The sequence below is a fragment of the Streptomyces sp. NPDC054794 genome (assembly GCF_053611585.1).
Genome location: NZ_JBSHAQ010000008.1, coordinates 1 through 226,210 on the forward strand (window position 1 = coordinate 1; position 226,210 = coordinate 226,210).

199 protein-coding genes, 2 tRNA genes, 1 other RNA gene and 11 pseudogenes (1 of these 213 cut by a window edge) are annotated in these 226,210 nt (G+C 71.7%); 114 read left to right on the forward strand and 99 right to left on the reverse strand.

The genetic code is table 11. The annotated features are described in order from the left end of the window. Positions 1-47: 47 nt before the first annotated feature. Together ACWGKT_RS10275 and ACWGKT_RS10280 are read right to left on the reverse strand one after the other, a co-directional pair. Positions 48-3,476, reverse strand: a complete 3,429-nt coding sequence (locus ACWGKT_RS10275) for an AfsR/SARP family transcriptional regulator (RefSeq protein ID WP_453273230.1) — start codon at positions 3,474-3,476, stop codon at positions 48-50. Between the two features lie 14 nt (positions 3,477-3,490). Continuing rightward, complete coding sequence (locus ACWGKT_RS10280) at positions 3,491-4,045, reverse strand: DUF6578 domain-containing protein (RefSeq protein ID WP_453273231.1); 555 nt, start codon at positions 4,043-4,045, stop codon at positions 3,491-3,493. On the opposite strand from ACWGKT_RS10280, the gene ACWGKT_RS10285 reads away from it, so the two are divergent. Further along, positions 4,044-4,844: a site-2 protease family protein gene (locus ACWGKT_RS10285; protein ID WP_453273232.1), complete on the forward strand. Its 801-nt coding sequence runs from the start codon at positions 4,044-4,046 to the stop codon at positions 4,842-4,844. The genes ACWGKT_RS10280 and ACWGKT_RS10285 overlap by 2 nt on opposite strands. On the opposite strand, the gene ACWGKT_RS10290 is transcribed toward ACWGKT_RS10285, so the two are convergent. From ACWGKT_RS10290 to ACWGKT_RS10300, 3 genes are all read right to left on the reverse strand, one after another. Further along, entirely contained in the window at positions 4,834-5,046 is a 213-nt protein-coding gene (locus ACWGKT_RS10290; RefSeq protein ID WP_356141705.1) for a hypothetical protein, read from the reverse strand. The two genes, ACWGKT_RS10285 and ACWGKT_RS10290, sit on opposite strands and share 11 nt — an antisense overlap. Before the next feature lie 65 nt (positions 5,047-5,111). Then, positions 5,112-5,825, reverse strand: coding sequence for an NADPH-dependent F420 reductase (gene npdG / locus ACWGKT_RS10295; RefSeq protein WP_453273233.1), 714 nt, complete (start codon positions 5,823-5,825; stop codon positions 5,112-5,114). Between the two features lie 38 nt (positions 5,826-5,863). Beyond that, positions 5,864-6,937, reverse strand: a complete 1,074-nt coding sequence (locus ACWGKT_RS10300) for a sialidase family protein (protein WP_356141701.1) — start codon at positions 6,935-6,937, stop codon at positions 5,864-5,866. A gap of 80 nt (positions 6,938-7,017) precedes the next feature. Between ACWGKT_RS10300 and ACWGKT_RS10305 the strand changes: the two genes are divergently transcribed. Continuing rightward, positions 7,018-7,614, forward strand: a complete 597-nt coding sequence (locus ACWGKT_RS10305; protein WP_453273234.1) for a hypothetical protein — start codon at positions 7,018-7,020, stop codon at positions 7,612-7,614. Positions 7,615-7,750: 136 nt separating this feature from the next. After that, positions 7,751-9,085 carry an MFS transporter gene (locus tag ACWGKT_RS10310; RefSeq protein ID WP_453273235.1) on the forward strand — a complete coding sequence of 445 codons (1,335 nt, stop codon included), beginning with the start codon at positions 7,751-7,753 and terminating at the stop codon, positions 9,083-9,085. 1 nt (position 9,086) lies between these two features. Here the strand turns inward: ACWGKT_RS10310 and ACWGKT_RS10315 are convergent, their stop codons facing one another. Beyond that, on the reverse strand, positions 9,087-9,317 hold the full coding sequence (locus tag ACWGKT_RS10315; RefSeq protein ID WP_235457525.1) for a hypothetical protein: 231 nt from the start codon (positions 9,315-9,317) through the stop codon (positions 9,087-9,089). A gap of 58 nt (positions 9,318-9,375) precedes the next feature. Here ACWGKT_RS10315 and map point away from each other — a divergent pair, with 58 nt between their 5' ends. Continuing rightward, positions 9,376-10,233 (forward strand): type I methionyl aminopeptidase, encoded by an 858-nt coding sequence (gene map / locus ACWGKT_RS10320; RefSeq protein ID WP_356141694.1) that lies wholly within the window; start codon positions 9,376-9,378, stop codon positions 10,231-10,233. A 159-nt stretch (positions 10,234-10,392) separates the two neighbouring features. Next, positions 10,393-11,040 carry a biliverdin-producing heme oxygenase gene (locus tag ACWGKT_RS10325; RefSeq protein ID WP_453273236.1) on the forward strand — a complete coding sequence of 216 codons (648 nt, stop codon included), beginning with the start codon at positions 10,393-10,395 and terminating at the stop codon, positions 11,038-11,040. 15 nt (positions 11,041-11,055) lie between these two features. Here the strand turns inward: ACWGKT_RS10325 and ACWGKT_RS10330 are convergent, their stop codons facing one another. From ACWGKT_RS10330 to ACWGKT_RS10340, 3 genes are all read right to left on the reverse strand, one after another. Then, the gene (locus ACWGKT_RS10330; RefSeq protein ID WP_453273237.1) at positions 11,056-11,700 is read right to left on the reverse strand and encodes a PhzF family phenazine biosynthesis protein; all 645 of its coding nucleotides are present in this window, start codon (positions 11,698-11,700) and stop codon (positions 11,056-11,058) included. Beyond that, the gene (locus ACWGKT_RS10335; RefSeq protein ID WP_453273238.1) at positions 11,693-12,205 is read right to left on the reverse strand and encodes a hypothetical protein; all 513 of its coding nucleotides are present in this window, start codon (positions 12,203-12,205) and stop codon (positions 11,693-11,695) included. Before ACWGKT_RS10335 ends, ACWGKT_RS10330 begins: the two co-directional genes overlap by 8 nt. Positions 12,206-12,298: 93 nt before the next feature. Beyond that, positions 12,299-12,580: a hypothetical protein gene (locus ACWGKT_RS10340; RefSeq protein ID WP_453273239.1), complete on the reverse strand. Its 282-nt coding sequence runs from the start codon at positions 12,578-12,580 to the stop codon at positions 12,299-12,301. Positions 12,581-12,929: 349 nt separating this feature from the next. Between ACWGKT_RS10340 and efeO the strand changes: the two genes are divergently transcribed. Genes efeO through ACWGKT_RS10360 form a run of 4 tightly spaced genes read left to right on the forward strand, consistent with a single transcriptional unit; the run spans position 12,930 to position 17,182 of the window. Further along, positions 12,930-14,066 carry an iron uptake system protein EfeO gene (efeO, locus tag ACWGKT_RS10345; protein ID WP_453273240.1) on the forward strand — a complete coding sequence of 379 codons (1,137 nt, stop codon included), beginning with the start codon at positions 12,930-12,932 and terminating at the stop codon, positions 14,064-14,066. Positions 14,067-14,079: 13 nt separating this feature from the next. After that, the gene (efeB, locus tag ACWGKT_RS10350; protein WP_453273241.1) at positions 14,080-15,345 is read left to right on the forward strand and encodes an iron uptake transporter deferrochelatase/peroxidase subunit; all 1,266 of its coding nucleotides are present in this window, start codon (positions 14,080-14,082) and stop codon (positions 15,343-15,345) included. A 3-nt stretch (positions 15,346-15,348) separates the two neighbouring features. Next, positions 15,349-16,221, forward strand: a complete 873-nt coding sequence (gene efeU / locus ACWGKT_RS10355) for an iron uptake transporter permease EfeU (protein ID WP_453273242.1) — start codon at positions 15,349-15,351, stop codon at positions 16,219-16,221. Beyond that, positions 16,181-17,182 carry a hypothetical protein gene (locus ACWGKT_RS10360; protein ID WP_453273243.1) on the forward strand — a complete coding sequence of 334 codons (1,002 nt, stop codon included), beginning with the start codon at positions 16,181-16,183 and terminating at the stop codon, positions 17,180-17,182. The genes efeU and ACWGKT_RS10360 overlap by 41 nt, the downstream gene beginning before the upstream one ends. 63 nt (positions 17,183-17,245) lie before the next feature. Here the strand turns inward: ACWGKT_RS10360 and ACWGKT_RS10365 are convergent, their stop codons facing one another. From ACWGKT_RS10365 to ACWGKT_RS10385, 5 genes are all read right to left on the reverse strand, one after another. After that, positions 17,246-17,980, reverse strand: a complete 735-nt coding sequence (locus ACWGKT_RS10365) for a bifunctional DNA primase/polymerase (RefSeq protein WP_356141679.1) — start codon at positions 17,978-17,980, stop codon at positions 17,246-17,248. 120 nt (positions 17,981-18,100) lie between these two features. After that, on the reverse strand, positions 18,101-18,715 hold the full coding sequence (locus ACWGKT_RS10370) for a TetR/AcrR family transcriptional regulator (protein ID WP_356141677.1): 615 nt from the start codon (positions 18,713-18,715) through the stop codon (positions 18,101-18,103). Between the two features lie 79 nt (positions 18,716-18,794). Beyond that, positions 18,795-19,790 (reverse strand): small ribosomal subunit Rsm22 family protein, encoded by a 996-nt coding sequence (locus ACWGKT_RS10375; protein WP_453273244.1) that lies wholly within the window; start codon positions 19,788-19,790, stop codon positions 18,795-18,797. Positions 19,791-19,802: 12 nt separating this feature from the next. Continuing rightward, a complete protein-coding gene (locus ACWGKT_RS10380) occupies positions 19,803-20,978 on the reverse strand; it encodes a serine hydrolase domain-containing protein (RefSeq protein WP_356141674.1) in 1,176 nt (391 codons plus the stop codon). Next, complete coding sequence (locus ACWGKT_RS10385) at positions 20,930-22,225, reverse strand: multidrug effflux MFS transporter (protein ID WP_453273245.1); 1,296 nt, start codon at positions 22,223-22,225, stop codon at positions 20,930-20,932. The genes ACWGKT_RS10380 and ACWGKT_RS10385 overlap by 49 nt, the downstream gene beginning before the upstream one ends. Before the next feature lie 87 nt (positions 22,226-22,312). On the opposite strand from ACWGKT_RS10385, the gene ACWGKT_RS10390 reads away from it, so the two are divergent. Both ACWGKT_RS10390 and ACWGKT_RS10395 read left to right on the forward strand, forming a co-directional pair. Then, positions 22,313-23,320 carry a Gfo/Idh/MocA family protein gene (locus ACWGKT_RS10390; protein ID WP_453273394.1) on the forward strand — a complete coding sequence of 336 codons (1,008 nt, stop codon included), beginning with the start codon at positions 22,313-22,315 and terminating at the stop codon, positions 23,318-23,320. A 100-nt stretch (positions 23,321-23,420) separates the two neighbouring features. Beyond that, a complete protein-coding gene (locus ACWGKT_RS10395; protein WP_453273246.1) occupies positions 23,421-24,179 on the forward strand; it encodes an SDR family oxidoreductase in 759 nt (252 codons plus the stop codon). A gap of 715 nt (positions 24,180-24,894) precedes the next feature. Here ACWGKT_RS10395 and ACWGKT_RS10400 read toward each other — a convergent pair. Beyond that, positions 24,895-26,055 (reverse strand): annotated as a pseudogene (locus ACWGKT_RS10400) (D-alanyl-D-alanine carboxypeptidase family protein); the annotation flags it as partial. Between the two features lie 333 nt (positions 26,056-26,388). Continuing rightward, positions 26,389-26,715 (reverse strand): nuclear transport factor 2 family protein, encoded by a 327-nt coding sequence (locus tag ACWGKT_RS10405; RefSeq protein ID WP_235457503.1) that lies wholly within the window; start codon positions 26,713-26,715, stop codon positions 26,389-26,391. Between the two features lie 141 nt (positions 26,716-26,856). On the opposite strand from ACWGKT_RS10405, the gene ACWGKT_RS10410 reads away from it, so the two are divergent. From ACWGKT_RS10410 to ACWGKT_RS10425, 4 genes are all read left to right on the forward strand, one after another. Continuing rightward, a complete protein-coding gene (locus ACWGKT_RS10410) occupies positions 26,857-27,408 on the forward strand; it encodes a DoxX family membrane protein (RefSeq protein WP_453273247.1) in 552 nt (183 codons plus the stop codon). A gap of 93 nt (positions 27,409-27,501) precedes the next feature. Continuing rightward, complete coding sequence (locus ACWGKT_RS10415; protein WP_453273248.1) at positions 27,502-27,900, forward strand: MazG-like family protein; 399 nt, start codon at positions 27,502-27,504, stop codon at positions 27,898-27,900. A 109-nt stretch (positions 27,901-28,009) separates the two neighbouring features. Beyond that, on the forward strand, positions 28,010-29,332 hold the full coding sequence (locus tag ACWGKT_RS10420) for a hypothetical protein (protein ID WP_453273395.1): 1,323 nt from the start codon (positions 28,010-28,012) through the stop codon (positions 29,330-29,332). Positions 29,333-29,881: 549 nt separating this feature from the next. After that, entirely contained in the window at positions 29,882-30,538 is a 657-nt protein-coding gene (locus tag ACWGKT_RS10425; protein ID WP_453273249.1) for a contact-dependent growth inhibition system immunity protein, read from the forward strand. 89 nt (positions 30,539-30,627) lie between these two features. Here the strand turns inward: ACWGKT_RS10425 and rnpB are convergent. The 4 genes and pseudogenes from rnpB to ACWGKT_RS10445 form a co-directional block, all read right to left on the reverse strand. Then, an RNA gene (gene rnpB, locus ACWGKT_RS10430) (RNase P RNA component class A) lies at positions 30,628-31,029 on the reverse strand. A gap of 115 nt (positions 31,030-31,144) precedes the next feature. After that, positions 31,145-31,924, reverse strand: a pseudogene (locus ACWGKT_RS10435) (DMT family transporter); the annotation flags it as partial. A 19-nt stretch (positions 31,925-31,943) separates the two neighbouring features. Continuing rightward, the gene (locus ACWGKT_RS10440) at positions 31,944-32,768 is read right to left on the reverse strand and encodes an AraC family transcriptional regulator (protein ID WP_356141651.1); all 825 of its coding nucleotides are present in this window, start codon (positions 32,766-32,768) and stop codon (positions 31,944-31,946) included. A gap of 94 nt (positions 32,769-32,862) precedes the next feature. Continuing rightward, positions 32,863-34,332, reverse strand: coding sequence for an RNB domain-containing ribonuclease (locus ACWGKT_RS10445; protein ID WP_453273250.1), 1,470 nt, complete (start codon positions 34,330-34,332; stop codon positions 32,863-32,865). A 90-nt stretch (positions 34,333-34,422) separates the two neighbouring features. On the opposite strand from ACWGKT_RS10445, the gene yaaA reads away from it, so the two are divergent. Beyond that, positions 34,423-35,214, forward strand: coding sequence for a peroxide stress protein YaaA (yaaA, locus tag ACWGKT_RS10450; protein WP_356141643.1), 792 nt, complete (start codon positions 34,423-34,425; stop codon positions 35,212-35,214). A 97-nt stretch (positions 35,215-35,311) separates the two neighbouring features. Further along, positions 35,312-35,947, forward strand: coding sequence for a bifunctional 4-hydroxy-2-oxoglutarate aldolase/2-dehydro-3-deoxy-phosphogluconate aldolase (gene eda / locus ACWGKT_RS10455; RefSeq protein ID WP_453273251.1), 636 nt, complete (start codon positions 35,312-35,314; stop codon positions 35,945-35,947). On the opposite strand, the gene ACWGKT_RS10460 is transcribed toward eda, so the two are convergent. Continuing rightward, positions 35,931-36,950, reverse strand: a complete 1,020-nt coding sequence (locus ACWGKT_RS10460) for a zinc-dependent alcohol dehydrogenase family protein (protein ID WP_453273252.1) — start codon at positions 36,948-36,950, stop codon at positions 35,931-35,933. The genes eda and ACWGKT_RS10460 overlap by 17 nt on opposite strands. A 122-nt stretch (positions 36,951-37,072) precedes the next feature. Here ACWGKT_RS10460 and ACWGKT_RS10465 point away from each other — a divergent pair, with 122 nt between their 5' ends. Beyond that, on the forward strand, positions 37,073-37,903 hold the full coding sequence (locus tag ACWGKT_RS10465) for a helix-turn-helix domain-containing protein (protein ID WP_453273253.1): 831 nt from the start codon (positions 37,073-37,075) through the stop codon (positions 37,901-37,903). A gap of 20 nt (positions 37,904-37,923) precedes the next feature. Here ACWGKT_RS10465 and ACWGKT_RS10470 read toward each other — a convergent pair whose 3' ends face one another. From ACWGKT_RS10470 to ACWGKT_RS10480, 3 genes are read right to left on the reverse strand one after another with little or no spacing between them, the layout of a single operon-like run. Further along, positions 37,924-39,261 carry a bifunctional RNase H/acid phosphatase gene (locus tag ACWGKT_RS10470; RefSeq protein WP_453273254.1) on the reverse strand — a complete coding sequence of 446 codons (1,338 nt, stop codon included), beginning with the start codon at positions 39,259-39,261 and terminating at the stop codon, positions 37,924-37,926. 11 nt (positions 39,262-39,272) lie between these two features. Next, entirely contained in the window at positions 39,273-40,016 is a 744-nt protein-coding gene (locus ACWGKT_RS10475) for a zinc ribbon domain-containing protein (protein ID WP_453273396.1), read from the reverse strand. Next, positions 40,013-40,918, reverse strand: a complete 906-nt coding sequence (locus tag ACWGKT_RS10480; RefSeq protein ID WP_453273255.1) for a Nif3-like dinuclear metal center hexameric protein — start codon at positions 40,916-40,918, stop codon at positions 40,013-40,015. The genes ACWGKT_RS10475 and ACWGKT_RS10480 overlap by 4 nt, the downstream gene beginning before the upstream one ends. A gap of 189 nt (positions 40,919-41,107) precedes the next feature. On the opposite strand from ACWGKT_RS10480, the gene ACWGKT_RS10485 reads away from it, so the two are divergent. Both ACWGKT_RS10485 and ACWGKT_RS10490 read left to right on the forward strand, forming a co-directional pair. Then, on the forward strand, positions 41,108-42,358 hold the full coding sequence (locus ACWGKT_RS10485; RefSeq protein WP_453273256.1) for a hypothetical protein: 1,251 nt from the start codon (positions 41,108-41,110) through the stop codon (positions 42,356-42,358). Positions 42,359-42,454: 96 nt separating this feature from the next. After that, entirely contained in the window at positions 42,455-42,607 is a 153-nt protein-coding gene (locus ACWGKT_RS10490) for a hypothetical protein (RefSeq protein WP_453273257.1), read from the forward strand. 118 nt (positions 42,608-42,725) lie between these two features. On the opposite strand, the gene ACWGKT_RS10495 is transcribed toward ACWGKT_RS10490, so the two are convergent. The 3 genes from ACWGKT_RS10495 to ACWGKT_RS10505 are packed head-to-tail and all read right to left on the reverse strand — an operon-like array spanning position 42,726 to position 45,666. Next, the gene (locus tag ACWGKT_RS10495; protein WP_453273397.1) at positions 42,726-43,676 is read right to left on the reverse strand and encodes a 3-oxoacyl-ACP reductase; all 951 of its coding nucleotides are present in this window, start codon (positions 43,674-43,676) and stop codon (positions 42,726-42,728) included. Between the two features lie 23 nt (positions 43,677-43,699). After that, positions 43,700-44,776 carry a Zn-dependent alcohol dehydrogenase gene (locus tag ACWGKT_RS10500; RefSeq protein WP_453273258.1) on the reverse strand — a complete coding sequence of 359 codons (1,077 nt, stop codon included), beginning with the start codon at positions 44,774-44,776 and terminating at the stop codon, positions 43,700-43,702. A gap of 32 nt (positions 44,777-44,808) precedes the next feature. Then, positions 44,809-45,666, reverse strand: a complete 858-nt coding sequence (locus ACWGKT_RS10505; RefSeq protein WP_453273259.1) for a MaoC/PaaZ C-terminal domain-containing protein — start codon at positions 45,664-45,666, stop codon at positions 44,809-44,811. Between the two features lie 286 nt (positions 45,667-45,952). On the opposite strand from ACWGKT_RS10505, the pseudogene ACWGKT_RS10510 reads away from it, so the two are divergent. The 3 genes and pseudogenes from ACWGKT_RS10510 to ACWGKT_RS10520 all read left to right on the forward strand — a co-directional run. Beyond that, positions 45,953-46,517 (forward strand): annotated as a pseudogene (locus tag ACWGKT_RS10510) (ATP-binding cassette domain-containing protein); the annotation flags it as partial. Positions 46,518-46,635: 118 nt separating this feature from the next. Next, the gene (locus tag ACWGKT_RS10515; RefSeq protein WP_453273398.1) at positions 46,636-47,904 is read left to right on the forward strand and encodes a sensor histidine kinase; all 1,269 of its coding nucleotides are present in this window, start codon (positions 46,636-46,638) and stop codon (positions 47,902-47,904) included. Between the two features lie 263 nt (positions 47,905-48,167). Then, entirely contained in the window at positions 48,168-48,800 is a 633-nt protein-coding gene (locus ACWGKT_RS10520) for a response regulator (RefSeq protein WP_453273399.1), read from the forward strand. 28 nt (positions 48,801-48,828) lie between these two features. Here ACWGKT_RS10520 and ACWGKT_RS10525 read toward each other — a convergent pair whose 3' ends face one another. The 4 genes from ACWGKT_RS10525 to ACWGKT_RS10540 all read right to left on the reverse strand — a co-directional run bounded on the left by ACWGKT_RS10525 (position 48,829) and on the right by ACWGKT_RS10540 (position 52,913). Then, on the reverse strand, positions 48,829-49,626 hold the full coding sequence (locus tag ACWGKT_RS10525; RefSeq protein ID WP_453273260.1) for a hypothetical protein: 798 nt from the start codon (positions 49,624-49,626) through the stop codon (positions 48,829-48,831). Between the two features lie 29 nt (positions 49,627-49,655). Next, positions 49,656-50,195 (reverse strand): SigE family RNA polymerase sigma factor, encoded by a 540-nt coding sequence (locus ACWGKT_RS10530; protein ID WP_453273261.1) that lies wholly within the window; start codon positions 50,193-50,195, stop codon positions 49,656-49,658. A gap of 131 nt (positions 50,196-50,326) precedes the next feature. Next, positions 50,327-50,977, reverse strand: coding sequence for a class I SAM-dependent methyltransferase (locus ACWGKT_RS10535; protein ID WP_356141618.1), 651 nt, complete (start codon positions 50,975-50,977; stop codon positions 50,327-50,329). 193 nt (positions 50,978-51,170) lie between these two features. Further along, positions 51,171-52,913 (reverse strand): MFS transporter, encoded by a 1,743-nt coding sequence (locus tag ACWGKT_RS10540; protein WP_453273262.1) that lies wholly within the window; start codon positions 52,911-52,913, stop codon positions 51,171-51,173. A 191-nt stretch (positions 52,914-53,104) separates the two neighbouring features. On the opposite strand from ACWGKT_RS10540, the gene ACWGKT_RS10545 reads away from it, so the two are divergent. The 4 genes from ACWGKT_RS10545 (at position 53,105) to ACWGKT_RS10560 (ending at position 57,524) form a co-directional block, all read left to right on the forward strand. Continuing rightward, entirely contained in the window at positions 53,105-54,292 is a 1,188-nt protein-coding gene (locus ACWGKT_RS10545) for a lipid-transfer protein (RefSeq protein WP_453273263.1), read from the forward strand. Between the two features lie 187 nt (positions 54,293-54,479). Next, the gene (locus tag ACWGKT_RS10550; protein WP_453273264.1) at positions 54,480-55,448 is read left to right on the forward strand and encodes an N-acetylmuramoyl-L-alanine amidase; all 969 of its coding nucleotides are present in this window, start codon (positions 54,480-54,482) and stop codon (positions 55,446-55,448) included. Positions 55,449-55,639: 191 nt separating this feature from the next. After that, positions 55,640-56,401 carry a hypothetical protein gene (locus ACWGKT_RS10555; protein ID WP_453273265.1) on the forward strand — a complete coding sequence of 254 codons (762 nt, stop codon included), beginning with the start codon at positions 55,640-55,642 and terminating at the stop codon, positions 56,399-56,401. Positions 56,402-56,513: 112 nt separating this feature from the next. Continuing rightward, positions 56,514-57,524, forward strand: coding sequence for an LLM class F420-dependent oxidoreductase (locus ACWGKT_RS10560; protein ID WP_453273266.1), 1,011 nt, complete (start codon positions 56,514-56,516; stop codon positions 57,522-57,524). Positions 57,525-57,646: 122 nt separating this feature from the next. Here the strand turns inward: ACWGKT_RS10560 and ACWGKT_RS10565 are convergent. After that, positions 57,647-58,018: pseudogene (locus tag ACWGKT_RS10565) on the reverse strand (transposase); the annotation flags it as partial. Positions 58,019-58,023: 5 nt separating this feature from the next. Next, entirely contained in the window at positions 58,024-58,587 is a 564-nt protein-coding gene (locus ACWGKT_RS10570; RefSeq protein WP_453273267.1) for a hypothetical protein, read from the reverse strand. A gap of 140 nt (positions 58,588-58,727) precedes the next feature. Here ACWGKT_RS10570 and ACWGKT_RS10575 point away from each other — a divergent pair, with 140 nt between their 5' ends. Next, positions 58,728-59,021, forward strand: a complete 294-nt coding sequence (locus ACWGKT_RS10575) for a hypothetical protein (protein WP_235458519.1) — start codon at positions 58,728-58,730, stop codon at positions 59,019-59,021. A gap of 328 nt (positions 59,022-59,349) precedes the next feature. Here ACWGKT_RS10575 and ACWGKT_RS10580 read toward each other — a convergent pair whose 3' ends face one another. Genes ACWGKT_RS10580 through ACWGKT_RS10590 form a run of 3 tightly spaced genes read right to left on the reverse strand, consistent with a single transcriptional unit; the run spans position 59,350 to position 62,554 of the window. Then, positions 59,350-60,432 (reverse strand): prenyltransferase/squalene oxidase repeat-containing protein, encoded by a 1,083-nt coding sequence (locus ACWGKT_RS10580; RefSeq protein WP_453273268.1) that lies wholly within the window; start codon positions 60,430-60,432, stop codon positions 59,350-59,352. Then, positions 60,429-61,181 (reverse strand): class I SAM-dependent methyltransferase, encoded by a 753-nt coding sequence (locus ACWGKT_RS10585; RefSeq protein WP_356141601.1) that lies wholly within the window; start codon positions 61,179-61,181, stop codon positions 60,429-60,431. Before ACWGKT_RS10585 ends, ACWGKT_RS10580 begins: the two co-directional genes overlap by 4 nt. Further along, positions 61,175-62,554, reverse strand: coding sequence for a glycosyltransferase family 4 protein (locus ACWGKT_RS10590; RefSeq protein ID WP_453273269.1), 1,380 nt, complete (start codon positions 62,552-62,554; stop codon positions 61,175-61,177). Before ACWGKT_RS10590 ends, ACWGKT_RS10585 begins: the two co-directional genes overlap by 7 nt. Positions 62,555-62,763: 209 nt before the next feature. Between ACWGKT_RS10590 and ACWGKT_RS10595 the strand changes: the two genes are divergently transcribed. Further along, positions 62,764-63,405, forward strand: a complete 642-nt coding sequence (locus ACWGKT_RS10595) for a TetR family transcriptional regulator (RefSeq protein WP_453273270.1) — start codon at positions 62,764-62,766, stop codon at positions 63,403-63,405. A 388-nt stretch (positions 63,406-63,793) separates the two neighbouring features. Here the strand turns inward: ACWGKT_RS10595 and ACWGKT_RS10600 are convergent, their stop codons facing one another. Together ACWGKT_RS10600 and ACWGKT_RS10605 are read right to left on the reverse strand one after the other, a co-directional pair. Next, positions 63,794-64,027, reverse strand: a complete 234-nt coding sequence (locus ACWGKT_RS10600) for a ferredoxin (protein WP_235458514.1) — start codon at positions 64,025-64,027, stop codon at positions 63,794-63,796. 4 nt (positions 64,028-64,031) lie between these two features. After that, positions 64,032-65,489, reverse strand: a complete 1,458-nt coding sequence (locus tag ACWGKT_RS10605) for an aldehyde dehydrogenase (protein ID WP_453273271.1) — start codon at positions 65,487-65,489, stop codon at positions 64,032-64,034. 170 nt (positions 65,490-65,659) lie between these two features. Between ACWGKT_RS10605 and ACWGKT_RS10610 the strand changes: the two genes are divergently transcribed. The 8 genes from ACWGKT_RS10610 to ACWGKT_RS10645 all read left to right on the forward strand — a co-directional run bounded on the left by ACWGKT_RS10610 (position 65,660) and on the right by ACWGKT_RS10645 (position 73,594). Next, entirely contained in the window at positions 65,660-66,688 is a 1,029-nt protein-coding gene (locus tag ACWGKT_RS10610) for an MBL fold metallo-hydrolase (protein WP_453273272.1), read from the forward strand. 62 nt (positions 66,689-66,750) lie between these two features. Beyond that, positions 66,751-66,906 (forward strand): hypothetical protein, encoded by a 156-nt coding sequence (locus tag ACWGKT_RS10615; protein ID WP_453273273.1) that lies wholly within the window; start codon positions 66,751-66,753, stop codon positions 66,904-66,906. A gap of 318 nt (positions 66,907-67,224) precedes the next feature. After that, a complete protein-coding gene (locus tag ACWGKT_RS10620; RefSeq protein WP_453273274.1) occupies positions 67,225-68,442 on the forward strand; it encodes a prenyltransferase/squalene oxidase repeat-containing protein in 1,218 nt (405 codons plus the stop codon). Then, positions 68,439-69,086: an SCO2322 family protein gene (locus tag ACWGKT_RS10625; RefSeq protein ID WP_453273275.1), complete on the forward strand. Its 648-nt coding sequence runs from the start codon at positions 68,439-68,441 to the stop codon at positions 69,084-69,086. The genes ACWGKT_RS10620 and ACWGKT_RS10625 overlap by 4 nt, the downstream gene beginning before the upstream one ends. Then, positions 69,079-70,245, forward strand: coding sequence for an energy-coupling factor transporter transmembrane component T (locus ACWGKT_RS10630; protein ID WP_356141587.1), 1,167 nt, complete (start codon positions 69,079-69,081; stop codon positions 70,243-70,245). The genes ACWGKT_RS10625 and ACWGKT_RS10630 overlap by 8 nt, the downstream gene beginning before the upstream one ends. Then, positions 70,242-71,957 (forward strand): ABC transporter ATP-binding protein, encoded by a 1,716-nt coding sequence (locus ACWGKT_RS10635; RefSeq protein WP_453273276.1) that lies wholly within the window; start codon positions 70,242-70,244, stop codon positions 71,955-71,957. The genes ACWGKT_RS10630 and ACWGKT_RS10635 overlap by 4 nt, the downstream gene beginning before the upstream one ends. Before the next feature lie 77 nt (positions 71,958-72,034). Further along, the gene (locus ACWGKT_RS10640; protein WP_453273400.1) at positions 72,035-72,832 is read left to right on the forward strand and encodes an ECF transporter S component; all 798 of its coding nucleotides are present in this window, start codon (positions 72,035-72,037) and stop codon (positions 72,830-72,832) included. Positions 72,833-73,180: 348 nt separating this feature from the next. Continuing rightward, complete coding sequence (locus ACWGKT_RS10645; RefSeq protein WP_453273277.1) at positions 73,181-73,594, forward strand: aggregation-promoting factor C-terminal-like domain-containing protein; 414 nt, start codon at positions 73,181-73,183, stop codon at positions 73,592-73,594. On the opposite strand, the gene ACWGKT_RS10650 is transcribed toward ACWGKT_RS10645, so the two are convergent. Beyond that, entirely contained in the window at positions 73,591-73,878 is a 288-nt protein-coding gene (locus ACWGKT_RS10650; RefSeq protein WP_453273278.1) for a hypothetical protein, read from the reverse strand. The genes ACWGKT_RS10645 and ACWGKT_RS10650 overlap by 4 nt on opposite strands. Positions 73,879-74,063: 185 nt before the next feature. Here ACWGKT_RS10650 and ACWGKT_RS10655 point away from each other — a divergent pair, with 185 nt between their 5' ends. Next, on the forward strand, positions 74,064-74,783 hold the full coding sequence (locus tag ACWGKT_RS10655) for a YoaK family protein (RefSeq protein WP_453273279.1): 720 nt from the start codon (positions 74,064-74,066) through the stop codon (positions 74,781-74,783). Positions 74,784-74,941: 158 nt separating this feature from the next. Here ACWGKT_RS10655 and ACWGKT_RS10660 read toward each other — a convergent pair whose 3' ends face one another. Both ACWGKT_RS10660 and ACWGKT_RS10665 read right to left on the reverse strand, forming a co-directional pair. Further along, positions 74,942-75,262 (reverse strand): hypothetical protein, encoded by a 321-nt coding sequence (locus ACWGKT_RS10660; protein ID WP_453273280.1) that lies wholly within the window; start codon positions 75,260-75,262, stop codon positions 74,942-74,944. Positions 75,263-75,446: 184 nt separating this feature from the next. Next, on the reverse strand, positions 75,447-75,830 hold the full coding sequence (locus ACWGKT_RS10665; protein WP_453273401.1) for a CPCC family cysteine-rich protein: 384 nt from the start codon (positions 75,828-75,830) through the stop codon (positions 75,447-75,449). A gap of 3 nt (positions 75,831-75,833) precedes the next feature. Here ACWGKT_RS10665 and ACWGKT_RS10670 point away from each other — a divergent pair, with 3 nt between their 5' ends. After that, complete coding sequence (locus ACWGKT_RS10670; protein ID WP_453273410.1) at positions 75,834-76,007, forward strand: hypothetical protein; 174 nt, start codon at positions 75,834-75,836, stop codon at positions 76,005-76,007. Positions 76,008-76,322: 315 nt separating this feature from the next. On the opposite strand, the pseudogene ACWGKT_RS10675 reads toward ACWGKT_RS10670, so the two are convergent. The 5 genes and pseudogenes from ACWGKT_RS10675 to ACWGKT_RS10695 form a co-directional block, all read right to left on the reverse strand. Beyond that, positions 76,323-76,490, reverse strand: a pseudogene (locus ACWGKT_RS10675) (DNA mismatch repair protein MutT); the annotation flags it as partial. 286 nt (positions 76,491-76,776) lie between these two features. After that, complete coding sequence (locus ACWGKT_RS10680) at positions 76,777-77,337, reverse strand: hypothetical protein (RefSeq protein ID WP_453273281.1); 561 nt, start codon at positions 77,335-77,337, stop codon at positions 76,777-76,779. A gap of 19 nt (positions 77,338-77,356) precedes the next feature. Then, positions 77,357-84,334, reverse strand: a complete 6,978-nt coding sequence (locus ACWGKT_RS10685) for a polymorphic toxin-type HINT domain-containing protein (RefSeq protein WP_453273282.1) — start codon at positions 84,332-84,334, stop codon at positions 77,357-77,359. 111 nt (positions 84,335-84,445) lie between these two features. Then, positions 84,446-88,762 (reverse strand): LamG-like jellyroll fold domain-containing protein, encoded by a 4,317-nt coding sequence (locus ACWGKT_RS10690; protein ID WP_453273283.1) that lies wholly within the window; start codon positions 88,760-88,762, stop codon positions 84,446-84,448. Between the two features lie 468 nt (positions 88,763-89,230). Further along, on the reverse strand, positions 89,231-90,472 hold the full coding sequence (locus ACWGKT_RS10695; RefSeq protein WP_453273284.1) for a cytochrome P450: 1,242 nt from the start codon (positions 90,470-90,472) through the stop codon (positions 89,231-89,233). A 264-nt stretch (positions 90,473-90,736) separates the two neighbouring features. Between ACWGKT_RS10695 and ACWGKT_RS10700 the strand changes: the two genes are divergently transcribed. Beyond that, positions 90,737-91,906 (forward strand): steroid 3-ketoacyl-CoA thiolase, encoded by a 1,170-nt coding sequence (locus tag ACWGKT_RS10700; RefSeq protein WP_453273285.1) that lies wholly within the window; start codon positions 90,737-90,739, stop codon positions 91,904-91,906. Here ACWGKT_RS10700 and ACWGKT_RS10705 read toward each other — a convergent pair. Together ACWGKT_RS10705 and ACWGKT_RS10710 are read right to left on the reverse strand one after the other, a co-directional pair. Beyond that, entirely contained in the window at positions 91,890-92,075 is a 186-nt protein-coding gene (locus ACWGKT_RS10705; protein ID WP_453273286.1) for a DUF397 domain-containing protein, read from the reverse strand. The genes ACWGKT_RS10700 and ACWGKT_RS10705 overlap by 17 nt on opposite strands. Beyond that, entirely contained in the window at positions 92,056-92,883 is an 828-nt protein-coding gene (locus ACWGKT_RS10710) for a helix-turn-helix domain-containing protein (protein WP_453273287.1), read from the reverse strand. The genes ACWGKT_RS10705 and ACWGKT_RS10710 overlap by 20 nt, the downstream gene beginning before the upstream one ends. Before the next feature lie 119 nt (positions 92,884-93,002). Here ACWGKT_RS10710 and ACWGKT_RS10715 point away from each other — a divergent pair, with 119 nt between their 5' ends. Next, positions 93,003-93,359, forward strand: coding sequence for an ATP-binding protein (locus ACWGKT_RS10715; RefSeq protein ID WP_453273402.1), 357 nt, complete (start codon positions 93,003-93,005; stop codon positions 93,357-93,359). Positions 93,360-93,365: 6 nt separating this feature from the next. On the opposite strand, the gene ACWGKT_RS10720 is transcribed toward ACWGKT_RS10715, so the two are convergent. The 3 genes from ACWGKT_RS10720 to ACWGKT_RS10730 form a co-directional block, all read right to left on the reverse strand. Next, positions 93,366-94,196 carry a hypothetical protein gene (locus ACWGKT_RS10720; RefSeq protein WP_453273288.1) on the reverse strand — a complete coding sequence of 277 codons (831 nt, stop codon included), beginning with the start codon at positions 94,194-94,196 and terminating at the stop codon, positions 93,366-93,368. After that, positions 94,193-94,513, reverse strand: coding sequence for a PadR family transcriptional regulator (locus tag ACWGKT_RS10725; protein ID WP_356141569.1), 321 nt, complete (start codon positions 94,511-94,513; stop codon positions 94,193-94,195). Before ACWGKT_RS10725 ends, ACWGKT_RS10720 begins: the two co-directional genes overlap by 4 nt. Before the next feature lie 227 nt (positions 94,514-94,740). Further along, a complete protein-coding gene (locus ACWGKT_RS10730) occupies positions 94,741-96,795 on the reverse strand; it encodes a bifunctional glycosyltransferase 87/phosphatase PAP2 family protein (RefSeq protein ID WP_453273289.1) in 2,055 nt (684 codons plus the stop codon). Positions 96,796-97,119: 324 nt separating this feature from the next. Between ACWGKT_RS10730 and ACWGKT_RS10735 the strand changes: the two genes are divergently transcribed. Next, entirely contained in the window at positions 97,120-98,277 is a 1,158-nt protein-coding gene (locus ACWGKT_RS10735) for a DUF2330 domain-containing protein (protein ID WP_453273290.1), read from the forward strand. A 67-nt stretch (positions 98,278-98,344) separates the two neighbouring features. Next, a complete protein-coding gene (locus ACWGKT_RS10740) occupies positions 98,345-99,016 on the forward strand; it encodes an O-methyltransferase (protein ID WP_453273291.1) in 672 nt (223 codons plus the stop codon). 42 nt (positions 99,017-99,058) lie between these two features. Here the strand turns inward: ACWGKT_RS10740 and ACWGKT_RS10745 are convergent, their stop codons facing one another. After that, entirely contained in the window at positions 99,059-99,451 is a 393-nt protein-coding gene (locus ACWGKT_RS10745; protein WP_453273292.1) for a hypothetical protein, read from the reverse strand. A 99-nt stretch (positions 99,452-99,550) separates the two neighbouring features. Between ACWGKT_RS10745 and ACWGKT_RS10750 the strand changes: the two genes are divergently transcribed. Genes ACWGKT_RS10750 through ACWGKT_RS10760 form a run of 3 tightly spaced genes read left to right on the forward strand, consistent with a single transcriptional unit; the run spans position 99,551 to position 100,662 of the window. Next, positions 99,551-99,955, forward strand: a complete 405-nt coding sequence (locus ACWGKT_RS10750; protein ID WP_356141560.1) for a DnaJ family domain-containing protein — start codon at positions 99,551-99,553, stop codon at positions 99,953-99,955. 30 nt (positions 99,956-99,985) lie between these two features. Beyond that, entirely contained in the window at positions 99,986-100,138 is a 153-nt protein-coding gene (locus ACWGKT_RS10755; RefSeq protein WP_453273293.1) for a hypothetical protein, read from the forward strand. A gap of 11 nt (positions 100,139-100,149) precedes the next feature. After that, positions 100,150-100,662 (forward strand): GNAT family N-acetyltransferase, encoded by a 513-nt coding sequence (locus ACWGKT_RS10760; protein ID WP_453273294.1) that lies wholly within the window; start codon positions 100,150-100,152, stop codon positions 100,660-100,662. Here the strand turns inward: ACWGKT_RS10760 and ACWGKT_RS10765 are convergent. After that, on the reverse strand, positions 100,655-102,703 hold the full coding sequence (locus tag ACWGKT_RS10765; RefSeq protein ID WP_453273295.1) for an MDR family MFS transporter: 2,049 nt from the start codon (positions 102,701-102,703) through the stop codon (positions 100,655-100,657). The genes ACWGKT_RS10760 and ACWGKT_RS10765 overlap by 8 nt on opposite strands. Positions 102,704-102,884: 181 nt before the next feature. Here ACWGKT_RS10765 and ACWGKT_RS10770 point away from each other — a divergent pair, with 181 nt between their 5' ends. Further along, positions 102,885-104,045, forward strand: a complete 1,161-nt coding sequence (locus tag ACWGKT_RS10770) for a peptidoglycan-binding domain-containing protein (protein ID WP_453273296.1) — start codon at positions 102,885-102,887, stop codon at positions 104,043-104,045. Between the two features lie 10 nt (positions 104,046-104,055). On the opposite strand, the gene ACWGKT_RS10775 is transcribed toward ACWGKT_RS10770, so the two are convergent. Together ACWGKT_RS10775 and ACWGKT_RS10780 are read right to left on the reverse strand one after the other, a co-directional pair. Continuing rightward, positions 104,056-104,724, reverse strand: coding sequence for an HAD family hydrolase (locus ACWGKT_RS10775; RefSeq protein WP_453273297.1), 669 nt, complete (start codon positions 104,722-104,724; stop codon positions 104,056-104,058). Between the two features lie 365 nt (positions 104,725-105,089). After that, a complete protein-coding gene (locus ACWGKT_RS10780) occupies positions 105,090-105,671 on the reverse strand; it encodes a TMEM165/GDT1 family protein (RefSeq protein WP_453273298.1) in 582 nt (193 codons plus the stop codon). A gap of 377 nt (positions 105,672-106,048) precedes the next feature. Between ACWGKT_RS10780 and ACWGKT_RS10785 the strand changes: the two genes are divergently transcribed. The 5 genes and pseudogenes from ACWGKT_RS10785 to ACWGKT_RS10805 all read left to right on the forward strand — a co-directional run bounded on the left by ACWGKT_RS10785 (position 106,049) and on the right by ACWGKT_RS10805 (position 111,557). After that, positions 106,049-106,693 carry an HNH endonuclease family protein gene (locus ACWGKT_RS10785; protein WP_453273299.1) on the forward strand — a complete coding sequence of 215 codons (645 nt, stop codon included), beginning with the start codon at positions 106,049-106,051 and terminating at the stop codon, positions 106,691-106,693. 148 nt (positions 106,694-106,841) lie between these two features. Then, a complete protein-coding gene (locus tag ACWGKT_RS10790) occupies positions 106,842-108,470 on the forward strand; it encodes an alkaline phosphatase D family protein (RefSeq protein WP_453273300.1) in 1,629 nt (542 codons plus the stop codon). A gap of 119 nt (positions 108,471-108,589) precedes the next feature. Further along, positions 108,590-110,548: an FAD/NAD(P)-binding protein gene (locus ACWGKT_RS10795; protein ID WP_453273301.1), complete on the forward strand. Its 1,959-nt coding sequence runs from the start codon at positions 108,590-108,592 to the stop codon at positions 110,546-110,548. A gap of 33 nt (positions 110,549-110,581) precedes the next feature. Beyond that, a pseudogene (locus ACWGKT_RS10800) lies at positions 110,582-110,812 on the forward strand (DoxX family protein); the annotation flags it as partial. 142 nt (positions 110,813-110,954) lie between these two features. Next, positions 110,955-111,557, forward strand: a complete 603-nt coding sequence (locus ACWGKT_RS10805) for a DedA family protein (protein WP_453273302.1) — start codon at positions 110,955-110,957, stop codon at positions 111,555-111,557. A 57-nt stretch (positions 111,558-111,614) separates the two neighbouring features. Here the strand turns inward: ACWGKT_RS10805 and ACWGKT_RS10810 are convergent, their stop codons facing one another. Further along, the gene (locus tag ACWGKT_RS10810) at positions 111,615-111,845 is read right to left on the reverse strand and encodes a DUF2277 domain-containing protein (RefSeq protein ID WP_356141540.1); all 231 of its coding nucleotides are present in this window, start codon (positions 111,843-111,845) and stop codon (positions 111,615-111,617) included. 96 nt (positions 111,846-111,941) lie between these two features. Between ACWGKT_RS10810 and ACWGKT_RS10815 the strand changes: the two genes are divergently transcribed. Both ACWGKT_RS10815 and ACWGKT_RS10820 read left to right on the forward strand, forming a co-directional pair. Continuing rightward, a complete protein-coding gene (locus ACWGKT_RS10815; protein ID WP_453273303.1) occupies positions 111,942-112,913 on the forward strand; it encodes a ketopantoate reductase family protein in 972 nt (323 codons plus the stop codon). A 377-nt stretch (positions 112,914-113,290) separates the two neighbouring features. Then, on the forward strand, positions 113,291-113,638 hold the full coding sequence (locus ACWGKT_RS10820; RefSeq protein ID WP_356141534.1) for a hypothetical protein: 348 nt from the start codon (positions 113,291-113,293) through the stop codon (positions 113,636-113,638). A 58-nt stretch (positions 113,639-113,696) separates the two neighbouring features. On the opposite strand, the gene ACWGKT_RS10825 is transcribed toward ACWGKT_RS10820, so the two are convergent. Next, positions 113,697-113,768 (reverse strand) — tRNA-Val (locus tag ACWGKT_RS10825). 143 nt (positions 113,769-113,911) lie between these two features. On the opposite strand from ACWGKT_RS10825, the gene ACWGKT_RS10830 reads away from it, so the two are divergent. Then, positions 113,912-115,180, forward strand: coding sequence for a coiled-coil domain-containing protein (locus ACWGKT_RS10830; RefSeq protein WP_356141532.1), 1,269 nt, complete (start codon positions 113,912-113,914; stop codon positions 115,178-115,180). 78 nt (positions 115,181-115,258) lie between these two features. Further along, the gene (locus ACWGKT_RS10835; protein ID WP_453273304.1) at positions 115,259-115,765 is read left to right on the forward strand and encodes a DUF4383 domain-containing protein; all 507 of its coding nucleotides are present in this window, start codon (positions 115,259-115,261) and stop codon (positions 115,763-115,765) included. A gap of 30 nt (positions 115,766-115,795) precedes the next feature. Here the strand turns inward: ACWGKT_RS10835 and ACWGKT_RS10840 are convergent, their stop codons facing one another. The 3 genes from ACWGKT_RS10840 to ACWGKT_RS10850 all read right to left on the reverse strand — a co-directional run bounded on the left by ACWGKT_RS10840 (position 115,796) and on the right by ACWGKT_RS10850 (position 120,682). Then, positions 115,796-116,905 (reverse strand): amidase domain-containing protein, encoded by a 1,110-nt coding sequence (locus ACWGKT_RS10840; protein WP_453273403.1) that lies wholly within the window; start codon positions 116,903-116,905, stop codon positions 115,796-115,798. A 174-nt stretch (positions 116,906-117,079) separates the two neighbouring features. After that, on the reverse strand, positions 117,080-118,378 hold the full coding sequence (locus tag ACWGKT_RS10845; RefSeq protein ID WP_453273305.1) for a hypothetical protein: 1,299 nt from the start codon (positions 118,376-118,378) through the stop codon (positions 117,080-117,082). Positions 118,379-118,426: 48 nt separating this feature from the next. Then, entirely contained in the window at positions 118,427-120,682 is a 2,256-nt protein-coding gene (locus tag ACWGKT_RS10850) for a transglycosylase domain-containing protein (protein ID WP_453273306.1), read from the reverse strand. Positions 120,683-120,920: 238 nt separating this feature from the next. On the opposite strand from ACWGKT_RS10850, the gene ACWGKT_RS10855 reads away from it, so the two are divergent. Continuing rightward, a complete protein-coding gene (locus ACWGKT_RS10855) occupies positions 120,921-121,145 on the forward strand; it encodes an FmdB family zinc ribbon protein (protein WP_356141526.1) in 225 nt (74 codons plus the stop codon). A gap of 530 nt (positions 121,146-121,675) precedes the next feature. On the opposite strand, the gene ACWGKT_RS10860 is transcribed toward ACWGKT_RS10855, so the two are convergent. From ACWGKT_RS10860 to ACWGKT_RS10870, 3 genes are read right to left on the reverse strand one after another with little or no spacing between them, the layout of a single operon-like run. Further along, on the reverse strand, positions 121,676-122,506 hold the full coding sequence (locus ACWGKT_RS10860; protein WP_356141524.1) for an HAD family hydrolase: 831 nt from the start codon (positions 122,504-122,506) through the stop codon (positions 121,676-121,678). Continuing rightward, positions 122,506-125,172, reverse strand: a complete 2,667-nt coding sequence (locus ACWGKT_RS10865) for a phosphoribosyltransferase (RefSeq protein ID WP_453273307.1) — start codon at positions 125,170-125,172, stop codon at positions 122,506-122,508. The genes ACWGKT_RS10860 and ACWGKT_RS10865 overlap by 1 nt, the downstream gene beginning before the upstream one ends. Positions 125,173-125,195: 23 nt before the next feature. Beyond that, positions 125,196-126,362, reverse strand: a complete 1,167-nt coding sequence (locus ACWGKT_RS10870) for an HpcH/HpaI aldolase/citrate lyase family protein (RefSeq protein WP_356141520.1) — start codon at positions 126,360-126,362, stop codon at positions 125,196-125,198. Positions 126,363-126,549: 187 nt separating this feature from the next. Here ACWGKT_RS10870 and ACWGKT_RS10875 point away from each other — a divergent pair, with 187 nt between their 5' ends. Further along, on the forward strand, positions 126,550-127,398 hold the full coding sequence (locus ACWGKT_RS10875) for a TerD family protein (protein ID WP_453273308.1): 849 nt from the start codon (positions 126,550-126,552) through the stop codon (positions 127,396-127,398). Positions 127,399-127,444: 46 nt separating this feature from the next. On the opposite strand, the gene ACWGKT_RS10880 is transcribed toward ACWGKT_RS10875, so the two are convergent. From ACWGKT_RS10880 to ACWGKT_RS10905, 6 genes are all read right to left on the reverse strand, one after another. Continuing rightward, positions 127,445-128,182: a TerD family protein gene (locus ACWGKT_RS10880; RefSeq protein ID WP_235454338.1), complete on the reverse strand. Its 738-nt coding sequence runs from the start codon at positions 128,180-128,182 to the stop codon at positions 127,445-127,447. Between the two features lie 118 nt (positions 128,183-128,300). Beyond that, positions 128,301-129,446 carry a DUF475 domain-containing protein gene (locus ACWGKT_RS10885; protein WP_235454337.1) on the reverse strand — a complete coding sequence of 382 codons (1,146 nt, stop codon included), beginning with the start codon at positions 129,444-129,446 and terminating at the stop codon, positions 128,301-128,303. 177 nt (positions 129,447-129,623) lie between these two features. Then, the gene (locus tag ACWGKT_RS10890) at positions 129,624-130,199 is read right to left on the reverse strand and encodes a TerD family protein (RefSeq protein WP_453273309.1); all 576 of its coding nucleotides are present in this window, start codon (positions 130,197-130,199) and stop codon (positions 129,624-129,626) included. Positions 130,200-130,297: 98 nt separating this feature from the next. Continuing rightward, positions 130,298-130,873 (reverse strand): TerD family protein, encoded by a 576-nt coding sequence (locus ACWGKT_RS10895; protein WP_356141513.1) that lies wholly within the window; start codon positions 130,871-130,873, stop codon positions 130,298-130,300. Between the two features lie 137 nt (positions 130,874-131,010). Then, positions 131,011-131,469 (reverse strand): peroxiredoxin, encoded by a 459-nt coding sequence (locus ACWGKT_RS10900; protein WP_356141511.1) that lies wholly within the window; start codon positions 131,467-131,469, stop codon positions 131,011-131,013. A 116-nt stretch (positions 131,470-131,585) separates the two neighbouring features. Next, positions 131,586-132,023 carry a DUF3052 domain-containing protein gene (locus tag ACWGKT_RS10905; RefSeq protein WP_356141509.1) on the reverse strand — a complete coding sequence of 146 codons (438 nt, stop codon included), beginning with the start codon at positions 132,021-132,023 and terminating at the stop codon, positions 131,586-131,588. Positions 132,024-132,484: 461 nt separating this feature from the next. Here ACWGKT_RS10905 and aceE point away from each other — a divergent pair, with 461 nt between their 5' ends. Beyond that, the gene (aceE, locus tag ACWGKT_RS10910; protein WP_453273310.1) at positions 132,485-135,232 is read left to right on the forward strand and encodes a pyruvate dehydrogenase (acetyl-transferring), homodimeric type; all 2,748 of its coding nucleotides are present in this window, start codon (positions 132,485-132,487) and stop codon (positions 135,230-135,232) included. Positions 135,233-135,337: 105 nt separating this feature from the next. Then, positions 135,338-136,258: a potassium channel family protein gene (locus ACWGKT_RS10915; protein ID WP_356141505.1), complete on the forward strand. Its 921-nt coding sequence runs from the start codon at positions 135,338-135,340 to the stop codon at positions 136,256-136,258. Positions 136,259-136,336: 78 nt separating this feature from the next. Here the strand turns inward: ACWGKT_RS10915 and ACWGKT_RS10920 are convergent. Continuing rightward, positions 136,337-137,070, reverse strand: a pseudogene (locus ACWGKT_RS10920) (MFS transporter); the annotation flags it as partial. On the opposite strand from ACWGKT_RS10920, the pseudogene ACWGKT_RS10925 reads away from it, so the two are divergent. The 3 genes and pseudogenes from ACWGKT_RS10925 to ACWGKT_RS10935 all read left to right on the forward strand — a co-directional run. Further along, positions 137,065-137,364: pseudogene (locus ACWGKT_RS10925) on the forward strand (acyl-CoA-like ligand-binding transcription factor); the annotation flags it as partial. The pseudogenes ACWGKT_RS10920 and ACWGKT_RS10925 sit on opposite strands and share 6 nt — an antisense overlap. Positions 137,365-137,446: 82 nt before the next feature. Then, positions 137,447-138,655, forward strand: a complete 1,209-nt coding sequence (locus ACWGKT_RS10930) for an alpha/beta hydrolase (RefSeq protein WP_453273311.1) — start codon at positions 137,447-137,449, stop codon at positions 138,653-138,655. A gap of 75 nt (positions 138,656-138,730) precedes the next feature. Continuing rightward, positions 138,731-139,585 carry a DUF4429 domain-containing protein gene (locus ACWGKT_RS10935; protein WP_453273312.1) on the forward strand — a complete coding sequence of 285 codons (855 nt, stop codon included), beginning with the start codon at positions 138,731-138,733 and terminating at the stop codon, positions 139,583-139,585. Positions 139,586-139,608: 23 nt separating this feature from the next. Here ACWGKT_RS10935 and ACWGKT_RS10940 read toward each other — a convergent pair whose 3' ends face one another. Then, positions 139,609-140,091, reverse strand: coding sequence for a MerR family transcriptional regulator (locus ACWGKT_RS10940; protein ID WP_453273313.1), 483 nt, complete (start codon positions 140,089-140,091; stop codon positions 139,609-139,611). A 112-nt stretch (positions 140,092-140,203) separates the two neighbouring features. Between ACWGKT_RS10940 and ACWGKT_RS10945 the strand changes: the two genes are divergently transcribed. Further along, the gene (locus tag ACWGKT_RS10945; protein WP_453273314.1) at positions 140,204-140,671 is read left to right on the forward strand and encodes a GNAT family N-acetyltransferase; all 468 of its coding nucleotides are present in this window, start codon (positions 140,204-140,206) and stop codon (positions 140,669-140,671) included. A gap of 19 nt (positions 140,672-140,690) precedes the next feature. Then, positions 140,691-141,509, forward strand: coding sequence for a serine hydrolase domain-containing protein (locus tag ACWGKT_RS10950; protein ID WP_453273315.1), 819 nt, complete (start codon positions 140,691-140,693; stop codon positions 141,507-141,509). Here ACWGKT_RS10950 and ACWGKT_RS10955 read toward each other — a convergent pair. Further along, entirely contained in the window at positions 141,506-142,165 is a 660-nt protein-coding gene (locus ACWGKT_RS10955) for a pirin family protein (protein WP_453273404.1), read from the reverse strand. The two genes, ACWGKT_RS10950 and ACWGKT_RS10955, sit on opposite strands and share 4 nt — an antisense overlap. Positions 142,166-142,260: 95 nt before the next feature. On the opposite strand from ACWGKT_RS10955, the gene ACWGKT_RS10960 reads away from it, so the two are divergent. From ACWGKT_RS10960 to fabF, 5 genes are all read left to right on the forward strand, one after another. After that, positions 142,261-143,466, forward strand: a complete 1,206-nt coding sequence (locus ACWGKT_RS10960; RefSeq protein WP_356141498.1) for a PucR family transcriptional regulator — start codon at positions 142,261-142,263, stop codon at positions 143,464-143,466. A gap of 89 nt (positions 143,467-143,555) precedes the next feature. Then, a complete protein-coding gene (locus ACWGKT_RS10965; protein WP_453273316.1) occupies positions 143,556-144,473 on the forward strand; it encodes an ACP S-malonyltransferase in 918 nt (305 codons plus the stop codon). Between the two features lie 21 nt (positions 144,474-144,494). Further along, positions 144,495-145,526 carry a beta-ketoacyl-ACP synthase 3 gene (locus ACWGKT_RS10970; RefSeq protein WP_453273317.1) on the forward strand — a complete coding sequence of 344 codons (1,032 nt, stop codon included), beginning with the start codon at positions 144,495-144,497 and terminating at the stop codon, positions 145,524-145,526. Positions 145,527-145,630: 104 nt separating this feature from the next. Next, complete coding sequence (locus ACWGKT_RS10975; protein WP_015660680.1) at positions 145,631-145,879, forward strand: acyl carrier protein; 249 nt, start codon at positions 145,631-145,633, stop codon at positions 145,877-145,879. Positions 145,880-145,984: 105 nt separating this feature from the next. Further along, positions 145,985-147,247 (forward strand): beta-ketoacyl-ACP synthase II, encoded by a 1,263-nt coding sequence (fabF, locus tag ACWGKT_RS10980; protein WP_453273318.1) that lies wholly within the window; start codon positions 145,985-145,987, stop codon positions 147,245-147,247. An 88-nt stretch (positions 147,248-147,335) separates the two neighbouring features. Here fabF and ACWGKT_RS10985 read toward each other — a convergent pair whose 3' ends face one another. Then, entirely contained in the window at positions 147,336-147,830 is a 495-nt protein-coding gene (locus ACWGKT_RS10985) for a DUF3145 domain-containing protein (protein WP_453273319.1), read from the reverse strand. A gap of 259 nt (positions 147,831-148,089) precedes the next feature. On the opposite strand from ACWGKT_RS10985, the gene ACWGKT_RS10990 reads away from it, so the two are divergent. Further along, complete coding sequence (locus ACWGKT_RS10990) at positions 148,090-148,983, forward strand: SGNH/GDSL hydrolase family protein (protein ID WP_356141492.1); 894 nt, start codon at positions 148,090-148,092, stop codon at positions 148,981-148,983. Between the two features lie 23 nt (positions 148,984-149,006). Beyond that, positions 149,007-149,108, forward strand: a pseudogene (locus tag ACWGKT_RS10995) (galactose-1-epimerase); the annotation flags it as partial. Positions 149,109-149,239: 131 nt separating this feature from the next. Here the strand turns inward: ACWGKT_RS10995 and ACWGKT_RS11000 are convergent. Together ACWGKT_RS11000 and ACWGKT_RS11005 are read right to left on the reverse strand one after the other, a co-directional pair. After that, positions 149,240-151,681: a beta-glucosidase gene (locus tag ACWGKT_RS11000; protein WP_453273320.1), complete on the reverse strand. Its 2,442-nt coding sequence runs from the start codon at positions 151,679-151,681 to the stop codon at positions 149,240-149,242. A gap of 56 nt (positions 151,682-151,737) precedes the next feature. Then, positions 151,738-151,962: a YrdB family protein gene (locus tag ACWGKT_RS11005; protein ID WP_453273405.1), complete on the reverse strand. Its 225-nt coding sequence runs from the start codon at positions 151,960-151,962 to the stop codon at positions 151,738-151,740. A gap of 110 nt (positions 151,963-152,072) precedes the next feature. On the opposite strand from ACWGKT_RS11005, the gene ACWGKT_RS11010 reads away from it, so the two are divergent. Both ACWGKT_RS11010 and ACWGKT_RS11015 read left to right on the forward strand, forming a co-directional pair. After that, a complete protein-coding gene (locus ACWGKT_RS11010) occupies positions 152,073-152,582 on the forward strand; it encodes a LysR substrate-binding domain-containing protein (RefSeq protein WP_453273406.1) in 510 nt (169 codons plus the stop codon). Positions 152,583-152,654: 72 nt separating this feature from the next. Beyond that, positions 152,655-153,923, forward strand: a complete 1,269-nt coding sequence (locus ACWGKT_RS11015) for a pyroglutamyl peptidase (RefSeq protein WP_453273321.1) — start codon at positions 152,655-152,657, stop codon at positions 153,921-153,923. Here ACWGKT_RS11015 and ACWGKT_RS11020 read toward each other — a convergent pair. Next, a complete protein-coding gene (locus ACWGKT_RS11020) occupies positions 153,913-154,722 on the reverse strand; it encodes an EI24 domain-containing protein (protein WP_453273322.1) in 810 nt (269 codons plus the stop codon). The two genes, ACWGKT_RS11015 and ACWGKT_RS11020, sit on opposite strands and share 11 nt — an antisense overlap. 69 nt (positions 154,723-154,791) lie before the next feature. Next, positions 154,792-155,247, reverse strand: a complete 456-nt coding sequence (locus tag ACWGKT_RS11025; RefSeq protein ID WP_453273323.1) for a MarR family winged helix-turn-helix transcriptional regulator — start codon at positions 155,245-155,247, stop codon at positions 154,792-154,794. A gap of 91 nt (positions 155,248-155,338) precedes the next feature. Between ACWGKT_RS11025 and ACWGKT_RS11030 the strand changes: the two genes are divergently transcribed. Further along, entirely contained in the window at positions 155,339-156,337 is a 999-nt protein-coding gene (locus ACWGKT_RS11030; protein ID WP_453273324.1) for an NADP-dependent oxidoreductase, read from the forward strand. A 114-nt stretch (positions 156,338-156,451) separates the two neighbouring features. Next, positions 156,452-156,889 (forward strand): organic hydroperoxide resistance protein, encoded by a 438-nt coding sequence (locus ACWGKT_RS11035; protein WP_453273407.1) that lies wholly within the window; start codon positions 156,452-156,454, stop codon positions 156,887-156,889. Positions 156,890-156,932: 43 nt separating this feature from the next. On the opposite strand, the gene ACWGKT_RS11040 is transcribed toward ACWGKT_RS11035, so the two are convergent. Continuing rightward, on the reverse strand, positions 156,933-158,090 hold the full coding sequence (locus ACWGKT_RS11040; RefSeq protein WP_453273325.1) for a serine hydrolase domain-containing protein: 1,158 nt from the start codon (positions 158,088-158,090) through the stop codon (positions 156,933-156,935). Next, positions 158,087-160,696 (reverse strand): M14 family zinc carboxypeptidase, encoded by a 2,610-nt coding sequence (locus tag ACWGKT_RS11045; RefSeq protein ID WP_453273326.1) that lies wholly within the window; start codon positions 160,694-160,696, stop codon positions 158,087-158,089. The genes ACWGKT_RS11040 and ACWGKT_RS11045 overlap by 4 nt, the downstream gene beginning before the upstream one ends. A 201-nt stretch (positions 160,697-160,897) precedes the next feature. On the opposite strand from ACWGKT_RS11045, the gene ACWGKT_RS11050 reads away from it, so the two are divergent. Then, entirely contained in the window at positions 160,898-161,761 is an 864-nt protein-coding gene (locus ACWGKT_RS11050) for a hypothetical protein (RefSeq protein WP_453273327.1), read from the forward strand. Between the two features lie 82 nt (positions 161,762-161,843). On the opposite strand, the gene ACWGKT_RS11055 is transcribed toward ACWGKT_RS11050, so the two are convergent. After that, entirely contained in the window at positions 161,844-162,731 is an 888-nt protein-coding gene (locus ACWGKT_RS11055) for an SCO2400 family protein (protein WP_453273328.1), read from the reverse strand. Between the two features lie 201 nt (positions 162,732-162,932). On the opposite strand from ACWGKT_RS11055, the gene ACWGKT_RS11060 reads away from it, so the two are divergent. The 8 genes from ACWGKT_RS11060 (at position 162,933) to ACWGKT_RS11095 (ending at position 173,440) form a co-directional block, all read left to right on the forward strand. Continuing rightward, on the forward strand, positions 162,933-164,090 hold the full coding sequence (locus ACWGKT_RS11060; RefSeq protein WP_356150005.1) for a mandelate racemase/muconate lactonizing enzyme family protein: 1,158 nt from the start codon (positions 162,933-162,935) through the stop codon (positions 164,088-164,090). Continuing rightward, positions 164,087-165,091 (forward strand): zinc-dependent alcohol dehydrogenase, encoded by a 1,005-nt coding sequence (locus tag ACWGKT_RS11065; protein WP_453273329.1) that lies wholly within the window; start codon positions 164,087-164,089, stop codon positions 165,089-165,091. The genes ACWGKT_RS11060 and ACWGKT_RS11065 overlap by 4 nt, the downstream gene beginning before the upstream one ends. Before the next feature lie 113 nt (positions 165,092-165,204). Further along, positions 165,205-166,173, forward strand: coding sequence for a hypothetical protein (locus ACWGKT_RS11070; protein ID WP_453273330.1), 969 nt, complete (start codon positions 165,205-165,207; stop codon positions 166,171-166,173). A gap of 92 nt (positions 166,174-166,265) precedes the next feature. Beyond that, a complete protein-coding gene (gene chvE / locus ACWGKT_RS11075; RefSeq protein ID WP_453273331.1) occupies positions 166,266-167,372 on the forward strand; it encodes a multiple monosaccharide ABC transporter substrate-binding protein in 1,107 nt (368 codons plus the stop codon). A gap of 32 nt (positions 167,373-167,404) precedes the next feature. Further along, positions 167,405-168,955 (forward strand): multiple monosaccharide ABC transporter ATP-binding protein, encoded by a 1,551-nt coding sequence (mmsA, locus tag ACWGKT_RS11080; protein ID WP_453273332.1) that lies wholly within the window; start codon positions 167,405-167,407, stop codon positions 168,953-168,955. Beyond that, positions 168,952-170,196 (forward strand): multiple monosaccharide ABC transporter permease, encoded by a 1,245-nt coding sequence (mmsB, locus tag ACWGKT_RS11085; protein ID WP_453273333.1) that lies wholly within the window; start codon positions 168,952-168,954, stop codon positions 170,194-170,196. Before mmsA ends, mmsB begins: the two co-directional genes overlap by 4 nt. A gap of 115 nt (positions 170,197-170,311) precedes the next feature. After that, complete coding sequence (locus ACWGKT_RS11090; RefSeq protein ID WP_453273334.1) at positions 170,312-171,463, forward strand: aldose epimerase family protein; 1,152 nt, start codon at positions 170,312-170,314, stop codon at positions 171,461-171,463. Positions 171,464-171,625: 162 nt separating this feature from the next. Then, positions 171,626-173,440, forward strand: a complete 1,815-nt coding sequence (locus ACWGKT_RS11095; RefSeq protein WP_453273335.1) for a pyridoxal phosphate-dependent aminotransferase — start codon at positions 171,626-171,628, stop codon at positions 173,438-173,440. Between the two features lie 92 nt (positions 173,441-173,532). Here ACWGKT_RS11095 and ACWGKT_RS11100 read toward each other — a convergent pair whose 3' ends face one another. Continuing rightward, on the reverse strand, positions 173,533-174,183 hold the full coding sequence (locus ACWGKT_RS11100; RefSeq protein WP_356150019.1) for a DUF4360 domain-containing protein: 651 nt from the start codon (positions 174,181-174,183) through the stop codon (positions 173,533-173,535). 228 nt (positions 174,184-174,411) lie between these two features. Beyond that, positions 174,412-174,876: an RrF2 family transcriptional regulator gene (locus ACWGKT_RS11105; RefSeq protein ID WP_453273336.1), complete on the reverse strand. Its 465-nt coding sequence runs from the start codon at positions 174,874-174,876 to the stop codon at positions 174,412-174,414. Positions 174,877-174,949: 73 nt separating this feature from the next. Between ACWGKT_RS11105 and ACWGKT_RS11110 the strand changes: the two genes are divergently transcribed. The 4 genes from ACWGKT_RS11110 (at position 174,950) to ACWGKT_RS11125 (ending at position 181,244) form a co-directional block, all read left to right on the forward strand. After that, positions 174,950-177,916 carry a beta-galactosidase gene (locus ACWGKT_RS11110; protein WP_453273337.1) on the forward strand — a complete coding sequence of 989 codons (2,967 nt, stop codon included), beginning with the start codon at positions 174,950-174,952 and terminating at the stop codon, positions 177,914-177,916. A 108-nt stretch (positions 177,917-178,024) separates the two neighbouring features. Continuing rightward, positions 178,025-178,615, forward strand: a complete 591-nt coding sequence (locus ACWGKT_RS11115) for a toxin-antitoxin system, toxin component family protein (protein WP_453273338.1) — start codon at positions 178,025-178,027, stop codon at positions 178,613-178,615. Continuing rightward, positions 178,612-179,844: an MAB_1171c family putative transporter gene (locus tag ACWGKT_RS11120; RefSeq protein WP_453273339.1), complete on the forward strand. Its 1,233-nt coding sequence runs from the start codon at positions 178,612-178,614 to the stop codon at positions 179,842-179,844. The genes ACWGKT_RS11115 and ACWGKT_RS11120 overlap by 4 nt, the downstream gene beginning before the upstream one ends. Then, positions 179,841-181,244, forward strand: a complete 1,404-nt coding sequence (locus ACWGKT_RS11125) for an NAD(P)/FAD-dependent oxidoreductase (RefSeq protein WP_356150029.1) — start codon at positions 179,841-179,843, stop codon at positions 181,242-181,244. Before ACWGKT_RS11120 ends, ACWGKT_RS11125 begins: the two co-directional genes overlap by 4 nt. Before the next feature lie 32 nt (positions 181,245-181,276). Here the strand turns inward: ACWGKT_RS11125 and ACWGKT_RS11130 are convergent, their stop codons facing one another. The 4 genes from ACWGKT_RS11130 to ACWGKT_RS11145 form a co-directional block, all read right to left on the reverse strand. Beyond that, the gene (locus ACWGKT_RS11130) at positions 181,277-182,122 is read right to left on the reverse strand and encodes an SMP-30/gluconolactonase/LRE family protein (RefSeq protein WP_453273340.1); all 846 of its coding nucleotides are present in this window, start codon (positions 182,120-182,122) and stop codon (positions 181,277-181,279) included. Next, positions 182,119-182,892 carry an IclR family transcriptional regulator gene (locus ACWGKT_RS11135; RefSeq protein WP_356150033.1) on the reverse strand — a complete coding sequence of 258 codons (774 nt, stop codon included), beginning with the start codon at positions 182,890-182,892 and terminating at the stop codon, positions 182,119-182,121. Before ACWGKT_RS11135 ends, ACWGKT_RS11130 begins: the two co-directional genes overlap by 4 nt. A gap of 101 nt (positions 182,893-182,993) precedes the next feature. Then, a complete protein-coding gene (locus ACWGKT_RS11140; RefSeq protein ID WP_356150035.1) occupies positions 182,994-184,235 on the reverse strand; it encodes a helix-turn-helix domain-containing protein in 1,242 nt (413 codons plus the stop codon). 60 nt (positions 184,236-184,295) lie between these two features. Beyond that, a complete protein-coding gene (locus tag ACWGKT_RS11145; protein WP_235454289.1) occupies positions 184,296-184,448 on the reverse strand; it encodes a hypothetical protein in 153 nt (50 codons plus the stop codon). A 177-nt stretch (positions 184,449-184,625) separates the two neighbouring features. On the opposite strand from ACWGKT_RS11145, the gene ACWGKT_RS11150 reads away from it, so the two are divergent. The 10 genes from ACWGKT_RS11150 (at position 184,626) to ACWGKT_RS11195 (ending at position 196,655) form a co-directional block, all read left to right on the forward strand. Then, a complete protein-coding gene (locus tag ACWGKT_RS11150) occupies positions 184,626-185,603 on the forward strand; it encodes a DUF3068 domain-containing protein (RefSeq protein WP_453273341.1) in 978 nt (325 codons plus the stop codon). A 192-nt stretch (positions 185,604-185,795) separates the two neighbouring features. Continuing rightward, positions 185,796-186,968, forward strand: a complete 1,173-nt coding sequence (locus ACWGKT_RS11155; protein WP_453273342.1) for a glycosyltransferase family 4 protein — start codon at positions 185,796-185,798, stop codon at positions 186,966-186,968. Positions 186,969-187,074: 106 nt separating this feature from the next. Continuing rightward, on the forward strand, positions 187,075-187,800 hold the full coding sequence (locus ACWGKT_RS11160; protein WP_453273343.1) for a class I SAM-dependent methyltransferase: 726 nt from the start codon (positions 187,075-187,077) through the stop codon (positions 187,798-187,800). Beyond that, entirely contained in the window at positions 187,797-192,110 is a 4,314-nt protein-coding gene (locus ACWGKT_RS11165; RefSeq protein WP_453273344.1) for an alpha-(1->3)-arabinofuranosyltransferase domain-containing protein, read from the forward strand. Before ACWGKT_RS11160 ends, ACWGKT_RS11165 begins: the two co-directional genes overlap by 4 nt. Then, a complete protein-coding gene (locus ACWGKT_RS11170) occupies positions 192,107-193,402 on the forward strand; it encodes a condensation protein (RefSeq protein ID WP_453273345.1) in 1,296 nt (431 codons plus the stop codon). Before ACWGKT_RS11165 ends, ACWGKT_RS11170 begins: the two co-directional genes overlap by 4 nt. Further along, the gene (locus tag ACWGKT_RS11175; protein ID WP_453273346.1) at positions 193,399-194,133 is read left to right on the forward strand and encodes a methyltransferase domain-containing protein; all 735 of its coding nucleotides are present in this window, start codon (positions 193,399-193,401) and stop codon (positions 194,131-194,133) included. The genes ACWGKT_RS11170 and ACWGKT_RS11175 overlap by 4 nt, the downstream gene beginning before the upstream one ends. Positions 194,134-194,154: 21 nt before the next feature. Next, a complete protein-coding gene (locus tag ACWGKT_RS11180) occupies positions 194,155-195,045 on the forward strand; it encodes a DMT family transporter (RefSeq protein ID WP_453273408.1) in 891 nt (296 codons plus the stop codon). Further along, positions 195,042-195,248, forward strand: coding sequence for a Trm112 family protein (locus tag ACWGKT_RS11185; RefSeq protein ID WP_453273347.1), 207 nt, complete (start codon positions 195,042-195,044; stop codon positions 195,246-195,248). Before ACWGKT_RS11180 ends, ACWGKT_RS11185 begins: the two co-directional genes overlap by 4 nt. Then, positions 195,245-196,081 (forward strand): FkbM family methyltransferase, encoded by an 837-nt coding sequence (locus tag ACWGKT_RS11190; RefSeq protein ID WP_356150047.1) that lies wholly within the window; start codon positions 195,245-195,247, stop codon positions 196,079-196,081. Before ACWGKT_RS11185 ends, ACWGKT_RS11190 begins: the two co-directional genes overlap by 4 nt. Beyond that, positions 196,044-196,655, forward strand: coding sequence for a hypothetical protein (locus ACWGKT_RS11195; RefSeq protein WP_453273348.1), 612 nt, complete (start codon positions 196,044-196,046; stop codon positions 196,653-196,655). Before ACWGKT_RS11190 ends, ACWGKT_RS11195 begins: the two co-directional genes overlap by 38 nt. On the opposite strand, the gene ACWGKT_RS11200 is transcribed toward ACWGKT_RS11195, so the two are convergent. Then, entirely contained in the window at positions 196,645-197,526 is an 882-nt protein-coding gene (locus ACWGKT_RS11200) for an ATP-grasp domain-containing protein (RefSeq protein ID WP_453273349.1), read from the reverse strand. The genes ACWGKT_RS11195 and ACWGKT_RS11200 overlap by 11 nt on opposite strands. A 115-nt stretch (positions 197,527-197,641) precedes the next feature. Between ACWGKT_RS11200 and ACWGKT_RS11205 the strand changes: the two genes are divergently transcribed. The 3 genes from ACWGKT_RS11205 to ACWGKT_RS11215 all read left to right on the forward strand — a co-directional run bounded on the left by ACWGKT_RS11205 (position 197,642) and on the right by ACWGKT_RS11215 (position 201,622). Beyond that, the gene (locus ACWGKT_RS11205) at positions 197,642-198,700 is read left to right on the forward strand and encodes a MerR family transcriptional regulator (protein WP_453273350.1); all 1,059 of its coding nucleotides are present in this window, start codon (positions 197,642-197,644) and stop codon (positions 198,698-198,700) included. A 125-nt stretch (positions 198,701-198,825) separates the two neighbouring features. Next, a complete protein-coding gene (locus ACWGKT_RS11210) occupies positions 198,826-200,283 on the forward strand; it encodes an acyl-CoA synthetase (protein WP_453273351.1) in 1,458 nt (485 codons plus the stop codon). After that, entirely contained in the window at positions 200,276-201,622 is a 1,347-nt protein-coding gene (locus ACWGKT_RS11215; RefSeq protein ID WP_453273352.1) for a carboxyl transferase domain-containing protein, read from the forward strand. The genes ACWGKT_RS11210 and ACWGKT_RS11215 overlap by 8 nt, the downstream gene beginning before the upstream one ends. A 21-nt stretch (positions 201,623-201,643) precedes the next feature. Here ACWGKT_RS11215 and ACWGKT_RS11220 read toward each other — a convergent pair whose 3' ends face one another. Then, positions 201,644-205,276, reverse strand: a complete 3,633-nt coding sequence (locus ACWGKT_RS11220) for a S8 family serine peptidase (RefSeq protein WP_453273353.1) — start codon at positions 205,274-205,276, stop codon at positions 201,644-201,646. 214 nt (positions 205,277-205,490) lie between these two features. Here ACWGKT_RS11220 and ACWGKT_RS11225 point away from each other — a divergent pair, with 214 nt between their 5' ends. The 5 genes from ACWGKT_RS11225 to ACWGKT_RS11245 all read left to right on the forward strand — a co-directional run bounded on the left by ACWGKT_RS11225 (position 205,491) and on the right by ACWGKT_RS11245 (position 213,675). After that, complete coding sequence (locus ACWGKT_RS11225; protein ID WP_453273354.1) at positions 205,491-205,889, forward strand: CU044_2847 family protein; 399 nt, start codon at positions 205,491-205,493, stop codon at positions 205,887-205,889. Further along, on the forward strand, positions 205,886-207,547 hold the full coding sequence (locus tag ACWGKT_RS11230) for a VMAP-C domain-containing protein (RefSeq protein ID WP_453273355.1): 1,662 nt from the start codon (positions 205,886-205,888) through the stop codon (positions 207,545-207,547). Before ACWGKT_RS11225 ends, ACWGKT_RS11230 begins: the two co-directional genes overlap by 4 nt. A 25-nt stretch (positions 207,548-207,572) precedes the next feature. Further along, positions 207,573-208,610, forward strand: a complete 1,038-nt coding sequence (locus tag ACWGKT_RS11235) for an AAA family ATPase (RefSeq protein WP_453273356.1) — start codon at positions 207,573-207,575, stop codon at positions 208,608-208,610. Next, positions 208,600-212,427 (forward strand): SAV_2336 N-terminal domain-related protein, encoded by a 3,828-nt coding sequence (locus ACWGKT_RS11240; protein ID WP_453273357.1) that lies wholly within the window; start codon positions 208,600-208,602, stop codon positions 212,425-212,427. The genes ACWGKT_RS11235 and ACWGKT_RS11240 overlap by 11 nt, the downstream gene beginning before the upstream one ends. Positions 212,428-212,637: 210 nt before the next feature. Next, a complete protein-coding gene (locus ACWGKT_RS11245) occupies positions 212,638-213,675 on the forward strand; it encodes a rod shape-determining protein (protein WP_453273358.1) in 1,038 nt (345 codons plus the stop codon). Between the two features lie 25 nt (positions 213,676-213,700). On the opposite strand, the gene ACWGKT_RS11250 is transcribed toward ACWGKT_RS11245, so the two are convergent. From ACWGKT_RS11250 to ACWGKT_RS11270, 5 genes and pseudogenes are all read right to left on the reverse strand, one after another. Then, positions 213,701-214,636 carry an anti-sigma factor RsbA family regulatory protein gene (locus ACWGKT_RS11250; RefSeq protein ID WP_453273359.1) on the reverse strand — a complete coding sequence of 312 codons (936 nt, stop codon included), beginning with the start codon at positions 214,634-214,636 and terminating at the stop codon, positions 213,701-213,703. Positions 214,637-215,151: 515 nt separating this feature from the next. Beyond that, positions 215,152-216,225: a hypothetical protein gene (locus tag ACWGKT_RS11255; RefSeq protein ID WP_453273360.1), complete on the reverse strand. Its 1,074-nt coding sequence runs from the start codon at positions 216,223-216,225 to the stop codon at positions 215,152-215,154. Continuing rightward, positions 216,225-216,854, reverse strand: a complete 630-nt coding sequence (locus ACWGKT_RS11260; RefSeq protein ID WP_453273361.1) for a hypothetical protein — start codon at positions 216,852-216,854, stop codon at positions 216,225-216,227. The genes ACWGKT_RS11255 and ACWGKT_RS11260 overlap by 1 nt, the downstream gene beginning before the upstream one ends. Positions 216,855-217,081: 227 nt before the next feature. Beyond that, positions 217,082-217,507, reverse strand: a complete 426-nt coding sequence (locus ACWGKT_RS11265; RefSeq protein WP_453273411.1) for a hypothetical protein — start codon at positions 217,505-217,507, stop codon at positions 217,082-217,084. A gap of 7 nt (positions 217,508-217,514) precedes the next feature. After that, positions 217,515-217,685: pseudogene (locus tag ACWGKT_RS11270) on the reverse strand (helix-turn-helix domain-containing protein); the annotation flags it as partial. A gap of 490 nt (positions 217,686-218,175) precedes the next feature. Between ACWGKT_RS11270 and ACWGKT_RS11275 the strand changes: the two are divergent. Beyond that, positions 218,176-218,430, forward strand: coding sequence for a hypothetical protein (locus ACWGKT_RS11275; RefSeq protein ID WP_453273362.1), 255 nt, complete (start codon positions 218,176-218,178; stop codon positions 218,428-218,430). Positions 218,431-218,445: 15 nt separating this feature from the next. Then, positions 218,446-218,571 carry a hypothetical protein gene (locus tag ACWGKT_RS11280; protein ID WP_453273363.1) on the forward strand — a complete coding sequence of 42 codons (126 nt, stop codon included), beginning with the start codon at positions 218,446-218,448 and terminating at the stop codon, positions 218,569-218,571. Positions 218,572-218,751: 180 nt separating this feature from the next. Here the strand turns inward: ACWGKT_RS11280 and ACWGKT_RS11285 are convergent. Beyond that, a tRNA-OTHER gene (locus ACWGKT_RS11285) sits at positions 218,752-218,823 on the reverse strand. Positions 218,824-219,212: 389 nt separating this feature from the next. Here ACWGKT_RS11285 and ACWGKT_RS11290 point away from each other — a divergent pair. Then, entirely contained in the window at positions 219,213-221,630 is a 2,418-nt protein-coding gene (locus tag ACWGKT_RS11290; RefSeq protein ID WP_453273364.1) for a helicase C-terminal domain-containing protein, read from the forward strand. A gap of 186 nt (positions 221,631-221,816) precedes the next feature. Here ACWGKT_RS11290 and ACWGKT_RS11295 read toward each other — a convergent pair. The 4 genes and pseudogenes from ACWGKT_RS11295 to ACWGKT_RS11310 all read right to left on the reverse strand — a co-directional run bounded on the left by ACWGKT_RS11295 (position 221,817) and on the right by ACWGKT_RS11310 (position 222,985). Further along, a pseudogene (locus ACWGKT_RS11295) lies at positions 221,817-222,213 on the reverse strand (PIN domain-containing protein). Between the two features lie 11 nt (positions 222,214-222,224). Next, a complete protein-coding gene (locus ACWGKT_RS11300; protein ID WP_453273365.1) occupies positions 222,225-222,398 on the reverse strand; it encodes a CsbD family protein in 174 nt (57 codons plus the stop codon). Positions 222,399-222,488: 90 nt separating this feature from the next. After that, the gene (locus ACWGKT_RS11305; RefSeq protein ID WP_453273366.1) at positions 222,489-222,656 is read right to left on the reverse strand and encodes a hydrophobic protein; all 168 of its coding nucleotides are present in this window, start codon (positions 222,654-222,656) and stop codon (positions 222,489-222,491) included. A 116-nt stretch (positions 222,657-222,772) separates the two neighbouring features. Continuing rightward, positions 222,773-222,985, reverse strand: coding sequence for a hypothetical protein (locus ACWGKT_RS11310; RefSeq protein ID WP_100824856.1), 213 nt, complete (start codon positions 222,983-222,985; stop codon positions 222,773-222,775). 374 nt (positions 222,986-223,359) lie between these two features. Between ACWGKT_RS11310 and ACWGKT_RS11315 the strand changes: the two genes are divergently transcribed. From ACWGKT_RS11315 to ACWGKT_RS11330, 4 genes are all read left to right on the forward strand, one after another. Next, positions 223,360-223,644 carry a hypothetical protein gene (locus tag ACWGKT_RS11315; RefSeq protein ID WP_453273367.1) on the forward strand — a complete coding sequence of 95 codons (285 nt, stop codon included), beginning with the start codon at positions 223,360-223,362 and terminating at the stop codon, positions 223,642-223,644. Between the two features lie 154 nt (positions 223,645-223,798). Further along, positions 223,799-224,047: an ANTAR domain-containing protein gene (locus ACWGKT_RS11320; RefSeq protein ID WP_453273368.1), complete on the forward strand. Its 249-nt coding sequence runs from the start codon at positions 223,799-223,801 to the stop codon at positions 224,045-224,047. A 79-nt stretch (positions 224,048-224,126) separates the two neighbouring features. Beyond that, a complete protein-coding gene (locus tag ACWGKT_RS11325) occupies positions 224,127-224,483 on the forward strand; it encodes a PRC-barrel domain-containing protein (RefSeq protein WP_453273369.1) in 357 nt (118 codons plus the stop codon). 112 nt (positions 224,484-224,595) lie between these two features. Beyond that, entirely contained in the window at positions 224,596-224,883 is a 288-nt protein-coding gene (locus tag ACWGKT_RS11330) for an ANTAR domain-containing protein (RefSeq protein ID WP_453273370.1), read from the forward strand. Between the two features lie 626 nt (positions 224,884-225,509). Here ACWGKT_RS11330 and ACWGKT_RS11335 read toward each other — a convergent pair. Then, positions 225,510-226,210, reverse strand: the 3' portion of a protein-coding gene (locus ACWGKT_RS11335; RefSeq protein WP_453273371.1) for an SPFH domain-containing protein. Its footprint extends 280 nt past the window's final position; the window shows 701 of its 981 coding nt (coding positions 281-981); its start codon lies beyond the right edge, outside the window — the gene reads right to left on this strand; it ends in the stop codon at positions 225,510-225,512.

Genomic DNA, 226,210 nt, shown 5'->3' on the forward strand with positions numbered 1-226,210 from the left:
TGTCCCGCACCAAGCGCTGACGCCGGCCCCCGGATCGTCGGTCCGCGTCAGACCTGGGCGGCGGCCACCTCGTTGGGGAGGCCGCCGCCCTCGGCGTACTCGGCCTCGAACGCGGCCTCGCCGAGCACGGCCCGCGCCCGGGTCTCGGACCGCTCGCGCACCTCGCGCTCCAGCCGGATCGGTACGTGGCCGGGCGGCAGGAGCGCGTCGGCGGCCCCGAGACAGCGCGCGGCGTCGGCGGCGCGGGCACCGTCGTCGCCGCCGGTGAGACCCACGGCGGCGATCGTCAGGTAGAAGGAGCGCATGTGGGGCGCGATGTTGCGGGACAGCGGCTCGTCGGCGCGCCGCAGCGCCTGCCGGGACCGGTCCAGGCAGTCCTCGTAGCGGCCTTCCGCCGCGTCCAGCCAGGCCTCCGCGCCGAGGATGAAGGCGTCGAAGATGACCCAGTGGGCGATCCGGAACTCCTCGCGCAGCAGGCGCAATTGCTCGCGCCCCTCGGACACCCGGCCGGTGAGCCCGAGCCAGCCGGCCAGGAAGAGCCGGGCGGCCGGCATCGCCTCGTTGGACGTGCCCTCCTTCTCGGCGACCACCTCCCACAGCAGGCGCTCGCCCCGCTCGGTCTCACCGCCCTCCAGCAGCGCGCTGCCGAGGCGGGCGCCGAGGACGGTCCGCTGGGCGCGGGCGCCGAGCCGTTCGGCGCATTCCATGGCCGCCTCGTAGTCGGCGGCGGCGAGCAGGTAGGCGCCGCGCCGCTCGCGGGCCTCGCCGCGCGCGGACAGGGCCTCGGCGGTGCCCCAGGCGTCACCGAGGCGCTGGTAGATCTCCAGCGCCTCGTCGGCGTCACGGGTCGCGTCGCCGGCCCAGTCGGCGCGGTTGGCCAGGATGTTGGCGCGCATCTGCAGACCGCCGGCCAGTTCCCACTCGAATCCCGGGGTGGCCCGGGAGGTGTCGACGGCGGCGCTGATGATGGTGCGGAGCCGGTCCATGTCGCCGATCAGCATCACGGCGAAGAACCAGAGCATTCCGGGGGCACGGCAGGTCTGCGGCATCCCGGGCTCGTAGACCTCGCTGATCGTCCGCAGCTTGGCCTGCGCCTCGGGGGTCTGCCAGGCGTCCAGCTCCGTGTCCATGCAGGCCATGTGGGCCAGGTGGAGGCCGCGCCGGGCCTCGGCGAGGAGCTCGCCGGTCAGCGGGGGCGGGACGTCGGTGCAGCGCTGCCAGAGCGGGGCGGCGCGGCGGGCGGGCTCGGTGAAGGGGTCGGGGCCAAGGTTCATGACCTCGCTGCACCAGGTGCGGCATTCGATGCGCAGGTCGCGCATCTGCCAGTACCAGACCAGGGAGAGCACCAGGCAGAGCGCCTCCTGCTCGTCGCGCTCGGTGACGGCGTGGCGCAGGGCGGTGCGCACGTTCTCGTACTCCAGCTGGAGCCGGGCGATGGCGGTGCGCTGTTCGGGGCCGCGCAGCAACGGGTCGGTGGTGCGGGCGAGTTCGCGGTAGTACGTCAGGTGCGCGCGCTCGGCCTCCGCGCGCCGGCCGGCCTCGTCGAGCCGCTCGCCCGCGTACTCGCCGACGGTCTCCAGGAGGCGGTAGCGCATGCCGCCCTCGGGGGACGGGGCGGCCACCACGAGGGACTTGTCGACCAGGGAGCCGAGCGCGTCGAGGGCGACCGGTCCACACACGGCCTCGGCGGCGGCCAGGTCGCAGCCGCCGGCGAACACCGACAGGCGGCGCAGGACGTCCCGTTCATCCTCGTCGAGCAGGTCCCAGGACCAGTCGACGACGGCTCTGAGGGTCTGCTGGCGGGGCAGCACGGTGCGGCTGCCGGAGGTCAGCAGCCGGAAGCGGTCGTCGAGCCGGTCGGCGATCTGGCGCGGGGTGAGCATGCGCAGGCGGGCGGCGGCGAGTTCGATGGCGAGCGGCAGGCCGTCCAGGCGGCGGCAGATCTCGGCGCAGGCCGCCGGGTCCTCGCCGGGGTCGAAGCCGAGGCGGGCGGCGGCGCCCCGGTCGGCGAGCAGCCGCAGCGCGACGGGCTCCGGCAGCGGTTCCACCGGGCGCAGCAACTCCCCCGGAACGCCGAGGGGTTCACGGCTGGTGGCCAGCACGGTGAGCTCGGGGCAGCTCGCCAGCAGCCGCTCCACCAGGCGGGCGGTCGCGTCCACCACGTGTTCGCAGTTGTCGAGGACGATGAGCATGCGGCGTCTGCCGCAGTGCTCCACGAGCCGCTCGACGGGGTCGTCGTAGCGGTCGTTGACGGCGCGCATGCTCTCGGCACCGGCGCCGTGCAGCACGGTCTCGCGGGCGCCGATCGCGGTGAGTACGGCCTCCGGTACGGCGGCCGGGTCGTCGACCGGCGCGAGTTCGGCGAGCCACACCCCGTCCCGGGCGGCGTACCGCACCGCTTCGGCGGCCTCCAGCGACAGCCGCGTCTTGCCGGCCCCACCGGGCCCGAGCAGGGTCACCAGCCGCGCGGCCGCGAGGTCTCCCCGAATGGCATCGATGTCCGCCTCCCGCCCGACGAAGGAGGTGAGGCGGGCGGGGAGGTTGCTGAGGGAGGCGGCGGAGCCGTCGGCCGGCTCGACGCCGCGCAGGTCGTCGGGGGCCGCGCCGGCGGGAGCGTGGGAGTGGTCGGGGCCCGGCGCACGAACACGGGACGACAGGCCGACGCCGGCACGATCCGAGGCACCGGCACCGTCGTCCATGTGCGGCTCCGGTGGCGTCCCGTTGAGTGTCGGACGGGGCCGTGGGGCAGGCGGGTCGAGGAGTTCCGTGTGCAGGGCCCGTAGCTCCGGCCCGGGGTCGGAGCCGAGGCGGTCGGCGAGGAGGCGGCGTACGTCCTCGTAGGCGGCCAGGGCCTGGGCCGTGCGGCCGGCGTCGCGCAGCGCGCGCAGGCGGACGACCTGGAGGGACTCGTCCAGTGGATGGCTGTCGCACAGGGCGGTGAGTTCGGGCAGCGCCTCTTCGGCCCGGCCGAGGGCCAGCGCGGCGGTGTGCCGGGCGCGCAGGGCGTCGAGGCGGCGGGTCTCCCAGCGGGCCGCCTCGGCGGTGCGGTCGGGCAGGTCGGCGAGGGCGGGCCCGCGCCACAGGGCGAGCGCGTCGTCGAGCACGTCGGCCGCCTTCGCCGGGTCGTCGTCGGCGAGGGCGCGCAGCCCGTCGCCGGTCAGCCGCTCGAAGCGGTGCAGGTCGACGTCGTCGGGCACGGCGGCGAGCCGGTAGCCGCCCTCCGTCGAGGCGACGGCGTCCGCGCCGAGCGCCCGGCGCAGCCGTCCGACCAGGGCCTGCAGCGCGCCGGTCGCGTCGGCGGGCGGGTTCCCGTCCCACACCTCGTCGACCAGCACGCTCACCGGCACGCCGCGGCCGGGCCGCAGGGCCAGCACGGTCAGCAGGGCACGCAGTCGCGCTCCGCCCACGGGAACGGCCGTGCCGTCGGGGCGGAGCGCCTGGGTGGTACCGAGGATGCGATAGCGCACGGGGTCCATTGTCTCCGGTGTTTTCAGGGCCGGTCACGGGGTTCCGGCGGTGCGGCGCCCGCAACGTCCAGGGTGACGAGGACACCGGTCGTACGCCGGGCGCGGCGCAGCCCCGCCTCCGTGCGGGGCTCCTCCTGCCGGAACCACTTCGGGCATGCGTCGACGGGTGTGAGCGCTCGCGTCCCGGGCACGGGTTCCAGGGTGTGCGCGCCCGGGGCGCGCTCCGCGTGGTCCTGGTGGACGAGGTCGATGGAGCGGACGCGGCCGACGGTCTCGTGCGCCGGGCCGCCGTGCTTCTCCACCCGGGACAGCGCGCCGTGCGTCCGCAGCTCCTCCGCCCAGTCCCCCGAGTCGATGTCGTCCCGGCCGACGATCACCAGCGGCCAGCCGACCCGGTCCCCCACCGCGAACGGGGTCCCGCAGCATTCCATCTGCCAGAACTCGTAGAACACCCGCATCAGCGCCATGGCCCCACCCTTCAGGAACCGGCGGCCGACCGCGAGACGTTTTCCCTCCGTGCCCGGTACGGTCGGGCTCGCCACCGCATGGCCCGTCCGCCCCGACAGGAGCGCATCCATGACCAGCGTCACCACCCGCCACAGCGACCGGCGGGTCAGTCCCGTCTTCCTCGGGATCGCGGCCGTCACCGCCGTCACGGGCTGGGCCTCCTGGACGGGGTTCGCACAGCAGCCCGGTCTCGCCGTGTTCCTGTTCGTGACGGCGGCCTGGGTGGTGTCGCTGTGCCTGCACGAGTACGCGCACGCGCGCACCGCGCTGCACAGCGGGGACATCTCGGTCGGCGCGAAGGGCTATCTCACCCTCAACCCGCTGAAGTACACGCACGCCCTGCTGAGCATCGTGCTGCCCGTGCTGTTCGTGATCATGGGCGGCATCGGTCTGCCCGGCGGCGCGGTGTACATCGAGCGCAACCGCATCCGGGGCCGCTGGCGGCACAGCCTGATCTCGGCGGCGGGTCCGCTGACGAACATCCTGTTCGCGGCGGTGTGCACGGCCCCGTTCTGGCTCGGCGCGCTGGACGGCGTGCCCCTGGAGTTCCGGTTCGCGCTGGCCTTCCTGGCGCTGCTCCAGGTCACGGCGGCGATCCTGAACTTCCTGCCGGTGCCCGGCCTGGACGGCTACGGCGTGATCGAGCCCTGGCTGTCGTACAACGTCAAGCGCCAGGTGGAGCCGTTCGCGCCGTTCGGCCTGCTGTTCGTGATCGCGCTGCTGTGGGTGCCGTCGATCAACGGCGCGTTCTTCGACGTGATCGACGCGATCCTGCGCCACCTGGGGATCACGGACGTCGACAAGTACTGCGGCCAGGAGCTCTACCGGTTCTGGCAGGGCACGGACGAGTACTGCGGGGTCAGCCGGTGACGGACCGGTCCCGGTCGGCCCTGCCGCGCTTGAGGTAGTACCAGGTCATGTTGGACGACAGGCCCGCGAGCAGCACCCAGACGATCCCGAGCCAGCTGCCCTGGGCGAAGGAGACGACCGCCGCGGCGACGGCCAGTAGGCAGACGACCAGGGTGTAGAGAGCGAGCCGCCGGGTTGGGCTGGGTGGGGGCAAAGGGGGCATGGCGGGGGCTCCTGTCGGGGGACACTGCGTGACGGCGTCCAGTGTCCCCCATCCGCTGTCCCGGCTCACACGTCGGTGACGCGAAGCCCCGCGTGGGCCTTGTACCGGCGGTTGACGGAGATCAGGTTCGCGACCAGCGACTCCACCTGGTGGGCGTTGCGCAGGCGGCCGGAGAAGATGCCGCGCATGCCGGGGATGCGTCCGGCCAGCGCCTGGACGATCTCCACGTCGGCCCGCTCCTCGCCGAGGACCATGACGTCGGTGTCGATCTCCTCGATCTCCGGGTCCTGGAGCAGTACGGCGGACAGGTGGTGGAAGGCGGCGGCCACCCGCGAGCCGGGCAGCAGGGCGGCGGCCTGCTCGGCGGCGCTGCCCTCCTCCGGCTTCAGCGCGTAGGCGCCCTGCTTGTCGAAGCCGAGCGGGTTGACGCAGTCCACGACGAGCTTGCCGGCCAGCTCCTCGCGCAGGGACTCCAGCGTCTTGCCGTGGCCCTCCCAGGGCACGGCGACGATCACGACGTCGCTGCGCCGCGCGGTCTCGGCGTTGTCGAAGCCCTCGATGCCGTGGCCGAGCTCGTCGGCGGCGGCCTGGGCGCGTTCGGCGGCGCGGGAGCCGATGATCACCTTCTGGCCGGCGCGGGCGAGGCGGTAGGCGAGGCCCTTGCCCTGCGGTCCGGTGCCGCCGAGCACGCCGACGACGAGCCCGGAGACGTCGGGCAGGTCCCAGGGGTCCTTGGCGGGTGTCGCGGCGGGCGTCTGTGCACTGTCGTGAGAGGTCATGCGGCCGACTCTACGTCCGCCGCCGCTCCCCGACCCGGTCAGAGCAGTCGCGAGATCGGCACCCGGCGGAAGGTGACCGTCTCGTAGGGGCCGAAGTCGCCGGTCTCGTAGAGGAGTCCGACGGTCTCCTCGTCGATCCGGACCAGGTCGGAGTACGCGGCGGGCAGGCCGTCGACGGTGAACACCGGGCGCCAGGTGGTGCCGCCGTCGGCGGAGGCGCGGATGGTCATCAGGGCGCGGGCGGCGGGGTCTGCGGGGCCGGAGTAGAGGAGCACGTCGGGGTCGCGCAGCTGCAGCACGCTGGCCTGGCAGACCGGCGCGGGCAGGCCCGCCTGCGGCCGGAAGGGTCTGGCCAGGGTCTTCCCGCCGTCCTTCGAGTGGGCGTCGGCGCGGTTGCCGGGCGACGGGGAGTCGTTGCGGGCGTTGAAGTAGACGCGGCCGTCGGGGAGTTCGGCGGCGGTGGTCTCGTTGACGTTGATGTATCCGTCGGTGTTCTCGTCGACGTAGCCGAGGAACCAGTTCTGGCCGCGGTCGTCGCTGAGCAGGCAGTGGCCGCTGTTGTACCGGGGCTCGTTGCCGACGTCGGTGCCGGTGGGCGGCACGGTGTGGTTGCCGGGGACCAGGACCCGGCCGCCGCGCAGTTGGAGGGCGTGGCCGGGGGTGGTGGCGTACCAGCGCCAGCCCGTCCGCTTGACCTGCGAGGTGATCTCCTTCGGCGCGGACCAGGTCGCGCCGTCGTCGTCGCTGTGCTGCACCCACACGCGGCGCCCCTGGCCCGTCTTGACCTTGCCGCGCAGGATGGCGTCCTCGCTGGCGAGGGCACTGGCGCGGACGTGCACGAGCAGGACGCGGCCGGTGTCGAGGACGACGGGGGCCGGGTTGCCGGCGAGGTTCCTGTCGTTGCTCGCGGCGACCTGGAGCGGGCCCCAGGTGCGGCCGCCGTCCGTGGAACGCTTGAGCACGATGTCGATCTCGCCGTGGTCCTTGGCGGAGCCGACCCGGCCCTCGCAGAAGGCCAGCAGGGTGCCGGAGTGGGTGGCGACGACCGCCGGGATCCGGTAGCTCGCGTAGCCCTCGCGACCCGCTCTGAAGGGGACGGTGACGTCGGTCATGGGCGGGAACTTCCCCTCGTTGGGCGAATTCGGGGTGAACTCCGCGTCACGAGTGACCGATTGCGGCAGGATGCGGACGTATGGACGCCGTACGGGTCGCGCTGTTGCGCGAAGTACTCGCCGGGACCGAGTGGTTGGAGGCCACGCGGCGGTTCGCCGGGGTGCTGCGCGGGTCCGTGGTGGCCCACGGGGGCGGGCTGTTGCTGGTGGGCACGCCGGAGTACGAGCCGTGGCACCTGGCGGCGCACCTGGTGGACGAGGCCGCGTGGTCGGGGACGCCGGAGCTCAACCCGACGCTCGTACGGCACGACGCGCGCCCCGGCGACCCGGCGCATCTGGCCGTCGGGCCGGGCCGGATCGCGGCGGCGCGACGGGGCGAGACACTGCTCGTCGTGGCGCCCGAGGAGCCCGCGCCGCTGCTGGAGCGGGTGCACGACGCGCGGCGGGCCGGGGTGACCGTGCTGGCGCTGGGCTGCGGCGGGGGCGAGCTGGAGGCGATGGCGCACGAGACGCTGGCCGTGCCGGAGGGGGCGGCGCTGGACCTGGACAGCGTGCAGCACCTGGTGACCGCGGCGGCCGCTGAGAACGGGAACTCGCCGCGGGTCCGGCGGGGTTTCCGGGACCGTCTGTCGAGGCTGGCGGAGACCCTCACGGCACCGCCTGCCGCCCCCTGGTGACCCGGCCACCCGCCCGAGGCGCACCGTTTCCGTGCCGTCGGCGACGCGGCGGCATTCCGGCGGCGACGCGGCGGCATTCCGGCGGCGGTAAAAAGCGGTTGCCCGCCTCCCCCGCTCCGGCCGACCATGCCCCCTCGTGACCGACTCCCCCGAAACAGCCCCCACCGGCCTGCGTGCCGTACTCCCCGATCTCTCCCCCTGGCGGGCCTCCGCCGACTTCCGCAGGCTCTGGGTGTCGGGGCTGATCACCAACTTCGGCAGCTTCCTCACCTTCGTCGCGCTGCCGGTGCAGCTGAAGGACCTCACCGGGAGCGCGGCGGCGGTGGGCGCGATCGGGGCCGTGGAGCTGGTGCCGCTGCTGGTGTTCGGGCTGTACGGCGGCGCGCTCGCCGACGCGCTCGACAAGCGGCGGCTGATCGTGTGGACGGAGGCCGGGCAGGGCCTGCTGAGCGCGCTGCTGCTGGGCAACGCGCTGCTTCCGCACCCGGCGGTCTGGCCGCTGTACGTGGTCGCCGCGCTGTCCGCCTCCCTGGACTCCGTGCAGCGGCCCGCGCTCGACTCGCTGTGGCCCCGGATCGTCGCCCACGACCACCTTCCGGCCGCGGCCTCGCTCAACTCCCTGCGCTGGACGGTGGGCGGGGTCGCGGGCCCGGCCGTGGCGGGCGTGGTGGTGGCGTACGCGGGGCCCTCGTCGGCGTACGCGGCGGATCTGGCCACCTTCGTCGTCTCCGTGGCCCTGGTGGTGCGCATCGCGTCCTGCCCTGCCGCGCACGAGGCCGCGAAGCCGTCGCTGCGGTCGATCGCGGAGGGCGCCCGGTACGCCTGGAGCCGCAAGGACCTGCTCGGCACGTACGCCGTCGACCTCGCCGCGATGTTCCTCGCGATGCCGCTCGCCGTCCTGCCGTTCCTCGCGGACGAGCTGGACGCCGCGTGGTCGCTGGGTCTGATGTACGCGGCGGTGCCGTTCGGTTCGCTGCTGGTGAGCCTGACCAGCGGCTGGACCGGGCGGATCCACCGGCACGGGCGGATGGTGGTGCTGTCCGCCGCGCTGTGGGGGCTTGCCGTCGCGGCCGCCGGTGCCGTGGGCAGCGTATGGCTGGTTCTGCTGTGTCTCACGGTCGCCGGCGGCTGCGACATGGTGAGCGGGATCTTCCGCGGCGCCATGTGGAGCCAGACGATCCCCGACGAGCTGCGCGGGCGGCTCGCGGGGATCGAGCTGTTGTCCTACTCCGTCGGGCCGACGGTCGGCCAGGTCCGCGCGGGCGGGGCGGCCGCGTGGCTGGGGGTGCGGGCGTCGGTGTGGTCCGGCGGGCTGCTGTGCGCGGGCGCGGTGGGGCTGCTCGCGCTCGGCCTGCCGCAGCTGATGGCGTACGACGTGCGGACCGACGAGCACGCGGTGCGGCTGCGCGAGCGGCGCGCGGCCGCGACGACCTCGCGGACGGCACAGGCGGCCAAGGCCGCGGAGGCCTGAATCAGTCGTCGTCCGCGCTCGGGGCCGGCGCGTCGTGCCAGCGCGGGTCGTTCTCCCACTGGAGGTTGCGTTCGCGGGCGGACTCCATCGCGTGTTCGGCCTCCGCCCGGGTGGCGTACGGTCCGAAACGGTCCTTGCCGGGGCAGTCGGGACCCTCCTCGACCTTCTTGTGCTCCAGGCAGTAGTACCACTCGCCGGGCTTTCCGACCGTCCGCTTTTTGAACAGGGCCATGACCGGCTCCTTTCGCCTTGGACATGGTCCCCCATGCCCGCTGGTTAGACTCGCTGACATGTCTGGCCAGTCGCTGCTCGTACCAGGGGAGCTCTCTCCCACTCGTTCGGTACCCGGAAACATCCGCCGCCCCGAGTACGTCGGCAAGCCCGCGCCGACGCCGTACACCGGACCGGAGGTGCAGACCCCCGAGACCGTCGAGGCGATGCGCGTCGCCGGGCGTATCGCCGCGCAGGCGATGGCGGAGGCCGCGAAGCTCATCGCGCCGGGTGTGACCACGGACGAGCTGGACAAGGTCGCCCACGCCTATATGTGCGATCACGGCGCCTACCCGTCCACGCTCGGCTACCGCGGCTTTCCCAAGTCCCTGTGCACCAGCGTCAACGAGGTCATCTGCCACGGCATTCCGGACTCGACGGTGCTGCGGGACGGCGACATCGTCAACCTGGACGTGACGGCGTACATCGGCGGGGTGCACGGCGACAACAACGCGACCTACCTCGTGGGTGACGTGGACGAGGAGTCGCGGCTGCTGGTGGAGCGGACCCGGGAGTCGCTCGACCGGGCGATCAAGGCGGTCAAGCCGGGCCGGCAGATCAACATCATCGGCCGGGTCATCGAGTCGTACGCCAAGCGCTTCGGGTACGGCGTCGTCCGGGACTTCACCGGTCACGGCATCAACTCGTCCTTCCACTCCGGGCTGATCATCCCGCACTACGACAGCCCGCACGCGACGACGGTCATGCAGCCCGGGATGACGTTCACGATCGAGCCGATGCTGACGCTCGGGACGCACGAGTACGACATGTGGGACGACGGGTGGACCGTCGTGACCAAGGACCGCAGGCGGACGGCGCAGTTCGAGCACACGCTGGTGGTGACGGACACGGGGGCGGAGATCCTGACCCTGCCCTGACTCTCCCCCGATCCTCGCCCGCCCTTTCTTCGACCGTCGGTCGCCGAGCCCGCCTCGTCCGGATCATCCGGAGGGCGGGTTCTTTCTTGTAGACTTTTACCGACAGGGTGTCGGTAAATCCACTGACTTAGGTAAGCCTTACCTTAGAGGATGTGCCCCGTGGACTCCTTCTCGACACTGATCCGTACGGCGTCCCATGAACAGCACGTGGCCGCCGAGGCCTCGACGTTCATGAGCGACCTGCTCGGCGGCAGGCTCGGCGTGGAGGCGTACGCGCGCTACACCGAGCAGCTGTGGTTCGTGTACGAGGCGTTGGAGGCCGGGGCCGGGCGGCTGGCGTCGGATCCGGTGGCGGGGCCCTTCATCCGGCCGGAGCTGTTCCGGCTGGCCGCGCTGGAGCGGGACCTGGCGCATCTGCGGGGACCGGACTGGCGGTCGACCCTCGGCGCGCTGCCGGCCACCCGGGCGTACGCGGAGCGGGCGCGGGAGTGCGCCGAGCGGTGGCCGGCCGGGTACGTCGCCCATCACTACACGCGCTATCTGGGCGACCTGTCCGGCGGCCAGATCATCCGCGACCGGGCGGAGCGGACCTGGGGCTTCGCGAAGAAGGGCGACGGGGTCCGGTTCTATGTGTTCGAGGAGATCCCCAACCCGGCCGCGTTCAAGCGCGGTTACCGCGCACTGCTGGACGCGGTCGGCGCCGACGACCTGGACAAGCAGCGGATGGTGGCCGAGTGCAAGCGGGCCTTCGCGCTGAACACCGAGGTGTTCCGGGCACTGGGCGAGGAGTTCCCTCTCTCGGCGTGAGAACCGCCGGCCGCGTCAGCGTTCCAGGTAGACCCGTCCCCCGATCTCGACCCAGCCGTGCGGCTGCGGCGCCGTGAGGAGCTGGGAACCGGCGCCCTGCGTGATGTTGAGCGCGCGGCCCAGCCGCGCGGTGAGCAGCAGCGCCGCCGCGCCCGTCGCCTCGTCCTCCTCGATGCCGTCACCGCGGCCGGGGAAGGCCCGGGCCCGGACGCGGCCCCCGGCCTCGTCCTCCCATGCCCAGGCGTAGATCCACTCGCCGGGCGGCGGGACGGGCAGGGCGTCGACCTCGGCGGCGCTCGGGTACTGGCGCAGGGTGCGCGGCGGGACCCACTCCGGGAGCGCCTCGATCCAGCTGAACTCGCCGTCCAGCCGGGCGCCGACGACTCCCGCGGGGGTGACCAGCTCGGGCACGTCCAGCAGCCAGGCCGTGCCCACGCAGGGGTGCCCGGCGAAGGGCAGGCGCAGGGTGGGGGTGTAGATGTCGACGACCCCGCGCTCGGGGTCGTCGACGAACACGGTCTCGCTGAAGCCGAGCTTGGCCGCGAACGCCTGCCGGTCGTCGCGTTCGGGCAGCACGGAGCCGTCGCGGACGACGCCGAGTTCGTTGCCGTAGCCGCCATTGGCCGCACAGAAGACGCGCAGCACGTCGTAGTCAGTCACTTGGGAATTGAAACACCGCGGCGGCGGCGAGGTCGTCCCAGTGCGCACGGCCGCCGGGCAGCGGCCAGGAAGGGGTCGAGCTCGCCTCGTACGGGAGTTCGGCGAGGGTGTGGGCGAAGCCCTCGTCCATCAGGGCACGGTGGCGTGCGGCGCCGGGGTGGGGGCGGGCGTCCAGTCGGGCCGTGCGGCACTCGCGCTCCTCGGTCAGCTCCGCGGCCTGCCGGCGCCAGGTGTCCTCCTCGGCCACCCGGGTCAGCACCACGCACTCGGGGGTGCGGCCCTCCGTGAGCGCGGCCACCGCCCGGTCGTGCCCGTCGAGGATCGCCCAGCCGTCCAGGAAGGACACCCACCACAGGAGCACGGGCGCGAGCGTGCCCTCGCGGGCGTGCTTGCGGTAGGCCTTCACGCGGGGGGCGTCGGGCGGCGAGAGCTCCCGCAGCGGCAGGATGCCGTGCCAGCCGCCTCCGCACCACAGCTCAAGGCATCCGCCGGGCCAGGCGCGCACGAGGTCGACGTCCCAGATGCCCGGTGCGAAGACGGTGCGTCGGGACAGCTCCCAGCGTCCGTCGCACAGCGGGCCCTCCGGGGCGTCCTCCAGTCAACGCGCGTACTGGTGGACCTGGTTGACGCCCGACCGCATCGCCGCGGACCGCAGGGGCGGCAGCGGTGACCGGTAGGCGGCCAGGCGGTGCAGATGGAGGTCCCGGCAGCAGCCGTCGCCGGTCGCCGCGCCCAGCAGCAGGGGGCGCTCCCCCTGACGCAGCAGCCGGCGCCGCGCGTCGTCCGTGGCCTCGAACCGCAGCGGGGGCGGGCCGGGACGGTCGCGGACGTCGAGAACCAGTCGATCCCGGCCGAGCAACTCCCGGCGTCCCCTGTCCATGCGGGCCATTCTCGGGGGCGCACGCCCCGGGCGGGCAAACGGATTTCGTCCCGGCGAACGCGTTTCGTCCGGACCAACGCGCTTTGTCCGGGAGCCCGTTCGTGCGCCGGGTAACGATTCGGTGCGCCGGTCGTGCCGCGAGCGCCGCGCGAGGGGGGCTCCGGTGGCCCCGTGCGGCACCACTTGACCTTTCCTTTACCATTACTTGGGGTCGATTTTGAGCCGTCGAGATCAAGCCGTGTCTGTGATCTTTCCGTCCGCACTGAATCGCGGATGCGGTGGGTATTGGTGAGGTTAGCCTCAGGTAAGTTAGGCCAGCCTCACCACACCGTCCCCGCTTGGAGCCCGCATGCGAGCCGCCCGACTCACCGTCACCGCCGCCGTCGCCACGGCGGCCTTGACCGCCCTCACGGCCTGCACGGCGAAGAGCGACGCCAAGGGGGGCGACCGCGCGATCGACGTGACCGCCACCGACAGCAAGTGCGAGATCTCCAAGAAGGAGATCTCCGCCGGGCACGTCGAGCTCGCCATCGAGAACAAGGGCTCCAAGGTCACCGAGGTCTACCTCCTCTTCCCGGACGACCGGATCGTCAGCGAGCGCGAGAACATCGGCCCCGGCACCAAGCAGCGACTCACCGCCGAGGTGAAGGCGGGCTCGTACCGGATCGCCTGCAAGCCCGGCATGAAGGGCACCGGCATCCGCCAGGACCTCAAGGTCACCGGCGGCTCGGCCGCCCAGCGGGACCCGCGGCTCGACCAGGCGGTCGCCGACTACCGCGCGTACGCGCAGCAGCAGTCCGACGCCACGCTGCCCCTCGTCGAGACCTTCGTGAAGGCCGTCAAGGCCGGCGACCTGGAGGCCGCCAAGAAGGCGTACGCGCCCTCGCGCCTCGGCTGGGAGCGCACCGAGCCGGTCGCCGAGTCCTTCGGTGACATCGACCCCAAGGTCGACGTCCGCGAGGACGGCCTGGAGGACGGCCAGAAGTGGACCGGCTGGCACCGTCTGGAGAAGGCCCTGTGGGCGGACAAGAAGATCGGTGACGAGGAGAAGACCCTCGCCGACCAGCTGGTGGCCGACCTGAAGGACTGGCAGGAGCGGGTCGGCAAGGCCGAGATCACCCCGACCTCCATGGCCAACGGCGCCAAGGAGCTGCTCGACGAGGTCGCCACCGGCAAGGTCACCGGCGAGGAGGACCGCTACGCGCACACCGACCTGGTCGACTTCAAGGGCAACGTCGAGGGCGCCCAGAAGGCGTACGAGCTGCTCAAGCCGGTCGCGTCGAAGAACGACCCGGCGCTGACCAAGGAGCTCGACAAGCAGTTCGGCGCGCTGGACACGCTGCTCGACAAGTACCGCTCGGACAAGAACTCGTACGACTTCGTCTCGTACGACAAGGTCACCAAGGACCAGCGCAAGGAGCTGTCGGACGCGGTGAACGCCCTCGCCGAGCCGCTGTCCAAGCTCGCCGCGAGCGTTGTGAAGTAGGGAGGCGACGATCATGAGCGAAACCCAGGGCAACAGCACCTCTCCCACCCGCCGCTCGCTGATCGGCTGGGGCGGTGCCGGGCTCGCGCTCGGTGCCGCCACGGCCGGCGGTGCCGTGGCCATGGCGAAGACCGGCAACGACGTCGCCCCCGCGGCTGCCGAGGCGGGCGCCGCGGTGGACTTCCACGGCGCGCACCAGGCGGGCATCGCCACGCCGGTGCAGGACCGGCTGCACTTCGCCGCGTTCGACGTGGAGACGGAAGACCGCGCCGAGTTCGTGCGGATGCTGAAGGACTGGACGGCGGCCGCGCGCCGGATGACCGCCGGGCAGGCGGTCGGCGAGGGCGCGTACGGCGGTCTCGCCGAGGCTCCGCCGGACGACACCGGTGAGGCGCTGGGCCTCAAGCCCTCGCGGCTGACGCTCACGATCGGCTTCGGTCCGTCGCTGTTCGAGAAGTTCGACCTGGCCGACCGGCGGCCCGCGGCGCTGGTGGACCTGCCCAAGTTCCCCGGCGACAACCTCGACCGCGTCCGCACCGGCGGCGACCTGTGCATCCAGGCCTGCGCCGACGACCCGCAGGTCGCCGTGCACGCGATCCGCAACCTGGCCCGCATCGGCTTCGGCAAGGTCGTCATCCGTTGGTCGCAGCTCGGCTTCGGCAAGACCTCCTCGACCACCCCGGACGCGCAGACCCCGCGCAACCTGATGGGCTTCAAGGACGGCACCCGCAACATCGCGGGCACCGAGACCGACCGGCTCAAGAACTTCGTGTGGGTCGGCGAGGGTGACGTCGACAAGAACTCGGCCTGGATGACCGGCGGTTCGTATCTGGTCGCCCGGCGTATCCGGATGCACATCGAGACCTGGGACCGCACCTCCCTGCAGGAGCAGGAGGACATCTTCGGCCGGGACAAGGGCGAGGGCGCGCCGGTCGGCAAGGCCAAGGAGCACGACAAGCCGTTCCTGAAGGCGATGAAGCCGGACGCGCACGTGCGGCTCGCGCACCCCGACTCCAACAATGGGATCACGATCCTGCGCCGGGGCTACTCCTTCACCGACGGCACGGACGGCCTCGGCCGCCTCGACGCGGGCCTGTTCTTCCTGGCCTACCAGCGCGACGTACGCAAGGGGTTCATCCCGCTGCAGCGGCAGCTGTCGGCGAAGGACGCGCTCAACGAGTACATCCAGCATGTGGGTTCGGCGGTCTTCGCGGTTCCGCCCGGCGTCCGGGACAAGGGCGACTGGTGGGGCCGGACGCTGTTCTCCGAGGAGGCGTAGCCCGTGTTCTCCAACTATCTGATCGGCCTGCGCGAGGGCCTGGAAGCCAGCCTCGTCGTCTGCATCCTGATCGCCTACCTGGTCAAGACGGGCCGCAAGGACGCCCTGAAGCCCATCTGGGCCGGTATCGGGGTCGCGGTCGCCATCGCCATGGGCTTCGGCTGCGCGCTCGAATTCGGCTCCCAGGAGCTGACGTTCGAGGCGCAGGAGGCCCTCGGCGGATCGCTGTCCATCGTCGCCGTGGGCCTGGTGACGTGGATGGTGTTCTGGATGCGGCGCACCGCCCGGCACCTGAAGTCGGAGCTGCACGGAAAGCTGGACGCGGCCCTGGCGATGGGCACCGGCGCGCTGGTCGCCACCGCCTTCCTGGCGGTCGGCCGGGAGGGCCTGGAGACGGCCCTGTTCGTGTGGGCCTCGGTCCACGCGGCCAGCGACGGCACCCCGCGCCCGCTGATCGGCGTGGCCCTCGGCCTGGCCACGGCCGTGTTCCTCGGCTGGCTGTTCTACCGGGGCGCCCTGCGGATCAACCTCGCCAAGTTCTTCACCTGGACCGGCGGCATGCTGGTCGTCGTGGCGGCGGGCGTGCTGGCGTACGGCGTCCACGACCTGCAGGAGGCCGACTGGATCCCGGGTCTGCGCGACCTGGCCTTCGACATCAGCGACACGATTCCGCCGGACAGTTGGTACGGGACGCTGCTGAAGGGCGTGTTCAACTTCCAGCCCGACCCGACCGTCCTGCAGATCACGGTGTGGCTGCTGTACCTGATCCCGACGCTCGCGCTGTTCCTCGCCCCGGTAGGGTTCGCCTCCGGGAAGGGGAAGGTGAAGGCACGTGATGACCAGGGATCGCAGCCCTCGAAGGCATCGCAGGCGTGACCGGAACGCACTGATAGCGGCCTCGCTGACCGCTCTGTCGCTGACGGCGAGCGGTTGCGTGGTGGTGCACGGGGAGCGCGCGGTGCTCCCCGCCTCCACCCGCGCCGAGGCCGCGAAGGCGCTGGAACGGTTCACGGACGCCTACAACAAGGCGGACCAGGCGTTCGACAGTTCCCTGGACGCGGACTACGTCACCGGTGCCCTCGGCGACATCGACCGTGCCCGGCTGCGCGCCGGGCACGCGAACAACCCCGGCGGCAACAGCGGGTACGTGCCGCTGAAGCTGTCGGACACGAAGTTCACGATCCCCAAGAAGGCCGGCTGGCCGCGCTGGTTCCTCGCCGACACGGCCGCCAACAAGGGCGGCAGCGCGCGCTGGCTGTTCGTCTTCACCCGCGGCAGCCTGTCCGAGCCGTTCCAGGTGGCGTATCTGACGCTCGTACGGCCGGACAGCGTGCCGGAGTTCAAGAAGGACAAGGACGGCTGGGCCGAGGCCGTTCCCGCCACCACGGCGGAACTCGCCGTGCCCCCGCAGGACTTGAGCCGGTCGTACGCGACGTACCTGAAGAGCGGCGGGAGCGGCTTCGCGGACGGCGAGCACACCAGCGGCTGGCGCCGAACGCGCGCGAAGGAGGCCCGCAAGCCGGGTCTGGTCACGCAGTACATCGACGAGGCGCGCACGGACGGCGACTACGCGCCGCTGGCGCTGCGCACGGCGGACGGCGGGGCGCTGGTGTTCTTCACCACGCACCACTTCGAGAAGGAGACCGCCTACGCCGGCACCGACGTCCCCGCCCCGAACGACGATGTGCGGGCTCTGACGAAGGGCGAGGTCAAGCAGTCGCTGACGCTGGAGTTCGTGTCCAACGAGGTCGCTCTCGACCCGCGGAAGGGCGCGGCCGGCGACAAGGTGTCGATGCTGGGCCGCATCCAGGGGCTGACGGCGGCGCAGGGCGAGTAGCCGGGACCGCCCCGGTCGCGCGGGCCGGGCAGGCCGGGTGGGCCGGGTGGTCGGCAGACGCTCTCAGTGGCGCGGCGGCCAGGCCGAGTCGGCGTGGTCCCCTCGCTCGCCCGCGTGCCGGGCGCAGGCGTCCGTGAGGACCTCCAGCAGGCTCAGCGGATCGGGCAGCTGGTGCTCCGGGCCGCGCACCCAGCGCACCCGCTGGTCGTCGCCGGGCAGCCGGGCCGGCGGTACGAGGACGTAGGAGCCGCGGCAGTGCCAGCGCAGGCCGGGGTGTTCGTCCATGGTCTCGGGGCGGCAGTCCAGCTCGCAGGGCCACCACTCGTCCTCGTCCTCGGGCGTGCCGCGGGTGAGGGTGAAGAACAGCATGCGGCCGTCGTCGCTCTCGGCGACCGGTCCGACCTCGACGCCGGAGCCGAGCAGCCGGTCCAGCGCCTGTCGGCCGGCCTCCAGGGGCACGTCGAGGACGTCGTGCAGCATGCCGGTCGCGGTGATGAAGTTGGCCTGCGGCTGGTGCCGGGCCCAGCGCTCGATCTGACCGCGGTCGGTGGTGGACTGCGTCTGCCAGGCGAAGGACACCGGGTGCCGGGCGGGGGTGGGGCAGCCGACGCGGTCGCAGGAGCAGCGGTAGCCGGGGGCCGGGTGCGCGGCGGGCGCGAGGGGCAGTCCCGCTCCGGCGGCGGCGAGCAGCAGGGCCTCACGGCCGCCGTCGTCACCGGCTTCCGGCCGGCGGCGTCCGCGCAGCCACTGGGAGAGTTTGCCCTGCCGGCCGGTCCGGCCACCGAACGTCGCGCTCATCTCACCCCTGGTTTTGGTGGTCACCTCGCTGTTGTGCGGACAGCATGCCTCATGGTCCCACCTTCGAGTACTCCGGGGGCCTTGTCGGGACATGCCGGGCTTCCGGCCCGCCTCGGGAGGTCAGCGCGGGGCCAGACCGCCCAGCGCGTAGTCGACGAGGGTGTCCGTGTACGCGTACGAGATCGGGCCGGTGCGCTGCAGCCAGCGCTGGGCCAGGGGCGAGACGAACAGTTCCAGGGCGATGCGCGGGTCGATGTCGGGCCGTACGTGACCCTTGTCCTGGGCGGAGCGCAGCCGGTCGACGTACAGCTGGAGCTGGGGTTCGAGGAGCTTGCCGACGAACTCGCGGCCGAGCTGCTCGTTGACCACGCCCTCGGCGGCCAGGGCGCGGGAGGGTGCCTCGAAGCGGGGGTCGAGCAGCTCGTCGACGGTGGCCCGCAGGACCGCCTTGAGGTCGGCGGCGAGGTCACCGGTGTCCGGGAACTCGTACGGCTCCTGCCCGGCGGCCCGCGCCGCCTGCTCGCCCAGGTCGAGGAAGGCCTCCAGCAGGACGTCCGCCTTGGCCGACCACCAGCGGTAGATGGTCTGCTTGCCGACGCCGGCCCGGGCGGCGATCCCCTCGACGGTGGTCTTCGGGTACCCGACCTCCGCGACCAGGGCGAGAGCGGCGTCGTAGATGGCGCGGCGGGACTTCTCGCTGCGGCGGGTGGCGTCCGGGGCGGGCTTCTTGACCATGGGGCGAAGCTACCAGGGGGGTGAGACGGCGCGTCTCGTGAGCGCGTCGGGGCCGGCGTCCCCGGCCTGCGCGTCGGGCCTATTCGTCCTCGGCGGGCGGCGGCCAGGGGTCGCCCCAGTCCGCGGCTCGGGCCGCCTTGTACAGGTCGCCGTGGCGTTTGGTGACCGTCGTGCGGCGGATCCGCTCCTCGGCCTCGCACAGGTCGAGGAGCACCTGGCCCTTGCGGATCTGCGGGCGCCGGACCACGCGGGCGGCGGCGGGCTCGGCGGGGAAGCGGACGGCGGCGACGTAGCTGAACTTCTCGTCCTCGTAGGGCAGCGAGCCGCCCTTGACCTGCCGGTGCAGGGAGGAGCGGCTGACCCGGGCCGAGAAGTGGCACCAGTCCTCGCCGGGGACGATGGGGCAGGCGGCGCTGTGCGGGCAGGGGGCGGCGACCTGGAATCCGGCGGCGATCAGCCGGTCGCGGGCCTCGATGACGCGGGCGTAGCCGGCGGGTGTGCCGGCCTCGACGATCACGACGGCCCGCGCGGCGCCGGCGGCGGCGTCGACGAGGGCGGCGCGGTCGGCCTCGGAGAGTTCGTTGAGGACGTAGGAGACGGTGACGAGATCGGTGCTCTCGATGGTGAGCGCCGCTCCGATCCGAGAGCGCTGCCAGGTGGCGTCCCGCAGCGCCGGGTTGGCGGCGGCGAGCTCCCGGCCGAGGGCCAGCGCGGGCTCGGCCCAGTCCAGCACGGTCACCGGCCGGACCCCGTCCCAGGTCGCGCTGACGGCCCAGGTCGCCGCGCCGGTCCCGCCCCCGACGTCCACATGGCTGCCGGGCGCCCAGCCGGGCACGGCATCCGCGAACGCCTCCAGCGCCGCCCGCACCGCCTCGAAGGTCGCGGGCATCCGGTACGCGGCGTACGCGGCGACGTCGGCGCGGTCCCGCAGGATCGGCGCGTCGGTCGGGGTGTCCCCGCGGTAATTGGCGATCAGCCGCTCCACGGCCGAGGCGGCCTGCTTGGGCGGCAGTCCGTCAAGCAGTCCGGCGAGTGAGCTGCGGAGCGTGTCGGCTGGGGAGACGGGGACGGTCACCCGCCGATTCTCTCAGGTCCCCCGCACCGCCCGGACCAGCCGTGTGGCCGCGGCCGCCCGGGGCCGGCTGTCCGGCGGCCGCCGGCACGGATGCACCCGGTTGGCCAGTAGCACCAGGAACGTGTCCGTCGCCGGGTCCAGGACCAGGGAGGTGCCCGTGAAGCCCGTGTGGCCCGCCGCTCCCTTGCCCGACAGCTCCCCCATGAACCACGGCCGGTCGACCGCGAACCCGAGGCCGGGCGGGGCCAGCAGCAGGTCGACGAAGTCGGGGCCGAGGATGCGGGCCGGGCCGTACGCGCCGCCCGACAGCAGCGCCCGGCACAGCACGGCGAGGTCGCGCCCCGTCGAGAAGAGGCCGGCGTGGCCGGCGACGCCGCCCAGCGCCCACGCGTTCTCGTCGTGGACGACGCCCCGCAGCATGCCCCGGTCGGCCTTGGCCCACGGCCGCCGCTGGTCCTCCGTGGCGGCGGCCCCGGGGCACGGCCCGAAGTCGGTCGCCGTCATGCCGAGCGGCCGGGTGATCCCCTCGTGCACGAGGACGTCGAGGGTGCGGCCGGTGACGCGTTCCAGGACGTACTGGAGCAGGAGCATGTTCAGGTCGGAGTAGAGGTACGTCCCGGGTGTGCTCGACGGGGCCTCCGCCCGCAGCAGCTCCAGCCGTTCCGCGTCGGTCGCGCAGTCGTACAGCGGGAGTTCGGGACGCAGCCCGGTGGTGTGGGTGAGCAGCTGCCGCACGGTGATGCCGTGCCGGGCGGCCGCGTGGAACTCCGGCAGGTAGGCGCCGACCCGCGCGTCTATGCCGAGGGTGCCCCGCTCGATCTGCTGCACGGCGGCGACGGCGGTGCACAGCTTGGTGAGGGAGGCGACGTCGAAGGGGGTGCCGACGGTCATCGGGACCCGGGACCGGCGCGGCAGCTCGACGCCGCGGTCGGTCTCGGGGTCGTACGCGGCGTACCGGACCGCCCAGCCGGCCGCCTCCTGCACGGCGATCACCGGGCCGCGCCCGGCGACCACGACCACGCCCGCCGCCCAGGGGTCCTCCCCGGTGGTGAGGTCGTGGACCTCGCGGACGAGGTGGCCCAGTTCTGCGGGGTCGAGTCCGGCCCGTTCCGGCGTGTCGACGCGCAGTCTCGGTGCGCTCAGCTCCCCGCTCCTTCCGCCCCCGCGTGTGTGGTCCAGGGACGGCACATTCCCACGAAGCAGGCCAGCGCCACCAGTGCCGCGGCCAGCTGGACGACCGCCATGGGCACGGCGGTGTGCTCCCCGGCGACGCCGACGAGGGGGGAGGCGACCGCGCCGACGAGGAAGGTGGAGGTGCCGAGGAGCGCGGAGGCGGAGCCGGCCGCGTGCCGGGTGCGCATCAGGGCGAGGGACGTGGTGTTGGGGAGCGTGAAGCCCATCGCGGACATCAGCACGAACAGCGCGGCGGCGACCGGGGCCAGGCCCACGTGCCCGAGGACGCCGGTGGACATCAGCAGCAGGGCGGTGGCGGCCAGGACGATCACCGACAGGCCGGTGGCGAGCACCTTTTCCAGGCGCACCCGGCCGACCAGCACCTTGCCGTTGATCTGCCCCGCGATGACCAGACCGACCGAGTTGAGGCCGAAGAGCAGGCTGAAGGTCTGCGGGGAGGCGCCGTAGATCTCCTGGATCACGAACGGGGACGCCGAGATGTAGGCGAACAGCGCGGCGCTGGAGAAGCCGCCCGCGAGCATGCAGCCGGTGAAGGGCAGGTCGGCGAGCAGACCGCGCATCGCGCGCAGCGCCTCGGCGACGCCGCCCTTGTGGCGTTCCGCGGGCGGGAGGGTCTCGGGGAGCCGGAGCCAGACGAGCGCCGCCAGTGCGGCCCCGATCAGCGTCAGGACGACGAAGACGCCTCGCCAGTCCGTCACCCGCAGGATCTGCCCGCCGATCAGCGGGGCCACGATCGGGGCGGCGCCGGATATCAGCATCAGGGTGGAGAAGAAGCGGGCCATGGCCACGCCGTCGTAGAGGTCGCGGACGACGGCGCGGGCGATGACGATCCCGGCCGCGCCGGACAGACCCTGCGCCAGCCGGAGGGCGATCAGGGTCTCGACGGTGGGCGCGAGCGCGCACAGGGCGGTGGCGACGAGGTAGACGGCGAGGCCGGCCAGCAGCGGGCGGCGGCGGCCCCAGCGGTCGCTCATCGGGCCGACGACCAGTTGCCCGAGCGCCATTCCGGCCAGGCAGGCGGTGAGGCTGAGCTGGACGGTCGCGGCGGGCGCGTGCAGGGAGCGGGTGACCTCCGGCAGGGAGGGGAGGTACATGTCCATCGCCAGCGGGGGCGTGGCGGTGAGGCCGCCGAGGACGAGGGTGACGAGGAGGCCGGTGCGGCGGTCGGCGCGGGTGCCGGGCGGCCGGGGTGCCGGCCGGCGCCGGGTCCGCGGTGTCGGCGCCGCCGCGTGCTCGGCCATGTGCCCCTCCCTCTGCCGGTGAACCGCCACCTATGCTCTCAGCTCGTACACAGTGCCGAGGTTCACTTGAGCGAGGGCGGGGCCGGGATGGCGGAGCAGGGCGTGCGGTGGGGGATCCTGGCGACGGGCGGGATCGCGGCCGCGTTCACGGCGGACCTGGTGGATCTGCCGGACGCTGAGCTCGTGGCGGTGGCCTCGCGCAGCCAGGAATCCGCGGAGGCCTTCGCGGAGCGGTTCGGGATCCCGCGGGCGTACGGCGACTGGGACTCGCTCGCCCGGGACGAGGACATCGATGTCGTGTACGTCGCCACCCCGCACGCGGCCCACCGGGTGGCGGCCGGACTGTGCCTGGAGGCCGGGCGGAACGTGCTGTGCGAGAAGGCGTTCACGCTCAACGCGCGCGAGGCCGAGGAACTGGTCGCGCTGGCGCGGGAGCGCGGCAGCTTCCTGATGGAAGCGATGTGGATGTACTGCAACCCGCTGGTACGGCGACTGAAGGCACTGGTCGACGACGGGGCGATCGGCGAGGTGCGCACCGTGCAGGCGGACTTCGGGCTGGCCGGGCCGTTCCCGCCGGCGCACCGGCTGCGGGACCCGGCGCTGGGCGGCGGGGCGCTGCTGGATCTCGGCGTGTACCCCGTGTCGTTCGCGCAGCTGCTGCTGGGTGAGCCGGCGGAGGTGATGGCGAGAGCGGTGCTCTCCGACGAGGGCGTCGATCTCCAGACGGGTGCACTGCTCTCCTGGGAGAGCGGCGCTCTCGCATCGGTGCACTGCTCCATCGTCGGCGGTACGGCGACCACCGCCTCGGTCACCGGATCGCGCGGCCGCATCGACATCCCGAACGGCTTCTTCCACCCCGACCGCTTCGTCCTGCACCGCGACGGCCGCGACCCGGAGGAGTTCGCCCTCGACCCGGCGGACGGGCCGCGCCACAGCCTGAGGCACGAGGCGAAGGAGGTCATGCGCGCACTGCGGGCGGGCGAGACCGAGTCCCCGCTGGTGCCGCTGGAGGGCACCCTCGCGGTGATGCGGACGCTGGACGCGATACGGGAGCGGACCGGGGTGCGGTACCCGGGCGAGTTGGTGCCTGTCTGAGGCGACCGGGTTCCGGGGCGGCCGGATCCGGGGCGATCGGGCAACCGTATGGCGGACAGTGGATTCCGCATGGCGGACTCGGGGCCTACGCTGCGGAGGCATGACTGACAGGGAATCGAAGATCGCGGTGGTGACCGGCGCCGGCTCCGGGATCGGGCGCGCGGTCGCCGTGGAACTGCTGCGGGCGGGCTGGTCGGTGACGTTGACCGGACGGCGCGCCCAGCGGCTGGAGGACACGGCTGCGCTGGCGCCCGAGGGGGACTTCCTCGCCGTGCGCACCGACGTGGCCCAGCCGGAGCAGGTGGCCGCGCTGTTCGCGGCGACCGTGGACCGCTTCGGGCGGGTCGACCTGCTCTTCAACAACGCAGGGACGTTCGGGCCCGGCGGGGTGGCGGTGGAGGACCTGCCCTACGAGGCGTGGCGGCACGTGGTGGACACCAACCTCAACGGGGCGTTCCTGTGCGCGCAGGCGGCGTACCGGCAGATGAAGGAGCAGGACCCGCAGGGCGGCCGGATCATCAACAACGGCTCCATCGCGGCGCACACGCCCCGACCGCACTCGGCCCCCTACACCGCCACCAAGCACGCGCTGACCGGCCTCACCAAGTCGCTGTCTCTGGACGGGCGGCCGTACAACATCGCGGTCGGGCAGATCGACATCGGCAACGCGGCCACCGACATGACCGCCCGGATGCAGGCCGGAGCGCTGCAGGCCAACGGGGAGGTCGCCCCCGAGCCCGTGATGGACGTGGCCGACGTGGCGCGCACCGTGCGGCACATGGCGGAGCTGCCGCTGGAGGCGAACGTGCAGTTCGCGACGGTGCTGGCGACGGCGATGCCGTACGTCGGGCGGGGCTGAGCGAGCCCACACGTCGTCAACTCCTCAACCTGCACAAGCGGAATTTGAACATCCGCGGTATTGCGGCCGGTCGCGAGCTTATGCTCAACTTCCTCCACAAGAACTTCACACTTGGAGCACTCAGGTTCCGCCGACCACACCGAGGGGGGAGGCGGCAGCCGTTCCATCACACCGGGTTGGGGTGGGACCTCGCGTGGGACCGCGGGGTACGCACCGGTGGGTGGAACGGCTGCCGCGCAGATCGACGGCTCGGCAGCCCGGCCGGCCGCGCGGCGCATTCACCGGCCGCTCGTCGCCTTCGCCGGCCGCTCGGCAGCCGTCAGCGGCGGCTCAGGATCCTTCGTGGGCGGGCTCGGTGCCGCTCGTGGGCGGCCCAGCACCGCTCGTCGCCGACTCAACGCCCTTCGCCAGCCCCTCAGCGGGCCCCGCCGGCCCTCCGGCGCCCCTTGCCTCCCGCTCGACGCCTTCTGCCGCCGGTCCGTCGGCCTTCGTCGGCCGCTTGCCGGCTCTCGTCGGCCGCCCGCTGACCTTCGTCGGACCCCGCCCAGCCCTCGTCGGACGCTCGCCAGCCCTCGTCAGCCGCTCGCTGACCGTCTTCGCCCGCCAGCCAGCCCTCGTCGCCCGCCCGCTGACCGTCGTCGCCCGCCCGCCGGTCTTCATCGGCCGCGCGGCGACCGTCGACGCCTGTGCTGCGAGCGTCGACGCCCGTGGTCGTGGCGGCTTTCCAGCGGCGTCGTAGCGTCCATGCCCCGGCTCCGAGCAGTGCGACCGTGCCCGCCGCCCCTTCCAGCAGGCGCCAGGTCGAGGGGGCGGCCGGCGAACCGGGGGCGCCGGCGGCGGCGCGGACCGGCTTTCCGGCCGCCGTCGGGTTCGCGCCCGCGCCCGCCTGCGCACCGCCCTCGCTGAGCGGATCGACGAGCAGACCCACCGCCTGTGCCGAACTCCCCTCGCCGAAGCCCCAGTCGAGCAACGCGGCGGTCTCCTCGTAGACGGCGTTGCTGCCGGTGGAGGGGTGCATCACGGTGACGAGCAGGGTGCGGCCGCCGCGGGTGGCGGCCCCGGTGAAGGTGTTGCCGGCGTGGCTGGTGTAGCCGTTCTTCACGCCGATCAGGCCCTGGTACGTGCCGAGTCCCCACGCCCCGGTCAGCAGGCGGTCGGTGTTCTGGATCTGGAAGGTCTTCTTGCCGCCCGCCGGGAAGTCGGCGGTCCGGGTGCCGCAGTAGCCGCGGAAGTCGTCGTCCTTGAGCCCGTGCCGGGCGAAGAGGGTCAGGTCGTACGCGGAGGACAGCTGCCCCTCGTGGTCGAAGCCGTCGGGGCTGACCACGCGCGTGTCCAGGGCCTGGAGGTCCGCCGCCTTGGCCCGCATCTCGGCGACCGTCCTCGGGACGCCGCCGTTCATGTGCGCGAGGACGTGCACGGCGTCGTTGCCGGAGCGCAGGAACACGCCCTGCCAGAGCTGCTCGACGGTGTAGGTGATGCCGGGCCTGATGCCGACCAGGCTGGAGCCGGCCGGGATGTCCGCCAGGTCGGCGGCGGTGACCTTGTGCCGCGCGGCCCGCTCGAACTTCCCCAGCACCGTGTCCGCGAACAGCATCTTCAGCGTGGACGCGGGCGGCAGCCGCCGGTGCGCGTCGTACGCGGCGAGCACCTCCCCGCTCTCGCCGTCGGCGAGGACCCAGGCGCGGGCGGTGAGCTTCTTGGGCAGTCCGGAGGCGCCCTTCACCTGGATCCCGCGGCGGGTGAGCCGCTCGCCGCCGATGGCGGCCGCGGCCGAGGCCGGGGCGGCGGTGGACAGCGAAGCCGCGGCGGACAGGGGAAGGGCGGCGGCCGTGAGACCGAGAGCGGCACGCCGGGTGAGCCGAGAGGAGTCGCGCATTCCGGGACCGTACACCGCACCCAACAGGGGTTTCCTAAGAGCAGACCCTCTCCGGGCTAGGAATTTGCTGTCTTATGAAAATCTTTCTTCTTACCCCGTTTTCTCAGCTCTGACACACGTTTTCCTCAGTGCGCCACAAAGGTTCCTCCCTGGCTTGTGGCCGCGCCCACAGCGGGCGCCAAGAGCCTCCGAGGAACGGGATGTTTGGCATCTGTCTCAAGCGCGAGCTGGGCCGCCGCAAGAAGGCGGCCCTGGTCGTCGCACTTCCATGGCCCGGGACGGTAGGAGTTGAAGTGCACGCGAGGGCAAGGCCCTTTCGCGCGCGGGTGTCGTTCAGGCCTGCCCGGTCTCGAAGCGGGAGATCCGGCCGTCGTCCTCGATGGTGAAGTCCCACTTGGTGCGCATCTCGCCCCAGGTGTCGTTGCGGTAGCGGGCGACGAGGGAGCGGCCGTCGCGGGCCTCGCGGTCGACCTCCATGTGGCCGTGGGAGGTGAAGATCTCCCGGTCGATCCAGTCGGCGAGGTCGCGGTCGGAGCCGTCGTCCGCCATGGTCGCGCCCGGGGCGAGGAGCTGCATGAAGGCCTCGCGGTCATGGGCGTTGACGGCGGTGACGAAGGCCCGGACGGCCGGATCGCTGAGCTTGGCAGTCTGAATCGTCATGTCAGTCAGATTCACATCGCTCCCCCGGCCCCGCCACCCGAACGGCGCCCCGGGCGGGCCGGTCGGGTGTGTCCGATGCGACGGTGGATACGCGGAGGGGGACTTGTTCCTGCTGTCTGCCTGTCCTGATGGGGAGTCACCGTGACCTGTTACGACCGACGTGATCTGGGCCTGCTCCTGCTCCGACTGGGTATCGGCGGCGTGCTCGCCGCGCACGGTTCGCAGAAGCTGTTCGGCTGGTTCGGCGGGGGTGGTGTCGAGGGGACCGGCCAGTTCATGGAGTCCGTCGGCTACACACCCGGCAAGGCGTGCGCGATGGCTTCGGGGCTCGCGGAGGCGGGCGGCGGGACGCTGCTGGCGCTGGGGCTCGCCACGCCCGCCGCCGGCGCCGCGGCGGCCGGCGGGATGGCGGGCGCGTCGGCCGTCCACGCCCCCAACGGCTTCTTCGCCCAGGAGGGTGGCTTCGAGTATCCGGCGACCCTCGGCCTGGCCGCCGCCGGCCTCGCCGTCGCGGGCCCCGGCCGCCTCTCCCTCGACCACGCCCTCGGCCACGTCTTCGACCGCGGCTGGATGGTCCCGGCGGCCCTCGGGGTGACGGCGGCGGTCACGGCGGTGGTGGTGGGCGCGCGCAACCAGCGGGTGCGCAGGCAGGCGGAGGGCGAGGGGGAGCAGGAGGCGTTGTTCGAGGAGTAGGGGGCGCGCTCCCGGGCGGCGCGTGGGTGTGTGTGCCGGGGCTGGTCCGTGCGCGCCAGGGGGCCGCTCCGTATCCGTGTCAAGCTGCTCCGTATGACTGAGCAGGACGCCCCCGCCCCCGCCCAGGACCTCTGGTCCGCCATCGACGCCCTGTGGGCCTGGCTGGACGCCGATCAGCCGATCGGCGGCGCGGAGGGGATGCTGCTGCGGATGCTGAAGCTGTCGGAGGAGGTCGGCGAGGTCGCCGAGGCGGTGATCGGGGCGACGGGCCAGAACCCGCGCAAGGGCATCACCCACACCTGGGACGACGTCCAGGCCGAACTCTGCGACGTCGTCATCACGGCTCTTGTGGCGCTGCGCACCCTGACCCCGGACACGCGGGAGGTGTTCGCGCGGCATCTGGCCCGGGTGACGGGCCGTTCACTGGGTCCGTCCGGGGCTGTTCATCCCGTGGACGGGCCCGCGCCGGGCGCAGTTGGTGGGGCGCACTGACCCTTCTCGTCGACATCGACGCGAAGAAGGGGTCCCAGTGCAGGACTACGTTTTCCCCCGTGGCCGTAGGACAGTTGCCGTGGCGGGCGGGCTGCTGACGCTCGCGGCCATGGGCATGGGAAGCCAGGCGCACGCGGTGAGCTACGGCACGCCGACCATCTCCCTGTCCACGGCCTACCTGTCCGGCGCGGTCGGTGCCGTCGGTGACCCGACGGTCCAGGTGACGGTCGCTCAGAGCGGCGCGGACGCGGGCGCGTTGACGGTCTCGGCGTCCCTGAGCAGCCGGACCACCGTGGCCCGGACGACGGACGTCACGGTCACCGGCACCGGCGGCACCCGGCAGGTCGCGGTCAACGCCCGCGCGCAGGGCTACACCGACCTGACGCTGAAGGTGACCGGCGTGGACGGGCGGACCGCGACGAAGACGCTGCACTACGCGGCCTCCGCAGCCGTGCAACAGCCCGCGGACACGCGGTACTTCAGCGGTTCCAGCGACGCGTCGGCGGCGGTCGACGTCGGCGGCGGCTATGTCGTCGTGGCGGACGACGAGTCCAACGCCCTGCGGCTGTACGACCGCAACGCCTCCGGAGCGCCCCTGAAGTCCTGGGACTTCAGCTCGCGGCTGGGTGTCACCAAGGAGGTCGACATCGAGGGCGCGGCTCGCGTCGGCGACACGATCTACTGGACCGGTTCGCTGGGCAACAACAAGGACGGCGAGTACAAGTCGGCCCGGAACACGGTCTTCACCACGAAGGTGACGGGCAGCGGCAGCGGCACGACGCTGACCTACGGCAGCTCGTACAAGAAGCTCCGCGACGACCTGGTGGCCTGGGACGAGGCGCACGGCGACCGGTACGGCTTCGCGGCCGGCACGGCGACCGGCCAGGTGCCGAAGCAGATCGACGGCTTCAACGTGGAGGGCCTGGAGTTCGCCCCCGGCTCGACGACCACCGCCTACGTCGGCTTCCGCGCCCCGCTCGCGCCGGCCGTGCCCGGCGGCAAGGCCCTGCTCGTGCCGGTCACCAACATCGACCAGGTGGTGGCGGGCAGGGCGTCGGCCGCCTTCGGCACCCCGATCGAGCTCGACCTCGGCGGTCTGTCGGTCCGTGACATCCGCAAGAACGACGCGAACCAGTACCTGATCGTGGCCGGTTCCTGGGCGGCCGACGACAACTCCGACCCGTACGCCCTCTACTCCTGGACCGGCAACGCGGCCGACCGTCCGGTCAAGCTCCGCGACCTGCCGACCACCGACCCCGGCGGCTGGGAGGCCGTGGTCGACGTCCCCGACCTCACCTCCCCGACGGCCCGCGCCGAGCTCCTGACCGACAACGGCTCCGCCGACCTCTACGGCGACGGCACGGAGGCGAAGGACCTCACGCACCCGGAGTGGAAGAAGTCCCGGGGGGTGTGGTTCACGGTGACCGGCTGACACCGGCCGCCACCGGCGGTGCGAGCGGTCCTTCGGGGCCGCTCGCATCGCACGCGCCCTTTCCGCGGACCGGGTGGTCGCCTCGCGTCCGGGCGAAAGAAGCGCGCGTCGGCGCGAAAGACGGCCCCGCCCGCGCGCCGGAAAAGTCGGCTTTCCCACGCCCTGTGCAGGAAGGCGACGACCCATGACCCCGAACCCGCAGGTCCAGACCGTCCGCGGACCCGTGGCGGCGAGCGACCTCGGCACCGTATGGATGCATGAGCACGCTCGTTCTCAGCGAGGAGCTCCGGCGGAGCCTCCCGGAGAGCTGATCGGATGCGGCGCCGGTTCGAGGAGGCCCTGAAGGCACTCGCCGGAGAACGGCCGCTCTATCTTCGGGACGGCGCAGCCATCATGTGACCGGCACACAACAGGCGTTATTCACACCCTGTGTCGACGCGGCCCAACGCTTCACCGACGCGAGGTTCGAAAAAACACAGGGCTCCACCTCACCCGTTACGACTCCTCACCTCGTTCCCCCAGCCCTGATACGCGCGCTTGGAGCAACCCATGAGTCAGGCACTTCCGCCGGGCCGGCGATTCCATGAACTCAGCAACCTGCTGGAGGCCTATGCGTACACCGGCTTCACGTTCTCCGACACACCAGAGACCCCGGGCCCTGGCCTGGACTCTTATCTCAGGATCACCGCCCGGGATCCCGCACGCGCCGCAACGGCGGTTCAGCAGATCGACGACCTGCTCTCGGTCGGGCTCTTCTCCGAGGAGATCGCCGGCGACGTGGAGAACCTGCCGCACATCCGCCCACCGATGGGGGCAAGCGTGGAGGACTGCTTGCGCATCGCCAGGGACCATCTCCACCGGCTCTTGCAGGACCCGTCACGCGTTCCCGGGGAGAACCCGCAGAACGCCTGGGAATGGAACGAGCGGTTCCCCGAGGTGAGCCAGTTGCTCGGGGCCTACTTCCACCGGGATTTCTCCTACCTCTACGAGTCTCGCGATGAGGCTCTCGATGAGTACGTCAGCCAATCCGAACGGGAGGATCGTGCACGGGCAGCGCGAGAGCTCGGTGAACTCCTGGCCACGGTCTCCTCGGACCAGGAACTCGGCGATGCGGCGACAGCTCTGGGGCTCGACCTGATGCCCCCGCAGGGGATGTCACTTCGGCAGTGGCTCGAGTCGGTCCGCCGGCGGATCGCCGCGGCTTAGCGGATTCGGACCTCGACATGTACGAGAGCGCGCCGAAGGACTTCGCCGACGCCGGAGCGGCCTTGACTCCCAGGTCAAGGCCATAAGGGCAGACGAGCCGAGCTGTACGCCGGGTTCTGTTCCCCGGTTCCTCGCGGAGTCCGGGGTGACGGCCATCCATCTAGGGCCGGCGTTGCCGTCGGCCTCGTGCGGTCTACCCGCGGACTCGGGCGGGCAGCCCTCGAACGTCCGCGCAGAAACACCGGGGTGTTTCCTTTTGACCTTGCTCCAGGTGGGGTTTACCTAGCTGCCCAGGTCACCCTGGGCACTGGTGGTCTCTTACACCACCGTTTCACCCTTACCGAGGACCGAGATCCCCGGCGGTCTGTTTTCTGTGGCACTGTCCCGCGGGTCACCCCGGGTGGCCGTTAGCCACCACCCTGCCCTGTGGAGCCCGGACGTTCCTCGGGAAGCCCCCTAGGGGGACTCCACGCGGCCGTCCGCCCGGCTCGTCTGCCGTGTCGACCATGTTACCGGTCGTGCGGGACCGCTCGGGCCGGCGGCCGTCGCCAGTACCGAGCCCGCCAGGATCAGGGTGAAGGCGGCGGCGACGGTGGCGGTGAGCGGCTCGTCCAGGAACAGTGCCCCGGCCGCCACCGCGACCGCCGGATTGACGTACGTGAACACCGTGGCCCGGGTCGGCCCCGCCTCCTTGATCAGCTCCAGGAAGGCGATGAAGGCGAGCGCCGTGCACAGGACGCCCAGGCCGGCGAGGGCGGTCAGGGTCTGCGCGGACGGGACGGTGGACGGCCAGGTGACCGCGGCCGCGGGGGCGTAGACCAGGGCGGCCAGGGCCAGGCAGGGCGCCGTGAGCTGGAGCGTGGAGACGTTCTTGAGGCGGCGGGCGGCTATCAGGGGCGCGGTCGCGTAGCCCAGCACCGTCAGCAGGACCTCGACCAGGGAGCGCGCGTCGCCGCCGGTCAGGTGGGGGACGGTGAGGACCGCGACGCCGGCCAGGCCCAGGGCCAGCCCGGACGCCCGTCGCACGCCGAGCCGTTCGGTGTCGCCCAGGCAGCGGGCCAGGACCACGCCGACGATCGGCACGCCCGCGATCAGCAGGCCCGCGGTGGAGCTGGACAGGTGCCGTTCGGCGTCGGTGAGGGTGAACCAGGGGACCATGATCTCGATGCACGCGAAGGCCAGCATGGGACGCCAGTGGGTCCGTACGGTCCTGGTCAGGCCGCCCTGGCCGAGGGCGAACGGGAGCAGGAGGGCCGCGCCGAGTGCGCAGCGCGTGAAGACCACCATCGACGGGGACACCTCGTCCACCGCCACCTTGATCATCAGATAGGGGATGCCCCAGACCACTCCCATCAGGGAGAACAGGAACCAGCCGCGTGCAGTCATACGGCGAGTTTCGGCCGGGTCAGCGCCAGGTGTCTTGAACGCTGTTGCGGTACGCCGCCGGGGTGACCCCCAGCACCCGGCGGAACCAGCGGGTGAGGTGCGCCTGGTCGGCGAAGCCCACCAGTGGTGCGACCTCGGCGGGGCGCAGTCCCGCCTCCAGCAGCGCGCGGGCCCGGGTCACCCGGTACTGGGCGAGCCAGGCATAGGGCGGGAGCCCCATTGTCGTACGGAAGGCGCGCAGGAGCTGGTAGCGGGACAGGCCCAGGTCGGCGGCGAGCGCGGCGAGGGAGGGCGGGGTGGTGAGGTCGTCGGCGAGGCGGTCGCGGACGCTCAGCGCTATCCCGTGCGCGCCGGCGATCCGGTCCGGGGCGATGGTCGCCGTGGAGTGGCGGCTGACCAGGGCGGCGAGCAGCCAGGGCAGTCGGGACTCGGCCTCCAGGGGGTCGGGGTGGCGGGCCAGGTCGGTGTGGGCCGACCGGAAGGCCGCGGCCAGCTCGGGGTCGTCGATGAGCGGTTCGCGAAAGTGCGGCTGTCCGCCGCGGACGCCGTCGCCGAGCAGCGCGGGGTCGGCGTACAGGGCACGGTAGGCGTAGCCGTCGGTGGCGGTGGCGGGTCCGCCGGTGTGCACCTCGCCGGGGGCCAGCACGACGAGGGAGGCCGGGCCGGTGCGGATGCGGCCGCCGCGGTAGTCGATGACCTCGGAGCCGCCGACGCAGACGCCGACGGTGAACTCCTCGTGGGCGTGCGGGGCGTAGACGTGCTTGTCGAAGCGGGCCGTCAACAGGTCGAGGGGTGGGCCGCACGGGCCCAGCCTGGCCCGGGTCCAGCGTGCCTGTTCCGCCATCTCGTACCCCCTCGAACCCCCGCGTGCGCTCCGCAGAGGTACAACGCCTTCGGGGCCGGCTTCCATGCCGCGGTGGGCGCGCTCGAAGGCGCGCTCACGCGGGCACGAACAGCACCTGTGCCGCTCCCGGATCCGCCCGGGTGAGCCGGACCGGCAGCCGCTCCCCCAGGGGGAGGCGGTCGCCCTCGATCCGGCCGGTCACGGCGGGCGAGCGAAGCTGTACGGTCCCGGCGGCGGGCCGGTGCTCGTCCAGGTCCACCACACAGCCGTCGAAGACCTCGCCCACCCGGTCCCGCAACAGCGCGGCCTCGACGAGGCCGACGACCTCCCGTTCGACGGTCCCCGCGCGCCGCGAGCCCTCGGCCATCCGCCCGGGCAGCGCGTCGAGCGCGTCGAGCACCCGGTCGGGCGGGGCCTGTCCGGCGGCGGCCGCGAGGCAGAGCTCGGCGGCGTAGCGGTCGGCGAGGCGGTGCAGCGGGGCCGTGCAGGGGGCGTAGGGGGCGGCGACGGCGGCGTGTGTGGTGATCGCGGGCAGGGCGCCGTCCCGGAAGACGGTGCAGCCCGCGCCGCGCAGCAGGGTCGTGCACTCCTGGAGGAAGGCCGCGTGGTCGGGGCGGTGCGGGTCCAGGGAGCGGACCAGCGCCGCGTACGACACGTGGTGCGGCCAGTCGATGTCCAGGGCGTGCGCGGTACGGCGCAGCCGGGCGACGTCCCCCACTCTCGACTTCGCTCGACCGGGGGGACCCCCATCGTCCGGGGCGGCGGGGAGGATGCGCAGGACGCCGGTGCCGTGGGCGAGCATCAGGTCGGCCGCCGCCATGCCGGTGAGCAGGGAGAGCTGGGCGGCCCAGCCCTCGGCGGGCGGCGGGGCGTGGTAGGTCGGGTCGTAGCCGTCGCCCCGCTCGGTGATCTCCTGCTCGGGCACGCACAGCGAGATGCCGCCGCGCTCGACCTCCAGTCGCTCGCGGGCCTCGCCGATCTCCTTGAGCAGCGCGACCGGTTCCTCGGCGGTGCCGCCGTCGAGCTGCCGCCGCACGTCCGCGTGGTCGAGCCGGGCGCGGCTGCGGACGAGGGCCCGGCGGACGTCGACAGCCCGGGTACGCGCCTCGGCGTCCAGGTCGATCGTCCACAGGACCGCCGGACGGTCCTGGTCCGGCAGCAGGCTCGCGGCGCCCTCGCCGAGGACGGCGGGGTGCAGCGGGACCTCGCCGTCCGGGAAGTGGAGGGTGATGGCCCGCCGGTGGGTCTCCGCGTCCAGGGCTCCGCCGGGTACGACGAAGGCGGCGACGTCGGCGACGGCGTACCGCACGCGGTAGCCACCACCGTGCCGGGACAGGTGCGTCGCCCCGTCCAGGCCGCCGACGTCGGGCCGGCCGACCGTGAAGAAGGGGATGTCGGTGGCCTCGTACGAGGGAAGGACGGGGGCCTTCGCGGCCCGCTCGGCCTCGGCGAGCACCTCGGCCGGAAAGCCCTCGGGCACACCGAGGCGACTGCGCAACGCGCTGAGGGCGGCCCGGAGAGGGGCATCGGGGGCGCCGGTCACGCGGATGTGGCGGCGGGGCATGTGTCGAGAGTAGGGCGGGGGTCGCGGGGTGGCACGCCGTACGCTGTGGCGAGTTCTGGAAGAGCGAGTTCTGGAAGAGAAGGAGAACCCGTGCTCGTCCTGCTGCCTCCCTCCGAAGGAAAGGCATCCTCCGGCCGTGGCGCCCCGCTGAAGCCGGAGTCGCTGTCCCTGCCGGGGCTCGGTGCCGCCCGCGAGGCCGTGCTCGACGAGCTGGTGGAGCTGTGCGCCGGGGCCGCCGGGGACGACGAGAAGGCCCGTGAGGTGCTCGGCCTGAGCGAGGGGCTGCGGGGCGAGGTCGCGAAGAACGCGGAGCTGCGCACGGCCGGGGCGCGCCCCGCCGGGGAGATCTACACCGGTGTTCTGTACGACGCCCTCGGACTGGCCTCCCTCGACACCGCCGCCAAGCGGCGCGCCGCGCGCTCGTTGCTGGTCTTCTCCGGGCTGTGGGGCGCCGTCCGGGTGACCGACCGCATCCCTTCCTACCGCTGCTCGATGGGCGTGAAGCTGCCCGGACTCGGCGCGCTGGGCGCGCACTGGCGGGCCCCGATGGCCACGGTCCTGCCCGAGGCCGCGGGCGCCGGGCTCGTCCTCGACCTGCGCTCCTCCGCCTACGCGGCCGCCTGGAAGCCGAAGGGCGAGGTGGCCGGGCGGACCGCGAGCGTACGGGTGCTGCACGCGCCGACCCGGAAGGTCGTCAGCCACTTCAACAAGGCGACGAAGGGCCGGATCGTCCGGAGCCTGCTGGCGTCGGGCACGGCACCCGAGAACCCGGCCCGGCTGGTCGAGGCCTTGCGCGATCTCGGGTACGTCGTGGAGGCGGAGGCGCCCGCGAAGGCCGGTCAGGCCTGGTCGCTGGACGTGCTGGTGACGGAGGTTCACTGACCCCTTCGCCCCGATCCACGCCTTCGCTCCGCCCCGCCCCTCGAGGTCATTGCAGCATGTGCAATGACCTTTGCGCACACTGCATCCCAAGGGCAGGATGAGCGGCATGCCCTCGTCACTGCTGGACCTCGCGCCCGTCGTCCCGGTCGTCGTGGTAGAGGACGCCGCCCACGCCGTACCGCTCGCGCGGGCGCTGGTCGCGGGCGGGCTGCCCGCGGTCGAGGTGACGCTGCGGACGTCGGCCGCGCTCGACGCGATCCGGGCGATCGCAGCCGAGGTCCCGGCCGCGATGGTCGGTGCGGGCACGGTCATCACACCGGCCCAGGTGACGGCGTGTGTGGCGGCGGGGGCGCGCTTCCTGGTCAGCCCCGGCTGGACGGACGGACTGCTGAATGCCATGCGGGCCTCCGGGGTGCCGTTCCTGCCGGGGGTGTCGACCACGACGGAGGTGGTGGCGCTCCTGGAGCGCGGGGTGCGGGAGATGAAGTTCTTCCCGGCGCAGGCGGCCGGCGGTACGGCCTATCTGCGGTCGCTGGCCGGTCCGTTGCCGCAGGCCCGCTTCTGCCCCACCGGGGGCATCGGCCCCGGGACCGCCCCGGAGTACCTGTCTCTCCCCAACGTCGGCTGTGTGGGCGGGAGTTGGATGGTCCCGGCGGACGCCGTCGCCGCCCGGGACTGGGCGCGGGTCGAGACGCTGGCCCGGGAGGCGGCCGGGCTCAGGCCACGCGGATGACGACCTTGCCGAAGGGCGCGCCGGCCGCGTAGTGGCGGTAGGCCTCATGGACCTCGTCGAAGGCGAAGACGCGGTCGACGACCGGGCGCAGGCCGTTCCGGATGATCGCGCGATTCATCCCCTCGAACTGCGTGCGGCTGCCGACGAAGATCCGCCGCATGCTCACCAGGCTCGACGCCAGCGCGTCCGTACTGATCTCCAGGGACGGGCGGCGCGGGCCGCCGGCGGCGACCAGGACGAGACGGCCGTAGAGGCCGGTCGCACGCACCGACTGCTCGATGGTGTCCGGTCCGCCGGTCTCGACGACGAGATCGGCCCCGCGCCCGCCGGTCAGCTCCCGGACGGCCCGGCCCCATGCCGGGTTCCGCGCGTGGTCGACGACGTGGTCGGCGCCGAGGGCCTTGAGGCGGTCGGCCATCGCCGGCCGGGAGGTCGTGGCGACGACCTCGGCGCCGAGGATCTTCGCGAACCGCACGGCGAACAGGGACAGCGCGCCCGTGCCGAGGGTCAGGACCGTTTCGCCGGGGAGGACCGGGTCCGCGCCCGTGAGGGCGTTCCAGGCGGTGACGCCCGCGCAGGGCAGACAGGCGGCCTCCTCCCAGCTCAGGTGGGCGGGGACGGCGACGGCCGCCTCCTGGTCGAGGCGGACGTACTCGGCGAGCATGCCGGGCAGGGTGGCGCCGGGCTGGTCGATCAGGGCGGGGGTGATCCGGCCGTCGATCCAGCGGGGGAAGTAGGTGCTGGTGACGCGGTCGCCGACGGTGAAGCGGGTGACCTCCTCGCCCACCGCGACCACCTCCCCGGCGCCGTCGCTCACCGGGATCACGCCGGGGGCGGCCTTCAGCGGGTAACTCCCGTCCAGGACCATCAGGTCGCGCCGGTTGAGGGACACCGCGTGCACACGGACGACGATGTCGGTGGGGCCGGGTTCCGGGCGGGCGGCCGTGTCGCGCGCGACGATGCCGTCGACGGTGCCGGGCGTCTCGATGTGGTAGCTGCGCATGCCGCCATGCTGGGCGGACGGGGGCGGGGCCTCAATTCCCTGCCGGGTATGGGCAGTCGGTGCCGGTGCGGTGGCGACGCCCCGTCGTACCCATGTCGTACCCGTGTCGTACAACTGGGCGTATGACCACCGTCGAACCACCGGCCTTCGCCCGGGAGCTGCTGCGCTGGCGCACCGCCCGTCGGGTCAGTCAGCTCGAACTCGCCTCGCGGGCCGGGACGACACAGAGGTACGTCAGTTTCATCGAGCGGGGGCGTTCGGTGCCGGGGCGCGCGGTCGTGCTGCGGCTGGCCGAGTCGCTGGAGCTCACGCTGCGGGAGCGCAACGCGCTGCTGCTGGCGGCGGGTTACGCGCCCGCGTACCCCGAGTCACCGCTGGAGGCGAGCCGACTGGGTGCCGTGCGCGAGGCGTTGGGCGGGATCCTGGAGGGGCATCTGCCGTATCCGGCGGTCGTGGCCGGTCCCCGGGGTGACCTGGTCGCGGCCAACGCGGCGTTCGAGGTGCTCACGGAGGGGGCCGACCCCGCGCTGCTGGAGCCGCCCGTCAACCTGCTGCGGCTGGCGCTGCATCCACGCGGGACGGCGCCGCGGGTGCTGAACCTGGGGGCGTGGGGTCGGCACATCGTGGAGAACGTCCGGGCGCGTGCCGCCCGCAGCCCCGATCCCGGGCTCGACGCGCTGGCGGACGAACTCGCCGGGTACGTACCGCCGTACGCACCGGACGACGACTACCTCGGCTTCGCCGTCCCGCTCCGACTGCGCTGCGCGGAGGGCGAGTTGCGGCTGCTGACCACGCTGACGTCCTTCGCCACCGCCGTCGACGTCACTCCCCCAAGCTCTCAACTTCGTTCGAGCAGGGGGGACCCCCATGCCGAGCTGCAACTGGAGGCGTTCCTGCCGGCGGACGGACCGACGGCGGAGCTGCTGCGGGAGCGGGCGGCCCGGCGCGGGTGAGCGCCTGCGCAGGTCGGCGATCAGCGCAGGTGAGACGTGTCGTTCAGCAGCCGTACGCTCGCGTTGCCGTCCGCGTAGTAGGCCACCGCCGACAGGGAGGCCGCCGACAGCTCCATGCGGAACAGGGACTCGGGCGGGGCGCCCAGGGCGAGCCGGACGAGGGTCTTGATCGGGGTCACGTGCGTCACGAGCAGAACCGTGCGGCCCTGGTGCGCGGCGATCAGCTTGTCGCGCGTGGCCGCGATCCGGGTGGCGGTCGCCGCGAAGCTCTCACCGTCGCCGGTGGGGCGGGCCTCCGGGTCGGCCAGCCAGGCGTTCAGATCGCCCGGGTAACGCTCGCGCACCTCGCCGAACGTGAGCCCCTCCCAGGCGCCGAAGTCCGTCTCGCGCAGCCCCTCGTCGACCGTCACGTCGAGCCCGAGCCGGGCGGCGACGATCCCGGCGGTCTCCCGGGTACGGGCGAGCGGGGACGCCACGACCGCCTGGATCGTGCCCCGTCGGGCGAGCGCCGCGGCCACCCGCTCGGCCTGCTCCCGGCCCGCGTCGGACAGGGACGGATCGGTTCCGCCGCTGCCCGAGAACCGCTTCTGCGGCGTCAGCGGGGTCTCGCCGTGCCGCAGCAGCACGAAGGTGGCGGGAGCACCGAGGTCGGGCGCGGACCAGCCGGGGGCCGGCGCCTCCTTCGGCGCAGCCATCGGTGCGGCTTGCGGCGTCTCTTCCGGCGCCTCTGCCGACGGCACCGGCTTCGCCGTCTCTTCCCCCGTACCCTTCGGCCCGTCCGCGGCGACGGTCCGGGCCGCCCGTACGTCCGCCAGCGCCGCCCGCGCGCGTGCCGCGCCCGCCGTGGCGTCCCCGGGCGGGCCGGACGGCTCGGGAACCGCGGCCCGTGCGCGCTGCGCCGCCGACGCGTCCAGCTCGGCCGTGGACGTCGGCGGCGACCACTGCTCGCCCCGGCCGCCCGCGTCCATCGCCTCGTTGGCCAGCCGGTCCGCGTGTTTGTTCCGCTCGCGCGGGATCCACTCGTACGTCACCCGCTCGGGCGGGAAGACGCGGTTCGCCTCCGCCGCGAGGGGCTTCAGGTCGGGGTGCTTGATCTTCCAGCGGCCCGACATCTGCTCGACGGCGAGCTTGGAGTCCATGCGCACGTGCACCGCGGCGGACGGGTCGAGGGCGTGCGCGGCGCGCAGGCCGGCGATCAGACCCCGGTACTCGGCCACGTTGTTGGTGGCGATCCCGATGTACTCCGCCGCCTCGGCGAGGGTCTCGCCCGACGCCGCCTCGATCACCACGGCCCCGTAGCCCGCGGGCCCCGGGTTGCCCCGCGACCCGCCGTCGGCCTCGACGATGAACTCCCGCACGGCTTCGGTCCCTACAGGCCGGACTCGGCCGTGCGCACCAGGATGCGGCGGCAGTTCTCGCAGCGCACGACCGTGTCGGGCGCGGCCTTGCGGATCTCGGCCAGCTCGGTGATGGCCAGCTCCTGGCGGCAGCCCTGGCAGGTGCGCTGGTACAGCTTGGCCGCGCCGATGCCGCCCTGCTGCTCGCGCAGCTTGTCGTAGAGCTTGAGCAGGTCCGCCGGGACCGAGCCCGCGATGACCTCGCGCTCCTTGGTCACCGAGGCAGCCTCGCCGTCGATCTCCTCGAAAGCGGCCGCCCGGCGAGCGGTCGCGTCGTCGATCTTCGCCTGGACGGAGGCCACCCGCCCGGTCAGCTCGCCCACCCGCTCCTGCGCGGCCTCACGGCGCTCCATGACCTCCAGGACGACGTCCTCCAGGTCGCCCTGGCGCTTGGCGAGGGAGGCGATCTCGTGCTGGAGGTTCGACAGGTCCTTGGGGGAGGTGACCGCGCCGGAGTCCAGGCGCTGCTGGTCGCGGGCGGCACGCTGGCGCACCTGGTCCACGTCCTGCTCGGCCTTGGTCTGCTCGCGGGCGCAGTCGCTCTCCTCCGTCTGCGCGGCCACGAGCAGGTCGCGCAGCTGCGTGAGGTCCTTCGTCAGCGACTCGATCTCGGCGTGCTCGGGCAGCGACTTCCGCTTGTGCGCCAGCTGCTGCAGGCGGACGTCGAGGGCCTGGACGTCGAGGAGTCGGATCTGGTCGGCGGGCGCGGCGTTCAGTTGGGGGCTCCCGTTGAGCTAGAAGAGGAAGGGGCGCGCGAAGCGCTCGCTGGAGGGGTGGTGGTGGGCGACGGATGGGCGGACGCCGCGTGGGCGGTCCAGGGGTCGGTGACCGTCTTGGAGACGTGGACGCGCAGGTCCCAGCCGTGGCGGTCGGAGATCTCGTCGAGCTGGGCTGCGGCCAGCTCGCACCAGGGCCACTCGGTGGCCCAGTGCGCCGCGTCGAGCAAAACGAGGGGACCTTGGGCCACCGCCTCGGAGACGGGGTGGTGGCGCAGGTCCGCGGTGAGGAAGGCGTCGACGCCGGCCGCCCGGACCTGGTCAAAGAGGCTGTCGCCGGAGCCGCCGCTGACGGCGACGGTGTGCACGACGGCCTCGGGGTCGCCGGCCACCCGGATGCCCTGCGCGGTGGCGGGCAGTCGCTCGGCGGCGCGGGCGGCCAGCTCACGGACGGTCAGCGGGTGGTCGAGTTCGCAGACGCGGCCCAGGCCCCGGCGGCCCTCGGGGTCGGTCGGGTCCGGCACGAGCGGACGGACGACCCGCAGGTCCAGCGCCCCGGCCAGCGCGTCGCTGACGCCCGGGTCGGCCGTGTCGGCGTTGGTGTGGGCGACGTGCAGCGCGATGTCGTTCTTGATCAGCGTGTGCACCACCCGGCCCTTGAAGGTGGAGGCCGCGACCGTGGTCGTCCCGCGCAGATAGAGCGGGTGGTGGGTGACCAGCAGGTCGGCATCCAGCTTCACCGCCTCGTCGACGATCTCCTGGACGGGGTCGACGGCGAAGAGGACCCGGGCGACCTCCTGGTCGGGGTCGCCCACGACCGTGCCGACCGCGTCCCAGGACTCGGCCCGCTCGGCGGGCCACAGGTTGTCCAGCGCGGCGATGACTTCAGACAGACGGGGCACGGGGAAAAGGCTACCTGGCTGTTCTGGGGGGATGTACCGGCTGCGTCCCCAAAGAGCCCCGGGCAGCACATCCGCCCCCGTTTCCTCAGGCGAACCGCTGCCCGGCCATCCTTATGTGTGAAGCGGCAGCTAGCCGGTCCCACGTCTGTGCGTGCGAAAACTAGCTTCGTCGCCGGAGGTGACCGAACCATGACGGCCTGTGCGTCCCCCAAGCTCTCGACTTCGCTCGAACAGGGGGTACCCCCATTCCCCTCGGCTGCCGAGAGGAACGACGAGCCGCCGGCGGCGGGCTGCGCCATCACCGCGGACGGCGCCTACGCCGCCCGCCTCGCGGTGGACGGCGGCTCCTGGTTCCCGGAGCGCTGGACACTGGACGGCCCCGAGCCGTACGCCGTGCCGCTGCCCGGCCACCAGCCGGAGGAGCCCGGCACCGAGGTGCAGCCCATGCGTGACGGGCGGGTCCTGATCCATCGGCTGGTGGCGCGGCGGCACGTGTTCTCGCTGCTCTACCCGACCGGCCCCGGCACCGGCGAGCTGCCGCTGGGCGCGGTGGAGTGCCCCGACGCCGGCACCCGGCTCGGGCTGCTCCCGCCGGCGCCGGGCGGCATGCGGGCGTACGCCCTCGCGGCCGGGCCCCGCTCGACGACGGTGTGGCTGGTGGCGGGCGGCGCGTTCGGGCCGGAGCGGCTGGCCGAGATCCCGGGGCGCTGCTCGGGCGGGGTCTGGCTGGACCGGGCGGGGCGGATGCTCGCCGTGGACCGGGAGATCGGCGGGCGCACCAAGGCGGTCGTGCTGGACCTGGAGCGGGGCGGGGAGGTGTCCCCTCTGCTGGAGATCGCGCCCGGCAGCGACGACCGGCTGCTGCTCGCCGACCCGGACAGCGGGCTGATCCTCATCGGGTCGGACGCGGCCTCCCCCGGGCAGGAACGATTGGGCTGGGGCGTTCTGGGCAGCACGCTGCCGGTGCGCTTCCCGGAGTGCCTGCGGATGGCGGAGTGCACGGTGGCCCCGTTCGCGATCCAGCCGGGGCAGGTGCTGACGCCGGAGAACTGCGCGGTGGCGCTGCGCGTCGACGGGCCGCTGGGCCACTGGGTCGCGGTGTGGCGGCCTGCCGAGCGGCGGGTGCACCACTACCCGGCGCCGCGGGGATGGCTGGCCGGGGCGGGGCTGTGGACCGCGGACGGGGTGCTGCGGCTGCCGTACGCCACCGAGGACGTCCCCTGCGGCGTGCTGGAGTTGGCGGCGCCCGCGAGGACCGGGGGATCGGGGGAGACGGGGGGCCAGGGGGACTCGGGCCCGGAGGATCCGGTCCGGAACGGCCCGGCTGTCATGGAGCGGGACACGCCCGGACAGCCGGCGGAACCGGATCCTCCGGAACCGGTCGTGGCGCGTCCGGTACCTCTGCAACAGGCCCCGCTCGGACGTCTTGTAACGAACTAGTGGCGGTTGGCGTGCCTGCCTGGATTCGGCCCGTGGTGTGCCGGTTACACTCGCCCGGCTGTACGAAAGATGATGTTGACGGGGTGAATTCTTCCGATGAACGACGCGAGTACGTCCGAGCAGCTGTCCGCCGACCTTCAGGAGACCGCCGGCCACGGTAAGCACCGCGGCCCGGTGTCCGGTCAGGACAGCGAAACGGTCCCGCACGGCCGGCACCGCAAGGCGGAGCCGGCCGAGTCGGCGGCCTGAGGATACGCAGTGTGGGGGCCCATCGACCGATGGGCCCCCTTCGTATGTCGCCCGCGAATCAGCGGCGTTCGTCGCGCATCAGCGGCGTTCGTCGCCCATCACTGGCGCTCCTCGCACGTCAGCGGTGTTCGTCCCCGCGCTTGAGCCCGAGCACCTCCGCCGCCGCGAAGGTCTCCCCCGGCGGCCGGTCCGCGTAGTGCGGGGTGAGCAGCGCGTCCAGTTCGTCGTACGTAAATGTGTCCTGCTTGCTGTCGAACTTCGCCTGGACGCGCGGTCGTTCGACGATCGCGACCATGCCGCCGTGCACGACGAGCAGCTGACCGTTGAGCTGTGCGGCGGCGGGTGAGGCCAGGTAGCCGACGAGCGGGGCGACGTGCTCGGGGGCGAGCGGGTCGAGGCCCTCGGCGGGTTTGTGCAGCCCGGCGAAGACGTCCTCGGTCATCCGGGTCCGGGCGCGCGGGCAGATGGCGTTGGCCGTCACGCCGTACCGGCCGAGCGCGAGGGCCGTGGAGGTGGTCAGGCCGACGATTCCGCCCTTGGCGGCCGCGTAGTTGGGCTGGCCCGCCGAACCGGCCAGGAACGCCTCCGAGGAGGTGTTCACGATCCGCCCGTAGACCGGTCCCCCGGCCGCCTTGGACCGCTCGCGCCAGTACGCGGCCGCGAAGTGGGTGGTGTTGAAGTGGCCCTTGAGATGGACCCGGATCACCGAGTCCCACTCGTCCTCGGTCATCGAGAAGACCATGCGGTCGCGCAGGATGCCCGCGTTGTTGACCAGGACGTCCAGCTTCCCGAACTCACCGATCGCCAGCTGGACCAGTTCCCTGGCCCGCTCGAAGTCGGCGACGTCGCCGGTGTGGGCGAGCGCCCGGCCGCCCGCGGCGCGGATCTCGGCGGCGACCTCCTCGGCGGGGCCGGCGGAGGCCTCGCCCGAGCCGTCCCGGCCGGGCTGCCCGTAGTCGTTGACGACGACGGCCGCGCCGAGCCGGGCGAGCTCCAGCGCCTCGGCCCGGCCCAGCCCGCGGCCCGCGCCCGTGACGATCGCGGTGAGGCCTTCGAGTGGCAGTGACATACCGGTCGACATGCGACTCCCCGTCAGATCTCTATGCACGTACGCAGGGCCGTCCCGGTACGCATCTGGTCCAGCGCCTCGTTGATCTCGGCGAGCGGCACCCGGTGCGTGATCAGGCCCTCCAGGTCGACGCGGCCCGCCCGCCACAGGGCGATGGTCCGCTCGTAGGAGCGCAGGACGTCGCCGCCGCCGTACATCGAGGGCAGGATCCGCTTCTCGTCGAAGAACAGCTCGAACATGTTGAGCTGGAGGTAGTCGTCCATGGCGCCCGCGCCGACCACGACGAGGGTGCCGCCGCGCCGGGTGTTCTCGTACGCCGTGCGGGCGGTGGCGGAGCGGCCGACGACCTCGAAGACGTAGTCGAAGCCCTCGCCGGCGGTGACCTGCTGCTTGGCGTCGGCCAGTTCCTCCGGCGAGACGGCCTTCGTGGCACCGAACCGCAGCGCCGACTCGCGCCGGGAGGCGACGGGGTCGACGGCGACGATCTCGGCGGCGCCCTTCAGCCGCGCTCCCTGGATCGCGGAGATGCCGACGCCCCCGCAGCCGATGACGGCGACCGACGAACCGGCCTCCACGTCCGCGGTGTTGAGGGCGGCGCCGAGTCCGGTCGTCACCCCGCAGCCGATGAGCGCGGCGATGTCGAAGGGCACGTCGTCGGGGATCAGCACGGCGCAGCCCGCGTCGACGACGACCTCCTCGGCGAAGGTGCCGGTGCCCGCGAAGCCGAACATGTCGCCGCCCGCGCGCTTGAAGTTGGGCACGCCCGCGTTCATGAACCCGACCAGGCACAGTTCGGTCTGGCCGCGCTTGCAGGCGGGACAGGCGCCGCAGGCCGGCAGCCAGCACACCACGACCCGGTCGCCGGGCTTGAGGTGGGTGACGTTCTCGCCGACTTCGAGGATCTCGCCCGCGCCCTCGTGCCCAGGCACGAACGGCGCCGGCTGCGGCAGCACCCCGCTCATCGCCGACAGGTCCGAGTGACAGAGCCCGGTGGCCCGCACCCGGACCCGCACCTTGCCGGGGCCGAAGCCCACCGCCTCGACGTCGTCGAGGACCTCCAGCTTGTCCTGGCCGATCTCGTGCAGTACGGCTGCGCGCATGGTGCGGCTCCCCTCGGAGTGCTTGCGTGGGCTCAGGAGTGTTCGACGACGGTGTCGGCGAGGACGGGCGCGTCGTCCCGCTCGGCCGCGCTCACGGCGACCCGTACCGCATCCGCCCCGCGCCACATGCGGATGCGCAGGGTCTCGCCCGGGTACACCACTCCGGCGAAGCGCGTGGCGTAGGAGCGGACCCGGGTCACATCGCCGTCGAGCAGCGTGTCGACGACCGCCTTGAGCGTCATGCCGTAGGTGCACAGCCCGTGCAGGATGGGCCGGTCGAACCCGGCGAGCTTGGCGAACTCGGGGTCGGCGTGCAGCGGGTTGTAGTCGCCGGAGAGGCGGTAGAGCAGGGCCTGGTCCTCGCGGATCGGCCGCTCGACGATCCGGTCGGGCTCGCCGGCCGGGGGTTCCAGCCGGGTGGCGGGGCCGCGATCGCCGCCCCAGCCCCCTTCCCCTCGTACGAAGATCTGGGCGTCGTTGGTCCACAACGGGCCGTCGGCGTCCGCGACTTCGGTGCGCATGACGAGCACGGCGGCCTTGCCCTTGTCGTGGACGGCGGCGATCCGGCCGGTGGCGGTCGCGGTGCCCTCGACAGGGATGGGCCGGTGCAGGGTCAGCGCCTGGCCGCCGTGCAGCACACGGGCGAGGTCGACGTCGACGCCGGGCATGGACAGGCCGCTGATCACGCCGGGCGATCCGGAGCCGGCGACGGTGGCGAAGCTCGGCAGGACGTGCAGCCGGGACTCCAGGGTGTAGCGGAGCTCGTCGGGGTCGGTGGCGGGGCGGCCGGCGCCGATGCCGAGGTGGTAGAGCTGGACGTCCTTGCGGTCCCAGGTGATCTCGCCGGAACGGGGTTCGGCGGCGAGGGCCTTGGCTGCGTCGATGGGCATACGGCTCCTGACACTGGCGGCTGACACGAACTGCTGACGCGGGCGGCTTACGGCGACGGGGGCTTCAAGACCCCGGCACGGCCGTCCGCACCGTCGGCCGCACCGAGGTCGTCGCGGGCCGACCTAGAACGCGTTCCAGTCCGGCGCCCCTTTGTATAGCCCAGCGCCCTTCAGTTGTGAAGCCTCCTGACGAGGTGTCAGCTCGGTGTGCCGTGACATTTGTCCTGCCCGAGTCCGTACATGCGCCTCTGCCGTGCGGGGGGTGCGGATTCCTAGCGTCGTAGGCATGACATCGACATCCCCCGCCGTGTCCTTCACGGCAGCGGCCAAGGCGCACGGCTCCGTGCGCGCCGTCGACGGCGACGACCTGCGGATCGCGCGCGGCGAGACGGTCGCCCTGCTCGGCCTCCCCCAAGCTCTCGGCTTCGCTCGAGCAGGGAGGTGCCCCCATCGGCGCCGGCAAGTCCACCGCGATCGCGCTGCTGCTCGGCCTGCACCGGCCCGACGCCGGCACGGTCGAGCTCTTCGGCGCCGTCCCGGAGCGGTCCGTGCGCGCGGGCCGGGTGGGCGCCATGCTCCAGGAGGCACGCGCGGTGCCCCGGGTCACGGTCGGGGAGCTGCTCACCTTCGTCGCCTCCCGCTACCCGGCCCCGATGCCCGTGCCCCGGGCGCTGGAACTGGCCGGGATCGCGGAGCTGGCGGGTCGACGGGTGGATCGGCTGTCGGGCGGGCAGGTCCAGCGGGTGCGGTTCGCGGTGGCGCTGGCCGGGGACCCCTCCCTCCTCATGCTGGACGAGCCGACCGCCGCCCTGGACGTCGAGGCCCGGCACGCCTTCTGGGACACGCCCCGGCACCCGGCGCCGTCCTCGTCCTGACGTCCTGGGTGCTGGTGTTCTGTTCGTACGCTGTGCTGTCGTACCGCCGTAGGGCGGGGAACAGCTGATCGGGGGATCTCGGGTGAACAACGACATGTCGTGGTGGCGGGGGATACGGTGCCAGGTGGCCGCCTGGCAGGCCGCGCGGGCGGACTGGAAGGCGGACATGGAACGCTTCCGGGCCGCGCAGAAGGCCGCCCGGAAGGACGGGCGGACGCATGAGCACCCGGGCCCGCCGCCCACCGGTTTCGCCCTGCTGCCGTGGCTCCTCATGGGACTGGGCTCCTTCTCCAATCTCTTCCAGGGCAAGACCCCCAACCCGTGGATCGGCGGCCTGGGCCTGCTCGCCTTCAACTCGCTGTACATCTATGTGACGTTCCGCGCCTTCGACCGGGAGAAGCGCGAGGCGACGTCCACCCGGGTGGCACTGCTGCTGATGGGCCTGCTGACCACGGGCCTGGCCCTCGGGTACGGCGGCAGCTGGCTGCTGTTCTTCCCCCTGCTGGGCCTCGCGGCGGGCGCCACCCTGCGCGGGCCGTGGCTGGGCCGGACGGGCATCCTGCTGGCCGCGTTCGCCGGCACCGTCTCCGGCTTCCGCGACGGGTGGGACGCGGTGAACATCGCCTACGGAACCTTCCTGTCGAGCATGGTGACCGCCGCGATCCTGGGGCTCAGCGAAGCCGTACGGGAACTGCGCGCCGCCCGTGAGGAACTGGCCCGGCGCGCGGTGGAGAAGGAGCGTCTGCGCTTCTCCCGCGATCTGCACGACCTGCTCGGCCACACCCTGTCGGTGATCGTGGTGAAGTCGGAGGCGGCCCGGCGTCTCGCCGCGCGCGACATGGACGCGGCGCTGTCGCAGATCAGCGACATCGAGTCGGTCGGCAGACAGGCACTGACCGAGATCCGCGAGGCGGTGACCGGCTACCGGGAGGGCAGCCTGGCCACCGAGCTGACCCGGGCCCGCTCGGCCCTGTCCGCGGCGAGCGTGGAGCCGGTGGTCAGGCAGTCCGGTACCCCGCTCACCCCGCAGACGGAGGCCCTGCTGGGCTGGGTGGTGCGCGAGGCGGTCACCAACGTCGTCCGGCACAGCGACGCCGGCCGCTGCGAGATCACCGTCGAGAGCAGCCCGGAGCGGGCCCGGCTGACGGTCACGGACGACGGCACCGGCGCGGCGGCCGCCGAACCCCGGGAGGGCATCGGCGGCACCGGCCTCAAGGGCCTGACCGAGCGCCTCGCGGCGGCGGGCGGCTCCCTGCGGGCCGGCCCGTCATCGCGCGGCGGCTTCACGGTGACCGCCGAACTCCCCACGGAACCGGCGGAGCTGTCGGCGGTCGGGGCGGCTATGGCACCCAGAGCGAGCTGACGGCCCGGCTGACGTCGTCGCTCCACGATGCACACGAACGGTGCGGTGGGCACCGGTTGAGCCGGTCGGCTGGGGCCGGCGGACGGAATCCGGTGTGACGGCCCCTTCTTCGGATGACGTGCGGTTCGGGCTCACCATGGGAGGCGGCGGCGAACGGGTGTGGCTCGGCCGACAACCTCGTGCCGATCCGCGGACCCTGTGGCGGAGCCTGCCGCCGCTCCGAGTCGGCCGGCCGGCCGTAGCCTGTGTCAATGGCTGACGAGATGCCCGCGGACCACCGACCAGTAGCCTCTGTCAGAGTTCTCCTCGCCGAGGACCAGGGCATGATGCGCGGCGCCCTGGCCCTGTTGCTCGGCTTGGAGGACGACATCGAGGTGGTCGCCCAGGTCGCCACCGGCGACGCGATCGTCGACGCCACGCTCCTGCACCGGCCCGACGTGGCCCTGCTGGACATCGAACTGCCGGGCATGAGCGGCCTGGACGCGGCGGCCGCGTTGCGCGAACAGGCGCCCGACTGCCGGGTGCTGATCCTGACCACCTTCGGCCGGCCCGGCTATCTGCGCCGGGCCATGGAGGCCGGGGCCACCGGATTCCTGGTCAAGGACGGGCCGGTGGAGGAACTGGCCGAGGCGATCCGGCGCGTGCTCACCGGGGAGACGGTGGTCGACCCGGCGCTGGCCGCCGCCGCGCTGAGTGCCGGGCCCAGTCCGCTCACCGCCCGCGAGTGCGACGTGCTGAAGGCGTCGGTGGACGGCGCGACCGTCGCCGACATCGCCGGCAGGCTGCATCTGTCCGAGTCGACGGTCCGCAACTACCTGTCCTCCGCGATCGGCAAGACGGGCACCCGCAACCGGGCGGAGGCGGTACGGGAGGCCCGGCAGCAGGGGTGGCTGTGAGCGGCGCCTCCCGCTGCGGGCGCTCGCGCTACTTTGTCACCTCCGCCGTCTGGTAGGTCGTGCCCTCCGGTGCCTCGCACACGAACCAGTTCGCCGCCGGGTACCCCTCGGCCGGCACGATCGCGGGGGCCGGAATGTTGTGGGTGTACGTCACCGGGCCCGTCCTGGCGACGGACGTCGTGCCGTTCTTCCAGTAGCAGGTGACCTCCCGCGCCGTCTTGGCGACCGCTCCGACCACCAGCCGGTCCCCGGCGGGACCGTCGCCGGCCTTGTCCAGAGGGAGGGACCCGGACTCCAGATCCGTGCCCGACATTCGGTCCAGCTTCTCCACCGAGTCGAACAGGATCTGCTGAGGGCGGTCGGAGTCGTACTTCATGGTCACGAAGTACGAGATCTTGCCGACCACTTCGGCGGGCTTGTCGACCGCCGGGTGCAACCCCCACTCGTTCATCATGGAAAGCTGCTGATTCGCCTCCCCCACGTCCCGCGGCGCGCCCCACACCTGGATGTTGACGTACCAGGGCTTGCCCTTGTGCGTGCCCCGCGACAGCTCGGTCATCTGCGGTTCGTACACGTGCCGCGCCTCCGGGGAGGACGGCGGGTTCGCCACGTTCGTCCGCCGGTCCCCGTGTCCGTCGCCGGGCAGGCCCGTCACCGCCAGGGCGCCCGTCGACCCGGCCAGCACCAGCGTCGTGGCCGCCGCCACCGCCCAGCGCCGCGCCCTGCGGCGCCGTCCGCCGCGCATGACCGCCTGCACCGGGGCTATTCCGATCTCGACCTCGTCCGCGGCGTCCGCGAGGAGGAAGGCGATGTCCGTCCGTGTCATGTCGTGGTTCCTCTCCCGGTCCGCGCTCATCACTTCCGCCCTCCCTGCGTCACCGTCTCGGCCAGTCCCGGTATGGCGCGGAGTTTCGCGATCCCCTTGGCCGCGTTGCTCTTGACCGTGCCCACCGAACAGCCCATCGCCTCGGCCGCCTGAGTCTCCGTCAGGTCCTCCCAGTACCGCAGGACCACCGCCTCCCGCTGCCGCGCGGGCAGTTGGGCGAGGGCCTTCAGCAGGGCGCTGCGGTCGTCGACCTGGGACATGCGGTCGCCCGTGTCCGCGACCTCGCGCACCAGGCCGGAGTCGTCCTTGGGCGCCAGGAACTCCTTGAGCCTGCGGCGGTGTTTGCGTGCGTGCGCGTTGATCATCACGCGCCGTACGTAGGCCTCCGGGTCGTCCGCCGAGCCGACCCTGCGCCAGGCCACATAGACCTGTTCGAGGGTCGACTGGACCAGATCCTCGGCGGCGTGCTGCTCCCCCGTGAGGAGAAATGCCGTACGCATCAGCCGCGGCCAACGGCCGACGACAAAGCTCTGGAACTCCTCGTCCCGAGCCTTCTTCCGATCCCCCATGGGCACCTCCTAGATGTACAAAGGAGTCCACGAGCCCCCCGGATCGTTGCCTCGCTTCGCGGAGGCGTGCGCCTTTCTTTCGTACGCCTGGAAGCCCGCCGTGGACGCCCGGCCCGGAGGCCTCGAACGCCCTAGATTCCGGCCCCCGTGCGCCGCAGCACCCGCAGCGAGCCGGTCGCCGAGACCTCCGTGAAGGCGCCGGACTCCAGCGCGCGCAGATAGACGCGGTACGGGGCCTGGCCGGTGAACTCGTCCTCCGGGTCGGGGAACACGTCGTGGATGACGAGCAGGCCGCCCTCGGCGACGTGCGGCGCCCAGCCCTCGTAGTCGGCGGTGGCGTGCTCGTCGGTGTGGCCGCCGTCGACGAAGACCAGCCCCAGCGGCGTCCCCCAGATCGCGGCGATCTGCGGCGAGCGGCCGACCAGCGCCACCACGTGCTCCTCCAGACCCGCCCGGTGCAGGGTGCGGCGGAACGTCGGCAGCGTGTCCATCAGACCGATCTCGGGGTCGACCGTCTCGGGGTCGTGGTAGTCCCAGCCCGGCTGCTGCTCCTCGCTGCCCCGGTGGTGGTCGACGGTGAGCGCGGTGACCCCGGACTCGCGGGCCGCGTCCGCGAACAGGATCGTCGAGCGTCCGCAGTACGTCCCGACCTCAAGCAGCGGCAGCCCCAGCCGGCCCGCCTCCACGGCGGCCGCGTACAGCGCGAGCCCCTCGTCCACGGGCATGAACCCCTTCGCGGCCTCGAACGCGGCCAGGATCTCGGGCTTGGGTGCCGCGGGCATGGGGGTCCTCTCGGTCGTACGACTGTCCGGGCGCCCATGCTGCCGCACCCCCCGTCGGCTGATGACAGGGGGTGCGGGCAGCGCCACAAGGGGGCGCGGGGCTATGTCGATATGCGGCTCCGCCGTGCGAGCGCGACCAGCCACGACGGCGCCGCGGCCGCCGGACGGCACATCGCGGCACCCCCGCGGGGCGCTACGCGCTGACAGTCTCCCCCGGCAACGAAAGATCCAGGTCGACCGCGCGCTCCTCACCGGGATGCGTGGCGGAAGAGGCAAGCGGACCGTGCCCCGAGGCCCGTGCGGCCAGCACATACGCACCCTGGGCCGGAACGGCGACCGCATAGCTGCCGTCCTCGGCGGAGACGGTCGCGCCCGCCTGGCGGCCCCGGCGGTCGATCAGGGTGACCTTGGCGCGGGCGACCGGGGCGCCGTCGGCGTCCAGGACGCGGCCGCGGAATCCCCGCAGCACCTCCTCGGCGTGCTCGATACCCGCCTCCTCCTCGCTGCTGGCGCGCAGCTGGGTGTGCTGGGCCGGGCGGTTCGGCTTCGGCAGGAACAGGGCCAGCAGCAGGCCGACCGCGACCGCGGCCGTCGCGATGAGGAAGGAGAGACGGAAGCCGTGCATGGTCGGTATCGCCACGCCGCCCACGTGGTGCGCCGTGTTGGCGAGCACCATGCCGATGACGGCGCTGGAGACGGACGTACCGATCGACCGCATCAGGGTGTTGAGGCCGTTGGCCGCGCCGGTCTCGGAGGCCGGGACCGCGCCGACGATCAGTGCGGGCAGGGAGGAGTAGGCGAGGCCGATGCCCGCGCCCAGGACGACCGAGATGACCAGGCTCTGCCAGGCGGCGCTCATCAGGCCGAGGCCGGCGCCGTAGCCGATCCCGATGATCAGCATGCCGAGGATCAGGGTGACCTTGGGGCCGTACTTCGCCGACAGGCGGGCGTAGACGGGCGCCGTGAACATCATGGTCAGGCCGAGCGGCGCGACGAGCAGACCGGCGACGACCATCGACTGGCCGAGGCCGTACCCGGTGGCCTTCGGCAGCTGGAGCAGCTGGGGCAGGACGAGCGAGACGACGTAGAAGCTGACGCCGACCATGATCGAGGCGAGGTTGGTGAGGAGCACCTCGCGGCGGGCGGTGGTGCGCAGGTCGACCAGCGGGGCCTTGGTGCGCAGTTCGAAGACGCCCCACAGGAGCAGGACGGCGACGGACGCGGCGAACAGGCCGAGCGTGGTGCCGGAGGACCAGCCCCAGTCGCTGCCCTTGGTGATCGGCAGGAGCAGCAGGACCAGGCCGGTGGACAGGCCCAGCGCGCCCAGCACGTCGAACGAGCCCTCGGCGCGCATCGGGGATTCCGGCACGATGAGCAGGGTGAGGACGATGGAGAGCACGCCGAGGCCGGCGGCGCCGTAGAAGAGGGCGTGCCAGTCGGCGTGCTGTGCGACCAGGGCGGCGAGCGGCAGCGCGAGGCCGCCGCCGACGCCGATCGAGGAGCTCATCAGGGCCATCGCCGAGCCGAGCTTCTCGCGCGGCAGCATGTCGCGCATCAGACCGATGCCCAGCGGGATCGCGCCCATGGCGAAGCCCTGGAGGGTGCGGCCCGCGATCATCGTGAGCAGCTGGCTGGTGAGGGCACTGATCAGGGCGCCGACCACCATCACGGCGAGGCTGAGGATCAGCATGCGCCGCTTGCCGTACAGGTCGCCGAGGCGGCCCATGATCGGGGTGGCGACGGCACCCGAGAGAAGGGTCGAGGTCAGGACCCAGGTGGCGTTGCTCGGCTCGGTGTCCAGCAGTTGCGGCAGGTCCTTGATGACCGGGACGAGCAGGGTCTGCATCACCGCGACCACGATGCCCGCGAAGGCCAGCACCGGGACCAGGGCCCCGCTCGCTCTCCGGGTGGGCTGGTCGGTCGTCGTGTGCGTCATTGAGTGAGGCCTCCGGGCCGGAAGAGTGGGGTGCGCCGGTGATCGCGCGGGATACGTGCATGATCAACCTCGTATGCACGGGCAACTATTCCGTTGCTTCGAGCCTCTAACGAATTCTTGACCTTCCTGTGACGATCCGACCTTCCGCCAAGGGATGGTCTCTACGTAGAACGTGTTCTACTCTGCGCCCCATGAAGGCCTACGTCGCCGGGGTCGGGATGACCAGGTTCGAGAAGCCCGAGACCCGAGAATGGCAGTACTGGGACATGGTGCGGGAGGCGGGTGGCGCCGCCCTCACCGACGCGGGAGTCTCGTACGCCGATGTGGAACAGGTTCCCGTCGGCTACTGCTTCCAGCCCTCCACGGCCGGCCAGCGAGCCGCGTACGAGCTCGGCTTGACCGGCGTGCCCGTCTACAACGTCAACAACAACTGCGCGACCGGCGCCACCGCGCTGATGCTCGCGCGCCAGCTCGTCGAGGGCGGGGCGGCCGACTGCGTCCTCGCGCTGGGCTTCGAGAAGATGAAGAAGGGCGCGCTCGGCGGCGGCGCCGACGGCGGCGACTTCTCCACCTCCCCCGTCGCCCGGCACTACGGGATCATGGCGGCCCGGCACGGCTTCGAGATGACCCCGCCGACCGCCCAGATCTTCGGCGACGCGGCGCGCGAGCACATGGAGCGCCACGGCACGACCGAGGCGCAGCTCGCCGCCGTGGCCGCCAAGAACCACCGGCACTCCGCGCACAACCCGAACGCCCAGTTCCGGGACGTGTACGAGGTCGACGACATCCTCGCGGCGCGCACGGTCCACCACCCGCTGACGAAGCTCCAGTGCTCGCCGACCTCGGACGGCGCGGCGGCGGCCGTGGTGGTGTCGGAGCGGTTCGCCGAGCGGCGCGGCCTGCGGGGCCTCGTCGAGCTCGTCGCCCAGGCGATGACCACGGACACCGAGGAGTCCTTCGCGTCGGGCTCCTGCATCGACGTCGTCGGACAGCCCATGTCGCGGGAGGCGGCCCGGCAGGTGTACGAGCGGGCCGGCCTCGGCATCGAGGAAGTGGACGTCGTCGAGCTGCACGACTGCTTCTCGGTCAACGAACTGCTCACCTACGAGGCCCTCGGCATGTGCGAGCCGGGTGAGTCGGGGAAGCTCGTCGAGTCCGGGGCGACCACGTACGGCGGCCGGTGGGTGGTGAACCCGTCCGGCGGCCTCATCTCCAAGGGACACCCGCTCGGCGCCACGGGCCTCGCCCAGGTCGCCGAGCTGGTGTGGCAGCTGCGGGGCGAGGCGGGACAACGGCAGGTGGCGGGCGCGCGGGTGGGCCTCGCGCACAACATCGGGCTGGGCGGAGCGGCGGTCGTGACGCTGGTACGGGCGGTGTAGGCGGCCGTCGTCGCACGGGTCCCGGAGGGCTCGGGCCACGAGGGGCCGGGCGAGGTCGTCGGCGGCGGGGCGCACCCGGCCGTGCTCACGCTCGCGGGGTCGCCGACCTCGGGCAGCCGCTGACGCGTCACCCGTTGGACGGCGCTGGACGAGCTGTGCCCCGAGGACGGCCGCTAGGGTGGCAGGCGTGTCGTACGTAGGCCCGGACTTCGATCCTCCGCACCCGCGCCGCCCCCGCCGGGCGCCGCTGACCGTCGCGCTCGCCGCGCTGGTCCCCGGTGCGCTGCTCGGCTGGCTCGTGTACGAGGCGGTGGGCGACCCCGGCGGCTCGGACTCCTCCGGCAAGCCGCACGCCTCCGGCTCGGCGTCGACCTCGGCGTCCGCCGCGCCCGCCTCGGCCTCGCCCCGGTCCGCGTCCCCCAGCGACGACGCCAAGAAGCCGGGTTCCCCCCGCACGTCCTCCCGCCCGGCCGCCTCCGGCCCGCTCAAGGGCAAGGTCGTCGTGATCGACCCGGGGCACAACCCCGGCAACTTCCAGCACACGGCGGAGATCAACCGCCAGGTGGACATCGGCACGAACCGCAAGGAGTGCGACACCACCGGGACGTCCACCAACTCCGGTTACACGGAGGCCCGGTTCTCGCTGGACCTGGCGCACCGGCTGCGTACGCTCCTGGAAGAGCAGGGCGCCACGGTCAAGGTGACCCACGACGGGGACAGCCCGCCCTGGGGGCCGTGCGTCGACGAGCGCGCCCGGATCGGGAACGTCGCCCGGGCCGACGCGGCCATCTCCCTGCACGCCGACGGCGCCGCCGAGGGCGAGCGCGGCTTCCACGTCATCCTCCCGGAGTCCGTGCACGCGGGCGCCGCCGACACCCGCCCCATCGTCGCCTCCTCCCGCGATCTGGGCGAACGCGTCGCGGGCAGCTTCGTGCGCGTCACGGGCGACGCGCCCTCCAACTACGTCGGCGACGGTACCGGTCTCGTCACGCGTAAGGACCTTGGCGGTCTCAATCTGTCAACGGTTCCCAAGGTGTTCATCGAGTGCGGCAACATGCGCGATAGCAAGGACTCGGCACTGCTCACCAGCGGCGCCTGGCGACAGAGGGCGGCGCAAGGGATCTCTGAGGGAATCGTGAGTTTCCTGCGCGGGTAGGGATCGGCGGGCTGATCCGGGCGGACACCGTGATCGTGCAGACGATAGTGTCATCCGTACGATGAGGGGCCACCCCCGCGCTTCACACCGGGGCCTGACGGCGACAGGGTGACAGCGACGCCTCTACCGCTGACGAGACGACCTACGAAGGACCTGAAGTGAATATCCGCTCCCTCACTCGAGGCGACGGCGTGGTGATCGGAGCAGCGGTGTTGCTCTTCATCTCGTCGTTCCTCGCCGAATACTCCGTGTCGTACTCCGGTTTTTCGAACAGCCGGAACGCGTGGGAAGACCTCGGGACCGGCCTGGGCACGTACATGGGGGCCGTCATCGGAGCCGCGCTGATCGTTCTCAACCGCACTCTGCCGCAGCAGCGCAAGGTGCTCGGCCTGGACCTCGGTATGGTCGGCACCGGCTTCGCGATCCTGTCCGCCTGGACCCTGTTCTGGACGCTGGTGGACGTTCCCGACAACGTGGACGCCGGCGTCGGCCTCATCCTCGGCCTCCTCGCCGCTCTCGCCATCGCCGGCGGGGCCATCGCCAGCCCCTTGGTCCCCGCCCTCCAGGCCGCCCTGCTCCCCGCCCCCAAGCCGGCCGCGCCCCAGCCCTACGGCGCCCAGCCGCAGGGTGGGTACGGCTACCCGGGCGCCCAAGCCCCGCAGCAGCAGCCGCCGTTCGGTGGTCAGCCGCAGCAGGGGCAGCCGTTCGGTCAGCAGCCGCAGCAGCAGCCGGGCGCCGCGCCGCAGCCTGCCGGGGACTTCTCGCCGTTCTGGTTCGCCGTTCCGGCACCCCGGCCGCTGTTCGCGGAGGACGGCTCGCCGTCGCCGATCGCCGAACTGGCGCCGGGTACCTGGTACTTGGCGGTCGAGCAGCGCGGCGCGCAGCTGATCGCGCAGACCCAGGACGGCCGCCGCGGCGTACTGCAGGACACCTCCGGGATCCAGCGCGGCTGACCCTCCCGACGGTGGCACGCGGCCCCTCGCCCTTCCGGGTGGGGGGCCGTTGTCGTACAGTCGCCTCCCGATGATTCTGACGCACCGTCAGGAAGGTAGGAGGGGAGTCGGCATGCGGCTCGGTCTCGCACTCGGCTATTGGGGCCGGGGCCCCTCCGCGGAGCACGTGCCGCTGGCGCGGGAGGCGGAGCGGCTCGGGTACGACTCCGTGTGGACGGCCGAGTCCTGGGGCTCCGACGTGTTCACCCCGCTCACCTGGATCGCCGCCCAGACCTCAAGGATCAAGCTGGGTACGGCGGTTGCGCAGATGGCGGCGCGTTCGCCGACGACCACCGCGATGCACGCGCTCACCCTGGACCATCTGTCCGGCGGGCGCGTGCTGCTCGGCCTCGGGCTGTCCGGGCCGCAGGTGGTGGAGGGCTGGTACGGCCGCCCGTTCCCGAAGTCGCCGCTGACCGCGACCCGGGAGTACGTCGACGTCGTACGGCAGGTGCTGCGCCGCGAGGCGCCGGTGGCCCTGGACGGCCGCTTCCATCCCCTCCCCCACCGAGGGCCGGACGGCACCGGGTTGGGCAAGCCGCTCAAGCCCATCACCCATCCCCTGCGCGCGGACCTGCCCGTCCTCCTGGGCGCCGAGGGGCCGAAGAACGTCGCCCAGACCATCCGCATCGCGGACGGCTGGCTGCCGCTGTACTGGGCGCCGGGCCGCCCCGAGATCTACGGGCCGGCCGTGTCCGACCTGCCCGAGGGCTTCCGCGTCGCCGCCCTGGCCCAGGTCAGGGTGTGCGACGACGTCGCCGCGGGGCTCCTGCCCGTCAAGGCCATGCTCGGCTTCTACATCGGCGGGATGGGCCACGCGGCCCGCAACTTCCACGCCGACCTGATGGCACGCATGGGGTACGAGGAGGAGGCGCGCCGGATCCAGGAGCTGTTCCTGTCGGGTCGGCGCGAGGAGGCGGTGCTGGCCGTCCCGGACGCCTTCGCCGACGAGATCTCCCTGGTCGGCCCGCGCGCCCGCATCGCCGAACGGCTGGAGGCATGGCGCAGGGGCCCGGTGACGGACCTGCTGGCCCTGTCCCCGGACCCCCATACACTGCGGGTCCTCGCGGACCTCAACGCATGAATGTCGTGATTCTCCGAACCGCCAGGCAGCCTAAGAGGGTGTCTCACGTGGCAAGTTTCGCGAGCTTCTTGCAGCAGGTCAGGGCGGCGGCCAAGCCGAGGAAGGCGAGAAGTGCGAGCCTTTCGTTCGTATCGGACGGTGAGGCGGCGGTAGTTGAAGAGCCAGGCGATGGACCGTTCGATCTTCCAGCGGTGCCGACCGAGGCGTTCGCCGGACTCGATGCCTGGCCGCGCGATGCGCGCGACGAGCCCGCGCTCGCGCAGCCAGGCCAGGTGTTCGGCGGAGAAGTACGCCTTGTCCGCGCGGAGTTTGACGGGTCGGCGCCGCCGTGGTCCCCGGCGGGACCGAACGGCGGGTATGCCGCGGATGAGCGGCTTGAGGGCGAGGCCGTCGTGCATGTTCGCGCCGGACACGGCGACGGCGAGCGGGATGCCCTGGGCATCGGACAGCACGTGCAGCGTGCCGCCCTGATTTTCTGCCGGCGCCTCAACCACGCTTTTCAGCCAGCGAGTTGGGAAGCCGACGGCACCTGGTCCTTGACCTCGGCGCCGGCGCTCTTACCGGCGTCCTTCACCTGGTTGATGATGTCGCCGAAGGTACCGGCCACGGCGTCGGTGGAGTCGCCCGAACGCAGCTTGTCGGGCAGGCCCTTGAGGGAATCGATGCCGGCGCCGATCGGGGCGAGGGCCTTCGACAGGAGCGGGTCGCCCTCGGCGTTCTTCTTGGCGGCCTTGAGGCGGTTGTAGGCGAAGGTGCCGGCGAGACCGGCCTTGATCAGGGAGAGCTTGCGGCCCTTGGCGCCCTTCTTGAACTTGCCCGCCTTCCAGGGCTTCACGATCCACTGGTAGGTCGCCCCGGCGGCGAGACCGGCGTTCGCCACGAAGCGGGCCTTGGCGAACTTCTGCCGCTCCGCGGACGTGGTGGGGCTCGGAGTGTCGGCGGCGACCACGACAGGCCCCGTGCCCTGCGTGGTGGCCTCGCCCTTCCCGCAGGCGGTGGAACCGGCGAGCAGGGCACAGCTCAGCGTGAGCGCCACGAAGAGGCGCCGTATCGGTACGGGCACGAAATCCTCCGGGATGTCCTCCCCGAGCGGCTGTCTCTCCCGGCAGCCTCACCCGGCCCGGTCCACTGCGCCACCGGGGGAACCCAGTCGGGGGACCCCCTGGGGGGTTTCACCGCGGGCCGAGCGGCAACCCGAAGGGTATGTCCCCTCGATATCGCAACGGTGCGCATCAGGCCGGCACGGTCGTCGCGGTCGTCGCCGACGTCATGGCCTTCATCCTGGCCCTGTGGATCCTCATGTACCTACTGGACGCCAACCGCGCCAACGACCTGGTGCGTTTCGTCCACGGCTCCGCCGCGTGGCTCGCCGGCTGGTCCCACGACCTCTTCACCTTCGACGAGGCCTGGGCCCGCGTAGTCGCCGGCTACGGCCTCGCCGCGGTCGTCTACCTCTTCATCGGCCACGCGGTCGCCAACCGGATCCACCGGCACTGAGCCAAGCCGGCCGCCAACGCCGCCGCCCGGCCGCCCGGTTGACCCCACGACCCCGGCGGCGCGGGACCCCCGCGGAACACCTACACCTCCAACGACGCCTCAGCCGATGTAGCGGCCGTAGTGGCCGACCACGGCCTCGCCGCCGTCACCCGCTCGGCCCGGCGGCCCACGGCCCCGGGGGAGCGGGGGCCGCTGACCCAGCGCCTTCTACAAGGCCTCGGCCGCGTGGTCGCCGGCGACGGCCCCGCCGCCGTCGTCCACCTCTTCATCGGCCACGCCGTCGCCAACGGGATCAACCGGCACCAGGCAGCCACCGGAGCCACTGGTACTAGGGCTGTTGCTGGGTGCAGCAGTCCGGGGCCAGGCCGGTGGGGAGGTGTTCGGCTCCGAAGATGGCGCATGTGGCCTCGTGGCCGCCGAGGGCGGCGACCGCGAGGAGGAGGGAACCCGCTGTCCAGGTGGTGAGTTCGCGCGGCCAGACGGTGTCCTCGTCGAAGACGTAGCCCGTCCAGTAGAGGCCGGTCTCGGGGTCGCGCAGGTGCTGGATGGACTGGAGGATCTCCAGGGCGCGGTCGGACTCGCCGATCGCCCAGAGGGCCAGGGCGAGTTCGGAGGACTCGCCGCCCGTCACCCACGGGTTCGGGACCACGCAGCGCACGCCCAGGTCGGGGACGACGAAGCGGTTCCAGTCCCGGTCGATGCGGGACTTGGCCTCGGCGCCCGTCAGGGCTCCGCCCAGGACCGGGTAGTACCAGTCCATCGAGTAGCGGTCCTTGTCCAGGAAGCGCTCCGGGTGCCGGCGTATCGCGTGCCCCAGCGCACCCAGCGCCAACTCCCAGTCCGGCTGCGGCTCTTCCCGCTGCTCGGCGATGGCCAGCGCGCAGCGCAGCGCGTGGTGGATCGACGAACTGCCCGTGAGCAGCGCGTCCGCCGTGGGCGTCCCGTCGTCCTCGCGCCGCCAGCCGATCTGCCCGCCCGGCTGCTGCAGCCGCAGCACCCATTCCGTCGCCGCGTAGACCGAGGGCCACATGCGGTCCAGGAACGTGTCGTCACCGGTGGACAGATAGTGGTGCCACACGCCCACCGCGATGTACGCGACGAAGTTCGACTCGCGGGCCCGGTCCGTGACGTCGTCGTGCGCGCCGTCCGCGTAGGCCGCGTACCAGGAGCCGTCCTCGTTCTGGTGCTCCGCCAGCCAGGTGTACGCCCGCTCCGCGGCCTCGTGCTCGCCCGCCGCGTCCAGGGCCATGGCCGCCTCGGTGTGGTCCCACGGGTCCAGGTGATGACCGCGGAACCACGGGATGGCGCCGTCCTCCCGCTGCACGGCGAGGATGCCGCGCACGGTGGCGGCAGCCTGCTCCGCGGTGAGGACCCCGGGCAGGACGAGGTGTTCTGTCCGGGGGGTGGTCACTTGGCGGCCGCCTCGGACGCCTCGGCCAGCCGGGGCAGGTGCGGCTTCGTCGCGTACGCCACGAAGCTCTTGCCGATCAGCGGGTTCAGCGCCTGCTCGGCGACCCGGGTGGCCAGCGGCTTCTTCATGATGTCCCAGACCAGCAGCTTGTGGTACGCCCGCACTGGCAGCGCCTTGTCGTTGTCCACGCCGAACGCGCACTTGAGCCACCAGTACGGGGAGTGCAGCGCGTGCGCGTGGTGGGTGCCGTACGGGCGCAGGCCGGCCTCGCGGATCTTGGCCAGCAGTTCGTCCGCCTTGTAGATGCGGATGTGGCCGCCCTCGACCTCGTGGTACGCGTCGGACAGCGTCCAGCACACCTTCTCGGGGCCGTAGCGCGGGACGGTGATGGCGATGCGGCCGCCGGGCTTCAACACCCGGACCATCTCGGCCAGTACGCCCTTGTCGTCCGGGATGTGCTCCATGACCTCGGAGATGATGACGACGTCGAAGGACTCGTCCGGGAAAGGCAGCGCGAGGGCGTCACCCTCCATCGCGGTGGCGGTGGCGCCGGCCGGGGCCTCGCCCGCCTCCTTCATCGCCGCGAACCACTTGGCGACCTCGCGGATCTCCTCGCCGTTCTGGTCGAGCGCCACGACCTGGGCGCCGCGCCGGTAGCACTCGAACGCGTGCCGGCCGGCACCGCAGCCGAGGTCCAGTACGCGGTCGCCCGGGGCGAGCGGGAACCGGGAGAAGTCGACGGTCAGCACGTGGCCCTGCTTTCGGAATAGACACCAGTTGCGGCGGTGGTCGTGCCGCTGCTCGCGCGCGGTCGGGAGCGGCCGATGGCCTCGCGGTACCGGGCCACCGTGCCCTCGGCGGCGCGGGCCCAGGTGAACCGCTCCAGCACCCGCTCGCGCCCCGCGGCGCCGAGCCGCGCACGCAACTCCGGGTCCCCCAGCAGCCGGCTCAGCCCGGCGGCCAGTGCCCCCGCGTCGCCCGGCGGTACGGCGAGGCAGGTCTCCCCGTCACGGCCGGCGACCTCGGGGATCGCGCCGCCGGTGGTGGCGACCAGCGGCGTGCCGGTGGCCATGGCCTCGGCGGCCGGCAGGGAGAAGCCCTCGTACAGGGACGGCACGCAGGCGACCTCCGCCGAGCGGACCAGGTCGACCAGTTCGGCGTCCGAGATGCCCTTCACGAAGTCGACGGCGCCCTCCAGGCCGTACCGTTCGACGGCCTGGGCGACCGGCCCCTCCTGCGGGCGCTTGCCGACGACGACCAGGTGGGCGTCGGGGTGCTCGGTGCGCACCTTGGCCAGCGCCTCGACGAGGAAGACCAGCCCCTTGAGCGGCACGTCGGCGCTGGAGGTGGTGACGATCCGGCCCGGCACGACGGGCACCGCCGGATTCGGCGAGAAGAGGTCGGTGTCGGCGCCGATGTGGACGACGTGGATGCGGTCGTCCCGCACGCCCAGGTGGTCGACGATCTCCTGGCGGGAGGTGCCGGAGACGGTGAGGACGGAGGGCAGGCGGCGCGCGACGCGCTTCTGCATGCGGGTGAAGGCGTACCAGCGGCGCACGGAGTAGCGGCGCTGCCAGCCCTCGGCCGCGTCCAGCTCCAGCCGACGGTCCACCGTGATGGGGTGGTGGATGGTGGTGACCAGGGGGGCGCCGATGTCGCCCAACAGGCCGTAGCCGAGCGTCTGGTTGTCGTGGACGACGTCGAACTCGCCGCGGCGGGCACGCAGATGGCGGCGGGCACGCAGCGAGAAGGTCAGCGGCTCGGGGAACCCACCGGTCCACATGGTGCCGACTTCGAGGGCGTCGATCCAGTCCCGGTACTCGTCGCGGCCCGGCGTGCGGAAGGGGTCGGGATGGCGGTAGAGGTCGAGGCTGGGCAGCTCGGTCAGGGTGAGCCGGCCGGCGTGGCCCCGGTCCTCGTCGAGCACGGGGTAGGGCTGGGAGCCGATGACCTCGACGCGGTGACCGAGGCGGGCCAGCTCGCGCGACAGGTGCCGTACGTAGACGCCCTGGCCGCCGCAGAACGGGTTCCCTTTATAGGTGAGAAGCGCGATGTCGAGCGGTCGCTCGCCGTCGGCTGCGGGTTCCTCCCCGGCGCCCGCGGCCCTGGCCTCAGCGGTCACTCCGGGCCCCCTTCTCCCTGCACTGTCCCGCGAGACTACGCCGGGACGCTAATCTAGAACAAGTTTCAGACTTGATCGTTCAAGAGGCTCTGAATCTACCGGCAGGTAGGGGTGCTGTGAGCAGTGGATCAGGTGATTCACGCCACGGCGCGGGCCCCTGGCATGCTGTGTGATCACCTGCCCTCACCGACTGTCACGGAGCGGGACCCATGCCTGCGGAAACCAAGGTGGAAGCCAGTGCCGCGCGAGCGACGCGGTCGGACTCGCCGCCGCTCACCGAGCGGCAGGAGGCCCGTCGCCGACGGATCCTGCACGCGAGCGCCCAGCTGGCCAGCCGGGGCGGTTTCGACGCGGTGCAGATGCGCGAGGTCGCCGAGTCCTCGCAGGTGGCGCTGGGCACGCTCTACCGCTACTTCCCCTCCAAGGTGCATCTGCTGGTCGCGACCATGCAGGACCAGCTGGAGCACATGCACGGAACCCTGCGCAAGAAGCCCCCGGCGGGCGAGACGGCGTCCGAGCGGGTGGCGGCGACGCTGATGCGGGCCTTCCGCGCCCTGCAGCGCGAGCCGCACCTGGCCGACGCCATGGTGCGGGCCCTGACCTTCGCCGACCGCAGCGTCTCGCCCGAGGTGGACCAGGTCTCACGGCAGACGACGGCGATCATCCTGGACGCGATGGGGTTGGAGAACCCCACTCCCGAGCAGCTCTCGGCGGTGCGGGTCATCGAGCACACCTGGCACTCGGCCCTGATCACCTGGCTGTCGGGCCGTGCCTCCATCGCGCAGGTGAAGATCGATATCGAGACGGTGTGCCGTCTGATCGACCTGACGACCCCGGAAGAATCGATCTGAGGACCCCGCAACCCGAGGCCCCCGCAAGAGGAGAGCCCCGAGGGGCGCGCGAAGCGCTCGTCGGGGCACGAAAAAGGACCTACGAGACGGGTTCCCTTCGCCGGCATTACCCGGATCAGGTGATGGGGGTCGCCTTCTGGTCCTTTCCCAGCGACCTTCCAGCCTCTCAGCCCGACCGTCGACGTCGGCCTCAGCGGATGCCTGTGCGTCTCGCCAAAGTCGGCTACTCCGGTCGAACTCCCTCACTCGCCCCGTAGGCCTCTATCAGGATAGAACGCTTGAGGCAATACAGAACCCCCCAAATGGGAAATTCTGGAAGATTTTTTGAGCCGCTCGGTCCTGGCTCGGTCCTGGCTCGGCCCTGGCTCTGTCCTGGCTCAGTCCTGGCTCAGTCCTCCGGCGGGAACACCGGCTCCCCGCTCTCCAGCAGCGCGATCGAGATGGCCTCCACAGGACAGCCCTCCGCCGCCGCGAGAACCTGCTCATTGGCGTCGGTGTCCGCCTCGACGGGGCGCGACTGGCGGCCGGTGTCGAGGCGGAAGCCGTCGGGGGCGTGGTGGACGCACTGGGCCGAGCCGATGCAGACGGAGCGGTCGACCTCGACGTGCCAGCGGTCGCCCATCGCCCTAGCCCTCCCAGCCCGCGGGAAGGTGGACCATCTTGTGTTCGAGGTACTCGCCGTATCCCTCGGGCCCGAACTCCCGCCCCAGGCCCGAGTTCTTGTAGCCGCCGAAGGGGCCCAGCATGTCGAGGCTGAAGGTGTTGACCGAGTACGTGCCCGTACGGACCTGCCGGGCCACCTCGATGCCGTGCGCCACGTCGGCCGTCCACACGCTGCCGGACAGCCCGTAGTCGGAGTCGTTGGCGATCTTCACCGCCTCGGCCTCGTCGCCGTACGGGAGGAGGCAGATCACCGGGCCGAAGATCTCCTCGCGGGCGATCCGCATGGAGTTGTCGACGTCGCCGAAGAGCGTCGGCTCGACGTACCAGCCCTTCTCCAGGCCCGGCGGGCGGCCGCCGCCGGTGAGGATCTTGGCGCCCTCCTCCTGGCCGATGCGGATGTAGTCGAGGTTGCGCCGCTGCTGGCGCCGGGCGACCAGGGGCCCGACCTGGGTGGCGGGGTCCAGCGGGTCGCCGACCTTGAGCGCGCTCGCGGCCTGGGCGAAGGCGTCGGCGAACTCGTCGTAGCGGGAGCGGGGCACCAGGATGCGGGTCTGGGCCACACAGGCCTGGCCGTTGTTCATCCAGGCCGCCGGGACGATACCGGCGACCGAGGCCGTCAGGTCGGCGTCGGGCAGGACGACGGCCGCGGACTTGCCGCCGAGCTCCAGCGTCACGCGGGTGAGGTTGCGCGAGGCCACCTCCATCACGCGCCGGCCCGCCGCGACCGAGCCGGTGAAGGAGACCTTGTCGATGCCGGGGTGCCCGACGAGGTACTCGCTGACCTCGCGGTCGGCGGGCAGGATGGACAGCACGCCCTCCGGCAGCCCGGCCTCCTTGGCGATCTCGCCGAGGAGATACGCGTCCAGCGGCGACTCGGGCGACGGCTTGAGCACCACCGTGCAGCCGGTGAGCAGGGCGGGCGCGAGCTTGGCGGCGGCGACGAACTGCGGGACGTTCCAGGGGACGACGGCCGCCACGACCCCGACCGGCTCGCGCCGCACCAGGATCTTTCCGAGGACGCCGTCGCGCGTCTGCTCGTAGGTGAAGCCGCGCGCGACCGTGATCGCCGCGTCCCAGACCATCATCGCGCCGAGCGCCTGCGCGAGGACGCTCCAGGAGTACGGGGACCCGTTCTCGGACGAGATCACGCGGGCGATCTCCTCGTGCCGGACGGCGATCGCGTCCTTGATCCGGGTGACGACCCCGATGCGCTCATCGAGGCTCATCCGCGGCCAGGGCCCCTCGTCGAAGGCCCGCCGCGCCACGGCCACGGCCCGGTCGACGTCCTCCCGCGAGGCGTGCGGGACCCGTCCGATGACCTCCTCCGTGTGCGGGGAGATCACCTCGATGACGTCCTTGCCCAGGGGGTCGGTCAACTCCCCGCCGATGAACAGCTGTCCGTGTTCCACGAGCTCGGTCATGGCCGAATGCCTCCCCGGGGACTGCGCTTCTGACGCTCCATCAGACAGGGAACTGATACCAGCTCCACCCAGGGGAGTCCACGGATGCGACGAGGGACGGTTGGTCGACTCGGGCTCCCATGGAAACATGTTCTAGTTATAGTGGCGGAAACGCGGTGATTGGGGAGCCCATGGCGCAGGTGTACGACCACGGTGGCGGCGTCCGTTCCCTCCAGGTCCCGATCCCGGACAACCCCCTCGGCCACACCCTCGTCCACGTCGTCGACACCGACCGAGGCCCGGTCCTCATCGACACCGGCTGGGACGACCCGGCCTCCTGGGACGCCCTCACCGAGGGCCTGACGGCCTGCGGTACGTCCGTCGCCGAACTGCACGGGGTGGTGATCACCCATCACCACCCCGACCACCACGGTCTGTCGGGCAAGGTGCGGGAGGCCTCCGGTGCCTGGATCGCCATGCACGCGGCCGACGCGGCGATCGTGCGCCGGGCGCGGGAGACGCGGCCCGAGCGGTGGTTCACGTACATGGCGGCCAAGCTCGAAGCCGCCGGCGCCCCGGAGGAGCACGTGGCCCCGCTGCGCGCCGCCCGCCGCCGCCGTACCCTGCCGGGCCTCTCCCCCGCCCTGCCCGACCGGGAGATCGTGCCCGGCGAGTTCCTCCCGCTGCACGGCCGCCGGCTGCGTGCCGTCTGGACGCCGGGACACACGCCGGGCCATGTGTGCCTGCACCTGGAGGAGGAGCACCCGGCCCGGCGGGCGGGCCACGGGCGCCTGTTCTCCGGCGATCATCTGCTCCCGGAGATCACCCCGCACATCGGCCTGTACGAGGACCCCGACGACGCGACCGTGACGGACCCGCTCGGTGACTACCTCGACTCCCTGGAACGCGTCGGCCGTCTGGCCCCCGCCGAGGTGCTCCCCGCCCACCAGTACGCGTTCACCGACGCGGCCGCACGTGTACGGGAGTTGCTGGCGCACCACGAGGAGCGGCTGGCCGGGCTGCTGGCCCTGCTGGCCGAGCCCCTCACCCCCTGGCAGCTGGCCGAGCGCATGGAGTGGAACCGCCCCTGGGAGCAGATCCCCTACGGCTCCCGGAACATCGCGGTCTCGGAGGCCGAGGCCCATGTGCGCCGCCTGGTGAAGCAGGGGCGGGCGGAGGCCGTGCCGGGAGGTGAGCCGGTGACCTACGTGGCGGTGTGAGGCGGCGGGGTGACCGGCACCAGGGTTCGTATCAAGTCCTCGGTGCGCATCACGTTGCCGGGATGGAGGTCCGGGTGCAGGACACGGGCCTCGGGGTCGTCGGCCCGGACAGCCGCTCCATCACCAGCTCGGTGCGCGAGCCGGTGGGCCGCACCCGGGGCACGGGGTATCCGTGTGCGTGGAGCGGCCCGAGCCGAGCAGTCTCCCCGGCGGTGTGATCATGGCGGGCACTCCAGGGCCTGCCCCAGGGCCCGTACCCCCGGTTCACAGCCACCCCTCAGCGCCCCGACTACCGCCGGGTAGAGTGGCCGCGTCGTCATCACACCCGTACGGGGGGAAGCCGGTGCAATTCCGGCGCTGACCCGCAACCGTAAAACCGCTCTCGGCGGTGAGCCGGACTTGCCTCGGACGGGACGTTGACCGGCTCACGTGCGCCAGGGATCCGCCCACGCACCGCACCGTCGAGGTTTACGGAGCCGAGCCGCCCGGGGTGTCCCGTGCTGCCCGGCTCCCCGCAGGAGAGGCAGTCGCCGACCATGAACGTCCGCCGTAGCGCCGCCGCGCTGGCCGTCATCGCCGTGATCGGCGCGGCCACGCCCGCAGCCGCCGACCCGTCCCCGTCCGCCTCGGCGGCGCTCCCGTCGGGGCTGTACGGCAGCACGGACCCGAAGTACGACGGCGTCTGGCGCCAGTCGCTGGCGCTGATCGCGCAGCGCGCGGTGGGAGAGACGCCGTCCGGAAAGGCCGTGGACTGGCTGACCGAGCAGCAGTGCTCCAACGGGGCCTTCGCCGCCTACCGTGCGGACACCTCCAAGCCCTGCGAGGGCAACGTGGCCTTCGACACCAACGCCACGGCCGCCGCCGCGCAGGCCCTGATGGCGGTCCACGACCACGACGGCCAGGCCCGCTCGGCGGTGAGCTGGCTGAAGGGCCAGCAGAACAAGGACGGCGGCTGGGGCTACACCTCGCCCGGGCCCAGCGACACCAACTCCACCGGGGTCGTCATCGGCGCGCTCGCGGCGGTCGGCGACCACCCCTCCGTGCTCCGCGGCGAGGGCAAGTCGCCGTACGACCTGCTGGCGAAGATGTCCCTGCCCTGCGACGCCCAGGCCGGCGGCGCGCTCGCCTACCAGCCGGACAAGAAGGGCAAGCTGGTGGCCAACGCGGACGCGACGGCGGCCGGTGTGCTCGGCGCGCTCGGCAAGGGGTTCGTGGTGACCGCCGCGAAGCGGCCGGCCGACTACGGCAAGTGCGCCGAGGGCAAGTCGCTCACGCCACGCGGGGTGTCGGGCAACGGCGCGGCATACCTGGCGGTGACGATGCTCCGCAACGGCAACCACCTCACGTCCGTCCTCCCCGGCGCCAAGGACCAGCCCGACTACGGCAACACCGCCGACGCGGTCGTCGCGCTCGCCGCGCGCGGCTGGACGGAGGAGGCGCGCAAGCCGTACGCCTGGCTGGAGAAGAACTCCGCGCAGTGGGCGAAGCAGGGCGGCCCGGCCGCGTACGCCGAGCTGATCCTCGCCGCGCACGCGATGGGCGAGGACCCGCGGAACTTCGGCGGTACGGACCTCGTGCGGGAGCTGAACGCGACGGGACCGGCGCCGCAGACGGCGAAGCGGGCGGCGGAGCCCGCCAAGAAGGCGGAGCACGACTCCGGCACGAACGTCTGGTGGATCGTCGGCACCGGCCTCGTCGCCGGCATCGGCATCGGCTTCCTGCTCAGCGGCCGCCGGAAGAAGCAGCAGCCGTGACCGCCGTCCGCCGTGCCGCGACGCTGCTGCTGGCCGCGCTGTTCCTGTGCGCGGCCGCGGGCCAGGCGCAGGCCGTCGGCTACCGCTACTGGTCCTTCTGGGAGCGCGAGGGCTCCCGCTGGACCTACGCCACCGAGGGCCCGTCGACCGCCCGTCCCGCCGACGGCGACGTCCAGGGCTTCCGCTTCGCGGTGAGCGAGGACTCCTCGGACGCGACGCGACCGCGCGACACGGCGGACTTCGGCACCATCTGCGCGGGTACGCCCGCCGCCAAGGGACACAAGCGGGTGGCACTGGTCATCGACTTCGGTACGGCGGCGGACGCCCCGTCCGGCGAGACCCCACCCGCCCGGCGGACGGCCTGCGCCCGGGTGTCCCCCGACGCGACGACGGCCGAGGCCCTGGCCGCGGTCGCCAAGCCCCTCCGCTACGACACCAACGCCCTGCTGTGCGCCATCTCGGGTTATCCGCACAAGGGGTGCGGGGAGCAGGTCAGCACGGAGAAGAACAAGCCGACGGCCGCCGCCGGGAAGCCGAAGGACGCGGACCACGGGCCGTCGGTGGGCCTGCTGGCCGGAGCGGGAGCGGTCGTCGTGCTGGGAGCGGCGGCGCTGTGGCAGGCACGCCGTCGCAGGGATGCGTAGCCGTCTGCCGAGCCGTGAGCCGTCGCGCGGCTCGGGAGGCGGGGACGGGGGCGGCGCCTCGCAGGGGCGGGAGAGCGTCCCCGCCTCCCGGCACCAGCGCCGCCCGACACTGCACCCCGGTGCCTGGTGGCTGTGGTCGCTCGGCCTGGCCACCGCCGCCACCCGCACCACCAACCCCCTGGTCCTCGCCCTGCTCGTGGCGGCCTCGGCCTACGTCGTGGCGACCTGCCGGAGCCGGACGCCCTGGTCCCGGTCGTACTCGGCCTTCTTCAAACTCGCCTTCGCCGTCCTGCTGATCCGCCTCGTCTTCGCGGTGGCCCTCGGCTCCCCCGTCCCCGGCACCCATGTGATCGTCACGCTGCCCGAAGTCCCCCTGCCCCACTGGGCGCAGGGCATCCGGCTCGGCGGCCGGGTCACCGCCGAGTCGGTGGTCTTCGCGCTGTACGACGGCCTGCAGCTGGCCACGCTGCTGATCTGCGTCGGCGCCGCGAACGCCCTGGCGAGCCCGGCCCGTCTCCTCAAGTCCCTCCCGGGCGCCCTGTACGAGATCGGCGTGGCCGTGGTCGTCGCGCTCACCTTCGCCCCGAACCTCATCGCGGACGTCCAGCGGCTGCGCGCCGCCCGCCGGCTGCGCGGCCGGCCGGACCGGGGCGTGCGGGGCCTGCTGCAGGTCGGACTGCCGGTCCTGGAGGGCGCGTTGGAGCGCTCGGTCGCCCTGGCCGCCGCGATGGACGCCCGTGGCTACGGCCGCAGCGCCGACGTCCCCACCCCGGTCCGTCGCACCACCACCGCCCTCACCCTGGGCGGTCTGCTCGGCGTCTGCGCGGGCACGTACGGGCTGCTCACCGCCGAGGGCGGCACGTACGGGCTGCCCGTGCTGCTGGCCGGGGTCGGCGCCGCGCTCGCGGGCCTGCGCCTCGGCGGCCGCCGCACCCTGCGCACCCGGTACCGCCCGGACCCCTGGGGCCCGCGTGCCTGGCTGGTCGCCGCCTCCGGCGGAGCCGTCGCCGCGCTGCTCACGCTCGCCTCCGCGACCGATTCCGCCGCCCTGCACCCCGGAGTCGTACCGCTCACCGCGCCCGTGCTGCCCCTGTGGCCCGCGGCCGCCGTGCTCCTCGCCCTGCTGCCCGCCCTCGCCGCCCCCAAGGAGCCGTCGTGATCCGTTTCGAGGATGTCTCCGTGACCTACGAGGGGGCGGCCGAACCGATCGTCCGGGGCGTGGACTTCGAGGTGCCGGAGGGCGAACTCGTGCTCCTCGTCGGTCCGTCCGGCGTCGGCAAGTCGACGGTGCTCGGCGCGGTGAGCGGGCTCGTCCCGCACTTCACCGGCGGCACCCTGCGCGGCCGCGTCACCGTCGCGGGCCGGGACACCCGTACCCACAAGCCGCGCGAACTCGCCGACGTGGTGGGCACGGTGGGCCAGGATCCGCTCGCCCACTTCGTCACGGACACGGTGGAGGACGAGCTCGCGTACGGCATGGAGTCGCTGGGCCTCGCCCCGGACGTGATGCGGCGCCGGGTGGAGGAGACCCTGGACCTGCTGGGCCTCGCCGACCTGCGCGACCGGCCCATCGCGACGCTCTCCGGCGGTCAGCGGCAGCGCGTCGCCATCGGCTCGGTCCTCACCCCGCACCCGCGGGTCCTGGTCCTCGACGAACCGACCTCGGCGCTCGACCCGGCGGCCGCGGAGGAGGTCCTCGCCGTCCTGCAGCGGCTCGTCCACGACCTCGGTACGACCGTCCTCATGGCCGAGCACCGGCTGGAACGGGTGATCCAGTACGCCGACCGGGTCATCCTGCTGCCCGCCCCGGGCGCCGCCCCGCTGCTGGGCACCCCGGCCGAGGTGATGGCGGTCTCGCCGGTGTACCCGCCGGTGGTGGACCTGGGCCGACTGGCCGGCTGGTCCCCGCTGCCGCTGACCGTGCGGGACGCGCGCCGCCGGGCCGGGGAGCTGCGGGAGCGGCTCGACGGCCGAGAGGCGCCGCGGCCGGCACCGGCGAGCGCCGCCGCGCCCGCTGCCGACGTCCCCGCACCCCGCGTCCCTGTTTCTCGCGTCCCCGTTTCTCGCATCCCCGCTCCGCGCCGGTTCCGGCGCGGACGCACCCCCGACACCGTGCCGCCGGGGGTCGCCGAGGTGCGCTCCCTGGCCGTCCGCCGGGCCGGAGTCACCGCCCTTCGGCAGGTGGACCTCGGCTTCGCCCCCGGTGAGACGGTCGCCCTGATGGGGCGCAACGGCGCCGGGAAGTCCACGCTGCTGAACACCCTGGTCGGGCTCGTCGAACCGTCCGCCGGTTCGGTCCTGGTCGGCGGTGCCGTGCCGCACCGCACCGCGCCCCACGAGCTGGTGCGGCACGTCGGGCTGGTCCCGCAGGAGCCCGCCGACCTGTTGTACGCCGACACGGTCGGCGCCGAGTGCGCGGCCGCCGACCGGGACGCGCGGGCCGAGCCGGGCACCTGCCGTGCGCTCGTCTCCGGTCTGCTGCCCGGCATCGGTGACGACACCCACCCCCGGGACCTGTCCGAGGGCCAGCGGCTCGCGCTCGCCCTGGCCGTCGTCCTGACCGCCCGGCCTCCCCTTCTCCTGCTGGACGAGCCGACCCGGGGTCTGGACTACGCGGCGAAGGCCCGTCTGGTCACCGTGCTGCGCCGGCTCGCCGCCGAGGGCCACGCCATCGTGCTGGCCACGCACGACGTGGAACTGGCCGCCGAGCTCGCCCACCGGGTGGTGCTCCTCGCGGAGGGCGAGGTCATCGCGGACGGCCCGACGGCCGACATCGTGGTGTCGTCCCCGTCCTTCGCCCCGCAGATCACCAAGATCCTGGCGCCGCAGCAGTGGCTCACGACCGCGCAGGTACGGGAGGCACTCGCGTGAGCCGCCGGACCGGGACCCCCCGGAGCACCACCCCGGAGACCGGGACCCCGAAGACCCGGACCCCGCAGGCGCGGCCCATCCGCCTCGGCCCCCGCTCCACCGCCGCCCTCGCCCTGGTCAGCGCGGTCGGGGTCGTCGCCTTCGGGTGGCCCTTCCTCGCCCCGCCCGGCTCACACATCAGCGCGCACGCGCAGGACGCGCCCTGGCTCTTCGCGGGGCTGCTCGTGCTGCTCGTCGCCGTCGTCGCCGCGACGATCTCCGAGTCGGGGCTCGGGCCGAAGGCCGTCGCCATGCTGGGCGTGCTGGCCGCGACCGGCGCGGCGCTGCGGCCGATCGGCGCGGGCACAGCCGGGATCGAGCCCATGTTCTTCCTGATGGTGTTGAGCGGGCGCGTCCTCGGCCCGGGGTTCGGCTTCGTGCTCGGCTCGCTGACGATGTTCGCGTCGGCGCTGCTCACGGGCGGGGTGGGCCCGTGGATGCCGTTCCAGATGCTCGCGATGGGGTGGTTCACGATGGGGGCGGGCCTGCTGCCCGGCCCGGACCGGCTGCGCGGCCGCATCGAGCTGCTGATGCTCTCCCTCTACGGCTTCCTCGCCGCCTTCGCCTACGGCACGATCATGAACCTGGCGGGCTGGCCCTTCATCGGCGCCCTCGCCTCGAACGTCGCCTTCGACGCGCACGCCGCGCTCCCCGCGAACCTGGCCCGCTTCGTCGCGTACTGCCTGGCCACCTCCCTCGGCTGGGACCTGGGCCGGGCCCTGTGCACGGTGGTGCTGACCCTCGCGCTCGGCCCGGCGCTGCTGCGGGCGCTGCGCCGGGCCACCCGGCGGGCCAACTTCGAGACCGCGGTCACATTCGAGGCCCCGACGCGGTGACCGCTGGGTGAGCGGTCGTGTGCGGTCCGTCGGCGGGTCGGTGAAGCACCCCACATGACGCAGGTCACCTACGAAGCGGGACCGTAGGGCGACTTGTCCGAAATCTCCGGACACGAACCCTCACTGACCTGCGCATTGCGACCCAGGTCACACAAGCGACGTTTCCCGCCGATCCGGCCACAACTAGTAAAAGGGGTGATTGCGGACGACTTTCCGGCCTGCTTGTCTGGACGACGTCGCCAGGCGCCACGAACCCACCCGGGTCGCGGCGCCACCGTATGGCCCACCGCGTACCGCGTGGTGACGACGTACAGCGCGACTCCTGGTCCCCGACGTAAGAGGTTCTCCGTGTCCGTCTCCTTCATCCGCCGCATCGCCTCTCCGAAGAAGGCCCTCACGACTGCCGCCCTGGCTGCCGCCACGACCGGCATGATCATGGCCGCGGCGCCCGCTCAGGCCGCCACGACCTCGACCTCTTCGGCTCAGGCGATCGCGCACAAGATGATCCCGGACGCCGCGCAGTACACCGCTTTCTCCAAGATCGTCGAGCACGAGAGCGGCTGGAACACCTCCGCCACCAACAGCTCCTCCGGCGCCTACGGCCTGGTCCAGGCCCTGCCCGGCTCGAAGATGGCCTCCGCCGGCTCCGACTGGAAGACCAACCCGGCCACCCAGATCAAGTGGGGCCTCGACTACATGAACTCCCGCTACGGCAGCCCCGCCGACGCCTGGAACTTCTGGCAGGCCAACGGCTGGTACTAAGCCGTTCCGCCGCCGAACCAGCGCACGATCCGCGGCAGCGCCGCGACGTACGACCCCACGTGGTCGACGTCCCCCTGATTCAGCACGCGCACCCTCGCCCCTTCTCCGGCGAGGGTGCGCGCGCATGTCCGGGCATTGCCGATCGGCACGTCGGTGTCCTTCGCGCCCGCGTACAGCCGCACCGGCGCGGCCGGCTTCCAGTCACAGGTGTGATCGTTGGCCCGCAGTGCCGCGCGGAAGGCGCCCGTCGGGTGGGTGAGCCGCCGGTAGTAGTCGTCCGTCACCGGTTCCCGCACGGTGGGGGCGAGCTGCCGGACGATGTCCTCGTCCTCGTGGGTTCCGTCGAAGAGTCCTTCGACGCGATCGGCGTACGGCGCCCGGAAGACCTCGGCCGGGTCCTTGTCCGAGACTCCCCCGTCTCCGTGGTGGACTTGGCACCACCCTGCCGTCCGGCTGCCCGGAGACCCCCATGACCACGCCTCCCTCGAACCCGCCGGACCACACCCACCCGACGGGCTCTCAGACCCCCGACCCCGAGGCGCGCGGGGTCCGCCTGACGGTGGTTCTGCTGGCGCTGACCGTGGTGAGCGGGCTGATCGACGCGGTGAGCTTTCTCGGGCTCGGACATGTCTTCACGGCCAACATGACTGGAAACGTAGTGGTGTTGGGCTTCGCGGCGGCCGGCGCGGCGGGCTTCTCGGTCCCGCACACGGCGACTTCGCTGTTCTGCTTCCTGGCGGGCGCGGCGGCGGGCGGCAGGGTGGCGGCGCGGTTCGGCGGGGGCTCCCGCCGGACCTGGACGCGGGTGACGCTGACCGTGGAGGCGGTACTGGTGGGCGCGTCGGCCGTGGTGGCCTTCGCGGCGCCGGGCGCACCCGCCACGACCTACGCCCTCATCGCCCTCACGGCTTTCGCGATGGGCCTGCGCAACGCGACGGTACGCAAGCTGGGCATCCCCGACCTGACGACGACGGTCCTGACGATGACCCTGACGGCCCTCGCCTCCGACGCCACAGCCGGCACCACCACGAACCGACGCTCCGCCCGCCGCGCGGCCGCCGTACTGGCCATGCTGGCCGGCGCCACTGTGGGCGCCTGGCTGGTGATCCACCGCGACCTGGGCACCCCGCTGCTCCTCGCGGCGCTGGCCTCGGGGGTGCTGGCGATGGTGGCTTCGGGGCGGGACTGAGGTCCAGTCGCATGGAGCAGATTTCTAGCGATCACTCATTCCTGGCCGGCGCGCAGAGACTGACAGAAAACAAATCCACTGCCGACCTCGTCCGAGACGACAAGTTTCATATACCGGCCCCCGTGCCGTTCCGGGATGCCCCGCCCGATTCACTTCTCCTATTCGAAGGCCATCCTGAACGCAAATACGCGCCCATTTTTCGGAATCTCCGTAACGGGGCCGGCGGAATCACCCTTGATTACCCGGATTCCGCGCTTCGTCGCGGTTACGACACCAAGCGAGAATGTAACTGCCAGGATCTCTCTCGTGGTGTCCGTAGCCCCACCTGGAGGAAAGGGTGTCAAATAGGAAAATGCATCCTCAGTACACGCCTCGAGCCAGTCGACATCGGCTTCGATGATGACCCACTCGGAATCAATTGCGACACACACTTCCGTTGCGCCGGCAAGAACTGCTTCGGCACTAATCTGTCCAGCCATGTCCCGGGAGTCATAGACACCCTTCCGGAAAAACCGATGTTGCTGACGTCGAATGAAATCGCGAGGGTCTCCGAACTCATCTAGCTGGACCATATGTAATTTCTCCTGCTTTTCTGAGTTCGTTGTAGACGCCGAATGCCGACGTCGGGATGTGGAGTTCCTGCCCGATGTGAAGCCAAGGACGCTAGCTCCAGAATTCAGGGGTCCACCAGTAAAGAACCGTCCGATCCTCCGGCCAAGGCCGCCGACTTTCAAGCGTTGTTTCAAAGATATCCGAGGACATGTCGATGATCCGCCAGAGCAGGGGACGACTCTCACCTTCCTCGGCACTCCGAACGTTGGAGATGAATCTTTCCTCTGAGGCCCCAAGAAGCCGATAGTTAGCCTGAGCATCCACCAGCGACACCTTATTCGAGCATCCTGCAAGGAGCGGCCAACGGAGCTGCGTAACGTCATCCTCCCAGAAGCACACGGGGCAGATCTCCTGTGAACCTGGCCCGCTGCTGAAGACTCGGTGTCCGCAGCACGGGCAGGGGAACTTCTCCTGACGAGCGGACTCGACAGTCATTCCATGCGAAAGATCGACAGGACTGAGGGTGCCGTGCGCTACTTCGATCCCGAGACCGGCGAGTACGGGATGAAGAGCTCGAAGGGAATTATCACGTTCTATAAATTGGATGGCGGAATCAATACGTTCAAGAGCATGCCTGGAGAGCCGTGGAAGATCGGCGATCCGCTCCCCTAATTGGAGTGACACCCGGAAGTCCACCATCACAGTCGCACACGAGGGCCTTAGCTGCTTCGCGATACTCGATCTGAGAATCGAGTCCCATTTCCGCCCCATGCTTCGCAAAGTGCTTATCGAGATTCCCAACGCTCGTCCACTCGTCACAGTTATGGACAAGGACTGGCGTGGCCCCAGCCAGTACATAGTACGTGTGCTACGCGAGCCCCTCTACCTGCTTTTATGCAGGTCAAGCGAGGTTTGCTGGTCCGGTGACGTGCGTCGGTGTCCGTGGTTGTGCGGGGTTGTTGCCGTCAGCTACTGCCGTTAGCCGGTTCAGCCCAGGTACGGCTTCTCGCGGTGTTCCAAGCTCTGGAGCCTGAGCCGTTGGGTGTGGTGCATCGGCAATTATTCGATCTCTTCCGACGGCACGAACCGGAGCTCAGTGGACTCGTCGGAAATCTCCAGCCGGCCGCCGATGATGCGGGCGGTGAAGCAGATGTGGTTCGGGCTCGGACACGCCCTAGGCAACCTCACGGGCACAGCCGCCGAGCCTGACGACGGAGACGACCCGCCGCTCTGTGGAGGACCCGTCCGTTGACGTTACCGTCAACTACTGCCGTCAGACACCGCAACGGCTCCCACCGGAAATGCATTCCGGTGGGGCCGTTGCTAATTTCGATTCGCGCACACCCGAGGTGGCTTAAAAGCGAATTTCTGTATCCATCTCCAGGGAAATAGTCCGCAACTATACCCAGTCGAGAGGTCAGCGTCAATGCGAAATTCACATTTAAGGTCGATCGAAAGTCGCAGACTTAGTCCTGTAGGTTTTTCCCGACTCTCCCTCGGGGCGGATCTCAACAACGAAATCCGGCAAAGCATCCGCCAGCGGGCGGCCATCTTTCCCTACCGATTCTGGTTCAGCCTTCCAGTCGATCAAATGAACGACAGCCACATGACGGCCTTCCGGAAGCTCAATTCGATTCGCATCCCGCCCCGGAAGGTCACCCGCCTCCTCAAGCCCTCCAACATAGACGACGCCCCGGGAGGCCAAAAAATACGACTCAGAAGAGATGAGCAGGCAGCGTCTTTCTCGCTGCGTGAGCCCTGGGCCTGAGAGATTCCAACGAATCAATACCTCGAAGACTCCGTCAGCACCCACCCCGATCGGAACCAGCGCACCGGCAGAGATGGCCTGGACCAGGAGCTCATCATCCGAGGCCCAGTCATCCCAGTCATCAGGATCGCCAGTCTCCGTGAAGTACTCGGTCTGCCATAGCGCACACAGACCGGCATCAGTCCGAACTGTCCTCGAGATCTGCCGAGGAGTGGAATTCATGATCAAATCCATTCACGATCACTACGGGCGGTCATTGCCTGGGAATGATGCGAACCGAATCAACTTCATCCCCAATCTGCAATCCTAGCCTCTTAATTTGTCGATCAATTTGGGGGCCAAGACTTCGATTAACCGAATAATCAAGCGGCGACAAATTGCTTACGTCATCGGCGCCACCGAGCTGGAGGTCAATCACATGGTCAATGTCTTGGCCTTCCTCAATCGTATTACCCGCCCTTCGCCACAGATCGGCAGCGCTGGTGCTGCCTCGTGCAGCCTCAGCGTCGCTCACCACCAACCTATCAGCTGCATTCAATGCAGCTACTTTCGCATCTGCGGCCGCGATCTGGTCAGCCGACCAGCCGTTCTTGTACTTGAGCGTAATGACGCATTTTTCCCCATCCGCATTGTGAACAAGGATCGGCGTGCCGCCCGCAACGACATAGTACGTGTGCAACTGCTCGACGGTGAGGTTGTACATATCGGCCTCACCGGACCGCTCGTGGACGCCAACGACCTTGACGTGCCCATCCCTTGCGGTGTTGAGCGTGTGGCCGGGCCGGAGGCTGCCGGCCGGCACCCAGGCATGGACCGTCTCGTCCCAGAAGGGGTGGTTGGAGGTGGCATGGAGCGTGGCGGTGCGGTCGTTGTCGGTGCTGATCACCACCTCGACAAGGTCATTGTCGAGGTGGACGAGTTGGGCCGTGACCGTCCGGGACCCCTTGCGCTTGCCTGTCCGTGGGTCGGCGGCCGCGACCTTGTCGCCGGGTTTCACCTTGCCGATCGGCCTCGTCTTGCCGTTCTTCAGCAGCACTGGTGTGGACGGGTAGAAGCTGCACGTTCGTCGCAGCATCGATATCGCTGCGCTCTCCTCGGCTTCCACGACAGCCGCACTTGAGGCACCGCGTGCCAGGAGGCCCTTGCTGAGGGTGCCCCAGGCCGCGGTGATGATGGTGACCGTGTCCTGGATGAGCGCTTCTTTGCAGTCGCCGCGTCCCGTGATGCAGTGAAGGGTTGCCTTGATGCCCCACGGGTCGTTCTCCTCGCCGCCCCAGAGCCCCGCGGCTCTCGCCGCATCACAGAACGCCTTGTTCTGCTTGCCGACGGGGAAACACTTGCTGTGGGCGAAAGCGGACAGGTACTGCCCGTATGTGGCGTGGCGCGGGTCGAGCTGGGGGTTCAGCGCGATGAGCTCTTTCCTCGACGGGATCCTGATCCCGTCGACGACGGGCCGGCCGTCCTTGCCCACCTCGTAGCCGGGTCCGTAGGGATTCCTGTTGTTGTTCCCCCTGCCGTTTCCGGTGCCACGGTCCGGTGGACCGTCCGCCGGGCGGTCGCAGTCCTCACCCTTGCTGCCGCACTTCGTTCCGTCCTGGGCGAGGGGCAGCTGACCGGACGGGTCGCTGTAGGAGACGGGGCTGCTGTTGGAGTAGGCGTAGGCGTTGAGCTGCTGAGGATCGCTCGGGTTCAGCACGGGGTCGACGGACAGGAAGTGGCCGGTCGAGGGGTCGTAGTCACGTGCGCCGAGGTGGGTGAAGCCGGTGCTGCTGTCCTCCGTGCCGCCCACGAATCCCTTGTCCCCCGGCCAGTTGGCCGGTGCCCGTCCACGCGGCGCGCCGAACGGGGTGGTACGACGCTGCTGCATGCTCAGATCGGCCGCGTCGATGCTGAGTTCGGAGGTGCCGTGGTGGTCTCCGACGAGGAAGCTGAGCTTGTTGTCGTCGGTGCGGATGGCCTGGTTGCCGCCGCCGAGGGCGTAGTAACGGGTCGCCTTCTTGGTGGTGGAGCCCTTGGCCAGGGTGACCTCGGTGCTGCCGAGGTGGAGGGTGGTGTCCGTGTCGGTGTGGGTGACCAGACGGTTGCCGTCGGCGTCGTAGACGTAGGAGGTGGTCTTGGTGCCGCCCTTGCCGTCCGGCTTGGTCACCTGGGAGAGGTGTCCTTCGGCGTCCCAGAGGAGGGTCTGCTTGTCGCCGCTGACGGTGCGGGTGGCGGTGTTGCCGGCGTTGTCGTAGGTGTAGGTGTCCTGGGAGACGCCGTTCGGGCTGGTGGTGTCGACCTGGCTCAGTGCGTGGGGCCGCTTGCTGCCCACGGGCGGGTAGGTGTAGGTGCGGTTGATGTCCTTGGTGCCGTCGCCACCGGCGTCGTGTTGGGCTTCCGTGCGGCGGTTCCCGCTGAGGTCGTAGGTGTACGACTGCCAGTAGGGGGCGGGACCGCCAAGGACCGATGCGGTCGGGGTCGGGGCGCAGGTCGCGGTGCCCTGTGCCCAGGCGTCCGAGAGGCGCCCGAGGTAGTCATAGGTGAAGCACTGGTTGTCGGTGCCCTCGCGGGAGACGTCCGAGATCGCGGTGATGTTGCCGGCCTCGTCGTAGCTGTAGGTGGCCGACTTGTCGGTGCCCGGGACGTCCTCGCGGTTCACACTGGAGTTGTGCAGACGCTGGGTGCCCCACTCGAAGGCGTTGTAGACGTCGGTCTTCTTCGCCCCGGCCGCCTGGTAGGTGTACAGCAACGGCTTGCCGGTGTAGCTGTAGACGGCGTCGGTGAGGTAGGTGGACCCGCCGCTGCCGCTGATGGACTTCACCCGCAGGACGTCGTCGTAGGCCGGGCTGACGGTCTCGGCCGAGAGGCTTCCCGCGGCCGGATAGCTGGAGGACTGAACGGTGCCGTCGACGTTGTACTGGACGTTCGACTGGTAGGAGCCCGCCAGTGCGCCTTCCGCGGAAGGGATGGTCACCGTGGTCCGGTGCGGCCGGTACAGGGTGTCGTACAGGCTGTAGGTCGTGGTGTAGGCGGCGCCGCTCGCGCCACCGATGTAGCGGGTGACGGAGGCCAGTTGGCCCTTGAAGCCGCTGGGGTCCCACACATGCTTGGTCAGCAGCGTGCCCGAGGCGTCGCCCTCGTGGGTTTCCGTCTGCCGGCCAAGGCCGTCATAGACGAGGGTGACCTTCTTGTCGTTGGCGTCGACCGTGTGGTCGAGCTGGTTGCGGTCCGTGTAGTACGCGTCGGTCTCGCCCTTGTCCGGGTCGGTCGCGACGGTCTGGTTTCCACGCTGGTCGTACTTGTACGTCCAGGTGTTCCCGGCGGGGTCGGTGAGCTTGGTCAGCTTGCCGGCGGGGTTGTACTCGTAGAGCGTCTTGTCGGCCGTCCCCGTAGGCGTGGCGGCGTGGTACTGCCACAGTTCGGTGGTGCGGCCGCGGGCGTCGGTGACCGTGGTGGTGGGAGTGGCGCCCGTCGGCGGGGTGACGGTGGTGCGGTCGCCTCCGTAAGCGGTGGTGGTCGTCGACAGGACCTTGCCGTTGTCGCCGTTGCCCGCGATCTGCTGGGACTTGGTGAGACGGCCGAGGCCGTCGTAGGTGTTCCAGGTCTGGGTCTCAACCGCCAGGGCGTTGTCCAGCGCCAGCAGGTCGGGGGACGGGGCGGTGGTGTTGTAGTACGGCGCGAAGGCCTTGGTGGTCAGACCGCGCTCGTCGGAGAAGGCATCGTTGATCAGCCGGCCGCCGTCCGGTCCGGGTGCCTGGACCTGGCGCAGGCGCAGGAACCCGTCGTAGAGCGAGTACGAGGTCCTGCGTCCGGCGCCGAACAGTGTGGTGGTACCGACTGCGACCGGCTTGCCGTCCCTGATGGCGTAGGAGAACTCGTAGTTCGGGGTGTCTCCGTTGGCCTTGGAACGGTTCGGCCGCCAGACCTTCAGCGCGCGGCCGAGGGCGTCGTAGGTCGTGTCGGTGCGCTTGCCGTTCGGATCGACGGAGGTGACGGGCAGACCTCGGACCGGGTCGTAGGTCGTCGTGGCGGTCTGTGCCGTGCTCGCGTCGCCCGTCGTGGCGGGTGGGGAGGTGGAGGTGGAGGTGGAGGGGAAGCCGGTCGCCGGGCTGTAGGCCGTGGTGCTGGTTCGACCGTCGGTCCGTGCCTTTCGCACCGGATTGGTTGCTTCGGTCGCTGTGACGTTGGCGGTGATGTCCGTCGCGGTCAGCGCACGGCCGTAGGAGTCGAAAGTGGCGCCGGCCTCAATGTAGGTGGCGATGGTTCCGTCGTAGGACTTGAGGGTGGCCGTTCGGGTGGCGTCACCCTTCGTGGGCGCCGCCCCGTAGTCCTTGCCGTCGTAGGCGGTACGGATGTCGGCGAGGACGTCCTTGGAACGGTCGGGCGCGGCAGCGCACTTGACCGCGACCGCCTCCACACGCGAGGGCTTGTCGAGGATCCAGTCGGCGGTGTTCTCCGCATACGTGGTGCGCGTGCACTGGTCGTCGGCCGAGGTGGACTCATCGCCGAAGTCGTCGGTCTGGGTGGTGCGTCCGGCGGTGTTCTCGAAAGAACTGGTCTGATAAGTCGTGCGCCATTTGCTGCCTGCGCCGTCGTCCAGGGAGGTCCAGGTCCGGGTGGAGGCGGTGCCGGTCAGGTTGGCGGTGGTGGTGCCCCAGGAACGGACCCTCTTGGCCGTCTCGTGATGCCAGGGAGTGTGGACGGCTTTCCCGAGGACAGTGCCACCTGGACCGCTGAACTGTTCGGTCTTGTACTCGAAGCCCGCGACAGCGCTGTGGTCCGTGATGGTGCCGCCGTTGTCGTCGGGCACGGTGACCGACTTGGTGCCACCTGATGGTGCGGCCCTGTCACCGTCCATGCCGCGCAGGAAGTAGTGATCGGTCTGCGACTTCATGCCGACCGGCTCCTGGCCGCCGGTCTGTACCCGCACATGGCCGTAACCGCGCCAAGTGGACCAGGTCTTGTACTTCTCCTTGGTCAGACCGTCGTCATCGTCGTAGTGCCAGGCCGCGCCGTCGAGATAGCGGTAGCGGGTGACCGTCTCCGGGGAGGACCTGGTGCGATCGGTCTGGACGACGGAGTCGACGACGTACTTGTTGAACCACTGCAGGCTCGGATCCTTGTCGCCTTCCTTGGTGAAGTACACCGGGAAACACCGGGTGGTGTTCGTCTGCGGTGTGGGCAGACTGGAGGCGTCGCAGGCGGCCGTCGAGTAGTCCACGGCCAGCGATCCACCGGTCTCGTCGGAGACGCCGGAGAGACGTTCCTTGATGAAGGGGGAAGTGTTGTCTCCGTCGGCCTTGAGGCGGTTGGGGCGCTGGTCGTAGGCGAAAGTGACCTTGGGCAGCGTGATGTCGGGGCTCGCCGACTTCCCCGTGTGCTGGAGAGAGTCGAGCAGCAGTTGGTAGTCGATGTCGGACTTGCCCCAGCGCTGGTCGAGCGCCCAGGCGTCGACGGGTTTGTAGGTGCCGTCGGACTGCCGGACCTCGGTGGTGACGGAGGCCAGCCGCTTCCGGCTCCAGAAGGACGGGCTCGCCTGGTAGCAGTCGGCGCCCGCCTTGCAGTTCAGGTCCCAGGGGGTGTCGTACCAGTAGAACGACTTGTCACCGATCGTGGAGGCGTCGCAGGTCACGCCCGTCTCGGGCAGGCACCGCTCGACCGAGGAGAAGTCGACCTTCGCCAGGGGCTTGGCCGAGTACATGGCGGACGACTTCAGGCCGTACTCGATGCGGTCGAGGTATCCCCCGCGGTCGTAGACCGTTTCGTCGGCCGGCTTCAGGTTCCGGGCGTAGTAGTTGGTCTCTTTTTTGTAGTAGTAGGCGATCGCGTTGCCGTGGGTGTCCACCGCGTAGTCGAGATTCCATCGCCAGGCCTGTCGGCACCAGGAGTCGGCGAACGTGTCCTTGTGGCACTTGTCGTCCTTGTCGTCGCCGAAGACCGGCGTCGTCCAGGTGGAATCGGTGGTTTCGTCTCCGGTCGACCAGCCGGGCAGCTTGTTGTACCCGAAGTAGTACTGCGTGCCGTCGGTGGTGGTGACACGCCAGTACTCCTGGTTGTTGTCACCGTTGTCGCGGATGTCTCCGGTCTTGCCGTACAGACGCTCGACCTTCGTACCGTCGTCGCCCTTGACGCGGAAGGAGTCGCTGCCGGTGGCGATCAGTTCTCCGGAGTGCCCGTTGAACGAGAGCGTGGCGTTGTCGTAGGCCCAGCACAGGTCACCCGGCTTGGCACCGTCGGCGTTCTTCACCCCGTCGTCGGCACACGACTTGTAGCTGCGCTCGATGGACCCGGGCCACAGGTCGAAGCCGTCGCCTGCCCAGGACGACTGGTTGTTGCTGTTGGAGGTACGGCCGTCGATGCCGCTCGACGAGTACGACAGGCCCACCTGTGGCTTGAGCCCACCCGGTACGTCCGGTACCGGCATGCCGTAGGACCAGGAGAAGTCACCTGCATTGAGGTTGGTCTGCCACGAGGACGAGGCCGACAGCTGGGTGGCCTTGTAGTCACCCTGATCACTGGAGTCGCCGGCCGTGGCCGCGAGCAGCATGGGAGCGGCACTTCCCCGGGCCGGCACGGTCAGTTCCGTGGCGGTGAGTGTCTTCGACGTCACGTCGTTGTGCGAGGCGACGGGCGTGGCCGTGGAGCACTTCTTGTCGGCCGGGCGGGTCGCGGCGCATGCGGGCAGCCGCACCAGCTTCAGCCGTGACGCGTAAGCGCCGCCGTAGGCCTGGGCGAACGCGGAGTAGTCCACGCGGACGCCGACGGCGTCGCCCTCAGTACCTGATTGCCGCTGGAGCGAGAACAGCAGTCCGTCGACTCCGGCGCGTCGGGCGGTCTGCTGATCGAGGATGCGGACGGTGGCGCTGCCGCTGAGCGGCGTGTGGGACGCCTTCCTCCCCTTGGCCGTCGGCGTGCGCTGTGCCGTCTTCGGCGTGACCAGGGTGATCGGCAGGCCGCCGGCCCGAACGGCCTTGCTCCGTGTGCCGGGTTGAAGGGACACGGTGGCTCGGCCGGGCTCGGCCCATGCGTGGCTGGGTCTGGCCTTGGGCGTCCGAGGTGCGCCATCGTCGAGGCGGGGCCGTGGCGTGACGCCGTGTCCGGACAGCGGCTTCTCCGCGGTGGGGACGTGCCGTTCGGTCTCCTTCTCGGCCGCGGAGGTGGCCGAGGCCTGAAGGATCGAGCCCACCAGGACAGCGGAGATGAGGACGGCAACCCGGCGTCGCGTGCCCATCGCCAACATGCGTGCTCGCATCACGATCGTCCGTCCTCATTCCTTCGCTGCTTGCCATACGTCATCAGCGCGCTACAGGGTGTTACTGCCACTGCGCTCGCTCGGAGCAGTCGTGGTTGTGCGAGGGCCCGGTCAGGGGCCTTTCGTGGTGTCCAGGTCGGCTCCGCTCGACAGACTCCGGATCTGCGCGTCGCTGGCCGCGCCCTGCATGACCCACACGTCGTCGATGGCGCCGCTCCAGTACTCGCCCCAAGTGATGGGACTGGTCCTGAGCCGACCGAGCTGCAGGCCCTTGGTGGCGGCGAACGGCAGTACCGAGGTGTTCCAGGAGACCTTCTCGGTGCAGTCGGGGTCGTTGGGCACGCCGTCGTCGTCATCGTCCAGACAGGGCGTGACCTGCGTTTCGCCGTCGACATAGAGCGACATCCGGCCGGCGAAGGCGTCGTAGACGACGATGATGTTGTTCCACTCGGTGTTGTTCTGGAAGTCGCTGTGCTCGGCCGTGGCGGTCGCCGCGGCGGTGCTGTCGGCGTTGGCCATGACCAGTTGCCATCGGCCGGCGTGTGCCGGGTCGGTGGCGTCGGGTACGTAGCGGACCGCGAAGCTGCTGCTGTTCGTCCCGGCCATGCTCATCACGGTGACCGGATCGGTCGGACGGCTCGGTGCGGTGACCCAGGCGGAGACCGTGAAGCTCTTGCTCGTGTCGATCGGGGCACCGCTGGTGAAGGCAGACCCGGTGCCCACTCCGCTCAGCAGCAGATCACCACTGCCGACGGGGCTGTTCATGCCGGTGTTGTCGATCCTCGCGCTGCCGGCGAGTGAGAGGGGATGCTGCGTGTGGTCCTCACGCGTCAGATCGTCGGGGGTGGTGGCCGGGGTACCGGAGGAACTGTCGAGCTTCCAACGGCCTTCCACCGTGGCCTGGCTGTCGAACATCGCGGCGATCTCGGGAGCCGACAGAGCGCGGTCGTACATGCGCACGTCGGAAATCTGACCGGGGAAGAAGCTGCCGGCCACGCCGTTGTACTTGCCTGCGCCGATCTGCACCGGCCCGCCGGCGTAGAAGGGCGCCGCGGACTTCGTCGTGGCCACCCACTTGCCCTGCACATACAGTCGCATGTCGTCGGTGACCGCGTCGTAGGAGCCGACGACCTGGGTCCATTCGCCGCCCGGCGCCAGGTCGGGGTCGCCCTGTCCGGCGCGGAGCGGAGTCCCGTTGGTGGTGTCCTGGGTGTACTGGTTGAACGACCAGCCGTAGGTGGGCGAGTAGTACAGCTCGAAGCCCGGTTTCACCGTGCCGGTCTGGGTGGCGATGATGGCCGCGTGGTTGGGCTTGGCCTTGGGAAGCTTCGCCCAGGCGGTGACGGAGAAGCTGCGCTGGTTGTCGATATGAGGCCCTGTGGTGGTGGCGTAGTCGTCGACGCCGTCCAGGCTCAGCGCCGCGCCGGCTCGACCTGGCTTGCCCGGAGTCGCGCCGCCCTTGAGGACAGCCGGGTTGACCTCTGCTCTGCCGGACACCTGGGTCCGTGCCGTGCCGTCGTCGTTGGTGGCCGACTCGTCCAGCGGAAAGACCGCACGGGCAGGGCGGCCGGTGCCGATGGGCTGCTTGTTGTAGAGGTTGGTGACCTCGCTCGCGGCCAGCGGCCTGTCGTACAAGCGGACGTCATCGATGGTGCCGGGGAAGAAGTTGCCGGGCCCGCCCTCGGTGATGCCGGCGCCCATCTGCAGATTGCGGCGCGCGTCCCAGGGGTGGTTGAAGAGGGCTGTGCCGACGAGTGTCCCGTCGACGTACAGGGACAGTTGCCCGGCGGAGGAGTCGTAGATTCCGACCAGGTGCGCCCATTCGCCCACCTTGACGCCGCCGCCGGTGGTCGGCATCGCCCGTACGGGTCCGGCCATGGTGGAGTCGGCCCCGTACCGGTTGAATGACCAGCGGTCGTACGTCTTGGAGTAGCAGAGCTCGAAGCCCGGGACGTTGTTGCCCTGTTGGACGGCGACCATGGCCAAGTGGTCGGGCAGCTTGTCGAGCTTCACCCAGGCCGCAACCGAGAACCCGCTGGAGGTGTCCACGGTCGGGATGTCGGAGACGAGGTAGTCGTCCACGCCGTCCAACGAGACCGCACTGCCCTGTGCTCCAGGGGCACCCAGCATTGCGCCGCCCTTGAGGTCCAGGGTCCGGGCCGCGGACGATCCGGCGGCCTGGGTCGCGCCGGAGGCTTCGCCGAGCTTCCATTCAGCGCGGGTGGGCTGTCCTGCTTTCACCCGGAAGACGTATCGAGACTGCTCACTGATGCGGCCCGCGGAGTCGAAGGCCTGCGCGTAGAGGAAGTTGGTGCCCGAGCGGGTGGGCCGGAAGTTCACCGTCCTGGCCGCGCCGCCCGTGGTCGCCACCGCGTTGTCCGATGACGGTTCCTCGTTGACTCCGTACCAGTACTTCACCACGTCGCTGTCCGGCGCATCCAGGGTGAAGGTGCCGTAGCGGCCCACCCCGTCGTAGACCGGGTCGTTCGGGTTGCTGTCGTCCTTGGCCGGATAGTCGCCCGAGCTGATCGTCGGACCCTTGGGCGTCTTGCTGTCCCAGACGAAATAGCAGTTCGTCGCCGATCCCGCGTCCGACCACGGTGACGGGCTGTAGATCTTGCCCTGGTCGTAGTCCCAGGCCCGCACGGACCAAGCCACGGTCTTGTCCTGGGGAATCGTCTTGGTGGTGCCCGGCAGGTGTTCCGTCAGGGTGATGTCGAACTGGCTCCCCGAGGGCTTGTGCTTCAGGTCTTCCTTCTTGGAGGTCCACTGGGGCTTGAAGCCGCTGCCGGCGTCCCACCACAGCTGGAACTGCACAGCCACCTGGTCCTTGTCCGGGTCCGTGACGCCGAAGGCGGTGAGCTGGGGCAGGCTGCGGACGTAGGCCTTCTTCTCCGGCTTCTTGCAGGTCCCTCCCGGCTCCTGGTTCAGATGGGACATGGGGACCTGCGTCGGCGGTTTGTTGTACTTCACGCGCAGGTACGCGTCGTCCGAGAACCGCTTCCAGCCGTACTTGTCGTCCTCGTCGGCCGCTCGCAGGCCGAACGAGGTGTAGTCGGAGCCGTGCGAGGCCGCGTACTTCACTCCGGCCGTCGCGTCGAGTTCGACTTTGCCTGCCGGACAGTCGGCGCTGCCACCCATGGCAACGGACTTCGAGTCCAGCTGGTCCAACCAGTTGTCGGCCGAGTTGTTCCACGTCGTGTTCGAGTCGAACGCCTTGGTGCGCCACAGCTGGACCGACCGGGCGCCGCACGAACCGGACCAGGTCTCCTGAGCCACGAAGGTCGCGCTGAGGATCGACTTCCCGGAGAAGCGGGAAGTGGGGAAGCGGTAGAACAGCCGCTTCACGTCGTACGGCGCGCAGTAGTACCAGCCGCAGTAGCCGACGCCGGCGTCCTTGTCCCCGTTGAACCGCCACTGCGGCTCGGAAGCCCAATAGCGCGAGACCATCGTCCACTCCCCCGCCTTGGGGGTGTAGGTCTGCGGGTCGATGTAGACCGGGAAAGCGGTGTCCGAGCCTGTCAGCAGGCCGTGATCGGGGGTCAGTTTCAGTTCACTGCCGTCGGAGCCGACATCGACACCGATCGGGGCGACCCTCGCCCCGTCGCCGGGTCCGTCGGTGCTGTCGGATGCGTCAGTGGCGGCTTCGCTGCGCCCGGTGGCAAGGGCCTTGGCGCCGGCCGAAGCCTTCGAGGGCTGCGCGGAGTCCCACATCAGAGGCTTGGCCGCCTGGAACACGACACCGCCGGCGTTCTCGTCGATGGCTTCCAGGCCACCCGAGTTCGTCTTCTGCAGGTCCAGGCCCGGCGATGTCACCTTCAGCTTCAGCTCGGTCAGGGCAGGGTTCTTCGCCGCTTCAGGGGTGTTGACCACGAGCAGTTCGGAGAAGCCGTCCGTGGTCGCCCTCATCTTGAGGTCCACATCGGGCAGCACATCCGGATACGTGGCGGTGTCACCGTCAACGACCGGCGCCGGCAGGGCCGTCGGCCATGAGAACGACAGTTGCTTTCCCGACCGCTCCAAAGACACCAGGGGGCCCGTGCCACCCCCGGAGAACGCCAGCCCCACCGCCGCAGCCTTCGGGACCAGTGCGCCGTCGGACTGCTTGGCCAGTGTGTTGTCGATCGCCGTCCACTGACCCCCGAGGCGCGTGCGAACAGGCTTGAGATGCTGCACGGCTTCCATCTGCCCGTCGGGCGTGGCGTAGACCTCGCTCGACTCCGTGCGCAGCGAAGTCACCTCAACGTTGCTGCCACTTGCCTCGGCCGCCTTCTCGGCAGCGTTCGGCGTCGCAGCCGCCCTGACCTTGCCGGAGTGAGACATCCGGGTCACCTGCGGTGCGGCCTGAGCGGCGGTGCCGCTTCCCACCGGTGAGACGCCGCCCGCGATTACCGCTGCCGCGCATAAGACGATCAGCGCTCTGCCCACACCGGGCCGTCCCCGCGACGCACTCATCTCCCCCGCCCTCCCGACCCCACAAAGTCCCCACACGGGAGTCACATGAACTTCAAAAGTCCAGGGACTTTAACTGCGCCTTACTCGACCCCGTCAAGCGCAAAATGGCCGGTTCTCGACATACCTCTTTAGGGAAGGGAGGGCGCTTCAGCCATATGGCCACTACATCGACATTCGGGAGACGGGGATCGATTCACCCCGTCTGTCATGGGACACATCCGAAAATGCGGGTCGAAGTGAGCAGTGAAATCCAGACACAGGGGGGCGTGTTCCCGTTCGACGCGAACAGAGGGTGTTTTACTTGGATTTGAGATTCTTTACGAATCGATTTCAGCCAACTCGGGGCAGCGACCGCGGGGGAGGCAGGAACGGGGCGTTGGGGTTGGGGGCTCCTGCCTCCCTCGGGGCCGGGCCGGCGGGCCGGGAGCCGCCGGCCCGGGTTCAGTCGGCCGTGCTGACTCGGAGTTCCTTCACGCCGTTGATCCACGCCGAGCGCAGCCGGCGGGGGTCGCCGGTCAGGCGGAGCGTCGGCATCGTGTCGGCTATCGCGTTGAAGATCAGGTCGATCTCCATGACCGCGAGGGACTTGCCCAGGCAGAAGTGGGGACCTCCGCCGCCGAAGCCCAGGTGGGGGTTCGGGTCGCGGGCGATGTCGAAGACATCGGGGGACGCGAAGACCTCGGGGTCATGGTTGGCCGAGGCGTAGAACAGGCCCACCCGGTCGCCCTTGCGGATCTGCTGCCCGCCCAGCTCCGTGTCCTGGGTCGCCGTGCGCTGGAAGGAGTTGACCGGGGTCGCCCAGCGCACGATCTCCTCCGCCGTGGTCGCCGGACGCGCGCGCTTGTAGAGGTCCCACTGGTCGGGATGCGTCAGGAACGCGTGCATGCCGTGCGTGATCGCGTTGCGGGTCGTCTCGTTGCCCGCCACCGCCAGCATCAGCACGAAGAAGCCGAACTCGTCCGAGTTGAGGTTGCCCTCGTCCTCCGCCGCCACCAGCGTCGTGACGATGTCGTGGGCCGGGCACTGCTTGCGGTCGGCGGCCATGTTCATCGCGTACGCGATGAGTTCGGCGGCCGACTCCGCGCCCACCTCCTCCGTGATCGCGTACTCCGGGTCGTCGTACGAGATCATCTTGTTCGACCAGTCGAAGATCTTCGCGCGGTCGTCCTGCGGTACGCCGATCAGTTCCGCGATGGCCTGGAGCGGCAGTTCGCAGGCCACCTGGGTGACGAAGTCGAAGGGCCCGGAGTGGGCGACGGCGGCCTCGACGATCGAGCGCGCCCGCGTACGCAGCCGGTCCTCCAGCGCGCGGATCGCCCGTGGCGTGAAACCACGCTGCACTATCTGGCGCACCCGCGTGTGCTCGGGCGGGTCCATGTTCAGCAGGATCAGCCGCTGCGCGTCGATCGCGTCCCGCTCGATGTGCTCACCGAAGCGGATGATCGCCGTGTTGAGGCAGGAGGAGAAGATCTCCGGGTGCGTGGAGACGTACTTGACGTCCGCGTGCCGGGTCACGGCCCAGTAGCCGTCGTCCGCGAACCCGGCCAGGCCGTGCGGCTGCGGGATCCAGCGGACGGGTTCGGTCCGGCGCAGCTCGGCGAACTCCGGGAAGGGCACACGGCGGTGCAGCAGGTCGGGGTCGGTGAGGTCGAACCCGTCGGGCAGCTCGGGGCAGGAGGGCATCGGTGACTCCCGTCGTTCTGACGGTCCATCAGGAAGGAGAGTTGCCGTGAAGGTAGTAACGGGTTCTACAAGTGGCAAGACATCCGGCGCCCCCAATTGCGTGCGGAATTCGTGCAGATCACAACTTCGCCCGCTGCACGACCCTTGCGGTAGTCGACACGCTGTCAGCAGACTGCATCACAGAACTAGAACGCGTACTAGTTCTGCGTGGCGGGTGGCCGGGACGCCCGCGCCGCGCGGGTTGACCGAGGAAGGACCCTCCCCATGGCCGCGGAACCCGTGATCGTCGAAGCCGTACGCACCCCCATCGGCAAGCGCGGCGGCGCGCTCGCCAACCTCCATCCCGCCTATCTGCTGGGCGAGACCTATCGTGAACTGCTCGGCCGCACCGGCATCCCCGCCGACTGCGTCGAGCAGATCGTCGGCGGCACCGTGACCCATGCCGGCGAGCAGTCCATGAACCCGGCGCGTACGGCCTGGCTGAGCATGGGACTGCCGTACGAGACCGCCGCGACGACCGTCGACTGCCAGTGCGGCTCCTCCCAGCAGGCCTCGCACATGGTCGCCAACATGGTCGCGGCCGGGGTCATCGACGTCGGCATCAGCTGCGGGGTCGAGGCGATGTCCCGCGTGCCGCTCGGGTCCGGCTCCAAGCACGGGCCGGGCAAGCCCTTCCCCGACGAGTGGAACGTCGACCTCCCCAACCAGTTCGAGGCCGCCGAGCGCATCGCCCGGCACCGGGGGCTCACCCGCGAGAACGTCGACTCCCTCGGCCTCCTCTCCCAGGAACGGGCCGCCGTCGCCTGGTCGGAGGAGCGGTTCAAGAAGGAGACCTTCGCCGTCCAGGTGCCCACCACGGAGGAGGAGCAGCACGCCGGGCAGGGCATGTGGCGGCTCGTCGACAAGGACGAGGGCCTGCGCGACACGTCCATGGAGGCGCTGGCCGGGCTGAAGCCGGTCATGCCCACGGCCGTGCACACCGCGGGCAACTCGTCCCAGATCTCCGACGGCGCGGCCGCGATCATGTGGGCCTCGAAGCGGATGGCGCGGGCGCTGAAGCTTCGGCCCCGGGCGCGGATCGTCGCCCAGGCCCTCGTGGGTGCCGACCCGCACTTCCACCTCGACGGGCCGATCGACGCGACGAAGGCCGTACTGGGCAAGGCGGGCATGTCCCTCAAGGACATCGACCTCGTCGAGATCAACGAGGCCTTCGCCTCGGTGGTATTGAGCTGGACCCAGGTCTTCGAGCAGGACCTGACGAAGGTCAACGTCAACGGCGGTGGAATCGCCCTCGGGCACCCGGTCGGGGCGACCGGGGCCCGGCTGATCACGACGGCCTTGCATGAACTGGAGCGCACGGACAAGGAGTTCGCGCTCATCACGATGTGCGCGGGCGGCGGCCTCGCCACCGGCACGATCATTCAGCGTCTGTAGAGGTCCAGTTCAGGAACGCCGTGAAGGTGGCGGGCTCGAAGGCCAGGATCGGGCCCGTGGAGTTCTTCGAGTCGCGTACGGCTACGGCGGCACCAGGGAGTGCGGCGACCTCCACGCAGTTGCCCCCCTGGTCGCCGCTGTAGCTGGACTTACGCCAGTTGATCTCCATAGCGGTCCTCCATCACGCGCCGGATCAGCTCCGCCGACTCCTTGAGGGAGAGTGCGGCGGCTTGGAGATGATCGTAACGGAGCGAGCAGTCGTTGACGGTGTCCGGATTGGCGGTCGGATGCCCGCTGCCATAACCCTCCGTGTAGACGATGTTTGGGTCACTCCCGAAGCGGTAGAGGTCGAACGAGCCTTGCAGGCCCACGTGGGCTCCCGCTGAGTACGGCAGGATCTGAATGTTGGCCCGGGGATTGCCCTCAAAGGACAACAGGTGAGCCAGTTGTTCCCGCATGGCTTGAGCGCCGCCGATTTCCTGGTACAATGCCCCCTCACTGAGGACCAGCCAGTAGATCGGCGGCTCCACCCTCTCGAAGATGCTCTGCCGGGCCAGCCGGACGGCCGTGCGATCGTCGAGGTTGGCCTGGTCGAGCACTCCGAGCACCGCCCGCGCGTACGCCCTGGTCTGCAGGAGTCCATGCACCATGTGCGTCTCGAAGGAATAGATCTCCGTGGCCCGCGCCTGGAGCTCCGCCACCTGCTGAAACCACGCCGGAAGTTGACTCCGCATCACCAGCGTGACGAGTCGGGACAGCAATCCGCCCGTCTCCAGCGCCACGTCCGCCCGCTCGCTGAACTCCGGCGTGGGCAGCTTCCGGGCCGTCTCGATCTGGCCGACAAGCGACCCCGTGTAGTTGATGACGTCCCCGAGCTGCCGTTGCGTCAGGCCGGCCGCCTCTCTGTACCGGCGGAGCTCGAAGCCGTAGTAGTCGAGGGGCGAGGCGCCCGGGTCGAGGACGTTGATGTGGGTCATAGACGGTGCCCTCTCGCGCAACTCGGTCCACTGCGGGACCCGTTGTATCCATGCCGTAGCCCAGAGTAGTCGCGCGAGGTCAGTCTCGTACCGTGAACTACCCCATCCCCCACTACCGCATGAGTCTCACCGTCGGCGAGCACTCCGTGCGGCACATCCGCCGTATCGTCCGTTCCCTGCTCGACGAGTGGGAACTGGCGCATCTGACCGACGCCCTGGAGCTGGGCGTGAGCGAGCTGGTCACCAATGTCGTACGGCATGTCCCGGACCGCCGCTGCTCGTTGCTGGTGCTGCGGCAGACCGGGACGGTCCGGGTGGAGGTGACGGACTCCTGCCCGCGACCGCCCGTCACCCCGGCAGGATTGTCCGAGGGCGCCGAGAGCGGCCGCGGGCTCCTACTGCTGGACGGGACGGTCGACAAGTGGGGCGTGTCACCGGCGCCGGGAGGCGGCAAGACGGTGTGGTTCGAGTGCTAGACCGCCCTAGACCGCGTCCTGCAACTGCTCCCTGTGGAGCGCGGCCTTGGCTCCGCGACCGGAGCTGACCAGGGCCGCCGCGGAAGCGGCAACGGTGACGGCGAGGATGGGCATCGTGACCGTCTGGGCCGCGTCAGCGGTGTTCATGGCCGCGACGCAGGCGATACCCGTCGTCGTCACGGCGAACGCCACCGCGACCCCGGACAGGGCAAGCAGCCGCAAGACCTTGGCAGACGGCCGGAATCGGGTGATGACGATGGCCGGCGTCACCGCCGCGGTGATGAGGAACGCCATCGGCCCGAACACCGCCACGGCCGCGACCCAGTAGGAGAGCGGATCGATGGAGGCGAACGCCAGGAGCAACGGAGCGATCACCCACGTGGGCAGCGTCGGGATGAGAGCCACCAGCGGGCGCCACGCGCTCCAGTTGCCGGTTCTGGAGGACTCCGCGAGGAGCGCGAGGACGCCGACCAGCAGGATGAGCCCGGCGCCGTACATGGCGTACTGCGCGACGTCGAGGAGTCGGCGCACCAGGTCCGGAGTCGGCCGGGGTTCCTCGGACAGGACGAAGTGCAGTATCGGCAGGGTGTACAGCGCGGCGCACCAGGAGACCCAGGTGGTGGCGACGCTTGCCTGCATGCGGCGGCGGCGCCGTTCGACGGACTCGTCGGGCATCACCGGGCGAAGCCATGTCCGCAGCGCGCCGAACAGGAGGTCCGCGACGACGCTCGGGCGGGCGCCGGTGTCCTCGACCAGTGCTTCGAGCTCGCCGCCGTAGCGCTCCCGGAACGAGGGAGGATATGCCCGCAAGGCCAGCCTGACTGCCACGTCGATCACGCGTTTGCCACCCCCAGCCGGGTCAACCCCGTGCGTGCGAAGCGGGCCATCGCCCGCAGTTTGTCGTCGAGCACGGTCTGGCCCTCCGCGGTGATGCGGTAGGGCCGCCGACGCTCGTCCTCGTCCAGCGGCGCGACCAGGCCGCTCTCCTCCAGCCGCGCGATGGCGGCGTACAGCGTGCCCGGCCCGAGCTTGATGGACGTCTGTTCCTCGACGTCCTTGGTGATCGCGTAGCCGTGCTTGGGTCCGTCGGCCAGGCTGGCCAGGATCAGCAGCGCGGGTTCGGCCCAGCCGACGCGGTCCCGTTGACGCGGCATCGGGCACCTCCTTCGTTCCTCCCGACTACTACGTCATACGATACTACGTAGTACGAAGCAGTGATCCCGGATCGACCTGCACGGGCGAGGGTGTCCGCCGCGTCACTTCGCGAAATCGCGTCACTTCGCGAAATGGGGAATGAGCTCCATGAGCCAGAGCACGCAGGCCGCTTCGCTTCAGCCGCCACGCCCTGGCGGGAGCCCATAGCGCGAAGCACCGTCCTCGCTCAGGCGGAGCCCTTCGCCAGTACCGCCGGCCCCGGCTCCGCGTCGGCCTGTGTCGCCGCGGCCTTGACCATACGTGCCCGCGGGCCCTGGAACAGGTACGCCAGTCCGAAGCCCGCGCCCACGACCACCGCGCCGCCGGCCGCGTCCAGTACCCAGTGGTTGCCCGTGGCGACGATGGCCGAGACCGTGAAGAACGGGTGCAGCAGACCGAGCGCCTTCATCCACCACTTGGGGGCGATGATCGCGATCACGACACCGCACCACAGGGACCAGCCGAAGTGCAGCGAGGGCATCGCGGCGTACTGGTTGGTGAGGGCGGTGAGGGTGCCGTAGTCCGGCTTGGAGAAGTCCTGGACGCCGTGGACCGTGTCGATCATGCCGAGGGTCGGCATCAGGCGGGGCGGGGCCAGGGGGTAGAGCCAGAAGCCGACCAGGGCGAGGAGGGTGGCGAAGCCGAGGGAGGAGCGGGCCCAGCGGTAGTCGACCGGACGGCGCCAGTAGAGGACGCCGAGGACGGTGAGCGGGACCACGAAGTGGAAGGACTCGTAGTAGAAGTCGAAGAAGCTCCGCAGCCAGTCGACCTTGATCACGGCGTGGTTGACCATGTGCTCGATGTCGACGTGAAGGAAGCGTTCGAGGTCGAGGATCTGGTGGCCGTGGTGCTCGGCCGTCGCCCGGCCCTCGGAGTTGCTGCCGCCCGTCGCCGCCAGCCGGACCTTCTGGTACGCGGCGTAGGTGACGCGGATGAGCAGCAGCTCCAGGAGGAGGTTCGGGCGGGTGAGCACCCGGCGCAGGAAGGGCAGCAGGGGGACGCCCCGCAGGCGGGCGGGGACCGGCTCGGCGTACTCGGTCGGGATCGGGTTCTGGTAGTACGGCGACGTACGGGACAGGAACGGTACGGCGGTGGCGGCGGCGACGGCCGCGAGCAGCACGATGTTGTCCCGCAGCGGGTACAGCGCCGGCATGTTCGGCAGCATCATCTTGGCCGGGAGCGTGGTGACGAGGACCACCGCGACCGGCCAGACGTACCGGTCGGAGGCCCGCTTGCCGACCCGGCCGACGACGGCGAGCAGCACCCACAGCAGCTGGTGCTGCCAGGTGGTGGGCGACACGGCGATGGCGGCGCAGCCGGTGAGGGCGACCGCGAGCAGGAGCTGTCCGTCGCGGGCGAAGCGCACGGCGCGGCGCAGGCCGAGGACCGCGACGCCCGCGCCCAGGAGGAGGAAGAGGGATATCTCCAGCGGGCCGGTCAGACCGAGGCGGAGCAGGGCGCCGTGCAGGGACTGGTTGGCGACCTCGTCGGCCCGGCCGCCGAGGCCGACGCCCGCCATGTGGTGCACCCAGTAGGTGTACGAGTCGTGCGGCATCGCGGCCCAGGCGAGCGCGGTGCAGGCGGCGAAGGTGCCGGCCGCGGTCACGGCGGCCCGGCGGCGCGCGGTGAACCAGAGCAGCGGGGCGAAGAGCAGCACGGTGGGCTGGAGCGCGGCCGCCACGCCGATGCACAGGCCGCCGGCCCGCTCGCCGCGCACGGCGAAGCAGCCGAGGAGCACGAGCAGGACCGGGATGATGCTGGTCTGGCCCAGCCAGAGGGTGTTGCGCACCGGCAGGGACAGCATCAGCAGGCTGATGGCGACGGGCGCGGCCAGCAGCGAGGTGCGGCGGCCGACCGGCTGGGGCAGGGCGCGGGCGGCGACCAGGCCGAGGGCCACGACGAGCAGCAGCGTGCCGAAGGTCCAGCCCCAGCCGAGTGCCTGCTCGGCGGAGGCCGTGAGCGGTTTGAGGACCAGTCCGCCGAAGGGGGTGCCGGTGAATCTGGTGGAGTCGTAGAGCGAGCCCGTCACGTGCAGGACGCCGCCCCGGCCGACCCAGGTCTCCAGGTCGGTCAGTCGCTCCCCGCTGGGAGTGCTGAGGACGACGGCCATCTGCCGTATCCCGAGGGCCGCGACCACGGCCCACAGGCTCAGCCGGACCGCCGTCAGACGTGCCCTGGCGGTCCCGGCCGGCGTCGCCCCGAAGGCATCCGCCGGTCCCCCGCTGTGCTCCACGTTCGCCACGCCTCGTCGGCCTCCCGCCCCGTCGTCCCGCCGCGCGTCGCGCGCCGGGATCCCTCCGCGAACCCTATGAGGCTCGCACCACCCCCGGAGAGAGACGCAGGCAACCCCCGCTTCACCTGACGTCCGCTCGCCTTTTGTCCGGATGACGATAGTGCGAGGGGGGTGTGGTTGCTTCCCCGGGGCGCGAGAAGGATCACAGTGCGCCCTTCGCGGGCGGGTGCGGAGGCGGGGAGACGTCCGGGAAGTCGCCCTGGAACCAGGTCGTCCGTCGTGCCGTCTGAAGCCCTGTCCGGGGCAATCGGCGTGGCGGGGGGGGCTTGGTCCATGGTTGGGCTGCGGGGGTCGGGGCGGGCGCGCGTGCGGGTGCTGGCCGTTGTGCTGGCGGTGCTCGGCGTGCAGGTGGGCTGGCTCGTCGCGCCCGCCTACGCCTGTGGGTGCGGCGCGATGGTGCCGGACGCCCGGCAGCGGATCGCCGTCTCCAGTGAGGTGTCCGTGCTGCGCTGGGACGGGCGGCAGGAGCAGATCGTGATGCGCCTGACGGTCGTCGGCGACGCCGACCGGGCCGCGTGGATCATGCCGGTGCCGCACCGGGCCACCGTGGACCTCGGCGACCCGGCGCTCTTCGACGAGCTGAGCGCCACCGTCGCCCCCGCTCACCGCACCCGGCACCACTTCTGGCCCCAGAGCGGCGACTGGCCCCTCAGCTCCGGCGGGGACACCGCCGAGGCTCTGCCCGCCGCGGGCGCGTCCGGCCCGTCCGGCGTGGACGTGGTCGGCCGCCAGCGGCTCGGCCCCTTCGACGTGGCCCGGCTGACCGCCACGGACCCCGGCGCCCTGGACGGCTGGCTGCGCGCCAACGGTTTCGCCTTCCCCGACCGGCTGAAGGGCGCACTGCAGCCCTACATCGACCGGCACTGGGAGTACGTGGCGGTCCGGCTGGCCCCGAAGACCGCGGGCACCGCGCTGCAGGGCGAGCTCGACCCGCTCCACCTCACCTTCGCCGCGGACAGGCCGGTCTACCCGATGCGCCTGTCCCATCTGGCCCGCACCCCGCAGTCACTGGGCCTGTACGTCCTGGCCGACCACCGCATGGAGCCGCGTACCGCGATCGGCGGCGACCGGCCCCGGGTCGTCTTCGCCGGCCGGCTCGACTCCCCCAAGGGCGCGCTGGCCGAGCTGTCGTCGGGCACCCCGTATCTGACCGCCGTCGCCCAGGAGTTCCCCGACCCCTCGCGCATCGACTCCGACCACGAACTGCGGCGGGCCGCCGCTGACACGCCGTACCAGCAGGTGATCTACTCGGACCGGCTGCTCACGGTGGCCGGGATCCCGGCGTGGCTGCTCACGGTCGGTGGTGCGCTGGTGCTGGTGGCCACGGTCGCCACGCTGTCGGCCGTACGACGGTCGCGGCGGCCGGTCGTGCCCCCGCCGCCGGTCCAGCCGCCCCCGCCGCTGCGGCCGCCGTCTGCGCCGATCGGCTGACATTGGCCGACGCGGACCGGGATTCAGTGGTGTTGACTGGCATCAGACAGGAAAGGCGGAAGCTTGCATGAGCGGGTCGCAGCTCTGGGACGACGTCGACTTCTACTTCTCCACCCACCTCTCGCCGGACGACGAGGCGCTGCAGGCGGCCCTGCGCGACAGCGAGGCGGCCGGGCTCCCGCACGTCAACGTGACGGCGAGCCAGGGCAAGCTGCTCCAGCTCCTTGCCCAGATCCAGGACGCCCGGCACATCCTGGAGATCGGCACGCTCGGCGGGTACAGCACCATCTGGCTGGGTCGCGCCCTGCCGGAGGACGGTCGGCTGATCTCGCTGGAGTACAGCGCCAAGCACGCCGAGGTCGCCACCCGCAACATCGCCCGGGCGGGCCTGGAGCGGATCGTCGACGTGCGGGTGGGCCCGGCCCTGGAGTCGCTGCCCAAGCTCGCCGACGAGAACCCGGCCCCCTTCGACCTGGTCTTCATCGACGCCGACAAGGCGAACAACGCCAACTACTTGGAATGGGCGCTGAAGCTCACCCGCGCGGGCAGCCTGATCATCGTCGACAACGTGGTGCGCGACGGGCGGGTCCTCGACGCCGAGGGCGCCGAGCCGGACGTACGCGGCACCCGCGCCGCGATCGAGATGATCGGCTCCCACCCGAGACTGACCGGCACGGCGGTCCAGACGGTGGGCAGCAAGGGGTACGACGGCTTCGCCCTGGCCAGGGTGCTGGCCTGACGGTCGGGACACGGACGCCGGCCCGACCGTCCGCGGGGGCCGTCACGCCTCGTGGTAGAAGCCCACGTTGACGGTGCGCGGCCCGGTGCGGTCCGAGACGATGATCTCGCCGGAGCCGCCCCGGGGCAGCTGCACGCTCCCGCCGTAGGAGATGGTCTGCGCGTACTGCCCGACCGTCAGCCGGACCTCGGACGACGGGTCGGGTTGCGAGCCGCGCAGCCAGGTGACCTGCCAGCCGCCGTCCGGTCCGCACAGGAACTCCAGGTGGACCCGGGAGACGAACAGCCACTCCTCGGGCGTCACCAGCCGGCACACGGAGGCGTCCCGGCCCACGCGCAGCACGGCGCCCGGTTCACTCGGCGCGTCCGCCATCAGCATGCCGGCCGTGGCACCCGCGTCCGCCGCCGAGACGGAGGCCATGGTCAGTTCGAGCACGTGCGTTCCCCCTGAAACGTCCTTGCGCGGTGGCAGGATTGCCGCACCGCCGCCAGATGATAAAACGCCCGGCCGGGTCGCGTCCGGCACAATGGACTCATGACCGAGCGAAAGCCACCGGGCGTGCCGTTCGAGTCCTGGGTCGACAAGCAGATCCGTGACGCGCAGGGGCGCGGCGAGTTCGACCGGCTGCCGGGCGCGGGCAAGCCGCTGCCGCCGGGCACCGACACGTCGTACGACGAACTCTGGTGGGTCAAGCGGAAGATGCACCGCGAGGGCCTCGCCGTCCTGCCGCCCACCCTGGCCCTGCGCAAGGAGGCCGAGGACGCGCTCGCGGCGGCCTACGCGGCCCCCTCGGAACGGATCGCACGCAAGATCGTGACCGACGTCAACGTCAAGATCCGCGACATGATGTTCAAGCCGCCGCCCGGTCCCCCACTGGGCATGAAGCCGTACGACGTCGAGGCGATCGTCCGAGAGTGGCGCGAACGCCGGCAGTCGTAGGGGCCCCGGCTCGCGAGATTTTTCGGCCCGGTGTGTCGATCCGGTGGCAGTCCGCTCGCGTGCGGCGGACGGCGGCTGCTCGACAACCTGGGCGACGAGCGCATCGAGTGGCGCAAGACGCAGGTGCTGGACTGGCCGGAGATGCCGCATATTCGGTTGCGGGCGGTGCGGTCCCCGTCCTGACAATGGCCGGTATGAGCTGGACCATCGCCTCGGAACCCGTCGACTCCCCGGCCGCCGCCGCGCTCTGGCGTGCGTATTACACGGAGGTCAGCGACCGTTGGTATCTGCTGCACGAGGGACGGCGGACCGATCCGGCCGAGTTGGAGCGGGAGATCGTCGCCCGTTCGGGTGCCGAACTCGCTCCGCCCGGTGGGCAGTTGCTGGTCGGGTGGTACGACGGTGAGGCGGCCGGCAGTGCGGGCGTACGGCTCCTGGACGCGGAAACCGCCGAGCTCACCCGGGTGTTCGTGCGCGAGGAGGTGCGTGGCAGGGGTGGCGCGGCGCTGCTCGTGGCCGCCGCCGAGGAGGCCGCCCGTGCCCTCGGCGCGACCCGGATCGTCCTCGACACCCGCGGCGACCTGGTGGAGGCCCGCGCGCTGTACGCCCGGCTCGGCTACGCGGAGTCCGAGCCGCACAACGACGACACCTACGCGGAGCACTGGTTCCGCAAGGACCTGGGCGCCGCCCGGGAACCGCTCAACTGACCCTGGTCGCCCCGCTCCCGGCACCCTTCTGCGGCTGCTCGCACTCCGAGCCGCAGAGCTCGTCGGTCAGTTCCTTCACCAGCCGGGACAGATCAGTGGGGCGTCCGGGGCCCCACCAGTCGCCGAGGAGTTCGGCCAGGGAGTCCTCGCGGGCCCGCGCGAGCCGGTCGGCGGCCTCGGTGCCCCGGGCGGTGAGGACGAGTTCGACGCCCTCGCGGGTGCCGAGGCGGCGTTCCTCGATCTGGCGCTCTGCGTCGAGGAGCACGGTCAGCGGGAGGAGGCCCCGGTCGGCGAGCGCGCCCGGCTCCACCGAGCCGTACTTGCGCATCCGCAGCAGCAGCCAGCTCGCGGCGGGCAGCAGGTCGTACCCCGCCCGTTCGGTGATCTTCCGGTAGATCTCGCGCCGCCCCTCCCGGGTGCCGAGCAGGGACAGCGCGCGGCACACCTCGTCGTACGAGGACCGTTCGACCGGGTTGCTGGCCAGCGTCTCCGTCACGTCGGGCGCGGTGACCGAGCCGCGCAGCCGGTCCTCCTTCAGGAACCAGGCCAGGACGAAGCCGGCGAGGGCGACCGGAGCGGCGTACAGGAAGACGTCGGTGATCGCCGAGGCGAAGGCGTGCAGGGCCGCCGGGCGCAGTGAGGGCGGCAGGGCGCCGATGCCGCGCGGATCGGCCTTGAGCGCGTCCGCCGACACGCCCGTCGGCAGGCTCACGCCCCGGAAGGCGTCGGCCAGCTTGTCGGCGAGGCGGCCCGCGAAGACGGAGCCGAAGATGGCGACGCCGAAGGAGGCCCCGATCGAGCGGAAGAAGGTCGCGCCGGAGGTGGCGACGCCGAGGTCCTCGTACGAGACGGCGTTCTGCACGATGAGCACGAGCACCTGCATGACCAGGCCGAGGCCCAGGCCGAAGACGAAGAAGTACACGCTCATCTCGGCCGTCGAGCTGTGCTCGTCCAGCCGGTGGAGCAGGAGCAGGCCGAGCGTGGTGACGGCGGTCCCCGTGACGGGGAACACCTTCCAGCGGCCGGTGCGGCTGACGATCTGCCCGGAGCCGGCCGAGGAGATCAGCATGCCCACCACCATGGGCAGCATGTGCACGCCGGACATGGTCGGGGATATGCCGTGCACGACCTGGAGGAACGTCGGCAGGTAGGTCATCGCGCCGAACATGGCAAAGCCGACGATGAAGCTGATGACGGCGGACAGCGTGAAGGTGCGGATCCCGAACAGCTTGAGCGGGAGGACCGGTTCGGCGGCCCGCCGCTCGACCGCGACGAACGCGACGGCGAGGACGACGCCCAGCACCGCGAGCCCGACGATCTGCGCCGACCCCCACGCCCAGGTGGTGCCGCCGAGCGAGGCGACCAGGACCAGGCAGGTGGCGACGGCGGCGATCAGGAAGGTGCCGAGATAGTCGATGACGTGGTGAGCGGCCTTGCGCGGGATGCGCAGGGCGGTCGCGATCACGGCGAGGGCGACGATGCCGACGGGCAGGTTGACGTAGAACACCCAGCGCCAGCTCAGGTGCTCGGTGAACAGCCCGCCGAGCAGCGGCCCGAGCACACTGGTCGCGCCGAAGACGGCACCGAACAGGCCCTGGTAGCGGCCGCGTTCGCGGGGCGGCACGATGTCGCCGACGATCGCCATCGACAGCACCAGCAGCCCGCCGCCGCCCAGGCCCTGGAGCGCCCGGAAGCCGATGAGTTCCGGCATGTTCTGCGCCATGCCACACAGCGCCGAGCCGATCAGGAAGATCACGATCGCGGTCTGGAACAGCTTCTTGCGTCCGTACTGGTCGCCCAGCTTGCCCCACAGCGGGGTCGCGGCGGTCGAGGCCAGCAGATACGCCGTGACCACCCAGGACAGGTGCTCCAGGCCACCGAGGTCGCTGACGATGGTCGGCAGCGCCGTCGACACGATGGTCTGGTCGAGCGCGGCCAGCAGCAGGCCGAGGAGCAGGGCGCCGATCGATACGAGGACGTTGCCTCGGACCTGCTCGGTGTCGTCCGCGTCCCGCGTCCTGCCGTGCGTGTCCAGCGTCATGAGACCTCCCGGGCTCTCGCGACTCACTCCATCGTGAAGCGCGTCACCCGTTATGGCCTGTTGAGTCCCCTGGATTCCCTTTGGAAGCCGGGATTCCGGGGGGCTTGGGGCAGCTGATGTGTGGGAGGTTTGCATAATCTCTGGAGCTCGCGAGGGGACGCGAGGGGAGGGGAACGAACACGTGAGGGAACCGAAGGGTCACCCGTGCCCGGAATGCGGCACACCCAGGGGGCCGGACAACACGCCGTCGTGCGGCTGCGCGCGGCGCGCCTCCGACGCCCTGCGCGAGACGCGTACGGCGGAGGCGGCAGCGGCGGAGGACTTCAATCCGCTGCGGATCCGGCCGTACGTCGAGATAGCCGACGCGGATGGGGGTGCGGGCGCAGAGGCGGGCGCGGGCGAGGGCAAGGGCAAGGGCAAGGGCAAGAGCAAGAGCAAGGGCGAGACGGGGGACGCGGTCGACGGCTCCGGGCCCGGGGCGGCCGAGGTCGAGGTGACCATGCCGCTGCGGCCGGTGCGCGCGGAGGACGAGACCTCCGTGCTGCCCACTCCCCTGGCGCCCTCGTCGGCCACCCCGAACGCCACGGACCTGCGGCTCTTCGAGGCGGGGCGGGACGGGCAGGACGAGCGGGCCGGGCTGGACGGGCTGGACGGGCCGGACGGGCTGGACGGGCCGGACGGGTGGGATCACGCGGCCGTGGCCGAGGACGAAGCCGAGGACGAGGACGAGGCGGGGTCGCGCCGCGGGAGGTCACGCCGGGGCGGCCTGCTGCTCGCCGCCGCCTGCGCCGCGGTGGTCGCGGTCGTCGCGGCGGCCGGTTTCGCGAGCGGGCTGTTCTCGTACGACCCGCCCGCGCGGGACGGGGCCGCGCCGCGGGAGGTACGGGAGAGCGTGCCCGTGGCGACGACGAGCGGCGCGGAGTCGACACCGGCGTCCGAGCCGGCGGCCCCGACGTCGGCGGCACCCTCCGTGTCGGCCTCCGCGAGCCCGAGCCCCTCGCCCACGCCGTCGGCCTCGAAGACGAGCGCGACACCGTCACCGACCTCGTCGCCCTCAACGCAGCCCACCCAGACGGCGACGGTCGCCGACACGGCCGACTCTCCGGGCCCCACCGATGCGCCGGTGCTCCGCCGTGGCGACCAGGGTGCCGAGGTGGTCGAACTCCAGCTCCGGCTGCGCCAGTTGAACCTCTACGTCGGAGACGCGAACGGCAACTTCAACCGGCCGGTCGAGGACGCCGTACGCAACTACCAGTGGGCGCGCGGCATCGACGAGGACGAACTGGGCGTGTACGGGCCGGTCACGCGGCAGCTGCTGGAGTCGGAGACGGCCGAGCCGTAGGCCGGTCCGGTCAGCCGATGTGCAGGCGGACGGTTCCGTCGGCTCCCGGCTCGGGCCGTACCCGGGTCAGGTCCGGGACGGTGACGTCCGGGGCGTGGAAGGAGGCGCGGGGGCCGACGCCCACGACGCGCATGCCCGCCGCGCGGCCGGCCGTGATGCCGGCGCCGGAGTCCTCGAAGACCACGCAGTCCGCGGGATCGACGCCCAGCTCCGCGGCGGCCTTCAGGAAGCCCTCGGGGTCGGGCTTGCTGGCGCCGACGGACTCGGCGGTGATCCGGATGCCGGGCAGGGGGAGGCCCGCGGCGTTCATACGGGCCGTGGACAGGGCGACGTCGGCGGAGGTGACGAGCGCGTGCGGCAGCTCCCGCAGCGCGGCCAGGAACTCCGGCGCGCCCGGGATCGCGACCACGCCGTCCATGTCCGCGGTCTCCGCCGCGAGCATGCGCGCGTTGTCGGCGAGGTTCTGCTCGACGGGCCGGTCCGGCAGCAGCACCGCCATGGAGGCGTGGCCCTGCCGCCCGTGCACCACCTTCATGACCTCGTCCCCGTCCAGCCCGTGCCGCTCGGCCCAGCGCCGCCAGATGCGCTCGACGACGGCGTCCGAGTTGACGAGGGTGCCGTCCATGTCGAGCAGGAGGGCACGGGCGGTGAGGACCGTGGGCGTGGCGGTGGCCGTCATCGGCAGCTCCAAGAAACGGAAGCGGGGCTCACGGACGAACCCCGAAGGAACAAGGCGGCCCCGCCCGCCGGTCAGGGAAAACGAGCGGGAGCCACTTTGTTCCTTCACGGTACAAAATCCGTCCGACACTCGCCACCGGCTTGGGCAACCGTTCACCGAGTCTTCAGAACCGCGGCCCCAGCGACCTTCGGACCCACGGCCCCGACGATCTCGGGGAGCGTGACCCCGGCGATCTCGGGATCCGTGACCCCGACGGCCAGGACTCACACGACCACCGTGCCCGGGGCCAGCCACACCCCGCACAGCCACCCCGCCCCCCACACACCCACACCCCGCACACCCACCCCGCCCCGGACGGCCAGGACTCACGCGGTGGCCGCCCCCCACAGGCTCCACACGCCCAGCGCCAGCATCAGCAGCGCGGCGACCTTCGTGATCAGTCGCAGCGGCACGCGCTTCATCAGCGCCCTTCCGCCGACGATGCCGAGCCCGGCCACCGCCCACAGCGCGAGGACCGCGCCGAGACCGACGGAGAGCGGGGAGTCGTAGCGGGCGGCGAGGTTGGCGGTCATGATCTGCGTGAGGTCACCGAACTCGGCGACCAGGATGAGCATGAAGCCCGCCCCGGCGACCTTCCAGAAGGACTGGTTCTCCGGCTGGCGCACATGCTCCTCGCCGTCGTCCTTCTTCAGCAGCAGCATCGCGCCGCCGGCGAGGAAGAGGACGCCCGTCACCGCGTGCACGACCTGCTGCGGCAGCAGCGTCAGCACGCTGCCCGCCGCCACCGCGAGCGCGACATGCAGCGCGAAGGCGGCGGCGACGCCCGCGAAGACGTACGAGGCGCGGTAGCGGGTGCCGAGGACGAGGCCGGCGAGCGCGGTCTTGTCCGGCAGTTCGGCGAGGAAGACGACGCCGAAGACGAGCGCCATCACGGTGAAGCTGATCAAAATCCCTCAATCGGTCGGGGGCCGCCCCACCGAGAGTGCTGCACATCACACAAAGACACCTCGGCACGGCAGCACACTCGTCACCCGTGCCGTACGGCACGGGCGTGCACTGCTTGCCGAAGGTCTCGCTGGCCGATCCACGCGGGATCCGCCTCCGGGCGCCGGCTCAGACGAGCTGAGCAGTATGTCGACGGTCCGGCGAAGAGCTACTCCCCTTCTGCGCTCCCCAGGGTACGTGATCGAAAGTTTGCACGTAAACCTTGTCGTGTCATGCACACGTCACTAACGTCTAACCGAAAACACACTCCACGGCAATACGGCGCCGCGAGCATTCCCTCGCCCGCGGTCCAACAGCCCACCCCCACAAGGGAGTTCGCATGCCGAAGTTCTACGCGCGTCGACGGCTCAGCATACTGGCGACCCTGACGGGTCTCCTAGCCTCTGCCGCCCTCTTCAACTCCCCGAGCGCCTCCGCCGCCCTCCCCACACCGGTCAGCGCCGCCACCGCCCGCAGCTACCTCTCCCAGCTCACCGTGGCCACCGAGAACCGCACCGGCTACAGCCGCGACCTCTTCCCGACCTGGATCACCATCTCGGGCACCTGCAACACCCGCGAGTGGATCCTCAAGCGCGACGGCTCGAACGTCGTCACCAACTCCGCCTGCACCGCCACCAGCGGCAGCTGGTACTCCCCGTACGACGGCGCCACCTGGACCTCCCCCTCCGACGTCGACATCGACCACCTGGTGCCGCTCGCCGAGGCCTGGGACTCCGGCGCCAGCCGGTGGACCACCGCCCAGCGCCAGGCCTTCGCCAACGACGTCACGCGACCCCAGCTGCTCGCCGTCACCGACAACGTCAACCAGGCCAAGGGCGACCAGGACCCGGCCACCTGGATGCCGTCGCGCACCGCGTACCGCTGCACCTACGTCCGCGCCTGGGTCCAGGTGAAGTACTACTACGACCTGTCGGTCGACTCCGCCGAGAAGAGCGCGCTGACGAACTACCTCTCCGGCTGTTGATCGGCCAACTGCTGATCGCCTGAGTCTGTCCGCCCCGCCCCGTCGTTCAATACCGTACGCATCGACACCGTACGGATCGACGACCGCGGTGAGCCTCCGGGGTGCGCCCCGGAGGCGAACCGACCGAGGAAGAGGGCGGGCGATCGCCGTGGCCGGACTGCTCCTGGGACCACTGCTGAGGTACGCCGACGACTCGTCCGCGACCGTATGGGTCGAGACGAGCCGTCCGTGCACGGCCGAGGTGCGCTGCGCCGACGGCGCCGGCGGCACGGCCCGCACCTTCCAGATGGCCGGCCACCACTACGCGCTGATCCCCGTGACGGGACTCATACCGGGCACGACACGGCCGTACGAGGTCTTCCTCGACGGCACGCGCGTGTGGCCGCGGGCCGAGTGCCGCTTCCCGCCCTCGGTGATCCGCACCCCCGCCGACGGGGACCCGGTGCGAGTCGCGTTCGGCTCCTGCCGCTGGGCCGCGCCGCCGGCCGACGGTACGGACCCGGTCGGCCCCGACGCCCTCGACTCGCTCGCCGCCCGCATGGCGGCCGACCCCGACGGCGAGCGCCCCGACGTGCTGCTCCTGCTCGGCGACCAGGTCTACGCGGACGAGACCTCGCGGGCGACCCGGCGCTGGCTGGCCGCGCGCCGCGATCTGGCGGACCCGCCGGGCAGCCAGGTCGCGGACTACGAGGAGTACACCCGGCTCTACTACGAGTCCTGGCTCGACCCCGAGGTGCGCTGGCTGCTGTCCACGGTGCCCAGCTGCATGATCTTCGACGACCACGACGTCATCGACGACTGGAACACCTCCGCCTCCTGGCTGGCCGACATGCGGGCCACCGACTGGTGGCAGGAGCGGCTGCTGAGCGGCCTGACCTCGTACTGGGTGCACCAGCACCTCGGCAACCTCTCGCCCGGGGAGCTGGCCGCCGACCCCGTCTACGCCGCCGTACGGGAAACCCCCGACGGCACCGACGTGCTGCGCGCCTTCGCCGCGCAGGCCGACGCCGACCCGGCCTCCGTCCGCTGGAGCTACCGGCGCGACTTCGGCCGGGTGCGCCTGCTGATGGTGGACACCCGGGCGGCCCGGGTGCTCGACGAGGACGGGCGCGCGATGCTCGACCCGGGCGAGGCGGAATGGCTGCGCGAACAGACGCTCCAGGACCGGAGCTCCTACGACCACCTCCTGATCGGCACCTCGCTGCCCTGGCTGCTGCCGCACCTGGTGCACGACGTCGAGACCTGGGACGCGGCCCTGTGCCGGGGTGAGCGCGGGGAGCGCTGGGCGCGGTTCGGCGAGAAGCTGCGCCGCCATGCCGACCTGGAGCACTGGGCGGCCTTCCCGGCCTCCTTCATGGCTCTGTCCGACCTCATCGCGGAGGCCGGCACCGGCCCCGACACGCCGGCGACGGTCTGCGTCCTGTCCGGAGACGTCCACCACGCCTACGTCGCCGAGCCGGCCTGGCCGGCCCGCACCCCCGACGCCCGTGTCCTCCAGCTCACCTGCTCGCCCCTCCACAACTCCGTGCCCTCCTGGATGCGCTTCGGCTTCCGCTTTGCCTGGAGCGCCCCGGCACGGCTGCTGGGCCGGCGCCTCACCCGGCACGCCGCGGGGCCGACCCCGCCGCTCAACTGGCGCAGAATCAGCGGCCCGTGGTTCGGCAACCAGCTCATGTCCCTTGTACTGCACGGCTGTTCGGCCCGGCTGCGGGTGGAGCGGGCGCGGTCGGACGGAACCCTGAAGACCTTGGAGGAGTCGCCCCTCACCGCCCCATGAGGGACAACCGTGACGTCTGGGACCGGCGTTGGATTCACCGGCGGGCGACGGCATGATGAGGCGGACCGTCCGCTTCCTGCGGACGTTTTGCCGCCCAGCGCCCCACACGCCCGGGAGTCATGTCCTTGTCTGCACCGACGTCTGCACCGACCGAGGTATCCGCAACGGTGTCCGTCGCCCTGGTCGGCGCCGGACCGCGCGGCACCAGCGTCCTGGAACGTCTCTGCGCCTCCGCACCGGAGCTCCTGCCCGCGGGAGTCCGGCTGCGAGTCCACGTGATCGACCCGGCGCCGCCCGGACCGGGCCGCGTGTGGCGCACCGCCCAGTCGCCGGAACTGCTGATGAACACCGTGGCCTGCCAGGTGACCCTGTTCACCGACGAGAGCGTGGACTGCTCGGGGCCCGTACGGCCGGGTCCGAGTCTGCACGAGTGGGCGGGCGGTGAGCTGGGGGCGGACGACTACCCGAGCCGCGCGCACTACGGCCGCTACCTGGAGTGGGTGTTCGGCGAGGTGGTGCGGCAGGCGCCGGACGCCGTGCGCGTCGAGACGCACCGGGCCCGCGCCGTACGGCTCGACGACGCCGCCGACGGCCGTCAGGTGCTGACGCTGGACGACGGCCGTGCGCTGCCGGAGCTGTCCGCGGTGGTGCTCGCGCAGGGCCACCTCCCGGTGGCCCTGGGCGCCGAGCAACGGCGCCTCGCCGACCACGCCGAGCGGCACGGTCTGCGCCACGTCCCGCCCGCCAATCCGGCCGACGTCGACCTCTCGCCGCTCGCCCCCGGCGAACCGGTGCTGCTGCGCGGACTCGGCCTCAACTTCTTCGACCACGTCGCCCTGTTGACCACCGGCCGCGGCGGCCGCTTCACCCGCGCCGCCGACGGCACCCTGCGCTACCTGCCCTCCGGCCGCGAACCGCGCCTGTACGCGGGCTCACGGCGCGGTGTCCCGTACCAGGCGCGCGGCGACAACGCGAAGGGTCCGTACGGCCGTCACACCCCGCTGGTCCTCACCCCGGAGGTGATCGCGGGCTTCCGCAAGCGCGCGGACTCCGGCGAGGCGCCGGACTTCCTGACGGAGATATGGCCGCTGGTGGCGAAGGAGGTCGAGACGGTCTATTACGAAGCCCTGGTGAGGAGTTGGGACCGGAAAGGGGAAAGGGCGGGGGAGGTCGTGGGCGCCGTCTCCGGGCGCTTTCGGGAGCGGTTCCTCGGGGCGGCTCACGGCGGCCCTCAAGAGGCCCGCGTCCTGGACGAGTTCGGGATCTCCGGCGCCGACCGCTGGTCCTGGGACCGGGTCTCACGGCCGTACGGCGGGCGCTCCTTCACCGGGCCGGACTCCTGGCGCGACTGGCTGCTCGGCCATCTGCGCGAGGACGCCGCCCAGGCCGCCCTCGGCAATGTCGCCGGGCCCCTGAAGGCGGCCCTGGACGTGCTGCGCGACCTGCGCAACGAGATACGACTGATCGTCGACCACGCCGGGTTGACCGGCGCCTCCCGCCGGGACCACCTGGACCGCTGGTACAGCCCGCTCAACGCGTTCCTGTCCATCGGCCCGCCCCGCCGCCGTATCGAGGAGCTGACGGCCCTGGTGACGGCGGGCGTGGTGGAGGTGCTCGGGCCGCGCCTTCAGGTGCGGGCGGAGGACGGGGCCTGGCTGGCCCACTCCCCCGACGTGCCGGGCTCGGCCGTGCGTACGACGGCCCTCGTCGAGGCCCGCCTCCCGGAACCGGAACTGCGCCACACCGCCGACGACCTGCTCGCCGGGCTCCTGAAGACCGGGGCCTGCCGGCCGCACGCGGTGGACGGCTACGAGACCGGCGGGCTGGACGTGACACCGCGGCCGTACCACCTGATCGACCGCCAAGGACGCCCGCACGCACGTCGGCTGGCGTTCGGCGTGCCCACGGAAGGGGTGCACTGGGTGACGGCGGCCGGGGCCCGGCCCGGCGTGGACTCGGTCACGCTGTCGGACGCCGACGCGGTGGCGAGGGCGGTTCTGCGGGTCGCGGGGGCGGAAGCGGAGGCGGAAGTGGAAGCGGAACCATGGCCGAATGTTGAACTTGCAAGCATTGATTAGGTCTGCGGTCTGCCTGACCTGAGCTCCATCGGGGCGGGCACCGACCGCGGCACCCTCGACGCCGGCACCTGGCCCGGCTGGTACGCGGCCGTGATCCAGCTCGTCGCCGGCGGCCTCGTACTGCTGCCGGTCCTGTTCTGCTGGGCGTTCTTCCTGCTGGTCTTCACCGGCTCTGGCGCCTTCGGCCTGGACCGGCTCTTCGCCCGGCGCACGGCGGGCACGGCACGGCCGGCGGCGGAGCAGACGCCGCCGGTCGCGGCCTGACGGACCGGGCCTCGGTCTCGGCGCCCTCGTCCGGTGCGCGTTGACAGACTGTGCTCACCACGACAGCCCCCCGTGACCCTCCTGTCACACGCTCGGCGTACGCTGTATGGCTGTTATCGGGGGAGCAACGGGGGAGCTTGTCGTGTTCGAAGGTGTGGTGTCGCTGGTCGCGGGCCCATGGATCTATGCCGCGGTGGGCCTCTCGGTCCTCCTCGACGTCTTTCTGCCGGTGCTGCCGAGCGGGGTGCTGGTGATCACGGCGGCCACGGCGGCCGCCGCCGGGTCCGGCGCGACCACCGGCCATGTGCCCGACATCCTCGCGCTGGTCCTGTCCGCCGCCACCGCCTCGGTGCTCGGCGATCTGGTGGCCTACCGCCTGGCATGGCTGGGCGGGGAGCGCCTGGACCGGGCGATAGCCCGCTCCCGGCGCCTCACTACCGCGCAGGAACGTCTCGGCGCGGCCCTGGCCCAGGGCGGCGGCGCGCTCGTGATCCTCGCCCGCTTCGCCCCGGCCGGCCGGTCCGTCGTCTCCCTCTGCGCGGGCGCCGCCCACCGCCGCCCGCGCGACTTCCTGTTCTGGTCGGCCCTGGCCGGCCTCTCCTGGGCCGGCTTCAGCGTCGCCCTCGGCTACTTCGGAGCGCAGTGGCTGGGCGCCACCTGGCTGGCGACGGCGGTGTCCCTGACGGCGCTGTTCGGGGCGGGGGCCGTGGCGGCGTACCTGATGCGCCGACCGGCGGCGTCCTGAAGGCCGTAGAGAAGTAAAGAAGGACAGAGGTACAGAAGGACATAGAGGACGACGGGGCTAGACCGCGTCGCGCGCGGCCTGTCCCCGTACCTGAAGGTCTCCGAGCAGTTCGGCCGTGGCCGCCGCCACCGCGTCCACGGCCCGCTCGAACACCTCCCGGTTGTGGGCGGCGGGGGCCCGGAACCCGGACACCTTCCGTACGTACTGCAGGGCGGCGGCTCGAATCTCCTCCTCCGTGGCCTCTTCGGGCAGCGCGGGCGGACGCAGGGTCTTGATACTCCGGCACATGCCCCCAGTCTCGCCCACACCACCCCACCCTGCGAAGATCCCTCCCGAAGGCGGCCACCGATCCCGGGGCCGACCGAGGAGAGGAACGACATCATCATGGCGAACAAGCCGAACGAGCCGAACGAGCCGAACAAGACAGACGCTGCGGGTACGGCGGACGCGAACGGCGCCGGTGACCGGCTCACGGTCGCCGTCCTCGGCCCCGGCGGCGTGGGCGGTCTCCTCGCCGCCCTTCTGTCCCGGGCCGGTCACCGGGTGATCTGCCTGGCCGGGGACGACACCGTCCGCGCCCTGCGGGACACCGGAATCCGGGTCCGCAGCGGGCAGTTCGGGGACTTCACCGCCCCGGTGGAGGCGGACACCGAGCTGCGCGCACCCGTGGACGCCTGCCTGGTCACGGTCAAGCAGACCGCCCTCGACTCCGCGCTCACCCGCGTCCCGCCGACCGCTCTCGGCGACGGCCTCCTCGTACCGTTCCTGAACGGCGTCGAGCACCCCGCCGCCCTGCGCGAGCGCTACCGCCCGGACCGCGTCGCCCCCGCGGTGATCCGCGTGGAGTCGACCCGCCTCTTTCCCGGAGTGATCGAACACGGCAGCCCCTTCGCCGAGATCGACCTGGCCGGGGACCCGGTGCCCCGCCCCCGTCTCGACGCCCTGGCGGCGGCCCTCGCCGGCGCCGGACCGGCCACCCGTGTCGTCGAGGACGAGACGTCGGCGCTGTGGGCGAAGATGTCGTTCCTCGCCCCGTTCGCCCTGCTGACCACCCGCCACGGGCTCCCCCTCGGCGACGTACGCACCGGCCACCGGGTGGAGTTGACGGCCCTCGTCGAGGAGACGGCCGCGGTCAGCCGCGCCTGCGGCGCCCCCGCCGACCCGGACCGGGCCCTCGCCCGCTACGACGCCTTTCCGCCCGGCACCAAGTCGTCGATGCAGCGTGACGCGGAGGCCGAGCGGCCGCTCGAACTCGACGCGATCGGCGGCGCGTTGCTGCGCGCGGCCGAACGCCACGGCGTGCCCGTGCCCGTGGCGGCCCGCCTGGTACGGGAGTTGCGGGAAGCCGGCCACTGAGCGACTTCAGCGGGTGACCAGTTGCCCGGCCGGCACCAGATGCACCACGGCGAGCGCGCCCGCCGTGGACGGCATCCCGGTGTCGCGCCGGGCGGCGTCGGGTGGCGCCGATCGCCGCGTCGGCGGGCGGGACCGCCCGCGGGACTCCCTCGCCTCCCGGCAGGACCTGGCAGAGCCTCGAACCAACGACCGACCGCACCGCCGCGGCCCGCGCCCCCGGCGCCGAGATCACCGCCGCACCCACCGCCGACCAGCGCGAACTCCCGCGCGAGACCCTCCGACGGCCCGGGCGGGCCTGCCCACGGACCGGGCACTCGTTCGCATGAACCTCCGGAACGAACTCGCCTCCCAAAATCGAACAGGCGTAGCATTGCCGCGTGGCTACGACCTATGACTTTCCGAGTGACCTCCTCGCCGGTCAGGAGGAGCTGCATCAGGTCCGGGCCGAGCTGTCGGCCCTGCTGAAACGGCTCCCCTGGTCGGTCACGCCGCTGGACGCCTTCAGCGACGACAACGGCTGGCGGAAGGTGGAGCGCCCCGCCTCCCCCGGCTGGACGGCCGACGAGCAGGCCGAGGTGGAGAAGCTGCGACAGCGCGAGCACGAACTCGCGGTCTTCGTCAGCGGCCACCGTTTCTGGGCCGAGGTGGCGGCGGCGGAGCGCGTGGACGCCCGTATGAAGCTGAAGCACGCGCGGGAGAACGAGAACAACACCGAGGGCGACTGAACGGCGGTACACACGAGAAGACCCCGGCCGTCCGACGGCCGGGGTCTTCTTCCTGGAGTGGGCGCGGACGGTTTCGAACCGCCGACATCCTGCTTGTAAGGCAGGCGCTCTACCCCTGAGCTACGCACCCAGAACGATTCGACAGCCTACCCTGCCGGGGCCGCTGTCCCGCAAACCCGTATCGCGAACCGCGAACTGACCGGCCCGTGTGTTCGTCTACAACGGGTGGGAGAATGACTCCACGCAGGGCGGACCACGGCACAGGAGAGGGATGTGGCGGCGACACCCCGAGGGGCCGGCGGTGGCACCCGGCGCTGGTTCGGCGGGCGGGCCGAGAGCCAGAGAGCCGAGGCGCAGGCGGCCAAGGACGCCGCGGCCGCGGCGTTCTACGAGCTCGACACCGCCCAGCGGGATCTCAGGATCTCGATCGAGACCATCACGGCGGTGGACGACACCCCCGCCGCCCGGCGCGCGGTCGCCGACTTCGAGGCGCTGGGGCGCCGGATCGACGAGGTGAGTCACCGCTACATCGAGGCCGTCGACGCGCACGACCTCGACCGGCACGACCTGGAGGCCTCGGTGGCCTCCCGGGCGCGCTCCGAGCTGACCGCCGCCAAGGACGAGCTGGTCCGCGTCAAGGAGGAGCTGGACCGTTTCGGCAACGGTCTCGGGCCGCTGCTCGGCACGGCCGAGACCCAGCTCGCCCGTCTCGCGCCCGCCGTCGAGCGGGCCCGTCAGGCGCTGCTCGCGGCCTCGGGCGGCCTGGACGCGCTGCGGGAGGCCGGGCTGAAGGCGGACGATCTCGCCGCGCGGCTGGCCGCCCTCTCCCCCGAGCTGACCAAGCTGAACCAGGGTGCCGGGCAGCACGGCGTGCAGCAGACGCTGGAGCGGGCCGAGCGGGTCCAGCGGGAGGCCGGGGCGATCCGCGTGGAGGCGGAGCGGCTGCCCGAGAAGGCCGCCGAGATCGACCACCGGCTGGTCAGCCTGCGGACCCGGGCCCAGGCCCTGACCACGCGCGCCGGGCAGGTCGACCCGGTGCTGAGCGAGCTGCGGCGCCGGTTCGCCGCCGCCTGCTGGCAGGACCTGCAGCACGTGCCGGAGCAGGCCACGCAGAACGTGCGGCAGGCCGAGCAGAAGCTGGCGGAGGCGCAGACGGCCCGGGACGGCCAGCGCTGGCCGGACGCCACCGCGCTGCTGTCGACCGTACGAGCGCTGCTGAACACCACCGACGAGGCGGTCTCGGCCGCCGGGGACCGGCTCCAGCGGCTCAACGCCGTGCAGAAGGACCCGCAGCAGGAGATCGAGCGCACCCGGTTCGCCATCCGGGACGCCCAGCGGCTGGCCATGACGGGGCGCTCGACGCCCGATCCGCGGCACGCGGGGCCGCTGGACGACTCGGTGAACCGGCTGGAGCGCGCGATCACCTCGTTGCAGGGCCGTCACCCCGACTACTGGCACTTCCTGACCGAGACGGAGGCCGTGCGGCAGACGGTCGCCCGGGTGGTGTCGCAGATACGCGAGGAGCGCGGCGGCCCCCACTGAGCGGTTTGCCGCCGAGGCATCGCGGGCGGATATTGGGACATACGTATGTCCTCCGCTGGCCAAGCGAAGGAGGCGGACATGGCCACGCATTCAGCGCATCGGGAGACGCGGCGGATCCGGTTCGACGAGCATCTGCCCGTCGACCACCGCCTGAACACGGTCTATCGGGTCGGCGCCGGCCTGATGGGGCTGTTCCTGCTCGTCTTCGGCATCTTCGGCGTCATCGACAAGATCGGCTTCTTCGACACGGGCGGCGACACCGTCATCGGCCTGAACACGAACGGCTCGCTCAGCATCCTGTCGATCGGCGTCGGGGTACTGCTCCTGGTGGGCATGGCGATCGGCGGGAACTTCGCGTCGACGCTGAACATGACCCTGGGCATCCTGTTCATCCTCAGCGGCTTCCTGAATCTCGCGCTGCTCGACACCCCGTACAACTTCCTGGCGTTCAAGATCCAGAACGTGCTGTTCAGCTTCGTGGTCGGCCTGCTGCTGATGGTCTTCGGGATGTACGGACGGGTGAGTTCGACCCTCCCGCCCGACAACCCGTACTGGCGGGCCCGCCACCCCGACGCGGCCCGATAGGAACCGGCGGGCGGGGCGGGCCCGGCAGGGTCAGGTGCGGTAGGCGTAGAACGCCGCGTTCGGGTACGACGCGACCAGGCTCGCCACCGACCGGTTGTAGGTGTTGGTGGAGTGGTACGACACGTACGGCACGCCCTGCGAGCTGCGGTAAGTGACGATCATGGAGTGGTCCTTGGACCCGTCCTTGTTGAAGTCCATCTGCAGCACGTCGCCCAGATCGAGCTGGTAGACGTTGGCGAGGCTGGTGGCCCGCTTCGAGGACAGGGCGAACCAGGAGAACTCGTTGACGCCGACGAACGAGTCCGACTGGATCTCCGAGTTGCCGAACCACTTGTGGAAGTCGTACGTGTAGCCGGGTACGTGCTTCCAGCCGCCCGCCTTCAGCGCCTGGCTGACGAAGTTGGTGCAGTCGCCGCCGGCACCCTGACCGTTGTAGTCGGGGTAGTCCGGGTTGTAGTTGTTCCAGTACTTCCCCGCGTACGCCACCATGGCCTTGTAGTCATAGCCGCTGGCGGAGAAGTTCTTCGGATTGGCGGGCGCCGGCCACCCGGTGGCCGCGCGGGTCGCCGTCGGCGGGCTGTCGTCGGCCGGGCTGGCCTTCACCGCGACGGTCGGCTGCTTGGCGACCTGGTTCACCGCGATGTAGCCGTTGTCGGTGTCGCGGACGTCGGTCAGCTGCCAGGTGCCGTGCCGGTCGGCCCGGAAGGTCAGCTCGTGGTGGGCCTGGAAGCCGGTGGTCTTCGGCTCGGTGCCCTTGACCTTGGCGTAGGTCAGCGTGGTGATCTCGGTGACGTCGGCCTTGGCCGTGCGTCCGGTGACCCGCGTGGCGTCCAGGGTGACCCGGGTGCTGGCCCCGCTGTACTTCTCGCCCAGCCGCGCGAGGCGGCTCTGGCGGCCGCGCAGTTCGGTCAGCGCGGAGCCCTCCTCGCGCGACTGCGCGGAGGACAGCCGGACGTCACCGGAGAAACCGGTGGTGGTCCGCTTCTTGTGCCCCCCGTCCACCAGGGCGTCCGTGCGGTCGGTGAAGACCGCGTCGGCCAGCCGCTGGAAGGTCGCCTTGGTCGCGGCGTCCACCGTCGGGTCGTCGACGACCGCCGCGCCCGCGCTCCAGTTGGGCACCAGGGCCACTCCGGCGACCACCGAGGCGGCCGCCGCCGTGACTATGGCGGTGCGGCTGCGCTTACGGCTCAGTTTTCTCGATTTCAATGATGTTCCCCTCTACACCGGTACTCCTACCGGGGGATGGCATCTTCGCATGGGGTGTGTGCCGGTTGTGAAGGGGGTTACACAAGTGGAATCACCGGTCCACGGAGGTCACTTGACCACGGCGGACCAGTTCCCCGGGGACTGCGCCGGGTCCAGGCTGCGCAGATTCGCCAGAGTCTCCGGCTTCTGCGCGTCCATCCAGGCCGCAAGTTCCTTGAAGGAGACGCACTTGACGCCCTTCTTCGTGCACACGTTCTTGACGACCTGGTCGATGGACTTCATGTAGATGCCGCCGTTCCAGTCCTCGAAGTGGTTGCCGATGAACAGCGGCGCCCGGCTGCCGTAGTACACGCGGTTGAATCCGGCCATGTAGGCGTCGACCGTCTGCTGCTCCCACTGCGGGTACTCCGCCGGATTGCCGTCGGTCTCCCCGTCGGACTGGTTGTACAGGAAGTTGAAGTCCATGGACAGGGCCTGGATCTTGTCCCCGTACGGCAGCAACTGCAGCGGGAAGTCCCAGATGCCGTTCTTCTTCGTCGGCCATATCTGGAAGTCGCCCGTGGAGCTGGCGTCGTACTTCCAGCCGTAGCTCTTGATGGCCTTCAGCAGGTTCGGCTGGCCCTCCAGGCAGGGCGCGCGGCCGCCGGTGACCTCCCGCTTGAAGTCGAAGGGCAGCGCGGGGATGTCCTTGAAGCCGGTGTTGGTCTTCCAGTTCTCCACGAGCGAGAAGAACTGGTCGATCTCCTGCTTCCAGTCCTCGACGCTCCAGTCCTTGCCGCTGCCCTTGGTCTCGCAGAAGTGGCCGTTGAAGTGGGTGCCTATCTCGTTGCCCTCGCCGTACGCGAGGCGGAGCTGCTCCAGCGTGGTGCGGATGTGCTCGTCCGTCGGGTAGTCGATGGCCGCGGCGCCGGGCTTGTGCTGGGGCGGGTGGTAGAGCTCCTTCTTGCTCTTGGGCAGCAGGTAGATGCCGGTGAGGAAGAACGTCATATGGGCGTCGTACTGCTTCGCCAGCTCCCGGTAGTGGGAGAAGAGCTCGTCGTCGCCCTGCAGCGCGCCGTCCCAGGAGAAGACGACGAACTGGGGCGGCTTCTCACCCGGCTTGAGCCGCTCGGCCTTGAACTCGCCCTTCTGCGGGCCGGTGTAGGAGGTCGATCCGTCACCGAGGATCTTGGTCTTGCCGTCCCACTTGGGCTCCCGGCTCGGCTTCGCCGTGGCCTTGTCCTGGCCCTTGGCGGACGCGGCGGGCGTGGTGCTGTCCTGGCGGGTCAGCACCAGGAAGCCGGCCACCAGCGAGGCCACGACCAGGAAGGCCGTCAGGGTCATGACCTCGGGGCGGGTGGCGCGGCGAGGGGCACGGCGGCGGGCACGGTCCCGGCGGCGGCGGCCGGACGGCGACTTCCTGTTCATGCGCGGCTCATTCTGCGAGGGGGGGTGGGGGCGGCACGGCGACCGGAGTCAACCGAGGCCCGCGGCCTTCGCCCATATGACGTACGGAACGCTAGTGACGGTTGTACCGTCCAGACCCTTGAGTGGCAGAGGTTCCAGACTCTTGGCCAAGTCCATGCGGTAGACGACGATCGCGGTCGACACCGAATCGACCGTTCCGGCGTACCAGGCGGCGGTGTCGTCCTCGGTGGTACCGGCCTTCCCGCCCGCCGTCACGGCGGCGCCGGACCGCCCGCCGGTCGGCGCGGTGGTGATGGCCTCCGGGTGGGCGGTGAGCAGGGAGTCGGTCAGCCCCTGGGAGACCTGCTTGGCCACCTCGGCGCCGAACGCCCGGCGCGGGGCCGGGGTGCTCAGCCCGACCACCCCGCCGTTGCGGGTGATCTTGCGGACCGAGTACGGCTCGGTGTGCAGGCCCGCCGCGGCGAAGGTGGCGTACCCGCTCGCCATCCGGATCGCGCTCGGCGTGGAGCTGCCCAGGGACAGGTCGGGCACCTGCCGCCCCATGCTGGAGGAGAGCAGGCCGGCCGCCTCGGCGGTCTTGCGCACCTTGTCCAGGCCGGTGTCCATGCCCAGCTGCATGAACGGCGTGTTCACGGACTCGGCGAGCGCCTTGGCCAGGGTGATCTGCCCGTACGACTGCCTGCCGTCGTTGTGGGCGGCGACCCTCTTGCCGCTGCGGTCCCAGTACGGGCCCTCGGGCGTGGTGACGGGAACGCCGTCGTCGCCGTCGTAGAGGCTCTGCGGGGTGACCGGGGTCGCGGGCCCGTTGCGGGTCTTGTGGACGCCGTGCTCCAGGCCCGCGGCGTAGACGAACGGCAGGAACGCCGAACCGGCCTGGACGGTGGCCGCGTTCGACTCGTTGAAGCCCTGTTTACGGTGGTCGGGGCCGCCGTAGACGGCGATGATGCGTCCGTCGGTGGCCACCGAGGCGGCGCCGTAGTGGGCGGTCTTCGCCTCGTCGGCGTGGTCACGCTGCGCCTGCCCCCGGGCCTTGTCGACGGCGTCGGTGAGAGCGGTCTGCCGTTTCCGGTCGAAGGTCGTATATATCTGGTAGCCGCCGAGATCGAATTGCTTGTCGGAGATGTGCCCGGCCTTCTTGGCGTACTGCTGCGCGAGTTCGACCAGGTAGTCGGTCTGCTTTCCGGTGTCGTACGCGCGGGCCGTCTTGAGCGGCTCCGGGAATTTCCGGTACTTGGCGCGCTCGGACGGCGACAGTTTGCCGATCTTGACCATGCGGTCGAGGGTCCAGGACCAGCGCTCCACCGCCCGCTCGTGGTTGGCCTGGCTGAGCGTGGGGTCGTAGAGTCCGGCGCCCTTCAGCAGGGCGGCGAGCATGGCGGCCTCGCTGGCGTTGAGCCGGCCGACGTCCTTGCCGTAGTAGGCCTGGGCCGCGCGCTGGATGCCGTAGGTGCCGCGGCCGAACCAGCTGGTGTTGAGGTAGCCCTCCAGGATCTGGTTCTTGCTCATCTTGTTGTCGAGCTTGAGCGAGATCATCGCCTCGGTGAACTTGCGGCTGACCGTCTGGTTCTGGGTGAGGTAGACGTTCTTGACGTACTGCTGGGTGATCGTCGAGCCGCCCTCGGTGTCCCCCTGGCCGATGGTCCGCCACAGCGCCCGGGTGATGCCCTTGAAGGAGATGCCGGGGTCGGAGTAGAAGCTCTCGTTCTCCGCGGCGAGCACCGCCCAGCGCACGTCCTCGGGTATGTCCTTGAGCGGCATGTTCTGCCGCTGCACCCAGCCGGTGCGGGCCATCGGCGTCCCGTCGGCCCAGTAGTACACGTTGTCCTGTTGCGTGGCGTACGTGTTGAGATTCTCCGGTATGTCCGTGAGTTCGTAGGCGACGAACAGGAACAGGAACATCAGGCAGACGCTCGTCAGCGCGCCGCCGGCCCACTGGCGCCAGGAGGGCACCCAGCGGCGCCATCCGGTGCGTCCGGGGCGCGGGTACAGGGGCTTCAGGCGGCGGGCGTAGGGGGCCAGTGGAGCGAGCCTGGGGCCCGCGACGGCGCGGACCCGGGCGAGGGCGGAGGCGCCGGTCGCCAGGGCGCGGGCGCGGGGCGACAGGCGGGCGCTGCGGCGGCGCTCGGCGCGGCCCCCGGAAGCCGGCTTCTCCGGCGGCGGGGGCACGCGCAACTGCATCGTGGCGTCCACGCGGAGCGCCTCGACGTTCAGATGAAGCGTCTCGTCCGACGCCGGCTCACCGGCTCCGGACCGGGCGTGGTCCTCGCCCTCCGGGTCCTGCTTGCGCTGCCATGCGTCGCTCATGACTGCGTCTCCCCTCGCACTCGGTCTTGCTCGCGCGGTGAGACACAACAGCAGGTGGACAGGCCGCGGCGGGCGCGGCGCTTCGAGCCCCCCTCAACCCCCGGTCTTTTCGGCTCCTCGCGGCCAGCCTAAATTAGCAGCGATCTTTGCAAAATCTCCTCACGAGGATCGGACAGAAACGAACACTCATGAAATTCTGAGCGGCCGTGGCGAATGTCACTCCGGTTAACCTGGGCGCATGCCTCGCTACGAATACCGCTGCCGGACCTGCGGCGACACCTTCGAACTCAGCCGCCCCATGGCGGAGTCGGCCGCCCCCGCCACCTGCCCGACGGGCCACGCCGACACGGTGAAGCTCCTCTCGACGGTCTCCGTCGGCGGCTCCACCTCCGCCCCGACCCCCGCGCCCCGAGCGGGCGGCGGAGGAGGCGGCGGTTGCTGCGGCGGGGGGTGCTGCGGCTGAGGCGGCTACGGCCGGCGCGGCCGGGACAGCTGCCACCGGGACGGGGGACACGGCTCGGACAGCCGACGTGGCTCGGACGGCTACCGTGGCCGGGTCGGCCGACGCCGCCCAGACAGCCACCGCCGCTTGGACGGCCAGCGCGGCTGGGACGGTGCCGCCGCTCGGACGGCGAGCGCGGCTAGGACACCTGGCGCGGCTGGGTCGGCCGACGCGGCTGGGTCGGCCGACGCGGCTCGGACAGCTGCCACCGCCGGGACGGCCACCGTTGCTCGGAGAGCCGACGCGCAGGAATGACCACCGCCCGCGGACAGCCAACGCCGCCCGGACAGCGACGCGGCCAGGACGGCAAGCGCGACTCAGACAGCTGCCACCGCCGGGACGGCCGACGCGGCTCGGACGGCTGCCTGGCCGGTCGGCCGACGCGGCTCGGACAGCTGCCACCGCCAGGACGGCCACCATTGCTCGGACAGCCGACGCGCCAGAACGGCCACCGCCGCGGACAGCCAACGCCGCCCGGACAGCCGGCGCGGCTAGGACGGCCGAGGCGGCTCGGTGGGGCGGCGTGTTGCGCGTAGGAACTCTCGTAGGATCCGTTCGCCCGCCAGCACGCCACGCTCCGGGAGTGCGGTGATCGCCGGGGCTGTCCACTCGGCATCGGCGAGTTCGCCGTGGCCGGGGCGCCAGCCGCGGTCCGCCGCCAGGAGGAGGTCGGCGTCCAGCAGCGAGTCGCCGGCCGCGAGGGTGAGCTCGGCGCCGGTGCGGCGGGCCACCTCGCGGACCGCCGCGCTCTTGGTCAGCGGCTTCGGTACGGCGTAGATCTTCCGGCCCTGCAAGGACACCGTCCAGCCCCGGTTCTCCGCCCACACCGCGAGCTCCTTCACCCACTCCTCGGGCAGCAGCTCGCGCTCGACGACCAGATAGGCGAAGAGGTCCTCGGCGACCCGGTGCTTGCGCACCCAGGCCGGATCGGCGGTGGCCATGAGGTGGTCGCGGATCTCGTCCAGCGGCGCGCACTCGTCGGCCAGCCGGGCGAGCACCTCGGCGTGCCAGTCGAGGTCCGAGACCCCGTCCACCAGCAGATGGCCGCCGTTGGCACAGATGGCGTACCGCGGCGCCGGGCCCGGCAGGTTGATCCGCTGGTACTGCTTGCGGGTGCGGGTGGTCGTCGGCACGAACACCGCCGCGTCACCGAGATCGGTCAGCAGCGCGGCCGCCGTCTCGGTCAGGTACGACAGCGGCCTGCTCTCGTGCACCTCCACGCACAGCAGCCGGGGCGCCCGCGCGTCCGGCATGGTCAGGGCCAGGGCGGCCGAGGAGTAGATCAGCGTACGGTCGAGGTCACTCGCCACCAGCACCGGCATCAGACCGTCACCGCCTTGCCGTCGGCACCCGTCGCGCCGCGCGTGTACTTGGGGTGGATCAACCCGACACAGGTGTACGGGAGTTCGTCGACCTCCTCGACGGGTACGCCTCTCTGCTCGGCCAGCAGACGCACATGGTCCAGGTCCGCTCCCGCCCCGGCCCGGGCGAGGATCTTCCAGGGCACCCGGCGCAGCAGCACCCGGGTCGTCTCGCCGACGCCGGGCTTGACGAGGTTCACGTCGTGGATGCCGTACTCCTCACTGATCCGCTCGACCGCCGCCCAACCCTCCCAGGTCGGCGTCCGGTCGGCGGACAGCAGCTCCTTGACGGCCGCGTCCACCGTGTCCGTGACCTCCGCGAAGCGCGCGCAGACCGCGTCCAGGAAAGCGCCCGACACATCGGCGCCGGCGAGTTCGCGGTAGAACTTCGCGCCGTGGAAGTCGTTCGGTCCGACCAGGTCCGCGCGCAGGACCGTACGGGAAATCAGTCCGGACACCGTCGAGTTGAGGCAGGCGGACGGGATGAGGTAGTCCTCGCGGGTGCCGTAGGTGCGCACGCACGAGCCCGGGTCGGCCAGCACAGCGATCTCCGGGTCGAAGCCGGTGATGCCCTCGGCCTCCTCGAACTCCTTGACCGCGTCAGCGAGTTCGCGGGTGATCGCGCCCTTGCCGGTCCAGCCGTCGACGAACACGACGTCACGCGGGTCGTGGTGGGCGGCCAGCCAGCGCAGCGCGTTGGCGTCGATGCCGCGGCCGCGCACGATGGAGACGGCGTAGTGCGGCAGGTCGAGTTCGTACCGGAACCGGGCCCAGCGGCGCATCAGCACGCCGACCGGGGTGCCCGCGCGGGCCAGGGAGACCAGCACCGGCCGGGGTGACCGTTCGGCGATCACGGTCTCGGTGACCACGCCGACCGCGTGCGCGACACGGGCGGCGGAGACGTCGAGGGCCGCGTGGAACAGCTCCTGGTAGTGCTCGCTGGGCTGGTATTCCACCGGCAGCGACTCGGCGTAGTGCGCGCCGCCGCTCTGGATCGCCTCCTCGCGCTCCTCGGTCGGCGCCTCCAGCGTCACGTCCGAGAGGTCCTGCAGCAGCCAGCCGACCTCGTCGGGCGCGTACGAGGAGAAGGCGGGGCCGCGTAGGGGCTCGGGCAGCATGGTGGTTCCTTGTCCGGAGGGGGCGGCGACGTACAGGGGCTGGGGCACGTACGACGGTACGACGGCGAGCAGGACGGCCGGCGCGTGTGCGGCCAGCTGGGCCAACAGACCGTCGGGGGCGTGCAGTTCGGGAGTGTCGGCGGTCGAGTCGACGACCGCGACGACGGTGTCGAAGCCGGCGCCCGCGACGTTGTAGGCGTAACGCTCGCCGGGGCCGTCGGCCGGGTCGTCGTGGGCGGGGAAGACGAGGCGGCTGCGGATCGCGTAGCCGGGGTCGTCGACGGCGAGGACGGGCGAGCGGGTGGTGGTGGAGTAGCGGACCTCGGCGGTCACGACCTGCTCCAGCTCGCGGGCGAGCCGCAGCGGGGCGTACATCAGCTCCTCGAAGCCGAGGACGAGCACCCGGCGCGCGTCAGCGGGTATCGCCTCGGCGACCCGGGCGGCCATCGCCGGCAGGGCACCTTCGAGGCGGGCCCGGTGGGCCGGCGTGAACCCGTGCCGGCCACCGTCGGGCAGCCCCCGGGGCCAGCGCAGGTCGACACGGTCGATCCGACCGAGCGGGTGCGGGGCGGGTGCGGCGACGCCCTCGGCGGCGGAGCCGTCCGCGGCAGCGCTGTCGGTGGCGGAGCCGGACGAGGCAGCGCTGTCGGTGGCGGAGCCGTCCGCGGCGGCGCTGTCGGTGGCGGAGCCGGACGAGGCGGCGCTGTCGGTGGCGGAGCCGTCCGCGGCAGCGCTCCCCGCGACGGAGCCGGTCGAAACAGCGCTCTCCCCGGCGGAGCCGTCCGCAGCCGTCTCGTACCGCGCGACCAGCCGCTGCCCCTTCTCCAGCACGTCCTCCGGCAGCCGTACGGTGCCCGAGGCGGCCGCCACCAGGTCCACCCGGGCGCCGATCTCCCGCGCGAACTCCGCCAGGCGGCCGACGTCCGCGGCCGAGCGCATGTCGACGAGAGCGACCACGACATATCGTTTCCGCGGATAGCGCTCGTGCAGGTCCCGGATGGTGTTCAGCACCGTGTTGCCGGTGGAGAACTCGTCGTCGACGAGGACCAGCGGGCCGTCGCCGACCAGCAGCACCGGGTCCTCCGGGAGCAGCAGGTGCGAGGTGGCGTGCGAGTGGGACTCCTCGAAGCCGCCCGCCGGGGCGACCCCGGCGACCGGGCGGCGGGTGGAGTGCAGATACGGGGCGAGGCCCAGGCCGTCGGCGACCGAGTGGCCGAGGCCGGTGGCGGTCTCCGCGTACCCGACGACGACCGCCCTGCGCGCCTGGGCGTCACCCAGCAGCTCGCGCACCTGCCGGCCCAGGCCGAACCCGTGCCCGTAGACCACGGCCGGGGACTGCGGCACGTGCTTGCCCAGCACGTGCGAGACGAGCAGGTGCGCCCGCTTGGGGTTGCGCCGCAGGGCGAGCCCGAGCAGGCCGGTCAGCGTGTCGTCGCCCACGAGTTCGACGCCGAGTCGCTCGGCGACCCAGCTGCCGGACCAGACCCCGTTGTTCACTGCGTTGTTCATGCGTTCCTTGGGTTGGCGGGCGGTCAGCCGGGTATCCCGGCGGCGAGCAGCTCCACGAAGCCGACGTCCTCGTTGGCGACGCCGAACACCTCGGCGCGCAGCATGGTCCGCTCGGCCCAGGCGCGGTGCGGCTTCACCTCATTCATCTTGTTCGTGTAGGCCGACCTGAGTACACCCCCGCCGCCGCGTTCCGGACGGAGGATGTCCTGGGCGTCGCTGAACTCCTCGTGACTGACCACTGACAGCGCGTGCACGGGCAGTACGTGCGAGGGGTGGATACAGGTCTTCCCCAGCAGTCCGTTGGCCTGGTCCAGGGAGATCTCCCGCAGCAGGCCGTCCATGGCGTGTTCGATGAGCCGTTCGCGCAGCTCCACGGCCTGGCCCTCCAGGAAGGGGCTGTGCCGCAGCATCGGCTTGAACATGCGCTCCGGGACCCGGAAGTACTCCCACACCGGCCCGGTCACCGTGAATCCGGTGCCGTCGGCCCGGCCCAGCATGTTCACCACGTCGGCGATCACGGAGGCGATGATCTGGACGTCGTACGCCGTCATGTCGGGAGCCCGGCGCAGTCCGTACGAGGAGCAGAAGTCCGTGACGCCGAGGCGCAGCGCGAGGACCCGGTCGCGGTACTTGTCGACGGCGCGGGCGATGCCCTCCAGGGCCTCCACGCGCGTCTCCCGGTACATCAGCTCGGGGGTCTCCAGGACGGGCATTCCGAAAAGCCGCCGTCCGCTCGCCGTCTCGGCGCCGGCCAGCGCCTCCAGGAAGGGGATGCCACGCTCCTCGGTGAACTTCGGGAACACGAATCCGGACAGCAGCCGGACGGTCGCGCCGAGGCGTCCCACGAGGTCGGGGATCTGTTCCGGATGCCGGACCCGGATGAAGAGCAGGGGCAGGTCCACGCCCGCCCGCGCGTCGAGGTCGGCGAACTGGCGGACGAGGTTCGCCTCGCCCTCCTGCACGTCCTCGTCCCCGATCGAGTCCTCCAGGCACAGCACCATCGAGACCACGCCGTTCACGGCCTGTTTGACGATGTCGTCGGCGAGCCGCGGTCTCGTGGCCGGGCTGTACAGCGTGGCGCCGAGGGCCGCGGAGAGCAGCCGGGCCGGTGAGTCGCCGGTGAAGGCGCACGGCTCCTGGTGGAAGAGGCGCTGACGCACCTCAGGGGCGATGTGCCCGAAATGACGCATGGAACTCCCCCGTGGCGCAGGCAGGCGTATGGATTCGGTAGGTGGGTGGCCGGTAATAGTACGTATGGGTCCCTGTCAGGGGTTCCCGCCGGGCATGAACTTCAGGTAACACCCGTCGGCACAGCCGCGGTCGCTTGCGGTCACCCCCGCGTTGTCGTGATCAGGACCGAGAGGGCAGGATGACCGCATGACGCACGCGATGCTGAAGGGGTCGAACGTCCCGCTCGAAGCCACGACGGTGCGCGCCGTGCTGCGCTGGACGGCCGGGCAGGATGTCCCGGATGTCGACGCCTCGGCGCTGCTCCTCGGCCTCGACGGTCGGGTGCGCTCCGACGAGGACTTCGTCTTCTACAACCAGCCCCGGCACCCGTCCGGGAAGGTGTGGCGGCTCGGCAAGAAGCGGATCGCCGAGGGCCTGACGGACACGATCCAGACAGAACTCAGCGGTGTCGAGGCCGGTGTCGGCCGTATTCTCCTGGTCGCTTCGGCGGACGGCGTCGCCTTCGACCGCGTACAGGCCCTGCGCATCCTGCTGTACGACGCCTCGGCGGCCGACGGTGAGCCGCTGGCGCATTTCGACATCAAGCCCGAGACCGGCGCCGAGACGGCGCTGATCTGCGGTGAGCTGTACCGGCGCGGGGACGGCTGGAAGTTCCGCGCGCTGGGCGAGGGCTATTCGAACGGGCTGAAGGGCCTGGCGACCGATTTCGGCATCTCGGTGGACGAGTCGGAGGAGCCCGAGGAGCCCGGCCTGCTCCAGCCGGAGGTCTCCCAGCCGTCCCAGCCGCTCCCGCCGGAGCAGCCGACGGTCCTGCCGACCCAGCCGGCCTACGGCTACCCCCAGCCGACGTCGGCGGCCCAGCCGGCCTACGGCTACCCGGAGCCGGCCGGCCGGCCCGCGTACGGCTACCCCCAGGCCCCCGCCGCGGCGGCCACGGCGGCCCAGTCCGGCTACGGCTACCCGCCCCCGGTGACCACGCTCCCGAACCCGGACTTCCGCCTGCCCCCGCAGGGACCGCAGTTCCTGGGCCGGTAGGCACGGCGCCCGGCGTCCCGAGGGCCCGCGGCTGCGCCGTCGGGGGCTACGACTCCGCCTTGGTCTTGTAGCCCCGGCCCCACTGCAGGCCCCACCCGTAGAGCCGGTCCAGTTCGCCCTGGAAGCCGTACACGAACTTCACCTCGCGTCGGACGACCAGTTCCCCCTTGACGTTCTCGATCATCACCACGGCGCAGGAGCGTGCCTGCGGATGGCGTTCGTCGAGGCCGATCTCGATGCGGGGGCCATTGCTCGGGTAGAGAGTGACTATGGCGTGCGTGCGGTCGAAGGCCGGGGTCTGGTCGTAGATGTAGACGAACACCAGCAGCCGCTTGATGTTCTCGAGGTGATCCAGGTTGACGTACATCGTCTCGCCGGACGCCGACCCGAACCGGTCGTCACCGCTCAGCTTGACGTACGGCGGTGCGTTGACGTCTCCGAGGTAGCTGCCGAGCGGCTGGACGACTCCCTTCGTGCCGTCGGACAGCTCGTACAGGCAGCCCAGGTCGAGGTCGACGTTGACCATGCTCTGCCCGTGCCCGAGGACCTCCGGCGGCTTCAGTGCCTTGAAGGGGTGCCGCAGCAGGCTGGTGCGCTCGCCGGCGCCGATGTCGGACGTCCGCATCCGCCAGGTCAGGTTGACCCGCAGATGCCCGGTGGCCGCGCCCTGCTTGGTCAGGGACACCTGCTGGTGCCGTTTGGTGAGCCGGATGGAGTTGGTCGCGGCGCTGCCCGAGTCGAACTCGGCAGCGCGTCCGCCCAACAGTCCGTCGAAGAATCCCATTCCCGCCCCCACATACTCCCGTCAACGCCGCGGGGCGGCCGCCCTGTGTCGGCCGCCCCGCAAAGAGCGTTCCTCGCCCGGAGGTGTGTCACACCCCGGTTTCCTGCCCGGGGGCTCGTCACACCCCGGAGGAGACCTCGGCCTTCTCGTCCGAGCCCGAGGCTCCCTCGGTCGCCGCCAGGGCGCGGTTGCGCCGCACGGAGGACCAGAAGGACCAGGCGATCAGGACGACGCCGACGAGGCCGGTGATGACCTCGTTGATCTCGTACTGGATGGTGACCATGAGGATCACGGCCAGCGCGCCGATCGCGTAGTGGGCGCCGTGCTCCAGGAAGACGTAGTCGTCGAGGGTGCCCTGGCGGACCAGGTACACGGTGAGCGACCGGACGTACATCGCGCCGATGCCGAGGCCGAGGGCCATCAGGACGATGTCGTTGGTGATGGCGAAGGCGCCGATCACACCGTCGAAGGAGAAGGACGCGTCCAGGACCTCCAGGTAGAGGAACATGAAGAACGCGGCCTGGCCGGCCAGCACGACGGGCGATCGCTTCTTGCCCGAGCGCTCGGCCTCTTCCTCCTCCTCGTGCTCCCGTTCCTCCTCGGCCTCCAGCCGATCCTCGAAGTAGCCGGAGAGACCACCGACGATCATGTACGTGATGAGGCCGGCGATGCCGGAGATCAGGACCGTCTGAGCCTTGTCCACGTGCGCGCCGCCGTGCTGGTGGGCGTGGGTGGCGAAGGTGAAGGAGGTGATCAGCAGAACGATCAGCGCGATGCAGACCGACAGCATGTCGACCTTGCCGAGCTTGGCCAGCGGTCGCTCGATCCAGCGCAGCCACTGGATGTCCCGGTCCTCGAAGATGAAGTCGAGGAAGATCATCAGCAGGAACATGCCACCGAAGGCGGCGATCGCCGGGTGGGCGTCGGTCACCAGTTCCTGGTAGCGGTCCTTGTTGTTGAGAGCGAGGTCGACGGCCTCGACGGGGCCCATCTTGGCGCTGATGGCGACGATCACGACGGGGAACACGAGTCGCATGCCGAAGACCGCGATGAGCACGCCGACCGTGAGGAAGATCTTCTGCCAGAAGGCACTCATCTTCTTCAGGATTCCGGCGTTGACCACCGCGTTGTCGAACGACAGCGAGATCTCCAGGATGGAGAGGATCGCCACGATGCCGAAGGCCTCCCACCCCCCGTAGAAGACCGCCGCGACCAGGCCGAGCGCGGTAATCGCGAACGACCAGCCGAAGGTTTTCAGAAGCACTGGCTACCCAATCCGTGTCTTGTACGGGTCTCCCCCGCGCCGTACTCGGCTTTGCTAAACGTTGACCACGAGTCTAGAGGGGCGCGCTTCCCGTGGGTACGCGCAGGTCCGCCATCTCGTAAAGCACGAGGTCCGGGGGCTGTGGCCCGCTGGCTCACGTCCTGGGCCGACGTCGTTTTACGAAACGTTGACGCCGAAGTCCAGGGCGATGCCCCGCAGCCCCGACGCGTACCCCTGGCCCACCGCGCGGAACTTCCACTCGCCCTGGTAGCGGTACAGCTCGCCGAAGATCATGGCCGTCTCGGTGCTGGCGTCCTCGCTCAGGTCGTAGCGGGCGAGTTCGGCGCCGTCGGCCTGGTTGACGACCCGGATGTAGGCGTTGGAGACCTGGCCGAAGGTCTGGCCGCGCTCGTCCGCCTGGTGGATCGAGACAGGGAAGATGATCTTGTCGCAGACCGCCGGCACCGCCGGCAGGTCGATCAGGATCGTCTCGTCGTCGCCGTCGCCCTCGCCGGTGAGGTTGTCACCGGTGTGCTCCACCGAGCCGTCCGGGCTCTTGAGCTGGTTGTAGAAGACAAACCACTCGTCGCCGAGGACCCGCCCGCCCTGGCACAGCAGCGCGCTGGCGTCCAGGTCGAAGGGGGCTCCGGTGGTGGAGCGCGCGTCCCAGCCGAGCCCGATCATCACATTCGTGAGGTTCGGTGCGGCCTTGGACAGGGAGACGTTTCCTCCCTTGGCGAGCGTGACGCCCATGATGCTGGTCCTCCCCTGAGTTGTGCTGCTTCGGTTGTCCTGCGCGTCCGGCGCCGCCCGTAAACGGTGCGGCGCCGGACGAGCGGAGCGTTCGGGTCTCAGACGTTGACGCCGAAGTCCTGGGCGATGCCCCGCAGGCCCGAGGCGTAGCCCTGGCCGATGGCGCGGAACTTCCACTCCGCACCGTGCCGGTAGAGCTCACCGAAGACCATCGCGGTCTCGGTGGAGGCGTCCTCGCTCAGGTCGTACCGGGCGATCTCCGCCCCGCCGGCCTGGTTGATGACGCGGATGAACGCGTTGCGCACCTGGCCGAAGGACTGCTGGCGGTTCTCGGCGTCATAGATCGACACCGGGAAGACGATCTTTTCGACGTCCGCCGGGACGCCGGCCAGGTTGATCTTGATCTGCTCGTCGTCGCCCTCGCCCTCACCGGTGAGGTTGTCACCGGTGTGCTCCACGGAGCCGTCGGGGCTCTTGAGGTTGTTGAAGAAGACGAAGTTCTGGTCGCTGCCGACCTTGCCGGAAGGGTTCAGCAGCAGTGCGCTGGCGTCCAGGTCGAAGTCCGTGCCGGTCGTGGTACGGACGTCCCACCCCAGACCGACGATGACGGCGGTCAGGCCCGGGGCCTCCTTCGTCAGCGATACGTTGCCGCCCTTGCTGAGGCTGACTCCCACGAGTCCTCCATGTGGTGTCCTGGGGCGGAGAGCCCCGTCGTACGTCGGATACCGGATCAACGAGTCGATCCTAGTGACGGGTTCCCGCTGCCCGCAGGCCCTGGACCCGAAGAATCACCGGTGTCGGATCCGGGGGCTCACAGAGCGTCGAGCGCCTTCACGTACTCGTTCAGGTCGCGCGCGTCCGGCAGACCGTTGACGACGGTCCACCGCACGACACCCGACTTGTCGATGATGAAGGTGCCGCGCACGGCGCAACCCTTGTCCTCGTCGAAGACGCCGTAGGCGCGGGAAATGTTGCCGTGCGGCCAGAAATCGCTGAGCAGCGGGTACTCCAGACCCTCCTGCTCGGCGAAGACACGCAGCGTGTGGATGGAGTCGTTGGAGACGGCGAGCAGCTGCACCTCGTCGTTGACGAACGTGGGCAGGTTGTCGCGCAGCTCGCACAGCTCGCCGGTGCACACGCCGGTGAACGCGAAGGGGTAGAAGAGCAGCACGACGTTCTTCTCGCCGTGGAAGTCCGCGAGCCGTACGGTCCGGCCGTGGTTGTCCTTGAGCTCGAAGCCGGGCGCCTTGTCGCCGACCTGGATCGCCATGGTCCTGCATCCCTTCGGTGGGCTGTCGGGGTGAGACCACCCTACGCAGCGACCACCGCGCACCTGCGGACGGGCCGGAACTGTCCGGCCCGTCCGGTGTCCGGGGATGAGGCGTCCTACCTCTTGGACTTGGCGGCCTTCGGCGTCGCCAGACGCGAGCCGCTCCAGTCCTTGCCCACGCTGACGCTCTTGGACGCCGACAGCCCGGCCGTCACCGCGGCTTCCGAGATGTCGCTCGGCTCCACGTACCCGTCACGGCCGGTCTTCGGCGTGAGGAGCAGAATCGCGCCACCTTCCTCGATGTAGGTGGTGGCGTCCACCAGCACATCGGTCAGGTCGCCGTCATCGTCGCGGAACCACAGCACCACGGCGTCGGCTACGTCGTCGTACTCCTCGTCCACGAGTTCACTGCCGATGACTTCCTCGATGGACTCGCGGAGCTCCTGGTCGACGTCGTCGTCGTAGCCGATCTCCTGGACCACCTGCTCGGGCTGGAACCCCAGCCTGACGGCAGGGCTCGTCCGCTCCTCCGCGTGGTCCGCGGTCGCGCTCACGGGTTGCCTCCTGATCATGTCTTGATGAGTATCTCAGCCACGCGCGTACGCGAAGCATTGGCCGTAGTCCACACGTGCGGGGCGGATCGCGCAAGTACCCGGCCGTTCAGACCGCCGAAACGGTGACGATCCCGGCCGTGTCGCCGCAACTCCCGGCACCCCTTCTCCACCCAGGGTGACTCACACCAGACCCTTCTGCCCGATTTGCACGTTTGGGAATCCTCCGGGAATCACTCGGGGGTGCGGTGATCGAACAGTTTTACCAAGGGCGTCAAGCGCTGGGCGTATCGTTGCGTTTTGATCGGGCACGCCCGAGTACGGCTTGAGGGAGACCCCACGGAGGTCTCGGTTACCTCACGGTAGAGATGACGTACGCCTTCCCTAGGTACACGATGGGGACGGCGCAGGCACAAGGTGAACGCCCCAGCAGAAAAGCGGCCCTCTGACAGGTAAGGAACAGCGTGGCTTCCGGATCCGATCGCAACCCGATCATCATTGGCGGCCTTCCGAGTCAGGTTCCTGACTTTGATCCCGAAGAGACCCAGGAGTGGCTCGACTCCCTCGACGCCGCCGTCGACGAGCGCGGCCGGGAGCGGGCCCGGTACCTGATGCTCCGCCTGATCGAGCGGGCCCGCGAGAAGCGCGTGGCCGTGCCCGAGATGCGCAGCACGGACTACGTCAACACCATCGCGACCAAGGACGAGCCGTTCTTCCCGGGCAACGAGGAGATCGAGCGCAAGATCCTCAACGCGACACGGTGGAACGCGGCCGTGATGGTCTCCCGCGCGCAGCGCCCCGGGATCGGCGTCGGCGGCCACATCGCCACCTTCGCCTCCTCCGCCTCCCTGTACGACGTCGGCTTCAACCACTTCTTCCGCGGCAAGGACGAGGGCGACGGCGGCGACCAGGTCTTCTTCCAGGGCCACGCCTCCCCCGGCATCTACGCCCGCGCGTATCTGCTCGACCGGCTGAGCGAGCAGCAACTGGACGGCTTCCGCCAGGAGAAGTCGCGGTACCCCAACGCGCTCTCCAGCTACCCGCACCCGCGCTCCATGCCGGACTTCTGGGAGTTCCCGACGGTCTCCATGGGTCTCGGCCCCCTCGGCGCCATCTACCAGGCGCGGATGAACCGCTACATGCAGGCGCGCGAGATCGCGGACACCTCCAAGTCGCACGTGTGGGCCTTCCTCGGCGACGGCGAGATGGACGAGCCGGAGTCGCTCGGCCAGCTGTCCATCGCCGCCCGCGAGGGCCTGGACAACCTGACCTTCGTGGTCAACTGCAACCTGCAGCGGCTGGACGGCCCGGTGCGCGGCAACGGCAAGATCATCCAGGAGCTGGAGTCGGTCTTCCGGGGCGCCGGCTGGAACGTCATCAAGCTGGTCTGGGACCGCACCTGGGACCCGCTGCTCGCCCAGGACCGCGACGGCGTGCTGGTCAACAAGATGAACACCACGCCGGACGGCCAGTTCCAGACGTACGCCACCGAGTCCGGCGCGTACATCCGTGACCACTTCTTCGGTGACGACCACCGGCTGCGCGCGATGGTCGCGAACATGACCGACGACCAGATCCTGCACCTGGGGCGCGGCGGTCACGACCACCGGAAGATCTTCGCGGCGTTCTCGGCGGCCAAGGCGCACAAGGGCCAGCCGACGGTGATCCTGGCCAAGACGATCAAGGGCTGGACGCTGGGCCCGAACTTCGAGGGCCGCAACGCCACGCACCAGATGAAGAAGCTGACGGTCGACGACCTCAAGCACTTCCGGGACCGTCTGCACCTGCCGATCTCCGACCGGGAGCTGGAGTCCGGCCCGCCGCCGTACTACCACCCGGGCCGGAACTCGGAGGAGCTCCAGTACATGCACGACCGGCGCAAGGGGCTCGGTGGCTATGTGCCGACCCGCGTCGTGCGCTCCCAGCCGCTCGCGCTGCCGGACGACAAGACGTACGCGACCGTGAAGAAGGGCACGGGTCAGCAGTCGATCGCGACGACCATGGCGTTCGTGCGACTGCTCAAGGACCTGATGCGGGACAAGGAGATCGGCCGCCGGTTCGTGCTGATCGCGCCGGACGAGTACCGCACCTTCGGCATGGACTCCTTCTTCCCGAGCGCGAAGATCTACAACCCGCTCGGCCAGCAGTACGAGGCGGTGGACCGCGATCTGCTGCTCGCGTACAAGGAGTCGCCGACCGGCCAGATGCTGCACGACGGCATCTCGGAGGCGGGCTGCACGGCCTCGCTGATCGCGGCGGGCTCGGCCTACGCGACGCACGGCGAGCCGCTGATCCCGGTGTACGTCTTCTACTCGATGTTCGGATTCCAGCGCACGGGTGACCAGTTCTGGCAGATGGCCGACCAGCTCTCGCGCGGATTCGTCCTAGGCGCGACCGCCGGCCGGACGACGCTGACCGGTGAGGGTCTCCAGCACGCCGACGGCCACTCCCAGTTGCTGGCCTCGACGAACCCGGCCTGCGTGGCCTACGACCCGGCGTACGCGTACGAGATCGCGCACATCGTGCAGGACGGTCTGCGCCGTATGTACGGCGGGGACGCGCAGCACCCGCACGGCGAGGACGTCTTCTACTACCTCACCGTCTACAACGAGCCGATCCAGCACCCGGCCGAGCCGGCGAACGTGGACGTCGAGGGCATCCTCAAGGGCGTCCACAAGCTGAGCGCGGGTACCGAGGGCTCGGTCCCGGCGCAGATCATGGCGTCCGGTGTCGCGGTGCCGTGGGCCCTTGAGGCGCAGCGGATCCTCGCCGAGGAGTGGGGCGTGCGGGCCGACGTCTGGTCGGCGACCTCCTGGAACGAGCTGCGGCGCGAAGCCGTGGAGTGCGAGACGCACAACCTGCTGCACCCCGAGGAGGAGCAGCGCACGCCGTACGTCACGCGCAAGCTGGGCGGTTCCGAGGGGCCGTTCGTGGCCGTGTCCGACTGGATGCGGTCGGTTCCGGACCAGATCGCCCGGTGGGTGCCCGGCACCTACCAGTCGCTGGGCGCCGACGGCTTCGGCTTCGCCGACACCCGTGGCGCGGCCCGCCGGTTCTTCCACATCGACGCGCAGTCGATCGTGGTGGCGGTGCTGACCGAGCTGGCCCGGGAGGGCAAGGTGGACCGTTCGGTGCTGAAGCAGGCCATCGACCGGTACCAGCTTCTCGACGTGTCGGCGGCGGACCCGGGGGCGGCCGGGGGCGACGCGTAACGCGCCGAGGCTTCGACCGAAAACGCCGCTTGAGCGGCTCTTGAACAGCCGAGGGCGGTGGGGCTCGATGCCCCACCGCCCTGGTGTTTTCCTTACGATGCGGGCATGGCGGAACAATCGGCGCAGGCTCGCTGGGAGCACCTCACCCAACGGCCCCTGCTGGCCCTCGCGGTGGCCTTCGCGGTCGCCTATGCCGTGCCGATCGTGGACAGTTCGGCGGGGCACTCCCTGACGACCGTGTGCACGGTGGTGGAGTGGGTGGTGTGGGGCTCCTTCGCCACGGACTATCTGATGCGGCTGGCGATGGCGCCCCGGCGGGGGGAGTTCGTGCGCACGCACTGGCTGGACCTGTGCGCGGTGGTGCTGCCGATCCTCCAGCCGTTGCGGCTGCTGCGGCTCGTCTCGACGCTGCTGCTGGTGGGGCGGCGGGCGCGGATGGCCTCGCAGATCCGGCTGACGACGTATGTCGCCGGTGCCGTGGTGGGGTTGCTGATGTTCGGCTCGCTCGCCGTGCTCTCGGTGGAGCGGGAGTCGCCGAACGGGAACATCCGCACGCTGGGTGACGCGGTGTGGTGGTCGTTCACGACGATGACGACCGTCGGGTACGGGGACCACGCGCCGACGACCGGGCTCGGCCGGATGATCGCGGTCGGCCTGATGCTGTCCGGGATCGCGCTGCTGGGTGTGGTGACCGCGAACATCGCCGCGTGGTTCATCGCCCGCTTCGAGAAGGACGACGTGGAGGAGCGGCGCCAGACGGAAGCCATCGAGTCGCTCACCGAGGAGGTACGGGCCCTGCGGGCTGAGGTGGCCGCACTGTCCCTCGTCCGGGCCGGACGGGCAGTCGAGGGCGGAGCCTGCGGCAGCGGCGACGCGCAGTCACCCGCGGGCGACTCGGCCGAACCGCCGGGGGCCGGCGCGCTGCCCCCCTCCGGCAGCGCGCCGCGGCCCTGGCATCCCCCATGCCCTGCGGAGGACTTGACCCACTGTGACCTGCGGCGCGTGCCGGAAGCGAGGGATCTTTAGCGGAGTCACCCTGATAGGCGAACCCCGGCCGGATCCGGTTTGGGGGGGGCGGCCCGGGGACCTGGCCCGAACGCGGGCTCAGATGTGGCCCACGCCCGCTCCCGACGCAGCGTTCTCGGCGTGCTCGCCCCGCTTCGTCAGGAGTGCCACGAGCACCGCCGCCCGCCGCGACACCGGCCGCGACCAGCGAGGCCAGGCTCATGCCGGAGATGAACGTGTCGTGCGCCACCGACGTGATCTTCGCGGCGATCTCGTCCGGCGTGCCCTTGGCCAGCGGCGCGACACCGACCTGGACCGCCTCGGAGGCCTGGTCGAGCTGGGCGGGGGTGAGCTTCGGCAGCCCCGCGTCGGCCCAGGTGGCCGGGAGGTCGCTGTCGACCTTGGAGGCCATCACGGCGCCCAGCACGGCCGTACCGAGGCTTCCGCCGATCTGCATGGCCGCCTGATGGAGGCCGCCGTCCACACCGGACAGCTCCATGGGGGCGTTGCCCACGATGACCTCGGTCGCGCCGACCATGACCGGCGCGAGACCGAGACCCAGCAGGGCGAACCAGAGCGACATGATCGCGCTGCCGGTGCCCGCCTCCAGGATGGACATGCCGTATGGCGACCGCGGTGGCCCCCATGCCGCCGGCCAGCGGGATCCGCGGGCCCAGCTTGGTGATCATGGCGCCGGCCGGCGGCGAGCCGACGATCATCATGCCGGTGAGGGGCAGGAGGTGGAGACCGGCGTCGATCGGGCTCATGCCGTGGACGTTCTGGAGGTAGTACGTCACGAAGAACAGGCCGCCCATGAAGGCGATGGGCTGTATCTGCGCATGTACCGGACGATCGAGTCGACGCCCGCCCTGCTCGCCGCCCATCTGCGCCGCTCCGCGGCCGTCGAGGAGACGATCGCGCGCGTGCTCGCCGAGCGCGAGGGTGTCGACGTCGCGACCGACCCTCGACCGCGCCTGGTCGTGGCCGTCTTCGGCGGAGTGATTCGAGTGACGGAGCGTCAGTGGAGCACCGGCGAGGACTTCGGTCTGGAGGCGATCCGGACCCTCACCGCCACCTACCTCGACCAGGTCGGACCTGCCCTGACCGGGAGCCGGCGCGACCACTGAGGCGGGTATCACGTCCGCCGAAACGTGATACCTGTCACTCGGTTACCGCGAGACCCTCCCGTTCTCCTAGTGTGTCCTCCCAGTGACTTCCTTCGAAACCTCCCCGCAACTCAACGTCTGGCGCGCGCTGCTCGCCCTGGGCGTGGTGTTCGTGATGCTCGCGACCACCGGTTGGACCGCCCTGCGCAGCCATCGGGAGGCGAGCGCCCTGCAGGCCTCGCTCACGAAGTGGGAGCATGGTCACCTGTACGGCCAGCGGCTGCCGGACCCGGCGGCGTCCCCCGCGCGGATCGCCCGTTTCTTCGCCTCGCTCACCGCGCAGGAGAGCGAGCGCCTCGCGCACCGCTACCCGCTCGCGGTCGGCAACATGAACGGCGCCCCCGTCGAACTGCGCTACCGCGCCAACCACATCGCGCTCGACCAGGCGCGCAAGGTCGACAAGAAGCGGATGCACGACAGCCGGCTCTCGCCGGCCGGGCAGCAGCAGGCGGGCAGGCGGATGCACCGCTTCGAGGACCTGCTGGCCGGGGGCCGGAAGATCCTCGCCTTCGACCCCGAGGGCTCGGGCCGGGTCGCGGAGGTGTTCGGGAACCTGCCGAAGGCCGAGCGGATCTCCGTCGTCGTCCCCGGCGTCGACACCGACCTGCTCACTTTCCAGAAGACCTACCGCCCGTACTCGGCGCCGGTCGGCATGGCCAAGGCGCTGTACGCGGCGGAGCGGGCGGCGAGTCCCGGGGTCCGTACGGCCGTGATCGCCTGGGCCGACTACACCGCGCCCGCCGGGCTCGGCGTGGACGCGGCCACCGCGATGCGCGCCGAGGACGGCGCCGTACGCCTGAACGCCCTGCTGCGCGCGCTCCCCGGCAGCGCGCCCGTGCAGATGTTCTGCCACAGCTACGGCTCGGTGGTCTGCGGTGTCGCGGCCCACGCGATGCCGCGCCGGGTGGCCGACATAGCGGTGGCCGCCAGCCCCGGCATGCGGGTCGCCAAGGCCGCGCACCTGCACACCCGGGCCCGGGTGTGGGCGATGCGGGACGCCACCGACTGGGTCCAGGACGTGCCGTACCTGGAGGTCGGCGGCCTCGGGCACGGCGCCGATCCGGTGTCCGGAGGATTCGGGGCACGGGTGCTGTCGGCACGGGACGCCCAGGGACACAGCGGCTATTTCGAGCCGGGTACGGACAGCCTGCACAACCTCGCCGACATCGGGGTTGGCGCGTACCGCTCGGTGACGTGCGCCCGCGAAGACCAGGTCTGCCGGGCGGGTTTGTCCGGCACCGAGACGGCCTGACGCGCGTAGAGACGAAGAAACTGCGGTCTGCGTGGGGTGGCGACGGAGGAGCGCGTGCCGCATACGATGAGCCGCATGGGTGACGTACTGGCCGGATTTCATGCCGCCTGGGAGTTCGAGTCCGACTCTGTGCTCATCCGTTACGAACGAGGGATTCGAACACCCAAGCTCTTCCAGGCTCTGGGGGAACGACGCGTCCCGATCGCGGCACTCTCGGGCGTGACCCTCACCCCCGGCAAGCGCGGCACCGTCGTCCTGCGCGCCGAGCCCCGTCCCGGCGCCGATCCGCTGATGGAGGCGGCCGACGGGCAGCTGAAGGAGGGCTGCGATCCCTACCGGCTGGTACTGCCGGCCGAGCGCGAGACCCTCGCCGAGTACTACGCGGACGAACTGCGGGCGCAGCTCACCGAGTCCGGCCCGGCCGAACGCCATCTGGTCCCCGCCCCCGAGGCGCCGCTGCACTTCAAGGCGTACGACGCGAAGGTGTCCTTCGACGGCAGGGCCGTGCGCTTCCGCTGGTCCTGGACCGGCGCCTCCTCCACCAAGTGGAAGGCGGGGGACCAGAGTTTCCCGGTCACCGAGCTGAGCGGCGTCGAGTGGCGCTCCCCCGAGGTCTTCGAGGGCCACCTGCGGCTGCTGGCCCGTGACGCGGGCGCCGAGCAGCAGTCGCTCCAGCCGGACCAGGACCCCGCGTCCGTCGTCTTCGGCCTCGGCTACGGACCGGTGCACGAGTCGCTGCCCTTCGCGGCCGCGGTCCTCGCGGCGGTGCGGGCCCGGGGTCCGGTCGCCGCGGTGCCCGCCGCGCCGGGACGCCGGGACCCCGCCGACATCGCCGAGCGGATCCGCCACCTCGGGGAGCTGCACCGGGCCGGCCTGGTGACGGACGAGGAGTTCGCCACGAAGAAGGCGGAACTCCTCGCGCAGCTCTAGGGGATCTCCGCGGAGCCGCAGCTCTAGGCGCTGTTCGCGGCCCGGCTCGGCTGCTCCTGTGCGTAGAAGCTGATCTTGCGGTCGAGTACGGCCAGGGTGTCCCGGAGTTCGTCGATCCGGGCCAGCACGTCCCGGCGGGTCGATTCGAGGAGTTCCTGCCGCTCGGCGTAGGTGCTCTCGCCCTCGCGCACCAGTTCCGCGTACCGGACCATGTCCGCGACCGGCATGCCGGTCAGCCGCAGCTTGTTCACGAAGTCCAGCCAGTCCAGGTCGCGGTTGCTGTAACGGCGCTGACCGGTGTGCGAGCGGTCGATGTGGGACATCAGGCCGATCCGCTCGTACCAGCGCAGGGTGTGGGCGGTCAGGCCGGTGAAGGCGACGACCTCGCTGATCGTGTAGCGGTCCTGGCCCTCGGGGCGTGGGTGCCGCCGGGGCGGGGCGGAGCAGATGTCGGCGGGGGTCGGAGCTTGCTCGGTGGCCGCGGGCGTGGTCTGCATCACCGTCATGGCCCCACGCTATGGCCTTGGAGTGCGCTCGAAGCAAGCCGGTACCCGGTAAGAAGTCCACCGGTAAGAAATCCGCGGGACGCACGGGCGGGTGATCGCTAACGTGCGGGCCATGAGTCTCGCACGCCGTGCCACGCCCGAGGACGCCCCGGAAGTACTGCGCCTGCGCCAGGTGATGATCGACTCCGTCTTCTCCGCCGACGGTTCCACCCACTGGCACGGGGAGTCCCTGCCGACCCTGCGGACCCGCCTCGCCGAGGACGAGGACTTCGCCGCCTTCGTCGTGGACCATCCGCGGCGGCCGGGGGCGCTGGCCGCGCTGGCGGTCGGCACGCTGGAGTACCGGATCGGGCGGGCAGGCAATCCGCTCGGCACGATCGGGTTCGTCTTCAGCGTCGCCACCGACCCGGACGCGCGCCGCCGCGGGTACGCGCGCGCGTGCATGGCCGAGCTGCTGGAGTGGTTCCGCTCCCGCGGGGCGGGCCAGGTGCAGCTCACCGCCTCCGCCGAGGCCCGGCCCCTCTACGACTCGCTCGGCTTCCGGCCCAAGCCGGACCCCTTGATGGAGCTGACGCTCTGAGCCGCTTAGGCTCGACGGCATGTCGCTGCAGAGCCTGACGCTGATCGAGAACTGGCCCGTCCCCACCGCCGCCGCGGGGGTCGTACGGGCCGACGGCACGGTCCTGGGGACCCACGGACCCGCCGGCCGGCGCTTCCCACTGGCCTCGGTCACCAAGCCGCTCGCGGCCTACGCGGCGCTCGTCGCGTACGAGGAGGGGGCGATCGAGCTCGACGAACCCGCCGGCCCGCAGGGTTCGACGGTCCGTCATCTGCTCGCCCACACCTCCGGACTGGCCTTCGACGAGCACCGGGTGACGGCCCCGCCCGGCGAGCGGCGGCTGTACTCCAACGCCGGGTTCGAGCAGCTCGGCGACCACATCGCCAAGGCGGCGGACATCCCCTTCGCCGAGTACCTGCGCCAGGCGGTGCTTCAGCCGCTCGGTATGACGTCGACCACACTCGACGGCTCGCCCGCGAAGGACGGGGTGTCGACGGTGGACGACCTGCTGCGGTTCGCCGCCGAGGTGCAGGCGCCGCGGCTGCTGGACCCGCGGACGGTCGCCGAGGCGATGACGGTCCAGTACCCGGGGACGAAGGGCGTGCTTCCGGGGTACGGACACCAGAACCCCAACGACTGGGGGCTGGGCTTCGAGATCCGGGACGCCAAGTCCCCGCACTGGACGGGCTCCTCGTCCTCCCCGCGCGCCTTCGGACACTTCGGGCAGTCCGGTACGTTCCTGTGGATCGACCCGGCCGCCGGGGCGGCGGGCGTCGCCCTGACCGACCGTGCCTTCGGGCCCTGGGCGATCGAGGCGTGGCCGGCGTTCACGGACGCCGTGCTGGCGGAGCTCCGCTAGGCCCTGTCGGACATCTCCCAGAGCAGCAGTTCGGCCGTGCCGACCGCCACGGCCTCCAGCCCCTTTGCCCGCGTGACGCGCGCCGAGTCCCCCGGCCCCAGTTCCTGCCCGCCCAGCCGGACCTCGCCGCGCACCACGTGCGCGTACACGTACGCCGCGTCCGGTACGGCGGTCCGCTCGCCGGGCCCCAAGCGGCGCACGTGGAGCATCGCGGCGGCCTCGGGGACGGCGTACGGGGTGGAGTCGGCGATGCCCCGGACGATCTCGTAGGCGGGGGTGCCGCCGGGTTCGAGCGGGGCCAGCCACATCTGCACGAAGGTCAGGGGCACCGGCCCGTCGTTGCGTTCCACATGGCGGACACCCGCCGCCGAGCTCAGCCGCTGCACGTCGCCCGGCCGCACCACCGTCTCGTGGCCCTGCGAGTCCCGGTGGGTCAGCTCGCCCTCGACCACCCACGTGACGATCTCGGTGTGGCTGTGCGGATGCTCGTCGAAGCCCGCGCCCGGGGCCAGACGCTCCTCGTTGCAGGCCAGCACCGCGCCGAAGCGGAGATTGTCCGGGTCGTAGTGCGGCCCGAAGGAGAAGGCGTGGCGGGACTCGATCCCGGCCTGCGGCTCTCCTCCCGGGTAGCGCTCCGCGGCGCGCCTGACGTCCATCACGGCACCACCGTAGACCCGCCCCGAACCCCGCGCGGGACCGCACCCGCCACCCACCGGCGCACGCTCCCGTCCGGATAAGGCAGTCTTGTCCCGTGCCCGAACCCGAAACACGCAAGTCCGAACCCGCGGCGCACGACGTGCATGCGCACGCCGCGACCCTGAAGCGGCTGGAGAGGTCGTCCGGCAGCCTCGCCGCGCAGGCCATCGCGCGCATGGACGAGACGCTGTCGTGGTACCGGGCCATGCCACCGGAGAACCGCTCCTGGATCGGGCTCGTGGCTCAGGCGGGCATCGCCGCCTTCACCGAGTGGTTCCGGCACCCCGACGCCCCGCAGGCCATCTCGACGGACGTGTTCGGCACCGCGCCGCGCGAGCTGACCCGGGCCATCACGCTGCGGCAGACCGTCGAGATGGTGCGCACCACCATCGAGGTCATGGAGAGCGCGATCGACGAGGTCGCGGCGCCCGGCGACGAGCGGGTGCTGCGCGAGGCGCTGCTCGTGTACGCCCGGGAGATCGCCTTCGCGACCGCCCAGGTGTACGCCCAGGCCGCCGAGGCACGCGGTGCCTGGGACGCACGGCTGGAGTCCCTGGTGGTCAACGCCGTGCTCAGCGGCGAGGCCGACGAGGGCGCGGTCAGCCGGGCCGCCGCGCTCGGCTGGAACTCGCCCGAACATGTGTGCGTGGTGCTCGGGACCGCACCCGACGGGGACAGCGAGCTGACCGTGGAGGCCATCCGGCGGGCCTCCCGGCACGCCAAGCTCCAGGTGCTCACCGGGGTGCTCGGGGACCGGCTGGTCGTCATCGCGGGCGGCAGCGACAACCCGATCGCCGTGGCCCGGTCGCTGATCGGCCCGTTCGCCGCCGGACCCGTCGTCGCGGGGCCGGTGGTGCCCGATCTGCTGACGGCGACCCGGTCCGCGCAGGCCGCGGCGGCGGGCCTGAAGGCCTGTTCCGCCTGGCAGGACGCACCGCGCCCGGTCCTGGCCGACGACGTGCTGCCGGAGCGCGCGATCATGGGCGATCCCAGTGCGCGCGAGCAGTTGGTGGAGGAGATCTACAGACCACTGGAGGAGGCCGGATCGGCCCTCCTGGAGACCCTCTCCGTCTACCTGGAACAGGCGAGCAGCCTGGAGGGGGCCGCCCGGATGCTCTTCGTTCACCCGAACACCGTGCGCTACCGGCTCCGACGTGTGACTGACGTCACCGGGTGGTCGCCATCCGATGTACGATCCGCGTTCACACTGCGGATCGCGCTGATCCTCGGGCGTCTGGTCGATGGAGATCTTCAGCCCTAGCCTTTTGTCGGGGGCCCACAAAACCCCCTCGTGTTCTTCGTCCCTGTCCTCACGGGCGGCCTTGGCCGTCCCCAAGAGAGAGTGTGAGAGTGCTCGTACTCGTCGCTCCCGGCCAGGGCGCCCAGACGCCTGGCTTCCTGACCCCCTGGCTCGAACTCCCCGGTGCCGCCGCCCGCGTCGCCGGCTGGTCCGACGCCCTCGGTCTGGACCTCGTCCACTACGGGACCCAGGCCGACGCGGACGCCATCCGCGACACCGCGGTGGCGCAGCCGCTGCTGGTCGCCGCCGGGATCCTGTCCGCCACGGCACTGGGTGACATCTCCCCGGGCGCGGTCGCGGGCCACAGCGTCGGCGAGATCACCGCGGCCGCGTTCGCGGGCGTCCTGGACGACACCGCCGCGCTCGCCCTCGTCCGCAAGCGCGGTCTGGCCATGGCCGAGGCCGCGGCGATCACCGAGACCGGCATGTCGGCGCTCCTGGGCGGCGACCCGGAGGTCTCCGTCGCGCACCTGGAGAAGCTGGGTCTGACCCCGGCGAACATCAACGGCGCGGGCCAGATCGTCGCCGCGGGCACGCTGGAGCAGCTCGCCGCGCTGAACGAGGACAAGCCCGAGGGCGTCCGCAAGGTCGTCCCGCTGAAGGTCGCCGGCGCCTTCCACACGCACCACATGGCTCCCGCCGTCGAGACGCTCGCGCAGGCGGCCGCCGACCTCGCGCCCGCCGACCCGACGGTCACCTACGTGTCCAACAAGGACGGCCAGGTCGTCTCGACCGGCGCCGCGGTCCTCGACCGTCTGGTCGGCCAGGTGGCCAACCCGGTCCGCTGGGACCTGTGCATGGAGACGTTCCAGAAGCTCGGCGTCACCGCGCTGATCGAGGTGTGCCCCGGCGGCACCCTGACCGGCCTGGCCAAGCGCGCCCTGCCCGGTGTCAAGACGCTCGCCCTGAAGACCCCCGACGACCTCGACGCGGCCCGCGAGCTCATCGCCGAGCACGCCAACGCCTGACCCCAAGGAGCCGTACCGATCATGTCGAAGATCAGGCCCAGCAAGGGCGCCCCGTACGCGCGCATCCTCGGTGTCGGCGGCTACCGTCCGACCCGGGTGGTGCCCAACGAGGTGATCCTCGAAAAGATCGACTCGTCCGACGAGTGGATCCGTTCGCGCTCCGGCATCGAGACCCGGCACTGGGCGGGCCCGGAGGAGACCGTCGCCGCGATGGCGATCGAGGCCTCCGGCAAGGCGATCGCCGACGCGGGCATCTCCGCGGAGCAGATCGGCGCCGTGGTCGTCTCGACCGTCTCGCACTTCAGCCAGACCCCGGCCGTCGCGACCGAGATCGCCGACAAGCTGGGCACGGCCAAGGCCGCCGCCTTCGACATCTCGGCGGGCTGCGCCGGCTTCGGCTACGGGCTGACCCTGGCCAAGGGCATGGTCGTCGAGGGCTCGGCGGAGTACGTGCTCGTCATCGGCGTCGAGCGGCTGTCCGACCTGACCGACCTGGAGGACCGCGCGACGGCCTTCCTGTTCGGCGACGGCGCAGGCGCCGTGGTGGTCGGCCCCTCGCAGGAACCGGCCATCGGCCCGACCGTCTGGGGCTCCGAGGGCGACAAGTCCGAGACCATCAAGCAGACCGTGCCGTGGGACCGGTTCAGGATCGGCGACCTGTCCCAGCTCCCCCTGGACAGCGAGGGCAACGTCAAGTTCCCCGCGATCACCCAGGAGGGCCAGGCGGTCTTCCGCTGGGCCGTGTTCGAGATGGCGAAGGTCGCCCAGCAGGCGCTGGACGCGGCCGGGATCACCTCGGACGACCTGGACGTCTTCATCCCGCACCAGGCCAACGTGCGGATCATCGACTCGATGGTGAAGACCCTCAAGCTGCCGGAGCACGTCACGGTCGCCCGTGACATCCGCACCACCGGCAACACCTCGGCCGCCTCGATCCCGCTCGCGATGGAGCGGCTTCTGGCGACCGGCGAGGCGAAGAGCGGCGACACCGCGCTCGTCATCGGATTCGGGGCGGGTCTCGTCTACGCCGCCACGGTCGTTACCCTCCCCTAGGCACTCCGTGCCGGATCATGTGGTCCGGCACGAGCGCCGCACCTCCTGCCGCCGACGCGGTGGGCGCAACACACCGTCTGGATATCTAAGAAGGAGCGCCTGACATGGCCGCCACTCAGGAAGAGATCGTCGCCGGTCTCGCCGACATCGTGAACGAGATCGCCGGCATCCCGGTTGAGGACGTCCAGCTGGACAAGTCCTTCACCGACGACCTGGACGTCGACTCGCTGTCCATGGTCGAGGTCGTCGTCGCCGCCGAAGAGCGCTTCGACGTCAAGATCCCGGACGAGGACGTCAAGAACCTCAAGACCGTCGGTGACGCCACCGACTACATCCTCAAGCACCAGGCCTGATCACCCCTCAGACCGAGGCTGCAAGGCCCCGCCACCCGGCGGTGGCGCCGTAGTCCCCGCTGACGCGGGGGTAGCCCTCCCGTATCCGTTGGAGAAAGAATTCCCGTGAGCCCGACCAATCGCACCGTGGTCGTCACCGGTATCGGCGCAACCACACCGCTGGGTGGCGACGCAGCCTCGACCTGGGAGGCCCTGCTCGCCGGCAAGTCCGGCGTCCGGCCTCTGGAGCAGGACTGGGCGGCCGAGCTGCCGGTCCGTATCGCCGCGCAGATCGCCGTCGAACCGGGTGAGATCATCCCGCGTCCGCAGGCCCGCAAGCTGGACCGGTCCGCGCAGTTCGCGCTGATCGCCGCCCAGGAGGCCTGGAAGGACGCCGGTTTCACCGCCCGGGCCGGCGAGGACGTGTCCGTGAACCCGGACCGGCTGGGCGCGGTCATCGCCTCCGGCATCGGCGGCGTCACGACGCTCCTCGACCAGTACGACATCCTCAAGGAGAAGGGCGTACGCCGCGTCTCCCCGCACACCGTACCGATGCTGATGCCCAACTCCCCGGCGGCCAACGTCGGTATCGAGCTGGGCGCCCGCGCGGGTGTGCACACCCCCGTATCGGCCTGCGCCTCGGGGGCGGAGGCCATCGGCTACGCCATCGAGATGATCCGCACCGGTCGCGCCGACGTCGTCGTCGCGGGCGGCACGGAGGCGGCCATCCACCCGCTGCCGATCGCCGCGTTCGGCAACATGATGGCGATGTCCAAGAACAACGAGAACCCCGCGGGTGCCTCGCGCCCCTACGACTCCGGCCGCGACGGCTTCGTCCTCGGTGAGGGCGCGGGCGTGATCGTCCTGGAGTCCGAGGAGCACGCGAAGGCCCGCGGCGCCCGGATCTACGTCGAGGCCGTCGGCCAGGGCATCTCCGCCGACAGCCACCACATCACGCAGCCCGAGCCGTCCGGCAACGGCATCGCGCACGCGCTGCAGAACCTGCTGGACAACTCCGACCTGAAGCCGGCCGAGGTCGTGCACGTCAACGCGCACGCCACGTCGACGCCGCAGGGTGACGTCGCCGAGATCAAGGCGTTGCGCAAGGTGTTCGGGGACGACGTCGACCACATGGCGATCTCCGCGACCAAGTCGATGACCGGTCACCTGCTCGGTGGCGCCGGCGGTATCGAGACCGTCGCCTCGGTACTCGCGCTGGTCAACCGGACCGCCCCGCCGACCATCAACCTCGACGACCTCGACCCCGAGGTCAACGCGGACGTCGTCCGCGGCGAGGCACGCAAGCTCCCCGAGGGCCGTATCGCCGCGCTGAACGACTCGTTCGGCTTCGGCGGCCACAACGTGGTCCTGGCGTTCCGGACGATCTGAGCGACGCCGGTACGCAAGTGAAGGGCCCCCACCAGGCGGTGGGGGCCCTTCCTCGTGTGCGGATGCCGGTGCCGGGGTGCCGGGGTTTCTACACCACCTGGTGCAGCCAGCGGACCGGGGCGCCCTCGCCGGCGTAGCGGAACGGCTCCAACTCGTCGTCCCACGGCTTGCCCAGCAGCTTGGCGAGCTCGGCCTCCAGGTCCGTCTCGCCGCGCTGAGACCGCGTCAGCGCCGCCCGCAGCCGGTCCTCGGGGATGAGGATGTCGCCGTGGATGCCGGTGACGGCGTGGAAGATGCCGAGGTCGGGGGTGCAGCTGTAGCGCTCGCCCTCGGCGCTGGGGCAGGGCTCCGCGGTGACCTCGAAGCGCAGCAGATGCCAGCCGCGCAGCGCCGAGGCGAGCTTGGAGGCCGTGCCGGCCTCGCCCTGCCAGGAGAACTCCGAACGCCAGGTGCCGGGTGCCGCGGGCTGCCGGATCCAGTCGAGGTTGACGCGTGTGCCGAGCACCCCGGCGACGGCCCACTCGACGTGTGGGCACAGCGCGCGCGGCGCGGAGTGCACGTACAGAACTCCACGTGTCGTCACCGGGACCTCCGGGCAGAGCGGGACATCTTGCGGACTGGCTGGGCGGCAGTTGGTCGACGGCCGCGTTGATGGCGAGGCTACCGTGCGGCGGCGCAAGGAGTGCGACGTACCGTCGGTCCCAGTGCCAGGAAACCCCCGCCATTCACCCAGGGGGACGCTTGTACGGGTGTGAGCCGTTCCATGCCACCCGCCGGGAACCCTCGCGCGTTGTCATGGGTTGGGGACCATGACGGCACGACAACAGGAGAGGGACCACGGCATGCCAAACCGACGCCGGCGCCGGCGGAGTGTCCTCGCCCTCACCGCCGTGGCGGCCCTGGGCCTGGCCGGCTGCGACGCCGCGGGCGACGACTCCCCGGCGCCGGACGGCACCCGCGCGAAGACGGCCCCGGTGCGCCCGGTGTGGAACCGCAGCCCGTCCTCGATCGCCGCCGTCGGCGACTCCATCACCCGCGGCTTCGACGCCTGCACGGTGCTGTCGGACTGCCCCGAGGTGTCCTGGGCGACCGGCACCAGCTCCCAGGTCGACAGCCTGGCGGTACGGCTGCTGGGGCGGGCCAGGGCGGCCGAGAACAGCTGGAACTACGCGGTGACCGGCGCCCGGATGGCCGATCTGCCCGCCCAGATGGCCGAGGCGGTCACCCGCCGGCCCCAGTTGGTGACGGTGATGGCGGGGGCGAACGACGCCTGCCGGTCCTCGGCCCGCGCGATGACCCCGGTGGCCGACTTCCGCACGGGGTTCGAGGAGGCGATGCGCACGCTGCGCACCTCGCTGCCGAAGGCGCAGGTGTACGTGGCGAGCGTGCCGAACCTGAAGCGACTGTGGTCCCAGGGCCGGACGAACCCGCTCGGCAAGCAGGTGTGGAAGCTGGGCATCTGCCCGTCCATGCTGAACGACGCCGACGACCTGGCCACGGCCGCAATAGTGCGGCGGGACAAGGTTCAGCGGCGGGTGGAGGCGTACAACCGGGTGCTGAAGGAGGTCTGCGCCAAGGACCGCAGGTGCCGCTTCGACGGCGGCGCGGTCTTCGACTACGAGTTCGGCACCGACCAGCTCAGCCACTGGGACTGGTTCCACCCGAGCACGGACGGCCAGGCGCGGCTCGCCGCCATCGCGTACCGGACGATCACGGCCGAGGAGCCGGTCGCCTAGGGGTGCCCTAGGGTTTTCCACCCTTCCCGGACTCCCCGAACCACCCGCACTTCCCGACCACCCAGCTGCGCCCGGGCCGGGGGTTCCGCTCGGAGACGGTGTACGGCTTCGGCGTGCGGGGGTAGGGCCGCCCCGGCGCGCGGGGACGGGGCCGTTTCGGCGCGCCGGGCCGCGGGGGCCGGTGGGGAGATCGTTGGCCCCGGTCCAGGGGTCAGGTCCCGGACCGGGGCCGCTCGGTGGGGACTGTCGTCCCGGGTCAGACGTTAATCGTGGCGGCGAGACGGTGGTCGGTGAGGGAGCGGCTCGCCGTGATCTCGTACGAACCCTTCACAAACTCCCACGCCTTCGCCTTCTCGTCCCAGACCTCGAAGGCGCGTCGCGGGAGGTCGACGGTGACCTCGACACTCTCGCCGGGTCCCGCCTCGGCGCCCGCGAAGCCCGCCAGCCAACGCGCCGGGCGCTCGGCGTCCGGGGCGCCCGGGGCCAGATAGACCTGGACCACTTCCCGCCCCGCCCGCGCCCCGGTGTTGCGGACGCGGATCCGCGCGGTCGTCCCCTCGACCTCCAGTGACTCGTACGTCCACTCGGTGTAGCCGAGGCCGTGCCCGAAGGCGTACGACGGGGTGCGGCCCGCCTTCTCCCAGGCCCGGTAGCCGATGAAAACGCCCTCGGTGTAGGCGAGCGCGCCGTGCTCCGGGACGACCCGGGTGACCGGGGCGTCGCGCAGGGAGCCCCAGGTGGTGGGCAGCCGGCCGCCGGGCTCGTGCGCCCCGGTCAGCACGTCGGCCAGGGCCGCGCCGCCCTCCTGGCCGGGGAACCAGCTCAGCAGCACGGCCGCGACCTCGTCGCGCCAGGGCAGTTCCACCGGGGAGCCGGAGTTGACGACCACGACGGTGCGGGGGTTGGCGGCGGCGACGGCGCGGACCAGGTCGTCCTGGCGGCCGGGCAGCCGCAGGTCCTGGCGGTCGAAGCCCTCGGACTCGACCCGCTCGGTGGTGGCGACCACGACGACGGCGGTGTCGGCGCCCCGGGCGGCCTCGGCGGCCTCCGCGATCAGTTCGTCCGGGTCCCGCGTGGGGCCCTGGTGGGCCAGGGCGAAGATGACGTTCTTGAGGGGGACACCCCGCGGGTGGGTCACCACGTGGGTGAGGGAGACGTCGACCGGTTCGCCCGCGGTGAGTTCGACCTGGGCACGGGGCACCGGGGCGTCGAAGAAGACGGCGAAGGGGTCGCCGCCGGACGGGCGCTGGACGTCGTCGTAGTACGTCGTGCCGCCGACGGTGAGCGTGAACGCGCCCAGGCCCTTGATGCCGAAGGTGTGCGGGCCGCTCTCGCGCGGGGTGAAGGTGCCGGTCAGTTCCACGGTGTGCAAGGCCACGTGACGGACGCCCGCGGGCAGGTCGGAGCCCAGCCACTGGATCTGGCCGCCGGGGGCGGTGCCGGTGCCGAGGACGTCGCCCGCGGCGTCGCGGCAGACGGCGCGCAGGGTTAAGTCCCGACTGCCGACAGCGAGTTCGGTGTCCGGGTCGGCGCCGACCGCATAGCTCAGGGCGCCGTCGGGGAGGGCCGCGGTGAGGGCGTCGAGGGGGGAGACGATCCGGGCCGGGAAGACGGTGGCGGAGCCGCCGCCGAGGACCCGGGCCTCGCGGGCGGCGGCGCCGATCAGCGCCAGGGTCGCCCCGGCCGTCAGGGGCAGGGCGCCGCGCTCGTTGCGGACCAGGACGCAGGCCCGGCGGGCGATCTCGCGGGCCAGGTCCGCCCCGTCGACCGGCTCGGGCACCTCGGTGACCACGGGTTCGGCGCCGTCCAGGACGCCGACGCGGGCGGCGAGCCGCAGCACGTTGCGTACGGCCGCGTCGACCGCGGACTCGTCGGCCTCGCCGTCCCGCACGGCCCGCGCGAGGGGCGCGCCGTACACCGTGACCGGGCCGGGCATGGCCACGTCCAGGCCGCCGGTGAGGGCGCCGACGGTCGACCGGGCGGCCGTCCAGTCGGAGACGTTGACGCCGTCGAAGCCCCATTCGCCGCGCAGGACTTCCTGCACCAGGTGGCGGTGTTCGGTCATCGTCGTGCCGTTGACCTGGTTGTAGGCGGTCATCACGCCCCAGGGCCGGGCGTGCGCGACGATCGCCTCGAAGGGTGCCAGATAGAGCTCGCGCAGGGCGCGTTCGCCGACGTGGTTGTCCACGGTGAAGCGGTCGGTCTCGGCGTCGTTGGCGACGAAGTGCTTGACGGTGGTGGCGACGCCGCCGGACTGCACGCCGGTCACATAGCCCATGCCGATGCGTCCGGTCAGGTACGGGTCCTCGCTGTAGCCCTCGAAGTGACGGCCGCCGAGCGGGGAACGGTGCAGGTTGACGGTGGGCGCGAGCAGGACGTGGACGCCCTTGCTGCGGGCCTCCTGCGCGAGCAGGACGCCTGCGCGGCGGGCCAGTTCGGGGTCCCAGGTGGCGGCGAGCGCGGTCGGGGAGGGCAGGGCGACGGACGGGTCGTCGGCGGTCCAGCGCACGCCCCGGACGCCGATCGGGCCGTCGGACATGACCAGGGAGGCGAGGCCGATCTCCGGCAGGGCCGGCAGGCTCCACATGTCCTGGCCTGACAGGAGCCGGGCCTTGGCGTCCAGGTCGAGTCGTCGCAGGGCCGCCTCTACGACGGCCTCACGGGCCGCGTCCGCTCGGGCGTTGCCGGTCTCCGCCACGGTGGTACCTCCTCGTCGAAGTCCGCTGGGTGCCTCCCATCGTGTCCGTCACCCGGTCACTGCCGCCAGACGACCGCCAGTGCCTTGCTGACCGCGCAGACCAGCGCGAAGGCGATCCCCCAGCCCACCGCCCCGGCGGCGAACAGGGCGAGCACCCCGGCCCCGAACCACAGCAGTTCGAAGCCGACGCGGACCGCTCCGCGCGTCTTGAACGACGCCTTCGGCGATCCGAACAGCGCCCACAGCACCCCGAGTACGGCGGGTGCGGCGAGTCCGAGCAGCCACCGCGCGGGGGTGGCCGTGTCCCGGGTGAAGCCCCAGTGGGCGGCGGCCGCGAGGCCGGCACCCCGGTATCCGGGTCACCCGCGAGGAGGGTCTCACCCCCGCTCTGCTGGACCGGCTGGCCGACGGACACCTGGACCTGGCCGTGGTCTCGACGGCGGTACGGGCGCCGCTGGAGGCGTACGAACTCCACCATCTCCTCGACGAGTCCCTGTACGTCGCCGTCTCCGCCGGCCATCCACTCACCGGCGAGGACGGCCCGGTGCGGCTCGGCCGACTCGCCGACGCCGACTGGATCTCCGAGAGTTCCCGTCCGGAGGGCACGCTGCTCGACGCGGCCCTGCGCCAGGGGTTCCGGCCGCGCGTGACGCACGTCGTCGCGGAGTGGACCGCCAAACAGGGCTATGTCGCCGCCGGCCTCGGGGTGGCCCTGGTCCCGGCGCTGGCCGCCGAGTCCGTACGCCCCGACGTGACCCTGCTGCCGGTGCTCGACGAGGACGCCCCCGCACGGGCGGTGTACGCGGCGACGCCGCGGGGGCGGTCGCCGGCCTCGGCCACGGCGGCGTTCCTGGCGGGGCTGCGGGAGGCCGCGGCGAGGATCCCACGCCCCATGGCGTAGACCACTGCTGTCACGCGATACTTCCGCCGTCCCGCACGAGGCACCCACCGCGACGGAAGGACCTGAACTTCCTTGACCTCCTTACGCGTTCGGATCGGCTTCCTCTCCATGGCCCTGCTGGCGGGCCTGTCGGCCCCGGCTTCGGCGGTGTCCGCCGACAGCGCCCCCCCTGCCCCCGGCCCTGCCCCTACCGTCGAGGAACAGCGGCTCGACCAGGCCGTACCCCAGGAGATCCTGCGGCGCTCCGGATTCGACGCCGTGGCACCGGAGTTCGCCCGCGCGCTCGACTCGGCGGACTCCTTCGCGCAGGCCCGACGCATCGTCGTGCGCGAGGGATCCGCGCTGTGGCGGCGGGCCGTCGACCGGGCGCAGGGGCGGGGTCCCGCGGGCGGCGACCTGAGTCCGGACGACGACCGGCCGCTGTACTGGGCGCGGTTGGGGCTGACCCGGCACGTGCGGACGTGGGAACCGGGGTTCGGACTGAGCCAGGCGCAACGGGCGGCGCTGCTGGACGGGTTGGAGCGCGCCTCACGTGGTGAGACCGACCTCCGCCTCCCGCGCGGCAAGGGCGTCCGGCGCATCCTCGTCACCGGCTTCGACCCCTTCACCCTCGACCGGGACATCCGCATCTCCAACCCGTCCGGTGCCACCGCGCTGGCCCTGGACGGCACGGTGATCGACACGGCGGACGGTCCGGCGCGGGTGGAGACCGCCGTGTTCCCGGTGCGCTGGCAGGACTTCGCCGAGGGCACGGTGGAGCGGACACTGCGGCCGTACCTGCCGAAGGCGGACCTGTTCGCGACCGTGAGCCAGGGCCGCGTCGGGCGCTTCGACATCGAGCGCACCAACGGGGCCTGGCGGGGCGGCTTCCCCGACAACGACTCCGTCGGACGGACGGAGCCGATCCCGGTCACCGAGCCGGCCGCGCAGCCGCAGTGGACGACCACGACGCTGCCCTACGCGGCGATCGTGGCCGCGCACACCGGACGCTTCCCGGTGTACGACCACACGGAGGTGACCGAGATCCCGGCGGGCGGCACCGAGGCGGTCGTCCGCCCGGACGGACCGACGCCCGGCTCGACCGCCCGTGCCGGGGGCGGCGGCAACTACCTCTCGAACGAGATCGCCTACCGCGCGACCCTGCTCCGGGACCGTCTCGGCCTGCACGACACGCTGCCGGGCGGGCACGTCCACACCCCGGTGCTGCAGTTCGGCACCGGCAACACCGACCCGTCGACCGGCACGGTCACCGACCCGGAGTTCGTGCGCAACCGGCTGGACATCATCGCGCAGGTGCGGTCGATCGTGACGGCGGCGGCGGACGCGACGTTCAGGAAGTGACCTGCCGGTCCTCGTCCGCGGCGTCGCCGTCGTCCTCCGTGGCGCCCTCGGCGATCTCCTCGCCCAGCAGGTCGCGGGCGAGGAGCGTGGCACCCGCGACCGCGCCCGGCATCAGGAACACCGCGACGAACGGGACCAGGAAGGCCAGGCCGAGGGGCGCGCCGAAGCCCCACACGAGGGTCTTGCGGGAGCGCAGGAGGCCGAGGCGGGCGCGCAGTTCGACACCGCGGCGCTGCAGGGCGACGGCGGCGAGCTCCTCGGTGAGGAAGAAGCCGGTGACGAAGAAGCCGAGCACCGGTACGGCCGTCTGGCCGACGAAGGGCAGGAAGCCGAGCGCGAACAGCAGCACGCCCCAGACGGCGGCGCGGACCAGGATGCGCAGGCTGTCGCGGGCCGAGATCCACAGCTCGCGCCAGAGCGGGAGGCCGGACTCGGGCGCGGTGCCGTCGGGCGACACGTCCCGGTCGACCTTCTCGGAGAGGTTCTCGTAGAAGGGCTGGCCGATCAGCAGGGTCACGGCGGTGAAGGTGAGGACGGCCATGAGCAGGCCGAGCGCGAAGAGCACCGCCGTGAGGAAGCCGCGGAACAGGCCCTGCCAGGGGCTCGACCAGTCGTCGGCGAAGGGGGTGGCCCAGGAGACGAAGTCCTCGCCCCAGATGGCCAGCGCGACGAGCGCCGCCCCGTACAGGACCAGGGCGATCAGGCCGGGCAGCAGGCCGAAGTTGTACTGCTTGCCGTGCCGGGCCACCCATCGCTGGCCCTTCAGCAGATAACCGAATCCCACCCCAAGATCGCGCATGGCCAAAACTTTACCGGGGGTCTCCGGGAGGTCCCAAGGGCCCGGGGGCCCGAGGGCCTGTCCGCCGGGTCAGTCCTGGGCGTCCAGCATCCGGCGCAGCAGGTCCCGCAGGGTCAGCCGCTCCTCGTCGGACAGTCCGGCGAGGGGTTCCCGGGCGAAGCGCAGGCCCTCGCGGAGGTCGAGGGAGACACCGCGGCCCTCGTCGGTGGCGGCGGCGAGCTTCACCCGGCGGTCCGCCGGGTCGGGGCGGCGCTCGACCAGTCCGCGAGCCTCCAGACGGTCCACGATCCCGGTCACGTTGGACGGCTCGCACTTCAGCTTCTGCGCGAGCTTGCGCATCGGCAGCGGCTCCAGCGACAGGAGGTTCAGCAGCCTGGCCTGGGCCCCGGTGAGCCGATGCTCGCCCGCCGCTTCCTCGTAGTCCGCGTAGAACCGGGCCACGACGTCCCCGATCAGCTCGACGACCTCCATGGTCAGCTCATCGGGGCGGGAGATCTGGCGGGAGATCTTCTGTGGGCTCGACATGTACTCCAGAGTACCCGGTTACTTGACATCATGAAATATTCAGGCGCATGGTTGTTTCAGGTACTGAAGTAAATCCCGAAAGGCACTGGTCATGATCAACCGCGAATGGCACCTCCTCAGCCGCCCCGTCGGCTGGCCGAAGCCCGAGGACTTCGCCCTCGTCGAGGCGGAGGTCCCGACGCCGGGCGAGGGTCAGGTGCTCGTGCGGAACAAGTACCTCTCCGTGGACCCGTACATGCGCGGCCGAATGAGTGCCGCGAAGTCGTACGCCGCCCCCTTCGAGCTGGGCAAGGTCATGCAGGGCGGCGCCGTCGGCGAGGTCGTCGCCTCCAACGCCGAGGGTCTCTCCGTGGGCGACCACGTCCTGCACTTCTTCGGCTGGCGCGAGTACGCGGTCCTGGACGCGCAGCACGCCGTCAAGGTCGACCCCGAGGCCGCCCCGCTGTCCACGTACCTCGGCGTCCTCGGCATGACCGGCCTCACCGCCTACGCCGGTCTGCTGCGCACCGCCTCCTTCAAGGAGGGCGACTCCGTCTTCGTCTCCGGCGCCGCGGGCGCCGTGGGCAGCCAGGTCGGGCAGATCGCCAAGCTCAAGGGCGCCTCGCGGGTCATCGGCTCCGCCGGGTCCGACGAGAAGGTCAAGCTGCTGGTGGAGGAGTACGGCTTCGATGCCGCCTTCAACTACAAGAACGGCCCCGTCGGCGAGCAGCTGCGGGCCGCCGCCCCCGACGGCATCGACGTCTACTTCGACAACGTCGGCGGCGACCACCTGGAGGCGGCCATCGGCTCGCTCAACCAGGGCGGCCGGATCGCGGTCTGCGGAATGATCTCCGTCTACAACAACACCGAGCCGACCCCCGGCCCGCGCAACCTCGCCCGCCTCATCCAGACCCGCGGCCGCATGGAGGGCTTCCTGGTCGGCGACCACTACGACCTGCAGCCGCAGTTCGTGGCCGAGGTCGGCCCCTGGGTGGCCTCCGGCCGGCTCAAGTACCGCGAGACCGTGGTCGAGGGCATCGAGAACAACCTGGAGGCGTTCCTCGGGGTCCTGCGCGGCGACAACACCGGAAAGATGATCGTCAAGCTGTAGGGCCCGCGGCACTTCCCGGCCGTTTCCGGCATGCGGTAACTTCTTTCCGAAATCCGTGGTGATCGTGGGCGCGAGTCGCCGCGGACCGAGGAGGAAGACAACCGCATGCCCAGCATCCCCATTGGCCCGTCCGACGTCCTGTACACCGCCGTCGCCACCGCCGAGAACGGCCGCGACGGCAGGGTCGCCACCGACGACGGCAGGCTCGACGTCGTCGTCAATCCGCCCAAGGAGATGGGCGGGAGCGGCGCCGGCACCAACCCGGAGCAGCTGTTCGCCGCCGGTTACAGCGCCTGCTTCCAGGGCGCGCTCGGGGTCGTCGCCCGCCAGGAGGGCACCGACGTCTCCGGCTCGACCGTCACCGCGAAGGTCGGCATCGGCAGGAACGACGACGGGTTCGGGATCATCGTCGAGATCTCGGCCGAGATCCCGGGCGTCGACGCGGACACCGCGCGCGCTCTGATCGAGAAGGCCCACCAGGTGTGCCCGTACTCGAAGGCGACGCGCGGGAACATCACCGTGACGCTGGTCCGAGACCGGTCGTCGCGCTGAGCGGAGGCCGCACCCTTGGGGACGGGGGTGCGGCCTCTCGTCGTCAGTGGGCCAGTGCCGCCCGGTGCACCGCCCCGGCCAGCCGGTCGTTCTCCGCGGCCGCCCCTCCCGGGAACGCGAAGCGACGCCGCGTGTAGCCGTAGGCGACGCCGCTGCGCGGGTCGGCGAAGGCCTGCGAACCCGCCGCGCCGCTGTGGCCGATCGCGCCGGCGCCCAGGAAGGGGTGCCAGGTGTCGGCGGTGGCCTGGAAGCCCAGGCCGTACGACTTGTGGGCGCGGGCCACCAGGTCGTACCCCACGGAGTGGTACTGGCCGAACTCCGCCACCGTGTCCTCCTTCAGCAGCGGTGCCTTGCCGTCGATCTCGCTGAGCAGCGCCGCGTACATCCCGGCCAGACCGCGCGCCGAGGCGACCCCGCCCACCGAGGCCGGGCCCTTGGCGCGGATCAGCGGCTCGTTGAGCAGGGACTCCAGATCGGTGGGTTCGGCCGCGTGCTCGTTGAACGCGATCGCGGCGAGCGTGTGCGGGCCGGACGGGACGGTGTCGAGCAGCGCGCGCTGCTGGGCCGTCGGGAGCATCGGCAGGGTGCTGCGGAAACGGGGCTCGTGCGCGGATGGCAGGCCCAGGAAGAAGTCGAGGTCGTAGGGAACGCGGACCCGCTCCTGGTACAGCTCCTGCAGGGTGCGGCCCGTCGCGCGCCGTACGACCTCGCCGGTGAGCGCGCCGATGACCAGGGCGTGGTAGCCGAAGGCCGTGCCGGGGCGCCAGAACGGCCGCTGGTCGGCGAGGCGTTCGGCCATCGCCCGGTCGTCGGCCAGCTCCGCCGGGGTGAATCCGGAGTCGGTGCCGACCAGACCCGCCCGGTGCGCGATCAGCTCACGCAGGGTCAGCGCCCCCTTGCCCTCGGCGGCGAACTCCGGCCAGTAGTAGGTGACCTTGCGGTCCAGCTCCAGCGTGCCGTCCTGCACGAGCATCGCCACCACCAGGTGGGCGGCTCCCTTGGTCGACGAGTACACGCCGTAGAGGCAGTCGCCGTCGACGCCGTCCCCGGCCCACAGGTCGACGACCCGTCGCCCGTGGACGTACGCGCACAACTGGCCCTCGTAGTCGACGCGTTCGGTGGCGACGAACGCGGTGAACTCCTCGCGCACCGGCTCATAGCCCTCGGCGACCGTGCCGTGGACGGTGATCTCCTGCGTCATCCGCTCTCCTCAACCGAGCCGCTGCTCGCTGCTCCCATTGTGAACAACGCCCTTCCGACCTGGGCGAGTTCCCCCTTCGGGTGGTCCCGGAAGAGGGGTTCGGTGCCGAACAGCACCGCACGCGGGCCGCTCACCACCGAGGCCTGTCCCGCCGCCGCGCCCGGCCCGCCGAAGCCGTCGGCCCCCGGCCGCCAGTGGCCGGCGAGAAGCGGGTTCCCGGTCGCGTACGACTGCTCGACCCGGACCCCCGGCCCGAGATCGGTGAACCAGACGGGTGCGTAGACGAAGGAGTGGTCCGGGGCGCCGGCGGTGACCGGACCCGAATTCACCACGCGCACCACCCCGTTGGCGTCCGGACTGCCTTCGGCCGCCTTCGCGGCCAGCCCTGCCGCCGAGCCGAGCGCCGCCCCGACCGCACCCCGGCCGACGAGGCCGTGCCCGGCGAGGAAGGCGTCCAGGACCCGGCGGGCCGGCGCGTCCAGGTCGTCGCGGTCCAGCCCGGCCGACACGAACAGCACGTCCGCCCGCGACCAGTCGAAGCCCGCGTCCAGGATCTCGGTGGACACGGGTACGACGTCGAAGTTCATCTCCCGCAGAGCGAACAGCTCGCCGGGGGTGACGGCGGCCGCCACGCGCGGGCGGCGCAGGGCCGCGGTGGCGGGCCCGAGGGTGGTGGCGTCGAAGGAGACGTCGTACGTCCGGGCCGCGTCGGCCGCCGCCGCGCGCGCCGAGGCCGGGACCACCGCGCTGCCGTCGCCCGCGAGACGTACGGACACGTGCCAGGCGAGCAGCGCGTTCAGCGCCGCCAGCTCCCGTGGGTCGTCCAGCCGCAGCCGCAGATCGCCGCTCGGGGCGACGTGTCCGACGGCGGCGGCCTCGTGGACGGCGCCGACCGGGAGCCCGGACAGCCGGCCGTCCGGTACGGCCTCGACGGTGGCGCCCCACAGCCGGCCCAGGCTCCAGCCCGAGATGTCGTACATCACCGACACCTTGTCGCTGATGTCCCGGCCGTCGGCGAGCAGCGCGTTCGCCAGACCGCGCTTGGGCTGGTGCAGGTCGACGAGGTAGGAGCCGCTCGGGTACGTCCGTCCGCCGAGCCGGAGGTCCCCGGTGGCGCGGCCGACGCGGACGTCGTTGGCGAGGAGGTGGTCGACGAGCCGTGCGGCGGCGGTGGCGGAACGCTGGGAGCGGCCCGCCGGGACGACGTACGCCCGCGGGAACGTCGTCGTGCAGACGTCCTCGGGCCCGATGCCGGGCACGCCAGGCACCGTCTTCGGCGACACCGGCACCTGCGCGGCGCCCGCCGTCCCGCGCTGGAAGACCTCGATCTGGTCGGCGATGAGCGAGGTCCGGTGGGAGCGGGCGAAGTCGAGCGTGGCGCGCATGGCGGCCCCGGCGACGGCCACGTCGATCGCGGCCCTGCGCTTCAGTTCGGTCACCGGCAGGGTGTCGTAGGCCGCGTTGTTGACGGCCAGGGGGATCTCGACGGTGTGCGCGGCGACCGCGCCGTGGAAGGCCGCGTACTGCGGGGTGAAGACCGGGGGCCAGTCGTCCCAGCCCTCCCGCTGGTCGCGGAAGGGGATCTGGACCGGTGCGACGCCGTCCTTCGCCGGGGTGTAACGAAGGCCGTTGACGGCGGCCTCCATGCCGAGGGCGTTGGCGTAGGTGTTCTTCAGGAACAGGTCGTACTCGTAGTTCTCGCCGTGCGGCGGGGTGGCCGGCTCGATGAGGGTGCCGTTGACGTAGCCGTGCAGGTCCAGCATGACGGCCGGCTGCTTGTCGATCTCGATCTGCCGCATCGTCCGCACCTCGGGCTGGGAGGCGGTGACGAAGTCCCGGTTCAGGTCGAAGCCGGCCGCGTTGGCGCGGGTGCCCGCGATCCGGCCGTCCGGGTTGGCGGTGAGGTCGAAGTACAGGCGGCTGTGCGCGAGGAGGTCCGCGGTGCTCGCGTCGTTCGCGGTCGCGAGCCGCTCGATGAGCTTCAGGGCGGCGTCGGTGCCCTCCCGCTCGTCGCCGTGGATGTTGCTGTTGAAGAAGACCGGGGTCTTGTAGGACGCCTTGATCGCGGGGTCCTCGCCGGCCGCCGCGGGCGCGTTCTCGATGCGGTCGCGCATCTGCTCCTGGGCGCGGGTCTCGGCGGCGGTCTCCGGGGCGGTCACGGTGACGAGGTAGAGCCGGTGCCCGCCGGCCGAGCGGCCCGCGACCTCCACGCTCACCCGGTCACCGAGGCGCTGGAGGGCGTTCAACTGGGGGGCGATGGCGTGGTACGGGACGAGGCCGAGCTTGAGGGAGCGGTCGGCGGGGTTCTCCGGGTCGGGGGTGAGGACCTGTCGGCGCGGGTAGCCGCGGCCGGCGTCGGCGAGGTCGGGGAGCTGTGCGGTGAGGGCCGTGCGGGCCGCTGCCGCCGGGGCGTCGGCCGCCCGGTGCTCTGTGGCGGAACCCTCCCGGAGGGCGGGGGCGACGCCGGAACCGGCTCCGGCTCCGGCGGCTCGGGCGGGGTCCGCACCGGTGGTTCGGGCGGGGGCCGCCGCGGTGACGAGCGCCAGGACGGCAAGGGTCGTGACCAGAACGGATCTCGGGGGAACGGCTCCTGCGGTGGGGCGCACGCGTACCTCCTCTGACGATTCCTGAGAGCGGTACGGCGAGACGTACCTGTTCGACTCAACAGCAACAGGCGAGCGTGGGTGTCACCGTTGCCCCGGATGGCCGATGCGAGAGGGGTCGGACGGGGCATGCTGTGGGCGGGTCCGCGCGGTGGGTTCGAGTCAGGCCGTCGGGCAGAGGCCGAGGAGAGGGCGGGAGGGCCCATGGCGACGATTCCTTCGCTCCCCAGCAGGGACGAGGTGCTGCGCATGGCACGCAGCACCACCGACATCACCGGTCAACTCCTGGACACGGCCGGGAACATCACCAAAATCGCGATCAACACCCTGGATCCGCGCGACGGTTCGGGCACCGAGCTGCTGCGGGTGCTGCGCGAGACGACGGCGGAGCTGGCCGAGGCGAGCGCGTCACCGCAGGCGCAGGAGGCGTTCTACCGGATCGTGGACACGCTGACCCGGCTGGGCACGAGCGGGATGCCGCTGGCGGCGCACCCGGTCAGCGAACCGGCCCAGGCCCTGCTGGCCGCCCTCGGCGACAGCCTGCTGCCGGTGCTGGACGCGGTGGAGCCCGCCGTGGAGGAGTTCGCGGCCGTGCTCGGGGAGCTGGCCGAGGCGATGTCCCCGCTGCTGCCCACCCTGGCCGGGATGGCGGCGGGCGCGTTTCTGGCCCTCACCCCCGCGATCCGGGCGGCGGCCGAGGTCCTGCGCGACTCCTCCCCCGAACTGCGCCGCATCGCGGACGCCGTCACGGCGGCCGTGGCTCCCCTCCTGCCCGTCCAGGTGGCGCTGGCGGAGCGGGCGGCCGCGGTGGGCGCCGGTCTCGTCCGCGCCGCGCTCCCGCCGCTGGCCGATGTGACGGAGGCGGTCGCCGCGGCGACCAGGGCGGCCCGGCCCGTGCTGATCGCCGGCGAGGAGCTCCTGGTGACGGGCCTGGAGCAACTCCAGCCGCTGCTCCTGACGGCAGCCGCCCGTACCGGACGCGTGGCGCGGGCCACGGCGATACGGGTGTCGGCGGCGGTGAGCCCGGCGGCGGAGCCGGGGGTGACGGTGGCGGTCACGCCGGTCTAGGCCCGGTCGACCACCCTCGCGGTCACACCGGCCCCGTCCCCGTCGGCCGCCCTCGCGGTCGCGCCGTCGCGGCGGGGAACGCTCAGGTGCACCACCACAGGAACTGCTTGCACGTCCTCGACGGGGAAGGAACCGGTGCCGGGCCGGACGGCGTCGGGTTCGCGCTCGGGGTGGACGCCGGCCGGGAGGTGGCCGGTGACGTGGGGGCCGTGGTCGGCCCGCCCGTGCCCGCGACGGCCGACTGCTCCGACGCGTCGGTGCTCTTGTCGTCGGGGGACTTCGACGCCTTGTCCTTCGCGGACTCGGAGGCGGACGGGGAGGCCGAGGCGTCCGGCGAGGCGGATCCGGCCTTCGTACCCGCGGACCCGTCGTCCAGGGGCTTCGCCGACTCCCCCGAGTCCGAGGAACTCGCGCCACCGTCCGTGGAGTCGTTGCCGGCCGCGGCCGGCCGCTGGCTGGAGAACGGGGCGTCCATGCCGAGTTCGGCGAGGCTGAGGCCACCGGCCGCCAGGACGAAACCCGCGGTTATCAACAGGGCCCGGCGGCGTCGGCGGCGGTGGGCCGCGGCCTTGCGGTCGCGACGGCTGCCCTCGGCACCTGCCGGGCCCTCCTCGTCCCCGCCCCGCCCACGCCCACGGCCCCGGCCGCGCGTCTGTTCCCGGCGCCGGGCCGCACGCCCCGACGGCTCGGCCTCGTCGCCGCGCGCGTGGTGTTCGTCGGCGTCGGCGTCGGCGTCCTCGTCGTCGTGGCCCTCGCCGGAGTCGGCGTGCTCGCCACCGTCGTCCCCGCCGTCGCGGTCGTCCCCGTCGTCGTAACTGTCGTAGGGGTTCTGGTTCTTGTACGGGTACGGATCGTACGGGCGCGCGCCCGGTTCCTCCGGGTACGCGCGGAGCTGTTCGACGGGAGTGCCGCACCCCGGGCAGGCGAGAGCGCCGTTGAGGTGCCTACGGCACGGGAGGCAGTAGTCCATGACGCGGGAAGACTAAGTTCCCGGAGGGTCACGTTCCTAGGCGCCCCTGTGAAGGTTCTGTGGGAGACCGAAAGAGTTCTCGACATCCTTGCCGAAACCGATATCCGTTCGCCCCATTGACACCCCCGCCGTCCCATCCTTACTGTCACGCCAACATTTCGAACGTGTGACGAAATATCGAACATCTGAGGGGCAACTGCCGTGCGCATCACCGGAATCAGCACACACGTGGTCGGGACGCCGTGGCGCAACCTGACCTACGTCCAGGTGCACACCGACGAAGGGATCACGGGAGTCGGCGAGACCCGGATGCTCGGCCACACCGACGCGCTGATCGGCTACCTGCGGGAGGCCGAGGCCAACCACATTCTCGGATCGGACCCGTTCGCCGTCGAGGATCTCGTGCGCCGCATGAAGTACGGCGACTACGGACGGGCCGGCGAGATCGTCATGTCCGGCATCGCGGTCGTCGAGACGGCCTGCTGGGACATCAAGGGCAAGGCGCTCGGCGTTCCGGTCTGGCAGCTGCTCGGCGGCAAGGTCACCGACCGGGTCAAGGCGTACGCCAACGGGTGGTACACCACCGAGCGAACCCCGGAGGCGTACCACAAGGCCGCACAAGAGGTCGTCGCCCGCGGATACCGGGCCCTCAAGATCGACCCGTTCGGCACCGGGCACTTCGAGCTCGACCACGAGCAGAGCCTCTACTCCGTCTCCCTCATCGAGGCGGTGCGCGACGCGATCGGCCCGGACACCGAGCTGATGCTGGAGATGCACGGCCGCTTCTCCCCCGCCACCGCCGTCCGGCTGGCCCACGAGCTGGCCCCCTTCAAGCCCGCGTGGCTGGAGGAGCCGGTGCCGCCGGAGAACCTCAAGGCGCTGGAGAAGGTCGCGGCGAAGGTGGACCTGCCGGTGGCCACCGGCGAGCGGATCCACGACCGGATCGAGTTCCGCGAGCTCTTCGAGAGCCAGGCCGCCGACATCGTCCAGCCGGACGTCGGCCACATCGGCGGCATCTGGGAGACCCGGAAGCTGGCCGCGACCGCAGAGACGCACTACGTCCTCGTCGCCCCGCACAACGTGGGCGGTTCGGTGCTCACCGCCGCCTCCCTCCAGGTCGGGTTCACCACCCCGAACTTCAAGATCCTGGAGCACTTCAACGACTTCGCCGACGCGGACATCAAGAAGGTCGTCAAGGGCGCGCCGGAGGTGGTCGACGGCTACTTCCACCTGTCCGACGCGCCGGGTCTCGGCGTCGAGTTCGACGCCGACGCGGCCGCCGAGTTCCCGCAGCAGCAGGCCCGGTTCGACCTGTGGGCCGACGGCTGGGAGCAGCGCAGGCCGAAGGGCGCGCAGTGAGCACCGCGGTCGTCGTCGAGGCGCCGGGCGAGCACCGCGTCGTCCCGCACGAGCCGCGCGAACCCGGTCCGGGCGAGGCGCTGATCGCCGTGCACGCCGTGGGCATCTGCGGCAGTGACCGGGAGCTGTACCAGGGCAACCGGCCCGCGGGGTACGTCCGTTACCCGCTGACGCCCGGCCACGAGTGGTCCGGGACGGTGCGAAAGGTGGGCGCCGGGGTGCCGGACTCCCTGGTCGGCCGCAAGGTCGTCGGCGAGGGCTTCCGCAACTGCCAGGTGTGCGACCGCTGCCACGCGGGCGAGACCACCCTGTGCACCGCGGGCTACGAGGAGACCGGCTTCACCCAGCCGGGCGCCATGGCCACGACGTTGACGCTGCCCGCCCGGCTGCTGCACGTCCTGCCCGACGCGGCCGACCTCACCTCCGCCGCCCTCCTGGAGCCGGCCGCCTGTGTCGCGGCCGCCGCGCTCAAGGCGGACGCCCGGCCGGGCGAGCGGGTCGCGGTGGTCGGCACCGGGACGCTCGGGATGTTCGCCGTGCAGTTCCTGCGGGCGATCTCCCCGGTCGAGCTCCTGGTGGTCGGCACCCGCGACGACCGGGAGGCCCTCTCCCGCCGGTTCGGCGCCACCGACTTCCGTACGAAGGACCGGCCGCTGCCCGACGACTTCGACGTCGTCGTCGAGACCGCCGGGTCCGCGTCCGCCGCGCGCACCGCCGCCTCGCTGCTCAGGCGCGGCGGACGCCTGGTCCTGACGGGCATCCCGGCGCCGGGCGCCGCGGGTCTCGACCCGACCGACCTGGTCGTACGGCAGCTGGCGGTGCACACCGTCTTCGGGGCGCCGCCGGACGCCTGGGCGCACACGGTACGGGTCTTCGGCGCCGGCCTGCTCGAACCGCTGCCCCTGGTCACGCACCGACTGCCGCTGACCCAGTTCTCCCGGGCCATCGAGCTCGTGGGGTCCGGCGACCCGAAGGTCGGCAAGGTGCTGCTCCGGCCCTAGCTGTACGCCGGTCGCGGCGTTACCTGACCGCGCCGTGACCGGCGTACCCCCGGCCCCTTTTTCTGCCCCGAGACCCGAACCTCGTACGAAATATCGAACACGAAGGACAGCTCGTGACCGACGCTTCCGCCACGGCAGCCCGCAGGCCCGGTGAGCAGGCACTCACCGCCCTGGGCCTGGGCGCGCCCGCCCTCGACCCCGCCGACGCCTCCGCCCACGGCTTCCCGGGCGGCGGTCGCTGGCGCACCGAGATCCCCTCGTGCGAGGGTCCCGAGGCGCTGGCGGCCGTCCTCAAGGAGTCCTCCCGGCTCGACGTGCCGATCCACCGGATCAGCCAGGGCAGCGGCGTGTGGATGCTGACCGACGCCGAGATCACCGAGATGGTCGAGGCAACCGACGAACGCGGCATCGAGCTCTGCCTGTTCACCGGCCCGCGCGGCACCTGGGACATCGGCGGCTCGGTGCGCACCGACTCGCGGGGGGCCGGCCTGCGCGCCCGCGGCCACGACGCGGTCGCCGGCTGCGTCGAAGACGCCGTCCGGGCCACCGAGTTGGGCGTCAAGTGCCTGCTGGTCGCCGACGAGGGCGTGCTGTGGACCCTGCACCGGGCACGGCAGACCGGGATCGTCCCGGCCGACACCACGCTCAAGGTCTCGGCGCTGATCGGGCCGGTCAACCCGGCCGCGTACGCGGTGTACGAGCGGCTCGGCGCCGACTCGATCAACGTGCCCAGCGATCTGACGCTCGATCACCTCACCGAGATCCGCCGGGTGTCCGGCGCCCCCATGGACATGTACATCGAGGCCCCCGACGACCTCGGCGGATACATCCGGATGTACGAGATCGCCGAGCTCATCCGGCGCGGCGCACCGCTCTATCTCAAGTTCGGTCTGTCCAGGGCTCCCGGCATCTACCCGTGGGGCACCCATCTGCGGGACGTGACCCTGGACACCGCCCGGGAGCGGGTGCGGCGCGGCCGCCTCGCCCTGGACCTGCTCGCCCGGCACGGCGCGGACGGCGACATGGCGCCGCTCGGCTCCCGGCTGCCCGGCCCGCTCCACCGCTTTCCCACCGGCGCCTGAAGCGCCCGGGACTTCCCACGTCGCGAAGACCGTCCCGCAAACCCCCGAGAAAACCGTCGCGAAGACCGCCGAGAAGACCAAGGACTGATCACATGCGCAACCGCAGAGCCGTACTCGCCGCCGTGGCCTCAGCCGCCTCCCTCGCCCTCACCCTGTCCGCCTGCGGCCAGAACAGCGAGGGCGGCAGCAAGGACAAGGGCGGCGACACCAAGGGCGCCACCATCGGCATCGCGATGCCGACCAAGTCCTCCGAGCGCTGGATCGCCGACGGCAAGAACGTCGTCAAGGACCTGGAGGCCAAGGGCTACAAGACCAAGCTGGTCTACGGCGAGGACGACCCGGACCAGCAGGTCTCGCAGATCGAGAACCTGATCACCCAGGGCGTCAAGGGCCTGATCGTCGCGGCGATCGACAACAAGTCCCTGAACAACGTGCTCCAGGAGGCCGCGGACGCGAAGATCCCGGTCATCGCCTACGACCGGCTGATCCTCGGCACCGGGAACGTCGACTACTACGCCTCCTTCGACAACACCAAGGTCGGCGAGCTCCAGGCCAGTTACATCGTCGACAGGCTCGGCCTGAAGAACGGCAAGGGCCCCTTCAACATCGAGCTGTTCGCCGGCTCCAACGACGACAACAACACCAAGTACTTCTTCAACGGCGCGATGAGCGTCCTCAAGCCGTACATCGACAGCAAGAAGCTGGTCGTCCGCTCCGGCCAGACCGAGCTCACCAAGGTCACCACCCTGCGCTGGGACGGCGCCACCGCGCAGAAGCGCATGGACGACATCCTGACCTCCTCCTACAAGAGCCGGCGGGTCGACGCGGTCCTCTCCCCGTACGACGGCATCTCCATCGGCATCCTGTCCTCGCTCAAGTCCGACGGCTACGGCTCCAAGAGCAAGCCGCTGCCGGTCGTCACCGGCCAGGACGCCGAACTCGCCTCGGTGAAGTCGATCATCGCCGGTGAGCAGACGCAGACCGTCTACAAGGACACCCGCAAGCTCGCCGACGTCGCCTCGACGATGGTCGACGACGTTCTCCACGGCAAGAAGCCCGAGGTCAACGACACCAAGACCTACGACAACGGCAGCAAGGTCGTCCCCTCCTACCTGCTCCAGCCGGTCAGCGTCGACCGGACCAACTACGAGGACGTGCTGGTCAAGGGCGGCTACTACACCGCCGCCGAGCTCAAGTAACCCCCGCGACCCACGGATTGGAAGGCACGACCATGGCGGGACCCGTCCTGGAAATGCGCTCGATCGTCAAGACCTTTCCCGGTGTCAAGGCGCTGTCGGACGTCTCACTGACCGTCCGTCAGGGCGAGGTCCACGCCATCTGCGGCGAGAACGGGGCCGGAAAGTCCACCCTGATGAAGGTGCTCTCCGGCGTCCATCCGCACGGCAGCTACGAGGGCGAGATCCTCTTCGAGGGGGAGATCTGCCGCTTCAAGGACATCCGGGCGAGCGAGCACCACGGCATCGTCATCATCCACCAGGAGCTGGCGCTGGTGCCGTACCTGTCCCTCGCGGAGAACATCTTCCTCGGCAACGAGCACGCCAGGCGCGGGCTCATCAACTGGAACGACACCCTCAGGCACGCCACCGAACTGCTGCGCCGGGTCGGGCTCGACGAGCACCCGCAGACCCGGGTCGCCGACGTCGGCGTCGGCAAGCAGCAGCTCGTGGAGATCGCCAAGGCGCTGTCGAAGTCGGTGAAGCTGCTCATCCTCGACGAGCCGACGGCGGCCCTGAACGACGAGGACAGCGGCAAACTCCTCGATCTCATCCTGGAGTTGAAGAACCAGGGCATCACCTCGATCATCATCTCCCACAAGCTGGGCGAGATCCGCCGGGTCGCCGACTCGGTGACGATCATCCGCGACGGGAAGTCCATCGAGACCCTCGACGTGAAGGCGAAGGAGACCAGCGAGGAGCGGATCATCGCCGGCATGGTGGGCCGCGACCTGGACCACCGCTTCCCCGAACGCACCCCGCACGAGGGCCAGGAGGGCGCCGCCCCGGCGCTGGAGATCCGCAACTGGACCGTGCACCACCCGATCGACCAGCAGCGCAAGGTCGTCGACGACGTGTCGATCCAGGTGCGCCGCGGCGAGATCGTCGGCATCGCCGGCCTGATGGGCGCCGGCCGCACCGAGCTCGCGATGAGCGTCTTCGGGCGGACGTACGGCCGGTACGCGGGCGGCACGGTCCTCAAGGACGGCAAGGAGATCCGTACCAGGACCGTCCCGGAGGCGGTCGGCCACGGCATCGCCTATGTCACCGAGGACCGCAAGCACTACGGCCTCAACCTCATCGACACCATCAACCGCAACATCTCGCTGACCGCGCTCGGCAAGGTCGCCAGGCGGGGGATCGTCGACGAGCACGAGGAGCGCCAGGTCTCCGAGGGCTACCGCACGTCCATGAACATCAAGGCGCCGACCGTCTTCGAGCAGGTGGGCAAGCTGTCCGGCGGCAACCAGCAGAAGGTCGTCCTCAGCAAGTGGATCTTCGCAGGTCCGGACGTACTGATCCTGGACGAGCCCACGCGCGGCATCGACGTGGGCGCCAAGTACGAGATCTACACGGTCATCGACCGGCTGGCCGCCCAGGGCAAGGCGGTCGTCTTCATCTCCTCCGAGCTGCCGGAGCTGCTCGGCATGTGCGACCGCATCTACACGATGGCCGCGGGACGGCTGACCGGTGAGGTGCCGCGGGCCGAGGCCACGCAGGAAGTGCTGATGCGCCAGATGACGAAGGACAAAGAGGTAACGCGATGAGCACGGACGTCACCGCCAGGACCCCGGCCCCGGCGCCGCCGGGCAGGAGCGGATCGGCCGCGGGCGAGGGCCTGCTCGGGCTGATGCTGAGCGGCCTGCGCCGCAACATGCGCCAGTACGGCATGCTGATCGCCCTCGGCCTGATCGTCGTGCTCTTCGCGATCTGGACCGAGGGGGACCTGCTGCTGCCGCGCAACGTCTCCAACCTGGTGCTGCAGAACAGCTACATCCTGATCCTCGCGATCGGCATGATGCTGGTGATCATCGCGGGCCACATCGACCTGTCGGTCGGCTCGCTGACCGCGTTCGTGGGCGCCTTCGCGGCCGTGCTGACCGTGCAGCACGGGCTGGCCTGGCCGATCGCGCTGGTGCTGTGTCTGCTGGTCGGCGCGGTCGCGGGCTCGATCCAGGGCTTCCTGATCGCGTATCTCGGCATACCGTCGTTCATCGTGACCCTCGCCGGCATGCTGCTCTTTCGCGGACTCACCGAGATCCTGCTCGAGGGGCAGACGCTCGGCCCCTTCCCCGACGGCCTGCAGAAGATGGGCAACGGCTTCCTGCCCGCGGTCGGCCCCAGCACCAACTACCACAACCTCACGCTGCTCCTCGGCCTCGTGCTGATCGCGGCCGTGGTGTGGCAGGAGGTCCAAAACCGGCGCCGACAGCAGGAGTTCGCGCTCGACGTGCTGCCCGGCCGTCTCTTCCTGCTCAAGCTGGTCGCCCTGGTCGCCGCGATCCTCACCCTCACGATGCTGCTCGCCAGCTACAAGGGCGCCCCGATCGTGCTGATCATCCTCGGCGTGCTGGTGGTCGGGTACGGCTACGTCATGCGCAACGCCGTCTTCGGCCGCCACATCTACGCGATCGGCGGCAACCTGCCGGCGGCCAAGCTGTCCGGCGTCAAGGACAAGAAGGTCACCTTCTACGTCTTCCTGAACATGGGCGTGCTCGCGGCCCTGGCGGGTCTGGTGGTCGCAGCCCGTCTGAACGCGGCCTCGCCGAAGGCGGGCGTCAACTTCGAACTGGAGGCCATCGCCTCCTCGTTCATCGGTGGCGCGTCGATGAGCGGCGGTGTCGGCACCGTCCTCGGCGCCATCATCGGTGGTCTCGTCCTCGGCGTGCTGAACAACGGCATGAACCTCCTCAGCGTCGGCACCGACTGGCAACAGGTCATCAAGGGCCTCGCCCTCCTGGTGGCGGTCGGCTTCGATGTGTGGAACAAGCGCAAGTCCGGTTCGTAATTCAGATCGGGCCCCGTCGGATCCGGTACGGGGCCCGACCTCCATTGGGCGAGTGAGCCGAAGGGGCACGGGCGCCCCGGAGGCGAACCGAGCCACAAAAAAGGGAGTGCCGTATATGGAACTGAACAGACGTACGGTCATTGCAGGCGCGGCGGCCGCGGGTATCGCCGCCACCACCCTCGGTACGGGCACCGCCGAGGCCTCCGCCGGCAAGTCGCCGGTGAAGTCGATCTTCGGAAAGCTCGCCGACGGCACCAAGGTGTACCGCTGGTCGCTGGAGAACGGCGGCACCCGGCTGAAGGTCCTGAACTGGGGCGGTGTCGTCCAGGGCCTGGAGCTCCCCGACCGGCACGGCCACTACGCCAACGTCTCCCTGGGCTTCGACAACATCGACGACTACGTGGCGAAGACCCCGTACTTCGGCGCCCTGATCGGCCGTTACGGCAACCGTATCGGCAAGGGCCGGTTCTCCTTGGACGGCACGTCGTACCAGCTGTCCGTGAACGACGGCGTGAACAGCCTGCACGGCGGCAAGCAGGGCTTCGACAAGCACATCTGGGACGTCGAGCCGTTCACCGAGGGCTCCGACGTCGGCCTGCACCTGTACTACACGAGCGTCGACGGCGAGATGGGCTACCCGGGCACGCTCCGGACGAAGGTGACGTACACCCTCACCCGGCACGGCGACTGGCGCATCGACTACGCCGCCACCACCGACAAGGCCACCGTCGTCAACCTCACCAGCCACGTCTACTGGAACCTGGCCGGCGAGGGCAGCGGCACGATCGAGAACCACGAGCTCACGATCGCCGCCTCCCGCTACACCCCCACCGACTCGGGCCTGATCCCCACCGGCAAGCTCGCCAGGGTCCACGGCACCCCCTTCGACTTCCGCGAGGCGAAGTCGATCGGCCGGGACATCCGGGCCGCCCACCCCCAGCAGGTGCAGGCCAAGGGCTACGACCACAACTGGGCGCTGGACAAGGGTGTCACCGCCCGGCCCGAGCACGTCGCCACCCTGCGCGACCCGCACTCCGGCCGCACCCTGCGCATCGCCACCGACCAGCCGGGGCTGCAGTTCTACTCCGGCAACTTCCTCGACGGCACCCTCACCGGCACCGGCGGCCGCACCTACCGCCAGGGCGACGCGCTCTGCCTGGAGACACAGCACTTCCCGGACTCGCCGAACAAGCCGGCGTTCCCGTCGACGGTGCTACGGCCGGGGCAGACCTACCGGACGACCACGATCCACACGTTCGGCGCGTGAGCGGCCGTACCCGGAGAGTCGCGAACTCACACTTCTTTCACATGAGTTGAACAGCGCCACACTCGGCCCCGTACTCATGGGCGGCCCGTGCTCCCCCGCACGGGCCACCCTTAGACGACGAGCCCGGTCGTCCCCGCCGGGCTCGCCTCATACGGAGGTTCCATGGCCGACAACGTCACCTCGCTGTTCCGCAGCACCGCGGCGCACAGCCCGTCGATGGCTGCGTTGACGCGAGAGGGCGGCGAGGGGGCCGGGCCGGTGGACTTCTGCATACCTTGCAATCCGTACTTCCCCACTCCGGCCATGTTCGAGGAGATGTCGGCCAGGCTCCGCGACATCATCACGTACTACCCGAGCAGCGCCGACACGATCACGGCCGAGCTGTGCAACCTGCTCCAGCTGCCGCCGCAGTGCGTGGCGATGGGCAACGGCTCCACGGAACTCATCACCTGGATCGACCACCTCCTGGTCCGCGAGTCCCTGGCCGTCCCGGTCCCCACCTTCGGCCGCTGGACCGACCAGCCGATGGAGACCGGCAAGCGGGTCGACATGTTCCCGCTGCAGGAGTCCAGCGGCTTCGCCCTGGACCTGGCGCAGTACGGGGAGTTCATCCGTAAACGCGGCACGCGCGTGGCCGTCGTCTGCAACCCGAACAACCCCGACGGCGGATACATCCCCCGCCAGTCGCTCGTGCAGTTCATGGACGCGATGGCCGACCTGGACCTGGTGGTGATCGACGAGTCCTTCCTGGAGTTCGCCGACGCCGAGGCCGAGCCGAGCGTCGTGCAGGAGGCGATGCTGCGGCCCAACGTGGTCGTGCTCCGCAGCCTGGGCAAGAACTTCGGCCTGCACGGCATCCGCTTCGGCTACCTGGTCGCCAACCCGTCGCTCGCGGGCCGGATCCGCTCGATGCTGCCGAAGTGGAACCTCAACTCCTTCGCCGAGCACGTGGTGTTCATGCTGCGCGAGCACGGCGCGGAGTACGCGCAGAGCCTGATGCAGGTGCGCCGGGACCGCCTGGAGATGGCCAGCCAGCTCTCCGCCCTGCCCGGCCTGACGGTCTACCCCTCGCAGGGCAACTTCCTCTTCGTGCGCCTTCCCGTCGGCGCCGAAGGCACCGTGGTCCGGGACCGGATGCTCACCGAGCACCGGATCCTGGTCCGCGAATGCGGCAACAAGATCGGTTCTTCCAGCCGCTTCCTGAGGCTCGTGGTGCGCCCCCAGGTCGACGTGCGTCGCCTGGTGTCCGGCCTGGAGTCGGTGCTCTACGGGTCCAGGAGGGGAGCCGCCGTATCCGAGCTGGGCACCGGGACCAGCTACAGCTCGGGTACGGCGGCGGTGGACCGGCTGGTGAGCGAGACCAATGGCGCCGGAATGCTGGGGCTTGCCGCGCAGGCCGTCGGTGCCGGCGCCGCCCCGGGGCCGGCCGTCGCCCCGGCCGCCGGCACCGGCATGCCGCTCCCCGCCGCCGCCCAGCCGGCCGGCGGCGGGATGCCGATGCCGGCGGCAGCCCAAGCGGCACCGGTGCCGCCGCAGCCCATGTCCGCGCCCATGCCGGCGCCCGTGCAGATGCCGGCGCCCGCGCCGACGCCCGTCCCGATGCCGGTGCCCGCCGCGATGCCGGCTCCGGCTCCCGTCCCCACTCCTGTACCGGCCCCCGTTCCGGCTCCTGTCCCGGCCGCCGCCCCGATGGCCCTGCCCGCACCGGTGCCCGCCCAGTTCCCCACGCCGGTGCCCGCACCGTTCCCCACGCAGGCCCCTGCTCCGGTGCCCGTGCCGGTTCCGGCGCCGGCCGCCGCGATGACCGGGCCGACTCCGCCCGGGGTCCCGGCCCGGGGCGGGCTCACGGCCGCGCAGGTCCGCGGCATGACGGCGCCGGCCGGGGCCCCGGCTCCCGGCCTGACCCCGGCCCCGGCGACCGGGTGGCCCAACGCCCAGAGCTGGCCGAACGCGGCGGGCATGGGGCAGGCGGGGTAGGCCCTGCCCCCCGAGCCTGGCCAGGAGCGGGCGGCGACGCGCGACGCCGCCCGCTCGGCACTCCCCCGTTGCTCCCCGTTCCTAGACCGGCGTCAGGACGTCGGGCACTGCTTCCACGCCAGGTGGTACACGGTGCTGATGTCCCCGTCCGTCGAGTCCATCGTCATGAAGCTGACCTTGCCCGGGGCGGAGGTCCCCGCGTTCACGCGGAGCTCCGTGTTGATGTTGAAGTTGCGCAGCACGCCGCAGGGCGACCACACCAGCTGGGCCCAGTCGGTGCTGTCGGTGGCCTGCCAGTCGTCGTTGTACGGGCCGCTGAACGGGTGGGTCTTGGACGCGGTGTTCGGCGAGCCCTGGAAGTAGTACGACGCTCTCTGCGTGCCGCTCGCCCCGGACTGGAGCGACGCGAAGCCCCGGTAGTCGGCGCTGGCGATCGCGTAGGTGAAGCCCTGCGGGACGTGGACGATCAGGTTGAGCTGACAGTTCTTGCGGAAGGCCGTCGGGTCTGAGTTCCCGCCCGCCTGGGCGAGGTAGTCGCTGTAGGTCACCGTGAAGGCGGTGTTGTCGGGGGAGACGGCGACGGCGGCCGTGCCGGCCGGACAGCCGGAGCCGTTCACCGTGGCGACGTCGATGACGATCTTGTCCGGGGGCGGGTTGTCGATGACGGGCGAGGAGGACGAAGCAGGTATCGCGGTGGTGAGCAGAGCGGCTACGGCACCGCTCAGCAGGAGTCCACCAGCCATGGATTTCTCCCAGTAGTCGAGTGGGGGGTTGACCGCCTCGACCCCTGGAGAAACTGTGCGGATCCTGTGAAGGCCGAGGCGGCGCTCGCAACGTAGCGAGCCGCGCGCGCACCGGTCAGGGCGAACTCAGGCCATTCACAACAGCGGATTTCACACCACCCACCGCGCCGACCTTCCCGACCTTCCAGGCCTCACCGACTTTCTCGGCCATCCCGGCCTTTCCGGCTCTCAGGGGTTCTCCCAGGCCGACGGTTCCGCCGCCAGCTGCCGTACCGGGTCCGGCAGCGCGTCCGCCGCGATGTCGGCGATCGTGACGCCCTCCAGGATCCGGCGGACGTTGGCCCGCAGGGCGATCCACAGGGGGAGCAGGGGCTGGGCCGTGCCCGTGTAGGCGAGCCCCGTCGGGCGTTCGCCGCGTACCGACACGATCGGGCCGTCCACCCCGCGGATGACATCCGCCACAGTGATCTCCGACGCCTCGCGGGCCAGCCGGTAGCCGCCGCCCCCGCCGCGCCGGCTGTCCACGACCCCGGCGCGCCGCAGGTCGGCCAGGATGCCCTCCAGGAACTTGTGCGGGATGTCCTGCGCGGTGGCCAGCTCCTCCGCCTTCACCGGGTCCGGGCCGTCTCCTTGCCGCACGGCGAGCTCCAATACCGCCCGTACCGCGTAATCCGCCCGTGCCGAGATCCTCATACGTCCATTGTGGGGCGTGCCCGCGTGGAGAATGGCCGGACCCGCGCCCCGTAAGATCGCCCGGGAGGATCCCTTGGCGCTCAGCAGACGTACCTTCAGTGCCCTCGCCGGCTCGACCGCGCTCGGCTTCGCCCTGGGCGGCAGCGGCGGCCCCGGGGCGCCCTCGGCGTACGCGGCACGCGGCGTGCCGACCGGCCCCGCGCCCGCCCCGCCCACCGCGGACGGGCAGCGGCACACGATCGGGTGGGACAACTACTCGCTCGTCGTCGACGGCCGGCGGCTGGTCCTGTGGTCCGGGGAGATGCATCCGTTCCGGCTGCCGAGCCCGTCCCTGTGGCGCGACGTCCTGCAGAAGATGCGGGCGCACGGCTACAACGCGGTCAGCATCTACGTGTCCTGGAACTACCACTCCCCCGCCCCCGGGCACTACGACTTCTCCGGCATCCGGGATCTGGACCTGTTCCTGCGCATGGCCACCGAGACCGGGCTGTACGTCGTCCTGCGTCCGGGGCCGTACATCAACGCCGAGATCGACGGCGGCGGCTTCCCGGGCTGGCTCACGGCCACGAAGGGCACGGCACGGACCGCCGACCCGACCTATCTGGCGTACGCCGACGAATGGCTCACGGCGGTGAACCGGATCGCCCGCCGCCATCTGTTCACCGAGGGCACCGGCACGATCCTGCTCTACCAGATCGAGAACGAGTACGACGCCCATGTGAACGAGCCGGCCGGGCGCGACTACATGTCCCACCTGTACCGGAAGGTGCGCGCGGACGGGATCGACGTACCGCTGTTCCACAACGACAAGGGGCGGAACGGGTACTGGATCCCGGGCTCCTTCGACACCGGGGCGGAGCGGGACGGCTGGCTGTACGGCTTCGACGGGTACCCGTCACCGAGCCAGCCGCCGCCCGACTGGGGGCACTTCGGGATCGGCGGGCTCAAGGGCGGCGCCACCGCCAGTCCGCGTACGCCGGGGTTCGTGCCGGAGTTCGGGGGCGGCTGGTTCGACCCCTGGGGCGGTGTCTGGTTCGACGGCAAGGGGTACGCCGAGTCGCGGCGCACCCGGGACGCGGCCTACGAGCGGCGCTTCTACCTGACCAACCTGGCCAACGGCATCACCCTGCACAACGTCTACATGACCTTCGGCGGCACCTCGTGGGGCTGGCTGCCCGCGCCGGTGGTCTACACGTCGTACGACTACGGCGCGGCCATCGACGAGGGCCGCAAGGTCACCGAGAAGATCGCCCCGATGCACGAGCTCGGGCATCTGCTGCAACGCGTGCCCGACTTCGCCAAGCTGGACCGGGCGGCGGACGTGCACGCCGTCGGGCTGAAGGTGTACCACCTCACCAATCCGGACACCGAGGCGCATGTGTACGTGGTGCGCAACGACGGCACGGAGGAGGTCACCTCCCGGGTGCCGACCGCCGCGGGCGACCTCGAACTGACCGTCCCGGCCCACGACGCCCGGCTGCTGACCACCGGACTCTCCCTCGGCGGGCGGAAGTTGAGGTACTGCACCGCGCAGCCCATGATGTGCCTGACCGCCGGACGGCAGGACATCGCGGTGTTCACCGGGCGGACCGGGGAGATGGCGCACCTGGTGCTGGAGTGCCCGAGCGAGCCCTACGTCACCCGGCTGGACGCGGAGGCGGCCTGGGTCTACGACCGCAACGCCCTGCACGTGAACGTGCCCCTGGGCAAGGGCGGGCTCACCCGGGTGCTGGTCGAGCGCGGCGAGAGCGAGACCCCGCTGCTGCTGCTCTTCGCCGACCACGCGACCGCCGTCCGCCTGTTCCCGTACGACACCCCCTCGGGCAGCCTGCTGGTCTACGGACCGGCGCTGCTGCGCCACGCCGAGCTGAGCGGCGGCACGGTCGGGCTGACCGGTGACCTCGTGGAGCAGACCGGCCTGGAGGTGTGGGGGCCGCGCGGGATCGAGAGCGTCGAGTGGAACGGGCGCCGGGTGCCCACGCGGCTGGCCCTGTCCAAGAGCCTGGTGGCCGAGACGCTGCTGCCGGGCGCGCCCGAGGTGCGGCTGCCCGAGCTGGGCGGCTGGCGGATGCGTACGGAGAACCCGGAGGCGGGGCCGAACTTCGACGACTCCCGGTGGCGGGCCGCCGACCGGACGTCGTCGTTCAGCACCACCGCGGTGCCGAAGGGCCGACCGGTGCTGTTCGCCGACGACTACGGCTTCCACTACGGCGACGTCTGGTACCGGGGCACCTTCACGGACTCCGCGACCGTCGAGGAGGTCTCGCTCGCCTACAGCACCGGCACGCAGGGGCTGCTGATGGCGTGGCTGGACGGGGAGCCGCTGGGCACGCACCGCATGCCGGTGCCGGACGACAGCACGGTCCGCAAGGGCAGTTGGGCGGACACGGCGGTGTTCCCGGTGCGCGAGCAGCTGCGCGGTCCCGGCCGGCACGTGCTGTCCGTACTGGTCCGGCGCATGCAGCACGACCAGGACGGCAAGGCGCTCGACACCCACAAGGTGGCGCGCGGACTGACCGCGGTCACCTTCAAGGGCGCTTCCCCCGAGGTGAGTTGGCGCATCCAGGGCGAGCGGGCCGCCGACCCGGTGCGCGGTCCGCAGAACAACGGCGGGCTGTTCGGGGAGCGGGAGGGCTGGCATCTGCCCGGCTTCCCGGACCGGGACTGGAAGAGCGTGGCCTTCCCGCGTGCCGAGCGGCGGCAGGGCGTGACCTGGTACCGGACCTCGTTCCGGCTGGCGGTGCCCGCCGATGTCGACGCCTCGGTGGGGCTCGTGCTGGAGGACGACCCGTACCGGTCCTACCGTGCGCAGATCTTCCTCAACGGCTGGAACATGGGCCAGTACATCAACGACGTCGGCCCGCAGCACACCTTCGTCCTGCCGAACGGCATCCTGCGCACCCGTGGCACCAACACCCTGGCGCTGGCCGTCCTGTCCGAACTGACCACGCTGTCGGGCCCGGGACAGGTGCGGCTGACGCTGCTGGGCAGCGCGGCCGGAGGGGTGCCTGTGACACCGGTGCTCTCCCCCGGCCGCTGACGGCCGCGCCCCGGGCGAGATTTTCGGACGGCCGGATCGCATGACGCGAACACATCCGGGCGCGTAATCTCGGACAAGCCGCCGCCCGGCGGTGAGAAGGGGGAACCCATGGACATCGCGGGCGCGCGACAGCGGGCGACCCGGGTCGCCACGCGGTGGCGGCGGCGCCGTCCCCCCTTGTCGATGCGCGGCCTCGCCGTCGACCTCGCCCGTGCGGTGCGCGCGCGGCCCTGCCCCCCGGACGACGTACGCGCGTTGTGCCGGGCGCTGTGCGAGGAGATGAGCGCGCGCCGCGACGGGCGGCCCGTCGAGCTGCGGTTCGAGCGGTTTCCCGACGAGATCGAAGTCACCGGCCTGTGGGTGGAGTTCGCGGACTTCGATCTGGTCATCGTGGAGGAACGTGCCGAATCGTTGCAGCAACTGGTGATACTCGGACACGAGTTGTGGCACATGCAGGCCGGCCACCGGCACCACTACGGCGTCGGCGCGGCCACCGTGCACGCGCTGGCCGGCCGCGACGACATCGCCCTGACCGTGGCCGCCCGCAACGGCTCCCACGAGGCCGAGGAGGCCGAGGCCGACGACTTCGGGCACCGGCTCGCCGCGGCCTTCCGGCCCCTGCTGTCGGGCCGGGGGCCCGACGCCCGCCTCGACCCGGTCCAGCGCTCCATGGGCTACCGCGGAGGGGGGACACGGTGACGTACGCCCTGGACCTGCCCGGACCCGACCTGTCCCGCGGCCTGTACATCTCCTTCTGGCTGCCGACGGTGGTCCTCACCGTCGCGCTGGCGATCAAACTGCCCAGCATCATCAAGATGTGGCGCGACCCGCTGCTGCGCGCCGTCGGCGGTCTGCTGCTGTTCGCCTGCGCGGTGTTCGTCTTCGCGGCCCCCAAGACCATCGCCTGGACCAACCGGGTCACCGGCGTGCCGAACATCTCGGCGCCCTGGGTGTACTCCCTGCTCACCGCGCTCTGCGCGTCCTGGCTGCTGCTGATCATCGCCTGGCGCAACGGCCTGTCCGACCGCTCGGCCGCGACCCGCCGGGCGATCTGGTGGGTCGTCTCCGTCAACGCCGGTGTGGTGGTCGCCCTGTGGGTGCTGTTCGCGCTCGCGGACGTGCCCGTGGAACGCCTCCAGGACCTGGACACCTACTACGCCAACACGCCGTTCATGCGCGAGGAGATCCTGCTCTACCTGATCGCGCACACCGTGGCCTGCACGATCACCGCCCGGCTGATCTGGAACTGGATCCGCACCGACGGCCTCGACGCCTGGCTGCGCTGGGGACTCAGGTCCCTGGGCTTGGGCTACGCGACGAACCTGCTCTTCGACGCGTGCAAGCTGACCGCCGTCGTCGCCCGGTGGACCGGTCACGACCTGGACTGGCTGAGCACCTACCTGGCCCCGTCGGTCGCCTGTGTCTCCGCCACCCTGGTCGCCGTGGGCTTCATCATCCCGCACGTGGGCCAGTACCTGGCCGAGCGCTGGCGGATCCGCGTCAGTCACTGGCATCTGCGGCCCCTCTATGCGCTGATGCGCACCGTCACCGGCAACCGCGAGCCGTTCACTCTTCGCGCCACCGGGGAATTGCGCCTCATCCGCCGTGAGACGTTCATCCGCGACGCTCTCCTGCAGCTCTCCCGTCACCTCGACGAGGGCCTGCGCGCCCGCTCGTACGCGGCCGCCCTCGACCTGGGATCCGATCCCGGCCGGGCGGAGGCGCTGGCCGCCGCCGTGACGATCCAGGACGCCGTCGAGACCCGCAAACGGTCGACGGAGGCCGACGGCGCCGACGCCTCGTCCGGCCCGGACACCACCTATCTGCTCCAGAAGATCCAGGCCGTGTCCCGGGTTCTCCGCCACCCCGACGACATCGAGGCGGTGCGCGCCCGAGCGACCGCCCCGGCAGAGAGTGCCCGCGCATGAGCGAACGTTCCACCCCCGCCGTCAGAACCGCCGTCGTGCTGGGGGGATCCCATACCGGCATGCTCGCGGCGCGGGCCCTGGCCGGCTTCGCCGACCGTGTCGTGGTCGTCGACCGCGACGTCCCGCCCGACGTTCCCCAGCCCCGCCGCGGGCTGCCGCAGGCCCGGCACGCCCACATCCTGTGGTCGGGCGGGGTACGGGCCATGGAGGACCTGCTGCCCGGCATCACCGAGGTGCTCCGGAGCGCCGGCGCCCACCGGTTGCCGGTCACCACGGATATGGTCGCTCTCTCCTCACAGGGCTGGTTCCGCCGCTGGCCCGAGTCCCACCATGTGATCCTGTCCGGCCGCGACCTCTTGGACGCCACGATCCGCGCCCAGGTCCTCGCCGACGAGCGCGTCGAACTGCTCGGCGGCACCGAGGTGGTGGGGCTCACCGGGACGGGCACGCAGGTCACCGGCGTACGGATCCGCACCCGGGACGAGGAGGAACGCACCCTCGCCGCCGGCCTCGTCGTGGACGCCACCGGACGCGGCTCCGGAGCACCCCGCTGGCTGGCCGCGCTCGGGCTGCCCGCCGCGGAGCGGCGCGAGGTGGACTCCGGGCTGGTGTACGCGAGCCGGCTCTACCTCGCGCCCGACCAGGCCCGGGACGACTTCCCGATCGTCAACGTGCAGGCCGACCCGCGGGCCGGGGGTCCGGGGCGGTCGGGCGTGCTGTTGCCCATCGAGAACGGCCGGTGGATCGTCACCCTGGCCGGCACCCGCGGCGGCGAACCCTCCGCGGACAACGACGACTTCCTCCGGTTCGCCCGCGACCTGCCGCACCCGGTGATCGGCGACCTGCTCGGCAACGCGGAACCGCTGACCGACGTGTCGGTCACCCGCGCCACCCTCAACCGCCGTCACTACTACGAGCGGATGCCGGTGTGGCCGGAGAGCTTCGTCGTCGTCGGCGACGCGCTCGCCGCGTTCAACCCGATCTACGGGCAGGGCCTGGCGGCCGCCGCCCAGAGCGTCAGGATCCTGCGGGACGTGATTCGGCGTCAGGGCTGGGGCACTGCGGGGCTGTCCCGCCGTGTCCAGAAGGCGGTGGCCCGTCCGGTCCGGGCGGCCTGGGACCTGGCGATAGGCCAGGACGTGTTCTACCCGGGCGCGACGGAGAACGGCCCCACGCTCCGGGACCGGATCGTGGCCGCGTACGTCGACCGGCTGATGCGCACCGCCACCGGCAACGGCCGGGTCGCCCGCAGGGTCACGGACGTGACGTCCCTGGAGCGGGGCGCGGAGGTGCTGCTGACCCCCGACGTGCTGCTGGCGGCGGCGATCGGCCCGCTCAAGCCGCAGTTGACCGGGCCGCCGCTGACGGCCGAGGAGCGCAAGGCCGGCGGGCTGTTGTAGCGCCGCCGGCCGCGGACTCCCCGGCTCGGGCGTCAGCCCGCGAACGCCGGCTGCGGGAGCCCCTTCCCGACGCCCGGCACCACCAGCAGCGACCCCGAGACGGGGTGCGGCCGGTCCAGTCCGATCCGGGCCGTGGTGATGTACAGGTCCGTCAGGTCCGGGCCGCCGAAGGCACAGGCCGTGGTGCGCGGGGCCGGCAGGAGGAGCACCCGGTCCAGGTCTCCGTCGGGCGTGTAGCGGCGGACCGCTCCGCCGTCCCACAGGGCCACCCACACGCACCCTTCGGCGTCGACGGTGAGGCCGTCGGGGAAACCGGCGCCCTCCTCGATCTCGGCCAACGGGCGTCTGTTCACGGCCCGTTCGCCGTCGAGGTCGAAGACGTCGATACGGCGGGTGGGGGAGTCGACGTAGTACAGGCGGCTTCCGTCGGGGCTCCAGCCGATGCCGTTGCTGACCGCGACGGAGGGCAGGACCGTCTCGACGGCCCCGTCGGCGGTCAGACGGGACAGGGTGCCGCCGCCCGCCGCCTCGTCGTAGCGCATCGTGCCCGCCCACAGGGAGCCGTCGGGCGCGACCGCGGCGTCGTTCGCGCGGCGGCCGGGGACGGGCTCGTGGTGCAGCCATCGGAAGGTGCCGTCCGGGTCCAACAGGCCCACGCCGTCGCGGAGGTTGAGGACCAGTCCACCGCCCGCCCTGGGCTTGGCCGCGCCCACGTGCTGGTCCGTCGTACGGACCGTGCGCCGGCCGGTGGCCGGGTCGTAGGTGTGCACGCGCGAGCCGAGGACGTCCACCCAGATCAGCCGGTCGGCCGCCGGGTCCCAGGTGGGGCCCTCGCCGAGGCTCGCCGCCGCCCGCACCGCGACCTCGTACGCCGTCATGCCACGCCTCGGTGGCCCAGGCGCTCGGACAGCTCGGTGGCGCCCTTGACGGCGAGCTCCTCCAGCTCGGCGCGGCGCTCGTCGCTCCAGCGGATCATGGGCACGGAGATGGACAGGGCGGCGACCACCTGGCCGGTGCGGTCGCGCACCGGGGCGGCCACGCAGCTCACGTCCGGGTTGGACTCGCGGCTCTCCAGCGCGATGCCGTGCTGCCGGATCTGTGCCAGGGCGGCGCGCAGGGCGGCCGGTTCGGTGATGCTGTTGGGGGTCATCGCGGCGAGCTCGGCGCCGTCCGGGATGCGTGCGGCCAGCTCCTGCTCGGGCAGCGAGGCCAGCAGCATCTTGCCGACCGAGGTGCAGTGGGCGGGCAGCCGGCGGCCGGCCGCCGAGACCATGCGCACGGCGTGCGTGGAGTCGACCTTGGCGATGTAGATGACGTCGGTGCCTTCGAGGATGGCCACGTGGACCGTCTCGTCGCAGGTCTCGGCGACGGACCGGGCCACCTGCTGGCCCTCGGCGGCGAGGTCGAGCTGCTCGGCGTAGCGGCTGCCGAGCTGGTACGGGCGCACGCCGAGCCGGTAACGTCCGGGTTGTCCGGGCACGGGCACGATGTACGACCGGGCCGCGAGCGTGGTGACCAGTTCGTGCACGGTGGTGCGCGGCAGCTGGAGCTTGCGCACGATGTCGGGGGCGGAGAGTGTCCCGTCACCGTCGAGGAAGAGCTCAAGAATGTCGAGAGCCCGGGTCACGGCAGGTACGAGGCGTCCCATGTCCGGCCCCCTCCCTTGGGTCTGCGCCTGTGTTCGAGATTTCAACAGACGATCGGCATGACGAACATAGGCTAGCCATGGAGGGTTGCGCGGGCAATGGCCTAGCGGTGTGCTCGCGCATCGCCCAGTTCGCCGCGCAGTCGGCGCGCCCGCAGGACCAGCTCCAGTTCGAAGCGGCGGTCCGGGTCGTCGATCTCGTCGCCCCACAGCTCGCGGATCTGGCGGAGCCGGTAGCGGACGGTCTGCGGGTGGACGCCGAGCCGCGCGGCCACCTCCGGGGCTCCGCCGCGCGTCTCCAGCCAGGCCAGCAGCGTCTCCGCGAGCCTGCGGCCGTGCGTCGGCCCGCAGTGGGCGAGCGGCGCCAGGCAGCGCAGCGCCAGGTCGTCGATCAGCTCCTCCGGCTGCAGGAGCACCAGGGCCTCGGTGTGCTCGGTGCAGTACAGCACCTCCCCGCCCGGCAGCAGGCCCCGTTCCATCAGGCGTACGGCGGCCAGGGCCCAGCGCAGCGACTTCGCGGCGTCGGCCAGAGCCACCGGGGGCCCGATCGCCCCGGACCAGCCGGCCAGCGCCCGGTGCAGCAGTTCGGGCCGCCCGGCCGCGTCCGGCTCGGGCACGACCATGCGGGGCTGCTCGTACTCCATGTCGAGCAGCACCCCCTGCCCCACGGCGGGCGCCACCGCCTCCCGGGCCGGGCGCAGCAGCACGCCCACGGCGACCTTCGCGGGCAGCGACCAGCCGACCCGGGCGGCCCGCTCGGCCAGCGCGTCGGCCGGATCGCCCCGGTGGCGTTCGGCCAGGAGCAGTTCCATCAGCCGGCGTTGCAGGCGCAGGCGTTCCCCGGCCCGGCGGGCGGCGGCCTCGGCGTAGCCGCGCACGGACTGGTCGACCAGGCCGTCCAGGTACTCGTAGCCCGCGTCGACCAGCTCGTACATCGCCGGCGGCGGGATCTCGACGCGCTGGCCGATCTCGGCGAAGCGGCGCCAGGCGAGCCGTACGCCCATGCGGTACATGGCCTGCAGCGCGTCCAGGCTGCGGCCGCCCATGCCCTCGCCGCGCCCGAACTCCTGGAAGACGCCGGGCGGTACGGTCGGCCGACCCTCGGAGTGCTCCAGGTGCTGGACGAAGACCTCGATGGCGCGGCGGATGCCGATGAGGGCCATGGGTTCGCCGCTCTCGTCGAGGACGACGGGCAGGGCGGGGTACTCGCGGCGGATCTCCCGCAGGATCTCCTCGGCCAGCGCGGGCGCCTCGGCCATGGCGAGCGCGGCGAACCGGCGGACCTTCAGGCGGGGCACGTCGTGCCAGGCCGAGCGGGCGGACACGGCCGGGGAGCGGGCGGGCACGGGTCAGTGCCCCCGGCCGGCGGGCGCGTACGGCTTCTCGCGCGTCGTCACGGCCACGGCTCAACTCCCCTGGCCCGCTTGCTCGTACGTGATCAGCGGGGTGTTCGGCTGGTCGGGCCGGGCGTCGAGCAGCGCGACGATGCCGAGCGCGGCGCCCACCGCGAGGGCGGCGGCGGCCACGACGGTCAGCGCGGCGGCGAGCAGTCTGGACATCGCAGGGTCAGCCTCTCTGTCCGGAGTTCGTCCCCCGCCCCGGGCCGTGCCACCCCTGCCTGTCCGGCCCAGTGTCGGCAGTCATTGACACTCCGTCAAGAGGCGCCTACGGTTCCCGGCCCATAGGGGTGGGTCGACTCGCACGCGCACTGTTCCCTCTCGGACCTGGAGTGCCGGATGCGCCGTACAGCCTCGCCCTTTTCCCTGATCATCCTGGGCCTCGGCACGTTTCTGCTGGTGCTGGCCCCGCTGCTGGCGTGGTACGTCGAGCCGCGTGCCGCGGTGAATCCGATCGACATCGACACCACCGCCGTCTACACCGGCACGGGCAGCTATTTCGACACCGGGCAGATCAAGGCCGTGGCCGACCGGCGGATCACGATCACCCAGGTGGTGCGCGGTGACGTCGAGGACGGCGAGCGCAGCGGGCGGGCGGTGTGGGACGTGACCACGACCGTCGACACCGACCGGACCCTGCCGGCCGCCGATCCGCACGACGCGCTGGAGTTCTTCCTGAACCGCTGGGTCACCGACCGGGGCACCAACAAGCCGGTGCACTGCTGCCGGGAGAACCCGTACTTCGAGGGCGACGCGTATCTGAAGTTCCCCTTCGACGTGCGCAAACGCTCCTACCAGTGGTGGGACAACTCCCTCGGGTCGACGGTCACGCTGCACTACGCGGGCACCAGGAAGATCCAGGGCTACCGCGGCTACCGGTTCACCGGGACCGTGGCGCCGACCCGGATCGGCGAGCGTCTGGTGCCGGGGAGCCTCGTCGGACTGCCGAAGCGTCCGCAGGTGCAGGCCGAGGAGTGGTACGCGAACCACGGCATCGAGCTGGTCGCCGACCAGCGCACCGGCCGGGTGATCTACGCCCAGGTCGGGCCGCGGCGGACGCTGCGCGCGCCGGGGGCGACGAAGGACGCGGTGGTCCTGCTGGACAGCGAGAAGCTGGGGTTCACCACCGGGACGCAGAAGGAGCAGGTGAGACTGGCGAAGAAGGAGAGCGGCCTGCTGCGGCTCGTGGGGCGGACCCTGCCGGTCGGTGCCGCTGTGGCCGGATTCGTCCTGGCGACGGTGGGGGGCGTTTTGGTGGCACGCGGCCGGAGGCGTCCGGAAGCATCCGATAACTCCAGCCCTACACTCACGATGTGACAGGGCATCAGCTCCAACAAGCCCCGAAATTGTCACCCCGGTGAGTAGCCCTGGCGGACGGCGGGGCGAAAACTGTCCACCCCACCCCGCGCACAGGCCGCCCACACCCTGCTCTCAGGAAGTACCCGAACCAGCCACAGAATCGATCCTCCCCCCACTGAGTTCCGCACCCCGAGACGAGTTGGAGCACCCATGCCCCAGCACGTACCGTCCTCGCCGCGCGCCGCCTCACCCCAGGGCACGCGGCACCCTTCGGCGCTCCCCCCACAACCGCGCCGGATCGTCTTCCTCGCCCACCGAGACCTCGGCAACCCCTCCGCCGGCGGCTCCGAACTCCTCGTCGACCGGCTCGCGGACGGGCTGACCCACCTCGGCCACCAGGTCACCCTGCTGTGCGGCGGCCCCCCGGCCTTCCGGGACTACCGGGTGGTCTCCGCGGGCGGCACCTACGACCACTACCTGCGCGCCCGGTCGGCCTTCGCCCGCCGGGTCGGGGACTGCGACCTGCTCGTCGAGGTGTGCAACGGCATGCCGTACTTCGCGCCACGGTGGCACCGCGGCCCCACGCTGTGCCTGGTCAACCACGTCCACACCGACGTGTGGCGGATGCGGCTGAGCGGGCCGCTGGCGCCGGCCGCACGCATCGGCCGAAGACTGGAGCGGTGGGCGCTGACCGGCGCCCAGCACCGGAGCCTGCTGGTCGCCGTCTCCCCCTCGACGGCCCACGCGCTGCACGCGATCGGTGTGGAGCGGGACCGCATCCGGGTCGTGCACAACGGCGTGGAGGAGCCGGGCCCGAGTGCGGACCGCTCGCCCGAGCCGCTGTTCGTCGCGGTGGGGCGGCTGGTCGAGTACAAGCGGATCGATCTGCTCCTGCGGCTGTGGGAGCGGGTACGGCCGGTCACCGGCGGCCGTCTCGTGATCGTCGGCGACGGGCCCGAGCGCGGACGGCTTGAGCGCCTGGCCGGTCCCGGCGTGGACTTCACCGGCCATGTCACCGAGGCCGAGAAGCACCGACTGCTGTGCGAGGCCTGGCTGCTGCTGCACCCGTCGGCGTTGGAGGGCTGGGGTCTGGTGGTCACGGAGGCGGCGGCGCGCGAGACGCCGACGATCGCCTTCGACGTGCCCGGCCTCAGGGACTCCGTGGTGGACGGCGAGACCGGCGTGCTGGCGCGCGGCGAGTCGTCGTTCGCGGCGGCCTGGTGCACGGTTGCGCTGGCCGCGCGTCGGCGGGAAGTTATGGGCAAGGCAGCCTGCGACCGTGCCGCGCGCTACCGCTGGGACCGGACCGTGACACAGTTCCGTGCGGTTGCCGCGGAGGCGGTGTGGGGCTGGGGCGGTGACGCCCATGCGCCGTGCCAGTGAGGTCGTCGCGCGACTGCGGATCCCTCGTGGCTGGTCGCGCCCACGCGGCGAAGCCGCAAATGTCACAGCCCCGTGCCCCTTCGAGGGCGCTACAGGGCGGCGGAGTTTGAAGGATCCCTCCCTGCGGCGTTCCCTCGCCCTGTTCCGTGCCTTTCTGCGTGAGCAGGACGACCCCGAGGCCTGTTACTCCCTGCTCGCCCGGGACGCCGCCGACCAGGTCGAGGGCTACGACGGGCCGGTGGCCGGGCGGATCGTCGTGGACGTCGGTGGGGGCGGCGGGTACTTCACCGAGGAGTTCCGGCGCCGGGGCGCACAGGCCTACTTGTTCGAGCCGGACGTGACCGAGCTGGGCGAGAAGCCGCCCGACGGGACGGTGATCGCCGACGGCTATCTGCTGCCGCTGGCCGACGGGGTCGCCGACGTGACGTTCTCGTCCAACGTCCTGGAACACGTGGCGGATCCGCGGACGTTCCTCAGCGAGCTGGTGCGGGTGACCCGGCCGGGCGGGCTGATCTACGTGTCGTTCACCAACTGGCTGTCCCCGTGGGGCGGTCACGAGTGGGCGCCCTGGCACTATCTCGGCGCCGAACGGGCCCGCGCCCGCTACCGCCGTCGTACCGGACGGCCGGCCAAGCACACCCTGGGCGAGAACCTGTTCGCCGTGCACATCGGAGCCACCCTGCGGCAGGTGCGCGCCCGGGACGACGTCACGGTCGTCTCGGCCCGCTCCCGCTACTGGCCGTTCCTCGCGGAAGCCGTCGTGAAGGCGCCCGGCATCCGCGAGCTGGCCACCTGGAACCTCCTCCTCGTCCTCCGGCGGTGTCCCGCATGACCACCACGGTCCAGGCCCCTCCCCCGGCAGCCGTCCCCACCACCACGGCCGGCTCGGGCCCGCCGGAGGGCCCGCGGTCGCGGCGCTGGCTGCTGGGGTTCTGGGCCGTGCTGTTCGTGCTGTTCCTCGCGGTGCACCCGGGCCGGCAGACCTTCGACACCAAGCTGGGCGTCACCGTCGACCCGGGCCGATTCCTCTCGGATCTCGGCCAGTTGTGGCACGACCAGGGATCCTTCGGCGGGATCCAGGACCAGTACGCCGGCTATCTGTGGCCGATGCTGCCGTTCCACTGGCTGTGCCACGCGGTGTCCCTGCCGGTGTGGCTCGCGGAGCGGCTGTGGCTGTCGCTGATCGTGTCGGTGGCGTTCTGGGGTGCGCTGCGGCTGGCCGAGCGGCTGCGCGTCGGAACCCCCGCGTCCCGGCTGCTCGGCGCGGTGGCCTATGCGCTGTGGCCGGTGTTCACGGTGGTCGTCGGCTCGACCTCGGCGGCCGCGCTGCCCGGCGCCTTCCTGCCATGGGTGCTGCTGCCGCTGGCCGACGAGCGGTACACCGCCCGGGTCGCTGCCCTGCGCTCGGCACTGGTCGTGCCCTTCATGGGCGGCGTCAACGCGGCCGCGACCCTCGCCTCCCTGCTGCCGGCCGGGCTGTATCTGCTCTCCCGCCCGCCCGGACCACGGCAGCGCAAGCTGATCTCCTGGTGGGTGCCCGGAGTGCTCGTGGCGACGGCCTGGTGGTGGATCCCGCTGCTGCTGCTCGGCGTCTACGGGGAGAACTTCCTTCCCTACGTGGAGACTTCCCAGACGACGACGGCGACCATGTCGGCCACCGAGGCGCTGCGCGGCGGCGGGAACTGGGTCGCCTATCTGCATCTCGGCGAGGCCTGGCTGCCCGCGGGCTGGACCGTGGCCTCCGCGGTCGTGGTGATCGTCTGCTCGGCGCTCGCCGCCGGGCTCGGGCTGGCCGGGCTGGCCCGGCGTGACCTGCCGGAGCGGCGCTGGCTGGTGCTGACGGTGCTGACGACCGCGCTGATCACGCTCGCCGGGTACGGCGGCGCGTTCGGGGCGCCCTTCCACGGGGTCGTACAGGACTGGCTGAACGGCCCGCTGGTGCCGTTGCGCAACATCTACAAGTTCCAGGCGGGCATGGCGCTGGCGCTCGTGCTCGGGCTGGCCCATCTGGTGGGCGTGGCCGCCGAGCCGCGCGGCGCCCGCCCGGTGCGCGGCCGCCGCTTCGCCCCGCTGGTCGCGGCGGTCCTCGTGCTGCCGGGGCTGCTGTGGCCGTACCTCAACGGGTCGATCCTGAACCCCGGTTCGTTCCAGCAGCTGCCCAAGTACTGGCAGACCACGGCCGACTGGCTGAAGAAGTACTCCCCCGACTCCCGCGCCCTCGTCGTCCCGGCCACCGCGCACGGGCTCTACACCTGGGGCTCCCCCGTCGACCACCCCCTGGACGTGCTGGCCGACAGCCGCTGGGCGCAGCGGGACTTCGTGCCCTTCGGCACCCCGGGCAACCGGCGGGCGATGGACGCGGTCGAGCAGGCGCTGCTGAGCGGCGGCGAAGTCCCCGGCCTGGCCGACTACTTGAGCCGCGCCGGGATCCACTACGTCGTCGTCCGCAACGACCTGGACCCCGACCAGATCGGCTACGTCCCGACCACGACCGTCAAACGCACCCTGGAGCAGTCCGGGTACCAGCGGGTGACCGGTTACGGGCCGGTGATGACCGGCGGCCGGATCGCCCACGGCACCCCGCTCCAGGTGGAGGGGCTGTACCCGAGGCAGCGGGCGGTGGAGATCTACGAGCCGGTGGACCAGGACGTGCCGCGTCCCGGACAGGCCCGGCTGCTGTCGGCCGCGGACACGGCCGTCGTCTCCGGCGGCCCCGAGGCGCTGCTGCCGCTCGCCGCGCGGCTGCGCGACCGGGCCACCGTGCTCACCGGCGACAACCACCCGGGGGTCGGCTCGCCCGGTCTCCAGCTGGTCGGCGACGGGCTGCGGCGGGCGGACACCCGGTTCGGGCTGGTCGACGCCAACACCTCGTACACGTACACCCGCGACGAACGCAACGCGCCGGACGCCGTGCAGGACGCGGGCGACAAGCCGCGCCAGATCCTGCCCACCGACGGCATCGGCCACCAGACCGTGGCCCGACTGCGCGGCGCCCGCTCGGTGACGGCGTCGTCGTACGGCAACTGGCTCTTCCACCTCCCGCAGTACGACCCGGTGAACGCCTTCGACGGCGATCCGGCCACCGCGTGGGCGGAGGGCGCGCCCGGCTCGGCGAAGGGGCAGTGGCTGCGTGTCGGCTTCGACGGGTCGTACGACATGCCGGCGTCCGTGAAGGTGACGCCGTTGCCGCAGCAGAGCGTGCGGGCCGCGGCCACCCGGGTGCGGGTGACGACGGAGAAGGGCTCGGTGACCAGCTTCCTGCGGCCCGACGGCATGACGCGGACCGTCAAGGCCCCGGCGGGCGCGACGCGTTGGATGAAGCTGACGATCGTCGACTCGGTGGCCCGGCGCTCCGGCCTCACCGGTGCGGGCTTCTCCGAGATCGCCCTGCCCCACGTCCAGCTGACCCGCATGCTGCGGCTGCCCACCGACGCCGACGGCTCCGACGCGGCGGCCGAGGTCGTCTCCCTGCACCGCGCGGCCGACCCGACCGGGCTGTCGGCGACCGGCACCGAGGTGGGGCTGCACCGCGCCTTCGCCACGGGGACGGCGGGGTCGTACCAGGTGGCGGCGCGCGCGGTGCCGGTGCCGGGCGAGGCGCTCGACAAGCTGCTGTACCGGGTCGCGCCGGACCAGAAGAACCGGATCACGGCGACCGCGGACTCCACCGCGGCCCTGGGCGCGGGTCTGTCCGCGCGCAATCTCACCGACGGCGACCTGACGACGGCGTGGATCGCGGGCGACCGTCCCACGGTCCATCTGAGCTGGAAGGGCAAACAGCCCGTCGGCGAGCTCGTGCTCGCCCCCGCGGGCGGCCTGTCGACCCGCCCGACCGAGGTGGACATCAGCTCCCCGGACGGTGCGACGACCGCGGGCGTCGACGAGAACGGCATGGTCCGCTTCGACCCGATCACCACGGACCGGCTCGACATCACGATCACCAGGACGGCGCCGCTGACCCTGCACAACCCCGTCGCCGACGAGGACCTGCAACTCCCCGTCGGACTCACCGAGGCATACCTCCCGGCGCTCGACGGCTACCGCACCCCGCAGCCGGCCGCCACCCGGACGTTCTCCCTGCCGTGCGGGCAGGGCCCGGTGCTGGCGGTGGACGGCGAGCTGTACCCGACGAGCGTGAAGGGGACCGTACGGGACCTGGTGGAGCGCCGGCGGGTGGCGGTGACGCTCTGCCAGGAAGGCGGTGAGGACGCGGCGTTGGAGCTGACCGCGGGCACGCACCGGGTCGAGGCGGGGGACACCGGTCCCCTGGTCCTGACGGACGTGACGCTGAACCGCGGGACGGTGAACGAGGCCGCCGGTCCGGGGCGTGAGCTGCGGACACGGGACTGGCTGGGCGACCGCCGCGAGGTGACCGTCGGCTCGGGGGCGGCCACGTACCTGACGACGTACGAGAACTACAACGACGGCTGGCGGGCCACCCTGAACGGCAAGGAGCTGACCCCCCTCCGGCTCGACGGCTGGCAGCAGGGCTGGCGGATCCCGGCCGGGGCGGGCGGCACGGTCAAGCTGTCGTACGGACCGGCGACGACCTACGAGGGCGGCCTGATCGGCGGCGCGGTGGGGCTCGCGGCTCTGCTGGGCCTGGTCCTGTGGCGGCGCCGCGAGCCCAACCCGGACGAGCCGCAGCCGGTGCCCGCGCCGCCCGGCGTGTGGTTGGGCACGGTGGCGCTGACGCTGGTCGCCGTGGTGATCGCGGGCTGGTTCGCCCTGCTGGTGCCGCCGCTGGCACTGCTCGCCCACCGACGGCACGCGCTGCTGGTGCCGCTCGCCCTCGTGGCGCTCGCCGGAGCCGGGATCGCGGCGGCGACCGGCGCCGGGGAACCGGTGGCCGCCGGTCACGGGGCCTTCGGCCATCCGGCCCAACTGCTCGCGCTGATCGGGCTGTTCGCGGGGTTGGTCAGCGTCCGGGAGGTCGCGCCCGCGGGCGGGGGTGGCACGCCTGACGACTCGGAGGCGCCGACGGCACCGCTGCCGCGGCGGATACGCGGCTCCAGTCCCCTGGGCGCGCCTGCGCCGGGGCCCGCCTCCGCCGCACCGGAGGAGAAGTCCCCGCCGGGCGCCGCCGGACCGACCGTCTCCGCCCGTGGACCCGGACACCCCGACGGAGGTGCCCCCGCATGACCACGCTCCAGCACCGGCCGGACGGTCCGGCACGGCCCCCGTCCCGGGTCCCGTTCCCGGTCGTCGACGAGGTCGCCCGGCACTGTCTTCAGGACGCGGAACCGGAGACCGTGCACATCGAGCTCCACCTGCCCGGCCGGCTGGATCCCGCGCGGCTGCGCAAAGCCTTCGGGGAGGCGCTGCGCCGGCATCCGCGCATCCTGATGCGGGAGGCTCCCCGGCCCTGGTACCGGGCCCGGTACGAGTGGGAGCTGACGGCGGAACCGGACGTGGAGGTGATCCGTTGCCCGCCGCCGGAACCGGACGCCCGAGGGCAGGCTCGGCAGCGTGCCCTGGACTGCGCTCCCCCGCTCTCCTCCGCCCCGCCGATCCGCCTGGATGCCGTGCCCGAGGGCGACGGCACCGTGCTGATCCTCACCGTCAACCACACCGCCCTGGACGGCCCGGCCTGCCTGCGCGTCGTGGCCACGGCGGCGGAGCTGTACGGCGGCCGGGACAATTCCCCCGCCGCACCCCCCGTACGCACGCAGGACGCGCGGCGGGAGTCCGTGGCCGTACCGTCCAACTGGACCCCGCCCGCGCGGGTGGCCCCCGGCACCCCGGGCCCCTGTCCCGGCAACGGCGTGATCGTCACCGAACTGCCCCTCCCGCACCGCCCCAAGGGCTCCCCGTACACGGTGAACGACCAGCTCATGGTCACCACCGCGCTGCTGATCGCCCACTGGAACGGGGAACACGGCGCCCGCCCCCGGCCGATCCGCATCACCATGCCCGTCGACGACCGCCCCCGGGACGCGGGCATGCCCATCGGAAACGGGACGCGGCTCGTCGAGGTCCCGTTCACTCCCGAGGAGCTGGACGCGACGGACATGGCCGGGCTGCTGCGCCGCACGGCCGCCCGCACCCGGTTCCTCAAGTCCCAGCCCCGGCCCCAACTCGGCCACGGAGTGGCCCTGTTGACCACGCCGTGGGCGCCGGTGGCGGTGCGCGGCGCGCTCACCCGCGGGTTGCGCCGGGCCGTCGCGCCCTGGACGTCGACCACCCTGCTCAGCAACATCGGCCGCATTCCCTACCCGCTGGACTTCGGCGAGGAGGCGGGCCGCGCGGACGCCGTCTGGTTCTCCGCACCGGCCCGCATGCCCCGCGGCCTCACCTTCACCACCGCCTCCACCGCGGGCCGCCTGCACCTCTCCGTGCGCTGGTCCCGCTCCCTGCTCGGCCCCGGGGACGGCGCCGAGCTGCGCGATCTGTTCGAGCACTATCTGCACACCACGGAGGTGACCGCCCCGTGACGACCACCGCCACCCCGCCCGGGGAGCTCCGCGACTTCTACGAGGACCCCGCCGTGCCGGTCGCCTCCGGCGCCGCGCGCAGCATCCGCCAGGCCCGGCTGCTGGCCGCCGCCCTGGGTCCGGCCGGCGCGGGGGCGCGCACGGTCCTCGACATCGGCTGCGGCGACGGCACCGCGGCCGCCACCGCCGCCCCGCTCCTCGCCGGTCACCGCCTCGTCGGCGTCGACTGGTCCCAGGACGCCCTGCGCCGCGCCCACGCCCGGCTGCCGTGTGCCGTCCGGGGCGAACTCACCGGCGGCGGGCTGCCGTTGCGGACCGGCTGCGCCGACGCCGTGCTGTTCAGCGAGGTGATCGAGCACCTCGTCGACCCCGACGCGGCCCTGGACGAGATCCGCCGCGTCCTGCGCCCCGGAGGCCACCTCATGCTCTCCACACCGAACCTGGCCGCCTGGTACAACCGCGCCCTGCTGCTGGCCGGAGTGCAGCCCGTGTTCTCCGAGGTCAGCCTGCGCGCGATCCACGGCCGCCCCGGCAAGGAGGTCGTCGGACACCTGCGGCTGTACACGGCCCGCGCGCTGCGGGAGTTCGTGACCGCGGCCGGCTTCGAGGTCGTCCGCGTGCATGGCGCCCCCTTCCACGGCGTGCCCCGGCCACTGCGTCCGCTGGACCGGCTGGCCTGTGCCAGACCCTCGCTCGCCTCGATCCTGCTGCTGCACGCACGACGGACGTAGGGGGCGGCCATGTGGTGGGGAGTGGTGGCGGCCCTGCTGTCGAACGTCCTGTACAGCACCGGGTTCGTGCTGGAGAAACGGGCCCTGTCCGCGCTGCCCGAGGTGACCGTGCGCAAGCCCGCCCGGCTGCTGCGGCTGGTGCTCGGCAGCCCGCTGTGGATCGGCGGCTCGCTGGCGCTGGCGGCCGGGTTCGGCGCGCAGCTCGTCGTCTACCGCACCCTGCCCATCGCGGCGGCGCAGGGGCTGTTCGTCTCCGGTCTGGTGCTGCTCGTCCTGCTGTCGGCGCGGCTGCTCGGGGAGGAGACCAGCGGCCGGGAGCGGTATGCGCTGGGCGCGATCCTGGCCGCGCTGCTCATGGTCGTGCTGTCCCTGCGGGAGAGTTCGGAGAAGGTCAGCCGGGCCGCTCCGTACCCGCTGGTGCTGCTCGTGTCCGTGCCCTCGCTCGCCGCGGGCGTGTGGCTGTACCGGGCCACCGAGCGGCGCGCCCACAACCGGCACCGGCTGCCCACGACGGGCGTCGAGTACGGGGTGGCGGTGGGCCTGCTGTACGGGGTCAGCTCGCTGGCCATCAAGGGCGTGTCGAGCTGTCTGACCGGCGGGCCGCTCGGCCTGCTGCGCTCCCCGTACCCGTATCTCCTGCTGTTCACGGGTGTGTTCGGCCTCGTCATGTCCCAGGCGGCGCTGCAACGCTGCCGCGCCTCGCTGATCGTTCCGGTGTGCACGACGGTGACCTGCCTGTTCACGGCGGTGCTCGGCACGCTGTCGTTCGGCGAGGCGCTGCCGCACGACCCGGTGCGGCTCGCCCTGCGGCTGACCGGGACGGCGCTCGCGGTCGCCGTGCTGCTGACCATGCCGAAGCACGACGCCGCTTCCGAACCCGCCCTCGGTGCCAAGGAGTTGACACCCCCATGAAGCCCGACGACCCGCTGCTGAGGATCCTGGCGTGCCCGCTCGACAAGGGGCCGCTGCACCTGTTGCCCGAGGAGGCCCTCTACAACCCGCGGATGCGCCGCCGCTATCCGATCGTGGACGGCATCCCGCAGTTGCTGCCCTCGTCCGGGGAGCAGGTGTCGGACGAGGAACACGAGGAGCTGCTGAGGCGGATGACACCGTGAAGGGACCGACCCTGGCCGCCCGGCTGGCGCCCCGGCTGCCCACCCGGCTCGTCGCCGCCACCGCCCGCGCCGTCTACCCGCGCTTCGAACCGGAGCTGGCCCGGCTCGGCGACCTCTGCCCGGCCGACTGCGGCACGGCGGTGGACGTCGGCGGCTGGTACGGCCCCTGGACGCGCCGCCTGTCCGCACGCGCGCGCCAGGTGGTGACCGTCGAACCCGTCCCCCACCTGGCGCGGCTGCTGGCGTCGGCGTTCCCGGCGAACGTGCGGGTGATCCAGGCCGCCGCCGCCGACCGGCCCGGCATCGCCCGGCTCTGGCTGCCGCCGGACGACGCGGGCGACCGTGGCGTGTCGTCGCTGGTGCGCCGCGACATCCACGGGCGGGCCCTGGAGGTGCCCCGCGTGACCCTCGACGAGCTGGGTCTGCGGGACGTCGGCTTCATCAAGATCGACGTGGACGGCGGCGAACTGGCCGTGCTGCGCGGCGCCACGGCGCTGCTCGCGCGCGACCGCCCGGCGCTGTTCGTGGAGCTGGAGGCGCGGATCCAGCCGGTCGCTCCGGTGGTGACGTATCTGCGGCTGCTGGGCTACGAGGGCTGGGTGCTGCCGGGCAGCACCTGGATACCGCTCGGGTCCTTCCCGCTGGAGGCCCACCAGGCGCGGGCCTCGTACGTCGTGGCGCACGGCCTGCTGCGCCGGGTGCTGCCCTTCGGCGCCCTGCGGGGGCCGCGGTACGTCAACTCGGTCCTGTTCCTTCCGGACGGCCGCCGCCCGGGGACGCGCCCCGTCGGCGACGATGGGTCCCATGCCCTCCTCCGGAAAGCGCCCCGCTAGCCCCGCCGGCCCCTTCACCCCGCGCGACTTCCAGCTGGTGCTGCTGCGCCGCATGGCCGACCACAACCCCGGTCCCGTCGAGGACGCCCGCCGTGAGCTGGGGGTCTCGATGGCGGACATGCGGGAGGCCAACAAGCGTTGGCAGGGGATGGTCCGCTCGCCGCGGTCCCGCTCGGCGGCCGCGCGCTACCGCTCGGTCCTGGGCCATCCGGAGACCGAGACCAAACGCACCATCGGCGACCTGGAGTGCATGGCCTGGCAGTGGCCGGTACCGCTGTGGCCCACCCTGCGCTTCGAGGTCATGGTCGCCCCGGACGGGGCGGTGTGGAACGAATGGCTGGTCCGCGCCCCCGGCGCCCCCGCCCCGGACCTCCGCACCGTCGAGGACCTCACCCCCTGGTCCTGCACGGTCGACGAGGCGGCCCGCGCCTTCGCCCCCGCCCGCCCCCTGGAGGGCACGGCACCGACCCGCTGGGGCCTGGCGTTCACGGCGCCGGACGCGCAGGGCGTACGGCGGGAGGTGGTCGCCGAGTTCACCTGGGGGCTGCTGCAGCGCACGGCGGTCAGCGGCTAGGGCTTGTGGCGGTCGCGAGGATCGCCGCGACGACCGCGTCCAACGAGCCCGGGTGCAGGAACAGGAACAGGTTCGGCTCGACCAGTTCCAGCTCCATCACGCGGGGCTCCCCGTCCGCGCCGTCGACGAGGTCCACGCGCGCGTACAGCAGCTCGGGCGCTTCCGGTACGGCGGCCAGGGCGCGCTCCGCGACGGAGAGTTCGGCCGGGGTAGGGGTCCACGGCTCCAGGTCGGGGTGGGCCACCTTGTCCGCGTCGTAGGCGGCGCCGCGCGCCAGGACGGCGCGCTTGCGGCTGGCGTGCAGCAGACGGCCGCCGAAGAACTGCAGGGCGCGCTCGCCGCTGACGTCGATGCCCTCGACGTACGGCTGCACCATCGCGGTGAGCCCCTCGTCGTGCATCCGGGCCAGGTGTCCGACGGCCCGGTCGCGCTCGCCGGGGGTGTAGCGCGCGGCGAACCGGGCGCCCGCGCCGAAGGTGGGCTTGACCACGAACTCGCGGTCGTCCGGCAGGTCGGGAGCGTCCCCCGGGGCGAGGTAGCCGGTCGGCACGACGGGCACACCGGCCGCCGCGAGGTCGCCGAGGTAGCGCTTGTCCGTGTTCCAGCGCACGACGGCGGCCGGATTGGCGATGCGCGTCGCCTTCCCGACCCGCTCCGCCCACGTCACGAACTCGTCCGCGCGCCAGCTGTAGTCCCAGGTCGACCGGATGACCACGAGATCGAACCCGCTCCAGTCGGCGCCTGGGTCGTCCCAGTGCACGGCGACGGCCTCGGCCCCCGCGTCCGTCAGGGCCGCCACCAGCACCGGCAGGTCACGGTCGTGGTGGGGCTCGTCGCCCGGGTCGTAGGTGGCGAGTGCGATACGGGGCATGCGCCGCAGGCTAACAACCTCTCCCGCAACCGATCCAACGGGTTTGACCTTCACCTTTGGTGAGGCCCCAGCATCGGTGGCGGAACGACGAGCGGACGTACGGGGGTGGCGGCGCATGGAGCTGCTGACGATCGGGGCCTTCTCGAAGGCGTGCCGGCTGTCGCCGAAGGCGCTCAGGCTGTACGACGAGCTGGAGCTGCTGCGGCCCGCGCGGGTCGACCCGGACACCGGGTACCGCTACTACGCGGTGGAGCAGCTGGAGCGGGCACGGCTGGTGGCGTGGCTGCGGCGGCTGGGGATGCCGCTGGCCTCGATCCGGCAGGTGTGCGCGCTGCCGCCCGCGGCGGCCGCCCGGGAGATCCGTGCCCACTGGGCGCGGGTCGAGCGGGAGACGGCCGTGCGGCGCGACCTGGCCGCGTTCCTCGTCGACCATCTGACCGCAGAGTCGAGGAAGGACACCGCCATGCTGGAACTGCGTTCCTGCGCCCACTCCGACATCGGGCGCGTACGGCCCGCCAATCAGGACACCGCGTACGCGGGCACCCGCCTGCTCGCCGTGGCCGACGGGTGCGGCCCCGCCGGAGCACCCGCGAGCAGCGCCGCCGTGGAGGCGCTGAAGTTCCTGGAGAGCGAGGAGCTCCCGGCAGGCAGTGTGCTCAAACTGCTGGAGGACGCCGTGCAGGGCGCGAGCCAAGCCGTCCAGGACGTGGCCGGCGGCAGCGAGGACATCGGCACCACGCTGACCGCGCTGCTGTGGACGGGCTCCCGGCTGGCCCTCGTCCACATCGGCGACTCCCGCGCGTACCTGCTGCGCGACGGCGGCCTGTTCCTGATCACCCACGACCACACGGTCGTCCAGTCGATGATCGACGAGGGACGGCTCACCCCGGAGGAGGCCACCGCCCATCCACAGCGCGCCCTGCTGCTCAAGGCGCTCTGGGGCGGCGCCCCCACCACCCCGGACCTGAAACTGCACGACGCCCTGCCCGGCGACCGGTACCTGCTGTGCTCCGACGGCCTGTCCGGCGTCGTACCGGACGACCGGATCACCCGGCTCCTGTCCGCCGCCCCGGCCCCGGACACCGCGGTCCGCACCCTGATCGCGGAGGCGAACGCGGCCGGCGGCCCCGACAACGTGAGCTGTGTGGTGGCGGACGTGGTGGAGGCGGCGTGAGCGGAGGCGGGTCCTCCAGCGGACTGCGACCCGGCTCCCAGCCGATCACTGGCATGGGGAGGCGGTACCTGGTGTAGGAAGGGTGGTGTCGTCCCCAGCGCTTTTCGACAGCTAAGGAGCACCGCGTGTCCTCCCTCTTTCCGGCCCTGGTGGGTGGTCCGGGCGAACAGGTCGCCCTGAGGTTCGGTGACGGTGAGCGGTCGTTGACGTACGGGGAGCTCGCGGGCGCGGCGGGCGCGGTGGCCGCCCGGGTGCGGGGCGCGGACCGGGTGGCCGTGTGGGCCACGCCGGAGCTGGAGACGGCCGTGGCGGTGGTGGGCGTGCTGCTCGCCGGGGTGGCCGCGGTGCCGCTCAACCCCAAGTCGGGCGCGAAGGAACTCGCGCACATCCTCACCGACAGCGCGCCCTCCCTGGTGCTGGCGGCGCCGGGTGCCGAGCTTCCGGCCCCGCTGGCCGGGGTGGAGCGGGTCGACGTCGACGTGGACGCGCGCGGCACCGGTGCCGTGCCGAAGAACCGTGCGGCCGAGGGCGACCCGGCCCTGATCGTCTACACCTCCGGCACCACCGGCCCGCCCAAGGGCGCGGTCATCCCGCGCCGGGCGGTCGCCACGACCCTGGACGCGCTCGCCGACGCCTGGCAGTGGACCGCCGACGACGTGTTGGTGCACGGGCTGCCGCTGTTCCATGTGCACGGGCTGGTGCTCGGCGTCCTGGGACCGCTGCGGCGCGGCGGTTCGGTGCGGCACCTCGGCCGGTTCGGCACCGAGGGCGTGACCCGCGAGCTGACGGACGGCGCGACCATGCTGTTCGGGGTGCCGACGATGTACCACCGCATCGCCGAGGCCCTGCCCACCGACCCGGAGCTGGCCAAGGCGCTGGGCCTGGCCCGGCTGCTGGTCTCCGGGTCGGCCGCGCTGCCCGTGCACGACCACCGGCGGATCCTGGCCGCGACCGGACAGCGGGTGATCGAGCGGTACGGCATGACGGAGACGCTGATGAACACCAGCGTCCGGGCCGACGGCGAGGCACGCGCCGGGACGGTCGGCGTGCCGCTGCCGGGCGTGGAGCTGCGGCTGGTGGAGGAGGACGGGACGCCGCTCGGGGCGTACGACGGGGAGACCGTCGGCGAGATCCAGGTGCGCGGCCCGAACCTGTTCACCGAGTACCTGAACCGTCCCGACGCCACCGCCGCCGCCTTCACCGCCGACGGCTGGTTCCGCACGGGGGACATGGCGGTGCGCGAGCCCGACGGGTACGTGCGCATCGTCGGCCGCAAGGCCACCGACCTGATCAAGAGCGGCGGCTACAAGATCGGGGCCGGGGAGATCGAGAACGCGCTGCTGGAGCACCCGGCGGTGCGCGAGGCGGCCGTCACCGGGGAGCCGGACGCCGACCTCGGCGAGCGGATCGTGGCCTGGATCGTGCCGGCGGACCCGCAATCGCCGCCCGGAGTCGAGGAGTTGGCCGCCCATGTGGCGGGCCGGCTGGCCCCGCACAAGCGTCCGCGGGTGGTCCGCCACCTGGACGCCCTCCCCCGCAACGACATGGGGAAGATCATGAAGCGGGCGCTGGGCGATGCCTGAGCGACTGTCGGCGCGCCAGATACTGACGTCGCTCTGCGACGCCTCGACCTTCACCGAACTCCCGGCCCCGGCCCGGGAGTCCAAGCCGGACGGCCCGATCTCCTGGCAGGGCTACGACGCCTCGCGCGCCCGTGCCACCGACCGCACCGGCGAGGAGGAGTCCGTCGTCTGCGGCACGGCGAGCGTGGAGGGCACCCGGGCCGTGCTGATCGCCTTCGAGTTCGGCTTCCTCGGCGGCTCGCTCGGCGAGCGCACCGGCGACCGTCTGGAGGCCGCGTACATCCACGCCCGCGCACACCGGCTGCCGGTGGTCCCGCTGGTCGCGACCGGCGGCAGCCGGATGCAGGAGGGCATGTTCGCCCTGACCCAACTGCAGCGCGTGGCCCGCCAGTCGGCGCTCACCCGCGAGGCGGGCCTGCCCCAGATCGCCGTCCTGCGCGACCCGACCACGGGCGGCGGCTGGGCCACCCTGGGCGCCGGCGCCGACATCACCCTCGCCCTCCCCGGTGCCCAGGTCGGCTTCGCGGGCTCCCGGGTCCGCCCGGCCGACGCGGACCCCGCGGCCTACACGGCACAGGCCCAGGTGACGGCGGGCTCGGCGGACGCGGTGCTCCCGCCGGAGCGGCTCAGGGAGACGGTGGGGCTGTGGCTGCGGCTGCTGACCGCACCGGCCGAGGCGGCGCCCCCGCCCCACGCCCTCGGCGCCACCGGCCTGCCGGCCACCGGCTGGGAGGCCGTCCTGCGCGCCCGCTCCCCCGAACGGCCCCGGGCGCACGCCTACTTGGACGCCTACTTCACCCGGCGCGCCGCCCTGGTGGGCGACCGGTGCGGCGGGGCCGATCCGGACGGGATGCTGTGCGGGTTCGGCGAACGGGACGGACGGACCGTCGCCTACGCCGCGCAGACCGGGGCGGCGACCCGGCCGGCCGGCTACCGCACCGCCGCCCGGCTGATCCGGCTGGCGGACCGGCTCGGGATACCGGTGCTGACGCTGGTGGACACGCCGGGTGCCGCCAATGACGCCGAGGCGGAGCGGCAGGGGGCGGGACCGGCGATCGCGGAGCTGTTCGGGGCGGTGGCCGCCGCCCGTACCCCGATCACCACGCTGGTCATCGGCGAGGGCGGCTCGGGCGGGGCGCTGGCGCTGGCCGCTCCCGGCAACACCTGGGCCACGCCCGACAGTTACTTCTCGGTGATCGCGCCGGAGCTGGCCGCCGCGATCCTCAAGCGCCCGCCGCGGGAGGCGGAGGCGACGGCGGACCAGCTCCGTATCCGGCCGCAGGACCTGGTGGAGCTGGGGGTGATCCGGGGCATCCAGGACGTCGAGGACCACCCCTGAGCGGCTCCGCCCCAGGCGCGGCTACTGCACGCCGATCGCCCGGATCGCCTCCTGCGTCACCGAACCGCCCCGGTCGTCACCGGCCGAGGCCCGCAGGGACACGTATCGGGCGTCGCGCGGCACGGTCAGGGTGCCGTGCCAGGAGGCCGCCCGGCCGGTGAGCCGTACGGGCCGCCAGGTGGTGCCGTCGTCGTACGACACCTCCAGCTTCCCGCCGCCGAGGGTGCCGGTGCCGGACGCGTTCGCCACGTACTGCGCGGACAGCCCGACCGGCACCCGGCTCCCGCCCCGCACGCCGCCCGCGAGGTCGGTGTCGACGTCGAAGGCGAGGTTGACCAGCGGTAGATACGTCCAGCGGTCCTCGGGGGTCGCCGCCGACCGGAAGGTCCACTCGGTGTGGCCACGGGTGGCCGGCCCCCAGCGGTCGGCGTCCAGCGCGGTGTCGGTGACCACCTTGTAGGTGTGCTCGTCGGCGGGCGCGTCCCAGACGTAGACCCCGGAGCTCTTGCGCCGGTCGACGAGGGTGCCGTCCAGGTACACCGCCGTCTCCTGGCTCATCCCGCTGTCGTCGCTCCACACGTCGCCGAACCCGGTGTGGTCGGGCCCGGAGTCGCCCCAGCCGGGGGTGTTGAGCTGGATCTGATTCCCGGCACGCTGCTGCCCCCAGCCGAGCCCGGTGCCCAGCCACGGGTGCCAGACCGGCTTGAACCAGTTCAGCGTCGGACTCGACCCGCCGGTGTAGCGCACCAGCCCGCTCCGCTCCTCCAGCGTGCCGTCGCCGACCGCCACGGACTCGTGCCACAGCTGACCGGGGCCGGTGGAGACGTAGTCGGTGCGCTCGGCCGGGTAGTCGACGTGTTCCTGGAAGCCGAGGCCGAGCGGGAAGGTGTCGGTGAGGGAGTAGCGGAACTCGCCGCCGCTCATCGGCCGTGCCGCGTGGAACCGCACCTTGAGCGCGGCCAGTCGGCGGGCGGAGGGCGCGTAGGTGAGGTCGCGGTCCGGGATCGCTCCCTGGTGTCCTTCGGAAAGGTCGTACATGTACGGCGAGTTGCGCGTCCCCGTCATGTCGGCCTGTCCGGCGGCCCGCAGCCGTGCCGCGTCGGCCGCGTTCAACGTGGCGATCGGCAGCGGCCGGTCGGCGTTGTCGTCCGTGCCCCACCAGGCCATCAGCCGGCCGGGCGCGTCGTCCGTCACGAACAGCGCCTTGGCGCCCGCGTCCTGCGCGGCCTGGGCGAGGGCGGCCGGATCGGCGCCGTCGGCGAGGTGCGCGAGGACGGCCTTGCCCGCAACGCCGGAGACGGGGCCGTCGCCGACGTCGACCAGCGGCAGCCGCGTGTGCCCCTCGGTGAGCGTGCCGCCGGGCTGGACGACCGCCTCGCCGACCCCCCTGACCCGCAGGAGCGGCTTGCCGAGCCGCCAGACGGTCCGGTACTCGAAGGAGCCCCGGGTGACCTCACCGGTGGGCGCGGCGAAGACGCTGTCGTAGGTGAGGGGGACCTGGACCGCGCCGAACAGGTCGGCGCCGTTCGCCTTCCGGTCGTACTCCATGAGCAGTTGCCGGGTCTCGGTGCGCCGCTCGACCCGCGCCTTCACCTCGCGCAGCGTGCGCCCGTCCAGGGTGATGTCGCGGTCCCGGTCGAGGGTGATCTCGGGGGCGGCGAGGAAGCCGAGCCCGAGGGAGTCGGCGCCGTGGCTGCCGCGCACGTCGAGGAAGGAGGCCAGGGTGTACGTGCCCGGCTGGAGTCGCAGTTTCAGAGTGCCGAAGTCGCCGACGTGGGCGGGGAAGGGGTCTTCCCGCACGGCGAGCCGTTGCACGGTGAGGTCGGCGGCGGTGGGGGCGCCGTCCCGGTCCAGGACGTGGACGGTGAGCGTGTACCGCTCCTCCTCCTTCACCAGCCCGAAGACGGTGTGGGCGACGGGCGTTCCGGCGACGGCAGCCACGATCTGCCCGCTGGTGGTGCCGACCGGCGCCTTCGATCCGTCGCCGGTGACCGTCGTCGACGCGGTGCCGTGCGCGGGGACGGTGAGGGTGGTGTCGGCGAGGGTGGCGACTCCGTCGGGTCCGCCCTGGACGGACAGCGACAACTCGATGTCGGAAGCGGATGAGTTGGCGTAGGTGACGGTCCTGGTGACGGGCTTGTCGGCGTCGTAGGGCCAGCTGTGGAAGCCCAGGTCGGCGCTGCCGGTCGCGGTGATCTTCGCGGTCACCGCGTCGGGGACGCTGACCCGGCCCGCCCCCAGCACATAGGCCGACTCGTCGAGTCGCTTCGACGTCGACATCAGCGCGTCCTTGAGCCGGGCGCCGGTCCAGTCGGGGTGCTCCTCGGCGAGCAGGGCGGCGACCCCGGCGATGTGCGGGGTCGCCATGGACGTACCGCTCATGGAGGTGTAGTAGCCGCTGCCGGGCAGGAGTTGGGAGCGGGCGGCGAGGATGTCGACGCCGGGGGCGGACAGGTCGGGCTTCAGGGCGTTGTCGCCGTACCGGGGGCCGGCGCTGGTGAAGTGGGCGGCGCGGTCGTCCGCGTCCACCGCGCCGACGGTGAGGGCCGCGTCGGCGGCGCCGGGCGAGCCGATGGAGGAGGGGGCACCGGTGTTCCCGGCGGCGACGACGAAGAGGGCGCCCGTCTCCTTCGAGAGGGTGTTCAGGGCCTCGGCCATCGGATCGGTCCCGTCGCTGGCCTCCGTCGAGCCGAGGCTCATCGAGACGATCCGGGCGTGCACGTCCCGCGCCGCCCACTCCATGCCGGCGATGATCTGGGACTCACTGCCCGAACCCTGGTCGCTGAGCACCTTGCCGACCGCGAGCGTGGCGCCGGGCGCGACGCCCCGCTCCCGGCCGTCGGAGGCGGCTCCGCTGCCGCCGACGGTGGAGGTGACGTGGGTGCCGTGGCCGTTGCGGTCGGCGACCTCCTGCCCCTCGATGAAGCTCTTGGTGGCGGACACCCGCTCCGCGAGGTCGGGGTGGCCGAGGTCGACGCCGGTGTCGAGGACCGCGACGGTGACGCCCTTGCCGGTCAGCCCGGCGTCCCAGGCGGCCCGCGTGCCGATCTGCGCGTTGCTCTCGGCCATGTCGGCCTTGACGCGTCCGTCCAGCCAGACCTTGTCCAGGCCGCCGTGCCGGGTGAACGACCGCCAGAAGGTCCGGCCCCTGTCCGCCAAGACGGCGGCCCCGCGCAGGCTGGGCAGGGGCCGGGTCCGCTCGGCGCCGCGCGGGGTGATCGCCCGTGCGCCCTTGCCGTACGTCACGATCAGCGGCAGCGTGTCGGTCTTCCCGTCGGCGAGCCCCTGCCGGATCAGCCCGCTCACGTCGAACAGCCGCCGGTCCAGGGTGCCGGCCCACAGGTACGGCAGCGCCTCGTCCGGTACGACGGTGATGTCGCCGCCGCTCGCCTCGGTCCGCACCGCCCCGCGGGCCCCCGGCGGCCGGTCCACGGTGACCGTCCGCTTCCCGTGCCCGAGGTCGGTGACGGTCACCTTGTCGCCGGTGACGAGGGTGACGGTGGTGCGCGCGGAGTCGGGGGCGGAGGTGCGTAGGGAGCCGGGTGCTGGGGTGGGTGTGCCGGCCGCCGGGAGAGCCGGCAGCAGGGCGAGTACGAGCCCGGCCGACAGGACGGTCACCCCGGTCGCTCCTCGTCCGGCTGATCCTCTGGTCATCCACGCCTCTTCTCAGTCGAGTGCGCCGAGTACTGCGAAGAGTTTCACGGGGCTTGCGCGACAAGGGAGTTGAGCGGGCCTGGCGGGAAGGCGCCCCGTCGGGTTTCCGCCAACGCCCCCGGCGAACGGCGCGGAGAACCCGGGACACCGCCAGTCACCGTGGGCAACAATGGAGTTGATCCGGCATCAGAACCACGGGGGAGCGAGCGGCGGCATGGCCAGGCTGGTGGAATTCAAGACCGAGGACGGCGCCGTCGTCGTCGTGGAGACCGCGGACCCCGCGACCGGGGCGCGCCTCGTCTCCCGCGGCGAGGGACCGGGCGACCCGGCGGGCAACGGACTCGCCGACCGGACCACCCGCACCTTCGAGGGCGCCCTGGAGGGCGTCCGTTCGGCGGCCCAGTCGGCGCTGCGGGTCTTCCGGGACGGCGCGCTGCGGCCCGACTCGGTGGAGCTGGAGTTCGGGGTGAAGCTGAGCGCGGAGGCCGGTGCGGTGATCGCCAAGGGAGCGGCGGAGGGGCAGCTGGTGGTCAAGCTCAGCTGGTCCGCGAAGGACGGGACACCGGACGGCGCGGACGGCGCGGAACCGGAGCCGGCCGCCGCCCGGTCATGAGCGGCGCTGCCTGGCACGCCCGGATCGAGTGCGGGGGCGCGGTGTCCGGGGCAGGCTTCCTGGTGACCCCCAGCAAGGTGCTGACCTGCGCCCATGTCGTGCGGGACAGTGCTGTGGCACCGGTGACCGTGTCCTTCCCGAACAGCCGGGAGCTGGGCGAGGTACCGGCCACCGTCGCCGTGCACGGCGGCTGGCGGGGCGATCCGAAGGACCCCGGCGACCTGGCCGTACTCGAACTGGCCCGCGAAGTGCCCCTGACCCCCGCCCGTTTCGCGCCGCCCGGCGCGGAGCACACCCGTCCCGCCCCGGCGCTGGTCGCGTACGGCTTCCCCGAGGGGTACGACGAGGGGGTGCTGGCCCAGTACCGGGCGCTGGCGCCCACGCTGATCTCCGACGAGTGGGTGCAGCTGGAGGCCACCACGGCGCACGGGCAGCCGCTGGCGGCCGGGTTCAGCGGCGCGGCCGTGGCCCTCCCGGACGGCCGGGTGGTCGGCATGGTCGCGCAGATCGCCGGCGAGCACGGCATCCGGGTCGGCCGGATGCTGCCCACGACGGTGATGGCCCGCTACTGGCACGGCCTCGGCGAGCTCGTGCCCGCCCACGGCTGCACCCGGGACGCGACGAGACGGCTGTACGGGCTGGTGCGGCGGGCGGCCGCCGCCGGACTGGACTGCGACCCCGACCGGCTGTACGTCGACGCCGTGGGCCCCTTCGGTCCGCCACTGCCGCCGGACGGCTTCGACTCGCTGGCGTCGGCGGCCGGGTACGTGCACTGGGAGGTCGAGGACCCCGAGGCGGTGCCGAGGTTCGCCGACCGGCTGGCGGAACTGCTGTCCGCGCCCCCGGCGCCCGCCGCCTCCTGGTCCCCGATCCTGGTCGAGCTCGACCGCAGCGGCGCCGGCGCCGACCAGGTCACCGTCGAGGTGTCCGCGTACCGCGACGGGCTGCGCCGCCCGGTCGGAGCGGTCCGGCTGCCCCGCGCCGGTGTGCGGGCCTACGTCCAGGAGCGGGTGGACGAGGCGTTCACCCAGCTCGCGCCGGGTGCCGACGAGCTGATCACCTTCGTCCTGCCGCGCGAGTGGCTGAACGAACCGGTGGCGCACTGGGAGTGCGGCCCCGACGACTCCACGCCCCTCGGCTGCGCCCACCCGCTGGTCGTCGCGGACCGCTCCCGGCACCGCAGCGCCCGGCTGCGCCATCAACTGACCAAGAAGTGGCAGAAGTTACGGACGGTCCAGGGAGCGCCGACCCTGCACCGGGTCGAGTGCTGCAGCCGGGAGCGGCCGCCCAGCCTGCGCAAACGGCTCCGGGACGAGGACGCCGACCTGGCGGGTTACGCCACCGCGCCCGCCACGGCACCGGACCACTTCGAGGCCGCCCTGAACACCCCGGTCCCGGTGCTGCTGTGGCCGCGCGGCGGCTGCCCCGGCGCCGACCACGGCACGCCCTGCGCGGGCAGCACGTTCCTCGACGGACTCGTCTCGTACGTCGACGGCCTCCCACCCGCCGAACTCCCCCGCCACATCCAGGCGTTGCGGGAGGAGGCGGAGGCGGACGACGAGCCGGAGCGGCACTGGGCCAGGGACGTCCAGATCCTGTGGGACGCCCCGCACTGTTTCCCCGAACCCGCGGCCAGCCTGCACTCCCCCGTCGCCTGAGCAACCCCCCACGGAGAAGAAACCCATGCCCCTGTGGCCCGTGTACACCGGCACGAAGCAGCCGCACGACGCCGTCACCGAGCTGCCCGCGCCGCCGCCCTGGCGCGCCTTCGACGGCGGCCCGGCGCTGGCGACACCGGCCGACGCCGCGGACACCTCGGCGACCTCGCCCGACCGCACCCACCGCGCCGCGACCTACCAGGCCACCCCGCAGACGGTCCAGCTGGTCAACGCGGCCCTCTACCTGCGCCGCCCGCTGCTGGTCACGGGCCCGCCCGGCACCGGCAAGTCCTCCCTGGCCTACGCGGTGGCGCGGGAGCTGAGGCTCGGTCCGGTGCTGCGCTGGAACATCACCAGCCGCAGCGCCCTGCACGACGGCCTCTACCAGTACGACCCCCTCTCCCGCCTGTACGCGGCCCGTCAGGCGGCGGCAGTCGAACCGGGCGCACCGGGCGCACCGGCCGCCGCCTCGGAGTCGGGCATCGAGGACCACCTGCGTCTCGGCCCCCTCGGCACCGCCCTCCTGCCCTACGCCCGGCCCCGCGCCCTCCTCATCGACGAGATCGACAAGAGCGACCTGGACCTGCCCAACGACCTGCTGAACGTCCTGGAGGAGGGCCAGTTCGAGATCCCCGAGCTGGTCCGTGCCTCCCGGCACACCCCCTCGGCGCAGGTCATGGTCGACGGCACCCACGAACGCGTCCCGGTCGCGCACGGCCGGGTCCGCTGCCGTGCCTTCCCTTTCGTCGTGCTGACCAGCAACGGCGAGCGCGAGTTCCCGCCGGCCTTCCTGCGCCGCTGCGTCACGCTGCGGCTGCGCCAGCCCGACGACAGCCATCTCGCCGAGATCGTCCGCGCGCACCTGGGCGAGCCGGACGTCTACGCCCGGACGCTGATCACCCGCTTCCTGTCCCGGGTCGGCGGCGGAGAACTGGCCACGGACCAGCTGCTGAACGCGATCTATCTGGCCCGCTCCTCGGACCTGAGCCCTCAGTCGCTGGACGACCTCGCGGAGCAGCTGATGCCGTATCTCAGCGAGGCACCCCAGACCGATGCCTTCTGATCCGACCGGCTTCCCGGAACCACTGGCGCGCCTGGCCGACGTCCTGGCCAGGGCGAGCGGTGGCGCGCGCCCGACGCCGCGCGAGCTGGCGGAGGTGCTGTGGCTGGCGGGCCGGATGCGGGCCCCCGCGGACGAGGAGTCGCGGGCGCCGGTGGCCGACGGGGCCTCGGCGCAGGACGGGACACCGGAGGACGTACCCGAGGAGCCGCCCGCGACGGGCGAGGCGACCGCACCCACGGCAGACGCGCCCGCGGTACGGCAGTCGCCGCCGGAGCCCGCACCCTCGGCTCCCCCGCCCCCCTCCCCGCGCGTCCCGCTCCACCTGCCCACCCCCGACGCCCGCCCCGGCGCCTACGCCTCGCTCCTGGCCCCCGCGCCGCCGATGCTGCGCCACCCCCTGGGCCTGCAGCGCGCCCTGCGGCCGCTCAAGCGCCGTATCGACGCGCCCGTCGGCCACCGCCTCGACGAACACGCGACGGTCGACCGCATCGCCCGCCTGGGCGCGGGCCCCGAGTGGTGGCTGCCGGTGCTGCGCCCCGCGCGGGAGCGCTGGCTGCGGCTGAACCTGGTGTACGACACCGGTCCCACGATGCCGGTCTGGCGCCCGCTGATCCGCGAACTGCGCACGGCGCTGGCCCAGTCGGGCGTGTTCCGCACGGTGGACGCGTACCGCGCCGAACCCGACGGCACGGTGGGCGGGCGCGGCGCGCACGCCCCGACCGACGGCCGTACCGTCACCCTGCTGATCAGCGACTGCATGGGCCCGCAGTGGCGGCAGGGCCCGGCGGGCGACACCTGGTACGGCACCCTGCGCCGCTGGGCGGCCCTGATGCCCCTGGCGGTGGTCCAGCCGCTCCCGGAACACCTGTGGCGCGACACCGCGCTGCCCGCCGCGCCGGGACTGCTCTCGGCCCCGTTTCCGGCGGCTCCGGCGGCGGCGCTGACCTTCTCGCCGTACGAGGAGGGGGTGGCCGACGGGACCGTACCGCTGCCCGTGCTGGAACCGGGGCCGGGGTGGCTGGCCAACTGGGCCGGGCTGGTGGCGTCCGTCGGCGGCACCGAATTCCCGGGCTCGGCCGCCCTGTTGGGCCGCCCCTGGGACACGGAGCCCCGCACCGACGTGTCCCGACTGTCCCCCGAGGAGCTCGTCCTGCGCTTTCGCGCGAAGGCGTCCCCGGAGGCGTTCCGCCTGGCCGGCCACCTCGCCGTCGGCCGCCCCGATCTTCCGGTCATGAGGCTGGTCCAGCGGGCGGTCGAACCGGACCCCCGGCCGCAGCATCTGGCCGAGGTCATCCTCAGCGGCATGCTCAGCGCCGTCCCGGGACCACCGGGCTCGTACGCCTTCCGCCCGGGCGTACGCGACCTCCTCCTGCGCGGCCTGCCCCGCTCCTCCCGCGGCCGCACCAGCGAACTCCTGGCCCGGATGGGCGGCTTGATCGAGGACCGCGCGGGCGCGGCCCCGGGCGAGTTCCAAGCCCTGACCCCGACCCCGTCCCCCACGGGAACCGCCGCCCACGACGAGGCGTTCGCGACGGTGACACCGGAGAGCATGCGGCGGCTGGCCCAGGCCCCCCGCGAGCACACCCTGAACTTCTCCCTGCTCGGTACGGTGCGGGTGACCCGGCGCGGTCGGGCTCTCTCCGTCGAAGGGCCCCCGGAACAGGCGCTGCTGTGCATGTTGCTGCTGCGTGTGGGTGAGAGTGTCGGGCGGGACGAGCTGGCCGCCGGGGTCTGGGGCGAGCTCGGGCGAGGGATGTCCGTTGAGCTGCTGGACCTGCACCTCGGTCGGCTGCGGGACGCCCTCGGGGCGGACGTCGTGGTCGTCGGGGACGCGTGCGCCCTGCGCCTCGGTCGGGTGTCCGGGCCCGACGACATCGATGTGTTCCGGGTGCGCCGTCTGGCCGCCGAGGCGGAGCGGGTGCGCGCGGGCGGAGACCTGGCGCGTGGTCGGGAACTCGCCGAGACGGCGCTGGAGTTGTGGCGTGGTGAGCCCCTGGAGGGGGTTCCGGGTCCGGCCGCCCGGGAGGTGCGGGTCGAGCTCGAAGCCCTGCACCGCAGGCTTCGGGACATCCGAGACGAACCCGATCGGGCGGCGGGCGGCTCCGGCGGCGATCCGGAGCGGCTCCGCTCCACCGTCGCCTTCCTGACCGACGAACTGACCGGTCACCCGGAAGCGCGCATCACCCTGGAGTACGCGGTCCACGAGGTGCTCTCCCGGGGCGCCCTCGTGCCCCGCCAGTACGAGGTGAAGGTCCTCCCGAACGGCTACCTCGTCCACGTCGACCCCACCGCCTATCTGCTGCCCGTCCTGGTCGCGATGCTGCGCGGGCTCCCGGAGACCCTCGCCGGGCTGCCGGACCGGCCGCGCCTGCGGGTGCTGCTCTGGGAGGCGCCGGGCGCGCCCGCGGACCTGCCGGAGCCGCGCCGCCGCCCGGACACCGGTACCTCGGTCGTCGTCTCCCCGGCCGTGTACGAGGAGTTCAAGGCCAGTTCCGCCGCACAGGGGTCCCACCGGTTCCTGCCGATGCACCGGCCCGCCGGCGACGCGGACGCCCCGCCGGTGGCCTGGTACTGCGCGCTGGCACCGGCGGCTCAGGAGTCCGAGGCGGGCGGCCTGGTGCAGGGCCCCTTCATCACCCGGGACCTGCACGAGCTCGGCGTCCCCGCCCCGGGCCGCACGGCCGTCGTCCACACCCGGCCCGACGGCCGGCTCGCCCTGCTCAACCCCGTCCAGCCGTACGGCACCCGCCCGCCCCGGCCGGAGACGTACTACTGGGTCGACCTCACCCCGTACCAGGACCGTCACACAATGTCCCTGCCGAGCTCCGGCAAGGGCACCTTCAGCGCCGCCGCGAACCTGTCCTGGCAGGTCGACAACCCGGTCGCCTTCGTACGCGGGGACACCACCCGCATTCCCGAGCTGCTGCGCAAGCACCTGGTCGAGGTGGCGACCGGCATCACCCGCCGCCACCCGCTGCGCCACGCGGGCGCGGCCGAGCGCGCGGTGAACGCCGCGCTGCGCACCTGGCCGGTGCCGGGGCTGTCGGTGACCTGCGCGGTGCGCCTGGCCCCGCAGGGGGCGCCCGTGCGGGTTCCGGAGCGGCCGGCCGAGCCGCGCCGTCCGGCGGCGGGCGTCCTCACCGACGCCGAGACCGTGCTGATCGGCTTCGACGGTCCCCTCGCCCGCCTGTTCTCGGCGCAGACCGCGCGCGAGGCCGCGCTCTCCCTGCTCTCCGTCGTCGCCGAGAACCGCCGCCCGGAGGACGCGCTGGCGGGCCGCTCGCTGACCGTCACGGGCGGGGCCGGGCGCGAGGGACTCGTGCACCCGCTGGACGTGCTGCGCGCCCTCGCGCAGGACCCGCTCGGACCTCTGGTACGGGAGCGCCTCGACGACATCGAGCTGCGCGCGGTGGCCGACGCGCCCACCACCCACCGCTCCGTCGCGCTCGTACGGACCCTGCTCGCCTCCGGCCGCCGCGTCTGTGTGGTGACGGACGTGTGCGACCGGGCCGTCCGCCGCTATCTGCACCCTTACGGCCTGCGCCTCGCCGGCATCCACGGCCGCAGCGAGAACCTCGGCCTGCTGATGCCGCACCCCGACTGCCTGCGGCGCGCCCTGGACGTGCCCGGCGCCGCGGACCACACCGCCGTCCTGATCAGCTCCTCGGTCGCCGAGCTCACCGCCGCCCAGCAGCTCGGTCTCCGTTTCGTCGGGTACGCCACCACGGCCACCACGGGTCAGCGCCTGCGCGAGGCGGGCAGCGAGGTGACCGTCTCGTCCCTCGAACCGCTCCTCGAAGCGGCCCGCGCCCACTGACGACGGCCCACGCCGCGGCCAGGCACATCCAGGAGCCCTCAGGTGCGTTTTGTGGAGCCTCTCGCCGCGTGTCGCGGCGAACTTCCCTCGTTCGGCCGCACCCCGCCCGGCCCCCTCCAGAAGGCGCTCCCCCGACCGCCCCCGGAGGATGAAGAAAAGGCCCGCCATCCGGCGGCACCCCCACGGCCTGCGCACTCGGGAGGATCTGCCGTGACCGTCAGTCTGGAGCAGTTGCGCCGTTGCCACTTCGCCGTGGATCTGGGTGCGGCCCGGACCCGCGTCTACGTCAAGGGCGCCGGTCTGGTCGTGGACCAGCCGTCCGTCGCCGCCGTGAACACCCGTACCGGCGCGCTCATCGCGGTCGGTGAGTTCGCGGAGCAGATGACGGGCCGCACGCCCGACTACATCCGCGTGGTGCGGCCGGTGTCCGGCGGCACCGTCGTCGACATCGAGATGGCCCAGCGCATGCTGCGCCAGCTGCTCGGCGACAAGATGCGCCGCAGCCTGCGCCGCAAGCCCCGGCTGCGCGCCGCCGCCTGCACCCCGCACGACGCCGATCCGCTGGCCCAGCGGGCGACCATCGAGACGCTCGTCGGGCTCGGGGCACGGCGGGTCGAGCTCGTCGACACGCTCATCGCGGCGGCCGTCGGCTGCGGGCTCCCGGTCGAACGCCCCGAGGGCACGATGCTCATCGTGTGCGGGGCGGCCGCCACCCAGGTCGCCGTCCTGTCGCTGGGGTCGGTCGTCACCGCCCAGCGGATCTCGGTGGGCGGTGAGGCCGTCGACCACGCGATCGTGCAGTACCTGCGGCACGAGCACGAGCTCATGCTGCCCAGCCAGTCCGTACGTCCCCTGCAGCTCGCGCTGTCCGGGACCGGGCTCACCGCGCAGGGGCCGACGTCCACGGAGATCCATGGCCGGGACGTGGCCACCGGGCTCGCCCGCTCCGTGCTGGTCGACACCGCCGCGGTGCGTGAGGCCATCCAGGCCCCGCTGACGGCGGTCCTCGACGGCATCGGCAAGGTGCTGCGGGGCTGCCCGCCCGACCTGGTGGCCGACCTCGCCGACCGCGGGATCATGATGGTGGGCGGTTCCGCCCTGCTCCCCGGGTTCGACCAGATGCTGCGCCGGGCGACCGGCATGCCTGTCACCATCGCGGAACGGCCCGACGTGTGCGCCGTTCAGGGCATCGGCGCCATGCTGGAGGGCAAGATCGAGCCGCTCGTACTGGACCCGCTGGCCGCCTGACCTCGTAGGTCCCCCGCCCCCGGGGTCAGGTCCGCGCGAGGTAGCAACGGATCGTGGTCCCAGGTCCGCCCGTGTGCACCCGCACGAGGTCGGCGATCTGGTTGACCAGCAGCAGGCCGCGTCCCCCGCGCTGGTCGCGGGCGGCGGGGCGACGGCCCGCCAGCGGATCCGTCAGGCACCCCTCGTCGCGCACCTCGCACACCACGTACCCGGCCTCCGTCCACAGCCCGAGCGTGCCCGAACCACCGCCGTGCACCACGCTGTTGGTGGTCAGCTCGGCCACGATCAGCGCCAGGTCGTAGAGCCGGACACCGGACAGGCCGAAGCGGCCCGCCGCGCCGGTGGCGCGGTGCCGGACGTGGGCGAGGGAGGCGTCGTCGAAGACGAACGACAGCGCGTGCGGCGCGGGCGGCAGCGGCTCGTTGTAGCGGGCGACGATGCGCTCGGGGGCGTACGCCCCGCTGTCCTGTCGGCCGAGGGAGCCGGACGGGATGACGACGGGGTGCGTGGCGTACGCGTCGGAGAGCACCCGGGTGTCGAGGCGGACGATGTCGTACGGGCACAGGATGGTCACCTCGCGGCCCCGGAACGCCGCGTTGATCAGCGCCTCGTGCTGGACGCAGGCCGGGTACTCGGCGCTCGTGCGGCCCGCCCAGATCGGCTCGCCGACGATGCGCACGCGGCGGCCGGACGGCTGCGCGTCGGCGAAGGCCCGCAGCACGCCGGGGATGATCCGGCCTGGGTTGCGTCCGGCCTCCCGCATGTCGAGGAGCCGTACGGACGCGGCGTCCGCGCCCAGCTCGGCCCTGATCAGGCCCAGGTTCTCGGCGGGCACCGCCACCGCCACGGGTTCACCGGCGGCCAGCCCGTCGCGCACGAAGGGCACCGTGCCGGCCAGGTACTCCCGCTCGTCGCCGTAGAACAGGGCAGGGTGGACGAACGTACCCGGCGCGGCGGTCATGACCTCCACACCTCGATCACCTCGCGAAGCGTCGCTGCGTCTCTTCCGGCGGGCCTCCCCGGACTCCTCGCATGGCCGGGAGCATGCCCACGCCGTCTCTTTGGTCCTCCAGGGACACGAGTGCCCCGTCCGGGCCGCCCGCATCCCTCCCCGATCCCGGAATCCGCGACGCGCCCCCGCTGCCCCTACAGGGTGTAGACGCGGCCCGGGTACGGCGGCTCAGTACGGCAGGATCCGCCCCGAAGGCGTCCTGCGGTCGATCTCCTGCCCGCGGGGAGCGGCGGGCCGACGGCTGACACGCACACGGATCCGACGGTCCATGACGCCCTCCCAGGAACTCGTTCGCGCTTCGTCCACCAAGCCTCGACCTCGGCCCGGTGTGGCACATCGTGCCCACGGAGGCTCCGGCCATGCCTCTCGGGCAGGAACACGGCGAGGTCCGTCTCCTCCCACAGGAGGAGACGGACCCCATGGCACGCCCTGGTGTGACGGACCGTTCAGGAACCTGGCCCGGGCTAGCGGTTGACGGCCTGGATCTCCTGGACCGTCATGTCCTGCGTGGTCTCGAAGGTGCCGTCCGGCAGGTCGCCCTTCGCGCCGCCGGAGCCCTCCCAGGAGATCTGCCAGGTGATCGACGCCTTCAGCTGGTACGGCCGCCCGCCGCTCGCGCGCAGGTAACGGATGCCGCACGGCGGCGTCTTGTCGGCGGACCCCTTGGTGAAGGGGGTGCCGATCGAGCCGTCGTCGTTGATCCTGCAGTCGCCGGAAGCCGGGATGGTCTCGGCGTCGGCCGTGCCGGGATTCAGGTGCAGGGCGACCGGCTTGGCGGTCGTCTCCGCCCACACGCCCGCGTTCGGCAGCTCGGCACGGACCTTGACGTCCTTGAAGGTGGCCTTGTCCAGCCAGACCCAGGTCGGCACCTTCACGGTCGACCTGACCGTCGGCTTCAACTCGATCTCGGTCGACGGGACGTCGATCTTGTCGTACGCGTAGGCGGCGAGGACGTCCGGGGTGGGGGCGTGCTTGTCCTGGGGCAGGGTGTTGGCGTTCTGCCAGAACAGGGTGCGCTCGCAGTCGTACGACGCGGGGTCGTTCTCCCGGTTCTTGTTGATCACGCCGCGCCAGAACATGCCGTCCTTGCCGACGTTGTAGTCCTTGTAGCCCTCGCCGCTGTCGGTCTCCGCCGTGCCCTTCTCGTAGTGATCCACCATCAGCTCCTCGCCCCAGCTGAGCGTGGGCGTGACGGGCACCAGGTCGCCGCCCTTCTTGAGCCGCCCCACGGCGTCCTTGAGCTGCTGGGGCGTCGCCACGGGCTCGTACCAGCAGGCCGGCGGCACCCAGTTGGGGTCCACGGCGGCGAGCGGCTTGCTCGACTTGCCGGACGAGCCGCCGCTGACCTGCGTGATCTTGATACGGGTGGTGGTGGCCGAGGCGGTGAGCGTGCCGTCGGAGGCGCCGCCGGAGGGGCCGTTGGGCGAGGACGGTGCCCGGTTGTTCTCGTCCCCGACGCCGTATGCGCCGGTCGATGACAGGACCAGGGCACAGACCGATGCGGTCAGGAGGATCGACGCCTTCGCTGCGACACGCATCAGCCGCACGCTCCCGGCACCACGCTCACGGACACGAGTTTCCATACGCCCTGCGCGGTCTTTTCCAGTCTGGTGCGGTACTGCAGTACGTGCTCGTTCGTGTTCGGGGTGGTCGTGATCTTGCTGGTCTTACGGTTCTTCGTGGATGCCTTGCGCTCGTCGACGCAGTAGAAGAGCACGCCCGAGCCGCTGTCGTTGATGTGCACCTGCGGCTTGAAGACCGTGACCTTGCCGATCAGAGTCTCGCCGTCGTCGATGAACTGCTTGATCCACTTACGGGCGCCCGGCAGGGTGGCATCCGAGTTGTAGAACGCGACCGCCTCGGAGTTCGGGTCAGCCTGGATGACCGCCGCATACTCCGAGCGCAGCTCCTCACGACCGTCGTTCAAAATCGCCCGCAGCTTCGGGTCACTGTTCGTCCAGCTCAAGAAGTCCGCCTGGAACTCCTTGGGCAACGTGATCGCCGGCCGCCCGGCGCCGCCCGGCGAGTCCGAGGCGGACGGGCCCCCCGAGGCCTTCCCGCCGCCGCCGTCCGCACCCTTGATCTTGTCTGACGACGAGTCATCGCCTCCCCCCGAGCCACAGGCGGTCAGCAGCAGGGCCGCGGTTGCGGTGAGCGCGGCCGTCACGAGCCGGGCGGGGCGGTTCACTTTGTGACTCCCTCTGGGATGGGTGATTACGCAAGCGAACCAAAGCTATCGGTGGGGTGTAAGGAAACACCAGTTCGGATTCCATACGGAGAACGCGCATCGAGACACGGAATCAAAGGAGTTGACGGCGTTCGCCAGGCACAGCCGTTTGCCACAGCACCGTCATCGGTGGCCGCATCCAGACGGGTTCGGTCTCCCGTACGGGCTCAGCCCTGGAGCTTCATGCCCTTGGGTGAGGTGAGGCCCTTCTCCGGGTGGGCACGGAACGTTGCCGTCCGATGGGTGGGTGGGCAGGACGTGCCGTTGGGGTGTTGCTCCGTCAGTCCGGCCCGGGTGCTGTCCTCGACGACCGTGTCGCCGCTCTTCACGGAGGTCACGGTGAGACGCACCAGCACGGTGGACCCACCGATGTCGTCGGGGAGGTGGACCGACAGCGAGGCGAACGGGTCGTCGGGACGGCCCGATGTCCGCTCCTCGCAGGTGCCGTCCACGCACAGCCGGATCCTCACCGCGTCCCGGCCGCCGAAGTCGGCAGGCCGCCACACGGCGGAGGCGTGCGAGTCCGCGTCGGCCTGGGTGCACGGCGCGTCCTGGCCGAGGAGCGAGCATCCGATCAGGGCCGCCCCCAGCAACGGCGTGCAGCAGGCGGTGGCGGTGTACGAGCATCTGCCCGACCGGTACGGCAGTCAGTGGCCGGCGTCCCGACTCCCACCCGGCCTCAGTGTCGGCCGACACGCGGAATACCTCGGCGAGACTCTCCTGGGTATGACCCAGCTGTTCGCGGATGACCCGGAAGACGTACCCGGCGATGATGCCAACGCGGCCCTTCCCGGGTGATCCCTGACCACCGGTCGGGGTTCCTTGCGACTGCTGGTTCACGGCGCCCCCTTGCCCGCGCCTGCCGGGCCCTTACCCGTACTCACGGTCACTGCAAGCGGCGGACACCCTTACATAGCGTCATGGGTGACGACCGGGAAACTCAGCGTTGTAGGAAGTGATGCCGCCATGACCGCCCTCGCGGAGAACGAACCGACTTCGGGCCTGGAGGCCGTCCGGTGAGCCGCAACACCGGCCAGAAGGTTGTGCGCCCCGTTGCGCCGGAGACTGGCGTGCTCGTCCGCACCCGGTCAGAGCTCCGCCTGGTCGTACAGCACTGGCTGCTGTCGACCTTCCCCGCGTTCGGCCGGGACCGCGCACGCATGGAGTGGCAGGAGCACGGGATCACCAGGCTGCCGCTCGGCACCCTGTTCGCCGCCGTCCGCCTTTCCGGCCCGCTCGTCCAGGCCGTCGCCGCGAGCCCATGTACGTCGAGCTGTGCGAGCAGCTGGAGGGCGCGTTCGTCCACCACTACCCGGGCTACGACCCGACGAACTACGATCCGCCGATCCTCGACCGCACCCGCGAGGCCATCGCGGCACTCGGTTGGGAGGCGGACCCGGAGCTGTGGGGGCCACCGTCGAACGAGACCCTCGTCGCGGTGGCAGCGAAGTGCCAGCACGCCCCGGAGTGCACCATCCGTCCCATGCCGAGGCCGGAGCCTCCCGTCGTAGGCTGACGCCGGAGGTGACGCATGGCCGAGTGGATCGACCCGCGGTACGCGAAGCTGGTGGCGGCGTGGAAGCGCGCGCAGCAGCCGAGCTCGCGTGACCCGGAGCCGAAGCCGGTGCGGGGATTCATCATCCCGCCCAAGCCCTGACAGCAGCACCCCGCGCCCCCGGTCGACACCTCGCCGGCCGGGTTCGCTCCATGTCTTGATCGGCTGCCATTCGGGCCAGCAGCGGGCCAGCTAGCGATCTCTGACGTGTCGTTACGACTGCCCGCGCGAGGGAGGGTGCATAGTCGGCGCAGGTGAAAACGTTCCTGCGCCGATCCGCTGTGGTGGGGCGGGTGGGACTCGAACCCACGGCCGACGGATTATGAGTCCTTGCAGGCGTTTCACTCCCGCCCCGATTCCTTCCCTGCTGTTCCTGTTTGTGCAGGTCAAAGCGGTGATGGCTGCCGCTTCCTGCTCCGGTCCTCCCGATCGTTACCGATCCTTCCGTCCACTGCGTGTCCACTACGGATCCACCGTGCGGCCCTCTGCGCAGCCAGGATCTCTCTTCTCCCTTCGGAACCGGTCCCCCTCCGGCTTCTCCAGCTGCCACACGGGCGGCGGCTCTGTGGAGAGGACCGGTGCGGCCCCGTCCGCGAATCAGTGGCGACGGCACCTACGGCACCCGCCGGATGCGCCATGCTTGAGGCCGTACGGCATGCCACGTGTTGCCCAGCCTGCCGGCGCGAAGCGTTGCGTTCTCCTTCATGAGGTGCAGTGATCAGTTTCATGAGGTGCAGTGATCAGTGAAGTCCGGTAAGTCGACCCTGGCAGCGTGGCTGCACAGCCTCGGCGCCGAACGCCTGAAGCAGGTACTCGCGGCACGGCCGGACGCAGTGTCCCCGCCGGAGCCGCGCTCGGTGAGTGAACTGGCTGAACGCCTGCAACGCCCGGGCTCGGTCGCCCTCGCGCCGCCCCGGCTCACGCTGCCCGTCCTGCAGGCAGCCGAGGCACTGGCGGCACTGAGTGCGCCGGCCTCTCGGGACGTCCTGGCGGACCTGCTGGACGCGACGGAGGACGAGGCCGCACGCAGCCTGGAAGCGGCGCTCCAGACACTGTCCACGCATGCGCTGGTTTGGCCGGACAGCGAAGGAACACTGCGCATGGCCGCGCCCCTGCGGCAGGCGTGGGACACACCGCTCGGACTGGACCAGCCGCTGGCGACGCTGTTGAAGGACACGGCCTCCGAGGAGTTGCGCCGCATGCTCACGGCTCTGGGCGTGCGGCCTCCCGGCACCAAACCGCAGCGTCTCGCGACGCTCGTGGAGCACCACAGCGACCCGGCACGTGTCGCCGCGCTGGTCGCGCGGGCACCGGCCGACGCCCGCAAACTGCTGGAACGCCGGGCGGACCCCGCGTACCGGCCGCAGGCATTCGTCACCTTCGGGGGTCAGTCCGTCCCCGAGCCGGGTGCGCGCTGGGCGCTGGAGCGGGGACTGCTGGTCCAGGGGCGATACAGCTACGGCCCCGTACGGATGCCCGCGGAGGTGGCGCTCGCGCTGCGCGGGCCAGGCTGGCATGCTCCGTTCGACCCCACGCCGCCCGTCACGCTCCTGGTACCCGTCGCCCCGGCCGAGGTCGACAGTGAAGCGTCCGCCGCGGCCACGGCGTTCGCCGCCCACGCCGCCTCGGTCCTGTCGGTGTGTGCGACAGCTCCGCTGGCCCGGCTGAAGTCCGGCGGTGTCGGAGCCCGCGAACTGGCCAGAATCGGCAAGGCGGCACGCTGCGCGGAGACCGTTGTACGCCTCACCCTTGAGACGGCGTACGAGGCCGGTCTCATGGCGCGTGACGGTGACCGGGTCGCGACGACAGATGACTACGACATCTGGGCCGAGTCGGAACCCGCAGACAGGCTCCCGGTGTTGCTGCAGGCTTGGTGGACCCTTGGGCTCACTCCCTCGTCGGCCCGTGACGAGGACAACAAGGCGCTGCCCGCCCTGGCCGGGACCCCGTCCTGCGTCGGCTGCCTCCAGGCCCGGCAGGGGCTGCTCACCGCCGCTTCCCGGCTCCCGGCCGAGCAGGGCGCGAAGAGCACGGCCGAACTAGGCCCTCTTACCCGCTGGTCACGGCCGCTCGCCGAGGTGCTGCCGCAGGACACGACGCCGTTCGCCACCGTGATCCGGGAGGCGGAGCTGCTCGGTGTCCTCGCTCGGGGCGCGCTGTCCCCGATCGGCGCCGCTCTGCTGGCCGACAGCACCGAGGAACTGGCCGCAGCCTGCCACCGCCTGCTTCCCGACGCCACCGCGACGGCCCGCTTCGGCGGCGACCTGACCGCCGTCGTCACCGGCACACCCGCCGCACGGCTGGTCACGCTGCTGGACTCGGTCGCCGAGCGGGAGACCAGCGGCACCGCCTCGGTGTGGCGATTCAACCCGGCAAGCGTGCGACGCGCCCTGGACGCCGGCCGCAGCCCGGACGCCATCGAGGCCGACTTGGCCGCCGTCGCCGCCAACCCGCTGCCCCAGCCCCTGTCGTACCTGATCACGGACACGGCACGCAGCCATGGGCGGATCCGCATCGCCTCGGCCGCCTGCGTCATCCACGGCAAGGAACCCGCCCTCCTCACCGAGATCGCCGCCCACCGCAAACTCTCCAAGTTGGGCCTCCGGCACCTCGCCCCGACCGTCCTCGTCAGCCGCACCCCGCTGGAGAAAACCCTCGCCGCACTGCGGACCGAGGGATACGCGCCGGTCGCGGAGACAGCCGACGGAACCGTGCGCGTCGAACGGCCCCGCAGCCACCGGGTGACCGCGCCGGTACCGCCTCCGCGCAGAGCGGTCGGCGGGCCCGGTGTCCGGTCCCGTACGACCGCCGCCCCGGAGCAGGCCGAGCTGTCCGCGCTGGCCGCCCGACTCGCGGACGCCCCGCTCGCCCATCCCGACCCTGCCCCGCACAACGGCGTCACTGTCTCGACCGACACCGAAGAGATCATCGCCGGATACGCGACCCAGGTCTCCCACGCCGATGTCCGTCAACTCGCCCACGCCGTCGACGACGGGACGGCGGTCACCATCGAGTACGTCGCCACCACGGGCAGCCGCACGATCCGCACCATCAGCGGCCTTGAGCTCGGCCCTCCGTATCTGTACGCGTGGTGTCATCTACGCGACGCGGAGCGGGCCTTCACGCTGTCGCGGATCCACGGGGTGATGCCTCCGACGTAACGCCGGAGAGGCGGACCGGGGCGTTCGAGGTGGCCGTACCCATCCCGCAGGGTCGTCACCAGAGGCATGACCTCGCGCTGTTGGTGGCCGCCGCCCCCGGTCGCGCCGCCGATCAAATGATCGGGCACGTCGCGATCGCATGACAGCACCTCGATGGACGGCGTTCTCTCGCAGTGATCGCCGTCGTCAGTCGCGTGCGTCCCGTTGCTGCACTTCCTTCAATACCGCTGCCACAGCAGTGAAGTCACTGTCCACGTGAAGCACCGTGTGACCGTGGTGCACCGCAGTGGCGCACACCAGGAGATCGGCGACCCCCGCGGAGCGGTGCTGCCCCCGCTGCGTGAGCTTGTACTGCGCGGTGTCCACCCAGCGCCGTGCGTTCTTCGGCACCGGCGAAAGCCGGCACAGCGCATCCAACTCCTCGGCAAGCTCGTCGCGGTGAGCCGGGCCGGTTGCGGAGTAGAGGAACTCCGTCCTCGTGGGCTCACAGAACATGGAAGACGCCGGCGGCAATGTGCCCTTCCCACGGCCGGATCGCCCCAGGAGTGCGGAAAAGATGCCACAGGGCAGAGGCGCCGCCCAGGGGCTCGCTGGTCAATGTCTGAAGGCGTCCTTGACCTTGTCTCCGGCCTGCTTCAAGCTCCCGGAGACCCGGTCGGTCCTGCCTTCGCGCTGCAGTCGCCGATTGCGGGTGGTAAGGCCGATGCGTGCGGTGATCCGGCCCTTGATTTCCTGTGTTTTGCGCTTGATCGTCTGTCCGACGCTCATGACGGTCCTCTGCATGTCGACAGAAAGGGCTCCCGCGTGATCGCCGTACAGGCCGTCGTTCCCGCGGGGCGAGATCGGGCGTGGTGCGGATTACCTGCGACCTCGGCTGTAGCGGGGACGGCCACCGCTGCGCCCGCGCTTGGCGAAGCCGACGATCCAGACGACCAGCAGAACGGCCGCGACCCACCACAGGATCTGCATCGTGAAGCCGAACCCGAAGAACACCAGGATCAGCAGAAGGAGAAGAATCCAGATCATTGCCGGGCCTCCAGATCGCGGGGATTTCCTGGTTCCGCGGGGTCCGGGCGAAGCGGGAAGGTGGAATGCTGCGCCCGAATGATCCGGAGTGGCATAGCCCTACGCCGTGTTGCCAGTCAACGCCCGGCATCCTCCCTTGTCAACGCAGCGTCGACACTGACGGGTTCTGGGAGCTGCACTGGGGCCACCGGGGTGAACGGAGCCTCGGCAAGGGCTTCGACCGGCCCGGCCGGTGGTGTCGGCAGGATGTGGTCCTCCCACCAGGACAGGCCCAGCACGGTGGCGAGCAGGACGAAGGGGGTCGAAGCGGGAATGATCAGCGCATACATGCGTACCGCCTGGTGTGGGACGCGTGCGACGCGGCAGGCAGCAGATCGACGCCCGCTCGGGGTGCGTCGGGATCGGGATGATGGGCGCGCGCGGGAACGGCCTCGCTCGTGACGCGGCGGGTTCCGACACCGATGCGCGGGGTGCGCCCCCTGGGGAGCGCGCTGGCGGTGCGACGCTGCCGGGGGCAGGGGCGGCATGGCGCACGCTAGCCCTCGCAGCAGTTCCGTGACAGGTGTCAAGCAGCCATCCATGCCGGGCAGGCAGGACGCGCTGACGCCACACGGTATCCGCAACCTTTGGGCAGGACTACGCTGTGGGGTGAGGCCCCAGTCCCCGGTATCGAAGCTGTGTCCCGCTCCCGGGGAGGCCCGTCGTGTTCGTCCTGCTCCTCATCCTCATCGCGGTCTTGTTCGGCTTCGGCTTCGGCTTCCTCCAGCCCATCTGGTGGGTGGCCGCGGCGGTGCTGGTCTACGGCGCCACCCGCTACGGCCGTGATCGTGGCGGAGGCCGGAGCCGTAGCGGCGTTTCCGACCTCGGGGACTACCGGGACTACCGCGAGCGCCGGGACCGTCGCGAACGCTGGGACCGTCGCTACAGCCGCGAGAACCGGGCGCGCTGGCGGCGCGAGGACCGTCGAGACCACGAACACCACAGGTGACCGTGAAGTGGACCGGCAGCCACGGCTTCCGGGACGGCTCACGCCAGGCCGGACACGTCGCGATCGCCAAGGAGTTCATGCCATGCAACGCACGTACCGTGATCCAACAGGAGTCGTGGGTACTGCGGGCCGAGGCCACGTGGGGAACGCACCCGTGGGAGAGGACGTCGTCGCACTGCGCGCCGGGAACGATCAGCTGCGGCGGGCGCCGGCCGGGCGCGCGGTCATCGACCAGGTCCGCGGCATGCTGATGGTCCTGACCCTCTGCCGCCGCGGGGCGGCCAGGATGCTTCTGGTGGATGTCTCACGGCAGTGCGACGCCGGACTTCCGGAGGTGGCCGCGGCCCTGGTCGCCGCCTGGAAAGGCAAGCCGCTCCCGGAGCACATGCAGCGGACAATGTGACGTACGCTGCGGCGATTTCACGCAGAAAACCAGGGGTGCGACTCGCGCCTCAGGCCAGTCGCCCAGGTAGGGAGAGGCCATGATTCACGCAGCCGACGTCCGAGAATGGCGCAACCGCGATGTCCTCGACACCGAGTCGCACAAGATCGGCGTCCTGGAGGCCGTCTATGTGGACACCACCACCGACGAGCCGGCCATGGCCACGGTACGGACCGGACTGCCGACCCGGCACCGCCTGGTCTTCGTCCCCCTCGAGGACGCGATCGCCGGACCCGACTATCTCAAGGTCGGCTATGTCAGAACGCTGGTGAAGCAAGCCCCTTCGATCGGCACCGACGACGTCCTGCCCGCCGAACAGGAGGAAGCGATCTTCAAACACTACGGACTGCCCTACAAACCCGGCGCGGCCGGCGAACGGCAACTGGCGCGCCGCTGACCACCTACGGACAGGATGACCGCCCTGTGAGGTACGCACCATGCACCAGGTGACCAGGCCCCGTGAAGAACAGCCACCGTTGAGAACTGTGCCTCCAGCGGGGGACGGGGCTTTGCTGGCCGAGATCCTCGAACTACGCGCCAAGAACGAGCAGTTGGGGCGGGCACTGGACAGCCGTGCGGTGATCGACCAGGCGCGCGGCATGGTGATGGCCCTGGCACCGTGTCCCAGCGACCGGGCCTGGGACCTCCTCGTGGACGTGTCGCAGCACTGCAACATCAAGCTCCGTGACGTGGCTGAGGCTCTGCTCGCCACGACGAAGGAACGGACGCTCCCGGAACCGATACAGCGGGAGCTGTGCCGAGCACTGAGGCGCCTCCACGCGGCGGACCGGAGATGACGGCGCACGCGCCCAGCGAACGGCACCGGAAGCTGTGAGCTCAACTCTCCGGCGACTTCGTCCCGGACGGCCGTCGGATGCCCTCGTCGTGCAGCCCACGTAGTGGAACTCAAACGCCGGCCTGGCTCCACCGCTCGCCAGCCACGGACGACTGATCCTGATCCTGTGGATCGTCCTCCACCTGTTCGACGCCAACCCCGCCAACAGCACGGTCTCCTGGGTCCACGACGCGGCGAACCGGCTCTCGGGCTCTCGGGCTCTCGCACCATCTGTTCACCGTCCACTCGAACGAGGGTGGATCGGGCCGCGCATGGCTCGTCACACTCTTCCGTCTCACTCGCGCCACCGTTCCGGGACTGCGCGAGGTCTTCTGGGCGCATGTCACAGTCCCGGAGTGCAGTTGCCCCTGGACCTGTCGGGCGTCACCTCCTGCGCCACCCTGCGCCTGGGGCTGCTCGTCGCCACGGCACGCAGGTCCACCTCTCCAGCGGCGACCTGCGCCTTGCCGCCCGAGCGCCCGCTCCAGGGCTCCGGACAGCGGCCTGGACACACGGATGACCGGTGGACGACTCGCCGCCATGGAGCTTCGCGCTCACCCGCCTGCTGCCCGGGAGGGCGGGCGGGGATCAGCCGTGGGCATGTGACGCGTCGGAGTCGGAGTCCGCGTGGGTCGGCCAGTTGTCCCGCCGGTCCCGCGCCACTGCCGCGCGACTGCCGATCCGATCTCCGCCGGAGCTGACGCGTTCTACGCTCAGAGGGAAGGCGGGCTCCGTGGGCAGGGCAGGGGTGGCCGGTTCGGGGAGCGCGGGACGCGGGCCGCTCCGGCGCGCGAACTCGCCGTCGGTCTCCCTGCTCTGGTGCTCGAAGAAGCGGAGCATCTCCACCGGGAACGGCATGACCAGCCTGCTGTTCTTCTCCGCGGCGACGTCCACCACGGTCTGCGGCAGGCGCAGTCGGAGCGCGCCCGGAGTGTCGGCCATGGTCGCCGCGGCGTCACTCAGCCGCCGGGACGCCTGGAACTCACCGTCGGCGGCGATGACCCGGGCACGGCGCTCACGTTCGGCCTCGGCCTGCTTGGACATGGAGCGCATCATCGACTTCGGAAGGGCGATGTCCTTGATCTCCACCCGCTCGATGCGAACTCCCCAGGGTTCCTCGGTGGGGGCGTCCATCACCTTCTTGAGTTCCGCGTTGATGTGGTCGCGGTCGGACAGGAGCGTGTCCAGGTCGGCCCTGCCGAAGACGGCGCGCAGCGAGGTCTGGGCGATCTGGGAGACGGCGCCGCGGTAGTCCCGCACGTTCACCAGGGCCTTGACCGGGTCGATGA

Bases quoted from the DNA above. Each gene is read 5' to 3' on its own strand.
- ACWGKT_RS11145 (WP_235454289.1), bottom strand. From the start codon at position 184,448: ATGTCCAGACTGCTCGCCGCCGCGCTGACCGTCGTGGCCGCCGCCGCC.
- chvE (WP_453273331.1), top strand. From the start codon at position 166,266: ATGCGCAACCGCAGAGCCGTACTCGCCGCCGTGGCCTCAGCCGCCTCC.
- ACWGKT_RS11095 (WP_453273335.1), top strand. From the start codon at position 171,626: ATGGCCGACAACGTCACCTCGCTGTTCCGCAGCACCGCGGCGCACAGC.
- npdG (WP_453273233.1), bottom strand. From the start codon at position 5,825: ATGACCTCTCACGACAGTGCACAGACGCCCGCCGCGACACCCGCCAAG.
- ACWGKT_RS10665 (WP_453273401.1), bottom strand. From the start codon at position 75,830: ATGACTGTCGAGTCCGCTCGTCAGGAGAAGTTCCCCTGCCCGTGCTGC.
- ACWGKT_RS10850 (WP_453273306.1), bottom strand. From the start codon at position 120,682: ATGAGCGACGCATGGCAGCGCAAGCAGGACCCGGAGGGCGAGGACCAC.
- efeB (WP_453273241.1), top strand. From the start codon at position 14,080: ATGAGCGAAACCCAGGGCAACAGCACCTCTCCCACCCGCCGCTCGCTG.
- ACWGKT_RS10485 (WP_453273256.1), top strand. From the start codon at position 41,108: ATGACGGCCTGTGCGTCCCCCAAGCTCTCGACTTCGCTCGAACAGGGG.
- ACWGKT_RS11195 (WP_453273348.1), top strand. From the start codon at position 196,044: ATGGGTCCCATGCCCTCCTCCGGAAAGCGCCCCGCTAGCCCCGCCGGC.
- ACWGKT_RS10595 (WP_453273270.1), top strand. From the start codon at position 62,764: ATGCCTGCGGAAACCAAGGTGGAAGCCAGTGCCGCGCGAGCGACGCGG.
- ACWGKT_RS10765 (WP_453273295.1), bottom strand. From the start codon at position 102,703: ATGACGCTGGACACGCACGGCAGGACGCGGGACGCGGACGACACCGAG.
- ACWGKT_RS10760 (WP_453273294.1), top strand. From the start codon at position 100,150: ATGAGCTGGACCATCGCCTCGGAACCCGTCGACTCCCCGGCCGCCGCC.
- ACWGKT_RS11215 (WP_453273352.1), top strand. From the start codon at position 200,276: ATGCCTGAGCGACTGTCGGCGCGCCAGATACTGACGTCGCTCTGCGAC.
- ACWGKT_RS11025 (WP_453273323.1), bottom strand. From the start codon at position 155,247: ATGTCGAGCCCACAGAAGATCTCCCGCCAGATCTCCCGCCCCGATGAG.
- ACWGKT_RS11055 (WP_453273328.1), bottom strand. From the start codon at position 162,731: ATGGACTACTGCCTCCCGTGCCGTAGGCACCTCAACGGCGCTCTCGCC.
- ACWGKT_RS11205 (WP_453273350.1), top strand. From the start codon at position 197,642: ATGGAGCTGCTGACGATCGGGGCCTTCTCGAAGGCGTGCCGGCTGTCG.
- ACWGKT_RS10415 (WP_453273248.1), top strand. From the start codon at position 27,502: ATGACTGAGCAGGACGCCCCCGCCCCCGCCCAGGACCTCTGGTCCGCC.
- eda (WP_453273251.1), top strand. From the start codon at position 35,312: ATGAGCGGCATGCCCTCGTCACTGCTGGACCTCGCGCCCGTCGTCCCG.
- ACWGKT_RS10835 (WP_453273304.1), top strand. From the start codon at position 115,259: ATGGCCACGCATTCAGCGCATCGGGAGACGCGGCGGATCCGGTTCGAC.
- ACWGKT_RS10795 (WP_453273301.1), top strand. From the start codon at position 108,590: ATGTCCTTGTCTGCACCGACGTCTGCACCGACCGAGGTATCCGCAACG.
- ACWGKT_RS10810 (WP_356141540.1), bottom strand. From the start codon at position 111,845: ATGTGCCGGAGTATCAAGACCCTGCGTCCGCCCGCGCTGCCCGAAGAG.
- ACWGKT_RS11130 (WP_453273340.1), bottom strand. From the start codon at position 182,122: ATGACGGCGTACGAGGTCGCGGTGCGGGCGGCGGCGAGCCTCGGCGAG.
- ACWGKT_RS11220 (WP_453273353.1), bottom strand. From the start codon at position 205,276: ATGACCAGAGGATCAGCCGGACGAGGAGCGACCGGGGTGACCGTCCTG.
- ACWGKT_RS10740 (WP_453273291.1), top strand. From the start codon at position 98,345: ATGAGCGGGTCGCAGCTCTGGGACGACGTCGACTTCTACTTCTCCACC.
- ACWGKT_RS10460 (WP_453273252.1), bottom strand. From the start codon at position 36,950: ATGCGCAGCTACCACATCGAGACGCCCGGCACCGTCGACGGCATCGTC.
- ACWGKT_RS10505 (WP_453273259.1), bottom strand. From the start codon at position 45,666: ATGCCCATCGACGCAGCCAAGGCCCTCGCCGCCGAACCCCGTTCCGGC.
- ACWGKT_RS11305 (WP_453273366.1), bottom strand. From the start codon at position 222,656: ATGATCTGGATTCTTCTCCTTCTGCTGATCCTGGTGTTCTTCGGGTTC.
- ACWGKT_RS10615 (WP_453273273.1), top strand. From the start codon at position 66,751: ATGGAGGTCCGGGTGCAGGACACGGGCCTCGGGGTCGTCGGCCCGGAC.
- ACWGKT_RS11185 (WP_453273347.1), top strand. From the start codon at position 195,042: ATGAAGCCCGACGACCCGCTGCTGAGGATCCTGGCGTGCCCGCTCGAC.
- ACWGKT_RS10620 (WP_453273274.1), top strand. From the start codon at position 67,225: ATGAACGTCCGCCGTAGCGCCGCCGCGCTGGCCGTCATCGCCGTGATC.
- ACWGKT_RS10365 (WP_356141679.1), bottom strand. From the start codon at position 17,980: ATGAGCGCGACGTTCGGTGGCCGGACCGGCCGGCAGGGCAAACTCTCC.
- ACWGKT_RS10290 (WP_356141705.1), bottom strand. From the start codon at position 5,046: ATGCCCCCTTTGCCCCCACCCAGCCCAACCCGGCGGCTCGCTCTCTAC.
- ACWGKT_RS10725 (WP_356141569.1), bottom strand. From the start codon at position 94,513: ATGCCGCGTCAACGGGACCGCGTCGGCTGGGCCGAACCCGCGCTGCTG.
- ACWGKT_RS10525 (WP_453273260.1), bottom strand. From the start codon at position 49,626: ATGACACGGACGGACATCGCCTTCCTCCTCGCGGACGCCGCGGACGAG.
- ACWGKT_RS10500 (WP_453273258.1), bottom strand. From the start codon at position 44,776: ATGCGCGCAGCCGTACTGCACGAGATCGGCCAGGACAAGCTGGAGGTC.
- ACWGKT_RS10900 (WP_356141511.1), bottom strand. From the start codon at position 131,469: ATGGCGATCCAGGTCGGCGACAAGGCGCCCGGCTTCGAGCTCAAGGAC.
- ACWGKT_RS11235 (WP_453273356.1), top strand. From the start codon at position 207,573: ATGCCCCTGTGGCCCGTGTACACCGGCACGAAGCAGCCGCACGACGCC.
- ACWGKT_RS10670 (WP_453273410.1), top strand. From the start codon at position 75,834: ATGCGAAAGATCGACAGGACTGAGGGTGCCGTGCGCTACTTCGATCCC.
- ACWGKT_RS10915 (WP_356141505.1), top strand. From the start codon at position 135,338: ATGGCGGAACAATCGGCGCAGGCTCGCTGGGAGCACCTCACCCAACGG.
- ACWGKT_RS10575 (WP_235458519.1), top strand. From the start codon at position 58,728: ATGTCCCCTCGATATCGCAACGGTGCGCATCAGGCCGGCACGGTCGTC.
- ACWGKT_RS10775 (WP_453273297.1), bottom strand. From the start codon at position 104,724: ATGACGGCCACCGCCACGCCCACGGTCCTCACCGCCCGTGCCCTCCTG.
- ACWGKT_RS10390 (WP_453273394.1), top strand. From the start codon at position 22,313: ATGGCGGAGCAGGGCGTGCGGTGGGGGATCCTGGCGACGGGCGGGATC.
- ACWGKT_RS10970 (WP_453273317.1), top strand. From the start codon at position 144,495: ATGTCGAAGATCAGGCCCAGCAAGGGCGCCCCGTACGCGCGCATCCTC.
- ACWGKT_RS10360 (WP_453273243.1), top strand. From the start codon at position 16,181: ATGACCAGGGATCGCAGCCCTCGAAGGCATCGCAGGCGTGACCGGAAC.
- ACWGKT_RS10865 (WP_453273307.1), bottom strand. From the start codon at position 125,172: ATGAACAACGCAGTGAACAACGGGGTCTGGTCCGGCAGCTGGGTCGCC.
- ACWGKT_RS10495 (WP_453273397.1), bottom strand. From the start codon at position 43,676: ATGTCACTGCCACTCGAAGGCCTCACCGCGATCGTCACGGGCGCGGGC.
- ACWGKT_RS10395 (WP_453273246.1), top strand. From the start codon at position 23,421: ATGACTGACAGGGAATCGAAGATCGCGGTGGTGACCGGCGCCGGCTCC.
- ACWGKT_RS10285 (WP_453273232.1), top strand. From the start codon at position 4,044: ATGACCAGCGTCACCACCCGCCACAGCGACCGGCGGGTCAGTCCCGTC.
- ACWGKT_RS10465 (WP_453273253.1), top strand. From the start codon at position 37,073: ATGACCACCGTCGAACCACCGGCCTTCGCCCGGGAGCTGCTGCGCTGG.
- ACWGKT_RS10785 (WP_453273299.1), top strand. From the start codon at position 106,049: ATGCCGAAGTTCTACGCGCGTCGACGGCTCAGCATACTGGCGACCCTG.
- ACWGKT_RS11280 (WP_453273363.1), top strand. From the start codon at position 218,446: ATGGCCGAGTGGATCGACCCGCGGTACGCGAAGCTGGTGGCGGCGTGG.
- ACWGKT_RS11310 (WP_100824856.1), bottom strand. From the start codon at position 222,985: ATGTATGCGCTGATCATTCCCGCTTCGACCCCCTTCGTCCTGCTCGCC.
- ACWGKT_RS10715 (WP_453273402.1), top strand. From the start codon at position 93,003: ATGAGTCTCACCGTCGGCGAGCACTCCGTGCGGCACATCCGCCGTATC.
- ACWGKT_RS10275 (WP_453273230.1), bottom strand. From the start codon at position 3,476: ATGGACCCCGTGCGCTATCGCATCCTCGGTACCACCCAGGCGCTCCGC.
- ACWGKT_RS10990 (WP_356141492.1), top strand. From the start codon at position 148,090: ATGCCAAACCGACGCCGGCGCCGGCGGAGTGTCCTCGCCCTCACCGCC.
- ACWGKT_RS10870 (WP_356141520.1), bottom strand. From the start codon at position 126,362: ATGCGTCATTTCGGGCACATCGCCCCTGAGGTGCGTCAGCGCCTCTTC.
- ACWGKT_RS10975 (WP_015660680.1), top strand. From the start codon at position 145,631: ATGGCCGCCACTCAGGAAGAGATCGTCGCCGGTCTCGCCGACATCGTG.
- ACWGKT_RS11325 (WP_453273369.1), top strand. From the start codon at position 224,127: ATGATTCACGCAGCCGACGTCCGAGAATGGCGCAACCGCGATGTCCTC.
- ACWGKT_RS10845 (WP_453273305.1), bottom strand. From the start codon at position 118,378: ATGAACAGGAAGTCGCCGTCCGGCCGCCGCCGCCGGGACCGTGCCCGC.
- ACWGKT_RS11225 (WP_453273354.1), top strand. From the start codon at position 205,491: ATGGCCAGGCTGGTGGAATTCAAGACCGAGGACGGCGCCGTCGTCGTC.
- ACWGKT_RS11155 (WP_453273342.1), top strand. From the start codon at position 185,796: ATGCCCCAGCACGTACCGTCCTCGCCGCGCGCCGCCTCACCCCAGGGC.
- ACWGKT_RS10875 (WP_453273308.1), top strand. From the start codon at position 126,550: ATGACGCACGCGATGCTGAAGGGGTCGAACGTCCCGCTCGAAGCCACG.
- ACWGKT_RS11150 (WP_453273341.1), top strand. From the start codon at position 184,626: ATGCGCCGTACAGCCTCGCCCTTTTCCCTGATCATCCTGGGCCTCGGC.
- ACWGKT_RS10520 (WP_453273399.1), top strand. From the start codon at position 48,168: ATGCCCGCGGACCACCGACCAGTAGCCTCTGTCAGAGTTCTCCTCGCC.
- ACWGKT_RS10735 (WP_453273290.1), top strand. From the start codon at position 97,120: ATGGTTGGGCTGCGGGGGTCGGGGCGGGCGCGCGTGCGGGTGCTGGCC.
- ACWGKT_RS11250 (WP_453273359.1), bottom strand. From the start codon at position 214,636: ATGACCGCCGCGCCGGGTACGTTCGTCCACCCTGCCCTGTTCTACGGC.
- ACWGKT_RS11090 (WP_453273334.1), top strand. From the start codon at position 170,312: ATGGAACTGAACAGACGTACGGTCATTGCAGGCGCGGCGGCCGCGGGT.
- ACWGKT_RS10940 (WP_453273313.1), bottom strand. From the start codon at position 140,091: ATGACGGTGATGCAGACCACGCCCGCGGCCACCGAGCAAGCTCCGACC.
- ACWGKT_RS10695 (WP_453273284.1), bottom strand. From the start codon at position 90,472: ATGCCCTCCTGCCCCGAGCTGCCCGACGGGTTCGACCTCACCGACCCC.
- ACWGKT_RS10855 (WP_356141526.1), top strand. From the start codon at position 120,921: ATGCCTCGCTACGAATACCGCTGCCGGACCTGCGGCGACACCTTCGAA.
- ACWGKT_RS11230 (WP_453273355.1), top strand. From the start codon at position 205,886: ATGAGCGGCGCTGCCTGGCACGCCCGGATCGAGTGCGGGGGCGCGGTG.
- ACWGKT_RS10490 (WP_453273257.1), top strand. From the start codon at position 42,455: ATGAACGACGCGAGTACGTCCGAGCAGCTGTCCGCCGACCTTCAGGAG.
- ACWGKT_RS11105 (WP_453273336.1), bottom strand. From the start codon at position 174,876: ATGAGGATCTCGGCACGGGCGGATTACGCGGTACGGGCGGTATTGGAG.
- ACWGKT_RS11125 (WP_356150029.1), top strand. From the start codon at position 179,841: ATGAGCGAACGTTCCACCCCCGCCGTCAGAACCGCCGTCGTGCTGGGG.
- ACWGKT_RS10680 (WP_453273281.1), bottom strand. From the start codon at position 77,337: ATGGATTTGATCATGAATTCCACTCCTCGGCAGATCTCGAGGACAGTT.
- ACWGKT_RS10955 (WP_453273404.1), bottom strand. From the start codon at position 142,165: ATGGACGTCAGGCGCGCCGCGGAGCGCTACCCGGGAGGAGAGCCGCAG.
- ACWGKT_RS11135 (WP_356150033.1), bottom strand. From the start codon at position 182,892: ATGGGACGCCTCGTACCTGCCGTGACCCGGGCTCTCGACATTCTTGAG.
- ACWGKT_RS10880 (WP_235454338.1), bottom strand. From the start codon at position 128,182: ATGGGATTCTTCGACGGACTGTTGGGCGGACGCGCTGCCGAGTTCGAC.
- ACWGKT_RS11255 (WP_453273360.1), bottom strand. From the start codon at position 216,225: ATGCGTGTCGCAGCGAAGGCGTCGATCCTCCTGACCGCATCGGTCTGT.
- ACWGKT_RS11100 (WP_356150019.1), bottom strand. From the start codon at position 174,183: ATGGCTGGTGGACTCCTGCTGAGCGGTGCCGTAGCCGCTCTGCTCACC.
- ACWGKT_RS11300 (WP_453273365.1), bottom strand. From the start codon at position 222,398: ATGAGCGTCGGACAGACGATCAAGCGCAAAACACAGGAAATCAAGGGC.
- mmsB (WP_453273333.1), top strand. From the start codon at position 168,952: ATGAGCACGGACGTCACCGCCAGGACCCCGGCCCCGGCGCCGCCGGGC.
- ACWGKT_RS10935 (WP_453273312.1), top strand. From the start codon at position 138,731: ATGGGTGACGTACTGGCCGGATTTCATGCCGCCTGGGAGTTCGAGTCC.
- ACWGKT_RS10600 (WP_235458514.1), bottom strand. From the start codon at position 64,027: ATGGGCGACCGCTGGCACGTCGAGGTCGACCGCTCCGTCTGCATCGGC.
- ACWGKT_RS11030 (WP_453273324.1), top strand. From the start codon at position 155,339: ATGATCAACCGCGAATGGCACCTCCTCAGCCGCCCCGTCGGCTGGCCG.
- ACWGKT_RS11240 (WP_453273357.1), top strand. From the start codon at position 208,600: ATGCCTTCTGATCCGACCGGCTTCCCGGAACCACTGGCGCGCCTGGCC.
- ACWGKT_RS10630 (WP_356141587.1), top strand. From the start codon at position 69,079: ATGCGTAGCCGTCTGCCGAGCCGTGAGCCGTCGCGCGGCTCGGGAGGC.
- ACWGKT_RS10700 (WP_453273285.1), top strand. From the start codon at position 90,737: ATGGCCGCGGAACCCGTGATCGTCGAAGCCGTACGCACCCCCATCGGC.
- ACWGKT_RS10685 (WP_453273282.1), bottom strand. From the start codon at position 84,334: ATGCGAGCACGCATGTTGGCGATGGGCACGCGACGCCGGGTTGCCGTC.
- ACWGKT_RS10705 (WP_453273286.1), bottom strand. From the start codon at position 92,075: ATGGAGATCAACTGGCGTAAGTCCAGCTACAGCGGCGACCAGGGGGGC.
- ACWGKT_RS10545 (WP_453273263.1), top strand. From the start codon at position 53,105: ATGAAGGCCTACGTCGCCGGGGTCGGGATGACCAGGTTCGAGAAGCCC.
- ACWGKT_RS10890 (WP_453273309.1), bottom strand. From the start codon at position 130,199: ATGGGCGTCACGCTCGCCAAGGGAGGAAACGTCTCCCTGTCCAAGGCC.
- ACWGKT_RS11165 (WP_453273344.1), top strand. From the start codon at position 187,797: ATGACCACCACGGTCCAGGCCCCTCCCCCGGCAGCCGTCCCCACCACC.
- ACWGKT_RS11020 (WP_453273322.1), bottom strand. From the start codon at position 154,722: ATGCGCGATCTTGGGGTGGGATTCGGTTATCTGCTGAAGGGCCAGCGA.
- ACWGKT_RS11170 (WP_453273345.1), top strand. From the start codon at position 192,107: ATGACCACGCTCCAGCACCGGCCGGACGGTCCGGCACGGCCCCCGTCC.
- ACWGKT_RS10655 (WP_453273279.1), top strand. From the start codon at position 74,064: ATGACCACGCCTCCCTCGAACCCGCCGGACCACACCCACCCGACGGGC.
- ACWGKT_RS11115 (WP_453273338.1), top strand. From the start codon at position 178,025: ATGGACATCGCGGGCGCGCGACAGCGGGCGACCCGGGTCGCCACGCGG.
- ACWGKT_RS10815 (WP_453273303.1), top strand. From the start codon at position 111,942: ATGGCGAACAAGCCGAACGAGCCGAACGAGCCGAACAAGACAGACGCT.
- ACWGKT_RS10370 (WP_356141677.1), bottom strand. From the start codon at position 18,715: ATGGTCAAGAAGCCCGCCCCGGACGCCACCCGCCGCAGCGAGAAGTCC.
- ACWGKT_RS10300 (WP_356141701.1), bottom strand. From the start codon at position 6,937: ATGACCGACGTCACCGTCCCCTTCAGAGCGGGTCGCGAGGGCTACGCG.
- ACWGKT_RS10440 (WP_356141651.1), bottom strand. From the start codon at position 32,768: ATGGCGGAACAGGCACGCTGGACCCGGGCCAGGCTGGGCCCGTGCGGC.
- ACWGKT_RS10660 (WP_453273280.1), bottom strand. From the start codon at position 75,262: ATGGCTGGACAGATTAGTGCCGAAGCAGTTCTTGCCGGCGCAACGGAA.
- ACWGKT_RS11200 (WP_453273349.1), bottom strand. From the start codon at position 197,526: ATGCCCCGTATCGCACTCGCCACCTACGACCCGGGCGACGAGCCCCAC.
- ACWGKT_RS10610 (WP_453273272.1), top strand. From the start codon at position 65,660: ATGGCGCAGGTGTACGACCACGGTGGCGGCGTCCGTTCCCTCCAGGTC.
- ACWGKT_RS10530 (WP_453273261.1), bottom strand. From the start codon at position 50,195: ATGGGGGATCGGAAGAAGGCTCGGGACGAGGAGTTCCAGAGCTTTGTC.
- ACWGKT_RS10605 (WP_453273271.1), bottom strand. From the start codon at position 65,489: ATGACCGAGCTCGTGGAACACGGACAGCTGTTCATCGGCGGGGAGTTG.
- ACWGKT_RS10425 (WP_453273249.1), top strand. From the start codon at position 29,882: ATGAGTCAGGCACTTCCGCCGGGCCGGCGATTCCATGAACTCAGCAAC.
- ACWGKT_RS11040 (WP_453273325.1), bottom strand. From the start codon at position 158,090: ATGACGCAGGAGATCACCGTCCACGGCACGGTCGCCGAGGGCTATGAG.
- map (WP_356141694.1), top strand. From the start codon at position 9,376: ATGTCTGGCCAGTCGCTGCTCGTACCAGGGGAGCTCTCTCCCACTCGT.
- ACWGKT_RS10560 (WP_453273266.1), top strand. From the start codon at position 56,514: ATGCGGCTCGGTCTCGCACTCGGCTATTGGGGCCGGGGCCCCTCCGCG.
- ACWGKT_RS10515 (WP_453273398.1), top strand. From the start codon at position 46,636: ATGTCGTGGTGGCGGGGGATACGGTGCCAGGTGGCCGCCTGGCAGGCC.
- ACWGKT_RS10535 (WP_356141618.1), bottom strand. From the start codon at position 50,977: ATGCCCGCGGCACCCAAGCCCGAGATCCTGGCCGCGTTCGAGGCCGCG.
- ACWGKT_RS10385 (WP_453273245.1), bottom strand. From the start codon at position 22,225: ATGGCCGAGCACGCGGCGGCGCCGACACCGCGGACCCGGCGCCGGCCG.
- ACWGKT_RS10540 (WP_453273262.1), bottom strand. From the start codon at position 52,913: ATGACGCACACGACGACCGACCAGCCCACCCGGAGAGCGAGCGGGGCC.
- ACWGKT_RS10945 (WP_453273314.1), top strand. From the start codon at position 140,204: ATGAGTCTCGCACGCCGTGCCACGCCCGAGGACGCCCCGGAAGTACTG.
- ACWGKT_RS10405 (WP_235457503.1), bottom strand. From the start codon at position 26,715: ATGACGATTCAGACTGCCAAGCTCAGCGATCCGGCCGTCCGGGCCTTC.
- ACWGKT_RS10340 (WP_453273239.1), bottom strand. From the start codon at position 12,580: ATGGACAGGGGACGCCGGGAGTTGCTCGGCCGGGATCGACTGGTTCTC.
- ACWGKT_RS10280 (WP_453273231.1), bottom strand. From the start codon at position 4,045: ATGGATGCGCTCCTGTCGGGGCGGACGGGCCATGCGGTGGCGAGCCCG.
- ACWGKT_RS10750 (WP_356141560.1), top strand. From the start codon at position 99,551: ATGACCGAGCGAAAGCCACCGGGCGTGCCGTTCGAGTCCTGGGTCGAC.
- efeO (WP_453273240.1), top strand. From the start codon at position 12,930: ATGCGAGCCGCCCGACTCACCGTCACCGCCGCCGTCGCCACGGCGGCC.
- ACWGKT_RS10710 (WP_453273287.1), bottom strand. From the start codon at position 92,883: ATGACCCACATCAACGTCCTCGACCCGGGCGCCTCGCCCCTCGACTAC.
- mmsA (WP_453273332.1), top strand. From the start codon at position 167,405: ATGGCGGGACCCGTCCTGGAAATGCGCTCGATCGTCAAGACCTTTCCC.
- ACWGKT_RS10860 (WP_356141524.1), bottom strand. From the start codon at position 122,506: ATGCCGGTGCTGGTGGCGAGTGACCTCGACCGTACGCTGATCTACTCC.
- ACWGKT_RS11275 (WP_453273362.1), top strand. From the start codon at position 218,176: ATGTACGTCGAGCTGTGCGAGCAGCTGGAGGGCGCGTTCGTCCACCAC.
- ACWGKT_RS10420 (WP_453273395.1), top strand. From the start codon at position 28,010: ATGGGCATGGGAAGCCAGGCGCACGCGGTGAGCTACGGCACGCCGACC.
- ACWGKT_RS10950 (WP_453273315.1), top strand. From the start codon at position 140,691: ATGTCGCTGCAGAGCCTGACGCTGATCGAGAACTGGCCCGTCCCCACC.
- ACWGKT_RS10445 (WP_453273250.1), bottom strand. From the start codon at position 34,332: ATGCCCCGCCGCCACATCCGCGTGACCGGCGCCCCCGATGCCCCTCTC.
- ACWGKT_RS10305 (WP_453273234.1), top strand. From the start codon at position 7,018: ATGGACGCCGTACGGGTCGCGCTGTTGCGCGAAGTACTCGCCGGGACC.
- ACWGKT_RS10315 (WP_235457525.1), bottom strand. From the start codon at position 9,317: ATGGCCCTGTTCAAAAAGCGGACGGTCGGAAAGCCCGGCGAGTGGTAC.
- ACWGKT_RS11050 (WP_453273327.1), top strand. From the start codon at position 160,898: ATGGCGACGATTCCTTCGCTCCCCAGCAGGGACGAGGTGCTGCGCATG.